The organism is Lentisphaera marina, assembly GCF_028745505.1.
GTDB classification, from domain to species: Bacteria; Verrucomicrobiota; Lentisphaeria; order Lentisphaerales; family Lentisphaeraceae; genus Lentisphaera; species Lentisphaera marina.
Map to the genome: position 1 here is coordinate 1,960,831 of NZ_JAQZZL010000001.1, position 230,686 is coordinate 2,191,516.

The following is a 230,686-nucleotide window of genomic DNA, read 5'->3' on the forward strand; positions in this document are numbered from 1 at the left end:
TTTAACTGCCTGCTCAACCTTCTTAGTACTTTGGATATTGTCACTGAAATTAATCTTAAAGGGCCATTTTCCTCGAGTGATTTTCCCCTGGTTGGGTGATAGGGTGATTTCTTTGAGTTCTTTGATTTTAAGAAGTGGTCTAAGGTCCATGACGGGAGTGTGACTCAAGTCAATGCTCTCAAGTTCAAGTTCGCTTAATTGGTTGAGGTTACTGAAATTTGTATTACTCAAATTAAGTTGCTTTAGATTGAGGAACTTAAGTAGGTTAAAGCTCTTCGAGTCAGGGACTAAATCACTATCCAAATTAAATAAACTGGAGTTATTCGAAAGGTCTAATTCATTGTTTAGATAATGAAAATTCAGCTTTGTTGTTTTGTTTCTTTTTGCCAGGTAGAACTCTACCACCTGACTATGCTCACTAAGTGGTCGTACCTGACCATCGTAAATAAAAAAAAAGCTCAAAACCAGCTTGGAAAGTTCTCCAAAGTCTGTGAGTAGTTCCAGGGTTTTATCTATTGGTAAGAGACCTTGGTGACCTGAATACTTTAAACATATTTTCTGTACTTCTCGAACGTCATTATCCAAATTAGATTTCTCAAAAGCGTCGTACGCTTTATCGAATTCATGGCCAATAAAATGTGAGTAGCCTTTGACCAGCCAGGCTTCCGAATTTTCCGGGTGCTGACTTACTGCGTAATCGAGATATTCAATTGATCTTTTCAAATCAAAGCCATGAGTATTGTTCTTTGTAGATTCGACCAGTAAGGCTGAAAAATGACGAGCAATTTCTTCTTTGTCCTGCTGTTCTTTTTCAGCTTTGAGTTTTTGATTAAGAACAATTCGTTTGCCTCGTTGAATGTCATAGATGTAATTGACTGTGATGGTACCGGTGATTATTATGAATAAAGCTATCAAAGAGCAAGTTAATTTATTTCGTTTACAAACGAGTTGCATTTGTTTGAGGAACCCGGCGTTTTCAGCACTGGTGGCAAAGCCCTTTCTAAATTTGTCCACATCTTTCTGGAGTTCTAAAACGGAAGTGTAGCGATCATTAGGGCTGGGCCTAAGGGATTTTTCATAAACAGACTTAATGCCCACAGCTAAATTTTGATCAGCTTGAAGGATATTGCCATCAACAGTGTTTTTGATAATTTCGCTGGTGCTCTTTCCGGTAAAAGGCATGTGGCCATTAAGTAGTGTATAAAGTAGCGCTCCCAAAGAGAAAATATCTGATTGAACAGTTTTTTTATTATCTATCCTTTCTGGTGCCATGTAGCCCGGTGTTCCACGGAAATAACCATGCATAGTTTGATCATTTTCCAGGTTCATTTTTTCAAGGCGGTAATCCTCTAATTGAATATCGTCGGAGTACATGATGTGAGCCAGTCCCCAGTCACAGACAATAACCTCGCCATAGGGTCCGAGCCTCACATTATCAGGTTTTATATCTAGATGTAAGATGTTTTTTGAGTGAGCGTAAGCAATAGCATCACATATTTTATTAAAAACATCCAGTTTTTGGTAGAGTGGCCATTCATTATAAGATTCGCTCTTTATATGTTCCTCAAGTGACTGGCCCTCAATCAACTCCATACTGAACCAGGGGTAGTCATCGTAGGCGATATCGTAAATGCGGATGATGTTTGGGTGCTGGAGTGAAGCCGTTAAACGGGCTTCGCGAAGAAAGCTTTCTACGGCTTTTGGGTCTGAGCTATTTTTTAGTTTTGCTTTGGCCACCTTGCGGCCACTGGGCAGGTCCTGGACTTCAAAAATTTCCTTCATGCTGCCGGAGCTAACGGGCTTTTCCTCAGCAAATTTGGAGTCAAGTTTTTTGAGTTCATCCTGGATGGGAAATAAATGATCTTTTGAGTCCGGCTCATCAGTTTCATCGCTTTCATAAAAACTCGAGAGATTTGGGTTCATGGAATCAAAAAAGTCTTTGTCATCATTCATGATAATGGAACCATTTTTCTCTCTTAATTTTATTATGAATTAAAATACTTAAATACTACTTCCTAATTCTATATCCCAAGTTTAGATAATTCCATTTTACTGGGGCTTAGTTCTTTAATTCACGGATTAAAAAGCTATCTGCGCTATCGTCTCCAGGCTTGTCGTCAATACCTAAAGCCTGAGCATGGCATTGATGCTTTAAGCCTACTTCCAGTGCTCTATCCTTTAATGCTTTCACGTGGAGAGGGTGGTGATTTACGTGATTTTGATCATTGATATCCACTTTCCCACCGCGCATTGCGTTTTTAGCATAGAGAGGCGGATCATCTTTACTGATATGAATTAAAAGATCAGCATCCTCAATGCGGCGCTGGCCTTTTTTTGTCTTCAGTTCATCGACTTTGACTCCATAAAAATCGGCTAAAATGATTTCAGTTCCCGGCTGAGGTTTTGTGTCAAAAAGAGTCGACCATTTGCTAAAATTATAAGTACATTGAGTCGCCGTGACCGCCACAGCGGAAACTCTAGTAGATTCTCGCATGATTGGGTCACTATGGTCGGGGTCGGCCATGTCGTCTTTATACCCAAGCCAGAGGGAGGTGCCTGCGCCTGCACTTCCTCCAAGTAAGGCAAATTTTGATCTATCTAGGTTCCACTCTTGTGCTTTGCTACTTATAAACTGCAGAGCGCGCTTACTATCATTAAAACAACCAAAAACCCCATCGTCAGACTGGGGCAGAAAACGGTAGTTTATGGCAGCAAAGGAGACTCCTACTTTTAAGTAATTATCACGGTAACGAATTCCCTTTTTTTTGTCGCCGCCTTTAAAGCCACCACCGTGGATATAGATGACTAAGGGAGCCGGCTCCTGCGATTTAACCAACCACACATCCAGAACATTGCGCTCATGATCGCCGTATTTTACATTGAGGTGAGTTTTTCTAGCTAAACTTGTTTCGCTTTCCCCCGATTGCTTTTTAGTTTTATAGGACATCGCTTGATTTGTTGACTGAGTTTTTAGTTCCATTCTACTGATTTCCTGATCTGAGTTTTTATCTAAAGACTTTAAAAACATGCCGAACTGTTTTTGTTTGGCTTTCGGGATTTTTTTGTTCAAAACACTGAGTTCCTGAAAAGACAGGGAAGCGTTTTTGTCAGCATCCAATTTATCAAAACTGAGCAAGATTTTTTGCTTGATCTTATCTTGTTGATTTGCTGCGAAGACGCAGGTCATAATCATGAAAAACAGGCAGGAGAATAAGGCGTTTTTAAATATGTACTTCATTTTAGAGGTCCATTAATTCTTTTTTTATGTAGGCAACAATTGCGGGTACGTCTTCTGATGTAAAGTCACCATTTCTGACCCCTTTGCGAATGTTTTTCTTGACCGAATTTACAGCTTGTACACGGTTCATTTCACCCGCAAGTACCTTTTTCTTAAGGTTTATTGTATAAGTTTTCACAACTTGAGGCAAGTCTGCTGTGTTTGCTTGTTTTTCATTAGCAGCATATGCATCGGGGTTTTCGGCATACCAATTGAAGTAACCAATCATCATCTCATCATCCGTTTGATCTCCAGCTCGAACTCTAGCATTGGGGTTTGGATTTGCTTTGTTGTTTGATGAGTTGTCGTAGGCAGCGGTGACAATTAATTTAGACCCTGAAGGGGCATAAAGAGGCTTGGCTAGTTGGTAGTCAATCTGCCAGTTAAAATCATAATGAGGAATATTGAGTACAGTCTGCTTTTTACCATTGGGTTCAAGTAGTTCATATTTGAATGATTTTCCACGGAGATGAGCATGAGGGTTAAAAGCCGTTAGATATCCAGCGCTATTGAACTTGTGCTCGGCCACAATGACGTGATTGTCCGCGTGAGGGGGGATGTTAATTTTTGTACTAAAGGCAGATTTTACTTCTATTTTGTGTTTAGGTGCTTCGTCATAGAACTTAAAAAATAGTGAGATCTGATCTTCTACGGGAGTTCCGTTGGGAGTGTAGTGAAGCTGAATGATTAGATATGAATCCTTGGGCAGGAGTTTACCCATGCCATCCGGATAAGTTTGAGTTGAGGTTCCAGGGACATAGCCGGAGAAATAACCTTTAAGTGCATTAACGTTCTTTTGTTTTTTATTTTTCGTCACAAAGCTTAAAGCATGGTGAAGAACTTGAGGGTTTTCACTTCTCGTCTCGATAGACTTCACCCATCTATCTTCTGTAATGGGGACTTTTACAATGAGGTGCTTGTACTTCATGAAACCCTCGGCCTGAACTTGAACCTTGGGGAACTTAACGACGAGGTCAGGATTTTTGATCTCACCCTCAGTAAACCATACTTTAGTTAGTGGAGCATGAGCAATATCACCTTCTGGAGTTCCGTCTTTGATCCAGCTAATCAAGTCCCGCTTTTCTTTAGGAGATAGATCAAAATTGTGAAGCCACGGACCGCCTTCTTCGGCAAACCAAGGAGGCATGATTCCTTTTTGAACCACATAATCAATCATTTTACTGCGTCGTTTTACCTGAGAATAAGACATGAGTTTGAAAGGGCCTACACCTCCATCGCGGTGGCATTGCTGACATTTGTTTTGCATGATCCTTGCGATGTGCTTATGATAAGTGATTTCCTGCTTAGCTACTTCTTTGTTTTCTGAATCAATCATGCACCCTGGAGCACCAGTAAGGGCATAAGTAATATCTTCATTTTTCAGGGCTGAAACTAGGGCATTTCTGAGGTAATGGTTTTCGGCTGAGTCTTTAACGATATTAATGCCATACTGATCGTCAATGGCACCCCTGTAAAGCAGGGTTCCGCTTTTGTCGATGATAAAGTTTTCACAGGTTGTTTTTACCTTGAGGGTATTGATGAAATTTTCATTCCTGTCGAAGAGAAGTTGCCCCCTATATTCACGCCTCTTGAATTCGGTGATGACTTCTTCGTCTTTATCCAGGCCATTGATATATATATGTGTAAAAGCCACCTCAGGGTATTGCTTTTCAAGTCTTTGTATCTTGGGGACTAATTTAAGGGCAAGGGGACAATCAAGATCAAATATGCTAATAACAGTGAATTCTTGCAGTGAACTGTAAACTCTTTGCTCATCATCATTTACATTTGGCAATGAGATGTTTTCGATAAAGCTGTTGATTTTATTTTCATAAAGCTCTGTTTGCGGACTAACTTCCCAACGTTCAATTGATCCATAAGTTGTAAAACTAAGACTGCTTAGTATGCAAATTAATATTGAGTTCAATAATTTCATTTTTACTCCAGTTCTGTTGATTTACATTGTTGAACGTGAGTAATTATAAATTTTGGACTGGTTTTGAAAATATTTTTAGTTTTTTTGTTTAAGCTTTAAAGTTTTCCATTTTTCCCGTGAGTGCTTCCGGTTGGCAAAGCTGAATAAGTACAGCTTGCTCTTTTTTATCGAGAGCTTTGAAGGCCCAAATGTTTTTGAGGTTGTCATGGATTTGTTCTGGCTCATCGACTCCACTAACTAAAGTAGAAATGGGTAATGAAAGTGCAAAGTGGTGAGCTTGGGCGATACTCACTTTATTGGGAATGACACTTGGGACGTCCTGATATTTTCGGCCTGATTTTCCGTTGCCAAAGAATCCTCCATTACAGAGAGATTTCATTGCCATGATACCCATTTGGCGATCATGCATAGTCTTCATCGTGTTATTAATGAAACTCTTGTAAGATGGGTCGGCGAGGTTGATGGGCATGAGGCAGGCTTCAATCTCGGGAATGTTTTTATCGAGTAGATGCTTGTGAGCATTAAAATCACGGTGACCTGTGAATCCTATATGCTTAATTTTCCCTCGTTTTTTATAATCGATCAATAAATCTAGAACGCCGTTTTTAAGACGAGTATCAACATCATTAGGACTAAGAATACTGTGAATCATAAAGAGGTCTATGACGTCAACTTTTAAACTTTCAAAAGATTGATCGAGATCTTTCTGGAGTTGATCAGAATTTTTAGCTGTACTCTTGGTCATGATCTCAATATGTTTGCCATACTTTGGAGTCAGGAACTTACCATAATACCTTTCACTCGCACCATTCTGGTACATATTTGCCGTGTCAAAAAAACGTACTCCCTGCTTAATAGCATTTTCAATAATAGCTTGAGCTTTAAGTTCACTATGTCGTCCCACATGCCAGCCACCAACCGTATAAATAGTTGGATTTAAAGATGTTTTCCCCAACTTTCGACGAGGAAGTACTTTGCCAAACATATCCTTTGTCGAATCAGAATTTTCATAGGCTTTCGCACTACCGGTAATCATAAGTGCAGAGGAAAGTTGTACTGAGCGAGAGAGAAATTGTCTGCGTGAATAATTTGTATCCATAATGTGGCCCTTGTTTGAAAGTCTTTTCAAAATAATTTTAAACGATCTGTCTTATAATATCTACATAAATCTATGTTTATTATAAACCTATGATTTTTGTTCGTGTAACAGAAAAAACTATCAAATGGCGCCATCAATACTATTTTCTGGACATTTTATCAGATTATTGAGAAAAATTATCATCTATTCGAAAATAAGGCTACTAATGGATCTTGAAGTATTAAATAACAATCAGTACTTCCAGCTTATTGCAGAATGATACGCTATGGTGTGATTATAGTTTTTATATTTGTGAATAAATTACGGCTTAACTTGAATAGCGGTGGCGTTGATAATCATAGCTTGTTCACTTGATTGAGGAGCGACGACTCCTTGCACGTCTACTAGTGCGAGTTCTTTGAGACCGTTCTTGCCTTTGAGGCCGGTTTTTAAAACCATACCATTTCCATCAACTAACTGAATACTTAGTGTGTTGGCAGCTATATCTTTGCCATCTGCGCAGCAAACATCCCACGGAGACTTACAACTATCACTTTCGCGGAGATCACAAGAAGTTAGAACTTCTGGATCTCCCATGATAAATGAAGCTCGACCATCAACAAAGACTGAATGGGCACCAATGATTTTTCCGCTAACTGTAACAGGATCACCTGCTTTGAGTTTGCGAGCTTCGCTAACTTTGAGGCCTTCTTCGAGTTTTTGATTAAAGATAGTAGGGTCGAGTTTTATTTCCGCTACAGTAAGTTTTGCAGGGGTACTTGCTTTGTCTTCTTGGCAAGAGGTGAAAAAGAGTAGGCTGAGAGCTACTAAAGTGAGGCTGAGGTATTTCATAATGAGTTCCTAATCGTTTAGGGTGTTATTAAGTGGAGGATGTAAGCAGTGCCATCCAGGGAGAATAATGACTACAAAAGCAAGAACAATTGCTAATGCTAAGCCAAAGAAAATTTGTATGTGAGTGATGCCGAGACTAAAAAAAGTACTTCCGAAGTTGATATTCACCATGGGGAAAAAGTAAATGGCTGAGGCAATGGCAAAGAGGTAGGCCGCCAAATGAATCAGCAATGATTCACCATATAATGATAAGAACAGTTTACTGCGCTGAAAGCCAATGGCCTGAAGCGTGGCTAATTCTTTTTTGCGACTTTCGACGGCTGCATAAAAAGTATTCAGCCCTCCAAATAATGCTCCGGAGGCAATTAGCAAAGCCGTTAACCAAGCCATGAATTGAATGGGTTCATAAAATGAACTCACTTTAGCGTAGTAGGCCTGTTCACTAATTGCAGCGACTTGTAGATCAAGACGCTGCTTAGCAAATAGATCAACGTCATCGAACTCGGCTTGATCAAGTCGAAGCGTTATAGATGATATACTATCCCTTTGAGTAAGTGAAATCATATCATTTAGATTGATCCATATTTCCGATTCCATCAAAGTTCCAGGAGCCGCAAAGGTGCCGACGATCGTAAACTCTTGCTTTTCAAAAATTATACTCTTTCCAATGCTAAGTTCAGAGGGCTCAAGTCCAAGGCGCTTCCAAGCAAAGCGTCCGAGCATTACTTGACCACTATTAGGAAAATGTCCTTCTTGAATTTCTAGGGCGGGGTAAACATTTAGAGCATTTTTTTGAACTCCTCGAATCAAGGCTTCTTTTTCAACACCGTTAAATTGCAAGACTGTATTATAATGAATTTCGGGTGACACAGCACTTTGATCAAATGATTTTTTGATGCCGGGAATGGTTCGTGCTGCTGCGATGGCGCTTTGATGAACTTCGCTACGTTCTAAACTCTCTTCACTACCAGCACCTAGTAGAATGACGTTTTTGTCATCACTATTAAATTTTAAGCTAGAGGACATACTTTCTTGAAAAGAAGAGGCTAATAAAATAAGCATAAAGACGAGGAAACAGCTAGCAAATAGTTGTAGGCTTCGCAAGGGTGATTTGACTAAGTTCATGAGTGTATAAGTAAACATTAGTGACTCCTTAGACGATTAACTAAATTGCCCTGTATAGAATGGAATGCTGGGTAAATACCCGCGACAAAACTAATGATCATCGCTAAAATACTTGCTTTTAAAACAGTCTCTAACTGAATGTTAAAGACAATACTCAGTCCCTCTGCGGAAATCGCAAAGTTCCCGGTACTTAGAAAGAGGTAAGCACTCGCAATGCCTGTAAAGCCACCGATGATGCCCATGAACAAGCCTTCCGCTAAAGTCATCCAGGTCAAGTGCTCCATCTGAAAACCCATGGCCTGCATGACGGCATTCTCAATCACACGACCACGGACGGCAATAATGACGGTGTTGGTGATTAGAAAGCTCACGGCTAATACCGCTGCTAATCCAAGCCAGCGCGTGAAAGAGATGAGTTCAATCATATCCTTTGCGGTGTTCGCAATAAAGGCTTTTTCGGGGCGTGTGTGAGTCGGCTCACGATCATAGCGAAAGGTATTGTCAATCTCCTTAGCCACTTGATCGAGTAAAGTATGATCATTCACTTTTACGTTAAATTGAGTTACTTCGCCTAAACCACGCTTAGAGGATTTTTGTAAAAAATCCAAATGAACAAAGGCAGTGTTTTGATCTTGAGGATCATCTGATTCCATAATGCCAGAGACTCTTACCGTAATCCCTGCCGCATCAAAGCGATCACCAGCTTTAAGTCCTCGACGTTGAGCAAATTCTTTACCGAGGATGGCGGAGTCTGATGCAAGTTTCCATGAATCAAATAAAGTGCTATCAATTTCTTTCCCGGCAAAATAATTGTGAAACTCACCTTCAGGAAAACCACGAAAGGTTATGGTGTCCAAACTCGTACCGCAGTTATTAACAATGACTTGAACGGGAACGACACTTTTTACCCCATTGATTTGAGCAATTTTATTAGAGTAGTCTTCCGGTAAACGGCTCGTGAAGGGACAAAAACGCTTATCGCGATAAACCACTAAGGTGTCATCTCCGGCTTGCATTTCAGTCGCATTTTTTAAACCATCTTGAAAAGTTTCTACCGTCATAAACAAAAACATTCCGCAGGCGGCACCTGCAATTGTCAGCAAAGAACGCAACCAATGCCGTCTAATCTGTTTAAAAGAGAGAAGACTGAGGTTAATGAACCACATTATAATCACCTGTAATTAACACACCTTTCTCTAGGAAAAGCGTGCGATCGGCATACGCCGCTGCTTTAGGGTCGTGAGTTACCATAACCACTGTTTTATTGAGATCAGTGCATAGAGACTTCAAGAGCGTTAGGATGGCTTGAGCAGATTCTTGATCTAAATCGCCCGTGGGTTCATCTGCAACAATGAGTGGCGGGTCAGTCACAAGCGCTCGTGCAATGGCTACTCTTTGTTCTTGACCTCCAGATAATTGTTTGGGGTAATGATCCGCGCGATCAGCAATTTTCGCTAATTCCAAAGCCTTGCAAACACGTTTATGGCGTTCTTTTGAACTCATGCGGTGAGTGAGCAGAGGTAATTCAACATTTTCATATGCCGTTAGTACGGGGATGAGGTGATAGAGCTGAAAAATATAAGCCATGTTTTTTGCGCGAAAACTGGTGAGTTGGCGACGCTTGAGTTGGCTAATATCTTGATCATTAAAGTAGAGCTTACCTTTACTGGGAGAATCAATGCCAGCTAAAATATTGAGCAGGGTGGTCTTGCCACTTCCCGATGGTCCCATGAGAGCAAGGAATTCACCTTGGATAATTTCTAAATCAAGTTCGTTGAGTGGAATAATTTCTTGTTTGCCTTTGAGATAAACTTTAGAGATTCCTTGGCAAGATATGAGAGTCTTATTCATAGATCACTCCTGTATTTATAGCTAGACCATCTTTGAGTGTTGATTTCGGTTGATAAATAGCTTTTTGACCTGGCTGTAAACCACTAGTTATTTCTATCCAATCGCCATTTTTTTCTGTGCCAATTGTGACTTTCTGGATTTTAATTTTTCCTTGTAAATCAATGAGGTACAAACTGTCGTTTAAAAGGCATTGTTGATGAATAAATACACTAGCAGAACTCTGAGCAGTCTTTGCTTGTTGGGACGAAATGAATTCCACTTGAGCCAACATTTCCGGTCGTAACTTTAAGTGCCCATTAGGAATGGCGACGTGTACTTCCAAAGTATTTTTTTGGTAATCGGCTTCGCCTTCAAAAGAAATAACTTGCCCAGATAGTTTTTCTTGAATTGATTCTAAGCTAATCCTAGCTTTTTGTCCAATTTGTACTTTGTTCAATTCATTGAGTGGGACATCGACTTTTACAAGTATTTGAGTAGGATCAAAAATTTCGGCAACCGTGGTGGATACCTCATTATCGGAACCTAGCATTTGTTTGCGACCGACGCGAGAATACATCTTTTGGATGATGCCATTGACGGGTGAACTAATATTGCAACGTTTTAAATTGAGTTCGATCTGTTGGATTCGAACCTCTTGGATCGCTACTTGTGATTCGGCAATGGCAACAATTTGTTTACTCTGCTTAATCTGTGCCTCAATAACTTGGTTTTTGAAGTCGTACTCATTGACTTTGTTAAGCTTCTCTATATGCTCCAGTTCAGCTTGTTCTTGAGTGAATTTTGAGGTGCCTGGCCCCGATTGTTTGAGACGATCTTTGCGGTTTTTTGCGGTACTAGCAATGGCTTTAGCTGTTTTTTGTAGACTAAGGTTTTCCTTTATTTGAGCTTCTAATACTTCAATATTCAGTAATTGTTGTTGTGAGTTGAGCTTTAGTTCTACAAGTTTGTTTTTAGCTTCTTGAAGTTCTAGTTCAAAATCTTCTTTATTGAGTTTTGCAAGGACTTGACCTTCTTTAACTTGGTCACCGCCCTTGACGAAGATTTCCTCAACAACGCCACTAACTAAAGACGTCGCTCTAATGGGGTAAGGATTGGCTTGAATCCAGCCTGCGGCTTGGAAAAGAGTTTCACCTTCTTGCTGAGTTTGTGTACTTGACGAGAGTCGAGCACGTGCGACATCGTATTGCTCGGGAGGAAAGAATTTTTCTTTTCCTGCACTGAAGAGGAAGGCCGCTATGGAGAAAATTAGTAGTATGGGTATGAGATATAAAAAGCGCCTTTTGGGAGTTTTTATATCTGATCTTGTTTCATTATCAAATAAACTTTTCATGATATAAGTAATTTTATTTTTGGCTAAAATGTAAAGGGAAGACTCAAATAAATGTTTTGAGCAGGGCACGACTTAGCATCCGCAGTAATGCGGAAATAAAATTAGCAGATATAACTGCAGTGTAACTTAAAAAGAGGGGAAGGGGGACCTCGAAGAGGAGGACTTTGGGTATATGGAATTTGTTGCGGGGACTTATTTAGTAAACAAAAATCATCAAAAACATGAAAGGCTAAGGAGTGAATCTCTTCCACTTGTGAGTTTTGATCTAAAAAATGATTATAAACGCTTGTGTTTAAATCATTAAATTGCTCACAGCAAGTAGAACTTAGGTTGTGTTTAGCATCACTTTTATGACCACAACATGTATCTACCTTTTCATCCGATAAACTGCAGATTTTACTAATGTGAAGGGTGTTTTCTTTTAAGCATGTCCAGACGGGAACTGTGCCTGCTAAGACATAGGTCAAGATGCTTATTAAGAAAATACTGTTAGTCAAAAATTTCATTTATACCTTGTTGTTTAAGTAAATATATAATCTAAAAGTGTTGAATCATCAAACCTTTATTGGAAATAATGATCATTTTATTCTTGAATTTAAATTAAGATGCCTTAATCGTTTTTTAATTAATTGACACTAAAATTAGTGCCTTTGTATTTTATATTAAAAGATTGTTAAATTTTTGAGCTTAGGACATAAAATATGAATACTTTGTCTTTTTACTTGGAGAATACTTAATGAGCGATACGTCAACGAAAGATTTGAAAAAAGATCTTAAGTCCTCTGATACTTTGAGGATTGTAGCGAAAGACCTCGATATTCATAAAATGCTCACTAAATCAGATACTATTCGTATCAAAAAGCCTGACAATATTCAAGTTAGTGCCTCGTCTGGGGGTAGCCTTAAGATAAAAATCCCTGCGCTTAAGAAAAAAGAAGAGGGCTTTGCTATTCGCATTATTTGCCCTCAATGTGACTTTAAGAACTGTACTAATATTCAAAACCTTTTTGATAAAATTTCTTGTCATCAATGCCAAAGAAAAATTCGCGTTCCTGTAGAAACACCTAAGTTTATTTACGAAAATTATATAGCAGAAACTCCCTGCTTAAATATATTTCAGGCATACAATAAGAAACACGACTTCTATGGAGATGTGGTAACTTATGAAAAGTTGGAATTAGGTGAGCATGACCCTGCAAAACTCGAAGCTCGTCTGGAAAGACTTAAACACCTCGAAGTCAAGAACTATTTAAATCCACGCTATTTCCAACATGATGAAACTGGTTACTTTGTAACGCGCCCCAACGCCCATTACCGCATGAATATTTACCTTCAGAAGAAAGGTAAGATCAATGCAAGAAAGGCAGCTCAAATCCTCTATCAAACATCTGTTATTGCGGATGACTTAGCAAAAGAAAACGTTTTTGGAGCTTTTTTACCAACAGATATAATGTTGGACAAAAATGGTGATGTTAAGCTTTGTGACTATGGTGTGCGTGATGGTATATTTGAAGAAATGAATGAACACCATCATGTGTTTATTGATTCACTTGCACCTGAAACTATTAGTCATCGCCCACATGATGAGCACTCCGCTGTGTATTCTTTAGGTATTTTAACTATCTTGTTTTTAACTGGACAAAGTCCATTTCAAGAATTCAGCCCTTCCAGAATTAGTAAGGAAAGAGAAAATTACTGGAGTCATTTAAAAGAGTATCAACTACCAGCATTTTTAGAATTCATGCTCGATATGAATGTCCATGCACGTCCCTCTTTAAAAGAGTGTAGTACTTATTATCTACAAATGATTGAGAATTTAGATAATAGAGACCACTACTAAGGTTCTAATCTTTTCAGTTTCAATTGTTATCATTTATTGTGGGTTTTTTATTAATTTTGCTTAATAAAGAACAATTGTTTAAAGTTGCTTCGCTTAGAAATTTTACTGAAATAGCTCCACTTACATAATGGTGCAGTAAAAACTTTGCCTGAAATGGTTAAGTATATGGGGAAACACCAGCTCGGTAGAGATTTAAGTGATAAAGATATTGAGGGAATTGTTGATTTCTTAGGCGCCTTAAAAGGTGAGATCCCAATGGATTACATCAAAAAACCTGTTTTGCCCAAAAGCGGTCCAAATACTCCAAAAGCTAGTAAGGATTAATCTTTCTTAAACGATTAAAGTTCTGAAGCTTTATATTTAAAAATAGTCCACCTTTTGTGGGCTATTTTTTTGTTCATATCACTAGGCTCACAAGAAGCTTTTAACTAAGTTTGTATTCGCCTTGATGAGGGGCTTGAACAGGGGGCAGATGGCGATAGTTTTGGTGACTAAATTTTTTATATAATTAAATAGAGGTTCAGAATGAGCGATTTTGATGTAGAGCACTTTGCCAAGCTCTCGCGATTGAACATAAATGATGAAGAAAAAGTGACTTTGCAGAAGCAGATGAATGATATTCTTGGAATGGTAAATGAGCTCATGGAGCTCGATCTTGACGGCGTTGAAGGCACTAACTTTGCAGTTGATATGCAAAACATTATTCGCCAAGACGAAGTTGGTGAATCAGTTCCAGTTGAAAAAGTGGTTGCGACTTTCCCTGATACAGAAGATAACATGAATCGTACACCAGTAATTCTCGAGGATAATGACTAATGAGTTTAATTGATTTAAAATTACATGAAGCAGCAGACAAGCTTGCTGCAGGTGAAGTTACTTCACGTCAATTATGTGAAGCACTTTTAGCTCGTGTCGACGCAGTTGAAGAAAAAGTAGGTGCCCTAGTAAGCATCAATAATGAAAGAGTTTTAGCGGCAGCTGATGCCTCTGATGCTCGTCGTGCCTCTGGTTCTAGCCTCGGTCGTTACGATGGTCTGCCCATAACAATCAAAGATAACATCGTTGAAGAAGGTGAAGAATCAAAATGTGCTTCATCTATTATTGATGGCCTTGTTAACGTTTATGATTCCACTGTTGTTCGCAAATTAAAAGAAGCGGGTTGCGTTGTTTTCGGACGTGCTAACATGGATGAATTTGCCATGGGTTCAACAACTGAGACTTCTCAGATCAAAAAGACTTGCAATCCCCACGACCTCGATTGCGTTCCTGGTGGTTCTTCTGGTGGTTCAGCGGCTGGTGTCGCATCAAAAGAATTTTTAGGTGCGCTCGGTTCTGATACGGGTGGTTCCATTCGTCAGCCAGCATCATTTTGTGGCATTGTTGGGCTTAAACCTACCTATGGTCTCGTTTCTCGTTTTGGTTTAGTGGCCTTCGCATCTTCTTTGGACCAAATTGGTCCTATGTCAAAAGACGTACGCGACTCAGCCTTGATCCTTGATATTATCAATGGCGAAGACGAAAAAGACTCGACTGCACTTCCTGGTAAAATTACTGATTTTGAAGCCTCACTTGAAGGATTCGATATCAAAGGCATGAAGCTCGGCGTTCCTGCAGAGTACTTTGAAGTTGAAGGTATGGAAGCTGATGTAAAAGCCTCTGTTCAAGCAGCTATTGCTAAATTGGAAGCTATGGGTGCAGAAATCGTGCCTGTATCGCTTCCTCACACGAAGTACGCAATTGCAACATATTATGTAATTGCTACGGCAGAAGCTTGCACCAACCTCGCACGTTTTGAAGGCGTACGCTACGGTAATCGCTACACAGAAACTGATGATATCCTCGAGATGTATAACGAAACCCGTTCACGTGGTTTTGGTAAAGAAGTTCAACGTCGTATCATGCTCGGTACTTATGTGCTATCTTCCTACGAAGATCACAAGTATTACCACCGCGCTCAAAAAGTACGTACACTCATTCGCCAAGACTTTGAGAAAGCCTATGAGCAATGTGACCTTATTGTTGCACCAGTTGCTCCAGAAACGGCCTTTAAATCTGGAGAGTCTTCTGAGGATCCCATGAAGATGTACTTAGCAGATATTCTCACTACATCGGTAAACCTAGCGGGTACTTGTGGTATTTCTGTACCTTGTGGTCAAGATAGCAAAGGAATGCCTATTGGACTTCAAGTTATGGGGCCAGCACTAGGTGAGAAAAAATTACTCCAATTAGCATATGCCTATGAGCAAAATGCTGCTGTAGAACTTAAAGAAGTGGAGCTTTAATCATGTCAGAATACGAAGTCATTATTGGTCTAGAAATTCACGTTCAAGCAAAGACAAAAAGTAAAGTCTTTTGCTCTTGTAAAAATGAGTATGGCGCTCCGCCAAATTCAAATGTATGCCCCATTTGTTTGGCACACCCAGGTGTGCTTCCGGTAGTTAACCAAGAAGCTATTAACCAAATTGTAAAAGCAGGTTTGATGACAGATTCAAAAATAGCTCTTTACTCAAAATTTGACCGCAAGTCTTACTTTTACCCTGACCAACCAAAGAACTATCAGATCACTCAATTTGATTTGCCTTTCGTTGAAGCGGGTAAGATCCCAATCGGTGGTAAAGGACTTTCAGGTGAAATGATTGAACCACGTGAAATTGGTATGGAACGTATTCATCTCGAGGAAGACGTCGGTAAATCAACTCACCATGGTACACACTCAACTGTTGACTACAACCGTGCTGGCGTACCACTTCTCGAGACAGTATCAATGCCAGAGATGCATTCAGCTGACGAAGCTTATGCTTATGTCCAGTCATTACAACAGATCATGCGCTATGGTGGCATTTCTGACTGTGACCAAGAAAAAGGACAGTTCCGCTGCGATGTGAATATTTCGATTCACAAACCTGGAACACCTTTCGGTACAAAAGTAGAAATTAAAAACCTCAACTCAACACGCCACATTTGGCTTTCAATTAATTATGAGATCGAACGTCAAACTGAGATGGTTGAAGAGGGCATAGAAATCCACCAAGAAACACGTCGTTGGAATGATGCTCGTCAAGAAACAGTTCATATGCGTTTCAAAGAAACTGCAGATGATTACCGTTACTTTCCAGAGCCAGATCTTCCCCCAGTCGTACTTTCTTCAGACCAAATTGAGCAATGGCGCTCAGAAATGCCGATGACACCAAAAGCTTATCGCGAACAGTTCATTAACGAGTTTAAGGTGACAGAGTATGATGCTCATGTTTTGACTTTAGATAAAGCTAATGCCGACTTCTTTGCGGAAGCCGCAAAAGGTGTTAAAAAGCCAAAAACTGTGGCAAATGTGATGATGAATACGCTCAATAGCCTGCTTTCTGAAGCAGGAAAAGAGTTATTTGAAACAGAGCTTAAGCCTCAGGATCTTATTGATCTTGTTAAACTTCAAGAAGGCAATGTTATCTCTAAGAGTGCTATCGCTAAGATTCTTCCTGTACTTCTCGAAGAAAACAAATCAGCTGAACAAGTTGCTAAAGATCTTGACCTCGTTCAACAAAATGACACTGGCGCTTTAGAGGGTTGGGTTGACGAAGTTATTGCGGCTAATCCAAAAGCAGTTGGTGAATTTAAAGAAGGTCAAAAGAATGCTGTTAACTTCCTTATGGGGCAAGTTATGAAAGCCTCACGAGGCAAGGCGAATCCGCCGATGGTTATTCAAATGATCAACAAAAAACTCAGTTAATTAAAACGGGCGCTTTTGACCGCCCGTTTTTGTAGGAAGTTCATATATGAAAAAGTTTTTATTACTTTGTATCACCTTACTCTTTGTTAGCTGCCAAAGTCACAGAGAACCCGATCCTCGCATTGTGCACGTTGTCTTAACTTGGCTCAATGAACCCGATAACGAAAAACACCGCAAGATGGTGATTGAAGCTAGTGAAAAGTTCTTAAAAATCCCTGGAGTTCTTGACGTTGGTGTGGGCCGACCTTTGATGAGCGATCGCGACATAGTTGACGATAGTTTTGATGTTGGCATTTTCTTAACTTTTAAGACGAAAGAAGACCTTCAAACTTATATTGATCACCCAGATCACCAGGCAACGGTGAAGCTCATTTTAAAACCCTTAGTCAAGAAAATAAAAGTCTACGATATAGTAGATCTCTAGGAAAAAATGATAGAGGCAATTTTATTAATTATAGGCGGGGGATTACTACTTTATTATGGTGGTGATTGGCTCGTAGATGGTGCCGTCGGTTTATCCTTGCGCTGGGGTATGTCTCCTTTGGTAGTGGGACTAACAGTTGTCGCTTTCGGCACATCTGCCCCCGAACTTGCCGTGTGTATAAAAGCAACTTTAAATGGCATGGATGATATTGCACTAGGCAATGTCATCGGCTCAAATATTTGTAATATAGGTTTAGTCCTAGCGATCGCGGCTTTGCTAAAACCCATAGCGGTTCAAAGTCAGCTGATTAAAATTGATGTCCCTGTTGCTATTATTGCGGCGCTCGCATTTTTTCTGCAGATACAAGACGGACAATTGGATTTTTCTAATGGACTTGTGCTTTTTGCAATGGTCGTAGCTTATGTCATCTTTAGTCTTAAAATGTCTAAACAAGAAGGCAAAGAAGTTGAAGATGAGTTTGATGATGAAGTTAAACCATCGGATAAATCCACTCTCGCTTTATTTGGCTTGATCCTAGCTGGTTTAGCTGGCGTCACCTATGGAGGTAGCATATTTGTCGATGGGGCTTCAACAGTAGCCGCTAGCCTTGGAGTTAGTGAAGCCGTAATAGGTTTGACTATTGTCGCACTCGGAACAAGTTTACCTGAGTTAGCAGCATCGATAATGGCATCCTTGAAAGGACATGGCGACATGGCCTTAGGCAATGTGATTGGCTCATGTATTTTCAATCTCTTGGCAATTATGGGAATTACTTCCATGATTGAAACCATAGATGCCATGGGGATCAATAAAGTCGACTTGGGAGTAATGCTCTTTCTAATGGTTGCTCTGCTTCCAGTTTTATGGACTCAAAAGAAATTATCTCGTTTAGAAGGTTGTTTTTTCTTGTTAGTTTATTGTGGCTATTGCGCTTACTTATTCATGAATCAAGGGGCTCCAGTAGCTGCTTAGTTATGTTGAAAAATTTATTTGTCACATTTGTTCTAAGTCTACTTCTAGGCTCATGTACAAATACGACTGAATCATACATTGATGAATCCTTACAAGAAGTTGGTGTACGACGAGATTTAAGCCCTCAAGCAATTCAAACTTTAAATCTTAAAGATAAATTTTTAGATGAGCGCATAAAAACAGAAGAGTCCATTCTCGATGCTTCTATCCATTACTTTTCCCGTTTGCATGAATGGAGCCTTTCTTACCGTCAGCATATACTCACACTTGCGAAAGAAGTAGAAAAGACTCAAGGTCCTTTGAAGGGGGAATTGATTTTAAAGTTGGTACAGGCCAACAATAATTTTGTTCAGCTTCGTTATGCACTCTATAGTCTTTTGAAGAGTAATCGCAATTATTATGATCGTACTTTTAATCATTGGTCTGATCAACATTATTACAAGGGACTCTGCCTCAATTTGGCTGTAGCAGTAACGCTCTATGATAACATGGCTCTTTCTATGGAGCTTTTAGAAAAACACGAACGTGTAAAAAGTTTGTTTTTGGAGGGGAGCGTTGATTATCAGATACCCGCAGAATACAATCGCGAAGTGGTCAAATCGTTTTATTCAGGACGTCGTCGTCGAATCATTCGTAAAAAAATGGATTTATTTGCCCAAACGTTTACAGATTTAAATGTTGCTAAAGGGGATGATTATTTACAGTACTTAGCGGTGCTAATCTCGCAATCACCTTCCGCTTTGAAAATCCAAGAAGAAAGTACGATAGGTGACTTCTCTACGAGTATATCCGAGCGTGTGACTTACCGTGCGTCCTCTTTGTTTGACTCACATGAAAAAGTTCTCTTTAAAGTGAGTGAAGCTTTTGGCAATGGTATGGGAGTCTTTCAGAGTCGCATGGGGCTCTTACATGATAATAAAGAAGTTTTAAAAGAAGTCGCCAGTACACTTCAACCCTTAGATATACTTTTAGAAAAAACCCCTTTTCGTTTAACAGATAAATTTATCCCGGGACATTTTGGTCATGTGGCGCTGTATCTCGGCACAGAAAAAGAATTGAAAGCTTTGGGCCTTTGGGGAGATGATTTAATACGTCCTTATCAGCAAGAAATAAGGGAAGGCAAAGTGGTTTTAGAAGCCTTGCGTGAAGGAGTTGTACTCAACACAGTAGACCACTTCATGAATGTGGATGATTTTGCCATTGTGCGGAAATCGCAAATGACCTTGAAGAGTCAAAAAAAATACATGCACAATGCCTTCCGTCAGTTAGGCAAAGAATACGATTTTAGTTTTGATGTAGAAACACTTAATAAGATTGTATGTTCGGAACTCGTGTATCAAGTTTTTACTGATGAATCATGGCAAACTGCCGAAGCACTTGGACGAGCGACAATAAGTCCCGATGCCATTATTGAAAAAATTAAAAATAGTAATTCTTATGAATTGGTACTCTTTTACCATCAAGGTGAAAAAGTTTTACCTGAACAGCAAACTAAACTAGCCCTAAATTTATTGAGTGAAGATGAATAAAAAAGCCATGATTTTAACTAGCGGCGATCCCGCTGGAGTTGGACCCGAAGTCGCTGTAAAAGCTTTTGCGAAACTCGCAAAAGCTAATTTCCCTTTTGTAGTGGCAGGCCGAGCTGATGTTTTACAAGAAGCCTGTGAACTCTATGCTCCCACTTTCAAAGTAGAGAAATATGATGAGGCTCAAAGCTGGGAAGATAACACGCTCTATTACGATGACTTTTCTTTAACGCTCGAATCTGGCTGGGAGAAAAATAAAGCTTCGGCAAGCTGTGGTAAGTTTTCTTATGACTTGATCGTTGAAGCGACTCGTGCAGTCATCGCAAAACAGTATTCAGCTATTGTTACGGCACCAGTAAACAAAGAGTCTGTTAACCTAGCAGGAATTGATTTTTGTGGACACACAGAGCTCATTGCCGAACTCTGTGAGTGTGATCAATTCAATATGATGCAGAGTGCCGATCGCTTGCGTTGTGTATTTGCCACTTGTCATATATCCCTCAAAGAAGTCCCAGAAGCTTTAACAGTCGACAAAATACTGCAAGCAGGGCGCTTGCTGCACAAAGCTTGCCTCGCAGAAGGCCTAGTGAATCCTTCGCTCTCTGCTGCAGGACTCAATCCCCATGCAGGAGAAAGTGGCTATATGGGGCGCGAAGAAATTGATACGGTAATTCCCGCTTTAGAAATCCTGCGCTCAGAAGGTATTGATATCGAAGGACCTTTCCCACCGGACACACTCTTTGTCCCCGCGATTCGCGAACGATTCGAGGGTTTCCTCTGCATGTATCACGATCAAGGTCACATCCCCTTTAAAATGCTCGCTTTTGATCGAGGAGTGAATAGCACACTGGGCTTGCCGATTATTCGCACGAGCGTCGACCACGGCACAGCTTTCGATATTGCTTGGCAAGATAAAGCCGACATCGGCAGCCTAGAAAACGCCCTCAAATTAGCCTGGAGACGCACTGGAAACTAAGAACCTAGATTGGAGAGGGTAACTCTCCATGAATAAGTATTATGTCAGGGGCAGTTAGAGGCTGGACCAGCCAGACTTCCAGACACTACTTGGTTTTGCGTCTTGTTGCTTATCGAAGAACTTGTAATATTGTTCATAGTTTGAGTAGAGATGGGGCATAGTTGAAGGATCTACAGGGATGGCAATGAGACCCCAGTCTTTCTTTTTCATACCAAGAAAATCAAGGTCATCGCCATTATACTCATAATCTTTAGAAGAGCTCAGTTTTTGAATATCTAAAAAGTTAGAGTCAGTAGTTTCTATTTTATTATTGACAGTAATGTAATAGCCCATATAAGCTTTGACTTCGTACTTGAACTTTTTTTGCCCTTTAGGATCAGAGTTCGCTACGTCCTGTTGGTAGTGACTTAGAACTTTACTATTATTATTATTATTGAGGTAGTGGAGAGCCGCTAAATTCTCACTAAAAATAATGCCATTCTCTTGGGGAAGGAGGTTATTTAAAGAATGAATAGAAGCCATAACTTCAGCAACCTTATTAACCTTATCATAGTTAGATAAAAGTTGATCTTCTTGTTCTTGAGACAAATCAACAATATTTATGATTTGATCGATTGATTTGGTTTTTGCTTTCACAGGAATTGAAAGAACTAACTTTTGTGGATAGCCCCAGTAGCAGTCATTACTTGTACCTTGGAGTGCAATACCGTCTTTATTATACACAGCTTCAAAAGTAATAGGAAAGGGAGTGATTTCTGCTAAATCAACTACTTGACCATTTTTTACAAATTGATAACTAAGACGATTTTCATTGAATTGAACTTCTAAACTCGTATTTTCTTCAATGCTAATACTTTGTGACCCACGCTTCTCTTTGCGATCAACCTCAATGAGTAATTGTTCACTGGGTGCAAGGGTAGTTGATTTAATGATGGCTAGTTGTGCGTCTTCTTTACTATTTAGATCAATAGTTTTTATGAAGTTATCTTCGAAATAACTTGCCGTTAATTTCTTGATGTAAGAATCACCTAAGAGTACAATTGACTCATCATTGATTATATTCATATATTCTTTAAAGGAAAAGGCTTTGTCTTCTTGGCAAAAAACAATTTTATCTTCAATGAGTTTATAATTTAACGATTCTAAACTTGTGTCATCAATGAGTGAAGGTACTGGACTTATCGTTCTTTTTGAAAAATCTTCTCTAGTCCAATAAGTATCAGATGGGATAGTATCAATTTTCTTTGCATAAACACTATCGAAATTAAGAGATAATTGCAAAGGTTCTTTGTAAGTATCTGCAATTAAAATGACTTCCACAGTGTATATTTTTTTGCTTTTATCTTGCTTACTTAAAGAGAATTCATTTTTATCAGTCTCAACAATGACCTGACCTTTTTTGTCATATGCTTTGAAAGAAAAAATTGAGTTTTGAGGAGTCGAAAATTTAAAAGATTTATTATTAATCGAAAGAAGTTTAAATTCTTTACCATTAGCTAATTTAAATTTTTTCGACTTATCTTTTATGGCAACTTTTATAGGGTCACTATTTGGAAAGAGTTTATGAGTACATTCGGCAGACAGAGAAACAGGAATATCGATCGGTTTAGATTTGAAATTAATGGGTATATCAATTTGTGTATCTGAATTTAGGACGATATCACGATCGTATTTTATTGTGCTCTTATCGTGAAAGTGGAAAGTTTTTAAATTCAATCTATAGGCATTTAATTGATTCTCATAGAAGGGGTCAATAAGGATCGACATTTGACGACTTTTCTTTTTTTCAACAAACATATGCTTGTGAATTAGTTCTGAAAGATCATTCGTTTCTTTATTTAGATCAGCGGCGTAACAAGCCAGAGGACTCAATTGAGACAGAACAATTAAGATTAATAAAATTTTACTCACCATAAACTCCATTTTTAAGTATGCTAGATATATATAATACAGGTTCAAAAATTAGAAAATACTTACACGAATTTTAAGGAAATTATTTTTATTTTTGTTTCTTTTTGATTGGAATATGCGGATTTCGTTATAAAAACACCAAGATGTTTGATAACTATTTAACAAGAAAAACGAATATTAAAGATTCTATAATTAGATGTGAACAACACTATTAACTAAAATATTTATTTCTTATTGCCCGTATGCTAAATAAAATCATGATTTTTAACAAATGACAATTAAAGTATTTAGATCATAAAAAAATAGAAGGATAGGATATGAAGTTCTTATTACTCACATTGTTGAGCTTAAGCTCTTTAATCAATGCTAAAGATATCCAAGATGATATTGATGATTGGTTGGCGGGTAGAAAAATCCAAGTTTTGAAGACAACTGTAAAAAACTATTGGCCTGACAAAACTGATAAACAAGAAAAACGCATAAACCTAGAAGATGTGATTAATAAAGAGGTTTTGATAGATACAAATGATCAATTAGCTCTTCTCGTAAAAGTCCCTGGGATGAGTGAAATAGGCAAGGGCAGATCAGGAGGTGTCGTCGTAGGAAAGTTTAAATACCGTCATGATGGAAAAATCCTTGAAGTGCTTGCGGTCTTTGAGTATAAAAAAGCATTGAACAAAAGAACCTTGACTCACCTTACTTTTAAAACTAGTAATTTTGCAGAGAGTAAAACGCGTTATGCTTTAATTCCATCGCAACCATAAAATCTGTGCGAGTTAGATATTAACTCCTAATCAATCCTCCCCATAATGGTAATTTTCGATATTGATTAATAAAAATCTTCACTAAGATGGTACTATATGCGATTGTACTTTTTTATCATTTAAGTAGATTTATATAAAATAATATAAAAGAATATTTATGAAAAAATTACAAGAAAAATTCCTTGATGAATTAGGGACTTATAACAGGTTTGATTTATTACTGAGTGACTCCATGGGAGTGTACTTTTTTGTGAAAGACATTGAAGGCCGAGTCATGATTGCTAATAAGCTGACTTATGAACGTTGCGGTTTTCAGTCTGAAGAAGAAATTATAGGCAAAACAGATTATGATATTTTTGAGTTCGATTTAGCTGACAAATATCATAAAGATGAACAAGAAATCATGGAGAAGGGTGAAGCCGTCTATAACATGGCCGAGCTAGCACCAAATAAAGATGGTATAATTGATTGTTACTTTTCAAATAAATTACCCGTTCATAATAAAGATGGAAAGATCATAGGTGTTGCAAGTACGACATCGAGCCATGACTACATGAAGAAGATGCTTGGATCCTATTTGACTATTTCACCTGTATTAGAATTCATTAGAGATAACTTTCGGAAAAACCTCAGTATTCCTGAATTAGCAGAAAGTCTAAATATGACGCAACGAAAGTTCGGTGATATTTTCAAAGAAGTACTAACTGTGACCCCTCAGACTTATATTATAAAAATGCGTATTCACTATGCTTGTGTTGACCTGATAAAAACTAAAAAAGCACTTAAGAAAATTGCCGAAGATGTCGGTTTTTATGATCATAGTACTTTTATACGCCAGTTTACCAAACACATGGGAATGTTACCTACAAAATATAGAAAAGTTCACAAGAATAACTAATCAGTTTTCCTCGTCCTTTTTATTGTTGAGGCAATTTTAATTACTCAATGAATAAAGTATTAAATCGTATAAGCTTTACCATGATTTAGTTTAAAGAACAATATCTCTATCAGGATAAAAACATGTTAAGAGTAGACTTTCTCGTTATAGGGAAAACTAAAGAAAAATGGATACAAACAGGCATTGATAAGTACCTTAAAAGGCTCCAGCCCTATGCAAAACTTACTTACAAAGAACTCGCGGATATCTCCGTCGATAAAAGGAAAGACAGTAAAATCATACAAGCTGTAAGTCCTCGAGATTTACTTATACTCTTAGATGAAAAAGGTCTGGAATTCACATCTGTAGATGGGGCGAAGTGGCTCGAAAAGAAAGCTCACCACTGCTCAGGTAAAATCATTTTTGTGGTAGGAAGTGCCTATGGTTTTACAGAAGAGGAGTATAGTAGGGCGGACTTTACTCTAAGTTTGTCAAAAATGACCTTTACACATGAAATGATAAGAGTCTTTTTCTTAGAACAACTCTATCGTATGTTTTCAATTCAAAAGGGCACCCCGTATCATCACGTTTAATTATGGCTAAAAAAATAAAAAAAATCAGAAAAAAAATCCAACGTCCTTTAGAGATTGGAGCCATCTACTGCTTAATGCTTGTGGTCAAATGCTTAACTTTACGCGGAGCTAGAAGAGTAGGAGTTTTGCTTGCACGACTTTCTTTATATATCCCTACTATAAAACGTACGATTAAAGCAAATCTGAAAATTGCTTTTCCAGATTTAGATAAAAATAAAGCGCGTAAAATCAGTGTGAATTCTATGGCAAGTTTATTTAATGTCTTTATTGAATTCCTATGGTTTAAAGGCCGTGAAGATAAAATCATTAATTATATTGAATGGGATGAGCCTTCCATCAAGGCCTTTCAAAAAAAGCGTAGTGAAAACGAAACTAAAAAACCATGTATACTCCTTACCATGCACATGGGGAACTGGGAAGTCACAGCGCAAAGTTACTACAGTATTTCATCGGAAGTCCTTACTTCTGTTGCGAGAAGAATTAAAAATAATGTTCTCGAAAAACTAATGTATGAAGGACGCACCGCTACAGGCGCAAAAATTACGCATGAAAAAGGCGCCGTGAGAGCTCTCATACAAAGTTTAAAAACAAAGCAAACTATAGGGCTTCTCGTAGATCAAAACACCAAAATCCATCAAGGAGGCGTTTACGCTAAGTTCTTTGGTTTAGATGCAACCATTAGTCGTAGTCCGGCTACCTTTGCCAAAAAGTTTGATCCTGATGTCTTCATGATAGATTGCCATAGAACAGACAAGGGGTTTTTTATTTCGTATAAAGCTTTGCCTTTTACTTACAAAGATTGTCAATCAGAGGAAGATTATTCGGCCAAGTTATTAGAATATATGGAAAGTTTAGTGAGAGCTAGACCTGATCAATGGATTTGGTATTACAACAGATGGGCTACATACCTCAAGGAAGAAGATAAAAGTAAATACCCCTTTTACGCAAGTTTGGATACAAAGGCTTAACTAAAATGACTAAGCAGGTGTGTTCTTAACTTAAATCTATAGATACTTTTAGCAGTGAAAAACTTTAGAATTATAAGTGAGTTTGATAATATATGAAAGAGACAGACAAATCAGCCCATATAAGAGAAGAGGAAACTACCTCAAAACAATCTGGTCGGCTTGCTAAAGATTTTAAAAATTTAACTATTGCTCAGCAGACTGAGATTTTAAAGAAGCACGATCCGGAAGCTTTTGCAAAAATCAATAAAGACATAGTCAATAGGGCGGCCAGATTTCGTAAGTTCTTACATCTTATTACTATTGTAGCCGTTCTATACCTCTTTTATTTCCTCTTGAGGTGATGGTGCAGATTTCTAAGTGAATTTGAAGTGATTTAGACTTCTACTATAGATAAAACATACTTTATCTGATCTGAATCAAAGCCTGCTAAGCGAAGTTGGTCACCAATTTGTTTGGCATAATCACGACTTCTGCGCTCAATGTACTCTTCCTCAGTTTCAGGTGATTCTTCAATTACAGTATGTTCTGTTTTATTATTGCTTGGTGGCTTAGTGAGCTTTGTTTCATCAGCTTGTTTATCAAGAGCATACTTTAAAGCCTGTTCTTCATCATCAAAATCAATCCTAGTTGCTTCGACATTAATCAGTCCTGCTAGTTTAGCAGCTTCTAGTACGATATGCCCATAAATGACGACATAACCAACGTTTTTGACGTAAGAATAAATAATAGGTTCATCTTGATTAGAGCCATTTTTTTCTATGATTGTGAGTTTTTTATTTACAGCATTTTTATCAATTGGAAAATAATCTTTATAAGGTGAGCGTGTTTTAAGGCTTTCTATATCAACTTTCATTTTATCAATCTTTTCTGGTTCTAATCTTTCAGATTAAAGTTTGAACAACTAATAAATATTTCCACCTTAAAAACACTTTTATAGTGCCTCTTCCTTACTTTTATTTATTCAAACTAAGCGGAATTAAAGAGGAGAGAGATTTTTCAAAATCATGGTATTACAAACTATGGAGATCACCTTTAAGTACTAAGACTAGGTTGGTTATTGTGGGTGTTAATCACAAATACAAAAAAGCTCTGAACATAACTTAGTTCAGAGCTTAATCTTTTTTTTACTGACTTATTAGAACTACTTTATTCCTGCGCGAGTTTCGGCCACATGAAGGATGAGAGTTTTAATTTTTCTATATGAATTGATAACATCAGTAAAAGTAGTACTGAGCAATGGGTCCATACGCTTATCAGAAAGGCGTTCCCAATGATTTGAAGAGAATTTACGGATCTCCGCAGTAATCTCCTCTGAGCGAACTGATGCTTCAGAGTGAATGGCTTGATCATTCTTATCAGGGTTTTGAATCTTTTTGTAGAAGGCAGAAATCATCTCATGGAGTTCTAAGATTTCTTTCTTTTGCATATCATTGAATTCTAAATTGTTATCTTCAAGACGTTTGAAATGTTTAATAATTGTCATGATGTAATCAGAAATAGATTCGTATTCATCCGCAAGTAAGAGTTGCTTCTTAGCTTCTTCAGATTCATCTGTGTTGAGTGCCTGGCTCATGACATCTGTAAGGAAGTCAGTAACTTCGGTTTGAACTTTATCTAGAATATCTTCGACGCGGAAAATATTGCGACTTAGTTTTTTGTGATCTCCATTACCCTCAATGAAATTCTTGAGATCAACTAACATGAGGTCAGACTTGTGTTCCATTTTCTTGATTTCATGTGCACTTTGCTCAATAGCCGCGAAGGGTGAATCATACATTTGGAAGTCGAGGTTGATGAGGTATTTATCACCCATAACCTTTTTGTCTTTGACAATTTTATTGAGGATATTTGCTGCAACCGCAGTGAAAGGTAAAAAGAATACCACATTGGCAACATTAAAAATAGTGTGAAACATAGCGATACCAGCAGTCATGTATGGATAGCTTAAGACTTCTTTTCCATCAACCATTTCTATAGCAGTTGCATTAATATTTTTAAAGCGCCCCATGAACCATGTGATAAAGTCCATGTATTGAGAGAAAATCAAGGTTATCCAAAAGACGCCAACTAAGTTGAAGAATATGTGGAAGTATGCGGCTCGTTTAGCATTTGTTGAGGCACCAATTGAAGTAAGAAATGCAGTGATTGTTGTACCGATATTTTCACCTAAAACAAGTGCTGCTGCCGTTTCGAATGGGATGACGCCCGTTGTTGCTAGGGCAATTGTGATACCGAGTGTAGCTGAAGATGATTGAACAATAACAGTAAGAATACAACCGACTAGAGCAGTGGTAACAGAAGATGATTGTACTAATACAGTTAAAAATACACCCGCAATACAGGCAAGCACTCTATTATTGGTGACCATTTTAATACATTTTTTAAGAGAAGGACCAGCAACTTTCTGAATACCATCCGACATGAAGCGCATACCTAATAAAAAGATACCTAAACCACCTAACAAAGAGAAAATCATTTTTTGAATGATTTTTGAGTCGAGTTTAATGTACTTTTTCTTTAGACTTTTGACCTCAACAACTTCTTTTTGCTCGCTTTTGACAAGATTTTCTTGTGATTCTAATTTGGGGTCGAGTTTCACAGAAGTGTTAACTTCGGATGTATTGATCTCAGTTTATACTGTTGGAGAACTAGGGCTTTCTCTTTGTGCGAAAGTAGAGAGAATCAAGCTAATCAGTAGCGTTGACAAAAGTAAGAATTTTTTCATTTTCTTCCTGTTTTTGTGATCCATCGTCATCTCAGTTTTAGAAAACTCCGACTATTAGAATCTTTATTGTTAAGACTTTGTTGTGTTTTGTTAAGATAAGGTTTGGCGCACGATATCAAAAGGATAGGGAAGGAATTACAGGAGGCTTGTGGAAAAAATAAGCTTTAAAAAAAAGCTACAGAAAAGCTCTTAAGCTTTAATAAGCAATTCTTGAATTGCTGTCCATTCACTCTGTTCTTTATTAAATAATATACGCAATAATTTAATTTCTAAAGAGTCAATTTTTACTTGTGCAATACCGTTATGGAATTCTGTTAGCTTTTGAAAGTCCACACCATCATTAGAATAAAATAGGTCGGCCTTTTCAACTAAACTTCTCAAAGTTTTTGGGACCCCAGTGCGAACTTCTAAGTGTTTAGCTTTTAGGATTGTGTCAAAAGTAAAATCAATATATTCACCAGGCATATAAGGAGTAGGGACCCAGACATAGAGTTCGCGATTTCCTTTGCCTGCATTGCTTTCTGGTTCTTGATAGCGTGCTTTACGATACGTTTTAAGCTTATAAGGAAAATGTCTATAGGACTTCACTTGTATATCATCAAAATTTGGTACGGGACTCAATTCAGACCAGGTGCCACATGGACTTAAAAGTCGTGCTCGAAAGAGATTAACATCTTCTATACCTACGGGACTTTGGTACAACTCACTAGCTTCGTTAGGTAGACTAGCGTCTACAGTAAAATAAATTTGATCATGAGGTGATTGTTTGATAACTGAAACAGTCTCATCTTTATAGATCAATTCGGCTTTATTAATTCTCGAAATTAACTGCGCCTCTTTTAAGTAATAGCAATGGAATTTTTTGTAGCGATTTATTAAGCCACCCCAACTTTTATTTTGAGACCAAGCCACTTCACTTGCGGCAAGTAAACGAGGAAAGATTTGTTTCCAAATAAAATCTTTCTGATCCAAATACTCGGCCCATAGACAGATGCCATAGCCTTTCACTAAATCTAATTTACCCAGGTCTTTACTGACTTCATAAGAATAGACTTTTTCCATATCTAAAAAACCTGCCCAAGAATGACCGCGTTCAAATGGTCCTTGAGCCATATCTATATAACAATATTGTCCTGGACATAAAATAACTGGTACAGCTCTTGAAAGAGCTTCTTTTGCGGGTTCAACACCTTCCCAAGACATAATTGTGGTATCCTTGGGCATTTCAGGGTCACTTAAACTCTCGTTCCATGCCACAACTTCTTTGTTTAAGGATTTAATGAATTGATGTACTTGTCTGAAAAATAGGTTTTGTAAATCACGACTCGACATAAATTCATTTTTTTTCATTGCTCCTTGGCAGCTATGGCAATTTGCCCAATGACTTCGTTCAACTTCATCATTTCCAATGTGGATATATTTCGATGGGAATAAGTCCGCCACTTCAGTTAAAATATTTTTAATGAATTCTAAGTTTGTTTCTTTAGAAGGGCATATTGTGTTGAGTTTTACACCTTTCTCTAAAATCTCTGGTGAGACAGGCGAACACCTCGTTTCTGGGTATGAGTTCACTATGGCGAGAGAGTGCCCAGGAATATCAATTTCAGGGATAATTTCTATACCTCTTAATGCAGCATATTTGATAAGCTCTCGCACTTCATCTTTGCTATAAAAGCCACCGTAACGCTTTTGCCCCGAACCACGATCCGGTGGCAACACTTCATTCGGGCCTCGCCAGGCGCCCTTGTTTGTTAAATCTGGATAGGAATCAATTTCTAAGCGCCAGCCCTCATCATCACATAAATGCCAATGAAATACATTTATTTTATAAAAGGATAATTGATCAAAAAGTCGTTTAAGCGTATCTACCGAAAAGAATTGTCTCGAACAGTCTAAGGTAAAAGATCGCCAAGAAAATCTCGGGAAATCACGTATTTGAAGTAGGGGGATATTGTGGCCAATTAAGTTGATGTCTCCAATTGGAAGTAGCTGTTTTAATGAATATACAGCATACAAAAAACCTACAGAATCATGAGCTTTTATCAAAATACTATTTAACTCAATATCTATTGAATAAGCTTCTTCAGGCATATCCGTTTTTTCAAAAAGAATGCTTTTTCTAGCTGTATTACAAATATTTAATGAAGCGCATAAGTCATTACGTAAAACTTCACTTGCGTAAACTGCTGATTCACATAGAACTTCAATACTTAGTTCCTTTTCAAAAACAAAGCAAGCCTGACCAAGCTTCAGAAACTGAGGCTTGGGAATAATATTGATCTGCTCAAAATCTTTAGCTCGAGCTCGTATATATCTTTTTAAATGACTCAAACAAACACTCTTTTAAACCTCTGATTAGTCATGTCGCATAATATATCTTATGTATAATGTCGCGGAATTGATATGCTGGCCATATAAAACTACTTTGGTGGCCTACAGGATTACTTTAAGAAACCGCTCTTGTGTAAACCGCATTCGTGATTCAGTGATGGTTTCGTAGGATCAAAATAGCGCTTTTCGTCGGGAAGATCATTTTCTTTTACATAAGCTTCCATATCTGCTTCTGACCAATAAAATACTGGATTACATTTGAGCATGCCATTAGAATCCATATCAAAGATATCCATTGCCGCACGGTTTTGATTCTGCTCTTGACGCAAACTAGTGAACCAAACACTAGGGTTAACTTCAGCTAAAGCACGTCTGAAAGGCTCGAGCTTAAAAATTTCTGCGAAAGCCACAAGTTCTTCTTCTTGTTCCGCCTGAGGAATAGCCGCATCACCACCAAATCTTGCCGCAGTGATTTTTGGCACATAAACATCGATATTTAACTTTAGTTGCTCAATTGTTTTCTCTGCAAAAGCATAGGTGTGAGGCATCATGTAGCCGCTATCTACCCAAACGACTGTAATATCGTTTTTAACTTTTGTGGCCATATCTAATACGACTGCCTCTAATGGGCGGAAATTAGTTGACACCATGGGACGGTCGCCACCCAGTTCGATTGCTTTTTTAATGATTTCTGAAGGGTGTGCATGGCGCATTTCTTCATTCAATTTTTTAATATCAATACTCATAAATCTACCTAAATTAATTATATTTAAACGTTTTAAACGAAGCTACGGCCACAAAGTTCAACTTCCATTAGCTTGCGTCGAGTTTGTACTTGTACTTTGTCAGCTGAATAATTTTTGCAAATGTAGGCTAGACCTATGCCACAGTCGAGTGCTTTACTCATGGTACCAGAAGTTACAAAGCCAATTTCCTTTCCGACACTATCAAGAAGCTTATCTCCATCACGAGGAATGGGACGAACAGTCGCTTTAAACCCTACTAACTTACGCGTTGTTCCAGCTGCTTTGATCTCCTCCAATGCTAATTTACCAATGAAGTCATCTTTATTTAAATCACAGACCCAGCCTAAGCCGGCTTCTAATGCATTTGTTTGATCATTAATTTCATGGCCATAGAGGGAAAAACCTTTTTCCAAACGAAGGGAATCTCGTGAACCAAGACCGCAGGCTTTTACGCCGATTTCAATAAGTGCATCAAAAAGTTCACCTGCCGCGGCGTTTTTGATGATGAGTTCAACCCCTGCTTCACCTGTATAACCCGTTCGACACATGAGTCCAGTCTGACCTGAATATTCAATTTCACAATGTCCAAAAGTTTTCAACTGCCCATATAGACCTGGAAACAATTGATCAAGTTTTTCAGGTGCTTGAGGTCCTTGGACAGCTAGTAAGGAGTACTCATCAGAACGATTAACGATTTTAGCATCAAAACTGCCTTCTTTAAGCTTTTCACTAAACCATGCAAAATCCTTATCTACATTGGCCGCATTGACAACCATGAAAATATTGTCTTCAGCTTTTTTGTAAACTATTATATCGTCAACAAAAGTTCCATTTTCGTAGAGTAAGCCGGTGTACAATCCACGCCCTGCTTCAATTTTGTCTAGATTATTAGAAATCATGTAATTTACAAATTTACTAGCATCAGGTCCAGACACAAAAAACTGCCCCATGTGGGAACAATCAAAAACCCCTGCACTTTCTCTTACAGCTTGATGTTCTTTAATAATTGAATCGTATTGTACGGGGAGTGCCCAACCAGCAAAATCGACTATGCGGCCACCATGTTTTTCGTGATTGTCGAAAAGTGCTGTTTTTATTGCTTCTGACATCTTTGAGTCCTTTAATTAATCTTTAAAATCATCACAAAGATAGACCAAAACTTACAAACTAAAAAAGCTCTGAAGGCTTTTTTAAGAACTTTTCCTTAGTTCCTGTCAAGGATATGACTTTTCTTTATAAGACATTGAATTTATGACCTAGTAGGCAAAAAAACTCCATCTATATTTAATTTTTAAATTTTGAGTTGTGTCATGATGGAAAAATCTTTAGAAATAATAAAACACTTAGTGCGTCCTCCAGGTGATCAGGACTCACATATGTTGAAGTCCTGGATGCCTAATTTACAGACTTCATGGGATGAACACTTAAAAGATTTAGTTAATCATGAGGTGTGTTTATTCGGCTACCCATCTGATGCGGGGTCTTCTACCGTTAGAGGCGCTTCCGAAGGGCCGGATGCTATTCGTAAAGCCCTATTTTCAGCTCCTGCCTTTGATTTGGGCAATCTCAATATCATACCTCAATTTCTATCTGATAAACTACTTCAAGAAGAGCAAATCAGACTTTCACAAGCTGCTTTATATGGTGACTTAAACGAAGAATTACGTTTGCAGATGCCAGTTTCCCCCATAGATATGTGTTCCAAGCTCGTTCAAGAAGTTTTATTAATTAAGCCGGAAATGAAATTTGTAATGATTGGTGGTGACCAAAGCGGCTCATGGGCTTTGGCAAAAACCTTAGTTCAATTAAAAGGTGATGATAAAATTGGCTTGATTCATTTCGATGCTCATAGTGATCTAGAACCACATTTTTGTGGTATTGAAATCACCAATAGCACATGGCTTTATAATCTGATGAGAGAATTTATAGCTCCTGAACATATCATACAGTTGGGGGTTCGAGACAACAAAGCCTTAACTTACGGACAAAAACTTCTCACGGGAAAAGAGACTTTAAGAACTTCCCCCAAGGCTTATGCACATGATTGCTGTGATTACTTACTTTCTCTTGGTATTAACAAAGTCTATTTTTCCAATGACATATCAGCCAGCGATAGTTCTTTAGCTCCTGCCTGTGGGCATACAATTCCCAACGGCTTATATCCACATCACATCAACACTCTAATCGAGGAACTTCCAAAGCAAGGCATTGCAATTATAGCTTCTGATCTAATGGAAGTCGCACCTCGTATTGGTACTGGACCGGGAAGCATGTCGACTTGTAGAAATGCAGCTCAGTACATACGCAAACAAGTAGAGTCGATGAAAAGTCTATAAACACATGTGTCAAAAGTAAGCCTCAAGACAATTATGCAAAAAGCAGTCATTTCTTAATTCATTTGTAAAAGTACCAAGTATTTATGTGTTTCATGTAAGATTACTGTGTTTCACAATAATCCTTTAAGGTACTCACCCCCTATTTCCAACTTTAACTCTCAACACAGATTATAATGCTACAAAAATTCAATCAAATTATCAAAAATTTAGGCCCCGGACTCATGTATGCCGGAGCTGCTGTCGGTGTTTCACACCTAGTTTCTTCCACAAAAGCTGGCGCAGTTTATGGTTTTCTACTACTTATTTTCATCCCTTTAATTCACTTAATTAAATATCCTTTTTATAAATTTGGTCCTCAGTACACGGCACTCACTGGTCGAAACATCCTTCATGGCTACAATGCACTCGGTAAATGGGCCCTCTTTACCTATATTGGGATGACTTTAGTAACTATGTGTCTCATTCAGGCCGCTGTAACAATTGTAACCACTTCTATTGCCTTGAAGTTTTTCAGCGTCAATATCCCGATTAATTACGCTGCTATTATCGTTTTATTATTAGCAGCCAGCATTCTGTTTTTCGGAAAATATAGTCTTTTAGATAAAGTCATGAAAGTCGTTATTTTGACTTTAACAATAACCACTATCTTTGCCCTACTCGCCGTTTTATTTAAAGCTCCAGGTGGCTTCCATGAATCACAAGCTCCACTATTCTCATTCAATAACTTAAGTGATGTACTCTTTTTAGCGGCATTTCTAGGCTGGATGCCAGCTCCGATGGATATAACGGTGTGGCATTCTGTATGGTCCGAAGAAGCCAACCGTAGTTCAGGAAGTAAAGCTAATGTCAAACAAGCTATGTTCGATTTCAAAATTGGCTATATTGGAACCGCCTGTTTGGCTATGTGCTTTTTAGCTTTAGGTGCCTTGGTAATGTATGGAAGTGGTGAGACGCCCTCCCCTAAAGGCACTGTTTTTGCAGGTCAACTCATAGAGCTCTATACAGATTCTTTAGGTCAGTGGGCTTACCCTGTTATTGGTGTGGCTGCATTGGCTACTATGATCAGCACAACCTTAACCTGTTTAGATGCCTACCCAAGAACCTTAGATGAAGCAGTATTAATTCTTAAAAATGAAAAGGAAGGAATTGAACGTAAATCTGATTCAAAAAATATTTATCGAGCCTTCCTTGGTCTGACAGTTATTGGAACTACAGTGATTTTTCTGTTTTTCATGAAAAGCATGGGGCAACTAGTTGTTTTAGCCACGGTTGTTGCTTTTGTATCGGCGCCTATTTTAGCTCTTATCAATTATTTAGTTATGAATGATAAAACGATTGCTGATGAAGATAAGCCCAATAAACTTATGAAAACTTGGAGTGTTTTCAGTATTATATGTCTATTTGCCTTTAGTGCTTGGTACGTTTGGACCAGCTTTATCAATTAGTTTTTAGAGTCCATCTGGACTTACATTTGTTGGAGTATTTGAATTAACTTTTCTGTAGTCTCTAGGTGTAGCTCTTATAATAGAGTTTTGCACAAAAGATTTGAAAAGAACTTCTTCTTTGTTTACTAAATCAAAAACTTTTATGTTTTTACTTATAAGTTTTGAACCATCTAAAAAATCTGTAATTTTAATTGTCGTGACAGTTTTTATATCTTTACCTTGCTCATTCACACCATAAGTGGTAATGGTTTTTGATCCATCTGGATTAATGACTATACTACTTTTTCCAACATTATTACTATTTTCTTGCGCCTCTAATGGTAGGTAGAGGATAAGAGTCATTGATAATGTAATGAAAAAATTCTTCAAAATATTTACTTTTTTTGTATTACCCTAATAATGTTCATAAGTCACTAATAAGCAATGTTTATAAAACATTTTTTGAACATGTCTACAGAAAAATTTGAATTTTCATAAATATATTCACGCTCATTATTTTATATGTCAACATTAATTATAGTATATATATTTAATGCTTAACAAGGTTTTTTTGCAATTGTTTCATGATATGTAAATTTTTCTTATCAATTAATGTTTGATACTAACAAAAAAAGGGCCCAGAAAAGGCCCTTTTTAATATAACTATTAAGTCTATTCCCTATTTAATAAGAGCGACCTTCTATACCATCTCTTGCATTTTCACGTGCTTTAACAATGAGCTTTTTACCTTGTGCCGTCGGATAATCACTATTGACACAAGCAATACAAAGATCTTCATAAGGAAGGTCAATGACTTCAGCCATATCTTTATGAGACAAGTATGTCAGTGAATCCGCTCCGAGGTCATTCGCCATTTTTGTGCGAATTTCTTCAGAGAGATCTGACTCTGTACCATCAACGTCAATATATTGACGTGCAAAAAGTTCTTTTAGTGTCGACATATCAATGCCATAGAAACAAGGTGAAAGGATAGGAGGACAAGCAATACGCAAATGAACTTCAGCAACTTGGCCACGTTCTTTCATATCTTTGATAATATGTTTTAGGGTTGTTCCACGAACGAGTGAATCTTCAACTAAAATAACTTTTTTGTCTTTTAGAACCGAAGGTAAAGGAGTGAATTTTTGTTGAACAACTTTATTTCTACTATTGCCGGACTTAATGAATGAGCGTCCTACGTAACGGTTACGAAACAATCCTTCGACAACTTTTGCACCGAGTTCAAAGCCCATCGCATCACCAGATGCCTTAGCTGTATCAGGCACTGAAACAACAATTGTGTCATCATCGATTGTTAGAGTTTCTTTTTTCGCTAACATTTCACCTGCGCGAACTCGTGATTCATATACGTTTACACCATCAATGTCAGATGCGACGTTAGAAAAGTAGATCCATTCAAAAAAGCAGTGAGCTTTGCGAGTTGACTCAGCAAATTTTTCTACTTTTACACCATCTTTTGTGACTCGTAGTAAATGACCTGGTTCAAGAGTTTTAATATCACCTACACCACGGTTCCAAATAGCTACTGACTCAGAAGCTACAAGTACTTTGTCATCGGTAATTGCATAACTTAATGGCTTAAAACCCAAAGGGTCACGGGCGACCACTAAATCGCCTTGAGCATCAATCATGGATAGACACCAAGCACCATCAAAACTGTGAGCTAAACGTTTGAAGATTTGTACGTAATCCACATCGCCATCTTCAAACTCGGCAATTTCGCGAGCCAAGTAGTGCATTAGAATTTCTGTATCAGACTCGAGATTGATGTGATATAACTTGTTTTCTACAAGGTAGTTTTTAAGCTCAACGTGATTGGCGATATTACCATTAAAGCAAAAAGAAAACCATTTGTGTAAGCGACCGTGCTCACGTTCAAATGGTTGGGCGTAGTTAACATCATCCTTACCACAGGTAGCATAACGGACATGACCAATTGCAGCACAACCGCTAGTAGCTTCTTCGATGGCTTTCTGATTACTGGGGTTAATTTTAAAAGCTTCTTTGACTTGACCCAAAGCTTTATGCGTTTTTAACAAGTAGTTACGCTTCGGATCATAGCTTGTTATGCCTGCGGAAAGCTCTCCACGATTCTGCATATCTTGCAGCATGAGGGGAATATAGGAACCTAGGTCGGTTTCAGTATCGGGCAATCCCCCTTTAAGGGCATATACTGCGGCAATACCGCATTCGTCTTTGGGCTTCATAAAATTGTATCTATACCTGATTATGATTGTGTTAAATAAAAGTTAGTGAATATAGAAATGACAAGGCTTTTGTCAAGACTGTCTTTAAAGAGCTTGACGAATCTCATTAAAGGTTTTTTATAAGGGCATTAATTTTATTTTAATATTATATAGAGACACAATGAGCGACTTAAACAATATCCACATAGCAAAAATCACTCCACTTTCTGCTCCTGCAGTTATTCGTGAGAGTGTTCCAGTAACCGACGATGCTGCAAAAGCCATTCAAAACGGCCGCGATACAATCGTAAAAATCCTCAATGGTGAGGACAAACGCCTTATGGTCATAACTGGCCCTTGCTCAATTCACAGCAAAGAAATTGCAATTGATTATGCAAAACGCCTTACTGAGCTCCAGAAAGAACTCGACGACAAAATCTTCATTGTTATGCGTGTCTACTTTGAAAAGCCAAGAACTATTGGTGGCTGGAAAGGTTTAATCAACGATCCACATATCAATAATTCTTACGCTATTGAAGAAGGTGTTGTACTTGGTCGCCAAATCCTTAATGAAGTTGCTTCAATGGGTTTAGCTACGGCAACTGAATTTCTTGACCCCATCGTTCCACAATACCTTTCGGATCTAGTATCATGGGCCGCAATTGGTGCACGAACTACTGAATCACAAACTCACCGTGAAATGGCGAGTGGACTTTCTATGCCAGTGGGTTTCAAAAATAGTACTGATGGTAGCTTCGAAGTTGCGCTCAACGCAATTCAATCTAGTCGCCTTCCCCAACACTTTTTAGGTATCGACGCTAATGGTCGCTCTTCAGTTGTTTCTACAACTGGTAATCCACATGGCCACCTCGTACTTCGCGGTGGACACGATGGGCCTAACTACGATGCTGTTTCAATCGCTAAATGTATTGAAGTAATTGATAGCCGTGGTATCGAAGCTTCTATCGTTGTTGACTGCTCACATGCCAACTCTTCGAAAGATCACAACAAACAAGTTCCAGTCCTCAACGATATTGTTGCTCAAATCAATGAAACACCAGGTAAAATCAAAGGTGTAATGCTAGAGAGTAATATCAACGAAGGCAACCAATCTATTCCAGATAATTTAGATGACATGAAGTATGGCGTTTCAATTACTGATAAATGCCTTGATTGGGAACGAACGGCCGAGGCTTTAAGAACTGCCGCTGCGGAACTCGCGTAAAACTTCTCAGTTAGTCATGAAGCCAGGGTTCCTCACCCTGGCTTTTTTTTTGACAACAAACAATTCATCATCTTTATAATTTTAATAAACAAACGAGATCCAAATGGTTCAAGCTTCTAAAATCAAGAAAAACTCAGTCCTCGACATCGCAGGAAAACTCCACATTGTCGACACAATCACTTGTCAAAGCCCTTCGGCACGTGGCGGTAGCACACTCTATAAAATAAGAACACGCGACCTCATTACAGGCCAAAAAACAGACCATAGTTTCAAGAGTGATGAAATGCTTAAAGAAGGCGAGTATGAAAAGCGTCCAGTAGAGTTTTCTTATATAGAAGGAAGTAACTACATTTTCATGGACTTAGAAACTTATGATCAATTTGAACTGAACTTAGATTTTATTGGTGATGATAAAAACTTTTTACTCGAGGGCATGGAGCTCACTGCCCTACTCATTGATGGTGCAGTAAAAACTGTAACACTACCTGACACTGTTCAGCTTACTGTGACTGAATGTGACCCTAGTATTAAATCTGCCTCGGCAACCGCTCGCACAAAAAATGCCGTTTTAGAAACTGGCTACAACTTACAAGTTCCTGAGTACTTAGAATCAGGTGAACTTATCAAAGTCGACACTCGCTCAGGCGAGTTTATTTCACGCGCTAAATAGAAAACATTCATGAGCTGGGATCCACAAGAACAGTACAACATAGAGCGTTGGTCTGATTCATTTTTCGATGTAAATGATGATGGCCATCTTTGTGTGCTCCCTTTTCAAGATAAAAATGAATTACAAATCCCCATCAGTAAAGTCGTAGAAGAAATCAAGCTACAAGGATTAAAACTTCCTGTCGTTATACGTTTCCATGATATTCTACGAGCTCAAGTCCGCAAGCTCAATCTTGCCTTCCAGGAAGCAATCAAAGAATTAGACTACCATGGACAATATCGAGGTGTTTATCCCATTAAAGTTAATCAAATGCGTGAAGTCGTGGAAGAAATCGTTGAGGCTGGAGCTGAATTCGACTATGGCCTTGAGGCTGGATCTAAACCAGAAATACTAGCCGCCCTTGCCTACAACACTAATCTAAATAGCCTAACTATCCTCAATGGCTACAAAGATCGTGATTATATGCGCTTAGCTTTACTAGGAGTCAAAATGGGGCGTAAATGCCTAGTCGTCATTGAGAATTTTAGTGAACTTAACTTATTACTAGAAGTTTCACGAGAGCAAAATATTCGTCCTCTTATTGGCCTCCGACTCAAACTTTCGTCTGAGAGTCGAGGTAAATGGGCTTCGTCTTCAGGAGAGAATGCCAAGTTTGGACTCTCTATATTAGAAATTATTAAGTGCATCAATATACTGAAAAATGAAGATATGCTTGACTGTCTCAAGCTCTTACACTTTCACATGGGAAGTCAAATCGCTGATATTAAAACGATTAAAGAAGCGATTATTGAAGGAGCGCGAGTTTATGCGAAGATCGCAAAGATGGGTATTAATATTGAGTACCTCGATGCTGGTGGTGGCCTTGCGATTGATTATGATGGCAGCCGTTCTACGAGGGACTCATCACGTAATTACCGTTTAGATGAATACGCAATGGACTTAGTCCTTTCCATTAAACAAATCTGTGATGATGAGAAAGTCGCTCACCCGCATATTGTAACCGAAAGTGGTCGTGCGATCACCGCACACCATTCATGTGTCGTTACGAATGTGATTGACATCAAAAAGAAACATCACGAAGACTTTGAGCGTAAAGCTCAAGAAAGCGATCATTACCTACTGCAAAACATGCGATCCACTCTTGAAGAGCTTAATATTAGTAATTGCCAAGAAATGCTCAATGATGCCAAACAGATCAAGAATGAGTCTATGCAAGCTTTCAAGTTAGGCATTTTAGAGTTAGATGAACAAGCCGCTATTGAAAACATTTATTGGCAAGTTGTCGACCAAATTAGTGAACTGCTGAAACAAAAAGAATTCATTCCCGATGATTTACGCGAATTAGAACAAAGCCGTGCGAAACAATACCTCTGTAATTTTTCTGTCTTTCAATCCGCTGCCGACATCTGGGCAATTGACCAAGTACTACCAATCATGCCACTCCAGAAACTCAATGAAGAACCCAAAGAAGATTGTAAGCTTTGTGATATAAGTTGTGATTCCGATGGTCAAATCAAACAATTCCTAGGTCCTGAGGGGCTTTCAGAAACTATTAAACTTCATAAAATCACCAATGACGTCCCCTACCACATCGGCATTTTTCTGACGGGTGCCTACCAAGATGTGATGGGAGTGATGCACAATCTTTTTGGTCGACTCCATGAAGTACACGTCTATGCGGATAAAGATGATGAAAGTGGCTTCTATATTGATGAAGCTATAACTGGTGGTACAGCCGGCGATGTGCTCAGTACCATGCAGTACAATCCTTCCAATATGGCTCAGGTCATAAAAAAAGAAATCGATAAAAATATTAAAGCTGGCCACATTCAAGCAAGAATGGGGGTGAAGCATATAGATTTTTATGAAAACTGTTTAAAACAATACACTTATCTCGACTCTCAAAATTAAGGAATTTATTATGTCTAGATTACTTATTATTGGCGCTGGCGGCGTTAGCCAGGTTGCAACACTCAAATGCTTAGAAATAGGCGTTTTCTCCGAAATTATGCTCGCATCTAGAACTAAATCAAAATGCGATGCGATTGCGAAACTCGCAAAAGACAAAATCAGTACGGCTCAAGTTAATGCCGATAATGTACCTGAATTAGTTGCCTTAATGAAAGACTTTCAACCCGACATTGTTTTAAACGTAGCCCTACCTTATCAAGACCTCACCATTATGGATGCCTGTCTCGAATGCGGTGTTCACTATGTTGATACAGCTAACTATGAGCCCTTAGATACAGCCAAATTTGAATACAGCTGGCAATGGGATTATCAAGAGCGTTTTAAAGAGGCAGGTCTCTTTGCCCTACTTGGTTCCGGTTTTGATCCTGGTGTCACCAATATTTTTACTGCTTGGGCACTTAAACATCACTTTGATGAAATTACTGAACTCGACATTATCGATGTCAATGGTGGTGATCATGGCCAGGCTTTTGCAACTAACTTTAATCCAGAAATTAATATTCGTGAAGTTACGGCTGAATGTCGTCATTGGGAAGATGGGAAATTCATCGAAACTCCTGCTATGTCAATGAAGCGTGAATACACTTGTCCGGAAGGTGTCGGTACCTTTAATATTTACCGCATGTACCACGAAGAGTTAGAATCCCTTACAAAACACATCCCAACCATTAAGAAAGCTCAATTTTGGATGAGTTTTTCCGACAATTACCTTAAGCACTTAGAAGTCTTACAGAATGTGGGAATGACCCGTATTGATGAAATCGAATATGAAGGGCAAAAAATTGTTCCCCTACAATTTCTCAAAGCTGTCTTGCCCAACCCTGGAGACCTCGGTAAATCTTCTAAAGGAAAAACTTGTATAGGTAATATCATCAAGGGTACAAAAGACGGCAAAGAAAAGTCGCTCTACATTTACAATATCTGTGACCACGAAGCCTGCTTTGAAGAATTAGGTTCACAAGCCATTTCTTATACAACGGGTGTCCCAGCTGCAATTGGCACTGCTCTTCTCGCTAATAATACTTGGCAAGGACAAGGGGTTTTCAATATGGAAGAAATGGATCCAGACCCTTTTATGGACATGCTGAATACCTATGGCTTAAAGTGGACCTGTATTGATAAGTAAGCTTGGTTTATAGACACCTATTTCGATGGAATAGTTATCTATACACAGGAGTATAATAAGCTAATTGACTTATACATTTCATTGGTTGAATTTCTTAAGTCGGCTTTTTCCAAGATTAATAAGATAATATTTTGTTTAGATTGAGCGTTTAACTTATAGATATTTTTTAAACAAGATTGGAATTATGTTATAATTAATGTTATTTATTTACATAAATACAATGAATGAAATTATCAAGGATTAAGATGAATTTTAATAGACGGAATTTTATAAAAAGTCTTAGTGCAGGTGCAATTGCGCCTTCCCTTATGGCGAGCTCTGGACGTAGAATTAAAGCTCAAGCTAAGCAAGTTTTAGTCATCTTTGAGCAAGGTGGTGTTTCTCAAATTGATACTTTTGATCCTAAGCCCCAAGCAAACATTATTCATCGCAGCCCCTTTAAAAACATCAAAACTAATGTTCCTGGCATTCATTTTACAGAGCTCATGGAGAAAACCGCTAAAGTAGCTGACCGCATGACCATTGTACGCTCTATGTATCAAAAGAAAGCATCTATTGGCAATTCTCATCCATTAGGCTCACAGTACGTCATGTCCGCAGGTGACCCCACAGGTCCTGTGGAACTACCCGATATTGGTTCCGTCATTGCTCATCATAAAGGGCGCTTAGCCCCCTACCTTCCCGCTTATGTTCATGAAGCGACTGGTGAACAATCAAAGTTTGCTTCTCGTTTAGGTTTTCTTGCTGCCAAGGATAAAGCTTTTGCCATAAAATATGGTGAGGTAAATGGCCTAGGCTTAAGCAAGGAAGCTATAGAGCAACTCCTCGAACGTCGAAAATTGTTGTCCAAGTTGAATTCTGGTATGGGCAAAAGTACTTCTGAGCAGATATTAGCCATGCAAACCTTCTCACAACAAGCAGAAGAAATGCTCATAAATCCCAATACGGTTGCAGCCTTTGACCTTTCCAAAGAACCCGATCATATCAAAAAAATGTATGGTCCTGAGCAAAAAGAGCTACGTCAACGTGCGGACTTGTATATGCTTGGCCGCAAACTCATAGAATCGGGTGTTCGTTACGTTTGTATTGATACAAAATTTCGCAATATCAACAATCGCTACTCTGGTGGTAATAATATGAACTGGGATCACCACGACGCTATTTATTCAAAGTCACATACAAATATTCCTGGCGGTGGTGCTGGTGGCGGACGCTATGGCATTGGAACTTGGCCTATGATGGGCAGTACAGACTGGGCACTTTCTGGCTTAATCCAAGACATGGATCAACGCGGTTTACTGGAAGATACTTTAGTTTGTTTTGTAACTGAACTCGGTCGCACACCAAAAATTAATGAGCGTCAAGGTCGTGATCACTGGACTCATGCCTTTAGTTATGCTTTTGCAGGCGCAGGGGTTCCCCGCGGTCATGTTGTCGGAGAAACAGATAAAGATGGTTACTATATCACCAGTTCACGCGGCTATACCATAGAAGATTTTGGAGCCACTGTTTTAGAAAAAATGGGCATCGATAATGAGGCCCCTATACATACACCCGGTGGACGTCCGATGTTTATTGCTAAAGGCGGACACGCCATACCGGAGCTTTTCGCATGATCAAACTACTCAGCGCGTTCTTATTCTTTACTACTTTTGCAGCTTACGCAGAGGACATTGTCAAAATCTCTGTTTTACCCAAAGAAATCAAACTTAATAGTGCACGTTCTTGTGCACAGATTCTTGTCACTGGTTACAGCAAAGAGGGAAAAGTTATTGACTTGAGTCGCAAGGCCAAATTTAGTCATGGCCACATGGTAAAAATTGAAGATGCTTACCTTACACCTCTAGCCAATGGCAAAGGTCAGGTCACAATCAGCTATGGAAAACATGTAAAAACAATCCCTCTAACAGTAAATTCCACGGATAAAAATGACCCAGTCTCTTTCAATTGGGAAACACTAGCGATTCTCACCAAGCAAGGATGTAATGGTGGTGGTTGTCATGGTAAACCCAATGGTCGAGGTGCATTGGAATTATCTCTCAACGCCTTTGATCCGGACTTTGATGAAACTAATATGATTCGTGGTGCTATGGGACGTTTCTTGCAACCCATTGCCCCAGAACAAAGTCTATTGCTCAAAAAACCTAGCATGCAAGTTGGGCATGTTGGTGGAAAACGTCTCGAAGTCGGTTCATTACAATATGAACTTCTCTTGCAATGGATTAAGGAAGGTGCCAAATCTGATAAAGGACAGAAGAAACTTAAAACACTAAAAGTATTTCCAAGTGATCGCGCGCTCGAGTTCCCAAATCAAGATCAACAACTTTCAGTTTGGGCTCTTTTCGAAGATGGAACATTCAAAGATGTCACTCGAATAGCTACTTATGCTACATCTCATAAGCGCGTTGCTACAGTGAACGACAATGGACTCGTAAGTGGTCATGATCGTGGTCAATCAGCCATCTCAGTTAGATATATCGACGATGTTGTCACAGTAAATTTCACCATGGTTAAAAAGATTGATGGCTTCAAATGGAAAGCTCCAAAAGAAAATAATTATATCGATACTCTAGTTAACAATAAGCTTCGTCAACTCCAATACCTGCCCGCAGATACAATTGATGATTCAACATTTATTCGTCGCCTTTCTTTAGATGTACGTGGTCAACTTCCTAAAGCCGAAGAAGTTAATAAATTTATCAATGATAAAAATCCACATAAACGTAACCAACTCATAGATAAATATTTAGATTCCGATGAATTTGCTCGTTTTTACGCGATGAAAACTGCAGACTTACTCAAAATTAACACGCACGAACTTAAGTCTGAAAATGCAGCGAATTATAGTCGTTGGATATACGAAGCTATTAAATCAAATATGCCCTTTGACAAGTTCACCGAAGAACTGCTCATGTCACAAGGACATACTGACATAAATCCGAAAGCTAATTTTTTCCGCACCACCACAGATAGCAAAATGGTCACAGAGTCCGTAAGTCAACTCTTTATGGGATCACGACTCACCTGCGCACAGTGCCATAACCACCCATACGAAAGTTGGACTCAGGATAATTATTACCAAATCACTTCTGCTTTTAATAACATTGATCGAAAAATTCTTGCGAGAGAAAAAGGCAATGAACCTTTTAGAAAAACCATTTTGATTAAAGCGAATGGGGTCCGCAACACGGCTAACCCACGTACCAAAATTCATCAACTCCCTTGGCCTATTGATGTCAAACGTGAGTCCAAAGACGACCCACGTCAAGCTTTTGTACAATGGTTGACTGCAAAAGAAAACCCCTACTTTGCCAATACCGAAGTCAATCGTATTTGGTCTTATTTATTAGGTCGCGGCATTGTCATGCCAGTAGACGACTTTCGTCCTTCAAACCCGGCTACTAACAAAGAATTATTGGCGGCCCTAGCCAAGGACTTTACTGAGTCAGGCTATGACCGCAAGCATATGTTTAGGCAGATTCTAAATTCACAAACTTATCAACGCACTACTGAAAGCAATGACTTCAATAAAAAAGACAGCGAACTTTTCTCTCACGCTCGTCCACGTGTTTTAGCTGCTGAACAAGTTAAAGATGCCATACTGCTTTTATGTGATGCTCCCGATAGTAATAAACTTAAAAATGAACAAAAGTTTACCAAGCAAAAAGTTAAAGAGATCAATGAGCTCAAAGTCAATTTGGGTAAAAACTTCCCTCATTGGCTTAAAGAGGTACAAAAAGATGCGCAATGGCAGGATCTAAAAGCTTCACAAGCACAGCAAATCCTTCAAAAAGAAGGCTACAAAGACTTAAAGCCGAGTGAATATATTGAGACAAGTCCAAATAGTAATCCTAACAAAGATCAACGACTAGGAGCTGTTCGTAGCTATCACCCACTAAAAGATGGTACTTTAACGGCACTTCGTTTTGTGTTTGCGAAAAACGCAAAAAACAAATATGGCAATGGGTTTCAAGGTAAGTTTGGCCTCAGTAAACAACATGCATGGATCACCACAAAGGGAATTGGGAACAAAGTTAAATATATAGAGATCGAAGCTAATCGAGATAATGCCATTGGTGAAATTGAATTGATTATGGATGGCAAAAACCTCAGCTCACAAGCCAAGATTAGAGACATGGCATCAGGCGCTGTATATAAACAACTTCAAAATGCTAAGCCTCAGGCTGTAAAAACTTCTGCAAAGCTAAAAATTGAGTTCCCTGTAGAAACGGCTCTTCAATTCTTAAGCCTTCATCTACATCACAATGCGACTATAAAATTCTTCAATGCGCAATCAAAGCTCATTCATCAAGCCAAGGTAAGTTCAAATAGGCGAATGGATGTGACGACTCTTGCTCTTCCCTCAGTTCAAAAGATTGATATTACAGCAGCTCAATACGGCGAATTTCATGGGGATACTATACTCACTAAACAAGTCAGTAAAGAAGGACAATGGTTACCTCACAATATTAATGTTGAACCCCATTATGCCATAACTTTTAAAGAACTACAGACAAAAGCTGGCCAGGTTCTTGTTCTCGAACAAAACCATCTCCAAAGGGACGAAGGTATTTTTGCAAAATACAAAATACAAATGAGTACTCATCCCGTTGCGACTACTCAAACATCACTCAATCTCGATACACTCAACATGGCGCAAAAATATTCCAAGCTTGCTGGTTGGGAACGTGATTATGTGAAATATAGTTATTATCAATCCTCCGCACAATATAAAACTTTGAAAGAGGAATGGAGCAAAGTTCAGAATAAGCTAGACAAAGTATTTGCTACACAAAAACTCTATCCAGAAAAATCTAAATTTCTTACCGCCTTTGGTCAGCCTGAACGAAAGACCGTTTGTGCCTGCGAAAGACCCGAATCAGTGGCTTTGGATCAAAGCTTACAACTCATGAATGGTGAATACATCAAAGAGAAACTCAAACGAGTTGTCTATAACAAAAAACTTGATGAAGCGGAAAATATCAAACAACTGTATCTGAGTGCTTATTCCCGAAGTCCAAAGAACGATGAATTAAAAATTGCTACAGATCATCTCAAAAAAACAACTGATAAAGATGAAGCTTTACGCGACCTTTATTGGGTGGTCATTAATTCAAATGAATTTATTTTTCAGCATTAGGAGCTTATAATGAAAAAAATCATACTTTGCACTCTACTAGCTCTATCAGTCAATGCTGAAGTGAGCTTCAAAAAACACTTAGCTCCAATACTTAAACAGAAATGCGAATCATGCCATGGAGAACAAAAAAAGAAAGGTGGCTATGGTGTGGATACTTTTACTAAATTCATGAAAGCAGGTAAAAGTGGTATCGAGGCTATCGTGCCCAAAGACCCAGAAGATAGTTACCTCTACGAATTATTGATTACTGATGATGAAGACGAACGCATGCCTCAAAAAGATGATGCCCTTAGTAAAGCGGAAATAAAACTCTTTGAACAATGGATTGCGGAAGGCGCAAAATTTGATGGTGAATCTGAAGAAGACAAACTCATTACCATGTTACCACCACCCAAACATCCTAAACCTCCAAAGACTTATCCCACAAAACTCCCAGTCTTTACTTCAAAGTTTTCTCCTGATGGAAAAACCATATTTTCCGCGGGGTATAACGAAGTTCTTATCTGGGATCATAAAGGTAAATTATTAGATCGTATACAGGGTCTTCCACAAACCATTAATGCGATCGTTTTTTCAAAAGATGGTAAATCTATATATGTTGGAGGTGGTGCACCTGGTGAATATGGTGAAATAAGCCAAGTGAACTTGAAGAGTAAAAGTATCAAGAACATTGCTATGTGTGAAGATGTTGTTCTCGATTTAACGATGTCTCCCGATGGTTCAAAACTCATTGCCGGTGGCGCAGATAGTAATATTCGAGTTTTTGATTTAAAAAACAATAAACTTCTCTGGCGTAATAAACAGCATGCACATTGGGTCACGGGACTCGCAGTAACTGATTATAGCTTTTATGAAGAACAAGCTAAAAATGAAGGCCTCCCCGACTTTCTTGTTTACACTGAATTTGAAAAGAAAGGCGGTGAACACAATAGACAAATTTGGAAGTTTGCTGACCGTACAATTATTCGCGAAGCGAATTGGCAGCTCGAATTCGCACAAGATAAAAATATTAAGCTATCCGATATTCGTGAAACAGGAATTGGCAAAACTCGTGAAGTCAAAACAACTGACTACAATGCTACTGACATCGAAAAATATAAAAATGTAGTCGACTACTTAAAGAAACTCAGTTCAGATTGGGGTTCAAAAGTCGACGCACAACCGTTCCTTATTTCCTCTTCTTTCGATAAAACCCTTAAAGTTTTTAACTTAAAATCAGGTTTGCTCTTCACAACTTACAAGGGGCATTCCAAAGTTTACGGTAAAGTTAATGGTCACTTCAAAGTCTATTCAGTTATTACCCAAAAAGATAGCCTACTTGCTTGGTCTGCAGGTGGAGGTAAACATCTACATGGATGGAATCCCGTCTTGATTCGCGATGAAGATGGTACTGCAGGCGATATGGAAGAACGTTTTGCCAAAGAAGGCTCAGCAATTTTTCTTAGGCATGATTTTAAAAAGAAAAATATTTTTAAGCTTAAACAGCAAGGAGATTTTCTCTGGGCAGTGGCTGATGACGGGGCAATTAAAAAATTCCCAATCCCGAACGATGGAAAATTTGATCCAGACAAGCCCGCCGAAACTTTCACCGCTCAACTTCAAGATGATTACCTAATGTCACTCGACCTTAAAAAGGGCAATATTATTACCGCTAGTTTTAGTGGTCACATCAGTCAATTAGATTTAAATAGCAAGAAAAATAATTTTATGGTCACTGGAACTAAAGGAACGACAAATCAAATGATTGAGCAAAGCATTGATGGTAAAAGCGCTAGTAAATGGTGCTTGTTCCATGAGAATAAAGTCGTCACTTGGCAAGCTGAATACGATCGACCTGTGGGCATAATTTCTTACGAACTCACTTCTGGTGGAGATGTACCCCAGCGCGATCCAAAAAATTGGCTTCTCGAAGCATCCAATGATGGAAAAACGTGGACTCCACTAGATACAAAGTCTAATCAAACCATGTTTGAAAAACGTCGTATGAAACGTTCATATGAATTGAGTGAATCTTCGCATGAATTTAAGTTCTATCGTTTTAGTTTTCACAAAGTCCATGGCAATGATATGTTTCAAATTTCTCAAATTAAGTTAAATACGACTCAGACAAATAGAAGTTTTGCCGCCTACCCTAAGTAAAGCCAAGCTTTTATAAAACGCTCTTGTGTATTCATCATTTCTAAAACCTTAAGAGTTAAAGATGCCAAAAATACTAATCACTCTAGTCATTAACTTTGTATTGCTCTTCACTGCTTTCGCTGATGAATACAAAAAGCAAGATAATAAATCTTGGCATATCTATATTCAGCAAACGGATGATAAGGCTCATAAAGCGACTTTAACTCAAGCATATGAGCAATTAGAAAAAGACTTATTGGAAGTTGAGCAATTAATACCTAAAAAACATTTAAGGCATCTTAAAAAAGTTAAGATCTGGATAAGCGTCAATACTCAAGCTGGCGCCGCCTATCACCCTTCAGAACAATGGTTGCGTAATAACGGACGAAATCCAAAAATGGCCATGTCAATAGAGATTCAAAATGCGCAAAACTATATTGATTGGCTTAAATACCAACCGATGATTATTCTACATGAACTTTCTCATGCCTATCATCATCAAGTCTTAGGCTATAATCATAAAGAAATATTGAATACTTATAAGAAGGCCAAACAAAGTGGGATCTATGATTCTGTTCAGTATGTTGCAGGTGGAAAAAAGCGAGCTTACGCTATGAATAACGACAAAGAATACTTTGCCGAACTCACGGAAGCTTATTTTGGCAAGAATGACTTTTACCCATTCACTAGATCAGAACTCAAAGAACACGACCCAAGTGCCTATAAACTTATCGAAAAAATCTGGAAATAAACCCTGCAATTTATCCGTTAAATATATGATTCTTGGACCAGTTGAAAACAATATTGGAAAATACTACTCTTTTAAAGCTGATAAGTAAATCGCTTGAATTAATACAAAACCTTGGCTTAAACCACAGTAACAAAAAAGTTAGATCCAGGTGCTCATGAGTTCGATGCATTGAGCATTGAGTTCAACTGCGCGTTCTTCTGAATCAGCTTCATTATAACAACGTAATTCCGGCGCATTACCTGAAGGACGAAGATGAATAATTTCATCATTCTCAAAAGTTATACGAATACCATCGGTATCATCCATGCTTACTACTTTCCCACATAAATGACCAAAGAGCCTTTCTATTTTCTTTGCGTCTTTCGCAAAATCATCTGTATTAAATTCAGCGAGTTTAGCCTTGGATTTCTCAGTCGGAAATTCTTTGAGACGATCTGATGCTGTAAAACGCGCAGGAAGTTCATTAACGAGTTCAGAAAGCTTGATGGCTTTTGCTTTGGCATCTGCCAGCAAAGCAATATGAAGTATAACAGCATCACGTGTTGGTAGCGCATCGAGTGTTTTGCCTTCGGCAATGAAATCAGAGTTCGTTAAAAAACCACCATTAGCCTCATAACCCACCACCATATTTGCACCTTTTGCAGATGCTTCTTTCATAGAGGCTATCACATAGGGACTTCCGATACGAGTTCTACTCACCGATTCAAAAGCTCCACAAGACTCCACTGCCGTATTACAGCTAACTGGAGTCGCCACAGCATCTGCTTTTAGATAACGCGCGCAGAGAATCCCTGCCACATCACCCCGTAGCCAATGCCCCTTCTCATCAGAAATCAGTGGACGATCACAGTCGCCATCAGCACTGAGAATTGCATCAAAATCACCCGATGCTGCCCATTCTGCCGCGAGCTTCACATCTTCCGGGCGAATGGCTTCGGTATCAACCGGAATAAATTTTTCACTACGACCAAGACCTGTCACATTGGCTCCAAGAGCTGAATAAATTTTCTTGAGTACATCACGACCTACACAGCTGTGTTCGTAGACACCAAGCTTCAAACCGGCCAGTGCCTCTGAAGCAAAGAAATCTGTGTAACGCTTCAGGAATAAATCTTCTGCCTCAGTATAAATAGCTGGAAGTTCATAGGCCTCGTTAAAAAAGCCATCAGCTTTCACAAGTCCTTCTAGAAGCTCCACTGACTGGGAACGAATCCCCTGCTCGTCTTCCTTGAGGATTTCACCCAAAGGAGTGTTGTATTTAATTCCATTGCGATCATCAGGGATATGGCTTCCCGTTACCATTACGGAAGGAACTTTGTTGACCAATCCGTAATAAGCTACTGCTGGAGAAGGAACTTCACCACAATAAACGGGCTTGTAGCCTTTATCTTCCACGGCTTTTGCGACCGCCGCACAAATACGCGGACTCGAAGGACGTAGATCTCCTGCGATGGCAACTTCGCTGCCTTTTGTAATATTACCCACCTGCTCCAAATGCTGTAGGAAAGCCACCGTGTAGGAATAGCACACCGCATCAGTCATTGCATCCGCTAGACCTCGGGCACCGGAAGTTCCAAATTTCACTCCACTCTCTTCCATGAGAGCTTCAATCTCGTATTTCATTGACATCTTAATTTCTCTTGATTTTTTGATTACTAAGATAATATACCATCTTTCTAAAGATGTATTAAAGTAAGGATTAAATAATAAATAATTTGATCTAAGTTTAGATCTCTTTTGAAACGCGCAACTTTAGCTGCGCAGACCTATTTCTACCTTACTGGGTACGACAAGTACCTGCTTGGCACATAATTCAAACAACTCCTATTTCGCCAACACGCTAAAGCGTGGACTACCTACACGAACTAAATATCTATCGTTCTCGATACATTTTTGGTCTTTGTTGAAGCTGACTTCTGAGTTTTGTCTTTTACAAAAAATGCCTCCGCCCAGTTGGCGTGATCTCCATCAGGCTTACCATCTTTACCATTCGCAACCACGAGCCTAATTTCAGATGCTTGGCTCACGTCAATATCCACAAATTTTGCCTTATCTCCCTTAAACATGTCTCCACTATCAAAGACTTTTTCTCCGTCAAGATAAACTTCAAAGCTACAGTAAGTGTCATGCCCACTATCTGAGTGCCCCACATGACTAAAGAAGCGCTTGTAGCCCTTCCCTGCTATATCAAAAACCATCTCACTATGGGCATGAGTCCAAATCCCCTTTTTGTACTTCACTTTGCCAATACTGATATTTTTATCTTGCTTAAAACCACCCCAACCAATCTTTTTAGACTTAGCCTTTTTAAATTGTAGGTAATCACGCTGACCCACTGGATATTGATCTGGGTCACCCATTCCAGGACCAAGAATTTTTAAGTCTTCAAGTTGCCACCACAGGCCTTTTTCTTCCATGCAGGTAATGCGAACTTTTTTGGCTATTGCCATTGGAAAGGACACCTCGGTAAACTTATTACCCTTGGCTTTCTCAACGACTGTCTTCCATGTTTTACCATCTTCAGAAATCTCAACTTTAATGGCTCTGGCGTAATCTCCGCCTTTCGCCTGCAGCTGCACTTTGTAAACATTGCGCTGATGAGGAAATTCTGCTTCTATCCACATACCCTTTTTCATCGAAGCCTTACTAGCATAAGTGTTTTTAGAATTATCATCCTGAAGATTCAGGAGATCTTTGGCTTTATGACTGGCATTAAGTTTCCAGAGACGGATATCACCACCTGAATTAAGTAAAATCTGACGCAAGCTCTGTTCTGTATAAGGCTTTTGCACATCTTTAGTTTGATCACGAACTTTAGCCACATCTTTTTCTGTGATCATCTCTGCCTTATTGCCAAAGCTATTACGAATATATGTTAGCACTGCAGCAATGTACTGATCATTATTAGTCTTAAGACCCATCATCATTCCACCAGCATAAGTCTTACCATCAATTGGACCGCTAAAACCATGCAGAGTGATTCTTGACAACACATCTTTATCACCGAGAACGCGCGGGTTTTTAACAAAGGAAGGAGCCATGAGTCCCGCACCCGCCGGCATGCCCTGCCCCGCCGGTCCATGGCAAGTGGCACAGAGGGCATCAAAATGTTTTTTACCCTCTGCCATTAAGGCAGCTTCTTCAGCATTGAGTTTTGCGAGAGACGCAAGACGCGCTTGCTCTTCGAAATAATCCTTATTGAGCTCATCATCAATTTCCTTGAGATAATCATTAGATGGATTTGCTTTCATGACAGCATTAGCCATGGCACGAGTTTCTTTACTTACCTTAGTGGACGCTGAAAGAATTAACTGAATTGCAACTTCTTTTGCTGGATCTTTAACGAGGCCTTTTAGTGCGTATATGTTTTTTATATCCTCTTGGAAATACGGTTCTGTCATGCGAATAGCAGCTGCACGTACGTGAGGACTCTTGTCTTTATAAACCTGTTTGAGATAATCAAGGTCAATAAGTCCTAAGCCTTCCAATGTCCAAAGGGCATGGAGTCGCGCCAACTCAAAGCTGTTGGTTGAAACTATTTTTTTAAGTTCTGACTCGACTGATTTGTCTCCGCTGAGAACGATAAGTTTTTGAGCTTCGTCGCGCCACCAGCCATTGGGGTGTGCTAGGTGTCGTACTAGCTGAGCCGGACTTTCCTCCAGCATGCGTGGTTTTTTGTCATTTGGCTTAAAATCCTTATGGCGCACACGGTAAATACGACCGTGACCAATATTTTTATCTAGACCATAAAACTTAACGGCTTTGCGAATAAAAGAACCCTCAGGAACCCAAGCACCCTCCTGGATTATACCGCGATGCATATCCACGAGATAAAGTGTTCCATCGGGCCCCGTTGCCGCATTCACTGGACGGAAGTTGGCATCGGAACTCGCAATAAACTCTTTTTTATCATAGGCATTATGCATCACTGAACGCCCCTTTTCGTCAACTTTGAAAGTGGCACGACGCGTTAAGCGTCCCACAGGTGTACTAAAAATTAGTTCACCTTGCATTTCTTTTGGGAGCTTATCACCACGAAAAACAGCCTGCCCGCAGGTATCGGTGAAACTCTTTATGGCTCCGCTTGGGTGCATAGCTCCCATACCACCTTGAGCATCAAATACCTTATCTATCCCCCAGACATTTCTAAAGCCTTCAGAGCGTACCCACTTTGGGTCCCATTTTGTATAGATATTTGGGAAGAGTGTATGCACCGGACCCACACCTGCTCCAGCGTCTGCAAAAATAACCTTACCATAATTATCCTGAGTGAGTCCCCACTGACCACGATTACCCTTGGTCATCACCTTTTTCACAGTGCCATTTGTGTAACGATATGCATGCTGATTATAGGTTGTATAGATATTATTATCCATTGCCCAGATCAAACCGCTGGGCTGATGCTCTAGATTGCCGCCGCGTTTTCCTCCTTCATACCAAATTTTCTTTTTATCAGAAACGCCATCCCCATCGGTATCAAAGTACTCATAGATGTCATTGGTATTTGTTTCGCCAATGAGCACACTGTCTTTTAGAGGAAGTACTACACGAGGAAGATTCATCTTATCGGCAAATACCGTACGCTTATCCATAATGCCATCGTCATTAGTATCCTCTAAGCGAAGAACACGGCTGACCTTGTCATGTTTACCAGAACCATCCACATCCTGCATGTAGGTTTCCATCTGCGCCACGTACATGCGTCCATTACCATCCCATACACAAAGTACGGGTTCGTAAAGCATGTCATCACCGGCAACGAGCTCCAGGCTATAATCACCCTGAACCTCAAACTCCTTCATACTCTCTTTTTCATTACGTTGACGTACGAGTGGATCCTGCGTTTGCTCAAGTGGCGGCAGTGCATAAGCCGGCTTGGGTTTTGAAGAAGTATCCACATCTAGTTCCCCAAGTACAAAGCGCATGCCCTGAACCCACATTTGAAGAACATCTTTATTCCAGTAAACATGATGATTATGACCCGGACTTGAAACAAATACACGACCCTTGCCGTACTCTTTGACCCAAACCATGGCGTAATCATTGTCTTCGCGTTTCATTCCTCCGCGATGATTCTGAAATTTTGACATATCCACAGAAAGTAAAACGCGATTATCTTTGCGATCAAAATCCTTGTATTGGTAGAGTTCATCATTGAGTTCAAAACTTTGCTCGCCATTAAAGATATTGGCAACAATGGGATGACTTGGGTCTTCATTGCAAATACAGTAAGTGCCCTTATGCCCCCAAGGGTGACCGTCAAAATCACCACCCGTCATTTTTACGTATTCAGGCCAACCTCCATCAGTTGCTGCGTGAACCGCAAAAAGTCCACCGCCATTCTTTACAAAATCAGTCAACTCCTTGCGTTTGAGAGGATCCTTAATCCCCTTTTCCATCTTGGTCGTATTATTGAGGTAAAGCGCATCGTATTTTGCGAGGTTCGCAGCTGAGAGATCTTTAGCATCATCACTAAAATCGACTTCAAACATGTCCGTCTGATCACCCATGACCTGAATCATCTTTTTGGCCGTTTTTATCGATGTATGCGGAAAGCCATAAGGTTTGGAAAAACAAAGTACTTTATATTTCTTTTTAGCGTTCACAGAACCCGGCATATTCTTTTTGATATTGATAAGCTCTTCATCAGCGAAAAGCGAAAAAGTAAAAAAGAAAGAAGCCAAACAAATGGATAACTTTTTAATCATGAAAACCTCGTTGTTAATTTCTATATCCATTTGCTTTGAAAAACACTTTCTAAACAAACTTTTTCCAAATCCCTCAATTTTTTCATTATCATCTAATTTTTTATCTAAATCTTTATTTTCCTGTTAGGTTTTTGTCTCCTGCTGTAAATGAACTGATGAATACCTGCGGAGAAACTGAGAGTTCTTTTAGCCCACCCAATATAAGATATTAATACATTATTATTCAGGAGACAATATGACGGTAAAAACTTACACCGATGCCTATGAGCAACTCAAGAACACCCTACAAACTGCCAACTTAAAAACCGATAAGATTAAATTTGACGGCGTGGGCACACGCGATGTCTACAATATCACTGCACCCTTTGAATCCGCTGGTAAAACTGTCATCGGTGGTCGTGTTGAAAATCGTGATGAAGAGTATTCTGAACTGATGTTTTTTGAAGAGCAGGACAAGGTTTGGCTACCCGTTGCGGACTCCGCAAGTTTTAAACTTCAGGACCCCTTCTTCACGCGTATCAATGGTGAACTCATTGTTGGTGGAGTGGAAGTCGCAGTCGTTCCTGGCACAGAAGACAAGCTCACTTGGCGCACCAATTTTTACCGAGGTAAAGATATCTATGAACTCACCCCATTCTTCCAAGGCCCGGAACATATGAAAGATATCCGCCTAGTTGAACTCAAAGATGACCGCATTGGTGTATTCACACGCCCACAAGGCAAAAAAGGCGGTCGAGGCAAGATTGGTTATACCGAAGTTGACAAACTCGAAGATTTAAATGAACAAATCATTCTCGATGCCAAACTCTTTAATCAGTTCACTGATGAAGAGTGGGGAGGAGCCAATGAAATTCACTTGCTCAAAAATGGAAAGCTTGGTGTGTTGGCTCACATTGCTTGCTTTAGCGATAAGGGCAAAAACCGCCACTACGCATCATCTGCCTTTATGTACGATCCAGAAACAGAAAAGTATTCGGAAATGAAAATGATTGCTAGCCGCGACCTATTTAGTCCGGGAGTTGCCAAGCGCCCCGACCTAGAAGATGTGGTTTTTTCGGGTGGTCTCAAACGCGAAGGCAATGGCAAAGCTGTTCTCTATGCGGGAATTGGCGATGCCGAAGCGCATTGGTTGGAAATTGACGACCCCTTCATTGAATGGGAATTGGCGTAAGCCAATCATTCAGGAAGGTCATTAATGAAATTATTTATAAAATTCACTAGCTTACTCTGCTCTGCTTTTCTAGCGTCCTGCAGCAGTACCGTAGAACGCAGTCCAGTTGAGGGAAGAATACATTTAACTGATCAAATGCCCAACTTCCCTGAACCATATGATATGCGGGACTGGAATCAGGTGGCCAGTGATTTTGATAAAGTTTTATATGACCTGAATGCTAAAGGAACGCACCTGCCACTTACCCATCTAATTAGCCCGAAAGATAATATCAACACTGGGAAAGCCGGCTTTGGCTTCACATCCTACGTCGGCCCCACTGATGAGCATAAGGATTCATTCGAAGCCATTGCGGTGATGGGCAGTGTACTCGGTGCGACTTATAATGGCCAGGATAAATCGAATGGAAAATACAACTGGGTAGAAATGTGTGAGCAGTACTACAATTCGGCCAACGGCCGCAACTTAGTCCTTAATCATATAGATACCGATTACGACTCTTTCTGGTACACGGTTTTCCCTCACATTCTCTTTTATTCAATCTATGATCGCTACCCAGAAACAGGCAAGATGAAAGAAATAGTGCGCATCACTGCCGATAAATGGTATGATGCAGCCGTCATTCTCAACAAAAAAGGCTTTGACTTCACTTATTTTGATTTCGATAAAAATAAAGCCAAAAAGAATGGCAAATGGACTGAGCCGGATAGTGCGGCTGGTATTGGCTGGTTGATGTATGCCGCCTGGCTTAAGCTAAAAGATCCTAAATATCTTGAAGCCGCTAAATGGTGCTTCGATTATCTCGACTCACTCGAAATTGATAAAAACCCTTACTATGAAGTTCAACTCCCCTTTGGCGCCTACGCGGCCGTTCGCATGAATGCCGAATTGGGAACGAATTACGATACAACGAAGTTCGTCAATTGGTGCTTTGATCATACCAGTTTAGTACGCGGTGATATGGGTGTGATTCACAAACGTTGGGAAGGAAATGACTGTCATGGGCTGGTCGGCTCAATCAATACTCCGCCATGGCGACATGTGGAGGGCGGTTATGCTTTTGCCATGAATACCTTTGCGATGGCGGCTCCATTTATTTCCATGGTTCGTTACGACGAGCGTTATTCCCGCGATATCGGCAAATGGATTCTCAATGCCGCCAATGCCTCGCGACTGTTTTATAGTGACTACCACCCCGCAAAAAAACAGTCCTCACCTGAATGGAGGGAAGAATCACAGAACGTCATTGCCTACGAAGGCCTACGTCAGTTCTGGAATGAAAATGAACCGGCACTTTATGCCAGTGGCGATGCCACAAAATATAACTGGGGATACGACACTGACTTTGGCCTGTATGGTTCTTCTTATGTGGGAGTTTTTGGCGGAGCAATTCGCACCACCAATCACAAGTACATACTACAACTGGACTGTTTGGCTACAGAATTTGATCGCGCCAATTCATATCCAAGCTACCTCTACTTCAATCCTTATAATGTAGTGAAAAAAGTGGATCTAGAACTCCCGCCAGGAAAGTTCGATATCTATAATACTCTAAACAATTCGTTCATGGCAAAAGCAGTCTCAGCTAAGACTCAAATTGCGATCCCCGCAAATGGCTCAGTCGTGATTGTTCTAGCACCTGCAAATGGCAAAATCACTAAACAGTTAAACAAGACGCTCATCAATGGTGTTGTGGTAGATTACCGCTAATGCACGAAAATCTGCCCATACCGGAAAAAGACCGGGTTCCCGCAAAACAAAAGTTGGCCTATGGCGCCGGGGGCTTGGGCGATTTTTTCATCCCCAGTTTTATTCAGGCACTATTTACCTATGTCTTTATTGTGGACATGAAACTAGACCCCGAAAAAATGGGCTGGGTTCTTGCTGCCACTAAAGCTGTTAGCATGATTGGTGATCCCACGGCTGGTTTCATTTCTGATAAAACTAGAACTAAATGGGGACGTAGAAAACCCTATATTTTGGTCATGGGCATAGTTTGTGCGGTCATGATGCCATTTGCATGGATGGTTCCAAGTGTCGAGGGCGGAGTGGATTTGCTCTTATTTCATATAAGCGAAGAAAACTTTAAGTTCCTCTACATCTTCATTATGATGTCCATGTATTTTCTCGCGCACTCATTCTATTCAGTGCCCTACAAAGCCCTAGGTTTTGAACTCACCCGAAATTACGACGAAAAAACCAAAGTATTCACCTGGAAAAAGTATGTCGAAACCCTCGGACTCTTTATGGTTGCTTGGTTCTATTGGTTTACTGCACGACCTGTGTTCGGTGGCGTGAGTAAGGGCGCTGTAGTCCTAGGCATTATTGTCGGCTTTATTTTGCTGCTTTGTTCCTTAGCCGTCTTTTTTGGTAATCATGAAGTTGCGGAAGAACTGACTTTTGAAAAGAAAGATAAAATCCCCTTGTCGACGGCAATTAAAGCAACTTTCACGAATAAGGCCTTCCTGCTTGTACAGGGTGCCATTTTATTTGTCATGCTCGGCATGGGAATTGACGCCATCATCGGTAATTACCTGCATGTTCACTATACTTCTGGCGGTAGCGAAGATCTAGCATCAAAAATAGGCGGCATCGGCGGGACGGTTTCAACCATTGTTATTTTTATTGCCTTGCCAATTGCGCTCTGGGTGTCGACTCACTGGGGCAAAAAAGAAGCCGCACTCATGGGAACCTTTGTCTTGCTCATTGGTGTCAGCTCTATTCCCTGGATGATGACTCCCGCTTATCCCTACCTAATCATTTTCGTGTGGGCTCTATCACAATTTGGTGCCCAAACAACTAATCTTGTGTACACTTCCATGATGGCGGATGTTTGCGACCAAGATGAATTGATCACCGGTAAAAGACGTGAGGGGACTTATGCCGCTGCCAGTAGCGTGATTGCCAAAGTATCGGATGTTCTTGTACTCTTATTGAGCGGCTACATGCCCCGCTTAGCTGGCTACGTCAATACTGAAGTAAAACCAAACATGGAACAGCTGGAAAACATGAAAACTCTTCTGATTTCGACAGATATAATCGGTGTGGTAGCCGCTATTATACTGATTGCTTTCTACCCCCTCTCAAGAAAAAAATGCAGCGATATTCAACAACAGCTCGAAGAACAAAACACTACTTCAATTGAATCGGAAACACTTAAATAAAAAGATCAATTATGGACATTGCCAAAAGATTTAAAAACAATCCCCTCATTAAACCACAGGATGTAAAACCTAGCTTAGAAGGTGCTGAAGTCGAGTGCCTACTCAACCCTGGAACATTTACTTTTAATGGTAAGATATACCTACTTATGCGCGTCGCTGAACGGATGATTCAAAAAGAGGGTTTCATTTCCACTCTCGTCGTCGATCAAGCTTCTCCAGAAGGGGTAAGTATAGTTGAATTTGCCCTCGACGACCCCCTGCTCTCCTACGATGATGCACGCGTCTTTAGCTATGATGGCAAAACCTATCTCACGACCTTGTCTCACCTGCGCCTTGCCGAGAGTTGTGATGGCATTCATTTTACTGCCCATGACAAGCCTCTGATTCTTGGTGAAGGTGAATACGAAACTTTTGGTGTGGAAGACTGTCGTGTCACTCAAATTGACGATACTTATCACCTCACCTACACAGCCGTTTCTGAGTATGGCCCAGCAGTTGGCATGCAGAGTACAAAAGATTGGAAGACCTTTTCTAAGAATGGTGTAATTCTCCCTCCCCCAAACAAGGACTGCGCAATTTTTGATGAGCAAGTCAATGAGCTCTACTGGGCCCTTCATCGTCCAGTTGTAAAAGTCGATAGCTGGTCAGAACTCAATATTTGGATTGCCTCTTCTCCTAATCTAAAGAATTGGGGAGACCATCTATGCCTAGCAAAAACTCGACCCGGAATGTGGGATAGTCAACGCATTGGCGCTGGAGCTACTCCCATTAAAACAGACAAAGGCTGGCTGGAAATTTACCATGGCTGTGACGAGAGTTCCCGTTACTGCCTTGGCGCCCTACTTCTGGATCTAAATGACCCCACTAAAGTGATAGCCCGTTCCGAAAAACCCATCATGCAACCATTAGCTCAATACGAACAGGAAGGCTTCTTTGGCAATGTGGTTTTCACCAATGGCCACCTCGTAGAAGACGACGAAATTACGGTTTATTATGGTGCATCTGATACGGTAATCTGTGCAGCAAAATTATCGATTCCGCAGATTTTAGCAAGTCTGAATATTAATCCTGAACAAGTACCTGAATTGATGGTTTAAGAACTTTTATTTGACGGGCAGAAAACTGCTTAGGCAGCACAATTACTTTTTCAATGGCAGGCAATTGATTGAGCGGTTCCAAATCGGGAACCAGAGTATGTCTCACATCCAATTCTTTTAAATTATTTAATCCTCTCAACTGACTAAGATCATGAATTTGTGTATTGCGTATGTCTAAAGACACTAGATCTAAAGGAGCTAGTAAGCTGTTACGATTATCAGCCATATCTTCGGTCCCTAAAATCTTAAAATCCGCACCTGATAAACTTAGAGATTTGGTACTCGGGGAATAGTCAAAGGTGCTATCTTTCAGCCCATTATTCCAACCTGACAATACCAATTTAACAACCTTCTCATAGCCTTGGAAATTTTTGCGATTGGCTGTATCCCAAACCATAGCCTTTTCCAGCATATCCCGCTGTCGCAAATTAAAGTGAAGAATAGATTTAAAGAAATCATCTATATTTAATAAGCCTGATTTTGTTCGAGGTACATCTATAAACTTAGGCGCATGTTTAAAGAGATAATAAGGCTTTTCTCTATCTTTATTTAATTCATAAACTTCACGGTAACGCTGTTGAATATAGTAATACTCACTTAGAATATTCATCTGTGCATCACCAGGAGGCCTATTTTCAAAATCAGCTACTTTGTCCGCTACGCTCTTGATGGGTTTAGAGTAGTCGATTTGCTGAATGATGGTTTTCTGAATTAAATCTTTTTGAATACCCAAAGCCGCTACACGTTTTTGCTCATTTTGGTTTTCAATGAGCAATGACTCAGCCTTTTTACGTGCTTCATCTGCTTCCTGTCCAGCAGCAATCGCCTCGGCAGTTTTCTTATTCAAATTTATAATGAACTGAGCCGATCCAATGATGATAACTAAACTGAGAATAAAGGTCACATTGCAGATCAACTTATTGCGTTTGTAGAGCAATGTAAGGCCTCTTAAGAAGGAGGCATTTTCTGCGCTGGTCGCAAAACCTGCGAGATAGTTGTAAACTTCCTTACGTAAAGCAATTACTGAATCATAACGTTCATTCTGATCTAAAGAAACAGCTTTCATAACCACTGCGCTAAGACTATGGGGAACATTTAATTTGGGGAAACGCTGTGCGGGGGGAATCATCCTCCCCGTAGTTGTAACCTCTAGGATCTCATCCGTACCGCCATCGATTGGTGAGCTATTGGTTAAAATGGTATACAATAGGCAACCCAGTGCATAAATATCTGTGGTTTCGTTCTTTTCCTTACCATCTTTAACCTGCTCAGGGGCCATATAGCCTGGCGTACCTTTAATTTCACCCGTAAGAGTCATACTATTTAGCCAATCGGGATTAAACATCTCTACATTAGAACTGCTGTCCTGCTTACCAATAATTTTACCAAGACCCCAGTCGCATACCTGCACTTCACCAAACTCACCTACCTGAATATTCCCTGGTTTAATATCGAGATGAACCACCCCTTTTGAATGAGCATAGGCAATGGCATCGCAAACTTTTAGAAAAATCTCAAGTACAGAGTTTAAAGGATATTTTTCTAGGTATTCAAGATTACCCGAATGTTTTTGAGAAATGATTTTTCGCAGGTCATCTCCCTGCTTGAGTTCCATGGTGAAAAATGGAGTTTGATCCTCATCAATCCCCATGTCGTGAATACTGATAATATTGGGATGCTCCAATAAACCTGTCAGGCGTGCTTCACAAATAAAAGGGTCGTAAGTTTCTTTGGGTGCTCCTTCATGAAGTTTAGCCATGGCGATATAACGTCCCGTCACAGCATCGAAAACACGAGAAATTGTTTTCATCCCTCCGGAATTGATCAATTCAGGGTCCAAATAGCGTTTTTCACTGGCTTCTAGAGTAGAAAATAAGGGACTTAAGCCTTCTTTTTCATCCGATTCATCCATCGCCATGTCAAAAAGATCTAGAAGGCCCTCTGACCTATTATTGTCTGATTTACCCATCAATACTCAAGCTCAGCAACTAGAGCTCGCACCTCTTCCATAAACTTCTTTTTAACGCGATTTTTGAGTACATAAACCGAGTCTTTTTTAAGATCGACGCGCTCACTAATTTCTTCTGAAGAGATGCCTTTGAGAGAAAGCTCAAAAACCTCTACGGCTTTCCCTGAAAAGAGCTCTCTCATTTTTTTCAGAGCTAACTCACTTATATAAGTTTTCCACTCGCGCTCAATAAGCTCATCCAAATCAGACTCAGGCATGGATTCCAAAAAATCCGCCATGCCCTCTTTTTCACGTTTGGCAATATTACTTTGCTTGCGGTAGTAGTTATAAGTCGTATTGCGAATCACCGCGCCCATCCAGTTGCGAAAAGAAGCTTTCTCCTTATCATAATTCGCCAGATTTTTCCAAAGGTTGACAAGAATTACCTGCGTTAGGTCATCCGTGTCCTGACCCGTATAATTCATTTTATAAATGAGTACCTGAATAAAGTTCTCGTAATAAGAGATAAACTCATCCCAAGCCTGATGATCATCAGGATTTTTTGCTCTCTGTAGGAGAGTTTGTCGCGTCACCCAGTCATTACTCATAGTTTTTATTGCCTTTTCTCATGATTGAATTCAAATATAAAACATTTCTATCTACATAGCTATAAATTTTCAGCTCCACTCGCTTAAAAGAGGAACTTTTGGTTTAATTACATATTGAGCATCAATGAGCTTTAAAGTCAATGACTCTATTATTCGCCAGAAGATGCTTGCCCTTGCGACTTAATTTTGCTCCCTGTGGAACAGCCACTAAAACCACCGCCTGATTAGCTTTTAGTTTAAGCTTTTCACTTCCATTGAAAGCCGAGATAAGAAACTGTCCGCTTATGGTGTCGTAAATATCTACTGGCTGATCGATTTTATCACTCAGATCTATCCTCACTGATTTTGCCTCCGCATGTGGGTTGTGATATAAAAACGTGGGGTAAGAATCTTTTACGAGCCATTCCGTTTTAGTGCAATCCCAGCGCAAAATGGCATCCACGTCTGTTTTTGCGACAATCGCACCAAGTAGACCGACGTGATTCCCCATGTATAAGCCAATATTATTCGATGTCTTAGAGAACCACTCTTTCTTTTGTTTCAGGTAATCCTTGCGCTCGACTTTTGGAGTGCCCCAACCTAGGCGAATGGGGTCTCCTGTTGCATAGGGTTGGTATAAACGTTTATCACTAAATTCAGAAGTCCCCAAAGCTTCATAAAACAGCAAGTAGTCAGGATCGTGGAGATCTTTCCAGTCTTTGTGATCCTGATGATTCCAGTCCATTTTGTAGCCCTGCATAAGACGCATGGAGACGGCCATATTGAGTGAGTATTTGGCAACTGCCACGGCATAATCCGGATCATAACGCAAGGCCGGCAGTAACCATGCTGGACCATTAAGTGAGCCCATGGTAAAGCATAGGAAATTGCCATTTTTCCAAACGGCGCCATCCAATCCATCCACAGTGACTCCCTTATACTCTTTTCCGGCTGTTATATGCCAACCGCGTTCCTGCTCCCCGCCAAACCAGGCATTATAAATTTTCCCAAGATCAAAATCCTTACCATGCTCCACCATCAATCGCGATGCTACGTAGGGTCCCATAATGTGAGTCAATTCGTAACGGCCGGCATTCAATTCGTAGTAGCGCATTGCGGACTCCGCACAAGCCAGCATTTCAGGGTCTTTGTGCAGGTCATACCCCAGTAAATTCATCCAGGCAACGATCGGTGAATTACCAAAGCGATTCATCGGCTCATTGCGTCCTCCTGGACCATTCGTTTCAAAATTAAAACCTAGGGTATCAAAATTTGCTTCATCAGGACAGCCCAAACCCTTGGCAATTTTAAGGAATGCCTGGGTGGATTTTTTTACCTGAACCATAAAGTCAGTGTCGTCAGGAAATAAATCAGCCAGCATGACTCCATAAACCGAACTCCAATAACCATAAATCCCCGAATGGAGTTCAGGGTTCTTATCTCCCGGTCCATGACGGTAAATGCCATGCTTCTCATCAAACCAGAGTTTGGCAGATTTCAAGATATCAAAATCGACTAAATCTCTAGGATCCAAACCCACCATTTTGGCTCCCACTATGGGAGAAACATTTGTAAAAATCTCGCCACCAGGCTTACTGTGACGATAGGAAGGCATACGTAAATTATAAGTTTCAGCCATGCGTTTTTCAGCAAGATCTGTAGCAGAGATATAATCCCAAGTCAAGATCGCTTTGGCTTCACCTGAACTTTCCACATACTCAACTAAAATTTCGTATTTCCGTCCTTGCTCAAGGTGAATTTTCTTCTCTAATTTTGCAAGTCCACGCATATGTCCCATCAATTCTTTGCCATTGATAAACATTCTGGAACCATCATCAGAACGTAAATAAAAGGTATATTCACGGCTTTCGGGAACATCTAAAACTGTGGACCAGCGAACTGAAAAATTGTCTCGATCGATGGCATCATGAGGTTTTTTATGACCCCAATTAAAATTCAGATCTTTATCAATCATCATCACTTCAGGCTTGCCTTTAAATTCACGATTAGCAAACATTTCGCGTTTCCACCCTGAGTCTCCATTAGAAGTTTTGAGGTAGTCATTTTTTATGGCGTAATGCCCCGATTCCTTTCCTTTTAAATAAGTTTTCATGAGCAGATGACCATCCAGCTCATATCCATCGCGCAGGATATATTTATAATACTTCTGCGATACATCCTGCCAGTCACGCACAATGAGTGGTTTAGGTATGTCCACCATTTTGTCCACAACAGCAATTGCCTGCTGACTTGTATGCTTTGCTTCAAAGAGCTTAGGATTTGAATTAAGTTGCTCGAGGCTTTCTCCTACGAATTGAGCTGTTCCTCCATTTTTACGTGCTCCACTTTTCCCCAGTAAATAAAAAGCCCCAAGGCCGGCAATTAAGCATAAAGCGGCTAAGCCAGCTAAAATTCCACGGCGAGAATGAGCTGTCGCTGTTCCCTTTACCTGACTGACAGGTGGACTCTTTACCTTTTCAGTCTCCTCATCATAAAGTTGTGCACTTTGTCCTCGACCAGGCACCAGCATTGCCAGGTTACAGGAGTCGCAACGCACCTTACAGCCCACATACTCAGCTGGCGCTTCAAGTGGGCTCTGGCAGCCCAAGCAATAGAAAATAATTTTATCTTCAGACAATGAAAAACCTCTTTTACTGATATTGTTTTACAGCAAAAATGCTGATCTAAACAAGCGAAGCCATTAAATTTTCCAAGAATTACACTTCTGTGATAAAACTTCTCATCTTATTTAACAGCTCATTGCGTTCCGCCTCGTACTCATCCAACTCATCTTGGGCTTTTTTGATCTCGGTTTGCACACGTTCGGGAGAGTATTTTTTCTCTTTACCGGCTTTGAGCTTTTTAATTCTTCCCTGCTTCGCTTTTATCTTGCCACGTAAACTTTCCGACTGTCGAGTGAGTTCCGCTAATTCGGGAGAACCATCTTCAATTAAAACACTCGCCAATACTCGAGTCGAGTCCACACCACTCAATTTTCCCTCAATGAAATACTCCACAGCTAGTGGCTTAATCTTTTGAAATTCGATCCAGTCGAGCATATTAACCATTAGTCTCGATTCTTTACCTGATTTACCTATCTCGCGAATTTTTGCGAGTCCCGCAGATTTGCGACCTTCGCGAATCAGGATCCAGCTGGCGTAAGCCTGATGCAAAGTAGATTTTTCGGAGTCTTTAACAAAAGCTTCGAGTCGGGATAAAACTTCCTGTTTGCCATTTAGCTCACCTTTGAAGCTCAAATTAAGCAAGCCTAGCAAAGACCAAAAGGGTTTACCTATAAATTTATCATCCAATGAATCCAGAAATAAAGGAATGTTAACTGGATCATACTCAAGTGATTTATCAGCCAGATCAATATAATCTTTCAGAGGGTACAAATCTGCTCTTCTCACATATTCATAGGCAGTTAATTGATACTTACTCAACTCTTTACTCATATCATACTCAGAAATGAATCCACTATCAAAAATTTTCAGCTGCCACTCACGTAAAGCTTTGCGCATTTTTTTAATGTCGACCTGATGAGCTGATGCTATATTTTTCACATTATCATAATCTTCATTGTAGAGATAGAATTCATCCACTGGACGATCTTTCCCAAAAAAGCGTGATTCAATTTTGCTAGCTTTGCCATCTAAAAAGTACTGCTTCCAAGCTCTTGTAGCCTCCATGTTATAAGTATAGGGAAGGAACTGGCCATTGGGTACAAAAGGCATGTAATTGCGAATGTACAGGTACTTATGATCGCGAACAGAACGCACCATGTCGACGCGATCATCCATGCGATTTCTAAAAGAAAAAACGTAGTCTGGATCTGCCTCTTTTTGCTCTCCTAGAAATATCCGACCCTGCATTTGCTTAAGGTCTTCGGTACTTGCACCACCCAGACTTAACCAGGTCTTAGGAAAGTCTGTAAAGCTTACTAATTCTTTTACTTTCATCCCGGGTTTTTCCGCTGGATACAGGTGCTTGAATTTTTGCGGAATCCGCACAATCAAAGGACAATGAGTACCACTGTTGTAGAGGTAACGCTTTGAACGTGGCAGTACACCACCATGATCAGATGAGTAAATCACTATGGTATTTTCGGCTAGGCCATTATCTTCCAGTTCTTTTAACCAAGCCGCGACTTCATCATCCAGCTTTTTCATACACTTATTATATTTGTCGTAAACAAAGTGCATCCCCGGTAAATCGGGGTGGTAGGATGCCAAGTTTTTTGCTTTCTCAACTTTATCTTTTTCTGGCTTAAAGCCACCAAAAGCTCGAGATTCATGAGTATTGTGAGTATTAAAAACGTGGATAAAGGGCTGATTTTTCTTGAGATTCTCCCATACAATTTTCTTTGGATCATCCCATGTATCATTTGGGTTACGCGCACTGCGTAAATTATAATCCGTTTTAGCGTCATTCCCTTTACTTGTGTAGTAACCGATCTTCTTAAATATTTCTGGGTAAAATTGAATCTGCTCAGGAACGGGGAACCCACTGCGCATACCCTGTGTGCCCATTGAAATAGCATTGATTCCCGTTATCCAGGTTGACCTTTGAGGAGCGCAAACGGGAACTGAGGCATAAGTATTTGTAAATAAAAAGCCCTCGGATGCCATCTTATCTAAACTTGGAGTGGGCTTAGCAGGGTTGCCATAAGCGCCTAGCCAACGCGCCCCATTATCCTCGCTGACAATCCATACGATATTGGGACGTTCAGCAGCAAAAACAAAACTGGAAAATAAAAATGAGAGGTAAATAAAACTTTTCATAATGGGCAAAATCCTCACTTAGGAAATTAAAATCAGCAGAGACGCTATACATAATTCATTTACCGCAAAACTCGATCACTTAACACTTAAGTTTATAAAAATATTAAATTTCACAATTTTGTAGCCGCTTTGTAAAGATCCGGAGCGTTGCTTTTAATGAATTGTAAAAAGAAATTTAAAATTCACTAGGTCATAAATATGAAAAATCTTATAATACTTCTACTCAGCTCAATCAGCATATTAGCTACTGATAAACCCAATTTTCTACTCATTTTTACCGATGACCAAGGCTACCAGGACCTAGGTTGCTACGGATCACCTAAAATAAAAACTCCTGTACTCGACAAGCTCGCCAGTGAGGGCGTCCGCTTTACTGATTTCTATTCAGCAAATGCTATTTGCTCCGCTTCCAGAGCCGCGCTTTTAACTGGTCGCTACCCATCTCGAAATGGCGTTTTTCACGTTTATTATCCAGGTGCCTACAAAGGACTGCGCCAATCGGAAATCACCATTGCGGAACTTTTAAAACCAGCAGGATATCGAACCGCTATTATTGGCAAATGGCATTTGGGTGATCGCCCAGATTTCTTACCCACGAAACAGGGTTTTGATAGTTATTTTGGCATACCTTATAGCAATGACATGTGGATTCATAAGGATCAGAAATTAGCTAAAGATGTAAAACTTTTTAAGGACTTCACTATTGAAGACATTCGCTCTGGTAAAGCTAGCAAAACAAAAAAAGGTCTTGCCCGTACTGTTCCTCTCATGCGTGGAGAGGAAGTTATCGAATTTCCTGTCGACCAATGTTATATCACTAAACGCTACACGGATGAAGCTATTAAAATTATCGATGAATCCAACAAAGCTAAAAAACCTTTTTTTATCTACCTTGCTCATGCCATGCCCCATGTACCCCTTTATGCTTCGCCAAAATTTAACGGAAAAAGTGACCGCGGCCCCTATGGCGATACAATCGAAGAAATGGATTTCCATATTGGTCGCCTCGTAAAGCACCTTAAAAAACTAGGCATTGATAAAAATACTATGCTCATTTTTACTTCTGATAATGGTCCTTGGAAACTGGGCGAAAGAGGCGGTTCCGCCGCTCCATTAAGAGGTGCAAAGTTTTCCAGCCATGAGGGTGGACCTCGAGTGCCCTGCATCATGTGGTGGCCGGGAACTATTCCTGCGGGAACCGTGAGTAAAGAGATCACCACAAGCCTAGATATTTTTCCAACTTTTGCGGCTCTCGCAAATACCCCCCTACCCACTGACAGGATCTATGACGGCCACAATATTTCTACCATGCTTAAGGCTGGATCAAAAGGAAAAAGCCCCTATGAAAAATATTTCTATTGGAATAAGCATCATATCGAAGCCCTTCGCATTGGGAAAATGAAGCTCCGTTGGGCTTGGGATAATAAAAAGAAAGCACGTAAAGCTGTGGAACTCTACAACCTGGAAGAAGATATTTCTGAGAGTCAAAATTTAGCCTCTCAAATGCCAGAAAAAGTCGAGTTCATGAGCAAGCTCCTACTTACCGAAGAAGAAAAGCAACTAGCCGATAATAAATGAGGAAAAGCATTAGATCTATGACTAAGTTATCCAGCGATATTTAATGCATTGGGACAGGGAGGGACTATAACTAGTAAAACATTAAAAAAATCATCCCCGCAGAGACTTCCGCCTGTGTGGCAACACCTCCTCGCCGAAGTGAGGTGAGGTGAGGTGAGGTGAAGTAAAAAAAGGATCTATACAAGAGTTAAAAGCTGAATTCGAGTAGTAAGTGCAACACCTCTGTTAGTCACTAGTATGTAAGATATCGAGTAAAACAAGACTCAGATGTAATCTGTATTAGTGACCAAACTAAACACAGAGGAGACTATCATGTCCTATAAACACCTGAGTCTTGAAGAAAGACATTACCTTGAGTTAGAGCGAAAGGCAGGCGAATCACTCAATAAAATAGCAAAAAAGCTCAGTCGTTCAACAAGTACGTTATCACGTGAGATTAATCGTAATATAGGCCAACGTGGATATCGTAATAAACAGGCTAATGAACTAGCTCAAAGGCGACAAAAAGAGAAAGCGAAAGCAGTTAAGTTAAACGTTGAGATTAAGACTTATATCAATGAACATCTTGAAATGGATTGGAGCCCTGAACAAATAGTAGGTCGATTAAAAGATGATAAGGCAGTGTCTCTTCATCATGAAACCATTTACCAATACATTCTCAAAGACAAGCAGTCTGGAGGCGAATTGTATAAATTGCTTCGACATCAAGGTAAACCTTACCGTAAGCGATATGGTAACCAACACAGTAGGAATGGCATTCCCAACAGAGTTGATATAGATCAGCGCCCTGAAGCGGCTAATAAAAGAGAACGAGTTGGTGATTGGGAGCTTGATACAATCATAGGGAAAGCTCATAAAGGCGCAATAGTAACAATGGATGACCGTAAATCAAAAGTACGATTAGCACTGCCTGTTTCTCAAAAAAAGGCTTCTTTAGTTAGTGAAGCCATCATTAATTTGTTAAAACCCATTAAAGAACAAGTTCATACCCTAACATTTGATAATGGGAAAGAATTTGCTAAACATGAAAGTATTTCTGAAATCTTGGAATGTAAAAGCTATTTTGCTAAACCATATCATTCATGGGAGCGAGGGCAGAATGAAAATGCCAATGGTTTGCTACGTCAATATTTCCCTAAGAATATGCCTCTTGATAAAGTTAATGTTTCAGAGGTTGAAATTGCTGTTCACAAGCTTAATAATAGACCTCGAAAATGCTTGAAGTTTAAAACACCTTATGAAGTATTTCAGAAACTAACTGGAATTGATTTAACAAAAAAAGTGGGTGTTGCACTTATGAGTTGAATTCAAGAAAAATTAATTTACAATTTGCTAGAATTATGCAATTAACTCATAGCTAATTTTTAGGATTTTGAAATGTGTCATTACAATAAAAGTCGTACTGACCATTTGAGTAATTATTGTAATTAAAAGTTTTTGGCTCTGTCTCAAAAATCGCATGATAGTAAATAAATTTTGCGTGACCATCGCCAAACAAGAGTGAAAACTTGAGTTCTCCTTTCATGTGCCACATAAAATTATCTGGTGAATTGGCTGGATCACTTCCCGTGCCCCACTTCCCCATAATTGCACGGCTTCCTGTATAAACATAATCTTTTGGAACAGTTACGTTAGTGGTAGACATATCTTTGCCCCAAACAGCGTGTTCGTTCCAATGATAACTACTACCACGACGTTCGTAAGTTGTTCGTCCATCATAAACAACGGCTCCTCCATTATCCCAATTACCTTTATCGGATGGGCACTCCCACATCTTTGTTGAAACCCCCTGATACTCTTCATAAGTATCCCAAACTTCATTTCTTCGTATGGGAAATAAATTCTCATTATCTTCCGTATACATGTAAGTTCCAACACCGACTTGCTTTAAATTACTCAAGCAAACTGCTGCCTTCCCTCGTTCTCGTGCTCTACTGAGGCTAGGCAGTAATAAACTTGCCAAAATGCCAATGATCGCAACTACAACTAAGATTTCAATTAGAGTAAATTTTTTGTGTTTCATAGAGCTTCCTTTGTTTAAGTGTAGCGCTCTCAATTACTAAACCTTATAAAGTAAATGTAAGCTATGCAAGTATTAAATGGTACTTTTACTATTTAGGTGTTTACCCTGACAAAATGGGGTCTATACAGGCTTTTAATAAAAAAAGCCATTTTTCATTAAGCTTAAAAGTAAATTCATTGTGTTTTGATAACTATCCCATCAATAAATAAAAGATAATTACGCATTATTTTGTTTAGATGACGCTCGATCTAGGTAATCAATAATAAAATTAATTATAGGAAATGACATGATCAGAGTAAGTTTTTTTATTATCGCTTTTATACATTTTTATTGTCTAAGTTCAGAACAAAACCGCCCCAACATTATCCTTATAACAGCAGATGATTTGAGCTGGGATTCACTGGGTTGTATGGGAAATCCTATCAATGGTCTTACACCAAATCTAGATAAAATGGCGACAGATGGTTTACTCATTGAACATTGCTTTATATCCACACCTATTTGTGGGCCATCAAGAACAGCTCTCTATACAGGACGTCATCCACATAGCAGTGGCTACATGGGCCATGGTGTTCAACCTCCGACCTGGTGGAAAAAAAATGGTGGCAAGTTCCCCAAAACATCTATTACCTCTGAACTTCGTAAATCGGGTTATTTGACCGGAATTGTCGGCAAGCATGGAACTTCGGTCTGCAAATTTGATGAGAAGTTTTGTGATTATCAGCAAACAGGCTTTGGGCGCGATGCTAATAAGTACGCTGCCTTTGTTAAAGATTTTTTTACACGTGCAAAAAAAGAAAACAAACCATTTTACCTCGCAGCCAACACCCATGACCCGCATCATTACTGGCCTCGCAGTAAAGGAGAAAATAAACGCTGGTTCGACCAAGGGATGCGCACCAGCGATTGGAAAGCTTATGCGAATGGAAAGCCCTACCCTGACCCCTTAACTCAATATACTCCAGAAGAAATTATACTCCCCGCCTCATACCCTAACGATATCAATTTCAAAAAAGAAGCAACGCTCTATTTTGATGCAGTAAACCGCATGGATCAGGTCATTGGCGAAATTCTTCTGGCTCTTGAAGAGAGCGGTTTATCTGAAAATACTCTTGTTATGTTTCTTTCGGATCATGGAATGCCCTGGCAAATGGGAAAGTGGTCCCTCTACCCCTCTGGGACGCGTACACCACTACTCATACGCTGGCCCGCCACAATCGAAAAAGGAAGACGTGAAAAGAACGCCATTATTTCTGCTATAGACATTGCGCCAACTTTGGCGGACATTTGCGGGCTTGAACCCATTAAAGGCGTAGATGGCAAATCCTTTGCACAGCTCGTTAAACATGACGACACAGAGTGGGATAGGAAGTTTGCCTTTAGTTGTTTTAATTATATGAACAACAATAAAATTCACGATGAGTTGGCTCCCACTTACTCACATGATCTTTATCAAAAAACAGAACAATATCGACCTTCAAGAGCTTTAAATAATACTCGCTTTTCTTACGTGTGGAACGCCTGGTCTGATGGACACACACAATTACCCAAAGAAATGGGTGGTGCCGTAAGTCACTTACTTAATAAGCACTCTAAAAATCAGCTGGATAAAAATTATCCGGATTATAAAAAGCGGGCCAAATTCATGAAGTTTCGCGCTCACGAAGAGCTTTATGATGTACTTAAAGATCCCGGATGTAGAAATAATTTGATAAACAAAGCGGAATATCGTCCCGTACTTGAAAAGATGCGTAGAGAAATGAAGCAGGTACTTAGGGAAACTAATGACCATGAATTAGAAAATTTCATGAGGCTCATTTCCAGGACATATTAAATTCCTATTTTGATTAAAAACTTGTATAGATCCCATTTTGCCTGGGTAAACACTTAGGGAAATCAATATAATAAGCACTTTCCTAGCTTTCATCGAGGAAAAGTTGAGTGCGTATAAATAGGATACTCTATGAAAAATGAAAAATTCACTTTAATCGAAGCCTTAGTCCTTGTGGCTATACTTGGTATTCTGACGAGCCTACATGGGCTTACAACTTTTGAAAGAAACAATAGAGCTAATGGGCAGTTTTCTTTTTATTGTAATGATAAAAATAATTAGGGGAAAGTAAATGATTGTAGTAATCGACCTCGGCGGTACCAATACGAAATACGGTCTTATGGATTCTGGTGAAATCATTGCCGCGGCAAACTGTCCTGCAGAGCCTCAGGCAGGCATAGAAAATCACCTAAATAAAGTTATGAAGCTCATTAATGAGCTTTGTGTTGATCTCGGTAGAAATATAGATGATTGTAAAGGCATTGGCATACTAAGTGCTGGTTTGGTCAATGGCAAAGAAATGCGTGTTCTTAACACTAATATGAAGTATGATGATGCCGTAAATTTTGACTTCAAACATTGGGCCATGAATCAATATGGACTTGAGTTACGCATGGAAAATGATGCCAAAGGGGCACTTCTCGGTGAATATCACTACGGATCTGGAAAAGGTGCTGACAATATAATGATGATTACATTTGGTACGGGAATTGGTACAGCTGTAATATCCAATGGTGAACTACTTAGCGGATCTAACTTCTCTGGTGGTAACCTTGGTGGTCATATCCTCGTTCGTTCTGGTGGGCGAAAGTGTACATGTGGTGCAAGAGGCTGCCTTGAAGCAGAAGCTTCTGGTTGGGCACTCCCGCTTATAGCAAAAGAGCACTTACTCTTCAATAGTAGTTCTTTAAAAGACGAGCCAGTTATTGATTATAAAACTATGCTTACACATGCCGAAAAAGGCGATGAATGTGCCATAGACCTACGTCGTCACTGCTTCCAGATTTGGGGAGAAGCCTTAGTTTCATATATTCACTTATTTGACCCTTCTCGAATAATTCTTGGTGGTGGACTTATGAATTCGGCAGAGCTCGTCCTTCCTCGTTTCAATAGAATTATCAAAGAAATGTCTTGGTCACATGGCAGCGGTCTTGAGCTCGTTAAAGCAGCGCAACCAGACAATGCTGGTATCTTAGGTGCAGGTGCCCTTTTTAAAGATATTGAGGAAAGCTATTACCCACTCACTTTTGACGAAGTTTATAAAACGGCCATATGGGGCGGTAAACTTCTGAAAAAACTTCCACGTGATCTTCCTAAAACTTCAATTCCCATCGGGGAAAGTTGGGAAATTGTAGATAGACCTGATGATCAAAGTCATGTACAAAATGGCCCTCTCGCAGGAAAAACTCTTCGTGAACTCATTGAAAAAGATCCCGAAGGTATTGTTGGTTACGGTCATCAGGCAGATCAACCATTCCCCCTACTTATGAAAATAATCGATGCAGGCCAAGCCCTCTCTTTACAAGTTCACCCAGATGAAGAAACATGCAAACATATTGTCGATGCAGAACCAAAAACTGAAATGTGGTATGTTTTAGATCATAGTACTGATGCTGAAATCCTTACAGGTATAAAAGAAGGCGTGTCTACTGAACAATTTTACAAGAGTGTTAACGATCCCAAAGTTAAAGAACTCATGCATTCTTATGCCTCTGAACAAGGTCAGTCTTTCTTCATCAAGGCTACAACCATGCATGCGATTGGAGGCGGCAACCTTATCTACGAAGTTCAACAAAATAGTGATACCACTTACCGGGTGAGTGACTGGGGACGAGTGGACAAAAGTGGTAAGTCAAGAGAACTACATGTCGATCAAGCAATGACATGTCTTCACCATTCTCTTGGAGATGTAAGACCTAACTCTCACCAAATTCAAGCATTGAGCTTCACCCCCCTAAGCTTTAACTCTGAACTCAAACGTCGCCAATTAGCCATGTGTGACTATTTCCAAGTTGAAGAAATTGAGTTCGAAGGTTCCCTGACACTGCCCTCTAATATCGGTACTTTCCAAACAATCTATGCGGTAGACTCCGATCTCCAACTTGAATGTAATGGTCACATATACCATATCAAGCATGGACAAACCTGTCTTATTCCTGCCAAATGTGGCATATGTACAGTTTCATCAACTGAAAAAAGTCGCTTAGTGAGTGCCAAAAGACCCGCCTAATTTGCACCTGTGTACTAACAAGCCATTCATGTAAGCCTTACATGAATAGCTATTACTCTAATAAACGAAATTCTCTCTAATCAGATATATTGCTGCAGGTATTTTTTCTGAGTCGGACCTGAGGGATTCGAAGCCTCGATCGTTAATTTAAGTATTATTAAATATGTATGTTCTAGGTTAATAATTAGCGGCAAAGCCTTCGATATCATCACCTATCAATACGATATTACTTGGCTTATTGACTTCTTTAGTTTCGCCACGTTTAATTTTCCAAACAATTGTTTTCTCACGAGTTAATTCAAAAACTGGATATTGACTATCATAGGCGGCAATAATTAAATTACCGTTTTCCCTAATTTGAAAACCTCCTACATAAGTTAACTTTATATCGGGAACATCCTGCGGAGTCAAAGACCATACAATTTTATCGTTAGGGTCTATTTCTACTAAACAAGCTCCATAACCTGTACCCACTAAAACATTGCCATTATCAAGCATTTTAACGCCATGAATTCGTTTGGCTTTAAGAGGTGCCTCCAGTTTATTTAAGTCTATGACTCTTTGAATATTTCCTTTTGAATTCAGAATAAAAACTTTATTTTCGCCTGATGCCGATACTATATATCCACCGTCATCTAATTTTCTGACCATTTTCATTTGATGCCTAAGTTGTGATCGAAGATAAGGCAGTTTTATCATTTTTCTGATTTTTCCTTCAGGACTCATTTCTATAATGGCTTTAGGTCCGTTTATTGCAATTAATAATTATCCGTCATCCAGGGGTTGGCAGGAATGAATCTCTAAAGGGCGTTTTTTCGGTTCAAAAAATAATTTTCTTGTATTGCTATTGTCATATTTCCAAATACCATGAATACCAGATACGACCACACTATCATCATCTAATTTCCAGGCATCTTGACACTGACCATAGGTTGCCCAAGTTTGATTGATACTCCCTTTACTTAAAAACTTGACCTGACCATTTATGAATTCAGTAATCAACATATTAGGGATGTTCTCTACGGAATATTGATCTCCTGAGTGATCTAAGGCAATTACCTTTTTGTTTTCTGCGTACAACGATAAGCTGAATAATAAACTAAGCTTAAAACAAATAAATATGATTTTATTCAAATCTTTGCTCCTTATGGTTTTATATATATAATTTAATTTATGTTTTATAAATCAATGTATTACTTATTACATTGATTCTAAACTAAAATAAGGACGCGCGGACACTAATTACAGCTCTAAAGAGCTCTTAAAAAATAGACTCAATCTAAATTAACTTCTTTTTAACTCGATCACTAGGAATTGATGATATATCATAATAATTAAGGACTTATGAATATAAGAATAAAATGTAGTTCTTGATTTATCTTCGACATTTCTTGTCGAATTATTGTTTTCACTTCGAATGAAGATATTCTTTCAATATCATGATAAGAATATTCACACTCATGAGGGTAGTGTCCCAAATTTTCTGTAAATTCTGCTATAGCTCTACTTTAAGAGTTATGAATAGCTTCCGAGACTTCGCGAGAATGGGAACTTTCTCGTCGGAGCGAAATTGAGGAAGTTGTTTGTAACTCGGGGTAAAGAAGATGCAGAGTGGTGTTGCACCAAAACAACCCACAAGGAATTATTATGCACCACTCTACACACGAGAACAGTAGTGTCTTATTAGAAATGATCCACCAAGTCACAGAAAACGGCGAAAGCGGAATGCTTGAAGCTATGAGAGTATTACTAAATGAAGCGATGAAAGTAGAGAGAAGTAATTCTCTTGATGCTGCTCCATATGAACGCAATGAAAATCGCTTAGGTTATGCTAATGGCTATAAAAACAAAACCGTAAACACTCGACTTGGAGCAATGAAGCTCAACATTCCTCAAGTCAGAGGTGAAATCGATTTTTATCCAAGTTCTTTAGAAAAAGGCTTACGAAGTGAGCGAGCTTTGATGACAGCTATGGCCGAGAGTTATATTCAGGGAACTTCGACAAGAAAAGTCACGAAACTTCTAGAGAAAATGTGTGGTCTTTCCGTGAGTAAATCACAGGTGTCACGAGTTGTATCTGAGCTAGATGAAAGCTTAGAAAAGTGGCGTAACCGTCCTTTAGGGAAATATCATTACCTTTTGGTGGATGCGAGATACGAAAAAGTTAGAGTAGATAAGACTGTTCGAGATTGTGCTTTGTTAATTGCTTATGGGATAGATGAATCAGGAAAACGCTCAGTTTTAGGTACAAGTGTCTCTTTAAGTGAAGCTGAGGTTCATTGGAGAAACTTTTTCCTATCATTGAATGCTCGAGGACTTCATGGTCTTAAGATGATCACGAGCGACAGTCATTCGGGACTGAAAGCCGCTTTAACAACTGTCTTTGGGTCAATCCCATGGCAGAGGTGTCAATTTCATTTACAGCAGAATGCGGGGGCTTATGTGCCTAAGAAAGCGATGCGTTCAGAAGTTGCACAAGACATTCGAGATATCTTTAATACCCCTTCAAAACAGGACGCCGAAAGACTTTTAAAGCTTACTTGCTTAAAGTATGAAAACAGTGCTTCTCAATTATCTGAATGGATGGAATCCGCACTTCCTGAAGGCTTTTCTGTATTTGATTTAGATCGTTCTTGTTGGACAAAACTGAGAACCACCAATATGATTGAAAGACAGAATCGAGAAATTCTAAGGCGAACTAGAACCGTGTCTATTTTCCCAAATGAAGCTTCACTGCTTAGATTAGCGTCCGCTATTCTTATGGAATTAGATGAAACCTGGATAGCTACAAAAAGAGTTTATCTGTCTGTTTAACTAAAATTGGTCAACACCAATTTACAGAAACAACGGGACTCTATCCAATAACTCCTACTAAAAAACAACATTTATAAACATATAAGCTATTTCTTTTTTAATTTTTAGACAAGTAAATAACATTTTCCCTTCATAACCTTGTATCTTATTTAGCAGAAGTTAAATTTTATTGCTTAATATATAAGAATGAGGAAGTGACTAAAGTGAATGAATTAAAGAAAATCAATATAAATGATCTCGATTGGTCTCTACTTATTAGCTTAATTATATTGCTAACTATTGTAATTTACTCTGCGGCTCTATCCTCCAATATCGCTGAAAAACGTGGACAAAAATATATTCCCCATTTTTTTATAGGTTTTATACTTCCTATTATTTACCCATTATTCCTTCTTACAACAATGAAAAATAAACTCAAAATTGCTAAAGAGGAAGCTCATCAAGCTGACGAAGCTGAAGATGATGTCCCCGAGTTAGATATTGCTATCGATATTAATGAAGACTTTTTTAAACAATACCCAACAGACAAAAACGGTCATCGTGCTGGACCTTTTGTTTTCGAAACAGACCAAGGTATTATCACGGCTCAATTTATAATTGAAATACAAAAACAACTACTTATTATACAGACTATAAACTCCAAAGAGCAGGAACAGACGCTACGCCTGCCTTACGAAAAAATCATCAGCTGCAACACCTAAGGACTCCTCTATATTATGTTTGAATTAACTTTTGAATTCTCGTGCCCAAGTTGCGCGGGTCACGTACCTTTTGTCAATAACACTAAAGAAGCTCACTGTGCTTCTTGTGGTTTAAATATCATCTTCGAAAACCCTGATCAATTCTTAGATGCTTTGGACCCAGATTCAGACATTGAAATGTTCCAAACTAATTCTGTAAAACAAGTAGATAAATCAACTGGCAGCATGAGAGAAACGATAACCGTTTCCTTTTCTCGACAAGATTTGCTTAAACAAGCAATGGCAGCGACAACACCAGAAGTTAAAAACACCTCAACTAGCAATAACCTAACGCCACTTAACACCCCCGTTGCTTCTGCTAAAAAACTTGGTAAATTGAAAGTTGCACAACCTGTCAACAACGACTTGTTAAACCCTGGTAACAGTAGCTCTAGCCCAACAGGCGCTCCCTCCTTTAACAGCACAGCACCAAAGCCTGCTCCAATGGGGGCTCCGAATTTTGCAAAACCAACTGCGGCCAAAACTTTATCCTCTGCTGAAACGATTACTGGTGCACCGGCATTCTCTAACACTCAAACAAGTCCTCAGCCTGCCCCAAGCGCCCCAACATTCAACTCAACCCCTAGTAGCGATCTATCTCCTTTAGAGCAACAACGTTTAGAACTTGAAGAGAAAAAACGTCAAATCGAAGAAGAAAAAGCTCGTGTAGAAGCCGAATTCGCTCGTATACAAGCAGAGACTGAAGCCGCCGAAGAGCAAGCGCGTATCGCTGCCGAAAAAGCTAAACTCGAAGAAGAAGCACGCATCGCTGCTGAAAAAGCTAGAGCCGAAGAAGAAGCACGTATTGCTGCTGAAAAAGCTAAAGCCGAAGAAGAAGCACGTATTGCTGCTGAAAAAGCTAAAGCCGAAGAAGAAGCACGTATTGCTGCTGAAAAAGCTAAAGCCGAAGAAGAAGCGCGCATCGCTGCTGAAAAAGCTAAAGCCGAAGAAGAAGCGCGTATCGCTGCCGAAAAAGCTAAAGCCGAAGAAGAAGCGCGCATCGCTGCCGAAAAAGCTAAAGCCGAAGAAGAAGCGCGCATCGCTGCCGAAAAAGCTAAAGCCGAAGAAGAAGCTCGTATCGCTGCCGAAAAAACTAAGGCCGACGACAAAGCTGACGACAAAGCTGACGACAAAGCTGACGACAAAGCTGACGACAAAGCTGACGACAAAGCTGACGACAAAGCTGACGACAAAGCTGACGACAAAGCTGACGACAAAGCTGACGACAAAGCTGACGACAAAGCTGACGACAAAGCTGACGACAAAGAGAAGTCTGAGAAAAAACCTACTAAGAAACGTCCTACAGGAAGTAAATCTGGAGCTGTTAAGAAAACTACTGGATCAAAAACTGGTCGCCCAGCTAAAGGGACTAGAAAGACAAGAACTGGAATGAAGACAGATGCTGAAAAGCACCGCAAACCTGCTGCAGCGAAAAAAGCAAATGGCGCCACTTCTGAAGGCAAAGAAAATGCTAACGGTGACAAGCCTCCACGTCGTAAAAAGCCAAAAACTAAAAGCGAACGTCCCCGTACGAAAACTGGTCTAACGCCAGAGATGAGAAGAAAACTGGATGAAGAAACACGAGTAAAATCAAAAGCTATTAAGCAAAAGATTATTCTCTTTAATATTCTTTTACTTGTAGGTGTTGGTGTCTACTTTTTCATGTCAAAATAAATGACTAAAACCCTAGCTTCTTTAAACACTAGCGAGAAACAGACTTTACTCACAAAATTGCAATCTCATTTAATTGATGATCGTATTGAACTGATTGATAAAGTCTGTTCGCAAAGAACTGAACATATTTGTTTAGTTCTTGAAAACCTATATCAAGAGCATAATGCATCGGCAATCCTAAGAAACGCCGACGCATTTGGCATACAAAATATAAATGTCATAGAAAATGACAATGACTTTGCTGCTAATAAAGAAGTTTCGATGTCAGCTCATAAATGGTTGGATATCGCAGCTTGGAATAAGCCAAAAGTAGACAACACAAGTGATTGCTTGTTAAGCTTAAAAAAGCAAGGTTATAAAATATGCGCGACAAGTTTACGCCCCGGAGCCATCACCTTAGATAAACTACCCGTAACTGAACCCATTGCACTCTGTTTTGGAACTGAGCTAACTGGTTTAAGTGAAGTCGCTCATGACCTAGCTGATTATGTCACTTACATACCTATGGATGGCTTCATTCAAAGTTTCAATGTATCTGTAGCTTCAGCATTGAGCTTATCTTATTTGAGAAACAAAATGAGAGAAGAAAATATCGAGCATTCTCTAAGTCCTGAAAAGCAGCTTGATACTCAAATAAACTGGAGTCTCGCTTCTATGAAACGCCCTGAATCGATGTTAGAGTATTATTTAGATCAACTTTAAGCTAGTTAAAGCGCTCTCGGTAACTACACCTTTTACAAAGATCTTCTACGATTTTATTTTGCTGAAAACCCTTACGTAATTTTTGTGCGCGTTCGTCTGCCAATATATCATCCAAGCTCATTTTACGACAAGAACCTAGATCAATATGCCCTTCACGATCAAAGCAACATGGGACAACTGTACCATCGACTAAAATCGCAAACTGATTTTTAAGCGCCACACAAAACCCTCTTTCGGCAACAATGGGGTCATTGAGTTCTGGCCACTCAAATCGTTCTGCTAAATTAAGAAATACATTGCCCTTAATGCGATGTCCCTTCAAACTGAGTTTTGCGATCTCAGCAAAATCTAGGTCTAAAAATTTTGCGATCTCAGCAATAATCTCAGAATTTTGATCAATAGTCTTTTGATCATGTCCCGCATTCCACAAGCGTAAGTTGATATGCATATCAGAACGCTTATCTAGTACTAGACTAATGAAACTAAATATTCTGTCTAAGTAATCTTTATTGTTTGCCTTTGGGAAGTTATCCCCAAAACTCTGCAAAGAGAAATTAATTTGATGAACCGTTGGGTTTAATAAGGCCTGTACATTTTGTTCATTCAATTGAATGCCGTTCGTAACAATGGATACAGCTTGCTCTTCTTCTTCACAAATCTTAATAAACTCTGGAAGTTGGGGGTGATTCAAGGGTTCACCCATGACATGTAAACAAAGTAAATAAACCTTAGGAGAAACTTGCTTGACCAAAGATCTGAAAAAATCTGCTTTCATAAATTCAGACTCTCTTTGTAAATAAGTCTGAGGACAAAAACTACATTTCAAATTACAAAGGTTACTAATCTCGATGTAAACCTTGCGAAATTTTTTCCTAGGATACAACATCACGAGAACCTGGTTTTCTTAAATTTAATTGTCGTTTCATATCCACACTTATTATGCATAAAGATGACCGACAGTAGGCTAACTGACTCATGAAGAAATCCTTATCTTTCATCATAAAGTCTTCAACCTAAATATCTACCAGTTTAGCTTTTTTATTTTAATCTAAATACGTACATAAAAAAAATGAGTAAGCCTGAAAAACTTACTCATTTCTCAAATAGAATTAATACTAATTAACCACCAAAAAAGCGTCCTGCTTTTTCAAAAAAGGATTCCTTCATTGGTTGAACATTATCACCGCAAAGATCGGCAAATGTCTGTAAAGCTTCTTTTTGTTCAGTATTTAAATTTGTAGGAACTTCAACGATAATAGTGACAATTTGATGTCCCGTGTCATGGCTTCTTAGGTTTTTAACACCTTGACCTTTTATACGAAACTTTGTTCCTGATTGAGTCCCTGCTGGAATTTTTAAATTCTCTTTACCTTTTAGCGTCGGAACTTCAATTGAACCGCCCAAAACTGCCGTTGCAAAACTCACTGGGATTTTACAATAAATATTATCGCCTTCACGTTCAAAAATATCGTGACTACGAACATGAAAGACAACATATAAGTTACCTGCAGGAGCACCTTTCTCACCAGCATCGCCTTCGCCTCGGATTCGCATCTTAGAGCCTGTATCTACACCCGCAGGAACATCTATTTTAACTTTTTTCTCTTTGCGAACAGTCGCATTACCACGACATGTATTACAGGGCTTCTCTATCTTTTTACCACTACCATGGCAATGAGGGCACTCTTGATTGACTGAGAAAAAACCTTGCTTAATATGAACTTGTCCATTGCCACGACAAGTAGGACATGTCGTCATTTTTGAACCTGGCTCGGCTCCTGATGCATCACAGCGCTCACAGGCTTCATTTTTCGTTAATGAAATTTCTTTTGAACAACCAAAGACAGCTTCCTCAAAAGTTAATTCGAGATCTTTCCTAAGGTCAGCACCCGGCTGAGGTCCACCACCGCCTCCACCACCGAAAAATGATTCAAAAATACTTGAGGCGCCACCGCCTCCACCACCGCCGAAGACTTGGCTGAAGATATCAAATGGATCGCCATGCATTCCACCTCCGCCACCGCCGCCGCGCTGAGTGTAAGCATCATGGCCAAATTGATCATACTGACGACGCTTTCCTTCGTCAGAAAGTACTTCGTAGGCTTCTGAAATTTCTTTAAATTTAGCTTCGGCTACTTCATCACCAGGGTTTTTATCTGGATGGTATTTTACTGCAAGCTTTCTGTAAGCTTTTTTTAGCTCACTTGCCGAAGCTGATCGAGATACTCCGAGAAGTTCATAATAATCTTGTGACATTATGATTCCTCACTTTCAATCAATTCTTCTTCAACCACTGCTTCTGGTCCTTTGCTAACAACTACCATAGCAGGACGAAGAAGCTTCTCTGATAATTTATAACCACAGCGAGTCTGAGAAAGCACTGTCCCCTCTTCTACTTCATCAGAATGAGATTCTGAAGTTGCTTCATGAAGGTTTGGATCAAACATTTCACCTTGGGCATTAATTTCCACTACGCCCATGTCATCCATAGCTTTAATGAACATATTTTGAATCATGTTCATTCCTTGAACAATCATATCCAAGTTAACATTATCCATTTCAGTAGCCTGCATCGCCATTTTGAAGGTATCATAAACTGGTAAGACATCTTCTAACACACTCGTTTTACCTCTCTGACGTGCGTCTTCTTGATCACGAACACTACGCTTTCTGAAATTATCAAAGTCAGCACGTTGTCTAAGTAAAGAGAGTTCTAAGTCGGCAATAACTTCTTCTGGTGATTTAGGCTCTTCAAGTTCTTCTTGAATTTCTTCTGTTGCTTCATCAGCCTGTTCAGCTTCTTCACTTGTGATTTCTTCTGATGTGTTTTCTTCAACAGTCTCAATTTGCTCTTCAGCACATTCTTCACTCTTTTCTAATGTTTCATTTAGCTGATCAACAACTTGTTCTTCGCTTTGATCTTTTATCTCTTCGGACATAAGATTTTCCTTAAATTTAAATATAATTTTTAGTCGCCGATTTTAACCTCATTGAAGTGAAAATTCAAGTCATCTCAAGATTCACTCTTTTGAAAAAAAACTATAAAGATATAATTTTAAGCTACTTGATTTAAATGGAGTCAAAATGTCCTACCGCTACACATGCGCAATATTCATAGTAAAAAATCAGAAAGTCCTTTTAATTGAGCATAAAAAACTTAAACGATGGCTACCACCCGGAGGTCGTATTGAAGAGGATGAAACCCCTGATGAAGCCGCTTTGAGAGAAGTCTATGAAGAAGTCGGTCTAAGGGTTAAATTATTAGCGCCTACACACAAAACATTAGCTAATGTAAGGATTATACATCCCCCAATCCACATACAAGTAGAACACAACCCACATGGAGCTGATAACTTAGACTTCATCTATTACGCAGAACTTTGTGATAACAGTGCTTTCGTTAAATTAAATCAAAAAGAAGCAAGTAATTTCGAATGGTTTGATACAAAAATGATTAACGAACGCATTGCTGAAGATGAATTAAAAATCAATGCCTTAAGAGCTCTAGAATTTTTGAATCAATAAAAGTTAAGAAAAAGTTAACACTACTCTTGAATAGGAGCTCATTTTTTTTTATTATAGCTATGAATGGAATTCGTTCCAAGAACTTAGCGACATGGGTAAATTTAATTATTTAGGACACCCCATGTCGCTTTTTTTATTTTTATTCTACTTAAAAATAAGAAGAACATCACTGCAAGCCGACAAGTTTTGATTCTGAGCTATTTTTATTAAACTTAGGCCTCACTAAATCATTTTTTTTTTTGATTTCCTGGCATTCTTAGGATAAATTATAAACACACACACAGTGCAAAATAAGGAGAGAACTATGCCACACGTTTATGTCCGTCCAAGTCTAAACCCTGTCAACCTAACTCCCAAGATTAAGGAAATCAAAGGTCCATTCGCCTACCTCCACTTGAAACGCACCATCAAAGAACAGAACTTTGATGTAAAACAACGCCAAAACATGCGAAGGCAAGCCAACGCCTTACTTGACTCAATTGATTTATCTGATATTGAAGAACAAGAAATTGATAACTTACTAAAAGAAAGTCTAAGTACTCGCTACTGTAAAAAATGCAGTGAAGAACTCTGTTCAGATGCTTGCCCTTTTTGTGAGTAAAATTGCCTGAACTTCTTAAGGATTCTTATAATAAATGTTTTTTAGAAAAATTAGCTAAAAACATAAAAAATGAGTCTTCTAACTTTAACCAACGAGTCTTTGTCAACCATTGCTTAAATGAACCTTGGTTAGACTTAAGCTTAAAAGAGCGTATGAAAAAAATCTCCTACGCTCTTAATTCATGTATCTCTGGTGACTTCGTCTATAAAGCATGTCTCTTGACCAAAGTCAGTAGTCAATTCAATGGCTACACTGCATGCCTATTTCCCGATTTTATTGAAGAATTTGGGATAGATAATTACGAACAATCTATTTCGTCACTAGAAGTCATGACAAAATACTCAAGTTCTGAATTTGCTGTCAGACCATTTCTCGAGAAATACCCTATTAAAATGATGCAGCAAATGATTGCATGGTCCCAAAACAGCAACGAACACATTAGACGTTTAGCATCAGAGGGTTGTCGACCCCGCCTTCCTTGGGGAAAAGCATTAAATAATTTCAAAAGTGACCCCAAGCCTATTTTAGAAGTCCTTAATCACTTAAAGGATGACCCTAGTGAATACGTAAGGCGCTCTGTAGCCAACAACCTTAACGATATAGGCAAGGATCATCCTGAAATATTAAAAGATTTTGTAGCTAAAAACTTAGGTCATATTTCTAGTGATTGTGATAAAATGCTGAAGCACGCCAGCCGAAATTTACTCAAATCTAGCGATAAGGATATTTTAAAACTTTTTTCATATCCCTCAGTACAGCACCTTAAATTAGGAATGCTTAATTTAAGTAAAAATGTTATATGGGGTGGTGAATTATTTTTTGAATTTCAAGTGACTAGCAAAACAACTATAGGCTTATTGCGTATTGAATATGAAATTGAGCATTTAAAAATGAATGGAAAATACCATTCCAAAGTCTTCAAAATCAGCGAGAATAACATTGATAAAAACACTAAATCTATAAAACGAAAACATAGCTTTCAAAAAAGAAGCGTACGTAAATATTACCCAGGCATACATCGACTGCACATAAAACTCAATGGAGAACGCGTTAAGTCAGCAAGCTTTAATTTACTCGCTTCAGATCAAAGCTAATGTTCTAGCTACTGTGCTGCTTCAGCGGAAATTAGACAGTTAGGCATTTTTTCTTAGCTGAGATTTGTTACATTACTGGCTTATGAAGCTTCTGCAAAGAACTCTAACCTACGAATTTTTGCCTCAGCGAGTTTTCTTTTTCTTTCTTGAATAATACTCACATCTTTACCAATAAGTTTATCGCTTGGAGTAATGAAGCCAATAGAACTATGAAGACGGGTGTTGTTATAGTACTCCACGTACTGCGTGACAACTCTTCTCGCATCCTCTACACTCAAGGGAACTTTTGGCCGGATTGAGCCCTCTTTCAAAGTGTAATGAAAACGTTCTAACTTTCCATTGCTCTGTGGATAATATGGAGAAGTTCTAACATGAGTGAGACCATGGATGGCAATGAATTTTTTGAATTCCTGCCCTGTATACTGAGAACCATTATCAGTAATAATCCTAGGTCTTGCTTCTGGAAACTTCTCCAAAGATCTTTTAACCACTATTTCGGCATCCTGCTCATCCATTGATTCTCGAATTTCCCAATGAAGTAAACAACGACTATAACCATCTAAGACGCCTATAAAGAAGTAAAACCTTTTATTGATCTTCACGTAAGATATATCAGTATGCCAGTGTTCATGAGCTTGTAGTGGTTGCTCAAATCCATTTCCTTTACTGGATTTCTTTGTGGTTTTAGTACGCATAAGCCCTACATCTGATAAAATACGATAAACAGAGGAGCAACTCATATACGCAATATCTTCATCAATCATCATATACGTCACAGCTCGGTAGCCTTCTTGATGATGAGACTGGTAATACTCAATGACAGTTCGTTTTTCATCTTCAGTAATCCAAAAATCCTTGGGCTGTTTACCATTATGTTGATTATCCTTGCCTTCTCGTATTTTCCATTGATAAAATTTACTAGGATGAAGGGCTAAGGTTTTGAGCATACTACGAAGACTGATTTGCGTACGCTCATGCCAACTATACAGGTATTGAACGACCTGATCTCGGATGTTTTTACTAACCCAGTTTCCATTTAGATCAGGCCACGTTTCTTTTTTAAGCTTATATTCTCCGCCACGAGTTCAGCGATAACATCATTTTTCTGTGAAGTAGTCGCTTGGAGTAGTGTATTTTCTTTTTCTACCTTCTTTAAATTACTATCGTTATCCTTGGTGAAGGCTCGAGAACCATTTTCAAAGAACTCTTTTTGCCAACGATAAAATAGCGTCGTTGTAATATTGAGTTCATCACAAATATCAGATACAGGAGTTCGCTCAAGTAGGTGTTTACGAATGGCGACAACTTTCTGGTCGGCACTAAAATAACGGCGTTTTTTAGACATAATTCATTTCCTTTTCGGAGGGTTACAATTTTAAAGTAACTCAACTAAGAAAAAAAGTGATGTGTCCTATTTCAACTGAAGCGTAACACTACTTAATGCTTAATTTTTTTCGATAAAAGCTTTCACTGCGATTAAGAATAAATGGCAAATACAAGATAGCTGAATAATGTCCTGCCATAAGAGTATATGATTGTGCACCTGGCATTGCCTCAAAGAGCATATGACCATATTTATAAGGCACTGATTTGTCAAAATAAGCTAATATGTGCAAAGTTTTTCTACCGTCTATATATGGAGCCATAATTAGAGGATCAATTTCAAGTTCTCGTTTCAAGCTTTCTCTGAAGCCCTTAAGACCACCACCATTTTCTTTTATATACTCCTCTCTAACTCTTTTAATCCCCTTCTCATCTGACTCACTTAGCATATTAGCTAAATCCCCTCCAGCTAAAACCATAACTCCAGCACTTACCCTTTGATCATCTCCCAAGATCATACTTGTTTTTATCCCGCCTTTACTAATTCCAAACATAGCTATATCAGAAAAAAGGAATGGCTTTTGTTCATGTAAAAAATCAATTATTAAACGGTTATCTAAGATGAGCTCATGCATTTGTAAATTTAAATCAACTGGAGACTTTAATTTCTTGTATGCTTCTTCTCTTTTTACGATCACACAGTTCCACCCTCTTTTATAGAAATATTCTGCCACGTATTTAGATATTCTATATTTCCCTTTTGAAATCGGCTGTATCATTAAGAGAGGCACATCTTGCCGTGGATTTATATAAGCAATTAAGCCAATCCATCGTTCGCGTTCATCTTTAAAAACTAAGTTTGATTTGGCTTTTAGTTTATATTCTACAATTTGGGTTGTTCGATCAGAGCTAATAGTTTCTTTTGTATATTCATAAGAATGAGAATCTGTGTTGAATTGACCATAAACATCAAGTGGATTACTGCACTTCTCTGCCTGAGTTATTTCATATGGGTTTTGTCTCAAATGACAAGAACATAAAAAAAGGACTAAAAGTAGAAATCGCATTTTATTGAGGCTTTTTATAGAATTCTTCTTTGAGTAAATCCGATAAATGTAAGTCAACAAACTCTTCATCATAAGCTCCGTTATAAACACCTGCATATGAGAACCACAGTTTTAAATTTTCTGGTATGAACAAGACAGAATGAAGATTATTATCCATACTTGCCGTTGGTGCATTCATTAAATCAATAGCTTTTTCTTCATCTATTAAAGAAGATTTTTTGACGCTATTATGCAAAGACTCATAACGCGATCCAGAAGCAATCATCAAACAAGATGGAACTTTATGAGGTAGTTTTTTATGATTTTTACCTGGATCTAAAAACTCAATAGATTCAGGTTTCGCATAAACTGCAGTCGAGCTCCTATCATTGCCGTCAGCAAATATATAGTAGTACTCACAAGTACGTGGATTACTTGAAAAAATTTCTTTAGCTTCGTTTAAATTACTCGCTCTCTCTAAAGTCATGCGCATTAAAATTGGCATGGGAACACCATCCCAAAGACCTTCACCTCTACCTCCCATTTCTCCTAAAGATATTTTCTCCTGATTCATTCCACTCACTGAGCCTATAAAGCCAGCAAAACCTATATTTACAAAGGGTATTGCCCCAATTTTTTCTACAGTAAAAATAGCATTATCATACTGTAAGCCTATCCGACACATGTAGTCAAGCACTCGCCCATGATACATGATGCCATTGAGGGTTTTATCGTCTTTTACTGTAAACCCAGAACAATGAAATAAAGCAGGAAAATAATTGGCTAAATGAATCTCTTCTATAGGGATTTGAGAACCTTCCGCTAAGCCCTTTAATTCCTCTATATATTCTTGTGGAGTATGCTTATCTAGGCTGGCCTGTGCTTCACGGATCCTATCCATAAACCAATCGCCTGTTTTTATGCTATATACCATGCCCATTAAATAAAGTGTACTATCGACGACTCTCCGACTTTCTTCAGCTAAAAACTTGCCATGCTGCCAACCAATTTCATATGCGGAACCTTTTAAGTATACATAATTCATCCCGTGCAAGCGTTTTAGCTTACCGTATTTACCTTTGAGGTATTTCTCTTTTTTTTCAGGCTTAAAAATTTCATAATGACGGATTTGTAGATAGCGTGCTAAAGATCGCGTCAAACTTCGATCCATATCAACACTTTTTGGTCGTACAATTTTTTTAGCCCGTGAATTTCTGTAGATCAAACTTCCATAGTTTGAGCTTTCAAATTCTAAATTCATTACACCTGTTTTAAAAAATATTTTGGCTTCGTCTAAATGCGATTTTTTAAGCGTAATTTCAGCTAGCATGTATCCATCTAAATATAAGTAATAAATTGACTCATTTTTTTGAATCACAAAGTCTTTTTTATTTTGTAATTCTTCTAATGAGCAAAGACTACTAATATCTTGACCTAAGCTTTCATCCATACTATGAAGACAGGACATTAATGACTTAAGAGAAAAAGCATTTTCTCCACAAGAACTCATAAAAAGTGTTTTGTTATGTGGTGTATAGAGCTGAATGCGATCTTGGTCACGCGTAAGGTGAAGTTTAAGTAAACCTACTGAAAAACTTAGAGAAAAACGAGATTCTCCTTTGGATATATAACTTAGGGTCCCTGCTGTATCATCTTCACTATCATTAGCTTTAAATTCATAGTGAATACGCCGTGTAAATTGTTCTGTACTTGGTTTTACAAACTTTTCATAGGCATCAAATAATTCACAATCAGCCGATACGCTTAAAGAGAGGAATAGTAAGATGTAAATTAGTTTGAGTGGCTTCATAAAAACTCCTTGATTAGGTCAATATATTATTAAGCCACTACAGAAATCAAACTTAGCCTAAATTATTTCCAAAAAAAAAAACCGGGTAAAAACCCGGCTTATCAGAAATCAATCTAAGATTATTTTCTATAGTCTAAAGATGCTTTTACAAAACCACTGAATAATGGGTGTGCATCAAGAGGTGTAGATTTAAATTCTGGGTGGAATTGGCACGCCACAAACCACGGGTGATCTTCTCTTTCTACAATCTCAACTAAAGAACCATCAGGTGAAGTACCCGAAATAATTAAACCCGCTGCTTCTAGCTCTTCCTTAAATTTGTTATTGAACTCATAGCGGTGTCTATGGCGTTCATCAATTCGACTACTGTCATAGGCTGCATGTGCTTTAGTACCTTCTTTGAGTACACAGGGATAAGAACCAAGTCTCATAGTTCCTCCCATTTCCGTAACTGATTTTTGATCGAGCATCAAATCAATAACAGGCGCTGGTGAACTCTCATCGAATTCACTTGAATTTGCACCAGTAAGTCCTGCTACGTGGCGAGCAGTCTCAACTACTGACAATTGCATACCTAAACAAATACCGAAAAATGGAATATTATTAGTTCTTGCGTGATTGATCGCGTCAATCTTACCTTGAACTCCACGGTGACCAAATCCACCTGGAACCATAAGGCCAGAAACTCCATCTAAGAGTTCCTCGACATTGTCACTATTGATTTTTTCAGCTTCAATATGGCGAAGTTTAACTTTTGCGGAATGAGCAATTCCGGCGTGAATAAGTGCTTCGTTAATACTTTTGTAAGCATCTGCTAAAGATACATACTTACCAACAACGGCTAATTCAACTGTACCATTTTGAGGGCTAATATAGGTTTCAACCATTTTACGCCAATCATCAATTTTGAGGTCATTAACTTCTAAATCTAATGACTGTAGAATCTTCACATCTACATCCTGATCAATAAGTTCTAAAGGAACTTCATAAATTGTATTAGCTACATCAACTTCTTGAATAACTTTATCGCGTTCAACATTACAAAATAGTGAAAGCTTGTCGATATGCTCTGGCTCTAAAGGTCTTTCTGAGCGACAAACTAAGAAATCAGGCATAATACCAATTTCACGCAAAACACTTACCGACTGTTGAGAAGGCTTCGTTTTTAATTCTCCTGCAGCAGCTATGTAAGGAACTAAGGTCAAGTGGATAAATAAACCATTTTTAGGTCCGATTTTATGTCTATATTGACGAATAGCTTCCATGAAAGGAAGTGATTCAATATCACCTACTGTTCCACCAATTTCTGTAATCACAATATCTACATCTTCGGTATCCATTGCCGATATGGCGCGTGTAATTTCATTAGTTATGTGTGGGATAACCTGTACAGTTCTACCTAAGTATTCACCACGACGTTCACGCTCTAAAACAGTTTTGTAAATTTTACCTGCTGTGTAGTTTGAATGCTCACAACAAGCCGTACCTGAATACCTTTCATAATGACCTAAGTCTAAATCTGTTTCTGCACCATCTTCTGTAACATAAACTTCTCCGTGTTGATAAGGTGACATCGTTCCTGGGTCAACATTTAAATATGGATCGAGTTTTTGCATTTTTACTGAGTAGCCACGGCGTTTCAACAATAATGCTATTGATGCTGCAGTGATCCCTTTACCTAAAGATGAGACAACACCACCAGTAACAAAAAGATGTTTAGTTTCTTTCATTTTACTTAATTCTCTATGTAGTTTTTATATAATTGCTTATTTATCACTTAAAGTAAAAATTCCAATCTCAAGTTAGAGCTCATTTGCTGATTATAGAGAATAAAATTATAAAGTAAAAAGTAGTATTTAGATGCTTTAATTCGATTTTAAAACATTAAGCCACATACGCCTGAAATCTTTAGGGCCAATAAACTTTTTAGTTTGATGAGAATAAAGACCACAAAGTTCACCCTTCATGTTAACAAATGCACCCCCATTATCTAGATCATCAAATTGAAAGGCGTCTAGAGGATTAGATAAATCTCGCACCAATCTAATGGCTGGTCGAGGCGCATTTGGATCCGAAAATGATATAAACAAGCCCGTCCCTGACAATTCATTTGTTCCTGAAAAGCTTAAGCCCTTGGCATTTGTGTAAGTCATATTAGAAAGCAAACGAATTACAGACATCGATTCATTATGACCAACAATACCACCTTGTAATTGTGGCGAATGTGAAAAATCGACCGGAAGTAATTGACTATTAAGATCTCCTTCTAAAGAGGCCGTTAAAAGTAAACCTCCAGGGATTAATATTGCCGTTCTCTGTCCATTAGCATCATTTATCATGGCTGAGTTATCTTGTAATTTTGGAATAATCTCCATCATCAAGAGCTCAGTTGACTTTAAATTCTTGTATTGCTCTCGCTCTATGGACGAGCATGAAGCGACAAGCAATAAAACTAAGACAGTTCCAATCTGTGCTACTGATTTTTTAGCCATTCTCGTGTACTCTTTCTTTTTGCAGCAGTATGTAAGCCCTCTATAAAACCCTCTTTCATCAAACACTTAGTAATGTTTTTCATGGCTTCAATATGCATCTGCGGTTCATTCAAGGGACTTACCAAAAGTATTATATATCGAACACCTGCACCATCAATACTATCCCAATCAATGCTTTCGCCCTCTCGCACATAGGCGAACACGGCCATTGGGTAGTCGACGTCAGCTGAGCGACAATGCGGGATAGCTAATTCATCACCTATCCCAGTACTACTTAACTTTTCTCGCTCTAAAACCAATGAAATAGTTGCCTGTAAATCTGTTATATCGCCATTTCTCATTAATTCTGAACAAAGCATTTTGATCGCATCTTCTTTTGTTCGTAGTTCAACATTGAGAAGAACTCGGTCATGAAACAAACTTTCTAGCGGGATTTTTTCAATATCAGAAGACTTATTAGAATTTTCGAGTTGTGCTTGGCTCTGTTTATCATCAATCAAAATTTGCTTCCACCTCTTGACACTCCAGTTAATTAGTGGCGCCCCTACTATCTCAGAGAGGATGAATGCAGGAACTAAACTATTAATGAAGGTGTCTAATAAGGGGTTATTATGTTGGTGTAAAACAATAAATGCGACTCCTGTCGCACCCATATTCGGGACAAATAAGAGGGGCAAATATTTTTTTGCTTCGGGGCGAGTCGCAAATATGCTACATGATAGGTAACCACCACTTAATTTACCTATCAGACGCATGACAAAATAAATAAGCGCAATGTTAAAAGTCTCTTTGCTCAAGAGTGTATCAACATCCAAATGCACACCTAATAATGCGAAGAATATCAAGTGGAAGAAGCCCATTAAATCCTGGATTCTTAAGGAATCAAAAATGTATTGATTATGTACATTCGCTGTAATAACACCTGCAAATATCACTGGAAGCATAAAAGGAACTTTTAAGCCCAAAGATATTCCCACGATAACAGCGATCACCGACCAAATGACAAAAACTATATTAACAGTTGGGATTGTATCTGAAGATAATAGGTTCTTTAATTTACTATCATTGACAACACCCTTAATCTCATCTGAGCTAAACGAGTTACTTGCTGCTGTACGAATAAGCCAAAAACCGACTATACTGATAACAGCAATGATGATAAAAGATTTCCCAATAAAACGTAAATCCCACGCTTGCCCACCATCAACGAAAAAGCTGACCATTAAGAAAACTATAAAAATTTCTGCCATGGCTTCTAACACCATAGTTTGCGACCAAACTGTCTTAAACTTACCTTCTACTTGCCTTCTAGACATAGAAATGAATGCCGCACACGGCGATGTACCTACAGCCAAACAACCCGCGATACAGCTAATGGGCCAGCCTAAATCAGTTAAAAAATAGAGCGCACATGATACCAAGCCAAAGGCTAAGGCTGATTGGGCAAGGAAGTTAAAGCTTGAAAAGCGCCAATTCTCCTTAATTCGATCCAAATGGGTCTCATCCGTAATAGAGAATAAAATAACTCCCAAGTATATAGGCATAAAAAAAACAAAACTATTAATCGCAAAGTCGTGAACTTCTCGCAGCGGAAAACTCCATCTCAATAACTCTTCTACGTGTGGGTACTGATTCGCAATTTTTTTCGAATAGGTCATAAAGAGTGGCCCACCTACAAAGCCACCTAAGATTTGCCCAATTATTTCACCTAAACCAAAGCGACGCGAAATTCGCCCACCTACATAAGCTAAAAAGATTAAAACTCCCACTATAAGAATTTGACTAGTTATCCTAACTAGATTCGGGTCGTTATTCAAATTATATGTTCCTATCGTTTCTCAATATTTTAGGCTAATCCTTTGATTATAAAAATCAAGAATACTCTCTTGTCAAAGCTGAATAATGCGACAAGTTATAAGAAATAAAGGAACAGTGTTAATGCAATTTGAATATATAAGTTTTATTTCTGCAAAAGTAGAAAAAGTTTGGCAGTTTTTTAAGGATCCACATTTATTTAGTCAATTCCAGATTGCGCCTCTACATAGTTTTTCGTTTCAAGAAAAAGCGGGCTTCAGTTTGGGGACAGATAGCATCCACGTATTGAAGGCTAGTTATGATAAGATTGAAACCAACAAACTTATACAACTCAAACTAACTTATGCCGAAGTTGATGGCGAAAGTATGGATGTAAAAATCATATTCTATCCGCTCAATGAAATGTCTTCATTGAGTATCATAATCGATAATCTTACAGCAGATGACCCTCGCCTTGATGTGGCGAGAAATCATTGGCCGGGAGCTATTTCACAATTAAAATCAATTATTGAAACTGGTCAAGGCCTACCTTGGCCGCAGAAATAAACTAGTGTGGGGTTACAGTGAGTTGCTTACGGATCATTCCTTTGAATTCTGGGAATGAGCCTAACCTCAAGCTCTGATTTGAATCAGTCAGGCGCTCAACTAATTTAATGAAGCTCTTCGGCAAATGAGCCAGTTCTTTTTGCATTAAGTTTGCTGCATTATTACTCAGATGTTTCTCGGCAGTCTCTTGTAGACTTGATGCATTAAAAAGCTTTCTTGCTGTAAAAATATAATGAATGAGAAGCCCAATACTGTATAGAGAGCTTCGGCAATCTTCTTTAACACCCGTTAGCCTTTCGGGAGAAATAAAATCAGCTGTACCTGACACATCGACATTATCATCCACATCTGAACTTAAAGAGGAAACGTGCCCATAGTCACAAAGTTGAATTTGTCCTTTTGATGAAATCAAAATATTTTGAGGCTTTATATCAGGATATAAAAATCCATTTTTATATAAACATTGAACTGCATCAGTAATTTGTAGGATAAGCTCTAATCCTTCGCGAAAATCCATAGGTCCATTTTTCTCAATGAACTGTGCTAAAGTACCACCTTTTTCATAAGGAGTAATCAAACCCGCATATGTAGCATTTTCAAAAAAGGCTTCCAAGGGAAGTAAATGTTTGTCAATTTCTTTTAAAGAGCTGTAAACTTCATACTCATTATTCAACTCTTTAAGTGCCGTCAGATCTTTTTTATCTACAAGTTTTATAGCTTTGTCACCTGATCTGAATACTGCACCAGAACCTCCGTAGGAGATAAACTCTTCTAAATAAATCTCATCTATATTAAAAGGCTTAAAGTTCAACGTATTACAGGAGCTACATTTGAATATATTAAACTTGCTTTTCTGAGGTAAGGTCGAATTACAATAACTACAAAAATCATCAGTAATGATTTCTTCATTATTTTTTTTTCCAAAGAGACTCTTTAGTAGTCGACGCATATAAACCTTTACTTAATCAATATTTAATCAAGTATAAATGGGTGAGAAAGAAAATCTACACTTATTACACGAAAAACTTCTGCTTTGTTTTGAATAGCACCATAAAAATAATAAATTGAATTTACCAATCTATAAATCATAGGGAGCTTAAAGATGCGTGTAACAGTAAAAGATTATAAAATTGTATTTAATGTTGAAGGTGAAGCTTTTGACAATCTAGTCACAGAATGTCTGAACGACGGCTGGGAACTCTATGGAAATCCATGGGCTCACCAAGAAGCAGGAAATCCAATTGTTACACTTTATCAAGCGATTTTTCGCGACACAGCAGTTATCATCGAAGGTGATGACATCCCAGAAGAATAGTTTCCATTTTTACACACAAACATAAAGGATAGAGACAAATGGCACTTAAAAAAGTGAAAGGGAAAGTTCGTTTCCCAAAAAGAGAACTCAACACATGGCTGAAAAAGAATTCAGAATGGGACGAGAGCACTTGGGAAATTTTAATCACAGATCTTACTGAACAAGGTTTTAGTGATTGGACTTCTACTCAAGAAGGAAAAGATTCAATTGGTTTATACATAGAAACCAACCGTAAATAATTGTTACTAACTTTTATTTAATGAAGTTTTTTCTTCTACTGGCAATATCCGTAATTACTTGCGGATATTGCGATGAGAAAAGCCTGTTCAGACTGGATTCTGACGCAGGCTTTTCTTTTTATGCGGACAAAGATGATGCCTACTCTAGAAAATTTCTTAAGATACTAGATTTATGCTCAAAAAATATTACCGACACAATCGGCAAAAAAAAGAACGAGCAATTCACAAGGTTTTTTCTTTACGAAGAAAAGCCTCTCAATTTGACTCATAAAAAACATCTTGTCTTTACCCATACAGATATTCGTAAGTTAGACTATATAAGTCTAATCTTCCTGGTAAACAAAGGCCTCCTAAAAGCACATTTTGAAAGTGAATCAATTCCCGACTGGATTAATGCTTCCATTCTTCATAATGCTCTACATATAAAAAATGACTTTTTACACCTACAAAACCGTTATGTTTTTACACGCTATTTAGTCGCCAAAGACTTAGAATACAAACTAACATTTCTAGAGCACATCGATGCAATTGAAACGGCCCCGTATTTAGTTAAAATGGCATATATGGAACAATCCAAAGTATTGAGCCGTATCATTTTTAGAAACAAACAACTAAAAAACCAGGTTTTCACAATCATTTCCAGAAACCAATACAATCATTCTTTTATTTATGATTCACTAAGAGAACTAGCTCGAAAAAAAAATATCGCCTTTAATTTATGGCTCCAAGATGAAGTTCAAAAAATTGTTTTTAATTCTATGTACCCCATCGGAAGTGATAAAATATTAAAGAAGCTGGATGAGTTATCTAATTTAACTGTGTCAAGAAAAAATAATTTAGGCCAATATGAGTTAGTTCAACTTCCATTAGAGGAATTAGATACTTATAAGACTCTCAATAAAAAGCACTACATAACCCTCATAGTTTTTAAGTTCGCGCACATTTATAATAAAAGTCCCTTCTACTTAAAAGCTTCATTGTTACAAATTCAGGATGCCTTAGTCAATTTCACAAAAGGCAAAAAAAGTGATTATAAAAAGAATATTCTTAAGGCTAAAAAAGACATACGCTTTGAATATGAACTCGAGAAAAAACGCCATGCTTGGTTTAAAGAAGTCGAACGTCAAAAATATAAGAGTGCTCGAATTTTCCCTGAACTACTCAATCAATTTGATGATAGTAGAAATGCTAAAGAGAAGACTTTCCCAGGGGCTTATAAATGGTATAGAGAACTAGAACAAAGAATGAAATAAAGCTTTTATAAGCCCACTATACTTTTAGGCGCAAATAAAGCTTGCGATTTTTTAAGCGCCTGTTGTTCACCCATCATAACGACTAAATCACCTACTTGGAAAACTTGATTTCCTGTAGCTGGAATAATGACATTACCACGGAAAATCATAGCAAAAACAGCACCGCGTGGGCATGCAGATTCACTAATCGTTTTTCCCACGATACGACTTTTGGGCACTACGGTCATCTCAAAGACTTCCGCAGAAATCCTATGGAGAATCGCACCGATCCGACGATTCTCACCTTGAATCAGATTAATGATTGAGTTCAAAGCTGCTGTTCTCGGACTAAAGCAACCATCAATATTATCCATACTCGAAATTATTTCGCGGTAATCGGGTTTATTAATAATTGTAATAACTTTTTTCGCCCCCTTTCGTTTAGATAAGAGGCAACTCAAGATATTATTTTCATCATTACTCATGGCTGATAGATATAAATCAGCCACATCTACCCCTGCTTCCTTGAGGATATCACCATTAGTAATATCGCCATGTAATATGTTGACTGAGCTCTCAAGTTTTTTCAGAGCTTTTTCAGCTAGACTTTCATTGCTCTCAACCAAGGTGACATTCTTACCCTGTTCATTAAGAGCCGCCACTAAATAAGTCCCCAACTCGGTAGCTCCACCGATGACGATATTATTGATGTTTTTCTCGTCCAAGCAAGACCATTCAGCTAAGGCTAAAACCGCTTCCTTTTCACCTGCTACATAAACATCGTCATAGTTATTAAATCGTTCTTTCCCTCTAGGGATAATCAACTTTCCTCGTCTCCAAATAGCACAGACACGAATTTTATCTAATAAATCAGGACGCGGGAAGGATAAAAGTTGAGTCCCCACCATTGCTGAACCTGGCGATAAATGAAAACCGCAAATCACCGCGCCATCAACGGATAGTTTCGTGATTTCTTTTAAATTAGGACCCGACAAAACATCTAAAATAGTTTGGGCACACTCTTTTTGGGGTACGACAAGGTGGTCGATACCAAAATGTTTAAGATCAAAATCTTCATCTTCACTGAAATATTCTGTATCATTAACTCGACAAATAGTTCGAATCGACGGATTAAGTGTTTTTGCCGTGTGACAAGAAAGAACATTAACTTCATTTGATTCGGTCACTGCAACCATCAAGTTAGCATCTTTAATATCTCCATCTGAAAGAACTTTTCCTGAAGCACCGTTACCATTTATCGTCATCAAATCGAATTTGTTAGACAGGTTCTTTAAAAGCTCATCGTCTAAGTCAATAACAACAACCGCATTCTTTTCAAGACAAAGAGTTTCAGCAAGTCCCGTACCAACCTCACCTGCTCCTACAATGACAACCTTCATGAACTTATCCTAAAACATTTTTTTATTAAGCCTAAATCTACTTCTTTTGATTCACAGATCAAAGCTTCTAAGCTACAGAGTCCTTCCGAAATTCTTTCTATTGCCTTAAAAGCCCCCGTTTTAAACTTTTCTTTACTCTCTTTTGAGGCTCGATCAGAAATAAATTTAAGGAAATAGAAGTCCTGATCACTCTCTTTTGCCCACTTCGCAAATAAATAAGCCTCCATATCCACTAAATCGGCACCTGATTCAGATAAGTATTGCTTAGTTCTTTGGTCCCAAACCGGCACCGCACTTGTGGCTAAATGGGGGCCTTCGTATAAATCGATTTTTGGATAACAGTTTTCGACAAATCCTTTCGTCGGCGATTCTCCTAGAGAAAAAGTGTTAAAACTAAAGCTCCCCGGTATATAGGCCTCTTCACAAAGATCTTCATTTAAGCAGCCTGCTATACCAATATTGATAAATTGACTGACTCCGTAATTTGACTTAAGTTTTTCTAGGCGACTCAAACTTAATGCCGTATCTGCTAAACCCGCACCTGTAATAAGAAGGCATAAGCCCTCATTTAATACACTAAGTTTTGCGCCCTCGAAGTCTTCCCATTCAAAGACTCTATTCCCAAGTTCAAATTCAGTAGCCAATAGCAAAGCAATCATGGCAATAAGAACTCATTTCGGGAGATGGAACGATTGAGAAGTGATGCGAACATTTTTTCTATCGCTCCTAAAGCTTTTTCACTCAGTTCTACTGATTCATTATTCACATATAAATTGATGTGTGATTCTAGAACTTCGGGAGAAATTTCTTTGGCATGATCACAAATGAAATTTAAAAATGCTTCATTCTCTTTCCAAGTCTGAGAAAAGGCCCATTCAATAGATTCTTTTAAAGCTAAATTAAATTCTCGAATAATATCATTACCTAGAGAACGTTTAGCACTAATAGCTCCCAAAGGAATGGGAAGTGAGTATTCCTGCTCCCACCAATCACCTAAATCCACTAGGCAGTTAAGACCAAAATCCTTATAGGTAAATCGACTTTCATGAATAATCAGTCCCGCATCAGCATTGCCGCGTTCAAGTGCGGGCATAATATCCGAAAATAAACATTCTTCGGCTTGAAACTCTTCCCCTAAATAAGCCTTCAACAAACTGTAGGCACTCGTATCAAATCCAGGTACTAAAATCTTGCTTTTTAATAAAGTCTTCTTATCCATTTGAGTAGACTTAGAAACTAAAATCGGCCCGCAAGCATGACCTAAGGCAGCTCCAGAATTTAAAACTAAGTACTTATCCAAAACTTTGGGAATCATCCCAAAGGACGCTTTACAAAAATCGACCTCGCCTTCACTCAATAATTTATTGAGCTCTTGGATATCTAGTATTGAAAGCTCTAATTGATATTTCTTAGAAAATTGTGAGTGATGCAACAAATGATAAAACATAAATGTATCATTCGGACAAGGTGACATTCCAAGGTGAATTTTTCTTTTCATTTCCTATCGCTTTAAATTTTTTATTAATTTAGCACAAAGTAAGAAAAATCCTTTCTCTACTAAGGAATTACTTGATCTAAGCTTTTGGGTCTTTAGATTAATAAAAAACGAGGTTAGTTTATGAAAGTCATTAGCTCCATGAGTATGCGATCCCTAGATGCCCGTACGATTGAAACTGGAAAAAGCTCCTCTTTAGAACTTATGGAACGGGCTGGCGCCAAATGCGCTGAAGAAATTGCCTCTTACTACGGTGAGCTTCCCACGAAGCATAGAAAACGCATAATCATTATTTGCGGTCCTGGCAATAATGGTGGCGATGGGTTTGTAATTGCTCGTCATTTAATGAATTCACATACAGTAAAAATCATCTGCACTCATGCTCAAGAAAGTTTAAGTGATGATGCAAAAAGCATGAGTCAATCAGTTACAGAGCTTTGTGCCTTTAACTTTGACAAAAATATCCTTGAGCTGATCAAGGAAGGCGACTTACTCGTGGACTGCCTTTTTGGTACGGGCTTAAATCGACCTTTAACGGACTATTACCAGTCTTTAGTGTCTGATATAAATGAATCAAAACTCCCCATCGTAGCTATTGATGCTCCTTCGGGTTTATTAAGTGATGGTTCGGTTCCAACCGTAGCCATTAAGGCAAGCCTAACACTAAGCATTGGTCTTCCCAAAAGTTCTTATTTCTATAATGATGGCCCCGAACATGTTTCTAACATACACAATTTAGATATTAATTTTCCTTTAGAATATATTGATGATTTGACTGAAGAAGCTCAAGCTTATTTTGCGGAAGACGCAAAAAAAGCTCTTCAAAACTACTCTTTTGATGCACATAAATACTCCCGTGGTCAATGCCTTATCTTTGCTGGATCCGAAAAATATGGCGGTGCCGCAATTATTGCCTCGGAGTGCGCCGCTTCTAGTGGTGCTGGCATGGTGGTGTTAGCCAATCTATCTTTGCGAACTTCGCACAATCCAGGTATCATTAATCTCAACCATCAATCTGATATCTTAAACTCTCCATTTTTCACTAAATCACAATCCATATTAATTGGCCCTGGCTTGGAAAATAATGATAAAAACAAAAAGCTTTTTAAGGCATTGATTAAGTCAGAGAAAGCATTAGTTATCGATGCTACAGCTATCGACTTCATTGCAGAGAATAAATCTCTCTTCCCTCGAAATGCCCCCACCATCATCACACCTCACGCCGGAGAGCTCAAACGCTTAGCTATTGCCTTGGATGTCTCAACAGATGACTTAGCTGTAAGCGCCAAAACGATCGCTCAATCACTGCAGGTTCACTTAATTTCCAAAGGACCTCAGAGTAAAGTCTTCAACTCCTCTGGAGATTTCTCTTTTAATACTAGTGGAAATTGGGCGTTAGCAACGGCTGGTAGTGGCGATGCTTTAGCAGGTATCATTGTGTCACTATGGGCTGGCAAAGATATTGATTACTACTTGCAAGCGAAATTAGCCTGCTTCATTCACGGTAAATGTGCCGAACTCTACAAGGGGGCAAAACGCTCTTTCACGGTGGATCAGTTCCCTGCTCTTATCTCTAAAGTTTTTCGATTTTTAGACCCTCTTGCTTAAGCTTATTTTCCACTTCAGCCCTATTCAAGATAGATTGAATTTGAATGAATTTTACGTTTGTTTGTGGACAGTATTTAAGTCGGCTCTATCTTGCAAAAAAATCACGCTAGTTACGGCCATTAAATGAAGCTAAAAAGATTACAGTTAAAACTTAAAAAAAACCGACCTTTAAAGTTAGTTTTATTAGCAATTACTGTCGGTGTTATGACTGGCTTAGTTGCCAGCTTATTTTTCCTGGTACTCGAGTGGACAAAAGCTATAATTTTTGATGGTGTTCTTGGAGTACAACTCGCCACTCCCCCTGGTGACCATATCATTAGTGACGATAACTTACATCACATAAAAAGCTCTGTATACGATAATATATTTTCAAATATACCTCAGGCACTTCTCATTATTTTAGTACCAGGTATCGGCTGTGGTATTGCAGCTTATTTAGTTAGACGTTTTGCACCTGATGCATCTTATGATGGTACTTCAGCTCTAGTCGATACTTTCCATAACAAACGTGCAAGAATGAAAATCTCTACTGCGATAACCAAAGGTTTTGCCTCTATTATAACACTCGCGAGTGGTGGCAGTGGTGGTAAAGAAGGACCGATTGCCCAAGTAGGTGCAGGCTTTGGTTCTTACTTTTCAGACAAGCTTGGTTTATCTGTTAAAGAACGCCGAATTCTTTTTCTTTCTGGCTGTGCTGGTGGCTTAGGAGCCATTTTTCGAGCTCCCTTAGGTGCCGCAATTACTGCTGTAGAAGTACTCTACAAAGAAGACTTCGAATCCGAAGCAATTATGCCCTGCGTTATTGCGAGTGTTACCTCATACTCTACCTTCATGCTGACTTTTGGTAGTCACACCATTTTCAACTTGGGTGAGGTCGAAAGTTTTGAAGGCTTCCTCCACATACCCTCATATATTTTACTCGCACTCATTTGCAGTCTTATAGGTGCTTTTTACGTTAAATTTTATCAGTTCACTAAAGACTTTTTTATTCAACTCAAAATACCTGTCTTTATTAAACCTGTTATCGGTGGCATGCTCACTGGTGTTCTTGCCTTGATCATGCCTTATGCTTTAGGTGACGGTTGGGGCGCTATTCAAGAGGTTATGGATGGAAATTTAACTCTAGGTTTTATTGCACTTGCAGTCATTATCAAAATTGTCGCCACTTCACTGACTATCGGATCAGGTGGCTCCGCTGGGATTTTTGGCCCCAGTTTATTTATTGGTGCTATGACTGGTGGTTGTTTAGGTTCCTTTTTACACATGCAATTTCCAGATAACCCCATGGTTCCCTCTATTACAGCTTTTGTCATGGTTGGCATGGCTGCTTTTTTTGCAGGTGTAGCGAATGCGCCTATTGCTTCGATTATCATGGTCTGTGAAATTACTGGAACCTATAACCTTTTGGCACCCCTACTTTTAACTTCGGCTTTTAGCATGTTATTCAATAGCAAAATATCCATTTTCAAACCTCAAGTCCTCAATAAATTTGAATCTCCTGCACACAAAGGTGATATGACGGTGAATATTCTCCAGGAAATTCAAGTTAGTGAAGCTGTCGATAGCTCTCAAAAAATTGAAACCGTAGAAGCTACTACTATGCTTGGGCAACTATCGCAAATCGTTCGTAGTACTGAACAGCACATCTTCCCCGTAGTAAGTAAAGGTAAACTCATTGGCATTGCCAACCTCGATAAAATTAGAACGGTAATGTTTAATCAAGACACCTATTCCATGCTAATCGTTGCAGATATCATGGAGAAGTCGGTAGTGTTAAAAAATAACATGACCTTATACGAAGCACTTGGCAAATTTTTAAATGATGGGCACCTTGAGCTTTGTGTCGTAAACGACGACAATGAAGTTATAAGTGTTTTGCGCTATCAAAATTTAATCGAAGCTTACCATAAAGGTGTCAACCTTCACAACTCTGACAAAGAAGAATCTCTACATGCCTCTATTTAATAACATATCTCTTTCTCCTGGAGCCTCCTTAGAAAACGCTTTAAAAAAGCTCGACCCTACTTACAAATCTTACCGTATTCTAAAAAAATCTTTAGATGCACGTAAAAAGAAAAAGATTATGTATATCTATAATGTCGAGACTTTCACCTCTGAAATGCCTCCACCAATTGAAAAAATTGTTTTAGACCGCTTTCCGGCTGACAAGAAACCGATGACCACTATTATTGGTGCTGGTCCTGCAGGCCTTTTTGCGGCTTTACGCTTAGTTGAGCGTGGCTTGCCTTGTCGAATTCTTGAGCGTGGTAAACCCATTCTAGAACGCATGCGAGATATATCGCGCCATTGGAAAAAAGGACAGTTAAATCCTGATTCAAACGTATGCTTTGGTGAAGGTGGTGCAGGTACTTTTTCTGATGGCAAACTCATTACACGTATCAAATCACCCCATATTGATTATGTCATGCAGCGCTTCGTCGACTTTGGTTCACCAGACGAAATTCTTTATTTAGCTAACCCACACGTGGGTTCTAATCAAATCCGTAAAGTGATTTCTCGTTTATCCGAATACCTTCAAGAAAAGGGATGTTCCATTGAGTATGATACTCGTGTCGAAGAATTTCACCTCGTCGACTCTCAGCTGCACTCGGTAACGTGTCACAATGGCAAGAAATTTGACTCAGAACATTGGATTCTCGCTAGTGGCCACTCGGCTCACGATATCTATAGAAGTTTGATCAACGTTAATATTCTCTGTGAATCAAAATCTTTTGCCATGGGTTTTAGGATTGAACATCCTCAAGAGTTCATTGCCAAAGCTCAATATGGAAAATTCTATAATCACCCGGATATGCCCACGGCAAATTACAAAATCTCCTGCCATGATAAAAAGTCTAACCTCGGGGTCTACTCCTTTTGCATGTGCCCAGGTGGTTACGTCTTAGCTTCGAGTGCACAAGCAGGCCACATGGTCGTCAATGGTATGTCGAACTATAATCACGGCTCACCTTTTGCTAATTCAGGCTTGGTGATCACCATTGATAAAGATAAGTGGCTCGGTTCAGACCCGCTAAAAGCTCTTGAATTCCAGAGCTCTATTGAAAAGAGAGCCTACCAAGTTGGACAAGATGCTGGTGCCACTATTCAAGTTCCAGTACAAACTCCAGAAGATTTCATGAATGAACGCGTGGGGAAAGTAGGGAAAAGTTCATGTCCATCAGGAATTATTGCGGCCAACCTTCGCGATATCTACCCCAAAGAACTCAATGAGGCTTATATAAAAGCACTCGAAAACTTTGAACGAAAGATTCCTGGTTTTATAACTAATAATGCCCTACTTCACGCTGTAGAAAGTCGCACATCTTCTCCCATTCGCGTACCTCGCGACAAAGAAAATCTAGAGTCACCTTCCTGTAATAACCTCTACCCCTGTGGCGAAGGCGCTGGCTATGCGGGTGGAATTACTTCAGCTGCAGTAGATGGCATTCGTTGTGCCGAAGCAATTTTCGAGAAAGCTTCAGCTCACGTTTAGTGATTTTTACGACTATGCTTTTTTATTAAAGCTGGCATCGTTTTTGCTTTTTCTGCATCATATTGTTCTGCAAAGTAGAGAGCAAACTGTTTTTTCAATGCTCTTAAAATCTCGGTGTATTCAGGGTTATTAGCAAAGTTTGTTTTTTCATTAGGATCTTTTTTGTAATCATAAAGCTCAATTTCAGCAATATCATTTTCATCAAACTTCATGAAGCTATAATAGTCTCGTGGCATCCATAATGTCAGTCTATATTGACCTGAGCGCATTGTGTAACCATGATTAGCCCAACGTAAGTATTGACTAACAGCAATATCTTTAACTTTAGCTTTTGGGTCCTCTAAAACAGGACTCAGGTCTTTACCTTCTAATTGTGTGGGAACTTCCAAGCCAGTCAACTGACAAAGGCTGGGGAATATATCGATAAACTCACTAGCTGAATCACTCACTTGTCCCTTATTAAAACCTGGCGCTGAAATAATCAGTGGCGCACGAGTGGCTTGCTCAAAGTTTGAATGCTTACACCACAAACCATGATCACCTAAATGCCAACCATGATCACCCCAAAGCACGACAACCGTATTTTTATCTAAACCCGATTTCTTGAGTTCTTCCATAACACGCCCTACTTGAGCATCTACATAGCTAACACAAGCATAATAAGCGTGAATCAAATGACGTTGACGTTTTTGATCCACTTCTTTACCGATCAGGTAGCCATCATAAGCCGCGAGCTCACCAAAAGTATGATAAGCATATTTTGGTCTTTGTTTATCTTGTTCTTGGTATTCCGCCAAAGAAAGCTTTTGTGGATCATACATATCCCAATATTTCTTGGGAGCATTAAAAGGTAAGTGAGGCTTATTAAAGCCCAGGACCATAAAGAATTTCTCTTTTGATTCCGCCAATTCATTTAAACGGTTTATCCCCGCATTAGCCACGGCTCCATCTCTGTAGGCATCATCAGGTAAATCGTAGGCCTCCGACACTAAGTAAGCACCTTTGTTTTTCATCTCTTTCATGAGCAAACTAGATTTAAGACGCTTTTGAGTTTTGTTCAATTTAGCAAAAACAGCATGTGCCTTAGGGTTTTGAAACTTTTCCAATACAGGCTTGGGGAAGTTTTTATTATAGGGTAAATCGCCCCCTAATTCACTCCAAGAAAGCTCCTTGTCATCATCTTTAGCCCCGTGGATTAACTTACCATAACCGATACTCAAATAACCATTATCTTTAAAGTACTGAGGCATTGTTAATATATTGGGATTAATGTCTCGCATATGTGTATGCAAATCTAGTATTCCCGTTGTGTCGGGACGTAAACCAGTAAACATAGAAACTCTTGATGGCGCGCATACAGCTTGTTGGCAATAATTCGCTCTAAACAGAGTTCCACTATCGGCAAGAGCATCAATATTTGGACTCACCGCAAACTCATCGCCATAACAAGCTAAATTGGGTTTCAGGTCATCTACGGTAATGATTAAAACATTTTTACTTTCAGCAAAAACGCTAAGGCTTGTAAGAGCAAATAAGAAAAATTTAGAAAATGACATGGTGACCTTAAGTTTATAATAGTTATCTAAGAATAACTATATCACTTAAGGGGGAATAGTTGACAAGCTGAAACAATATTCCTAAAACAATTAAATATGCTTAAGAGTTGGATTATTAGTTGATTTTTCAATTCTTTTAATTAACTCTTTTATATCCTGCGCTTTCTGCAAGCTAAGGTTTTTTGGAAACCCCTCTTCTTCATTTTCGAAGTAGTTTATTATTTCTTTTAATTTTGGAATATGTTTTTGTGCATGAACTCCATAATATTCTACAAAGCCTATGAGTTCCTTAATGCGCTTTTGACTGCCGTGTTTCTTTTGATTTTTTATATAGTCTACTGCCAAGACTAAACCAATTTCAATTTTGTGATTCACTAAAAGTTTTATCCCTGCGGTTTGAATGCCATCGGCAAACATAATTCCACTAGGCGCCGGTGTTTCTATAGCTTCGATTATGGCTGGAAATATGGGTCGCAATTCCTCAAACTCTAAATTCTCATATACCGTACTCACGTTTGCACGAGCTCGGCCATCATCATTTTTTAAGCCTATTTGCACAGCTTTCAAGAGTGCTTTTTTATCAACTCCACTTAGGGATTTCCCCAATAAGCCCGTGCGCTTGTTAAATAAAGCGAAACAGAGGTAACGCTGCAACATTCCTCTAGGATCTTCAGGAGATGTTTCGGCAAACATTTCCAGCATACGTGGTACAGCTTTGATTGCAGGCTTACCAATGGCCGCTAAAGCATCTCCTGCCTTAATTCGCAGCCATAGGTCATCGTGATCTAAAAGTTCTGTCAATTGCGGAACAGCAGGACTCGCTTTACCTCTTAATTGAATCATCAGTTCACAAGCTCCTAAAGCTGTGTATACATCATTAGATTTTAGCATATCGAAATATGGATCAAGGTCAATAATATTTCGTTTTGACAGTTCACTTGCTGCACGAATCCTCATAGTTGGTGACCAGGATCTCAGGGCATAAACCAAGGCCTTCTCACTTCTCTGATTCAGATAAGTATCTTTTTGTTTTTGAGACCATCCCCGTCCCAATGATACAATAGCTTCTGCTTCAGTACTACCCATCTGAGTTATGGTTCCCGACTCTTTACCTGTTAAATAAATGTGTCGCAGGTTTTGTGCATAAGCTAGGGCCATAACACCTGTTGTGTCCCAGTTTCTATAGGCATCCTTTTGATCTTTTGGAGCCCCCTGATGGACAAAGCTGCCGTCCCAGCGACGAGCCAAGTCATAATACCAAGAATACTCTCTCATCCAAGAACCACTTGCCTGCGGACCAGAAAGAGCAACACCCGGCATAGCCCATTGAATATTAAAAAAATTCCCCGTATGTCCAGTCTCTCTTTCATCCGAATGACTTGCAACACTCATCTTCGAAAAATATTCAGTCGCTTCTTGTTCTCCTAAAAGATTAAACAGAACAGCTGCCATACCATTTTTTCCATTATCGTCGTGAGTTTGTATCCATGGGTGGTGATCACCATAAGGTATAGCTCCTTTACCTACGTAAAACCTTAGGAGCTTACAACTTTTTTCAATAGCTTTATCGACTCTGGAATCATTTATTCCTGCTTTTCTAGCTAAAACCAAAGAGATTGTCAAAGGTACACCCGGAGCATTCATCATCCCGTATCCACGAAGACGATTATTTTCATCTACAAAACGATGTCCCCATGAGCCAACGGGACTTTGACCATCGACAATTTCCATCACAATTCTATTTAGATCTTTTAGGTAGCGTGTATCACCAGTGGCAATGGTGTATTCGGAAATAAGACTGCATACTGGCCCATAGTACCAGGAATAATAACTATCGCTGCGAATCCCTTGATATTTTGCGGCCTCCGCAACTTCTTTTTTCACCAGGGATAAATACTTTTTCTCCTTGCTTGCCAATAAAGCTAAAGCATTTGATGAACGCACGATCCAGTTACTGCGTCTTTTATTCTTTTTTAGGTCATCGGCTATGACCTCGCAGGCCTGCTTGAAAATGGCTGCAGATTTGGAGCAATTAAAGGGAGCGGTTTCGGCGTATTCACCTATTGGATCGAGTTGCAGGTTTATACTTAGGTTTTGTCCATTACGCCAAGTTAATAGACTGAGTATCCCCTTGTTGGCTTCCTCGGCACCGATAGCCCGACCTAAGGCTCTTCTTGGATCATCATTAAATTTTTCTTTGCCAATGCCAATAATGACATCACCAACTTTGAGTTTCCTGTATGCTGGAGACGATTTATCAACTGTGGTAATATAAATCTGCCGAGCCTCCGAAGTTGAATATTTATCGCTATAAATCCACCCTCTTGCCCCAGTGGGTCCTAAATTCCAATCTTTAATTCCTTGGGCAGGTATACCCTCCCCTTTGGTTAAACCAGGTGCCTTGGCAAAAGCGCCATAAGAAAATATTAGGGTAAAGAGTAGAAGTTTTACATTCAAGAATTTCATTTTATTTACCCTTTTGAATTTTATATAATTGATGAGCAAAGGCTTCGCCTATTTGAGCAATGGTTTTAGCGCATCCAAGATAATGGTAGCCCGCATTTGATGCACCTCTGGCAAAGAGTTCTTCCTCTTCTTTTGAGATATGCTCAGCTCGAAATTTCTCGAGATACTTCTTTTGCTCTTTTGCATTCATGTTCCCATCTTTATTAGCGTGGTTCTTGTGTTTAGTACGTAGATAGTATCCCATCTGACGGACATCGTCGCGTTTCCTATCTATCGCTCCAAGTTTTTCATCCCAGTAAAGAGCCGTTTCTACATAAGTCACATTTCCCTTAAATTCAGGTTTGAGACTTGGTGCAATCATGGCATCACGAAAGTCTTTCTGCTTGGGGTTATTCATTCCTCCTACACCCATGACGCCAATACAAACAGGTAGCTTTGGAGCCTTTAAATCTTTACGAAGATCTTTAATTAAAAGGCTTAAATTCTCACTATAGGAAGCGAAACGATTCCCTTTTTGCCCATTTTTTAAATAGGGATAGACATCGCGACTGACCATGTCATTCCAGCCTTGAAACCACACAAAACCGGCGAGTTCATAGCCCTGTGTGGATTTATACCTGGGATAAACACGTCTAATATCTTTAAGTACCGTATTAATATGATCAATCATCAGCCGGTAATAATGGCCGGCATCTTTTTTCAGCTGCGCTTTTTGTTCACTTGTGACGTAACGTTTCCTTTTAATATCCATCTCGTTGGGAACATAAGGTCCTGCACTTGGTGGACGAAAATCTTTAAATAAAGACTTGCCGCCCCAGGCCGTTTTAATGATCAAAATCGGCTCATCAAAAAGCTCATTCGCAATTATACCAAACGTGAATTCAGGGCCAATTTTCTCATCGCTTTTTGTAGGATTTCTTCTAGCACCAAAGCCAGCCGTTAATTTTCCGTGTGACTCAGCATCAGCTCCTTGGTTTCCCGTCAGGTAAGAAATATAAACATCATCACAAACCTTAATTTTGCCTGATCTTTCGTGCATGGCTTTGTAAAGTTTGATTGTTTTGGGATCTTCCTTCATGTAATCCAAAACAGATGTTTTGGCATGCCCCTGCATATTGGACTGCCCCGCAAGAATAAAAACTTTCAAAGGTTTAGCCTCTAATATTAAGGCGAATAAGCATGTTAAAGCAACATAAAATATTTTCATATAATTACCTCTAATTGACAATGATACACTTAACGTTTAAAAATCGAAATTATTTATAAGACTTTAACCAATTAGTTTAAGTATATCGTCAAACATCTTTTTTGAGTAAAGCTTTATAAAATGATTGATCTTGAACGGCTTTACTTATTTTCTGTTGACGTAATTTTTGCCAGCTTATCGGCGTAGCGACGTCCTAATTCGATTTGGCTTCGATGGTCGAAATGCCAAGCATCAAAATTTGTTAAGCCATCGCTTCTTACACAGCCACTAAAAGGGATTTCGTGAACTTGCTGAGGAATCATTTTGTTAAAGGCTTTAAAATCCTCACGCCACTGACCGATTTGGCCAAAGACAAAAGGAAGCTCCGCTTTATTAAATTCTTCGCGTAAGCGAGCCACATGTTCTTTGAGAAGCTTGGGATAATCCGCCACGTTCTTGCTGTTAGCTTCCCCCTGATGCCACAAGATCCCCTTGAGTTCACCGCCTTGAGCTAGTGCGGCATGAGTTTGCTTTACAGCCTCATTGTATAGATCATAGCGTTTAAATTTATCAGGATGCCATTCTTCAATTTTACTACCTCCACGAGCCCAACAAATGATGCCCACTTTTACACCTGGGTTTTCCTTTTGAAAAGCCTTTATAAAAGAAGGACCACAATTCATGCCTTGAACAGCTTTAGTCTTTATGTGCTTTGAATGGCGATTAAAAGGAGCTTTCGCAGGCTCCCAGCTCTCTCCATTCCATAATTGAGCCCTGGGAATAACTTGATCATCCCCAGGTATTAACTTGGCACGCCCCACTATATTCGACTGGCCAATAAGTAAAAAGACGTGTTTCACTTCAGCTTTATCATCATCTTTTGTGGATAGACAGGAACAGAACATGATGACAATTAAAAGTAGGCAAATATGTTTTATCATTGCTATTACCTAATGTAAATATTTATTTAAATTACTTTAAATGACAAGAAAGAAATATTTAAATAGAATCATTATCACTTTTTATATAAGTCCGATTACTTATTTAACTTATTTTTTTCTATGCTGACTTCTGACTATTTTTCCTTAGACTGAACTTCATCTTACTGATTCAATGTTTTTTCAAGGTGTAAACTGAGCGATAATCCAATCGCTTTGACTTGTCTTTAAAACATTTGAATACTTCGGCGACTAGGACTCCTTTATCAAATCTTAAAGTGATATATGAGTCTACAAAATCTTTATCCCAATAAGCAAAAGCATACTTAGCTGATTTGTCAGTTATTGAATCACCTAGAAGTTTCAATTCCGTCTTACCCCAATCACAATCTCTTGGATGGCATTTACCCCAAGCCTGTACATGCCAAGCCCCCTTGTCCTGAGAAATGATCAGTCGTGTAATTCCCCTTGTGGGATTACTATTTTTCCATTCACCAAGAAAATTATTGGACTGAGCCTGGGCTATGCACATAAATGAGAACAATAAGATGACAAGTTGTGTGAATTTCCTACTCAAATTTGATTCCTTTCATTTTATATTAATATTTTAAATTGTAGAATTACCTTCACAATTATGGGTTTATTCATGGAGGCAGAAATAGATTTTTTTCAAAAAATACAGGGGTATAATCATTTAAAAAGACTTGGTAACCATAGGGAAATTTGTGGTATATAGGCGACCAACAATAGAACAATCAAGTTACAGGCTAAGTAAGGAAACAAAGCCTTGATCACTTTTTTGAGGGGTGTTTCTGCAATTTCTGAGGCCACAAAGAGACATACTCCTACGGGTGGAGTTGTCAAACCAATCATCAAGTTTAAGACCGCCATTACGCCAAAATGTACAGGATCCATTCCTACGCCCTCTGCTACTTTTAAAAGCGACGGGAAAAGAATAATAAGTGCCGCAATCGTTTCCATGAAACTTCCCACAAAAAGTAAAAGTATATTGATAAATAGAATCACTAATACCGGGTTTTCGGTGATCGATAAAATCCCATTTGCAAGCATTTGAGGGATGTTTTCACTAGCGAGAATCCATGCAAACACATTAGCCATACCCACTAAAGTCATGAGTGCGGCAGTACCAAGAATAGTATCTAATAAAATGGCCGGAATATTTTTAAAACTAAGTGTTTTATAGACAAATAAACCAATGAACAAGGCATAAATAGAGGCCACAATCGAAGCTTCTGTTGGTGTGAAAATCCCACCAATTATACCATAGAGAATTATAACAACGAGTAATAAGGCCCAAATCGCGCTTTTACCCTCAAGAAAAAGGCGTTTCACAGAGAACTTCTCTCCCTTAGGGTAATTCTTTACGATTGAAATTATGTAAGTCGTTGCGAGCATCGCAAGGCCCAAAAGTAAGCCTGGAATAGCTCCTGCTAAAAACATTTTCCCTACTGAAATACTCGTCAATGAACCAACGATAATCATCGGGACAGATGGTGGTATGATGGGTCCCACTGTCGATGATGATGCTGTCACTGCAGCAGCAAAAGGCTTGTCGTAACCGCGCTTAGCCATGCCAGGTATCATTACGGCTCCAATACTTGTTGTATCGGCAATAGCAGTCCCTGAAATACCGCCAAAGATCATTGATCCACCCACATTAGCTAGACCTAGCCCACCACGTATATGCCCAAAAAGTGCATCACTAAATTTTATTATTTTATTAGTTATATCACCGGCATTCATCAGGTTGCCAGCGAGAATAAAGCCTGGTATACAAAGAAGTACAAAAGAGTCCATTCCAGCAAAAAACCTTTGGGGTAGTATCGTCAAAGGAATGTCTGCTAAAATGAGGTAAGTCATTGTTGAAATCCCCAAGGAGAAAGCAATTGGGAAGCCGACAAAAAGCAATACAACAAAAATCCCGAGTAATAAGGCAATTTCCATTTTAAGCCTCCTCTTTTATCATAAGTGATAAACTATCTCTCAAAATTAATAAGACCGTACATATCGCAACTAGGCCAAAGAAAATAACTGTGGACGAAAAGATCAAACTCATATTCACTCCCATGGCAGGAGAAGTTTGTCTATTCCCTACTTGTGTGTACTTCCATGCAAAAGGGATAATGATGATACTGAAACTCGTCAATAAAAAATTAAAGATTAAGTTACAAATCAAGCTACCTTTTTTAGATAAGCGGTGATGAAAGAGTTCGAGGTTGACGTGTCGCCCTTTAATGATCACCGTAGCTGATGCAAAGACAATAGAAAAGATAAAAAGAAAGCGCGATAACTCTTCAGTCCATACTGGAGCTTTGGGTAAGGCATAGCGCGCAATAACCTGAAAGAGCACAACCCCAATAATACCCACAAGACATATAACTGCGGCAGAATTAAAGATCACTTGGAGGTACTTTAAAATTGCCTCGATTATTATCTTTAAATTCTCAGTTTTTGATTTTTTCAAGAAGTGCCTTTTGATCAGGAGTTAAGTTTTTCATGACTGCAACTTTTGCTTTGCTTGCAAAGGCTTTTTGGTCCGCTTCGACCATGACCATTCCAGCTTTAGTCAATTTATCTTTGAGTTGTGCCTCTTCCGCAAGAAAGAGTTCATTTTCATAAGCCTGCATATCAATTGCCGCTTGCTTTACAATTGCCTGTAAGTCTGCCGGAAGACTATTGAGTTTGTCCTCACCAATGACGACATAAATCCAACTGCGCACGTGAGCCGTTAAATTTATATTTTTTTGGACTTCACTAAAACTTGCACTATCAATAAGGCTCAGTGGGTTTTCTTGTGCTTCAATTGTGTTCTGCTGTAAGGAAGTGAACACCTCACTAAAAGCCATGGGTGTGGGTTTTGCTCCAAGTTCTTCCCATACCTTTACAAAGATTGGAACATTAGGCACACGAAGTTTAATGCCTTTTAAATCTTCAGGAGTCTTGATTGGACGATTGCTCGTTAAATAACGAGGCCCACGCTCAAACCATCCTAAGGGAACAAGACCAGTTTTAGCCGTAATTTCTTGGCTAATTTCTTGCCCCACGACTCCGCCTGCGGCAGCGCGCATTTGCTCAGAACTTTCAAAGGCATATGGTACCGCCATCAGAGCTGCTTTAGGAGCCCAGTTTTGTAAACTCTCACCCGTAATGGTCATGTCTGCTGTCCCGAGTTGGATACTGTTAATCACATCCATTTCTTTCCCTAGTTGAGAATTCGGGTAAACTTTGACCTGAACTTTGCCTTGCGACCTTTCTTCAACGAGTTCTTTAAATTTTAAAGCTGCCTTATGCCAAGTATTATCCTCACTACTCAAGTGGCCAAATTTTAATGTGTAGTTATCCGAGCCTTTTGCAAAAGTCATAAAACAAGCTGAATAAAAGTAGAAACATGTTATCTCAATAGTTACCAAAACAAAAAGAGAAAAAACATGAATCTACCCGGCTTATGGGATACCATAGAAAAGTATTTATTTCCAGGCTTAGAAGAACTTTTAGGCGGAGAATTAACTAAGAAAGAGAAAGAGTTTGTTCGCATCTGCACAATAACTGAGCTTGATCAGTTCAGCCATGAATTTGAATGGTGTGGATTTGGGCGACCTCCGAAAGATCATTTTAATATAGTGAAAGCTTACATAGCCAAATCCGTTTATAACTTCGATACAACAAGATCTTTTATAGACTTTCTCAAATCAAGTACAAAGATACGTCGTTTATGTGGTTGGGAATTTGCAAAACAGCTTCCTCATGAAAGTACTTTTTCTAGAGTATTTGCAGAAATCACCGCCTCTCAGCTCTGCCAAAGAATCCATGAATTCTTAGTGGTAAAACATTGTGGAGACACCTTAGTACCGCACATTAGTAGAGATTCTTCAGCAATTGAAGCTAGAGAAAAAGTCATGTCTGAACCAGGGGCTGAGCCTAAAGCCCCTAAGAAACGAGGGCGGCCTAAAAAAGGTGAGATCCGAATTAAAGAAAAAACCGTAGTGGAAAAGCAGGTCGACCGGTCACTTGAAGAAAACTTAAAAGAGCTCCCAACGCACTGTAATAAAGGGACAAAGAAAAACAGTAATGGTTATAAAGTTTCATGGAAAGGCTACAAGCTTCACTTAGATTGTATTGATGGAGATATACCAGTCGCAGGCCTATTGAGTTCAGCGTCTTTACACGACAGCCAAGCGGCAATCCCTTTAGCACAGATTAGCGCACAACGCATAACTAATTTATATGATTTAATGGATGCAGCCTATGATTCACCTTCTATCCATAAATTCAGCCATCTTTTAGGACATAAATCTATTATTGATCACAATCCTAGAAAAACTGGGGAGAAAAAGATTTTTGACCCGCCTGAAAAAGAACGGTACAAACAGCGGTCATCTGTTGAAAGAGTCTTTTCGAACTTAAAAGACAACTATGGTGGTAGGATGATCAGAGTACGAGGACATGCAAAAGTCATGACTCATCTAATGTTTGGCATTATTGCAATAACAGCAAACCAACTCTTCAAGACTATTTAGCAACTAACATAAAACTATACGTCATGATCAACTTGCGTCCATTTTTGGCTTGTTTATACTCACATGTATCCAATTTCGAGATACATGTGAGCGAGATCTTAAGATTTATCCTGGATGAACTTTTTAATCACTCTAATTCAGGACTTTTGCAAAAGGATCATCCTTTTTTGCTTTTCCTGAGTCACAGGAACTAAAAATTAAACTCGCAACCACGAGTAAGCTTATGCTTTTGAACTTCATTTGAACTCCTAATAATAAATTGATTATCTGTCTTCAGATAATAATTGTCATGAGTTTTTGGGATATGACTCATTTCTTATATTTTTTTAGGATTTGTACAAACTTATGTTCATCTTATATGCTTTTAATGAAAACAAATGCTAGCTAAGCCTCCTTTGAAACTATCGTAGCTGCAATGCTTCAAAACTAGTCTGAGGATTCTATTATAAATATTTTGAGGATTAGACAAGATCTATAATTGGTGGATTTAGAGCAACTTATACTGGATGACTAAATTATAAGGGATGAGTTATTTAGCGCTTAAAGGTCATACTCACGGGGACTTTACAAGGGATTTCAAAGCCTGTAAAGTGAAGTTTACCACTTTCTGGACTTATGGTGTATTGGCGAATAGTATCGCCTTTTTGGTTCATGACATAAAGCCATGTGCCACTTGGGTCAATCATAAAGGTACGAGGAAACTTGATTCCTTCAGTGGTATAATCGATAAGTTTGAGCTTCTTATCCTTTCCAATACGGTAAGTTACTATGCTATCGGCAAGTGGATGATCTTCAAATTTACGATTTGAGCCATAGAGAAATTTCCCCGATGGGTGAACAATAATCTCCGCCGTACTTTTTTCACTAGGGAAGTCCTGTGGAACTGTAGTCACTGTTTGAAGCTCCTTACCGATTTTGCCTGTTGTGCTATCAAAGTCAAGAACAGTAATGGTGGCATTTAGTTCGTTGATCACATAAATAACACTACCATCCGGGTGCACATAAAGATGACGTGGACCAGATCCTGCAATAAGCTTAGTCGAACTGATTTCTTTGAGTTGATCTCCCTGGATTTGGAAAACTTTGATCATATCATTTCCTAAATCGGCACCAAGTAACCATTTCTCGCATGGAGAGAAGTGTACTGCGTGAGGGTGAGGGATTTTTTGACGATGATGAGGACCAGTTCCGCTTTGACTAAGAACCGAAGATGCATCCATCAGGCGACCATTACCCTCAATGGGAAGTATTTCGTAAGTCCCACCCATATATGTCGCTACTGCTAAAAAGTTCCCCTTGGGGCTTACGGCAATTTGAGCAGGAATAATCGCCGTAGCTACACGATTAAGGAAAGTGAGTTTTCCGGTTTTATCATTGATTTTCCAAGCTTCAATTGATCCAAAGCCCTTCTTTTTACCTTGGTAATCATTGATTTCATTGAGTACATAGAGGTGATTTTGATTTGGGTGTACCACCACAAATGCAGGATTTTCACTCTTGACCGTCTGGATAAGTTTGAGATCACCCACTCCCGGATTAACAGAATAAACGGAAATACCTGTAGGTGGCTTGGTATCTGCAGCGCTTGACCAACCTCCAGGCGCACCACGTGTATATGAACCAACATAAGCAAAACGAGCTTCGGAATCATTAGCAAAAATTAATTGCATAGGAAAAAGGAATGTTAAGATCGAGATGAAAAGGAAAATTTTTTGAGGCATAATTGAACTCCAGTAATATTTTGTGCTATAAGCTCGGTTATTTAGTTTTTTGTATTACGAAAATAATTTTGAATATGCAGTCCAAAAACCCGTGACAAACATACCTACGACGGATAACCATAAGAAGACATCCCATAACTTGCTTGGTTTAAGTTCATCCATAGTTTTTTTATAACGAAAATGAAGTGCCGCATAGCCAACCATGGGTAACATCAATGAATGTGCGATTCCCGACCACAAAACCATCGATATTGGCGAGGTAAAGAAAAGGTACAAACTCAGGGCTCCTAATGGCCAAAGACCACTCATAATTCTAGACCAACGCATACGCGATGCTTCATCATTAGCAATCAGACCAAAGAGTCCCAAGCCGTCAGCTAATACACGAGCTGATCCTGCCGCAGCTACAAAGAATGTTGAGTAAAGAACTGAGATTGCTCCGATAACAAAAACTAATTGCGCACTTTCACCAAAGACAGGCACATACATTTCCCCTAAAGTTGCGACTAAATCTCCATTTTCAGGAAGCAGTCCCACTCGGTGTAAAATCGTGGCTCCCATGAGATAAAAAGCTAAAGTAGAAAAGGTGTAAACTATCATCGAGGCCCAGGCATCCATCTTCATGACTTTAATCCACCCTTGAGCACGAGCAATCCATTCTGGACTATCATCTCGCTTACCAGTAAACTTGGCATATCCTTTTTCCAAACACCAATAAGGATACATAATTAACTCAGATGCCCCGACTCCAATTAAACCAAAAGCTGAAAAGGCTATGGCGAGTGAAGTCATATTAAGTTCACCACCTTCCGAAAAACTAAAGCTTAAGCCACTAGCAATATCACTTAAACTAATGGCCCATTTAGGATCCGATTGCAACATCACTAAATTCACAAAAGTCACGATAGTAAATCCAAAGACCATGATGGTTGAAAACCATTGTATGAGACTAAAACGACCTAGATAAAGAATGATTGAGGTCATGATTGCAATGATAATAGCATAGACTTTTACATCAACTGGACGTTTCGCCGTGACTTGTGGTTCGTCTTTAAGTTCTTGATCTTCTGCTTTTACTGCTTGATTGACCTTGAAGCGGATTTTTTCGCTAACTTGTTTATTGTAAAGTTTGGCATCCTCAGTTACGGGGACTACCATGGTTAAAGCTTGACCAATACCACCCAGTATCCCACCCTGTTGAGTCGAGATGAACATCATCATTATTAACCAATACCAAAGGATCCATTTTACTTTGAATCGAGGACCGGGAATTGAGTCGAGAGCTTTGAGAGGCGTTTTTGACCAAATCATTGTATGCCGGCCAAACTCTACTTGAGTAAAAACTTTTATTACACAACCCAGGATGATCAACCACATTAAGATGAAGCCTGCTTTGGCTCCCACTAAGGTTGTGGCTATAAGTTCTCCTGAACCAACAATTGACCCCGCAATGATAATACCTGGTCCAAGATGTTTGACCTTGCCAAGGAAAGTCTGTGGGGGATTCTGAACTTCATCTTTTTCTGATTTAACTGGATTTAAGTCATTTTCGTTCACAATTCCTCCCTATCAAGACATATGATTCAAGTTACTAACTCGATTACATATATAGTCTTACTTGAAAAAGGAAGCACTAAATCCAAACAATCTACACAAGTTCAAAAATTTGATGATCATTAAATAAACTTCTTAATGACAAAAGATTTGTGTAATTCTAGGGTCTTAATTTATTGATTTGTATAAAATACTCGATCTACTCTCTAAGAGCTAGAGAACAATAACTCAGTAGTTTTCTCTAGCTTTCACGTTTATGCAATATGGCCGTTAAGGCTGGCTTGGTGGAAGCGTCGATTCTGAAATCTTCGTGGTCAATGCGAACTTATTTAAGCATAATTAACTTTATGCTTTAATAGCACTACCCAAGCTAGTAATTGGAGGAGCTGCGACGAACGCATTCCTCCAATTAGATTTTAAATATTGCTGATCACGCAAAATTGCTCAATATCTACAGAGCTAAGTTAAAACTTTTTCAACTGAATATTTTTGAACCAGGCTTTCATGGGCACGCCTTTGTGAAGCTGCATACCAATCATACCTTTCTTTAAAGCCTCAGGGTGATTATCTGTTATATCCACTGTGACTTTACCATCAATCTTGTGGATAAGACGGTTGCCTTTACAAATAACTTCGTATTTGTGCCATTGGGTCAGGTCCAAGGATTCTGGATCAGTAGTCTTACCTGTAACTCTCACTTTTCTGTTGGCGTCGATTGCAACTTTTTGACCGCGCTTAGCAATGATACCACGCTTTTGTTTCTTCTCGCCAAGGCCTTCGCCATAAAGCATAGCCACAAACTCAGGCTTCGGGTGCATGTCGCACTGGTAACCACTGAGACGATAAATACTCTCATCATTCCAGAAAGCGCGGTACATCATACCTGAATTATTACCTTCGAATTTTGCTTCCCAAGTGAGGTGGAAGTCTTCAACATCACCACCTTCCCACACGAGGAATGAGTTTACTGGAATCTTATGACCATGAGTACTGCCATAGATGACGCCATCCTCAACTTTCCAAAGCTTAGAGTCGCCTTTCCATCCAGAGAGATCTTTGCCATTGAATAAAACTTTGGCATCAGCACTGGAACCTTCTTTTGTGAAAAACTCGTGATCGGGATCACCACCGGAAATGAGGTAAGCCAGCAGATCTTGAATATCGTCTTTAGTCATAGTATTGACTAAGCCAGGAGGCATCATGGATATAGGTGACTCTTCGATAGAAACCACATCATCTGTTTTAACTTTTGTGTTAGCGCTAGGAGTCATCATATCTGTATTAATCCAGTAATGAGGATGACGCATATTCATGATGCGACCAGTGATCGTTTTTCCATTTTTAAGCTTAAAGATACTGGCGCCGTACTGATCACTAATATCTTTACCAGGATCTACAATAGCTTCTAGTAGATCATAAGCACCAAATTTACCGCGAGTCGAAGTCAAGTCTGGACCAACTGCCCCACCCTCGCCGTTAAAGCGGTGACAGGCATAACAGCTGCCTGCTCCAAACATTTGACGACCATTTTTATAATTTCTGCCCGGCTCAATGCCCTTGCTTACTAATTTATCAAGATCTTTGCTTGTCCAGTTTTTGACAAAATCACGAGCTTTCAAACTAAATTGAGGTCCTGTACTCTGAGATTTCTTGTCTATAATTGCCTGAAGTTCTTTGCTACGATCTGCTTTGGGAACAGAAGCTACTGCGTGTTTTTTGATGTCTTTTAGGTAATTTTGAAAACGAGCACCACCGGAATAACTTCCGGCAAGAACAAACCACTCGAAGTATTGTTTGCGCAGTTCAACTGTCCATCCAGTTTTTACATGGCGCAAATTAAGAGCGTAAGCAACTTGCTCTTCCTGACCAGCTGCTTCAACTAAAAGACTGATGCCTTTTTGAGCGGCATAAGGAGCTTGTAAATAGCCAACAATAGCAGAGAGGTCACGATTTTCTTCAGGTGTTTGCGCAGGATAAATTGTGTCCAAATGGGAAATAAGCTTGTTAGCAAGAGTTTGTTCAGGTTTTCCACCGCGTGTCATGGACAAAGTCATGGCACGTAAGAGGTCTAATCTCTGTTGCTTATTCAATGATTTATAATCAAAAGTCATAAGACGATTTAGAATATCACCTGCAGAAGCTTTATCCTTACGTGCCAGAGCAATCATTGCCGCCAGGGCAATCTGAGGATCTTTTTCAGTGATAGTACGCTTTTTCCATACTGAGGCATCCTGCTTTTCTATAACTGCTCGAGCAGCATGACGAATACCGCGATCATTGGAAGCTAAGGATTTCCAGATCACATCCAGTTGTGCGGCATTTGCCGACTTGGCACCTGCCTGAAGATGTTTTTCAAGTGTTTTGCGCTGAGCGCGAGCTGCTTCACCACCTGCAATGGCCTTAGCCGGAGCTGTGGACTCATTGCCGACATAGCGAATGCGGTAAAGGCCAGACTGAACACCACGACCACCAATAATAACGTACATATTTCCATCTTGATGAACGAGAAGATCAGTTAATGGTAAAGGCTGTGCACTGGCAAATTCTTCGAAAGTTGCTGTGTATGTTGATCCTTTTGGTGTCATGTGAACGGCATAAAGTTTACCGTATGACCAGTCACTAATATAGAAAGCATTTTGATATTTTGCCGGGAATTTTGCGCCGTAGGCAAAACTAACGCCCGTTGGTGAACCAGGGCCAATATCAACTACTGCACCAAAAGTATCGCTGCAGTAATCCATGAATTTACCTGTACCATTACGCCAGCCATAATCAGCACCATCAATGATATGGTTGACACGCGTTGGGCGGTACCATGGCGTATTCAGATCCCATTCCATATCAGCATCGAAAGTAAATAACTCGCCATGGCTGTTAACATCCACATCGTATTGATTGCGAAAGCCTGTAGCAACTACATCCCAGGTTTTTCCCTCTGGATCAATTTGTGCGACGTGACCAAGTGGAGCTTTTGAGCCTACCATAAAATGTTCAATTGGTTTCCATAGCTGGTCTTCACCCCAAAGTTCCGGAACGCGTGAGTGACTGTAATCACGAGGAAGTTCTGTTTGGTTGCCCATTACTACCAAGAGGTGTTTACCATCTGGAGATTTAATAATGCCATGGGGTCCATGTTCACCACCGGAGGATTTTAGCTTGCGAATGACTTCGACTTTGTCAAAGCTATCATCACCATCTGTATCTCTTAAGCGAAAAACACCTGAACCTGTTGGTGTACCTCTACCGTTCACAACCACGTATAGACTATCGAATGCATAGCATAAACCTTGAGCGTGGCCAATTAATGGTAAACCTTTTTGTTTGGCGACCTTTTCCTGATTATTATTACTTTTAACTGGTGCATAAGAAATTTGTTCAATTTTTGAACTGTCTAAATCTTGACCTACAGCCGGAACTGGAAAGCGATAAATCCCGCCCGTTTGGTCACTCACAATGAGTCGCCCTTTATCATCGCGGCACATCGCTACCCAGGAACCCTGAGTTCTGGGGACTGAATAAAGTAAATCAACTTTGAAGCCATCGGCTATTTTTATGCGTTCAGGTGGAGTAGCACCTCTCTGGGCGAAAGACACACTGCTTAATCCAATCATTAAGTTAAGAGTGCAGAAGAGTTTTGTCGATAACTTCATTATGATCCTTTGTTAAATTATATTTTTACTTATTAATTTATCTGCACAAATTATATTATTCTTGAACATTTTCCGCATTTTTTGTTGTCATGCCCTAAAAAAGGCCCATTGAAAAATTTAAGGCCTTAAACAAGGCATGAAGTCTAAGGAATCACAAATAGACTAACACGAGAAGAAGAAAACCCTAGCCTTATAACTGTATGATCGCACTCGTCTTGTCTTCAAAAACTTCGACTCGTAAGTCATCTTCATTGAAAGCTTTACTGAGTAGAATGAGTATGCTCGTCTGTCCCTTATTAACTTTCACTGAGGCCGTTTTTTCCTCGAGATCTACTTCTAATCTCTCACGAGTAATCTTAAAGGCTTGAAGCCCCTCTAAGCTGGAGAATTTCAAAGTCAACAAGCCCTCTTTTATAACGTCTACATCAAATTTAATAACTGAAGATGATTGTGTAAAAATGCTTTTATCTTTTAGTGGTATCGTAGCATCCACTTTGGCTAATGCACTTCGAAAATTTAATGACCCAATTGTGTCCCAATTGCGCTTGGAAACTTTTTCATTTGCCACATCAAAAGAACGAACATAACGTTTGTTAGACATCTTGAAGTCACCATCTTTTCCCAATTCTGAAAGGAAGGCAATCATGTGAATAAATTCTTCCTCACTGAGGGAAGCCGCTAAGCCAGGAGGCATCATGGACATGGGATTAAACTCTTTACTTTTAATGTTTCTTGTGGGTATCGTACTCGTATTACCTAGTGCATCGCGAATCACCACCTCATCTTTACTCGCAGAGACCTGTGAACCAGCAATCATTTGTCCCTCTTTGGTCGTAACCATAGTCATGTGATAACCCTCTTTAATTTTTTTACTGGGCTGGAGTATTGATTCAATAAGGTAATCAACAGGTGCTGAGGCACCTATACTAATGAGGTCTGGACCAATTTTAGGTCCTGCACCACCTATAGCGTGACAATTAATGCAGGCTATAGATTGCTTGCGATAAATATTTTCTCCTAAATGAGGGTTGCCCTTATCTTTAACGGCTTTTACCAAAGCAGCCAGTTCCTCTGAACTTAAGTTTTGCTTCATAGGCTTAAGGTCACCTGCTTTATTTAAAGCCACCACTAATGAAGATAAATCTCTACCCCCCATGTTCGCTCTTTGTACACCTAATAGAGCAATGGATGAATTAATGCTCTTACCTAGCAAGCTTTCTTCAAGAATCTTTGGACCTTTTTGATCTTTCAAAACTGCCGTAAATATGGGGCCACAATCAAGTCCCACATTGGTGTTTTTGAAAAGTTTTACACTTTGATCACAGGCGATTTTCATATTGATGGTACTTAAAGCTGCAATAGCTCTGACAGCATGATCACTCCCAGGATTTAAATCAATTACTGAGAGAAGAATTTTTTGAGCTTCTGGACCCTTTAATTTTGCGAGCGCTTTGAAAGCATTATCATTACCTTGCTGTGCGGGTATCGTGAGTTTTTTCGTCAGCGACTTAACTTGCCATTCACCAATCAATTTAATACATAGGTCTTGTAATTGCTCTTCTTTTATAAACTCTGCTAAGCGATTAAAATTAGCTTTAGGTTTAATACCACGTGCTTGACTTGTCGCAAGGAGTGAGGAAAGAATGACTTTCTTATCAGCAATACTCAATTCGGGTGAAAAACTTAAATCATAGAGCTCAGTCAACTTTTTAACATCGCCAAGCTCACCAATAAGTCGCAGCACACCACTTTGGCAATTAGCGGCAATCTTACCCGCTTTATAAGCACGGTAAAGTGCTTCTAGAGCTCGTGGATTGCGACTGGCGTTCACCGCATATGTCAATCGTTTTATATTGCCATCAAACAGTGTTTTACCAATCCATAGATCCTCCATTTCTCGCACATTCAGCGTTAAAGCATAGTCAATTGTCTTGTCCACTTCACTATCCATAGCCATTAAACTCAGTTCCACGGCTTCGGTACTCTTTAGATTACGTAGCGCATTGATAGTTTCTAAACGAACAATAGCAGCTTCATCTTTAATAAACACTTTAAAGATCTTCAGTATTCTCGGCTCATTTAAGTACTGCTGAGAGGCTACGCGAATGGCCGCAGCTCGAATTCGATAATCATCTGAACTTAGGACATCCAAAAGCAATTGATTATCTTCGTAATTCATCCCTTGAAGCAACCACAAAACTTGTAGTTCTGTATAATCACTCAAGTCTTTTTTAAGGAAGTTCTGAAGATCCTTTTCTATAGCTACATATCCCCTTTCTGTTAGGACTCGCTTACTCATATCAGCAATGTAACGATCCGTAGATTGTAAATTATTGAGTAATTCTTTTGTTTTAAGCGTAGTGAAATCTACCACCTTTTTCAAAGCTTTATTCTTAGCACTTACACGCCAAATACGTCCATGACTTTGATCCCGACGTTTGTCGCGGAAATCCACTTCACCATGTTGGATGATTACATTGGACCAATCCGCTATGTAAAGCGCTCCATCCGGCCCCATTCTCACATCAACTGGACGAAAGCCCCCTCCCTTACCATGACGGTCAATTTTTCCCGAGCCCGTGGAAAGTAAATCCCCCTGCTGATTAGAGATAAAGGCACTACCATTTTCTGTTAATTTAAAAGTATTTGTGCGGTGTCCGCGAAAGTCATTCGTAACCATAAGCCCCTGATATTTTCCTGGAAAGTGACTACCAGAAATAATTTCTAAGCCACAGTGCTTAGGTTGTCCAGGGTTGAGCCCAGGATAGAGGTGACGAGTTCCGTAAGCCGTCACTTGCGCAATTCCGGGAAAAAGATAATTAATACCATGAGCACCAGCTCCGTCAGTCGCAAAACTTTGACCATACTTATCTACGGTGTAGCCCCATGGATTAATTAGTCCACGTGTGTAAACTTTTAATCTCTCAGTCTGAGGATTGTATTGCCACACACCTCCAGCCATTAAGCGCTCTACCCCCCAAGGAGTTTCGACGTGGCTATGAATATATATAGATTGACTAAAATACAGCATGCCATCTTGGCCCCAATAAGGAGTATGGATAATATGATGGCTATCTTCCGTTCCAAAGCCCGACATAATGACTTTTTTAACATCGGCTTTCATATCTCCATCACTATCTTTGTAATGAACGAGCTCTGTTGAATTGGCGACATAAACCCCGTCATTACCAGGAAGAACTGCAGTGGGTATCAGTACATCATCCACAAAAACATGATGCTTATCAGCTTTACCATCTTTATTAGTATCTTCTAAAACGACAATTTGGTCACTCGCCATATGTCCGGGTTTAATCTGCGGATAACCTGGCGTACAGGCAACCCACAAACGACCTTTAGCATCCCAATTCATGTTGGTAGGATTTATAATCCAGGGTTCTGCAGCAAAGAGTGTAAGCTCTAAATCATCGGGTAGATTAAAAGTTTTGATCTCTTCTTCAGGGGGTAAAATTAAGTCTGACTTAGCTTTTTTCTCTACCACTTGACTACTAATCTGTGGAACAATTTTATAATTAACATCAGCATCTTGTTTGAGCTGTGCAATTTTTTCTTCGTGTTGCTGAATAAAAGTAGCAAAGTTTTTAAACTCTTTACTATTTTGTCCTTGCTCATGCTTTCTAAAGCCAAAAATGTAGGTCGTATTTTGCGGTCGCCAATAATGAAAAAACTGCTCGTTTTTCTGTTTAATCTCTCGCTGTAAGCGTCTCTCATTGAGGTTCAAATACTTTAATTTATAGCCCTGGTTTAACTCTTGTGCGGAGAGGCATAATAAATTTTCCCCTTCTAAATGAATATCGTACTTCCCTTCATCTAGTCCTGTCTTTTTGAGAACTTGCGAAGTCGATTTCTTTTGACCACTTAGAAGTTCGGCGATGCGACGATAGCCAGCTTCATTTAAATGAATGGAATTTGAAGTAAGTCCCGAAACATCCTTAAGCTCATTAAATAGATCAAGGAACAACAAATCTTCTTGTTTAGCTAATTTAGCCACCGCCGCAAAATAACTTGCTAAATTTTGGTTATACTCACTCGGATCAGGATAAGGAGCCCCTAAATTCTCCTGGCGAGGTGTACTCATCAAAATAATTTTAGCTTGATTGCGTGACTGTAAATCTTTGATGAGTTTTTGGTAATCTTTGATGAAAGTATCGAGACCTGTTTCACCCGACCAAGCTGCATTTGCCCCATACGCTAAAACAATAACACTAGGCTTAGTATCAGTAACTTTTTGTAGTAGTAAACCATAGCCATCTTCTATCTTGAAATAGCCTCGGGATTCACCTTTTACGGTATCTGCCGACCAAGCTAAGTTACGAAACTTTACATCCTTATCGCGATTAGCTAAAGTTAAATAGGTTTCAATCAAGCCATGTTCAGCTTCTCGTTCGAAAAAGGTGCCACCGACAAAAGCCACACGGTCACCGTCTTTGATCTCCAGTTGAGCACTTTTTAAAATATATGTAAAGCCTAAGAATAGAGAGAGGTAAACAAGCCACTTCATTGCGGTTCCTTTTTAAAATTTTTTAATCACAATATAATTGTCCCTAGATGAGTAATTATGACAAATTATACATTTTTAATTCCATACACCATAAAAGGTATATGCATCGAGATATTGAATAATACCTTCAAAAATTATCACATTATTAGAAATTATTTTTCTTGATAAAGGTTTTCTATGATTTGGACTGCCTCCTGATCTGCAGGTTCAAGAGCGTAATTACCGAGACTTCTTGCTCGCCAGATCCCATTAATTTCTTTCCATTCTCCATCCACAACACTACTTTTCATATTCAAAGGGATTTTCTCTATTATTGGAGGCTTCCCTTTAGGTGATTGGCGACCATACAATCGATGGATATTGTAATAACTATCAGCGCAGAGTAGAATATCATATTCACCGGCAAAAAAAGTATCCACAAGCTTTTTAAAATCTTCCTTATTCATTTTCTTATATTCGTCCGGGCAGCAATTTTCATCGAGGTACACGGTCCGAAACTCGCATTTTCCATTAATTTTAAACACCTTGCCCCAAACCCTGTTCCACTCAGAAAAAGGTTTATGAGCTACTGTTATTCGAAGTTCAGGAAAAAACTCTTTGAGTTTGACTGCAAATGCATGGATTTCTGTATTGGATACATTTGTAAAAATCAGCTGTCCGCTTCGTTTCATTTCAGTATCAATGATTCGAAAAAGGATCTCATCGGGAGTCTCGGGAATTTTCGCTTGAGGTAATTCCTGGTTTGATCGGGTGACTTGAAAATCATCAAAGACTCGCGGTCCTTTACTTCGGTAAGTATTGATCCATCTATCCTCGTAATCCGCACCGGCAATGCAAGCAGTGAGGCAAAACAAAAACATGATCGACACAAGACACCCAAACACTCCACGTAAAATCCATTTTTTCATGATAGTTCACTTGCCTTTGACGGCAAAATCCTCTAATGTCGATTGCAAATCGGCGCTCCATGATTATGGGCACAAGACGAAGTTTGCACAGTAAACTCCTTTAATGTCGATTGCAAATCGGCGCTCCATGATTATGGGCACAAGACGAAGTTTGCACAGTAAACTCCTTACCAACATTGGCCCCCTTCTCTGCTTCCCCAACTCGAAAATAATAGTAAAGAAATAATGGAATCAAGGCATGAGGTGCACGCCAAATGGCTTGCTGAAGAAACTGATCTGCTCCCCACAAGCTAAGATCCCAAGACATACCTGCTACCGGGCGAGCTAGGGCTGTTGCCGCTCCCCAAAAAGCAGCATAAGCCATACAGTAGCTTCGTAAGGGCCTGCAAAAAAGAACAATACAAAGAACAAAATCAAGATAACCTGCTGTTTTAATTATTGTATCAGCCACTTCCCCTCTTAAGCCAAGAGACCCCTCCAATAAGGCATAAAAATGATCTGGCGTGGGATAGAGCCCCGAAGCATAAATACCATGACCAATAAAAGTCGTTGTGAATGCAATGCAGATACTGATTATTGTAAGCCGATGATTTACACCATATTTTATGGCAATAATCAAAAGCAAGGGGGTCATCATTTGCCCTCCGTGTTCAATAAAATTTGGTAAGACATAACCCACTTGAACAAATTTACAGAAAAACATGAAAGTCAGCAAAATCCCTGAGACTGCTAAGCTTATTATTTGTCCCCTACTTCCTTTTTTCACTGTCCAAGAAAATAGCGAAGTCAGCAAAAAAACTAAACCTATGAATCTTGTCAAAATGACTTCATCTACAAAAGAATTTTCTCCAAGCAAAGCTCCATAACTTGCCCCCCACAAAAGATGCTGCCAAGCCCAAGCAAATAGACAACAAAAAGTTGATATTCTGAGAATGAGAAGAAGACGAAGTTCACCTTCTTCTTTATGAGTAGATTCATCCATGGCGACTCCTTTTACTTGTTTCTACTTGATCATAAAATGACTATGTAGACAACAATTGTCGTAGGATTCATTGAAATGACATAGAAAACTTCTTTGCACTGAAAAGCTATTAATCGCCTTTGCTGTGAAACACAGTTCACATAAATATTATTTTTTTCTTTATAAAATATATGCTGAAGAAAAAAAAACTTTGTTGTCATATCATCAGATCTCATAACAATCATAGGCCTAACTTCAACAACTAAGTCAAAGGATAATATGAAAAAATTACTACTTAGCATGAGCCTGGGCTTTATGGTCTCTTGTGCAACACAAATTACAGATAATCAAACTCCACTGAGTCATGGTCCTATTTTAGGTGGAGTAGACTCCGACAGCATCAAAGTCTGGGGACGAACCGCAACTCCGAGCAACTTTTATGTTCGTTATGGTACTGAAAAAAATGGCCTCAACTTTCGATCTGCAAGTGTTTCGACTCAGCTACAAAACGACAATACGGGTTCAGTAACTCTTAAAGACCTCGCACCAGGAACCCAGTATTACTACGCGATTTACGCTAAAGGTAAGCAAGTAAGTCCCATGGGTTCATTTAAAACACTTCACGATACTCAAAAACTCAAGTCTGAACTAAACCCCGATGGTTTATTCAACTTCTCTTTTGAATTTGCTTGTGGGAATAACCAAAACCCTAACAATGGCCTCGGCCCAAGTATGCCTGCCTATTCCACCCTCAATGAAAATTTTCGCGAAGGTTTAGATTTTGCCCTTCTCAATGGCGATTGGATATATGAAGAGGATCGCGACTTCACAGTTGAGCAATGGCAAGAACAAGTAGGTACGGAAGAAACACCAAAAATCCTCCAAGACACTCCTCATCTTACTGGTGTATGGCAGAACTACAAAACTTATATGGATCGTGCTCCTAACCTCATGGATTGGCATCGCAATTTACCAAGTTATTTCACCTTTGATGATCACGAATTACTCAACGATATTATTGGTACTTCTACAGTAGGTTTCCAAGACCGCCGTGCAGTCTTTAGAGACACAGGAACTCAGGGCTGGTACGATTACCTTGGCTGGGCCAACCCCACCGAAACAAATCAAGGTATCCACTTTGGTAGAACCAATGCTAAAAAAGGCTCTAAATTCCTCGTAGATAAATCTGCGGACTTCACCAAGATCGACCTCGATTTAGCCACCAATCTACATATTCATTGGAATACCGAAGACGCGGGCTTAATTGATAGTGAAAACGGCGACAAGAAAGGTGGTGACCCCAATGCCAAGGTCTACGAAATCGTAAGAGTTGTTGATAAACACACCTTGGAAATCAACCCTCCTCTTGCTGCTAGTCATGAGAGTCATTACTCAATAGGACGACATAATTTTGGCACTTTCAAAGTCGCCAACTGCCGTTTTATTTTGCTCGACACAAAATCACAACGCGATGCACATGACATTAAAAACCCGTACAAGAAAGGGATTTCGATGATTGGCAAAAAGCAACGTGATTGGATGATGAAACTCATGGCTAAAAAAGATGCCGAATTCTACTTTGTGGTATCCTCAGTCAATTTCATGGTTCCCCACGTCGGTGGTGGTGGTGCCGTAAGTTTTGCTGCCCCCACAAAAGATGATGCTTGGACTGTGTTCTTCGACGAACGCGAAAAACTCATCGACTTCTGGGATAAGCTTGGCAAGAAAGTTTTCATCCTCTCTGGCGATCTACACAATTCCTATTCAGTTAAAATTACTGATTCCGTTTGGGAATTCGCTTCGGGTCCTCACAATTCCGTGAATCACCGTCCCAGTGATGAAGGCAATCGCCCCGTCAATGGTCCCTTCAAGTACGGTCCCCGTGAATGTGAAATTCGCTGGTCGACTACTGCCATGGATGACATACCACGCGATGCTCGAAAATTCCCTTACTTCTGCATTATCAAAGTTAATAATGTCTTCAATAACCCCAAGACTTTGGGCGGTGAACGCTCGGTTGCCTTCCCAGTCCCACAGGTTATGTTTCAATTTTACGATGCTCTTACAGGTGAGCTCAAATATGTGGAATCTATCTTAGCAAAATAAAGACGAATTCACTCAGTACACCAAGCCCGCTTATTCACAAGCGGGCTTTTTTTTTCAATACACAGATGCTACAACTAACTAAAATCAGTCTTATTAACCGCAGTGCACATTTTACTACCTTACATTAAGGGGATGAAGTCAGTGTGAATACTAGAAACAAACAGATCGTGCCTCCTACTAAAAAAACATAAAATCACTGGCTATGATTAAATTTTACCAAATTTTGACATATAGACGCTAGATTTAAGCTCATCTACTTCTATGATCTATATATGGAACATTTTACTCGCCAGACGCTATTACAAAAGATTAGAGATGTGCAAAACGAGGATTCATGGAATGAATTCGTCGGAATTTACAGACCTTATATCTATGTTATCATTAAAAACCTCGGTGTACGCTCAACTGAAATCGAAGACCACGTTCAGAGTACTCTAGTGATCTGTTGGCAAAAACTCCCTGATTTTGAATATGAACCTGAGCGTGGACGTTTTCGCTACTGGTTAAGTCGCATTGCTAAATACACGGTAAATAACCATATCCGTAAATTTAGTCGCCGTTCCGAACTCGATAAAAAGCTCGACTTACCTACCTCACTTTCACCTGAAATTGAAGAAATTAGTGATAAAGAATGGAAGATTTTTATCTCAAAAAAAGCTTGGGATAATATCCAAGCTTCTCTAAGTAAAAATGCCCGCTTATGCTTTGAAGCATTAATGATTGGAGAATCTTTTGACAGTATCTCACAGCGCTTAGATATCCCTAAAAATACAATTTCTGTCAACAAGAAACGAACTGAAGAAAAAATGTTTAAAGAGATTCAACGACTTCAGCGCGAACTCGGTTAGTGATAATGGATTGTCGCTTTCCTAAAGGTATCCACCGGGATTTCTTGACCTTTATCTACCCATAGGATTCGAGTCCTACGAAAAGAGTCTAAATCATAAGGGTTCATTACCCCAGGTTTAGTGAAACTCATGTGCTTAACCCGTGTTCCCCTCAAATCCAATTTGACTAGGGGAAGCTGTCCGATGCTACGAATATCTAGAACTTCTCCATTACCTGATAAATCAAGAAAGAGTCCACCTACTTCACTACTCAGTTTACACTTAATCTCTTTCTTATTTTCCTGACTAAGCAGCCAGCTTATGTCTTGTTCAAGTGACTTCAACTCTTCATCAAGTAGCCGATCAGATTTCAAAATTGCCCATGCGTAAAGCTGCGCAATCAAGACGAAGCGATTTTCAATATTTAAATGATTTTGTACGTAAGGATAAATAACTTTAATCCCTAGATGTCCCTGTGGTTCATTTTTAAGTATGACCTTATTATAATTAACTAAGTCAATATCACTAACATTTTTCCTAGGTTTTCGCATCCCCTTCAGTGCAAGCATCTTCTCATAAGACTCATTATATTTTTGCTGTATAATGAGGATTTTTGCTAAATAAGATAAAGCAAAATCATTTTTAGGATTTAAAGCTAAAGCAGCTTCAAGAAGGTCTGTGGCTGGTAGAATTTCGTATCGATAATAGGCCGTTCGCGCTTTAATGGCATAATTATCACTTGCTGCCACTGAGATTTTTTCATTCATTTCTCTAAGATTCTCTGAATGCTCAAGAGCTTTACTCGTCATTTCTTTTTCTTTTCTTAAGCTATCAACAAAGAAAAATGATCCCAAAATAATGATCGCAATAAAACCGAGGGCGACATGACATATCTGACGATTTCGTTTATAGAGTAAATAGATTTGTTTCTTAAATGAAAAACTCTCTGCCTCAGTTAAGAAACCCTGACGATAAGCATCAATATCTGCAATGATTTCTTCGACTTTTTGATAACGTTTGTCGGGGTCTTTCCTCATCGCCTTCATACAGATCGCACTCAGACTTTCGGGCACAAATAAATCAGGGCGACATTTTACTGGGGAATCAATACTTCCATTTATTGTCAAAGCTATGACACCCGCTATATCATCCCCAGTGAAAGCCTTCTCTAAACAAAGTAACTCATAAAAAATACAACCCAGAGCAAATATATCGCTTCGTTCATCTTTAGTTTCATCGCCACCTTTAGCCTGTTCGGGGGACATATAGCCTGGAGTCCCTTTAATTTCACCACTAAGGGTATAATAGCGCTTAGAATAATAATCCAGACTCTCCAACAGTGAGGTCTCAAATTTTTCTTCACTGCCAATGATTGACGCTAGCCCCCAGTCACAAATAAGCGTTTTACCATATTGACTTACCGCTATATTCGCGGGCTTCAGATCTAGGTGGGCAATCCCCTCAGAGTGGGCATATGCAATGGCATCGCATATTTTTAAAAATATGTCAATCCTTCTTGATAATGTGTACTTTTCAGTGAACTCAGAATCACCTTTATTTAACTTATCAAGTATATCTCTAAGAGTGAGTTCCCCAACTAATCTCATGGTAAAAAAAGCTTGCCCCGAATCATCTATCCCCATGTCATAGAGAGGTACAATATTCGGATGCTGAAGCATGGCAATAATTCTCGCTTCACGCAAGAAACTCTCAATAGCTTGATCATTTTCCGGATCTTTAAGTATGGCTTTGGCGATAACTCGATCCGCAACTCTATCATGCGTGCGGAATACTCGTTTCATCGCTCCGGCACCAGCTAGCTCTACAATCTCATAACGTTTATCAACATTAGAAACCCTGTTAAACAGGCTGCTTTCTCGCCCTTCTTCATCGGCGCGATCAAAAAGTGTTTCCCAAATGCTTTCATCTTCAGCCATATTTCTTCCATTTCATTTCTTTCAAAACATTGTAAAACATAAGTCCTAAAATCTAAAGTCCCTAAAGATATTTAGTATTCAAAACTAAATCTTTTTAGAATCTAAAAAGATGACAGTCTGTTTCTTTTTATTGACATAAATGCTTAAACCCTTGCCTCCAGTAATGTAACCATCAGTCATTCTTTTCATGAGTTCTAATTTAATATCTTTATTTATAACAATTTTTGCTGAGCCTTGTATATCGATGCGAAAGCCATCTGAGATAGCAATATTATCCAAAATCATTTTGCCCCCCTGCAAGCTTAACTGTCCTTTACCGGAAGCTCTAAATAAGGCTGTTTTAATAAAACCTGCAGTCATTAGCATTTTTCCAGATTCATTCATATTTACTGCAAAAATTTTATTAGCTGTAATCTGACCTGAATTATTTAATTCAAATATTTGTGAGTCTTTACGGCCTACCGCCCCGTAAGCAGTGAGGCACGAGATGCAGAGCAAACTGGTGATGCCACATAAAAGCTTGTAAACTTCCTTCCCTCTTCCGCCATTTGATCAATTCGTGGAGTTTTATAATTCTTAGCTCCAAAACAACTCAAATCGGCATAGCCCATGTCGTCGTTCAAAATAATGATAATATTCGGCTTCTCTCCTGCTGCTTGAGCAAGTGCTCCTAGGCTAAAAAGGGCTAATAAAGCAATGAAGGTATTTTTCATATAGAGTCTCGTTTGTTAAATGATTTTAGAACAATTGTCACAAGTTTATTAGTAATGACAAGTGTTTAACATATTTTATAACTTTTATAAAAATTAAACCACCTACAAAATAGATGATATCCAATTCCGCAATAAGCTAAGAAAACTGTACCTTAAATTTAACTATGAAGATAGCTATATATTCACCAGACCTCTTCTTCATCTTTAGGTTCCATTTTAATCATTCTATTAAGAATACTTGGTATAAGCTTGTTTAATGATTGAATTTTAGCTTCATTAATAACGCGTTTTTTTTCTATAAAAAATGCTGGTCTGGTTTCGGTTGTTTTGGCTTCTTCTTCTAGAGATAAATATAAAAACTCATTTCTAACATCCCATAAATTTGCTCTACTTATATATAAGCTATCAGCAATTGTTCCTGGTATAAAAAAAGGAGTGATAATCAAACAATATGTAGCGCCTAGTACATTATTATGTTTGTCCACAGATCCGATTCCATCAATAACCATTACAGCATCTGCACCTAATCTTGCCGCGGCAAGCCTTATATCTTTTAAGCTAATACCGTGAACTATAGAGTTGTTGATCACAAACAGATCTGAAACTATTTTTTTATCAATTAAGTCTTTTTCTAATTCTGCAATTTTATTTTTATTCTCTAAAGTCAATGCAGTTCTATCATGGCAAAAATGGTGATAAGTGAATGAGTCTTTAAAATAAATAGCTAACTTAAATGGCTTGGGTAATTGAGCTTTTAAATTTAATATTCTCTCAATTTCATTACATGTATTAATTTGATCTCTACTTAAACTTTCACGCATTAATCCTCTATCAAAGCCTTGACTAGATGCGCATGAAAATAAAAATAGTCCAGCTATTAAAATTAAAATTTGTTTCATTTTTTTTCCTTTGTAATAATATCTGATCACTATAAAAATATGGATCGCTAAGCTGTAAACGAAATCTAGTAATCAACGATCTTTATGTAAGTGTTGAGGATGAGCTTATACCCGTGTGATGCTTAGAAGAAATTATGATAGAACAACCCTCAATGGAGTCTCAGTCATACTTTAACAATACTGTTTTCGTAAGATCTTTGCTTCCAGTGAATGGGCAGAACTTTAAATCATCGACTGAAGGTATGACAGGCAGCGCCTGAATTGCTCCAGGAAATTTAAATAGTTTTACAGTTTTTCCAATTGTGTGACTCCAAATAGAAGCCACAGGCTCAGGAGCTTTTTCGTTTCGTTCCCATGATAGATACAAAAAAGTCTTTGAGACAGGATCAAAAGCTGTGTATTTACAGGTACTAAATCCACCTCCAAACATAACCTGGTATGTCATTTCTTGCTCTTCATGTATACTCGTTATCTTGTAAAGTGTACCTGAAAAAAGTGAGCTTGAGCTAAGAAGTAAAATCACGCATAAATGGATAATTTTTTTGGCATGCATACTTAGGTCCTCTATAAATTAGTATAATGTGCAATTAAACGCTCTTTGATAACGGGGATAGACTCACTCGTGTTTATTAAATCATTGATAGATTTTTTTTCGACAGTTATCAAATATTCGATCAACTTTCTGTAGACAAAGTAATCATATGATTTTGAGTTTATATCTAAACCTTTAATGAGCGCTTCAAGTCCATCTTTTTCAGAAAAACTACTTTCTTGAGCAACAAACTCAGAATAACCTTCTTTTATCCACTTAGGAGTTTTTAAATTTTGAATTAATGACAATTCTCTATTCATCATCACATGATTAATTTCATGTGCAATTACACTTTCCAAAGATCGTAAATTATTTTTTTCTCTATAAGCTGTAGAAATATTATTCTTAAAATCAGCATTTGCGATAAAGATATTGTTTGCCAGATTAGTTGCAGCAAAAGAACCTACTGAGAGTGGTGCAAACAGGAAATATAACTTTTCATTATTACAAAGGTAAATGTCGTACTTTTTACTTTGATCGTAATAAAAGCTTTTACTTATTTTTTCATTGACCTTTTTAATATATTGATCAACCCCATCTGGGATTTCATTATTTGAATAAATTGTGATGTTTCCAAATGTTTTTTCATTAGCAAAAATAGTATTTGGAAATAATAAAAGTAACAAATAAAGTAAGCTGAGAACATTTGCCGTCTTCTCCAACCTGCGAAGTATTAAACCACGCTTTGTTTTGGGTTTGTCTTTTCCAAAACCACATCCAAATAATGCCATAATAACTTTATAAATTTTCATTTTTCTTAATACTCTCCTTTCTTAAATAATTTTGAACATAGGTAGTGTCCCAAATTTTCTGTAAATTCTGCTATAGCTCTACTTTAAGAGTTATGAATAGCTTCCGAGACTTCGCGAGAATGGGAACTTTCTCGTCGGAGCGAAATTGAGGAAGTTGTTTGTAACTCGGGGTAAAGAAGATGCAGAGTGGTGTTGCACCAAAACAACCCACAAGGAATTATTATGCACCACTCTACACACGAGAACAGTAGTGTCTTATTAGAAATGATCCACCAAGTCACAGAAAACGGCGAAAGCGGAATGCTTGAAGCTATGAGAGTATTACTAAATGAAGCGATGAAAGTAGAGAGAAGTAATTCTCTTGATGCTGCTCCATATGAACGCAATGAAAATCGCTTAGGTTATGCTAATGGCTATAAAAACAAAACCGTAAACACTCGACTTGGAGCAATGAAGCTCAACATTCCTCAAGTCAGAGGTGAAATCGATTTTTATCCAAGTTCTTTAGAAAAAGGCTTACGAAGTGAGCGAGCTTTGATGACAGCTATGGCCGAGAGTTATATTCAGGGAACTTCGACAAGAAAAGTCACGAAACTTCTAGAGAAAATGTGTGGTCTTTCCGTGAGTAAATCACAGGTGTCACGAGTTGTATCTGAGCTAGATGAAAGCTTAGAAAAGTGGCGTAACCGTCCTTTAGGGAAATATCATTACCTTTTGGTGGATGCGAGATACGAAAAAGTTAGAGTAGATAAGACTGTTCGAGATTGTGCTTTGTTAATTGCTTATGGGATAGATGAATCAGGAAAACGCTCAGTTTTAGGTACAAGTGTCTCTTTAAGTGAAGCTGAGGTTCATTGGAGAAACTTTTTCCTATCATTGAATGCTCGAGGACTTCATGGTCTTAAGATGATCACGAGCGACAGTCATTCGGGACTGAAAGCCGCTTTAACAACTGTCTTTGGGTCAATCCCATGGCAGAGGTGTCAATTTCATTTACAGCAGAATGCGGGGGCTTATGTGCCTAAGAAAGCGATGCGTTCAGAAGTTGCACAAGACATTCGAGATATCTTTAATACCCCTTCAAAACAGGACGCCGAAAGACTTTTAAAGCTTACTTGCTTAAAGTATGAAAACAGTGCTTCTCAATTATCTGAATGGATGGAATCCGCACTTCCTGAAGGCTTTTCTGTATTTGATTTAGATCGTTCTTGTTGGACAAAACTGAGAACCACCAATATGATTGAAAGACAGAATCGAGAAATTCTAAGGCGAACTAGAACCGTGTCTATTTTCCCAAATGAAGCTTCACTGCTTAGATTAGCGTCCGCTATTCTTATGGAATTAGATGAAAACTGGATAGCTACAAAAAGAGTTTATCTGTCTGTTTAACTAAAATTGGTCAACACCAATTTACAGAAACAACGGGACTCTATCTGAACATAATTGATGGTGGTAAAAATATACAGGTCTCAGCTTGATCCACTGCTTATCCGTTTAATTAAACTCTATCATAGGACAATTGTGGCGAGTTTTTTACTTATGACAAAAAAGTTAAAAAAAATGTTAAATTATTTAAAGTAAAACATCTCGACTTATTGTTCAAACATAAACAATCTGAACTTACTTAATGAACTAACTTCTCAAAGAGAATAGTAAGAGCAGTTTCCAAGCGCAGCGGTCTTCCAGTTTAGCTGACCTAAATTTTCGACTCTTCCTTTTTAACATTAGCAATAGTATAACCATTCTTATTATCGATTATGGTTACCCCCCCCTCACCACTGATCTTACCCTGTTGGATTTTTTTATATAGAACTGATTTAACTTTATTTCTAATGACAATTTTAGCTGAACCACTGAGTTTGATGCGGAAGTCATCTGAAAGAACAAATTTATCAAAAGTCATTTTACCGCCTTCTAAGCTAAGTAGACCTGACCCGGCAACTCTTAGTTGAGGTGCGACTACGGAACCTCCAGTCATAGTGATTTTTCCAGACTCATTCATATTGACAGCAAAGATTTTTTTTGCTGTAATATGCCCTGAATTATTGAATTCAACGACTTTGCTGTCTTTGCGACCTATGGTCACATTATCAGCAAAGATTTTTCCTTCATTGTTACACACACCATTTTTTAAAGTAAAAATAGTTGGTTCAAGCTTACCCTTGTTATTAAAGCTATGTTTTTTGTTGCCTACAAATCCCACCATAATATTATTAGCCTTGATTGAAGATGACTGATCAACAAAAACACTGGAATCACGGTGAAAGCCTGTGGTTAGTGACTTAAACTTAAGTTGCTTATCCACAATTTCTAAATCGGCTCCTGTGAAGAGCAAATCTTCCTCACTGCCTGGTATCTCGGTGGATTTTTTAGCCTTAAATTTTCCTTTACGCCAATTACCCGGCGTAGACCATAGTGAATCACCTGCATCATTCAGAAATGTATAAGAAACCTTCTCTTGCTCTAATTGTTCAACACTTAATTCTTTCGCAGCGATGGGGGCCATGAGACCAAACATTAGACTTAATCCTACGAACTTAAAACATTTCTTATACATACTTTTAAACCTTTGTTTTTATTGATTTTAAGTACAATTGTCCCCATTCATTCTAAGATTACAAAAAAGGTAAAAAAAATGTTAAAATATCTAAAAAAATAATCAGAAAAATATTATCTACTTAATAAAATGGTTAATTAACTGGGAGCTCCGTCTTCAGGTGTGGAGCATTACATGTGGATAAAGTATATATGCCCTTATGGCAATACCGCCGATTGTTAATCGGCTCCCCTATTGCGTAGTTAAGTGAAATTGTTTATTAGACCATTCGTAATTAATCTATTAATTTTTTATCTTCAGCTTAAAGCCGATTACCAATCGGCGCTCCTATAGTAGTCCAAGTAATTAAATAGATAAATATAATGAGGGGGTCTGGGGGAGAAATTTTAGAATTAAAAAAGGAACATATAAATTTAATTATTCTCGGTACGAATTGGCGCTCCTGTCTTTGAAAGACTTTCTGGGCACTTCGACCGGGAATGATTATCAGCAAGACGAATACTCAGAAAGCTTCCACCACGAATGCTATAGGAATTTCGCACGCTGACTTTTAAATCTATATATTCCTAAGGAGTAAAAATGTATTATACAAGAACTAAAAAGCCATCTGAATACTCAGTTATTATTGCGATTGACTGGGCTGATCAAAAGCATGATCTACGAATCCTTCGGGATTGTGAAGAAGAATGTAAAGTTATCAGTAGTGATTTACTTACGCTCAAAAAATTCTTTAATGAACTCATACTTGAATCTGTTAATGATCCCATCGCGGTTGTCATCGAAAGCTGCCAATCTGCACTGATGAATTTATTGATATCCATTAGTGAATTTGATGTCTATACAGTTCACCCGACCACTTCTTCGAAGTTTGCTAAAACATTCCATCTTAGTGGCGCGAAAAGTGACCGAGCAGATACCAAATCATTACTTGAACTATACTTAAAACACCCTGATAAAGTTAAAAGAGTAGACGAATCTTTTTCAAAAGGAAAACTGAAGCGACTGAATACAAAAAGGCGTGATTTAGTAAATGATAGAACTCGTTTAACTAATCAACTCACTGCATTGTTGAAGATCTATTATCCAAATGCACTCAAAGTCGTGGGGAATCATTTATATGCAGACATGTTTCTAGATTTTTTGGATAAATATCCAAGCCCGCAGGATATCATTAATGCTCATCAAATCGGCATTACTAAATTCTTTAACAAACGCAGTACAAGCCATACAAAAACAAAAGTGAGGGTTCAAATATTACGCGCTTCTGTTATTGTTGTTAATGATGAAGATGAGGTGGATTACTACATATTTGAGATACAACAATTCTGCCACAGAATCCGGAGTTTAAATAAGGTTATTAAAGCTTATGACGAAAAAATTGAGCAAGCTTATAGGGAAAATGAAGATCATGAAATATTCCAATCATTTCCAGGAGCAGGTCCTAGTATCGGACCACGTCTTATGGCCTTCTTTGGAAACGATCGAGAAAAATTTCAGTCTGTAAATGAGGCTCTTAAAATCAGTGAAATAGCTCCTGTGACAATTCAGAGTGGGAAAATGAATATTGTCCGAAGACGTTTTTTATGCGACAGGTTCACTCAACTTAGTTTTGTTGAGTTTGCCAATAATTCCATAAGGTCATCAATATGGGCACATGAATTTTATTATCATAAGAAAGCTCTAAACATACCTCACTTCACAATACTTAGAGCTTTGGCGTACAAATGGATTCGTATCATGTACAGTTGTTGGAAAACGAGAACTCCATATAATGAAAAGACCTATCTAGAAGTATTGGAGCAGAGGCGACCAGCATGGTTTCAGAAATTCGTTAATTAATCTCGAATTCTAGTTGTAAGTGCACTCAGAAAAGCCCAGCATGGTCTGAAGCTTTATGCCGCATCGGAATGCGGCGCTTCTGGCTAATCTAATATACTCCTAGCGAATGAAATGAGCGGTCTCTCAGCGTAGCGGTCTCTCAGCGTAGCGGTCTCTCAGCGTAGCGGTCTCTCAGCGTAGCGGTCTCTCAGCGTAGCGGTCTCTCAGCGTAGCGGTCTCTCAGCGTAGCGGCCTCTCAGCCTAGCGGTCTTCCACAGAAGCTGATGTTTTATGACTTCCCTTCCCAAAGGCGAATATAGTCAAATTTAAGTTGGCCACCTTCAAGTGCTTTGAAGGTCAATTCGCTGCGATCTTTTAAACTCACCTGAGAGTTTTCGTAAACTTGACGCTGACCATTAAGATCAATAATCAGCTTACCATTCTTAAATTCAATAAGCATCACATTCCACTCATTGAGTTTAAATAATGACTTTTTATTATCAAAGACATCTCCTTCAGATAAGTGTAGTTGATAGCCACCAGGCTTAAAAAAGACCTTATTAATGTGATGACCTATATCAACTTTGGGGCGATTATAAATAACCTCTTTCCCAGTGTATTGAAAACGTAGTTTACACACGAATTGAGTAGGTAAATTTTCCAAGCGAATCACCGGAGCCAAGCCAAGATGATGATCGCGCTTAAGTTCTTTCATCGCCTCTTCTTTGGTCTTGTAATCGGGTGCACCTATCAAGACTCCACTCTTCACACGCCAATTCTTAGTCCTAAGCTGCCACCAATCTGAGTCCAAGTCACCTTCAAAGTCATCTGAGTATAGCAACTTACCTTTTGTGAAAATTTCTGACTTAAACTCTTCTGATTTAAATTCTTCTGCTGTGATTCCTAAGGTGGAGAATATTAGTAAAACTAAAATTAATAATAGATGTTTCATGGTAAACCCGGGGCATTAATTGATTTAGTATAATAATTGTACCGAAATCTTCGCTAATGACACGAATCACATTTTATTTTTTGTAAAAAAATACTGTATTTACTTCAAGCCTAAATATTAGCGAGTTTTATTCACCCTTATAAATCACTCATTAAAATAAGTTATTTTTTTCTAGAAAAAGAGCTGATCCAAGCCGCTAGATCATGTATATCCTCTTCACTTTTTATGCTTTTTGCGTAAAACGCCATTGTCTGACCCATTGCATCATCTTTATGAGTGCCACGAGTTCCATTTTTAAAGTTTTTCAATTGTTTGAGTATGTACCAACCATGCTGATGATTCAGTCTTGGGACTTTATTTACCGAATCACCTTCAGCACTATCTCCGTGGCAATAAGAGCAGCCATTTTCTCTATAAAGGCGTTCGCCTCTCAAGGTGTTGCCATAGACGCGATGAACTTCTTTTTCTGAAGACACATTTTTAATATAAGTAGAAATCTTATTAAGCTCATCATCACTAAGGTTTTTAGCTATTTCCGCCATGATGATACTCTGAGGGTTTTTTGGATCAGAAGCTCTCCACCCCTTTTTATAGGAAATTATTTGATGCTTGATATACTCAATATTTTGTCCCGAAAGCCTCGGACTTAACATCTTTTGATTTCCTTCGCCATCTGTACCATGACAAGATGCGCATATGGCAAAAGGATGTGTTGCCGGGAGCATCTTATGATCTGAAGTTTCTTTTGCGGAACTCGCAAGTACCTGCCCTTCAGTCACAGATGAATCGCTTGGTGCCTTGCTGTCTTCGGAATCTTTTTTCCCGTTGCTACAAGCTATGAAATAGCCAAGTGCTAGGTATAAAAGCAAAATGGATTTGGGTAAGTTTTTCATGACAGTTCCTTTCATTAAGTTTTACTAATATACTTAATAATTGTCGTGAAATCCATAAACATGACTAAAATAAATAACTTTAAAAAATTTTTCTAGCTTTAAGTCCTTTACGATAGGCGAAAAACTCCCAAAATAAGATAAAATCTATCATTCAAAAGCTTAAATCTATAAAGGCTGTGTAAAAAACAGATATATGAGCCTTTTGCAAAAGTCTTGAAATAAGCTGAATAAAAGTAGAAACATGCTATCTCAATTGTTACCACAACAAAAAGAGGATAAACATGAATCTACTCAACTTATGGAATACCATCGAATCGTACTTATTTCCACAGCTAGAAGAACTACTCACAGAAGAATTGAATAAAAAAGAACGTGAATTCATTCAGGTTTGCACACTTGCAGAACTGGATCAGTTTGTGTTCGAATTGGAATGGAAAAGAATTGGACGTAAGTCACAGGATCGTTTAAATATCTTAAAAGCTTTCGTTGCTAAAGCTGTCTATAATCTGGATACGACTCGTAGTTTAATTAGCTATCTTGAATCAGCTCCGACCCTCCGACGTTTGTGTGGATGGGAGTTTAAGAAAAATATCCCTCACGAAAGTAAGTTTTCACGTGTCTTCGCAGATATCGCCAACACAGAGCTTTGTCAAAAGATTCACGAGAAGATGATTATCTCAAATTGTTCAAAACGAGTCATTGGTCATGTCAGTCGAGACTCTACCGCAATTGAAGCTCGAGAGAAAATAGTTCATAAATATGTAAGCGATACAAAAATAACTAGAAAGCGAGGACGACCAAAAAGGGGCGATATACGCACTAAGGAAAAAACAGTTGTTGAACGTCAATTTGGTCAAACGTTTGAAGAGAATATATCGGAACTTCCAAACCATTGTAATAAAGGCAATAAACGGAACAGCAATGGTTATAATAGCTCATGGAAAGGCTACAAGTTACACATTGACTGTATTGATGGTGATATACCTGCCTCAATTATACTGACCTCTGCATCGGTCCATGATAGCCAAGTCGCTATACCATTAACTCAGATGAGTAAAGAACGCTTTACGAATTTATATGATCTAATGGATGCCGCTTATGATTCACCTTCTATACACCAGTTCAGTCAAGATTTAGGCGTACTTTTCTTTTGGCTAACATAACATCCAGATTAACTGCGATAGGCAAAATATAAGTCCTTATAATTTAAATAGTGAGTGAGGTATCTTCGAGCATTTTAGATCCATGGTCAATTATATAACTGAGACACAGAAAGAGAATCCCGGCAATGAGGCTATCCATATTTCCAAAATCAGGCAAAGCTTGTATATCACTCAGAGCCTGATTCTGCAAGCGCTCTAAATTGTTTGGATCTAAACTTACTTTCATAAAATAGTTAGAGATCCATCGCATTTATAGTTTTGTCCCAAATAGCACATTTGAGAATGATTTGTTTGTCTTTGTTATTGTATGAATTCCATTTTTTATAGAGTTTGGATATACTACCATAATCTAAATCTGTTATTGCTTTAGTTGTCTTATTAAATTTATAGCTATCAGATTTTACCTTTTCTATTTCTAGAATTTTCGATTCGATATTAGTGTCGCTACATTCTGATAAAATAGTTTTAAATGTTGTGGATTTCATTTCTTTCAGCATGATAATGAAAAGAGAAATGGTTGAATAATTTTTATAGAATACTGATGATTTATCAGATGGCTTTTTATCAAAGACATCTTCATATGCATTCATGGGTATAAATAATGGTATTATCATTTTTATTTTTTCTCTCTAACGATCGGGATGAACTGCGTTGTAACCGAAGGCGAAAATATCAGTTCTAGCCCATTTTTAAGGATTGTTTATTTTTCTTTTTCTATGCTTATGTTTCCATTCTGGATATCATAATGCATTTTAATATTAATGTCTATAATCCATTTCCCAACGGCACAGCCAACAAGCACCATTTCAGCAAGCACTATAAATGGGCGAATTATCTAATCATAAGGTACCCGTCTCCCAGTGCAACTACAGTTGACGCTATTGCTACTTTAAAGTGCGTTTTTATTGCATCTTGGTTAATCTTTTTTTCATTTTTTTGCCTCCATTTTTATAATGATTTTTTATTGCATACTAATGAGTTCGCGTATAAATTGCCGATCAACAATCTGCGTTCCCCGCATAATTAAGTAATTACTAAAGTGTTATCACGCACGCTGAAGCGTGGACTGCGGACTTTTTTTCGAACTGGTGCTATGATTCTTCATCCGGTAAATATTCTAAAATATCTCCTGGTTGACAGTCTAGGTAGTCACAAATGGCTTCTAGAGTTGAGAAACGTATGGCTCTGGCTTTACCTGTTTTGAGCACAGAAAGGTTCTGTGCGGTAACATCTACCGCTTTTGATAAATCATTGAGGCGCACTTTTCTTTTGGCTAACATAACATCTAAGTTAACTGTGATAGGCAACTGTAAGTCCTTATAATTTAAATAGTGAGTGAGGTATCTTCGAGCATTTTAGATCCATGGTCAATTATATAACTGAGACACAGAAAGAGAATGCCGGCAATGAGACTATCTATGTTTCCAAAATTCGGTAGTAGCTGTGAATCTGCACTGACCTGATTAGTCAAAAGCTCTAAATTGTTTGGATCTAAACTTACTTTCATAAAATAGATACCAGTAAATATGGAATGACTTATCCATAAAATACCCAAGAATCGGAAAGAGAAAATCACACTCTTGCTAAATGGATCCTTAGCCATCCACGATTTTGCTATAATAAAGAATAAAATCATAGACAAAGAATTAAATATCAGTATACCTACATTCATCGGTGTGTATATTATTTTAACTCTGGAGCCTACTAATTTTTCCAAGTCCTCTATTTCCTTTTCTCTTTCCTGTTTCCTTTCCCTTAACTGCTGTTCAGAAGATTGTTTATTAAATGGATTTTCACGCAAATAATTTTCACTATCAAGGATATCTTTTTCATAACGAGAAATCCATTCTTTACAATCTTTTATATCATCCTCAATACCAATTATATACTTTTCATGGTCTTTAATTTTTGCTTTTGATTTAAGTATGGTTTTTTCATACCCGGTTACAGTCTTTTTTATATCTTCGCAAAACGTTTTGTATAAATTTATTAACCTATATGTTTTAGATTTTGGATCGCTTGCATCGAGTTTTTTTTCAAGATTTTTAATTTGAAGCTCATATCCTTCAATCTTCTTTCGAGCATTAGTTGCCATATTGTTGTAAGATTCGATAAGGTTCCCATCACTAATTATCAAATCTTTATAAAATTCGATACGATCTTTGTGCCTTAAGATCTCAACTTTCGACTTTTCAATATCCTCCTTAGATTCCACAATTCTTTCTTGGTAGTATTCATACATCTCTTCATGTCTTTCCTGCCTAGACTTACTAACTTCCTGCGATAATTTTTCACCTTCTTTTATTGATTCTAAAGCTTCAGACATGACTCTGTCCGTCAAACTAAACAGTATTGGGGCAACAAGTACAGACAGAACAAATAGACCAGAAATTACAGCCAATACTCTCCCGAAAAATTTAACTTTATTGCCATGGGCATCTTTAAGCATATTTATACTCCTTTTTCATTTCATAGAAAAGATCAAAAAACATGATCCTCAGTATATATTTATTGTTTATCAATAAATATTTATTGATAAATGTAAATTTCAACCTTGTTTTTTAGTAAAAATGGAAAATATCGTAATTGTTTTGAACCAGCTTCGATGTCACAAAATTGTGGAATGTAAAGACCTAAAAGAGATCGTGAGAGTGCCTATTCCGACACCGACTGCAATGTATAATTATCTGGTCTTTTCTGAGTGCACTTGCAATTAGAATTCGAAATTAATTAATGAATTCCTGAAACCATGCTGGTCGCCTCTTCTCATATTTATTTAGAACGTCATTGAATCATTAATAAAGTCCCAGCGTTCCCTAACTGGAAAAACGGCCTGCTTCATAAGTCTGGCAAAACCACCGCTAAGTTCTGCTTTTCTTTATGATTCTAGACTTATTAAATTAAGCTTTATTCACAAGTAGTTTAGCAACAAGCCACTTGTAAACACAAAGTGATATTATGAGTGTTTAGCCCAAAGCTCCTCAAGCAGCTTTTTGCTCATCTGGATGCCCTCGATTTCATTCTTACTGGGATTTGCTCCCTCGTACTCAATGCCCACCCAACCTTGGTAACCACTTTCAATCGTGAGTTTAACCATGCGTTCCACATCGATTTCGAAACCAAAACGATGATGTTTCATCACGTATTTTGTTCCCGGCACTACATCAAAGGTCTTAGCACTGACGGCTTTCGCGTAAGGCAACATAGCTTTAATACCTGCGTAGGGATCATAAAGTGTTTCTGTCTCTCTATTCCAAAAGTTACCAAAATCCGGTAAAGTACCAAAATTATCTAAGTTGACTTCTTTCATCAGGGTAGCCATAAACTCGCCATCGGAAGAAACCCCACCGTGATTTTCTATAAGTACATTCATATTGAATTCTTTAGCTTCGGCACAGAGTTTTGACATCCCGTCTGCTAGCAACTTACGCTGTTCATCCACTGAGCCCTTACTGCGGGCGTTAACGCGAATACTGTGACAATTCAATTCCGCGGCAGCCTCCAGCCACTTGCGATGATTAGCCACGGCCTGATCACGATTTTTACTTAACGGGTCACCAAGATTACCGTTGCCATCAACCATAATGAGTAAATTTTCAATTCCAAAATCCTGTGAACGCTTGTTCATCTCTTTGGAAAATTTAATATCTGGCTTTCTACCTGGGAAAAAAGCCCCTACATATTCACAGGCTGCAATATCGAGACTGCGAGTAATTTTGGGGAAGTCCAAAGAATCAAGCTTCTTGTAACCCGGGCGACCAAAAAAGCCACGGTGAAGTGAGTATTGAGCTAAAGAGATTTTGAGCTCTGGTTTTGATGAAAAGTTTTTACATGAACTTGCCAAGGCGGCCAATGCGGAACCTGCTATAAAATGACGACGATTAATATTTGAATGACTCATAATGTATCTCCTATTTTTGACTCTATTTTTCTATTCTTTGTAAAGTTAATAGACGAAAGTCAATTAAGCCTTCGCCAGGCTTTTTAAGGGCTTTTAGCTTCAAAAGTCCTTTGCCTTTTTTAAGATTTATGATTCCCATATTTAAAGGCTTAAAATCCTTCACGTAGGAACCTTTTCTTGGGTCATGGTCTTTATTCATTCCTTTCAAGGGTGGATCATGGGCATCAACAACTTTCGCCTCAATGCTTTCCCCTGCAAATGATAATTCCAATACTGAACCCTGATCACCTTTTTTACAGCTGTAGTATACCACGGCTTCGTATTCGCCCTCTGCCTCGACTTCTGCATCCCAGTAAACATAATCATCCATGGATTTCCAATTATGCCAGAAGCTACAATTGGGGTGCTTACTGGATCTTTTGAGTGCTCCCATTGCCTTGGCATCGCGAGCTGGAAGTTGACTAAAGAGCGAATCAGGATGAGTGATGACAAAGGGTCTGTTTTTCTTGAATTCTTTGACAACATCCCTTTTAATTTCCTGCAGCTTGTTTTTCATTTTTTGAGTAATCAAAGGATGCTTTTTACTCACGTCCACCTTTTCTCCTGGATCATTTTCAATGTCGTAGAGCTGCCCATCCTTGTTATAGCGATATTTTTGGCTTCGAATACTCGACCTGGGCCCCCAACTTGCATAGAGGTAGCGTTCATTCATTTGCCCCTTGCCCATCAATTCAGCCTTCATACTGCGGCCATCCAAGGCTTTTTCACTGATTAATTTCACTCCACATAAATCCGCTAAAGTTGGCATTAAGTCAATGACTCCAGAAATTTGCTTCACTTCTCGCTTAGGCTGGATTTTCCCAGGCCATTGAATCACTAATGGAGAGCGAAGTCCGCCTTCGTAAACACTGCCTTTACGACCGCGCATTCCCCCATTCCAGCGATCTCCATTGGGACCATTATCAGACATATAAAGAACGATCGTGTCTTCGCTCAAATTTAAGTCGTCCAATTTCTTTAATAGGCGCCCCACATTATAATCAATATTTTCGCACATGGCTAAGGCGGCTTTGAGATGATTATTGACTTTTACAGGCATTTTGAAATCGACTTTTTTCTCATATTTATCCCACCAACGATTGGGAACCTGCATAGGTGAATGCGGCGTAGCGTATGGTAAATAAAGAAAAAAGGGCTTTTTCTGATTGTCCTCGATAAAGTCCATAGCCTTGTTGGTGAAATCATCGATGATATAGCCTTCCCCCCTGACTATGCGATTATTGTGTTCCAGCATGGGGCTGTAATAATTGCCCCAATGACCTGAACAGAAGCCATAAAATTCATCAAAGCCCCTGGCGTTGGGATGATAAGGATACTGCATACCATTGTGCCATTTTCCAAAGGCGGCTGTTTTATAACCTGAGGCTCTAAACATATCAGCTATCGTTATTTCGTCCGAATCAAGACGTTCACCACCTTCACTGGTTGAATAAACTGAAGCTCTTTGGTGGTAGCGTCCAGTTAGAAATTCAGCCCGTGTGGGCGAACAAACTGATTGGACATAAAAGTATTTGAAATTCGCACCATTTTTAGCTATCGAATCAATATGAGGAGTCGCCATATCTAAATTGCCATTCATACTTAAATCACCCCAGCCCTGATCGTCAGTAAGAATGACTATGACATTGGGTTTTTCCCGCTTAGCATAAGCAGAAAAAACAAAGCACAAGGAAATAATTATAAATGCATTAGCCCTTAAGCATGGCATTTTAGTGTTCCTTCTTTTTGAGTGTATTTAAGTATGCTATAATATCGCGCAAATCACGCTTATTTAAGACCGCTCCAAGTGGTGGCATCGATGATAGTGGATTAGTAACAGATTCAACATCGGCCATGTTGTAAGTCTTATTTTGACCATCGGCCATTTTAAGCACAAGACTTTGCTCATTCTTTGACACTAAAGAAGCCACTAGCGAGTCATCATTTTTCATTTTAACAGTCACATTGCCATAGCCAGGTACAACGTAATTACTTGGAGCTACAATAGATTCAAGTAAATACTCCGGTGTACTGCGCTCAAGACTGGCGACGAAACTTAAGTCCGGTGCAACCACCCCACCTTTATCTTCTATCTTGTGGCAGATGATACACTGACCCAGGCCTTCATTGTAGACCATCTTTCTACCATTGACGGGATCACCGCCATAGAGTGTTGCGGTGTATTCGTGTAGGGGATTATCTTTCTTTAGCAGTTTTTTAAACTGGACGAAAAGACTTTTTACTCCTTTGTGTTTACTCTTTTCACAGGCTTCCATAAGCTCCAATAAACTGGCTTTATCGTAGTTTCCCGCTATGGCTGAACGCACAGCCTGAACCAATATTTTATGAGATCCCTCATAGGGATTTATACTAAGAATACGGTACAATAATTGTAAATCTTTTTGTTCTTCAAAAAGAGTATATAAGCGGTCATTAAACATCTGCATATCCATTTTCGATAAATGAAGTAGTGCTTCTTTGCGCAAGGAAAAATCTTTGTCATCGAGAAGAGTTTCAGTGATTGTTGCTACTGAGGCATCATCACTGGCAATCAATTTTTTATAGAGGTTTATACGTTCACTGGGATCACCATTTGGGTCCATCACCTGAGCGGCCAAAAGATTTTTATCTTTCGCTAAACCGTATTCGATGGAGAGCCCCGTAAAGGTAGCTTTCATAGACTTGGATTTTTCACCATTGATAAGATCAGTTACAATCGCCTTGATTTGTGAAGAGCAATCCACGCGCTTGGAATTAACTGGGCGAATTTGTCCTATAATCGGATCCATGGGGGCTTTTTCCTGCCAGCGTATGAGGTCCTGTAATGCCACCTGACGAATGTGATCAGATAAGTCGGTATTATAGACGATTTTCCTCACACTATCTGCGGCATTAGCATCACCACGACGGTAATTCCACTGCAATACACGTTCTATAAGGGTGTCGCCGATGGTTGATTCACCAGCAGTGAATCGTTGCAGAGCTTGAGGAGCTTTCAACATGGCGAGTTGGTGATTATCCATGCGGTCAATGGCGATTACCGCCTCTTTGAATAGACTATCATCCGCATCCTCTAAGAACTTGATGACGCGCTCATCTCCAAGTCTTGATAATGCCAGGAGAACGACGCAGCGAACTGCTGGTGAAGCATCAGCAATGTACTGGGCAATTAAATCTGCAGAAGATGAGTAGACTAAACCCGCGACTATGGAATGACGCAGGTACACATCTTTATTTTCTTTGGCCAGGGATATAAGTGCCTGAATCGCATTTGCGTTCTTCGCAACTTTTCCCAAAGCCGTAGCAGCATAAAATTGAACGCGTGCATTTTTATCTTTGAGTAGAGTCATGAGGGCCTGCTCCACCTCGCTATCTTTCGACTCACCCAGCACTTTTGCGATTTGCGCACGCACTCGCCAATTGCGATCATCGCAAAACTTTAGGAGTTGTTTATTAAAACTCTTATCTTTGCGGGAAAGTTGTCCAAGCCCCCAAACACTATGGAGTCGAGCCAGTTCATTTTCTGTTTGCTGAAGGCCTTTTACAAAGGCTTTAGCATCTTGTCGCTTAGCTAGTTCAAATTGTGAAAAAAGGCGGACACGCATATCTCTGTGAAACAAGTTCTGATAGAGTTCCTGAGATGAACTGGAAGAAAAACCCTTACGCAAGATCTTACTAGCACTGACTACAGATGCTTTCTTCATGGCTTCAGCATTTTTCAACAAGTAGATGGCCCCTTTTCTACTGCCATCTCTGGGATTAGAAGTGTTGACATAGTCGGCAACAAAAAGTCGACCATCAGTATCGAATTCGGTATCCATAATCAGACCTCCGCCCCAAAATTGTTCATTGGATTTTTTCTTTAATCCTGCTCCATCAGGTTCAAAATCAAAAGCATAAATACCATTTTGATAGGCACTATAAAGGAATTTGTTATCAAGCTTAGTCCCCATCGATTCCCCCGGGTTAAAGGTAATTCCAGCTGAACCACCGGGGATAAAGAAAGCGGAAGGAATCACATAAGCTGCCTGCCCTTCATGCTCTACATCCCAGTCCCCTTCTAATGCCCAGGAATCCAGTGGCTTCGAACCTTTGCGTTCATTGAGTTTTGTAGCTCGGAAAAAAGTCGTCTTGTTTTCGTGACCGGAGTTCCAGCCATAATCACCTAATTCAAGCAAGTAACAAACGCGGGATTGATCTCCTCGACCACGATTGTTATCTACGGTGAATAAATTGCCGTATTGATCAAAAGCTAGATCCTGTGGGTTGCGGTTACCAATAGTAAATTCCTCTAAGTGACTGCCGTCGGGCTCACAACGGAAAATTGCCCCACGCTCACTACTCTTAAGAATTTTCCCTTCTTGCGTTTTTACACTGTAGCCACGATCTCCATTGGAGAAATAAAGTCGCCCGTCTACACCCCATTCAAGGCCGTGCAGGTCGTGGCCGTTTACACCATTGCGAAAGCCAAAGCCAGTAATCATTTTTTCTTTTTTATCATGAATCCCATCATTATCGGAATCCTGTAATTTCCAGATGTGAGGAATATTGGCGTAATACATTTCACCATTGGGGGCCAAGAGAACACTACCGGCATTACCGGCTAAGGCTTCGTTAAAACCTCCCGCATATGTTCGACTACTATCGGCCTGTCCATCACCACTTCTGTCTTCAAGAATGGTAATTAGATCGGAAAACTCAGTAAAATGGCCCGGCTTGAAGCGACCATTTTTTGTCCATTTCTCATAGAGATCCAGACGCCCCTGGAGGGAATTAATTTTGAGTTCATCCAGGAACCAAAGATTGTGTTGGCGACTATCCTCCACTCCACGCTGAAAACGCTGAACTTCTGCTACATATATTCGATTTTGACTATCTATCGCAATGGAAACGGGATTACTGACTTTTTCGCTGTCAGCAAAGATACTTAGTTCAAAACCATCGGGAATGCGAAAGGCTAATTTGGCGCTTTTCGCTTGTCCGTATAAACCATTGCTAAATAAGGATAAAATGCCCAGTGCTAAAATTCTTTTACTAAAAAATAAATTCATTTCTGTTTTTCTAAAAACCTTTTAAATCTTAAATTTTTGTTGCGATAGGCCTTTCAACCAATCCTTAGAATGAAGACCTTAATATTTTATGTGATACGACAATCATAAATAATGATTCGAAATTGATTTAAATACCGCCAAGAATTGCTCGACGACTTTTGCAACTACACTCATTGACAAAGGTATTTCAACACCTCATAAAATTTAAGTTATTGTATAGTAAATGTACCCATATCAGTGAATCTTACTGTAAAGTCAAAAAAACTTCAGTTTTTTTTATGCTAATTAAGCGGTACTACAGTGACACCATCTTCTAGAGTGACAGCGTCATGATCAAGTTCTGTTAAACGCCCTACTCCGGCAGCCTCCACATGGCCATCAACAAACCACACATTGCCCTTGTTATTATGACGAATATGAATGCCTTTACAGTTGGCACCATCTCGATCATCCCAGTAAAAAGTAAAGCGCTGCACTAATTGGCCATTTGTTGGGCTACTGCCATTATTATCCACTTTTACAGAATCTGCAAAAAGGTAAAAATCACTGCTTGAATTCACCTCACTAGGCTTAATGTAAATACCTTTGATTCCATCGTCCTGAATAAAAGTAACTCCTTCACGTGGGTCCCATTTCCTGTCCATGGAACCACCATAAGTCATTTGATATTTGTTATGATTCCAATCGTTTAGCCAGTCACCTGGATAAGGAAAACTCGGACAGGTCATGACATCTTCGTTTATGGGTAAGTATTCATGATTATACATGGCTTCGGGCCACCAATCACCTCCTGCATTTAGGGTGAGGTTGCCTTCATTATCATCGGCATAAAAATACTGGGCATTGCCTATTTGTCTTAGGTTGCTTTTACAAAGGGCTGCTCGACTTTTGTCTCGTGCACTCGCCAATGAAGGGGCTAATAAAGAAACCAGTATTCCTATAACCGTCACAACAACTAATATTTCTATTAAAGTAAACTTCTTATTCATCGCCAATTCACCTCTAATCATAATCCATTTAACTACAATTGTTGCGAAATTTCAAGAGATGACAAAATTGATGTAAGTTTTTATTTTTTAGTGGGATCGATGTTTAAAATCTTCCAATGGTGATCTTCTGGAGCTTTGATAATTTTCATACTGTAATCAAGCCCTTGTGGCGGATTCCAGTAGGACATAGAAAAGTGTCGATTCTTAAAATGCTTGGATTCATACTTCAGTATTTTTTTCAATTTCTGAGTCTTTTCCTGCTTGAGCTTACTCTCTTCCTGACTTTTAAGACTTTTTTTATCCTTCTCTATACTTTCGCGAAGATCCTTTAGGCGCTCTTTCAATTTCTTTAATTTCTCGACATTCTTTTTTGGATTTTCATTGAGTTTGATCGCTTTAAAGTTTAAGTCCGTTTTATCAGAAAAAGTCCCGAGGTGACTTAAAACCTTATCTCCAGGTTTAAAACCGGAATGCAGATGAGATTCATCCCACTGCCACAAGCTAGCTGAATTATTATCTCCATCAATCGACGAAATGTTATTGGCCTGAATAATCACAGGCATAAAAAATAAAAGGCTCAAAGCTAGTGCTCTATTCATAGTATTATCCATTCTATTGGTTTTTATAATCGCGCTAAATCTCAATAATATTATTAGATTTTTTAAAAGATTTAGGGGCTGAATTATTTTCTTGCTTCACAGGATCTGGGACTGATTCAGCTTCTTTCTTTACAGAGGCAGGAGTTGATGGCTTGGTTTTCTTTTTTGTAGGAGTGACTGAGCTAACTTTTCCTTTTACCACATCTTCAATCAAACCATATTTGGTGACATCCTGTGATCCATTCGATTTTATCAGTTTAAGTGAGTGTAAATTGATTTTACCTTTAAACTCCCCTAAGCCTATGACAAAATTCCCAAGCATTGCAGGATCTTTTTTCTCCGAAACCGTGAAAGTACATTTATAAGTTTTTTTTGCAGGATCCCCGTCAAAGCTAACTCTCAAACCAAGACTCTGAGTTTTTAGTTTTTTAGCTAAGATTGGCTTTGAGGCATAATTGACGACTACTTTTCCCGTGCCATTAGCTCTTACTGAAAAATAGAAATCATAAGTTTCGCCCTGCTGCAATTCTTTATCTGTCATGAGTTTCAAAGAACCAGCAGCTGAAGTCTTACTCGTGAACAAAGTCATTCGGTCACCTTCATATACAGGCTTAATATTTGGGTATATTTTATCATTCTTTTTGATACGCCAGCCCGTTTTGGGATCGAAACCCTCAAAGAGATTTTCGGCCTGAAGACTACTCATGCACAGAGCGCTAAAAATTAAAAAACACTTAAAATTCATTTGTTTATCATTGGGTTTAATTTATAGAATTTTGAATAGATCAAGAAATTTAATTAACTTCTGTAATCATACCCTTTTTGGAGATCTTCCCTGTGTGATCAGACTTAACTAATTTGAGATCTTTTAAGTTGAACTGGCCCTTAAATTCCCCCATAGAAACAATGAAACTCGCTACGGCATTTGATTCTTTTTTCTCGACAACTGTGAAGGTACACTTATAGGTTTTCCATTGCGGAGCTGCACTAAAGCTCGCTCTTAAGCCTAAGGGTTGAATTTTACCCTTAGGGGGACGAGCTGCATATCCCACATAGATAGTACCTTCTCCTTTAGCCTGTGCGTTAAAGGAGAAGTCATAAGTCTGCCCTTGCTGCAACTCTTTTTCGGTAGAAATCCTAAAATAATAGCTTTCTGAACTGTGTTTAGTAACAAAGCCAATTGCCCCCTTTTTGTAAGTGGGTTTAATTTTCTCGTACTCATTAGTTTTCTTTATTTTCCAGTCTTTTTTGACATCAAAATCGGCAAATAGATTTTCCGCCTGAAGAGCCCCACCGCAGATAAAACAGAGTAATAAAAATAACTTAGACATGTTGATTTCCTTTTTTTAATTGACATAAGCGACCAGCTAGTGAACTAGCCGCCCTTTCCACGAGCAGACAAGTAAAATCCGCCCGTATGGCAGTACGGCAGTACTTATTTACTTTGAAACTCTTTACTTTTCACCAGGCTATGAATGAAGTCAGAAACCTGATAGTTTTTCTTCTCTGCTGAGGCGATAATTCTGTCAGCTAGCTCCTGGTCCGTAAAGGCATAGGATCTGCCTAAGCCGTAACCAATGATTGCTTCAGTGAAGTTGCGAGCAAAATCTGCCTTTCTATCGTGGATGCGGTCACGCATCTCAAGGAAATCAGCAAACTTAGGACCCTTGTGGAATTTACCGGAAGGGTCGATTTCCCAGGTCATCGCTTTTTGCCCTTTAGCGTGGAAATGTTCTTCTGTGCGCCACTTACCCGAGGCACTGAAGTTCTCCATGCCAAAGCCAATGGGGTCAATCTTACGGTGACAGCTCGCACATTGAGGCTCCTCCTGGTGAGCAATCAAACGCTCACGTGTAGTAAGAGGCTTATCTGCCAAACGTGAAATCTGCGGAACATTGGCCGGTGCCGGCGGTGGTGGCTGATGAAGAAGGTGGCGCAGAACCCAGGCTCCACGTTCAACCGGGCTGGATTCCAGACCATCACTGCCCATGGCACTGATAGCAGCTGTACCCAATAGGCCACCACGAGGTGAATTGCTAGGTAGTTTGACTTTGCGGAATTCGTCGCCTTCTACACCTTCTAAACCATAATAAGTACCAAGCAGACCATTGATCATGACATAGTCACTTTTGATTAAATTAGCGAGCTTACCACCTTCCTTACCTCTGAGCAGATGAGCGAAAGACTCGTAAACTTCCTGACGAGCGGCAGCACGGGTACTGTCGTCAAAATCCCTGTGTAGGGCGACATTGAACTGGAAGAAGTCAAGGCGCTTCATATCGAGCCATTGGTGCACTAAGCCAGCAACAAATTTATCGGCACGAGGGTCGGCAATAAGGCGATCTACCTGCTGGGCTAAAATTTGCGGGTCACGCAATTTTTTCTCTTCAACGAGTTTTAGCAATTCTTCATCCGGTGGGCTACTCCAAAGGAAGTAGGATAAACGCACGGCCAATTCGCGATCATTTAAAGCACGACGTGACTCATCCTGTCCTGGTTCATTGAGGTAGATAAAACCTGGTGAAGCCAAAATGATACTCATAGGCTCAGCTAGTGAAGGCTTTAGCTTCCTCCAATTTACGCGCAATTGTTCCTTATTTCTTCTTTCATCATCATAAATTTCCATGAGCTGATCGATGTATTTTTTCGAGGGCTCACGACCGCGCATTGCGGCCTTCGCAAATGCAGTCAAAAACTTGCGAACATGCTTAAATTCAGTCATAGCCGTATGACTATTTGTAGAGGAAATAACAGGATGCGATTTTAAAGTTTTATCCAGAGTTGTTTCTTTTTGAGCAATGGGTCCTTCTATTTCAATCCAGTCAACCCAGATTGAAGCAGGTATGCCATAACCATTGTTTTTCTTACTTGCCTCATAAAATTTTCTTAGAGCCGCAGGCTTACTTGGCTGACGCTCCTGAATAGCAAATTCATGAGACGTGCTGCTTGAAATATTAATTTCTGTTTCAATGAGATTGGGCTTCTCTATACTACCTGAAACATGGTGAGTACTAATAACGTCAGTAAGACCCGAACGCAAATGGTTCGTTCTCTGTGGGTGGCCCAGTTGAATAAAATGGCGGAAGTCTTCCGATCCTTCAACGACACCAGCTTTGATACGCACTTTATACTTACCCGGTCTAAGAGTTCCTTCCGGTGGCTTAATCAAAATGCGATTCGTTCCCCATACATTCTTCAAGTAGGTTCCTCGATCATTATGAGGTAAATCCAGATAGTGTTTAAAGTAAGTATAGGATCTATTTTTTACGACGTTGCCAAAAGTAGCTCGCCTGTGATCGCGGAAGCCATACTTATTGGGGTCTGGCATTCCTACAAGCTTGATTGCTTGTCGATAAAACTCTATGTTACCGGGAACGAGCTTGGGGTCTTCTTTTTTTAGTTCCTCTAATATTTTTTTGTTTTCAGGTAAAGCGGCAACTTTATCTACTTCTGCTATCCAGGCTTTATAGTTGAGGTAAATATCATCCATTTCCTCTATCTCATTATATAAGAAGGGATTTACCGTTTCCTCAGGCTCAACACGAAAGACCATGGGACTTGTAAAGACCTTATTCTCACGAAGTTTAAAGGCCTCTAAAACGGCTGCTTTACCCAATTTTAAGTACTGCTCAAATTGATCACTTGATAGGAACTGAGTGGAGCCCGAAGTATCATAATCACCTCCGCCACCATCCTCTGGGAGGCCTTTTACATCCACAGTTACTCCTAGGAGCTCCTGCATCGTGTTCTGATATTCACGACGATTGAGGCGACGCATGGTGATTTTTCCACCTGAATCAGAAAGTACTTCACGAGCTTTAACCATAGTGAGTGCAAGTTCATCCAGGAACTCAGCCTTTTCGTCATTTTTAGGCTGCTTTTTATCTTCTGGTGGCATTTCCCCAGAGTTCATAACATTGAGGACTTTTTGCCAGGTCTCAGCTTGCTCAATGGTCTTGATATTAAAATCCAGGTCTTCGAGATTGATTTTACCTTCCTGCTTTTCTTCATCGTGGCAATTGAGGCAGTAATTGGCAAGGAAATCGAAGTTTTTCTCGGCTAAAATAGCTTGAGGTGGTGCAGCCTGCGTACTTAAACCAATAAATAAGCAGGAAAGTGCCGTACTTAATTTTTTCATGCCATGAGCTCCTTAATCGTTCCGCTACTATCGCCGTGACTATTGACCTTCACTCCAGAGGCCTGCAGCATGCTTAGCCATACATTGTTAAGTGGAGTATCTTTTTTAGCCGCAATATGCTGACCGAGTTTGAGATTTTTATTGCCGCCGGCAATTAATGTCGGGCAGTTATCCAAATGGTGAATTGAACGGATATTAGAACCAAAAGCTAATAAGGTGTGATCAAAAAGACTTGATCCATCGGGTTCTTTCACTGCTTTAAGTTTATCCATAAGGCCAGCGAGAAGCTTAGAATGCGCCAAGTCGCGCTGTTGAGAGGCTTCCTCACGATCACCTGGAGAGTAATGACTCACATTGTGAGAACTTATTTCATAGCCAAGGCTGTTTAATAAAGCTTGTCCTGGGAGACGATAAGTCAGCACACGCGTATTATCGGTTTGAATAGCGGCCACCATGAGGTCGTACATGACTTTGATTTCATCTACACCCTCTAGACCAACCTTAGGCTCCGTGAGTGGCGCTGCTGTTTTTGGGACATCGAGCCACTTCTCATCTTTGGCGAGACGAGTTTCAATATCGCGAATCCCCTGGAAGTACTCGTCCAATTTATCTGTATCGCCTTTACTGAGCCCGCGCTGTACGCGCTTTGCATCCGTCAGTACGGCATCGAGAACACTGCGTTTCTTGGCTATAGCTTTCTGTCTTTCGGGTAAAGGCAAAGTATCATCTGAAAAGAGCGCATGAAAAAGTTTATCGGCACTATCCAAGCCCGCCACGGGCTTCCCCTGCTCATCCCATGCTAAGGAAAGACCTGGACCATGTCCTTCATTATTAGCGCGTTTACTATCTATCTGGATTGATGAAAAGCGCGTCTCCTGCCCAAATTGACGAGCCGCCACCTGGTCCGCAGATATCGTATTATTAAATTTTTGCCCTGGTACCGCATAACGATTAGCACCTGTTAGCCAGAAAGTACTGCCCCAATGTGCTTCATTAGAAAACTGATGCTGACAACCCTGTATAATTGCCATTTCTTTCTTATGACGTTCTAGCGGTTTGAGTCCCTTAGATAATTTATAATCGGAACCCGTGTCACTAATATTGGGAAACCATGTTTTATTAGTCACACCAAAACCGATACTCATAAAAAGTAGACGTTTAGGGGGCGTACCTGGCTTTTTAATACGGCTAGAAGGTGAGCTATCGTAAGCAATTGACTCCAGGGCTGGCAAAGTGATCATAGCACCCGCACCTCGTAAAAAATGACGACGATTGATATTTGTCTTCATGTGTAATTCCTATTTTATTCATATTTTTCCTACAATTATCTTGAGTTCATTAAATGTGACAAAAAGGACTTAAATTTTTAAATTTTATGGGGTACAATTTATGTATAGATATTTACCTGAGGCGCAAGGCATTATTTAAAGATCGCTGCCTTGGAGAATTAATAATCCTCAATCTTGAATTTAAATCGGCATTCTGAGTATGATTAGCGGTTTCCGCATGGGAATGAGACGCAGTTTTATTCCGCACGCTAAAGCGTGGACGACAAACCTTGAGCGTAGCGGTCTTTCAGCGTAGCGGTCTTTCAGCGTAGCGGTCTTTCAGCGTAGCGGTCTTTCAGCGCAGCGATCTTTCAGCGCGTCAGCTCGGTCTTTCTCACATCGGCGCTATGCGCTCTGAGCCCACATCAGTTGTGTAGACAACGTGATTATTAAAGCTTTTTAAGATGAGGCTACTTTTGAGCTCGGCGTATTCAGGGTCATCCCAGAGATTATCAAATTCCCAGGGATCCTTTTCCAAATCGTAGAGCTCACCTAGATTCTTGTCGTGGTAAATAGAGATCTTATGATTGCCCTCGCGATACATGGTCGCGAAGGAACCATCGCCACCGGTAAAGTTCATGTCCAGAGCGTCAAAATATTCACAGCGAACAGCATCTCGAATATGTTTGCCATCACAATCGCCTTTAAGAATCGGCATCAGTGACTGACCTTGGAAGTACTCAGGTTGATCAACACCAGCCACATCCAAAAGTGTTGCTGACATATCAAAGAGTTCAACGAGTCCATCTGCCACAAGATCTGATTTAAATTTAGCTGGGTAGCTTATGATGAGAGGAACTTTAACTAAGCCTTCGTAAAAACGGCAGCCCTTCCACATCAAACCGTGATCACCCAAGGTCTCACCGTGATCCGAAGTAAAAACAATAAGAGTGTTTTCTCTCTCGCCGATTTCCTCCAAATGATTGAGCAATCTCTCAAGCTGATCATCAATTTGAGAGATCATGGCATAATAATTAGCCTGGGCTTGATGAGCATCATGCCCTTCAGGAGTTTTGATTTCTCCCTGGAAATCACAAACTGAGAGCTTTTCCTGTTGAGCTAAATCACTCTCACGAAAATAGGGTCCAGGCATGTCTTCTGCACTGAACTGACTGGCATACTCCTGCGGGGGAACGAAAGGAGGATGCGGATCGTAGATATTGATATTGAGCATCCAAGGTTGATCAGCATCGCGTTTACCGTCAATAAAATCGATAGCCATATCAGTGGACCATTTTGTCTGGTGCAAATGCGGGCGTACGCGTTCAGGTGAGTTCCTCATTTCATCTAGGTCCCCCCCCTGCTTTGTCACCCAATCGGCATAATCGTGACCACTCTCCCAATCATCGCGTGGAGCGTGAGAAAACTTCCAGAAAGAAAAGCCATCATCAAGTCTTGGCTCGGTTCTATGGCCAGAACTCAAGAGGTGAAATTTACCAATCATACCACAATCATAACCGCTGTCCGCAATCATCTTGGAAATTAAGGGTGGATGATTAAAAGTATCGTTACCATTGCGGGTATTATGAGCCCTGGAAGGATAGAGACCAGTCATGAAGCTAGAACGACTGGGTGTGCATATTGGGCTTTGGCAGTAGGTGTTTACAAAACTAACGCCCTCTTTAACGAGTTGGTCAATAGTTGGAGTTCGAACGTATTTATTACCGAGAGCTGCGATGGTATCGAAACGCTGTTGGTCAGTGCAATACCAGAGAATGTTTGGACGTTTTTTAGACATTTTCATCTTTCTTCATTTGTTTAATAAAAGGGACAACAAGCATAGCAATTGTCAATAAGAATAGAGTACAGGCTATGGGCTGCTTAAAAATGGGCATAAAACTGCCATTGTGACTCATCAAAGCCGTACCGAGATTCTCTTCTGCCATGGGCCAAAGAACAAAACCAATGATAAAGGGAGCGAGTGGAATCTTGAGCTTTCTCATAGCCAGGCCAACGAGACAGAAAAAAAGCATGACCCAAACGTCGAACATGCGATTAGACAAACCATAGGAACCAATTACACAAAAGACAAGAATCGCCGGTATGAGGTAAGTTTTGGAGATCTTGGCGAGTTTGGAGAGCCATCCTACACTCAGAACCATCAAACCAATCATCATGATATTAGAAATCAGCATTGCTCCGGTTAAAGACCATACGTCGTCAGGGTGGCTGGTCATGAGTAATGGGCCAGGCTGAAGGCCGTGAATCACCATGCCGCCCAAAAGAATGGCATCGACCACACTACCAGGGATACCCATAGCTAATAAGGGAATAAGCGCCCCACCGACAGTTGCGTTGTTCGCAGATTCAGAGGCCACAATGCCCTCCTCACTACCTTTACCGAATTTCTCTGGCTCCTTGGATGATTTTTTAGCCAGAGTATAAGCCGTCACAGACCCCACATTGGCACCAATACCGGGAAGTACACCAATCCAGGTTCCCAACAGTGAAGACCTAAAAATATTGACGCCATACTTTTTCCAATCGGCCAGCGACATCCACATGCCCGTGGGCTTAGCTGTAATTTCTTTGATCTCTCCATCTGTTTTTTTAAGCATAATCACCACTTCGGAAACCGCATAAAGACCAATCATAACAGGAAGCAGTTTGAAGCCGTCATTCATTTCTGCATAGCCAAAAGTCAAACGTGATTCTCCACTTGAAGGAGAAAACCCCGGCATGGAAAATAACATGCCAATAAAGCCCGACAGCAGCCCCATGAGCATGGATTTTCCCACAAGGGCAATCAAAGCCATGGCCATCATAATGAGCGCAAAGAAATCATAGGGTCCGAGGTGGTGTGCGAATTTCGCAACTGGTGCAGCAAGAGTCGCAAGAAAGATCCAGGAAATGAGCCCACCCATCCCTGATGCACATATGCCAAGTCCTAAAGCCCTGCCTGGATTGCCACTGGCCGCCAAGGGGTAGCCATCTAAGGTGGTCATTATAGAAGATGGCGTACCGGGCATTTTTAAGAGAGTTGCTGTGATGAGTCCACCACTGACAGAACCCACATACATGGCAATAAGTAAAGCTAAGGCATCGGTTCCATCCATAGCGAAAGTAAGTGGTAAACTTAGAGCAATGAGCATGGCACCGGTTAATCCGGGTATGGCTCCCACTACAATTCCCAGCCATGTGCCCAGGGCCAACAGCAGTAAAGTTGAAGGAGAAAAAAGGTATTGGAGAACTTCTGTATTCATAATATTATCCTGGTAAATCCACGACTAAGACGCGTGTAAAAAGAAAAAAGAGGCCGAAAGACAGCACTAAAGAAAAGAATGCGAGAGGCAGGTATGCAGGTTTTTCTTTGCGGGTAATGATCAGTCCTAAGACAAAGACATAAGCACTGCTGACGAGTGGGTAGGAAAGTGAAGTGAGTGATAAAATACTCACGTAAATTGCGCTCAGCGCAAAAACTTTAATGGAAGTGAAATTCCAAATGCGCTCACTTGAACGTGAATTGGATTTTTGTAGAAAAGCTAAAACACTGAAGAAGGCGACAAAACCAAAAATCCATCTCTCAAAACGGGGAAGTACATCAATTTTACGCATGGAGACTTCACTAATGGTTTTTTCACGCTCCACGAGCTCGGCACTCAAGTCCTGTCCTTTTAGGGTAGTGTCTTTAATCCAATTGCTCTTCATGAAACCCTGCATGTCCTGAGAAGCCATGGCTTTTTCAATCACTTCTGCCATTTTGTTGCGAATTGCCTCAGGCGTGCCTTTGGGCATCCACCAAAAATTCATTATGGAAGAATTGAGTTCGAAGCCCTGCTCAGCTGAAGTCGGTAGTTCCGGCAAGGCCGCCTGACGTTCATTGGAAAAAACGGCCAGAGCTTTGAGTCCACCATCTTTGTAGCGCAGGTATTCGTCGATTGAAAAGACACTCATATCAACATGGCCACCCATAATCGCTCCATAGCGCTCTGCACCGCCACCGTACTGTACGAAATTAAACATGGCACCTTTATCCGTCTTCTCTAAAATAAGCCCAGCAAAATGACTTGGGGCACCTATGTTGGCAGCGAAATTTAAAGCATTGGGGGACTTCTTAGCTTCAGCCATAAGATCTTTTAATGATTCAAAGTGTGAATCACTTTTTACTGCAATAACATTTGGGCTCATTCCAGTTGCTGCAACGGCTTCAAAAGCCTCAGGTCCATAAGCAGCCTTGCCAGCGTGCTTTGCAGTAAGAATCCCTTCGTGAAGCATCAGCATAGTGTAGCCATCCGGACGTGCATTACGCACTCGACGGCTGCCAATTGTCCCACCGGCTCCACCCACATTAATCACAACGAGAGGCTGAGATAATAAATTATCTTTTTTAATAACGCGGATCAATTGGCGTGTAAAAGTATCACTACTGCCACCCGCCCCGAAAGGCACGATAACTTTTACTGGTCTTTGAGGCCAGTTTTCAGCATTATCGGCACTTAAATTGAAGCATGCAAATAAAGCACTCAAACAAAAGATCTGACGCCATAATTTAGGCGATTTTGAAATTGGAAATTTTTGTATCATCCCTGCCCTCGTCCATTAAACCGAGAACTTTGATTTGAATCATAATACATTTTAGCAAAGCCTATTTAATTATAATAATTAAACAAGGATTGTCGTAAAAAATTAAAAACTTACAAAATAATTAAAAAAAATACAACTTATTAAAAAGTGGACTAAACCCGCAGAAATTTAAGCCTGTTCTGGCGCTATAAACAAAAAGGCATGTGAAACATGGGTTTCACATGCCTTATAGAACTCTTAACTTGGCTTCGAACTATACTTATCGTCTCACACGCTGACTTAATATTCATAGAGAAATAGAGCCACTAAATAAGCTTAATTGACTCCATTATAAAAACCTTTAAAGGCTACTTTTGTTTAAAAGCTTCACTACTCACCAAAGCGGCAATGAAGCTGCTCACTTGATAATCATTTTCTTTTGCGCTTGCCAGAACTTTATTAACCAAATCCTCATCTGTAAAACCGAAAGGACGTCCCAGTGCGTATTCGATAAGATGCTCAGTAAAACCTTTTGCAAAGTCCGCTTCGCGCTTCGCTATGATCTCGCGCAATTCAAAGTAATTGGCAAATTGCGGCCCTTTGTGAAGCGCTCCAGAAGTATCAATTTTATGACCATCTTTGGATTTTCTTTTATACTTCCCGTGCTTGATGGCAAATTCCTTATCGCGCCACTTACCAATGGGGTCAAAATTCTCTAAACCAAAACCGATAGGGTCAATTTTGCGGTGACAACTGGCACATTGAGGTTCAGCCTGATGAGCTAAAAGTTTTTGACGCGTAGTGAGATTTGCCCCTTTCACATCAGAAAGTTGCGGTACATTTGCAGGTGCCGGTGGTGGTGGCTCATTGAGCAAATGACGCAGAACCCAGGCTCCGCGTTCCACGGGACTACTTTCTATGCCGTCACTACCCATGGCATTGATCGCGGCCATACCCAACAAACCACCTCGCGATGAACCTTGGGGTAAGCTAACTTTGCGATATTCATTGCCCGTTACACCTTCAATACCATAGAATGAAGCCATCAATGGATTGATAATCACATAGTCACTATTGAGAAGCTTAGCAATTTGTCCTTCATTTTTATGGCGCATGAGGTAGGCAAAACTCTCGTAAACTTCTTTACGTGAAGCCTCGCGTGTTGCCTCGTCGAATTCACTGTAAACGGTGGTGTCGAACTGAAAAAAGTCGAGGCGTTCCATATCCAGCCACTGATGGAGAAAGCCGGAGACAAACTTGTCTGCACGTGGATCTGCAATCAGTCGTGCAACCTGCTTATTTAATACTTCGGGATTACTGAGTTGCTTTTTTGCTGCTAGGCTCATGAGCTCACGATCCGGAGGTGAACTCCAAAGAAAATAAGCCAGACGAATCGCCAACTCGCGGTCATTGAGTTTACGACGTCCCTCTTCAACACTTGGCTCGTTGAGGTAAAGAAAACCAGGAGACGCTAAAATGATGCTCAATGGCTCACGTATCGCTACATCAAAGGCATCGCCTGCGGCACGATTTTTTTCGAATAATTTGACCAAAGCATAGAAATAGTCTTTGCCAGGTTTCTGACCGCGAAAGGCCTTGTAGATAAAGCGTAAGAAAATCTTTTTAACACGATCAGATTCAGATACGCCCTCTTGCGCCTCAAGCCACCAATCCATATATTTTGAGCTCTCTTCTTTGTGAGGACCGACTAACTCAAGCCAATCAACCCAAATAGCAGGTGGAATGCCGTAGCCATTTTTCTTTCTTTCGATAATATGTATTCCCCAGGCAGCTTTGAGGTTGTCGTTGTGCTGCTTCTCCTGAACGGCAAATTGTTTGGTAGTATTCATGCCTATTTCAATAGGCACTTCAATAATCTCAGGAGAATCCATGGTGCCATTGACATGACTTGTTGCAATGGGGGCTCCAGAAAGAAGACCTCTTTGCTGACCTGTTTCAACTTGGGGGTGACCAATATCAATAAAACGCCTTTCCGCAGGAGCATCATCAAGAGCTGCCGCACGAATTCTCAAAGTATATTTACCGGGCTGCAAGTTTTTTGACCCGATATCAATGCGTCCAATTCCATGCGCCTTCGCTAAATACAAACCGCTATCTCGTTGAGGCAAAGATGCAAAATGTTTATAAAGAGCTAAGTTGGCACGATCAATTGCAGGGTGAGCGCTAGACGCCGCCTGAGCATCTTTAAACCCATAGTCCTTGGCATTGGGAGCCCCCTTTAATAAGTTGGCACTTGAGTAAAGTGTCCTTGCATTAGCTTTCTTCTTACCTAGAATCTTATCAACGATCTCTTTATTCTGTGGATCTTTAGCTGCCTTATCCACACCAACTTGCCATTTTCTGAATTGCTCCTGGCGATATGTAGCGCCTTTAATCAATTTATCTGCTTGTGGATTATAGACTTTCTCTGGCTCAACGCGATAAACTTTACTTGCTGAATTTGACTGACGAGCAAACATTTCATCAATGGCTAAACGACCTAATTTTAAATACTCTTTAAACTGATCACTGGAAATAAATAGTGAAGAACCCACCGTATCAAAGCGCCCGGCACTTTCGTCTGTGGGAAGTAGCTCCACATCAACAGTCGTACCAGTTAAAGCCTTGATTGTATTTTGATACTCACGGCGATTGAGTCGACTCATAGTGATATTTCCACCTGAATCAGACAAGGCTTTACGCGCAACAACCATGGTCTTTGACAAGTCATCCAAAAAGTCTGCTTTTTCTTGATTATTCGGCTGCTTTTTATCTTCAGGCGGCATTTCACCTGCATTGATACTGTGAAGCACTTTTTGCCAGGTTTCGGCATCTTTGAGGTTTTGAATATTAAAGTCCAGATCCTCGAGATTCACCTTGCCCTCCTGTTTTTCCTCGCCATGGCAATTGAGGCAGTAGTTAGCCAAGAAGTCAAAGTTTTTTTCAGGAAGAACAGCTTTGTCAGCCTGAAGGCTGAAGGCACCCATCAGGCTTAAATAAGAGATAAATTTCTTCATGCCTGAAGTTCCTTAATAAGTCCCGTACTATCTCCATGACTAGCGGCCTTAATGCCCATACCCTGAAGTAAGGTGAGCCAGACATTGCACAGTGGCGTATGCTCAGGAAGAACCAGGTTTTGCCCAAGTTTTAGATTGGACCCACGACCCGTAATGATTGTTGGCACATTATCGATATAGTGGATACTTCTTGTTCCGCCGCCAAAAACAACTGTGGTATTATCAAATAAACTGGAGCCATTGGCCTCTTTAGTTCTTTTTAGCTGATCAATCAAACCCGCCAGTAAAGCCGTGTTGGCCTGATCTCTTTTTTGTGAGGCCTCCATGCGTACCCCGGGTGCATAATGACTCAGGGTGTGGGGATTCATACCTATATCCAAACTTTTTAAAAGGCTTCCGACAGGAAGTCGATAAGTGATAGCTCGAGTACAGTCGGTCTGCAGTGCGGCGTTCATCAGCTTATACATCATTTCGATTTCATCCTTACCTTGCAGCCCGGGCTTCGGTTCTGAGATGGGTGCCTGGACTTTGGGGATATCGAGCCAGGCTTCGTCCTTGCTCAATTGGGTCTCTATATCGCGAATGCCTGTAAAGTATTCATCTAATTTATCCTGATCGTCTTTAGAAAGACCACGTTGCACGCGCTTGGCATCCATTAAAACTGTATCTAAAACACTTCGGTTGTGGCGTATAGCTTCCTGACGCTGCTCCAAAGGTGTGTCATCAGCCGAGAAAAGTTTATGAAAAAGCTGAAGTGGGTCTTTCATACCGCCGATGGGTTTACCTTTCTCGTCCCAGGATAAAGAGAGTCCCGGTCCGTGACCCCCATTTTTATCGTCAGAGCTCACCAAGGGCAAAGATGTAAAACGTGTCGCATGGCCTAGCTGCTGAGCTATGACCTGATCAAGGGAAATACTATTGGCCATATTTTGACCCGGAATGGCATAACGGTTTGCTCCCGTGAGCCAATTGGTACTGCCATTATGGGGACCGTAATGATGTTCATGACGACAGCCTTGAACGACAGTAAAATCTGATTTGTGCTTTGCCAGGGGCTTTAAACCGGCAGGAAGTTTATAATCTGCACCCTTCTGTGCTTGGTCGGGATACCAGCTTTCCTGGGTGACACCAAAACCCATACTAATAAAGATGGCTCGCTTAGGAGGGCTCGTTGCTTTCGACTTTGAACTGCCAAAAGCTTTAAAATTCATTGACGCCAGACTTGGCAAAGCAATTGCTGCACCTGAACCACGTAAAAAATTGCGACGATTGATTTGTGATCTCATCTATTCAGTAACCTGTTTTTAATAAATTATTATTAGCTCGCCCAATACTCAAGAGTTAGACCACTAATTATTCTCGCCCCATAATTATCGCAAATACTGAATATATGACAGATTTATAATTTTATTTTCATTTTTTTGTGGAATAACTTCAAAAGGAAATCAACTTGAAGCTCCGCATTCCACTCACGAATTAGCTGGGAGCTCCCCATTCCAATGCGGAAAAGCACAGATCACGTATTGAGGATTTGAAAACACTGAGAGAAACATATTACAACTAAGAAAGACTCCTTCTGCAGCGAATGAAAGAGCGATCTGCAGCGTAGCGATCTCATAACTTTGAATCTGGGAGCAGCAAATGAAAGCAATTATGCATTGCTAATCAAAAATCACTCGCAACCATATTGACGCTTGTGGGTAGGTCTATGCCCTGCTCTTTGTCACGACGAACTTTCCACACGAGTTTTTTATCGCGGTCTACTTCAAACATGGGATAAGCACTATTATATGCCGCTACAATTATGTTGCCGTTGTCTCTTACCACAAAACCTCCCACATATTTCAGGCCCAATGTCGGGACATCTTCGGGAGTTAAAGACCAGCTAAGTTCATCCTTCTTATTAATTTCAATTAAGCTAGAACCATAACCCGTGCCAATAAGCACATTTCCGCCTCTTCGCACTTATCTGTAAAAGTTCACAAAATCTGCCGAGTTTTTAGATTAGGCAAATCAAATATTTTGAGTATGAGATATTCTTCATCTCGGTAACCATATGCCTGCCTTGTTAACCAGCCGATTTTATTATTAAATCCTTCCATAATGGCCGACGTTATTTTTGTTTTCCAAAAAGCTAAAATCCCCGTGGCATGCTTGCGGATTGTTTTTGCCATAGAAATTAGTTCAGGAACTTCACTGCAGTCAGCTTTTTCACACCAATATTGCAATGCATTTTCAACGAAAACCAAATCTTTGATACGATAAATCCTTCTCAACGCTTCTTTTAAAGCGTATGTAATACCCAGCTCTGAAAACAAGCTGCAACATTGTTTTATTTCAGCTTGAGCGGTTTCTTCAAGGTCTTCATTATTTCTGTTAAACTTCCATCTCAGGCCTTTGATTTCACCCCTGTCTTCATCTTCCAGTTCTCTGGAAATTCTTCTTCGAACTTTATTCAGCCTCTCATTCATAAGTTTGATGACATGAAAGTGATCATAAACAATTATAGAATGAGGTAAATTAGCCTTAATCCATGCTGTAAAAGATGGAGCTAGATCCACAGCGACAAACTCAATGTTCGCTTTACTGGATTTTAGTTTTTTCATAAAACCATCTAGGCACTCCCCCTTTTTTCCTTTGCCTACAAATAACGTAGCCCCACTTTTTAGATCTCGGACAATTGTCAAATAGCCTTTGTCGCCAATTCGTTTTCCCATATGGATTTCATCGATACCAATAGAACTGATATGTTTCAACGGGACTTTACTGTATTTCTTACTCAGATATGTTTTTTCAACCGCTTTAACTGTATGCCAATTTAGCTTGAAATATTTAGCTAAACTTTGAATACACATGTGCGCTCGTAGCTCTATGATATGCCTTTCTAATACTTTTGTGATTCTACTTTTAGAACTTGAAATGAACGAAAGCTTCTCCATTAAATATGAATCACAATCATGACAACGGACTCTATGCATTTGTACACAAAACAAAGTCTTTTTTGTGCCCACGGGTAATGATTTTATAAAACGAATACCTGTGGCAGTTGCGGTCACATCGGCACTGTTGCATTTGGAACAGTTAAAGGTCTTTTTTTTCGACATATATGAATAATCAGTTCATTGCCTTTGTATTCAAAGCGCTTGTGCTCGTATCCAATAATTCCGTGTGTATGTTGATGTAGACTGCTTGACATGTTTTCTCCTTTTTGTAGTAATTAAAGAGAGATGTGCAAGCAGTTTTTTGTATTTGAAACCTTTGGTTTCTGCCCGCTGGCGAAGCATTACGCCAGTAAAGCAACTGAAGATCAAATCTTTATCCGTATAAATAACGAGCTTGCGAGTGGCTTTATGCCGGAGCAAAGGTTTGAACGAAGGCGGTAGTTTTACAGATTTCTACGAAGAACCACATTTCCGTTTTCTAGAAGCTTTACACCATGTATTCTTTGTACTTTTATAGGTAAATCAATTTTTTTTAAATTGATAGTTCTCTCAGTGCCCCCTTTGCATTGAGGATATAAATTTTATTTTGAGCACAGGCGGAAATGATATAGCCACCATCTGCAAGCTTTCGAACTGTTTTCATCTGCAAACGCCCCTCACCGCGAAGGAAAGATATTTTTATCATCCTTTTAATTTTCCCCTCATAACTTAATTCCAATAAAAATTTATTGACTCCAATCAACATCTCTCCATTATCAAGCGGCTGACAGGAATGAATTTCCAAGGGTCTAATTTTGGGCTCAAAGTAAATTTTTCGAGTATTCGTTTTATCATATTTCCATACCCCAAGTGAACCACAAATAATTGTACTTTCATCTGTTTACCACACCTCCTGACACTTGCCATATGAGGCCCATTGCTTAGTTATTTCCCCCTCTTGTATAAGCTTTCCCTGCTCTTTTAAATGTTCGGTAACGATCATTTTGGGTATATTATCCGAGTTCATCTCTGATCCATCAGCAGATAAAAATCCCAAATCAACTGCAAAAGCCAGCTGGGTCGACAACAATAATAATACTGCACTAATACACTTCATTTTATCACTCTCTGTTATTTTAGTTTTGAGCGAAGAAGTACCACACAACTAAGCTCATCAAAACCTTCACTAGTCTTTTATAGTAGAGAAATTACAAAGAAATGACTGATAGATGACTTCTATTGACGTAAATCCCAGATCATTATAAATTAGAACGATTTAATACAAAAATTGACTGATTTTTTTATTGATCTTTAGTGAGTCATTAAGTTAATGAATTAGAATCACACTCAAACATTCTTCCGCGTCGGAACGCGGAGCTCCCAGCTTATAAAGTTATAAGATCGCTTCGCTACAGATCGTTCGCAAAGCTCACTACAGATCGCTCATTTCATTCGCTGCAGACTCAATAATTATCCATCTTCAATTCACTAAATTATCAGAAAAAATAAGCCGATTAACCATTTGAACTCCCAGGCATTGCCATACGAGCAGATACACTTTATCCACAACTTTATTCCGCGTTGGAACGCGGAGCTCCCAGCCTCTTTCAAATCACCAAATAGATTTCACCCTTTGCTTTATTCCGCGTCGGAACGCGGAGCTCCCAGCCTCTTTCAGATCCACAAATCCTCAATTAAAGACTATTGATTTTTACACTAAGCTTTATTTTTGGGATGGACGTTTCCAGTTGACTTTATTGGCTTTTGAAAGATAGCTCGTCATGGCCTTGTGCAACTCGCTAAATTTCTCTGGGAATTCTTTACTCAGATCCTTTTTTTCAAATGGGTCACTCTTCAGATTAAAGAGTTCGTACTTTGAGTTTTGAGTATTTTTTACCAACTTCCAATCCCCCATTCTCAAGGCGTGTTTTTTATATCTTTGAAGCCAGGTATAAAACTTTTTACGATTTTTATATTCTGGCTGATTTCCATGAAGAAGTTCAGTTAAGAATGATTTGCCATCCATATACCCTGAATAATCAATTTGGCTAGCCGCAATTAATGACGGCATAAAATCCATCGTCATTGCCTCAAAAGTTGAGATAGTACCCTGTTTAATTTGATCCGGCCAAGTGACAGAAGTACAAACGCGCAATCCACCCTCGTACATGTTAGTTTTATCGGCACGCAGTTCACCATTATCTGCACCAAAGCGGAGCTTGCCGCCATTATCTGAAGTAAAAACGATAAGAGTATTTTTTGCGAGTCCAAGCTTTTCCAAAGAATCCAGGACTCGTCCTATTGAATAATCCATGTGTTCGATTAAACCGCCCAGGAGTGCCCTTGTTTCAGTTGCTTTGGGATTTCTTTTTTTAAAGCGCTCATAATAATCTTTAGGTGGATGAATGGGGTCATGCGGTGCGTTGTATGAAAGGAACTGAAAGAAAGGTCGTGAGTCATCTTTGGCTTGCTTTATATCTGCAATGGCCCAATCACTAAATAAATCTGTTGCGTGAGTTCCCTTGGTGACGACGCGCTCATTATTTTTGTACATATACTCATTGCCGTGTCGAGTATGCTCCCAATAATCATCCATCATATCTCCCAGGAAACCGTGAAAAACTTCAAAGCCTCGCTCATTCGGAGTATTTGGAGATTTAAGTCCTAAATGCCACTTGCCAATAAGACTGGTTCGGTAACCATTCTTCTTAAAAACATCGGCAATAGTCGTGGCTTCGGGGTCAAGAAAGCCCCAATTTCCGGAGTCAGGAGTTCTTACAACACCGGGAACCCCAACTAAATCCTGATTGCGGCCGGTCAAGAAGGCTGCTCTAGAAGGTGAGCACACGCAGCTATTTGCAGTGAATTTTGTAAAGCGCATCCCCTCTTTCATCAATTGATCAATACGCGGAGTCTGGATATCAGGCGAGCCATAAATAGATAGGTCGCGATAACCGAGATCATCAACCATAATAAAAAGGATATTGGGCTTTTCTGCTGAGACCGTAAAAGGGCCAATACTAAGGCATAGTGAAAGGAAAATGAGGATACGATTCATTGAGATATACTTTTGTTTTATTTACGAGATTGTACTGAAAGAAGGTGATCTTATTGAAAGCTTGATTTTTTATTTGTTATCATTGGAAGAAGATTAAATCTCTGTTAGGCTAATTACCGATTGCCGTGTGAACTAAATATGTTTTGAAGAGGTCCACAGTCATCACAACTTCATGGGTTTGTTCAAAATGCTTTGTAAGCCTAAGTTGATAAAAACGAATATTCTAGTAAGAAGAAAGTTTTAAAGCTTAGTGTAAGTCCCATTACCAAATTGAATAGCTGTAATTTGTCCATTTGAATCAACTCTTACATGTAATTGATGTTTCTTATAAGGACAATCTTCTTGTGTCCAAAGCTCGCCTTCAACTAATTTTAATGACCACTGAAAATTAGCTGAATTCCTCCAAAAAAGTTGTCCATTGGTTTGAACGATTTCAACTTCATGCCATTTATTCTCGATTGGGATACGATGGTACTCACCAACAAGCTTCTGCAAATCTGTTTTCCTAAGCTTTAGGAATTTAGGAGCCTTAATTCCTTCGTAAAGTTCTGGTGTTGCATTTATGAGTCTCTTACTAATAGACTCGTAATAATAATCAGGTTCATAAATACCTTTAAAATCTTGAGGCCATGTCTCCCTAGAAAACCAGGAATGACCCGTTTTTTCTAAATTAAACCTAGGCCATTTCTTATATATATGATGCATAAATTCGTGCTGAAACCATTGTGGTTGATACGCCCGAATTTCTACAGTTGTATATTCACCTTTCCCTAAGTGCACAGGTTTTCTCGTAAACCACGCATCATCAGATAAAAAAAGCGCCTGCCCTTTATATTGTGTCATTCCACCAGTAATGAAATGACGCTTAAAGCCTGAGCCATCTCCTGGAACTCCCGAAGGAGCTATAACCCACCACATGTCTGTCGAATCCTTAAGTTCCTCGGGTACTTGGTCAATCATTTGTCGCGCTTTAGGATAGCTTGTTATTATCTTACCATTATCATTATTCATTACTTGCGTTCCCTCACTCAAAAGATGAACCTTTAAATTAACTTCTTTAGCTTTAGTAATGACCTTTAACCAATGCCTAAAAATTTTTGTTGAGGTGTGTAGAACTTTATAGTCATCGGCGAGTATCTCTGGGGATACTTTTAAATTAACATTTTCAATTTCTAAATTAGGTAAAGTAACACGTTGCACCTTAGCATGTGGCGCAATTACTGCAGTAATTTGCAATGAGCCTTTAGTTTTATTATCCAAACTTTTTAAAGTCACTATTTGTTGAATCATGCGCAAAGAGGCGTAACAACTGGGAGTACCTATATGTACTCCACGAAAATTTATCTTCTGCCATTTGGGACTTGAAATGGGTAACTCAGTAAATATTTTCTCAACTCTTAATCCAGCTGACTCGTAATCTCCTGCTTCTATGTCATCCTCGGCATAAAGCAATGCCTTTAAAGATCTTTTATAGAAGTCAGGAAATTCTGACTCTCCTCCATTTTCTTTGAAAAAATGTTCAAGTTGAGAATCTGTCAGCGCATACAGGTGCTGAGCTCGATTGCCATTAGCAAATAAGTTGACCATATGTAAACAAGCTAATGTAAAAACGAAGTATCTCATAATAATACATTCCTAAACTAAATATTAACCATTAATGGTGAGACTTGCAAACCATTAAATTTCCACAACAAATCTTTATCACTTAAACTTTTCTAGAGTGACTAACAAGTAAAATTACCTAACTTTAAATGGGGGTCTATTCTGATCCATTTCATCTTCCCATGCCTGTAATTTGCCTTTCATTTCGCTGACGATTTGGGGATGTTGATAGAATAGATTTTCGTTTTCTGCAATGTCTTTTTCCAAATTAAAAAGCATCTCGCAATTGACATCCAGAATGTATTTCCATCTGCCCATGCGAACGGCTTTTTGCCTTCTGGCTTTACTATTGGAGCGCCAAAACAAAATTCGCTCAACGGTATTATTTTTATCTGTCATCATGGGGAGAAGATTAATTCCATCGTAGGACTTCTCATTGATCCCCGCGAGAGCTAAAAATGTTTTGGACAGGTCCATGGTGATGGCAATTTGGTCACTGACTACACCTTTACCAATTTTTTCAGGCCAATGCATAATACATGGTACTCTTATACCACCCTCAAACAGAGTAGTCTTGCGGTGAAAAAGCGGTGCATTATTCGAGAAATGGGCGCCACCATTATCACTGCTGACCACAAATAAAGTCTTGTGAAAAATCTTCTTTTCTTTCAGCTTGGCAATAATCATTTCTACGCCCTTGTCGACTTCTTCAACCATGGAGATATAATCAGCTCTATTACCACCATTTAAGTTGGCTTTGGTGATTTGTTTAGGCTTTTTGTCTGCTGTCTGATAGGGACTGTGAACTGCCATGTGAGGCACATACATAAAGAAAGGTTTGTCCGCATGTCGATCAATAAAGTCTACGGCACGCTCGTTGATATTCGTGGTCAAATATCCGAAGTCCTTAATCACCTTTGTCCCTTCGCGCAGGGTGTAGCTATCGTCATAGTACTTGTATGTATAATAATCACAGTGTCCTAAGAGTGGCCCGTAATATTCATCAAAACCATGATGGACGGGATTAAACTTATCTTGTGATCCAAGGTGCCACTTACCAAAAGCACCTGTCTTATAACCGGCTTTTTTCAGCAATTTAGGCAGATGATTTTTTTCAGGTAAAAGCCCTATTCCATGAATGTTCGCTACTGCTTCGTATTGACCGTTTTTGAGTTGAAAATTTGTACCACCATAGCCTAGAGCCCATTCAAAACCCGAACGCTGCTGCCAGCGACCAGTGATAAAAGCGCAGCGCGTTGGTGAACACACGGGTGCATTGGCATAAAAGTTTGTAAACTTAAGCCCATTTTTAGCCAGCTCATTAATGCCAGGAGTTTTAATATCTTTCGCCCCATAGGGCTCACTATCGGCATAGCCAAAGTCATCTATTATCACAAAAACGATATTGGGTAAGTCTTTATTCTGGGCATTTAAGCTCATGCAAAAGATCGCTAAAAAAGAGCTTAGAATGAGTGTGTATCTATTCTTAAAATCCATGATTTTCCTAAAATTATGTGGGTCGCTTCGGCACCGCATTATATGTATTCTGTTTTATTTTTCTATAATCGTCGTCAAAGTCTACAGAATGACTAATATTTCGTTTTAGGCCTGAGTTTTTGAAAATTTAAAGCACTACAAATCACAGGGATGACATAGAAGCTCTTGTACCCGTATATTGTAAGAAGAGCCTAATCTAAAAGAAAAGAACTCTTCGAGTGAAGAGTTCTTAAAGTTAAAATTTTGTGATTTTCCCAGAGCCATGAACCGATGAATTGATCTCTGGCGTTCCTTTGTACATTAGGTCGCCGCTGCCATTTATATTTACATTTAAATGATCGCTTGTGTGAGTATAAATTTTTCCAGAACCATTAATGACAGCCGTGTGTGATTTAGTTAAAAGGTCTTTAGTCAGTATATCTCCAGAGCCATTGATAAATGATAAGAGTTCATTCGTTCTACCGCTAATATTTATATCCCCGGAGCCATTAATCATCGATTTAAACTTTTCGGTATTGAGACCTATTATATTGATATTACCCGAGCCCTTAACTTCGGCCATGGAAATTTTTGGAACAGTAATTTCAATCTTAATTTTGTTGTGATGGATGAGTTTTTCTGAACAAGATATTTTAAGTTTTTGGTCATTTATTTCTGTTTTAATCGCAGGTAAAATATTATCATCTGCAGTAATAGTCAGAGAGGGCTCATCTTTAAAACTTACTGCAACATCAGCACTAAAATTGAGTTGGATTTGATCGAAGTTTTTTATGTCCCGAGACTCAGTTATAAACCTCCCTGAGCCTTTAATAAATGAATCATCATCTAAATCAAGTCTCTTTCCGTTTACCCTAATATCGCCTCCATTAATCGTGATGATTCGAACACCCTTGGCCCCTGTATCATCATCTACATTAATCTGTTTACCATTAACTATTACTTTAGCCGTTTTTTCAGGCTTACAGCCCCAGAGAAGCAAGGTGGTAAACAGCAAGGTAATTAGAGCTTTATTCATAGGCTTAACTATATTTTATTTTAATACTTTTGAACTATCAGCTTTAATTTGAGCTACACCATTCTCATCAACAATGATTTTGACATCTCCCGTAAATTGCACAGTACGCCCATCCTCAGTTTCGAAAATAGCCTTTTTAGCTTCTATTTCACCTGTCCATTGACCGTCACTTGAAAGTTGACCTTTTTTTTCACCATCAAATTTAATGACTCCGTTTTTAAGATTTAAAACCTTGGCACTTTCTTCCCATGATTTTAAAATTTTTGTAATATCAGCTTTAATTTGAGCTACACCATTCTCATCAACAGTGATTTTGACATCTCCCGTAAATTGCATAGTACGACCATCCTCACTTTCGAAAATAGCCTTTTTAGCTTCTATTTCACCTGTCCATTGACCGTCACTTGAAAGTTGACCTTTTCTTTCACCATCAAATTTAATGACTCCGTTTTTAAGATTTAAAACCTTGGCCTTGTCTTCCCATGCATGATGTGAGGAAGCTGATGAGGTGAATATGAATAAAAATAAGCAGATTAGGTATTTCATGTATCTATTTCCATTGACTCATTGATTAAAAAACTGATGTAGAGAATTTGATGAAGCTTATTCAGAAAATTCTCTTTTTATACAATTGTTTTAAAAATCCATAAGGTGACAAAAAGGTCGAAAGATTTGTGGACTCCTTTTTCAAATATAAAAGCAACAGCTATTTATTTTGAATCCCCGCAGGATAAACACTTGGTTTGGGGTCGCCGTAAGGCAGTAGGTAACGCGGATCGGGCTTCACTCCCTCTGGAGTAGGCTCAAGAGCCCACGAAAACACTTCTGCCGCATCAGATGCCGCTTTATTAAGACGCGGCAAGGATGCTGACCACTGATCCAGTTCCTTACGCAATTTCGCCGCGATTTCAGGCTTTGACTTAGCATAATTAATCAACTCATAAGGGTCTTCAGCCAAGTTAAACAAGAGCTCCTGTTTATTCGAACGCCACAACTTCCAATCCCCCATACGCACCACCTGAGTCTGCCAGAATTCCCAGAACATGGGCTTAGGTCGATCAATTTCATCACTTTGGCCAGTCAAGCGCGGCATCAAATCAACACCATCAAATTCTTCGGGAATTTCACCTCCACCGAGCTTAAGACTTGTGGCGGTTAAATCCAGCGTCGTCACCATTTCATTAATCACTGTGCCCGGCACTAGTTTTCCCTTCCAATAAGCGAACATGGGCACTCTTATCCCGCCTTCAAATAAACTACCTTTTTCACCGCGCATGGGCACGTTATCCGATCCATTCCAGCTTCCCTTTTTACCTGACTCTCCTCCAGGTAATCCAGGGCCACTACGTCCGAACTTAACCGATCCGCCATTGTCACTGGCGAAAAGCACAAGAGTATTTTCTTCGAGGCCACGCTCACGCAGCTTTGCCACTATGCCACCTACCGCATCGTCAATTGATTTTACGAGAGCAAGCCCCATGCGTCTGCGGTCGTCCCGCCAGTCATCGTAATGAGGGTAATCCAGTTTGGGAAAATTTTTATAATAAGGGTCTTTTTTATTGATCAAAGGTATGTGCGGTCCGTAAAGCGAAAGGTAGAGAAAGAAAGGCTTCTTTTGAGTCTGACTAAAATCGATAAAAGATTCACCATATTTACCCTGGAGAATGACGCGGTTGGCAACTCCATCCGGTAAACCTTTTTGTGGCTTAGGTTTTATACTTTTACCATCAAGAGAAAGATTGCTTAATCCACTTGTCATGGTTCCATTCCAGTAGTAATCAAAACCTCGATTTTGAGGGGAATGATTTTTAGATGAACCTTTTGAAAGATGCCATTTACCAGAAATCCCGGTCAAATAACCAAGCTCCTTCATACGCTCAGCAATAGTGGGCAAGGGCTGTCCAGCTTTATCGGTTCCTTTGGCATAAATTCGCGGCAAGTTATTCTGACCTTCGCCCGCATCAGTACTATTATGTGGAAAGCCAAATTCGTTTTGAATACGTCCAGTCATTAATCCGGCACGTGAAGGCTGACATTGGGGTGCTGTACTGTAACCGGCAGTCATTAAGGCGCCATTACGAGCTAGATTATCCATGTTTGGTGTGTCAACATATTTATCTACACCATAGATTCCCAGGTCAGTGTAACCATGATCATCTGTATAGATTAAAATGATATTGGGTCGATTTGCGGAGTCCGCACTATTTTTTATTTGATTATTTGGCTTTTGATCAGCTAAAGCCGACATGGCGAAAGCTAGAAATGTCAGTGTTTTCATCATATGAATTATTCTCCCAAACACGGCTAATTAAAAATCTATTTCTTTGATATATATAAGTAGAATTAGGCTAATATTACTCAAAATGACAGCAAACTTATTAATTGTTTTTAAATTATAAGATCGCTTCGCTGCAGATCGTTCGCAAAGCTCACTGCAGATCACTCATTTCATTCGCTGCAGATTCAAAAATTTTTAATGTCATCTTCGTAAGGCACTCCGCGTCGGAATGCGGAAGCTTCCAGCTAGTCCTTAATTAGAATGTCGGCTCCTAGCAACCCTCTCATTTTCAAGGCACTTTTTTAATGAAGGGGGCCTTAAAGAAGCATAGCCCTGTGCTTTTTGTTTTACGTCTGTAGATGGAGTCCTTGGCGCAAATGTACATATATTTAAAATCTGAGCACGCAAAAACTATGCTGTTAAGCGGTTTTCCTAGCGGATTTGAAATAAGTCCTAAACTTAAACCGTTTGTGGCGAACACCTGAATACCGACGTCAGATGTTACATAGTAGCGACCATAGGCATCTGTCGCCATACCATCCCCCCTGGATGCTGCTAAAGGTGCTGCTGCTTTCAAGGACATATGAGGACGTTCATAAGTTAAGTCGCCATTCTTTGCTATCTGGTAGGAATAAGCTTTTTCACCGCGATGATCCGAAACAAGTAGTACACTTTGATCAGTGGAGAGACTGATTCCATTGGGACGCTCAGCGTTTGTCTCAAAACGTTTAACTTTTCCCTCTGGTGAAATAGCCACTATTTTCTGCTTGCTTGTCTCTGTTACATAAACCCATCCAGCATGAGTGACCACGAGGTCATTAGGCATGATACCTTCGGCAAGGACAGTCAGCTTGCCTGCTTTATCAATCTTAACTATTCGCTTAAAATCACCTCCTTGACAGGCGTACAGGATTCCCTTAGGCCCAAATTGCATACCACTGATTCTTTCTACACCTGTAGCATAGGCAGATATTTCCCCCTCCGGACTGACTTTATAAACACTATCTCCGCCTTTAACATCGGAAAAATAAAAATTTCCTTGCTCATCAACACAGGCAGCATCAGTATGTTCATAGCCTTCTGCAATGGGTTCCCACTTATCTTTATCATCAAAGAGAATTTTTGAAAAAGGTACATTATTTCTATAACCATAAATGGGTGCTTGCCAGTCTTTGGGAAGTTTGCCTTGAGGGCGTACACCGTATGCAGTAGCAGGTATGGGATGATCTTTGGCTTGCAGTAAAGGAAGGTTTTCAGGAAGTTGTTTTAAGTAAAAATCTTTAAATTGGATCTTCATCGCGGGGCCAACATGTACCTGCACAGCCAGAACTCCCTTCAAGCTTCGACCTGCTTCATCCAAGTCGATCAAATCTGCGGTTTTATGTCCATTGATCCAGTGCTGATAATGATTACCTTTAACGAGAACTCTGTAGTCATGCCATTGGTCAGGAGCAAACTCTTTGACAGGCATCTGTGCTACAACCCAAGGCTGCCCCTGCCGATCAATGATAACTTTCTCTCCTGTGCGAGATAGAATTTTTCGACCGCGTTCTTCATAAAGCATGCCATTATAATTCGGATTCTTGACCAGTACATCACATTGGTAACCAGATACTATATCCGGGCCGATATCCGGTCGTAATATCCCCCTGTATTGTATGCCGGAATTCCCTGCGGCAGTCACCTTAACTTTGACACGAATTTCAAAATTACTGATGGTCGAAGCTTTCCAGGTGATAAAGCGATTCATCTTTAAGCTTCCATCCGTCACTCCTGTAAGAGCACCGTCTTCTACTGACCAGTATTTTGAATCTCCGGACCATCCACTGAGACTTTTGCCATCGAAGATTTTCTGGAACCCGTCACTGTCACTTTGTGCGAACAAAGGATTTGACGCTAAGCTGATCATCAAGGCTAATAATAATTTTTTCATCATGCTTCCTACAACTTTTAATGGAATCTCAGTCTGTGTTTTTATCTGCCCAATCATCCCAAAGACAGCTATTCTCTAGATCTACTTCTTTCTTATCTAAAAAAGAATTAGTATGAAATCACTCAAAATGACAGCAAACTTATTAATTGTTTATAATTGGTTCTTATAAAGTTATAAGATCGCTTCGCTGCAGATCTTACATAGTAGCGATCATAGGGACTCTTTGAGTTTCAACCGGCTTCATAGTAGACGATCAAACCTGCCGTTTTAAGTTTACGATCCAATGCTTATGATTAGCTGTTCCGAAAAATCTCAAGTTATTCTAATGGACTTGCCTCTTTACCCGAAATAAAAACCTTTCCGTCTTTAATCATGAGATCCGCATTATCTGGAATTTTACCATAGTCCAGACCATCAACAATTACATTATTGCCTTTGATTTTCATCATGGATTCACCTATAAGCAAAATATTATTTTTATATTTCCCCTTCGTACTTATATGAATCCCTCCGTCTAATGAAGACGATTTTATAGCGACAGAGCTAGAGTCTTTCTTGAACCAGTTTTTTTTTGACAACTTTAGTGATTATAAAACTCACACAAAAAATGATGACCAAATTAAGGATAAAGTTAGCATCTATGAAGATGAATTTGGTTTTACTTTTGTTCATTTACTTCTACTTCAGAGGCTTCAATAGTTTTTAGTGCAAATTCAGCCGCCGATTTTGCATGGACATATGACTCATGTTTAGCCGCATTTTGGAGATAATTAATAGCCCTTTTATCATTTAACCAACCAAGAACTCTATAAGCTTCCTTTCTGAAGTTACGATCCTTAGATGATTTAGCGATATTGATTATTTGAGGAACGGCACTTTTTGCGTTAATTAAGCCTAATGTAATTAGAACATCATTTTTATTAGGTTCATTCCTGCTATGGTATGGTGCTGATGATAATAACAATATTAATTCCTGAATATTAGGATCGCTACTTTCTAGAGTAGATGTTTTTTCTAGGGTAGAAACCCTATCTTCTAAATTACTTACTTTTGTTGAATGACAGCCTGTAAATACAGTTAAACTGATGAGGGCATGTAGTAGCTTTGTTTTCATAATATTTCCTGTTTTATTTTTTACCCAACGCTGAGAGTGAGCTGTACCTGTTGTGATGGAAAATGAATCACATTTTCCATGAACTAAGGTAACAGTTCGATCTCTTGTATCGGTACTTACTGCTGTTTATATGTTATTATTGCTGATTTAGATTTAATTTTAGATTTAAATCCTGAAATTGATAATTCATATTTTTTTGGTTTATTCATAAAAATATTTTTATATGTTTTTGGGTCTGTGATATCAATAATAATATTTGGCTTTTGATATGTAACCTGAACATTATTACTACGAATTACTTCTGCACCGTCTTGATCTCTTTTCCATACAGATGCTTGCCCGTCCTCTAAGAGTTTAATAATTGATGAAGTTCTTTCTTCATCTCCTGGATACTTGAACTTCGAGAACCCAAAATCGTAATTATTAATTCTTATTTGACAGTCATATTCGAGGTGGTTATCTTCAGTTGTTTTTTTATTCCATGTAATTAAATCAGTATGTTCGATAGGAATAATAAATTTAGCAGAGTTATTAGTTACAAGTGATGTCATTGTATTGGTATTTGCTAAAGCACGTATGATTTTTTCATCTTGCGTAGAGTGCTTATCACTTGATGTACAAGATGAAAGAAATAATGTTGAACAAAGCATTGATAATATGATTAATTTTATCATGGGATTTTTTCCTTTTTATATTTTTTACACTGAAATATTAAGATTATTTTCAAACCCAAATTCTTAGCTAGCACTAAGGGTGAACTTTAAAACCTTCATCCATAATTGTCATCAATTATTTAATGATGACAGCCTCTAAGTTTTTTAACAATATTTTTTTTTGGAAGCATCATTATCTCTTTGTGTAATCAGAAGATTCATCAACAATATGCGTAATAAAAAATATCTTTATCATCTTGTTAACAATGAGTTTATATAACAAAAAACTCCCCCTTAAAACTCAGAATTTTGCTTTTTATGCACACCTAGCACTTTCGTGCCAGGCTGTATTATATCGTCCCTTTGGGACTCTAATTGAATGGCGAAGACATAGAATAGGAACACTACAATTATAACTTACTGAAATAATCATTTGAATCGAACGCCTTTTAGGGAATAGACTTGGCTTTCTTTGGTTTCTTTTTCTTAGACTTTTTTCTTGGCTGTACTATTGAATAAATCGCATCCTCAGACTCAAGTTTACGTTTAAGACGATCTAGCTTTTCAGGATACTGCTTTGCCAAATTCTTGGTTTCTCCCCTATCCTCTTTAAGGTTATAGAGCTCCCATTCACCCGTGCCACCATCTTCTAGAAATCGCCCGACCTTCAAAGGTGAAATCACTTTCCAATCCCCTTCGCGAATAGCATTACCCAAAAGGATATCTTTTTGAACAGATGCCGATCCCGGATTGTAGATATAGAATTCACGCGCGGTTTCGCTTTTACCGCAGATAAAATCAAGTTGATTAACACCATCAATCAGGCGGTCGTCAGGAATCTTCGCCCCCGTCAATGCCGCAAAAGTTGGCAGTAAATCGATGGTGGCCATGAGACCATCATTAGTTTTTCCAGCAGCAATTTTCCCGGGCCAGCGCATGATACAGGGGACGCGGATGCCACCTTCATAAATGGATGCTTTGCCATCGCGAAAGGGGCCGGCGTCACCCCAAAAAATTGAATTAGCTGGGTGTCCCTTTTTGTTTTCATAATACTTTGGCTGATTCCATGGTCCATTATCGGTCGTATAGATAATGAGTGTGTTATCTTTCACACCAAGCTGATCAAGTGTATCAAGCAAACGCCCCGTTTCGTAATCAAATTCTTCGACAACAGCTCGATAAAGGTTATCACCCGTTTTTTCTTTAAATTTCGGTGAGGCATCGATAATTGTATGCATCATGGTATGAGAGAGGTAGAGCAGAAAAGGCTTTTTAGAATCGCGCTTATTCTTGAGAAAATCAATGGCTTTATCAGTGTAAAGCCGCGTGATCCCCGCCATGTCTTCTGTTTCACCCATGAGCTCGTTATTTTCATGCAGTTTCATTTTTCCACTATCATTGGCCCCAAGACCTCCATAATAATAATCAAAGCCCTGAGCAACGGGCATTCGGTCGATGATAGCTCTGCGATTAGAAACGTCCCACTTACCAACGCAAGCCGTTTGATAACCGGCCTCTTTCAGCATTTCAGCAAAAGTGATTTCAGAAGCGGGCATTGACCAGCCTTTACTGCGAGCGGGATAACGTCCCGTCAAAATAGCTGAACGCGAAGGTCCACAAACGGGCTGAGCATAAAAAGAAGTGAACTTTGTCCCCTCTTTTGCGAGTTTATCGAGTACTGGTGTCTGATTTTCTTTACTTCCAAAACAGCCCAAATCGGCATAGCCCTGATCATCGGTAAAAATGATGAGGATATTGGGTTTTTGAGCAGCACTAAGGGAGCTCAACACGAAAGTCCCCAGTAATAACAGTCGATTTAATAGCGTGTTCATTTTTTCTTCCCTTTCTTTGAAGACTTTAATTTTGGAATAACATAGCTTTCTAACAAAGATTTCATTTCTTTAACCAGCTCTGGATGTTCATTGTACAAATTTTTTGTTTGAGTTAAATCATTTTCGAGATCATAGAGCTGTGCGGGTGGTGCATCCGCTTTGATCTTACCGTTTTCGATGTCACTATTTTTGTAAGCTGCATAGCTGATCGCAGCCGCTCCTCCAAAGGCCTGTCCACCGCGCTTGGCGACGGTAAAACCACCACTTCCTTGACCACTTATATAAATCCACTTTCCTTTTCGAATAGCGAGACGACCACGCTTAAATGGGGACAGTACGATATGATCTCTGACTTGTTGCTGTGGTTCTCCGGTAAAAACAGACAAAATACTCTTACTGTCGATGGCTTGATTACTATCAATTTTCACACCGGTAATTTCGGCAAAAGTTGCAATCATGTCGACATTACAAAGAAGTTGATCTGATGTGCTGTCTGCTTGGATTTTTCCTGGCCATTTAGCGATAAAGGGAACGCGATGTCCCCCTTCCCAAGCACCAAATTTAAAACCCAGTAAATCTCCATTGATACGATGGCCTGCATCCCAAGCCTTTTGTCCGCCGATATTAAACATCCCACCATTGTCACTCGTGAAAATCACTAGAGTATTACCGGCAAGGCCCTGACTTTCAAGAGTCTTCATAACTTCACCTACAATCCAATCAAGTTCGTGAATGAAGTCACCATACAGGCCACAATCACTGCTACCTTGAAAGCGCGGTGCTGGTGTAAAGGGGTGGTGGATGTTCGTTGTAGAAAAGTATAGAAAGAAGGGCTTTTCTTTGCTTTGTTGCTTAATCCAATCCAGTGCTTTATTTGTCAGATGAGTGCCGACTTGATAATCGTTATATAGCTCATGAGCAGCATCCGCTCCACCAAAATGATCCGTCCCAATCTTCTCAAAAATCCTTTGAGTTTTAGCCTTTTTTCCACGAACAAAAGGGTCGTCTGGAAGCAAACCAACAACATGATGATTCTCTACATAAACAAAAGGCGGGTGACTGTTTACAACTGGAACGCCGTAATAATAATCAAAGCCAAGTTCCAAGGGACCCGGTTTTAATTCGCCGTTCCAATTTGGTTTTTTTTGTCCGAATCCAAGATGCCATTTACCAATACAAGCGGTGGCATATCCAGATTTTTTCAATAAGCTTGCCAGCGTTTCTTGTTTTGTATCGATAATCAGTCCACTATTAAGCATTACTGGGCTATATAAGTTTTTTCTATGAGGGTATTCGCCTGTTAGTAGTGCATAACGGGATGGTGTACACACTGCTGAAGCAGAATGAGCGTCGGTAAAACGCTTGCCTTGACTAGCCAATTTATCGATATTTAGCGTTCTTACTTTTGTTGCACCATAAGAACCCAAATCACCATAACCGAGGTCATCGGCAAAAATAAATACAATATTTGGATGTTTGGAACTCGTTTTTTTAGGGCTCATCTCATTCAAAGTTGAAACCGGTACTTTTGCCGGTGTTGAAGGGGACTGTGCCCAGCACACAGACAGCAAGAAATAAACAGGTGTAATGAATATCTTTTTTATGATTAACTCCTAAATAAATTTTATACTTTAACAATTTTCAGTTTTATCATCTCTGTTCCTAAAAGATGTAGAACTTATTTTTTTGCAGATATCCTGTCCATGATTCCCTTCAAGTTATTAAAAATAGCTTTTTCACTTTCAGGTAAGCCCTCATAATCCACTATTTCTGTCGAAAAATGACTGGTGAATTTCTGATAAGTATAGCTTCCTTTAATTCTATCCAAGTATACGCCGTAGTCCAAATTGCGTACCCATGTATGTTTTTCCCTATTAAGAGAATTGTACCATATATGTACATAATCTTTTGTACGTTTTCCTTTACCCGACAAGACAGGCCAAAAGCTCACTCCGTCACCAGGATAATTATTGGGTAATGGTGCCCCCGCTAATTCACACAAAGTTGGCATGAAATCAGAAAATTCCACTAACTCTTTTTCCTGGACAGCAGGAGCTATTTTACCAGGCCAGTTAATGATCAGCGGAACTCTGGTACCGGTATCAGCGACTTTACCTTTGCCCCCTTCAATTACTTTTCCGTTCCACTTGGTTATAATTGGCTTATCAGTACCATTATCACCAGTAAAAATGATCAGGGTATTTTCTCGCAATCCTAACTTGTCGAGTTTGGCTACAATCTTACCCACCATTTTATCGGTATACTGCACCATATCACCAAAGTGTTTCTTAAGTAAATCATATTCTCCAGGACCTTTATATATTGGTGATCCAAGTGACTTTGGATCCCAAGTAGTTGAATCTGGCGTCGCATCAAAAGGACAATGGGGAAGGATCATCGGATAGTAAACAAAAAAAGGTTTTTCTTTGTTAGTTTCTATAAAATCACAAATAAAGTCAGCACATACATCCGGACCATATTCACCATTATTATGATCAACTGCTTTACCGTTGATTTCTAACTGTGGATTGGGGTAACGAGAATCAAACTGCGTTCCTTTGCGCACCCGACCACGAAAATGCTGCCAAAGACAAGATTGATCAAAGCCAAAGCTCTGTGGAGCATCCGTTTTTCTACCCAACTGCCATTTACCGGCAATCGCCGTAGTATACCCGACTTCTTTGAGTTGGTTCGCAAAGGTTCGTTGAGAACGTTCAAGAACACCAAATCTCACATAATTTCGTATGTTATAAAGCCCAGTCATAATTTTAACTCGTGATGGCGTACACAGGGGGTTAGAAAAACATTGTTCAAAGCGCATTCCGCTTGCCCCCAGCTTATCGAGTTCCGGAGTTTTATAATCTTCACTGCCGTTGGCACCCACACATTCATAACCCATATCATCAGCTAAAATCAGAATGATATTGGGTTTTTGTGCAGCACTTAAAGAGCCTAAGACGAAAGTACTCAATAAGACTAGCTTTCTCGTAAATTTATTCATGGCTTCTACTTTTTCTTACCTTTGTTCTTAGTCATAGTTTTGTTGGCAGTCACCCCGTATTGCTTCAATAATTTATTCAGGTGCGAGGCCATGGCATCGGCTCGCTCGGGGAAATCATTAATTAGGTTCTGCTTCTGAAAGGGATCATCCTTTAAGTTATAGAGCTGTTTTGGAAGTTCCCCCTTTTTCGCCGGGACCCAGCCTCCATCCCCCGCTCCAGGAATATAAACCCAATCACCTTGTCGCAATGATGTATGCGAGCGTTTATGGGGCTGAATAATCAACTCACTACGAGCTGAAGTAGCGTCTTTTCCCAACAATAATGGCAGCTGATTAAAACCATCTCTGGCTTCGTGCGGAGCTAATTTCTGTCCTGTGATAGCCGCAAAAGTCGGCAAGAGATCCAGATTGGCAATCAGAGCATCGGAAGTTTTTCCCGCTGGAATTTTGTTAGGCCAGGAAGCAATAAAGGGTACGCGATGACCAGCCTCCCAAGCGCCGAATTTTCTGCCCTTAAGTTTTCCGTTGGGCTTATGTCCCAACTGATCTAAGACATCGCCTTGGTCTTTACCCTTAATAATTGCGCCATTATCGCTGGTGAAAATAAAAATGGTATTCTCTAAAGCCCCAAAACGCTCAACAGCTGAAATAATCTGACCAACCGACCAATCCAGTTCTTCGACAAAATCACCACGAAGTCCGCATTCACTTTTCCCGTGAAAGTATGGATGTGGGGTAATCGGCAGATGAACATTGTGACTCGCATAATAAAGGAAAAAAGGCTTGTTCTGCTGATTCATCCAGGTCAACGCCTTCTGAGTTAACTTCTCTCCAATAAGTTCGTCAACATAGAGGTCATGAGCTGCCTTGCCGCCAATAAGACTCACCATACCACGATGCGGACTCGTATGCTTACCCTCGTAACTCTTACCGTAAGTTTTTCCTCCCCGCTCATATATCAAGGGATCATTTGGATCTAAAGCAAGAATCCGGCGGTTCTCCATGTACACAAAAGGCGGATGTGAATTAACTACAGGCAAACCGAAAAAGTAATCAAAACCGAGTTCAAGAGGCCCCGGCTTCAGCTCCTTATTCCAATCTGGCTTGGGCTTATCACCAAAACCGAGGTGCCACTTGCCGACACAAGCAGTGGCGTAGCCTTTGCGCTTAAGAAGACTCGCAATCGTTGTTTTTTTCGTGTCGATGATAAGACGGTCTGCACAAAATACGGGACTGTAGTTGTTAATACGAAGCGGATATTCACCCGTGAGCAAGGCATAACGTGAGGGCGTGCAGGTTGCCGAAGTCGAATGCCCATCAGTGAACAATGTTCCCGTTTGTGCGAGTCGATCGATATTCGGCGTTTTAATTTTTGTCGCGCCATAAGAGCTCAAATCTCCGTAACCCAAATCGTCAGCATAAATCAACACTATATTTGGGTATTCGGAATGAGTTGTTTTGGGCCGCATTTCGTTTAAAACCGAAAGTGGTGCTTCTGCTGATTTCGACTGAGTCTGAGCTAAGCACAGAGATAAACAGGTAAAAGTCTGTAGAATTAATAGTTTTGTCATAATAATCCCTTTTAAAATTCTATGCACATTAGTGGCTGTTTAAACAAGTGCCGTCGGAACTTTGTTTATTTGATTTTAAACTCATAGTTGATATAATAACTCCTCAATATGGACATTTTGCAGTACTATTTCCTCATCCCCCCGTCAACACAGCTACTCGACCTCCAACCCCTTAAGTCGCCACGGGAGCTTTCTTAGGATCTTTTCTACCGGAAGACTTGGGCTTCTTGCCTTGAGATTTTTTGTTTTTCTTCTTCGATTCTGGACGTTTTCCAATCACACTTGGATCAAACTGCTTGAGATCAAAATCCGGATTGCGAACCGGAGTTACGCCATTTGCCTCAGTCAAATAAGCTTCAATTAAATTATCAAGTCTTTTCAGTAACTCAGGATTAGAGTCCGCGAGGTTATTCTCTTCTGCAATATCATTTGATAAGTCATAAAGCTTATAGTCATGTTCGCCATTTTCTCCTCCGAAAAATACGCGTACCAACTTCCATTTACCTGAATGAACAGACATTGATGGCGGCAGCCATTCGGGGACAGGAACGATACAGGGAAAATAAGTGAATATGGCTTCACGATCAAGCTCACCACCCTCAAGTGCTGGGCGGATATCTATGCCGTCCACATCGTGATTGTCCGGCATTGAAATATTCATACCCTTGAGAATCGTCGTATAAAAGTCAGAGCTTTGAATAATTTCCTCACTTTGGCTCGCAGCTTTTGTCACCCCGGGCCAAACAACCGTACAGGGAACGCGCACCCCACCTTCACACATAGATGCCTTGCCTCCACGAAGGGGAAAGTTAGATGTCGGCACTATATCTTGGTCCAGTTGACTGTACATATTGCCGCCATTATCCGAAGTAAAAATGATTACCGTATTATCCATAAGTCCTCGGCTCTCGAGGCCGTCCAATAATGCCCCGACCGCATCATCCAGCGACTGCACCATGGCCGCATAGAGAGCAGACCTCTGTTTGCTATTGGGGTCGATAAGTTTCTCATATTTATCAATGAGCTCCTGCTTGGCATCGAAAGGGCCATGCACGGAGAACATCCAGTAATTCATAAAGAAGGGCTTATCTCCAGAAAGGCTGTCCACCCATTTCAAGCACTCCTCAACCATGCGATCCTCAATATGTTCTTTCTCATAATTTGGCTGGATGTTTTTTTGACTCCAGGGTGCCACGTAAGATCTACCCGGCCCTGCACCTGTATGATGGGGAACATCCACATCAAAACCATGCTGTAGTGGACTGTAAGGCTTCGGCCCTAGGTGCCACTTGCCAAAATGCCCTGTTTCATATCCCCCCTGCTTCATCATTTTCCCGATTGTGGGGTAATTCGTATCCAAACGAGTGGCAGAGGACACAGAAATGGCTTTCTCGGATGGACGCGCCCTTTTTGCCAACTCTGCCTTCAGTGCAACCGTCTTTGTATGGTGCCGTGGCTGTGTACTGCCGTGACGCGCAGGCGTCTGTCCCGTCAGAAAACTCGCTCGCGTCGGAGAACACAAAGGTGAATTGGAATAGGCACGAGTAAAGGTACATCCCCTCTTAGCCAGGCGCATGATATTTGGTGTTTTATATAACTTCGTCTGGCCGTAAAGTTCCGTATCACTCCAACCGAGATCATCGGCTAAAATAAAGACTACGTTCATAGGCTTATCGGCAGCTGCCACTAATCCCACTGTGAAGAAGCTAAGTAAAAAGCAATACTTCTTAATCATAAGAGTTTTCCTGGTTTTGGTAAATATCATAATAAACCTTTGAGTTGTAAGATTGAATAGAAGAAAAATGTTTATGAAGATGCCGTGGCTCTTATTTGTAACAAAGGTACCGCATTACACGCATTATTTATAGGGATTTGCACCCCATTGATAACGTTTAGAAGGATCAAATTTTGGATTGGGAACAGGCATTTGCGCCTTTGTCTCTTTTTGCCATTTTGCTAAAGCCGCTTTCATTCCCGAAAACTTTGCCGGCAAGCTCACTTTGTGGTCCACCATTTCATTGACATCGTATTTTATATTGTAGAGGTAAAACTCTTTACTCACTAAATTCTCAATAATTTTCCAGTCACCTTTTCGCAATGCCGACATGGGCACATCATGGTGATAAACAGGATAGTGAGTGAAGAGCTCTCGCTCCGGATCAAAACTATTTTTCGTCAGTGCCGGCACCATTGAAACGCCATCGAGCACTTGGTTTTTAGGTGCCTGAGTATTGGTGATCTCTAAAAAACTTGGGTAAAAATCAGAGCTGCTAAAAACGGCTTCAGAACGAGTTCCCGGATTTACTTTTCCTGGCCACCTCACGATGAGCGGCACTCGTATGCCACCTTCGTACAAAGTCCCTTTCCCCGATCTAAGCGGTGCATTAGAAGTCGCCACATACCTTAGTGGATGTCCTTCCGGATAGACATTGGCACTGCGTCCGCCTAACAGAGGAATATCGTCATAACGATTATCAACACCGCCATTATCGGAGTAAAAAATAAAAATAGTATTATCTGTTAAACCTTGATCATCAATGGCCTTCATTAACTGCCCTACGCTATCGTCGGTGTGCTCAATCATCGCAGCATAAACGGCATTTCCAGGGTAATTGGGATCTCTTTTTTTATTTAAATACTTATTAATGAGATCCTTATCCGCATCTAATTGAACGTGCACATCATAGTGAGAGACAAATAGAAAAAAGGGCTGATCTTTATTTTCTTTAATAAAATCAACACCCATATCAGTGAGTATCTGACTTAAACGTTTGGGTTTATCAAGCCTATAAGCCGGTTGAAAAACAGGACGATAAAAGCCGCCTCCATTATACATGTAAGATTTATCATAGCCACGTTCGTCCGGTGTATGACGTGCTTGTTTGCCCTTTGACTTCCTATCATTGAGGTGCCATTTACCAAAATAGCCGGTTTTATAACCCGCCGATTTCATGGCATCGCCAAGAGTAAAAATATCTTTGGGTAAATGCTGTATTTTGTGATGGGGCACAGTAACTTTTTCATAAGGGCGCCAATGACCGGGAATAAAGTCAAAAATCCCCACTCGTGCCGGCGTTTGTCCCGACTGAATACTCGCTCGAGTAGCAGAACAAACCGGTGCCGCATAAGCTTGATCAAAGACCATGCCCTGTGTGGCTAACTTGTCTATATTAGGGCTTTCATTAAATTTATTTCCGTACACAGCCAAATCTCTTCCCCCAAGATCGTCCACCATGATGAGGACAATATTCGGTGGAGTCTTTTGCGGTGCTGCTACTAAACTTAATAGGAGAAATTGGCTGTTCGCTACAATGCCAAATAGCATAATATATATATAAGATTTCATCTAATACTCATCACTTAATTATTGTTCATCCATCAGATCATTTAATACACTTAAATTGTAGCAGGAATTTTAGAAGTGACAGAAATAAGATGTAGAATAGATAAAGCTAGAGCTGACTTGGATAAATCAGCTCATTGACATGAATTTTAGCTTCATTAAAATCCACATCACCGGATTTATCTTTATCCGCCCTTGAAAACAAGGCGTTTAAGTGGGCTTTGACATCCCTAAACACTTCAAACTCCTCTTTGGATAGCATCTGATTATTATCCTTATCGGCGTTTTTAAACATTTCTTCAGGGCTCTTTCTGGACATCCGCCACCATAAGGTATTGACTACCGCCAGCTCAAATTCCTGTTCATTGAGAGCTCCTGACTTATCTAGATCAAGTTTTTTATAGAAGTTGGTCGCCCCATGCTTGGGAGCATGAGCTTTGATTTTTTCCGTTAATTCTACATAGCAAATGCGACCATTTTTGTTGATGTCAGCCAGTTGAAATAATTCACTCATAGTCATCTTCAGCATCTCCGGAGTGGGATCCAGAAACTGTTTTTCAATGGGCGGAGTTAAGTACATAGTTTGAACTATATCCCCCTGCATTGAAGCTCTTATGGTACAAGCTGCATTAATCTCTTCATGCTGTCCATCAAAGCCTACATAAATAATTTTGCTATTTTCATCAAGCCGTATTTTTTTACTCCCCTTTTTGCTTTTGCTAGTCTCAACCAACAAATAATCATCATGGACTTCCAAAATATCGGCAATGACTTCCGGGCTTTTCTTTACTTTCTCCGCAGCATGCAGAGTCATTCCACTCAGGCAGAGTGCCATTGATAGGCTTAGTGCGCTTTTATATAAAAAAGTCATATCTTATTCCTAATAAATTGAAGTTATTTTTGATGGAAGGCTTCACTGCTCACCAGTGCCTGGATAAAAGAGCTTACATTATAGTCATTTGATTTAGCTGAAGCAAGAATCTCGTTTACCAGATCTTCATCGGTAAAGCCAAATGGACGTCCCAAAGCATATTCAATCAAATGTTCTGTAAAGCCTTGAGCAAAGTCTGTTTCGCGTTTGCCAATAAGTTCACGCATGGCAAAGTAGTCCTTAAAGGCGGGCCCATTGTGAAAGGCCCCGGCCGGATCAATTTTATGCCCTTTCTTACTTTGGACTTTGCGTTTACCTCCACTCACAACGGCAAATTCCATGTCACGCCATTTCCCCACTGGATCAAAATTTTCTAGGCCAAAACCGATGGGGTCAATCTTTCTATGACAGCTAGCACATTGAGGTTCAGCCTGGTGCGCTAAAAGTTTTTGACGCGTCGTCAGGTTTTGTCCTTTAACAGCTGAGAGCTGGGGTACATTTGCCGGAGCCGGTGGTGGTGGTTCATTAAGTAAATGACGCAAAACCCAGGCACCACGCTCAACTGGACTGCTTTCAGCCCCATCGCTGCCCATGGCATGAATCGCCGCCATACCGAGAAGTCCGCCTCTGGGAGAGCTTTTCGGTAAATTGACTTTACGGTATTCATCGCCGGTCACACCTTCAATACCATAATATGTTGCCAGTAGTGCATTTATAATGACGTAATCACTGTTTAAAAGTTTACCAATTTGCCCTGCTTTGTTGTTGCGCATAAGGTAGGCAAAACTTTTGTAGACTTCCTGGCGTGAGGCCTCGCGGGTGGCATCATCAAATTCACGGTAGAGGGTGGTGTCGAATTGAAAAAAATCGAGACGTTCCATATCTAACCATTGATGAAGAAAACCGGAGACAAATTTATCGGCACGTGAATCCGCAATCATGCGCTTTACTTGTTGATTGAGGACTTCCGGCTTAGTGAGTTGTTTTTTTGCCGCTAGGCTCATGAGCTGCGCATCAGGTGGGGAACTCCAAAGAAAATAAGCCAGGCGTACGGCGAGTTCGCGATCATTAAGTTGGCGACGTCCCTCTCCTGTACTCGATTCGTTAAAATAGAGAAAACCCGGTGAGGCCAAAATAATACTCAAGGGCTTACGGATAGCGACATCAAAGCTTTCTCCTGCAGAGCGGCGTAGCTTAAAAATATTAAGCAAACCATCCACATAGTCCTTTTTAGCTGATACACCGCGAAAAGCTTTCGCACTAAACTTCTGGAGGATTTTACGAGCACGATCGCTTTCTTTTAAGGAACGGCTATTTTGAACCCACCAATCCATTTGCAATGCTGGGGTCTTTTTAGGAGGATGTGGCCCTTCCAACTCTAGCCAATCTATCCAGATTGCCGGAGGAATGCCGTAGCCGTTTTTCTTGGCATATTCACCAATAGTTCCCCAACTCGCCTTCACACTGTCATTATGTTGTTTCTCCTGTACGCTAAATTCTTTAGTTGTATTAGAATCTATTTCAATGGGAACTTCAATGATCTGAGGCTTATCTATAGTTCCTGTAACCTGTCGAGTGGCAATAGGTTTTCCAGGAAATAAACCAAATTGCCAGCCTGTTTGAATCTGCGGATGACCGATGTCGATAAAGTGTCTGTGGGCAGGTTGACCATCCACAGCAGCAACGCGAACACGTAAAGTATAGCTGCCCGGGACTAAGTCTTCTGACCCAATATCAACACGACCATAACCTTTACCAACCATCAGATAAGAGCCACTATCGCGTTTAGGTAAAGAGGCAAAATGTTTGTAGAGGGCAAAGTCCCTCTGAGTATGAATAAAACGAAATGTTGTTGCCGGGTGCCAGGCTTCTTTGAAACCAAAATCTTTGTGATTGGGAGCACCTTTCAATTTATGGGCACTATGATACAGGTCGTATTCCTTAGGCAGGTTTTTATTTTTAGGCTTTTGCTTATAAATCTTTTCTACGATTTCTTTATTTTCGGGAGCCTTGGCAAGCTCATCAACAATCTTTTGCCATTTCCTGAATTGAGCATAGGTTTTTTCTTTGCCATTGATGAATTTATCTATTTGAGGGTTAAATACCTTTTCGGGTTCAACGCGGTACGTTTTTGATTTGACTGATGCAAGCTTGTGGCGAAGAAACATTTCATCAATGGCTGCACGTCCCAATTTAAGGTAGGTTTCGAATTGATCACTGGAAATAAACTGTGAGGACCCCACAGTGTCAAATCTGCCCGCGCTTTCGTCCGTGGGTAACGTATCCACATCAACTGTAGCTCCAGTCAATTCTTTGATAGTATTTTGATACTCACGGCGATTGAGACGCTTCATGGTGATTTTACCGCCGGAATCGGATAGAGCCTTGCGTGCCGTCACCATGGTCTTGGAAAGGTCGTCTAAAAAGTCGGCTTTTTCATGGTTCTTAGGCTGTTTTTTATCTTCAGGGGGCATCTCTCCGGCATTTAAACTATGTAATACTTTTTGCCAGGCTTCCGCTCCTTGGAGGGTTTGAATATTAAAATCCAAATCCTCAAGATTTACATTGCCCTCTTCTTTTTCTTCACCATGACAATTGAGACAATAATTGGCCAGGAAGTCAAAATTCTTTTCAGGGAAAACTGCCTTTTCAGCCTGTGAATTAAAGGCTCCTAACAAGGATAAAGATATAAGAAATTTCTTCATGCCTGGAGCTCCTTAATAATGCCGGTACTATCGCCATGACTATCCGCTTTAATCCCCATTCCCTGCAGTAAACTGAGCCAAACATTGCACAAAGGCGTGTGTTCAGGTAAGACAAGATTATGGCCCAGCTTAAGATTTGACCCTCTGCCAGTAATTAAGGTTGGCACATTTTCGATGTAATGAATACTTCTTATACCACCGCCAAAAACGACTGTGGTATTATCAAATAAACTGGACCCGTCGGCCTCTTTAGTTCTTTTGAGCTGATCGATTAAACCGGCCAATAATTGAGTATTAGCCTTATCTCTCTTTTGTGAGGCCTCCATGCGTGGCCCTGGTGCATAATGACTAACTGTATGAGGCGAGAAACCTGCATCCACACTTTGCAAGAGAGTTCCCACTGGTAGTCGATAAGTGATGGCACGGGTACTATCAGTCTGTAGCGCGGCAGTCATAAGCTTGTAAATCATCTCGATTTCATCTTTCCCTTTTAAGCCGAGCTTAGGCTCTACCATGGGTGCTTTTGCCTTAGGTACTGTGAGCCAATCTTCATCTTTTTTCAGGCGGGTCTCGATATCGCGAATCCCCTGAAAATACTCATCCAACTTTTCATTATCGTCCTTGGATAGTCCACCTTGAACGCGTTTAGCATCTTTAAAAACGGTATCTAGTACACTGCGATTCTCAGCAATGGCCGCCTGACGCTGCTCCAATGGCATATCCTCCGCTGAAAAAAGCTTGTGAAAAACTTGGACTGGATCCTTAATCCCGCCAATTGGTTTCCCCTTTTGATCCCAGGACAAAGACAAGCCTGGGCCGTGACCTCCATTAAAATCGTCATCACCTACCAGGGGCAAAGATGAAAAACGGGTCTGATGTCCAACTTGCCCTGCAATGACTTGATCGAGTGAAATACTATTGGACATATTCTGACCTGGAATAGCATAGCGATTGGCTCCCGTCAGCCAATTAGTACTGCCGTTATGGGCACCAAAATGGTGCTCATGACGGCACCCCTGTACAATAGTGAAATCTGATTTGTGTTTTGCCAAAGGTTTTAAACCAAGCGGAAGTGTATAATTAGAGTCTTTTTGAGCCAGGTCCGGAAACCAGGTTTCCTGAGTTACTCCAAAGCCCATACTAATAAAAATAGCTCGCTTGGGGGCTTTGATCGATTTCCTTTTCGTCCCTGCTTTGGCTTTGTAATTCATTGAAGCAAGACTTGGAAGTGCAATAAGTGCACCTGAGCCTCGCAGAAAACTTCGGCGATTGATTTTAGCGTTCATAATTCGAATCCTTGAGCTGTTTAAATAAGGTGGGCATGATTCTTTCTAGAGGGTTTAATGGTGAGGCGTAAGGGCCAAAGTGACTGAGTGCTACTTTCATGAATGTCTCCCTTAAAATGGCAGTTGGACTTGATCCTTAGTCCACCCACCATGAAAACCCAATTGACCTAAAGAGCCTATACTATGTCCTTGCACATGGCCATCAATAAACCAGATATTTGGTTTATTATCATGGCGAAGATGAATGCTACCTTGGGTGGCCTGAAAACGGTCCCACCAAAAAGTCACAGCCTGATAGAACTCACCATTATGCATGGCCGCTGAATCAGCATAGTGAAAAAACTCTCTTGCGGATTCTACTTCAGCTGGAATAATAAAGCGAAGGTCTGCTGATTCCATATTAACACCGTCACGTTTATTACCATATTTATCTCTTACTACACCATAAGCCCTTGCTTTATAACTAGCTGCCCACTCCACATCACTGAGTGGCATTGAAGGACAGGTCATGGCATCCTTGGCAATAGGTAAATAACCATCTGTATACATGACATTTGCCCACCAGCCGTCATGACCGCCTCCGGGTCGACTGACAATTAAGTTTCCGTTATTATCATCCGCATATAAATAAGCCCCAAGACCGATTTGCTTGAGATTATTTTTACAGACTGAGGCACGACTCTTATCACGTGCGCTACTCAATGAAGGCAAAAGTAAGGAAGACAAAATACCGATAATGGCCACTACAACTAAAATTTCTATCAAAGTAAATTTTTTCATTAATCTAAATCTCCATTTGTTTATATAAATAAATAATTGTGAGATTTCAGATAATGACAGATTGAGTAATGTTTTTTCAAAAAAACATGTGTAACCTGCAAGCCATCATGGCTATACAGCTCAAACGCGAAACAACGATTTTTCATTCTCTTCTCAGGCAGCAACTACAAACTTGACAAAAATTTGCGAACTCCACGAGTTATAAACAGCTAATAAGGATTTTATATCGAGGCTCTTTAGATGCAACAGATGAACACATCCTTCAAGTGATAGAAGGTTTATAAAGAGACCTCAAGTGAGTAAGTTATTTTAATTTAAAATCTAATCCCTGTCAGATTATGAAACTTCACGACAATAACTGAGTAAATTTAGTATGAGCATAAGTACAGCATTCAAGTATTTAGCAATTGCACTGGAGTTTCATGAAACATTACACAAGACAAACGCTACTTCAAAAAATTAAGGATACGCACAGCGAAGACTCGTGGAATGAATTTGTAACAATCTACCGTCCTTATATATATCACGTCATTAGAAGTTTTGGCGTAAAGTATGATGAAATTGAAGACCATGTGCAAAACACTTTGGTCATTTGCTGGAAAAAACTTCCGGAATTTAACTATGAACCACAGAAAGGATGTTTCCGTTATTGGTTGTGTAGAGTGGCTAAATCCATGGTGTACAATCATGGACAAAAATTTTCTCGCAGAGCTGAATTAGATAAAAAAATTGAAATCCCAACTACACTTTCACCTGAAATTGAAGAAATATCTGATAGGGAATGGATCGATTTTATTACTAAAATGGATTGGGATAATATAAAAACTGATCTATCTAAAAATGCTCGCTTAAGTTTTGAAGCTCTCATGGAAGGTGAGTCATTAGATAGTATATCTGAAAGGTTATCTATACCCAGAAATACGATCTCTGTTAATAAAAAAAGAATTACTCCAAAAATGGTTAAAAAGATTCAACAACTTAAGCGTGAATTAGGCTGAAATTACAAGTAATCAAGAGTTATTCTCCATTAATAATAGGTGCGCTAATCAAGATGGATGACGAGATAAACAACTGGAAAAGCCTTTACAAATTGGCTGAGGAAGATGGTCGTGAAAATAGCCTTCTTTATTCACTGTGGAACGTCGAAAATCGTTACGAGAGCTCGGAAATAACGGGTTCGGGAGCGATGAAAAACATCATTCGCACGGAAGATACAGTCTCTGGACGCGTCATTGCTAAAGCCGTGCTTAAGAACCCTCAAGATGAACAAGCTGTCGAAAGTTTTCTGAGAGAAGCGCGTATCACAGCTATGTTACAGCACCCAAATATTGTTCCACTCTACGACATAGGTCTCGATGATCAGGGACACCCTTATTTTACCATGAAACTGATTAAAGGACTTAGTTTAAGAGTCATCCTTGATAAGCTCATCAATAAGGATCCGCAAACTCTCAAAGATTATCCACTTCCCAAGCGAATAGATATTTTTCTCAAAGTTTGTGAAGCTCTAGCTTACGCACATTCACGTGGTATAGCTCACTTAGACCTTAAGCCCGATAACATAACGGTGAGCACCTTTGGTGACGTTGTCGTTTGTGACTGGGGCTTAGCAGCCATTATTGGTCATAATGATGATATGGACGTATCCCTACTTGAAAGCCTGGACTACTACAGCAAGCGCTATTATACCCTTAGTGGAGAAATCAAAGGAACCCCGGGCTACATGTCTCCAGAACAGGCTAAAGGAGGCGATACGGTGAAAGATGAACGTAGTGATATTTTCGCCCTCGGATCTATTCTTTATGAATTACTGAGTCTTGGAAACGCTATCGACGGTGAGGGCGCCAAGGAAATAATTAGCGAAACTCTTACGGGCCATTTTGTAAAGCCAAGTAAAAAAAGGCCTGATCTCATAATACCGGAAAGTTTGGAAGCCATTTGTATGAAGGCCTTGCACTTATCTCCGCAAGAGCGTTACCAATCGGTTGAAAAAATCATTTCTGATATAGATGCTTACCGAAACGGTTTTTTGACTGAGGCCGAGGAAGCCTCCTTTGCTAAGCAGCTGACTCTTCTTTATAAACGTAACAAAAGTATTTGCCTGCTGGCTATGATGCTTGTTTCTGTGATAGTTATTGGTTCACTAGTCTTTATTGAGAGTTTGAGAAAGGAAAAACAGCTTACGACTAAGGCTTTAGAGAAGTCTGAAACTTTACTCGATATGAATAAAAAAATATCAAGAGAAGCCAGCTTAAGTTATAGGTTTAAAGCTAGGACAGACTATTACCGCTTTCTACCTTCTCAGGCTGTTGAAGCTTATGAGGCAGCTCATATACTCCATGGAGGTGATTTTAGATCCTACTTATATTTGGCGAAGTCTCTTTGTGTCCAGCAAAGATTCTCTGAAGCCAAAGAAAAATTGTCTCGAGGCCATGAATTATTAGTCAAGAAACCCGAAGAATTTTCTTTATTGACTATGCAATTATATTCAGATTTAGCAGCGCTCAATTCACACAAGGTTTTAAGTGTTCAGGAACTTTACCCCATAGTAAAAAAATATTTAGGTACTGATAGCTATATGATCTTTAAATCCCAGTTATTTACCTGGGCCATCCTCAATACAGAAAGAACTGCAGGTAATGAAATTGAAGAAATTAAAGCAGATCTGAACTGGCTACTCAGCCAGGAAAATAAAACTCCAATCAATGGTAAATTAAGCGGGAGGTATATGGGTTTGAAGTTCGATTTATCCGGTCATCCGCAATTACATGATATTCGCAGTATTTCTCAATTTACTTTTACAGAATTAAATATCCGTGGCTGTGACGTGAAGGAAATGGCTTTAGTTAAAGCTTTCCCAAGGTACCCAAATATGGATTCTTTTCAAAGAGTGGCAAATTTGCTTCTGGATGAGGGACAGGCAGTACACAAATATGCCTTTACTAAAACGAAATTGCTTCGTAAATAAATTTTCACAAGTCTTTAGCTAGCTGGCTTAATTTGAACTATTGAGGCCTATGCATCACTTTATTTTCCTAAGCTCTTTAGTGGCGTTGTTACGTATATAGGGATCAGGGTCACTTTGAGCGGCATCATTCAATGCAGCTTGAATTAATTTTGAGTCTGGTCCACGTGCTACCAACCATATTACCCCCTCTTCGTCCCACTTCCCCCCCGATACTTTAAGGCCTGGCATAATGGTCTTTTGAATACCACTTAATAGTTTATCCCACTTGAAGTTTTTTAGCGTTTCCTTTGGTATAAAAATACGACACGCGCCACCAAGCATCGCAATGGCATAAGAATTTTGTTCACGAACTAAAAATGGCCCCTGAAAATATACTGTATCAACTTTTTTATTTCTTTCTAAATTCAAATCCCTCAGGCAGCTTGAACACAGTTCAGCTTTTGGTATGTGACCAGCAACCCATTTTGTTTGATTTAGTAAAGTAGGTGAAGGCTCCATTAAACAGCCGTGATTATTACAGTGTGCTCCGTCTCCATGTGTCGTGTTTTTACATAGACCTAAAATATGCCCAAGCTCATGTTGTAGTATATAGTTTTCAAAACCGCCACCCACATAACCAAGATCAATAGATATATGAGAACCTTCAATAATCGCATAGGGCTCATGCTTCCTTTCATCCCAATGCCCCTTATCACTGTCGTAGCACAAGATATGTATATAGGCGACTCCTTGATTCATTTGCCCAGGACCATTTATACAAAGAAGTGGAGCACAACGTTTCGGAAAGCCTTCAAATTTAGATATTGGTATTGGCTTACCCTGAATTATTTTTATTCCACCTGGCTTATGGCAATGTGCGTTAAGGAACCTGTACAATGTGTCTGTAAATCCAGTTGGTAAAGACGCTCCTTCAACTATGTCTAGTTCTACGTAAATCTGCTTATAAGACTTAGCATTTAAGTAAAGATGTTCAGGATGCATATAGGTCGGTAATTTACCAGATTTTGAAGCGCACCCAGTAACAAACAACTGCACTGTGATCAGGGTGAAAGCTGCCACTGTAGTTATCTTCAATCGTAGTTTCTTTATTTCATCACCTCTCATAATTAGAGTAAATTTATTTATCATTTCAAACAGCTATGAATGTTACTTCTATTTGAAGGGCGCACTGTTTACTACCACCCAAAGTAAATTTTTTCATAAGATGCACGCCTTAAATCATTATAATGATATTTCATGATTATGATGAGATTACGTCAAATGACAGGCAATAAGAATTTTTCATGTTTTAATTATTTATAATCAGCACCTTAGAGTCATAAAACTCTAAAATCAGGTATTTTAGTATTTCTGAGTAAAAACGTAAAGCTTTTTCCTAGTTTTGTCATCTGAGCAAAATTTATGACGATTAAAGGTCAATTCATATTTAATAAGAGCTGAATCATGGAGCTAAAGCTCGATAAAACATATATCAATCGCCTGCAGCCAGCTAATGGAATGAGTATGTTATGAGTCCCGCATCCCATGAGAACGCCAGCCATAATTCAGAAGGAATAACCATGAAATTTTTCTCAATTTTAATGCTCCTGATGTTTCCATTAGCAGCCCAGGAAAGGCCAAATATTATTTGGATGTTTTCTGATGATCATGCCACTCAGGCTATTGGTGCTTATGGTGGCCTTCTCGAGTCCTATAATTTAACTCCGAATATCGATCGACTTGCTAAAGAAGGCATGATATTTAAAAGAGCTTACGTCGGCAACTCAATTTGTGCTCCCAGTCGTGCCACTTTGCTCACCGGCAAGCACAGTCATCTCCATGGCAAGGTTGATAACGTTAAAGGCTTTGATCACAATCAGCAGCAGTTTCAGAAGCTCTTGCAAAAAGGAGGATATCAAACTGCAATGATCGGTAAAATCCACCTTCCTGGTAAAATGCAGGGCTTTGATTACTGGGAAGTGTTACCTGGTCAGGGGAAATATTGGGATCCTGAGTTTGTTACTGAAACAGGGAAAACAATCTACCCAGGAGAGCACTCGAGCGATGTAATTACCCGTCGTGCACTAAACTGGATGAATAATGAGCGCGATAAGAGCAAACCTTTTATGTTGATGGTTCATTTCAAGGCACCTCATCGCAGCTGGCAGCCAACGACCCGTTGGAAAAAGAAGTTCAGTACCATGACTTTTCCAGAACCCGACACCCTCTTTGATGACTACCAGGGGCGTGGCACATCTGCTAAATATCAAGATATGAATATTGAACATTCAATGAATATGGCCGGTGATTTAAAAAGTAATAAATCACCGCGTAAGGAATTTTTGAAGAACAAGCCCTTAACAGGCAAAGCCCTTGTTAAATGGAAATACCCAACGGATCGAACTGATGACTAAGCTACGCATAGACATCAATCCGATCCGTACTTAATTCACAGCTCACCTCAGCGTTCTTTGAAAAGCTTATACCACCCCGAAAAGCCTTAACCCACTCGTTTATGCATGAAAAAATATAATCTCTACTTTTGCTTACTTTGCTTATTTCAACTTAGCATTGCATTCGGCGACACAAGAAAGGACAGACAACAACGGCATAAACCTTGAATAGATTATTCGCTTTGCAAGAAAGGCTTTCTGTCGGTGTGCTGCATCTAAATGTTGTTTGTCTGTCGGTAAAATAATTTGCGGATCTCGCACAATAAATCGTGGTAAGCAATCGACAGCTCATATAAAGGGCTGTAAGCCCGATAGATTGTAGCGTGCACCGAAAGATTAGCCTCTTAAATATTTTGCTTACGCCATTGGTCTGAGTAGCAAAGATTTAAGAGGCTACAATTTATTGATTCTAGAGGGCTGTAAGCCCGACAGATTCAATACCCTGTGTCGGTACTTTGCACCTTGTGCTCTTAGTTATATTTTACGTGCGGCTGTACCGCACGCTACTTTCTGTCGGTGCGCTGCACCTAAAAGAGTATTTTTCACACATACTCTAAAGCTTGTACTACAAGTTCAAACTTTAGTTTGTTAATTACTTCTTAGTCTTTTTATTCTTACTGGTCTTCCAGTTTTTTTTCATGAATTCTTCGGTGGGTTTGCCAATCTGCTCCGGACGATATTGCGCCGGATCGAAGTTTGGGTTCGGCTTAGGAACTAGTCCACCCGTATCCTGGATCACCGCCTCTATGATTCGGTCCATTTCTTTCACTCGTTCGGGGTAGTTATCAGCCAGGTCATTCATTTCGCCGATGTCTTCAGCCAGGTTGTAAAGATTATAAGCGTGAGCGCCATTTTCGCCCTGGTGGAAAAGGCGAAGCAGTTTCCAGTCCCCTGAGTGAAGGGAAATGGATGATGGCACCCAATCCGGAACCATAGCAGGAAAAGGGAAGTAGTTTACAAGGCCCTTGCGATTGAGCTTTTTACCAACTAAAGCCGGACTAATATCAATACCATCAACTTTATGATCCGCTGGGATCTCTATTCCCAATTGATGGAGGATAGTCGGATAAAAATCTGAGGTTTGAACAAGTTCCTTAGAGCGGGTTTCAGCTTGGGTAAGTCCCGGCCAGGAGATGACAAAGGGAATGCGGATTCCACCTTCACACATGGATGCTTTTCCTCCACGAAGGGGGTAATTATCCGTCGGGAAAATGCCGTCGAGTTTGCTGTACATATTGCCGCCATTATCGGAGGTGAATATGATAACTGTTTTATTGGCAATTCCAGCTTCATCTACCGCGTCAAGTAAAGAACCGACAGCATCATCCATGGATTCAATCATCGCGGCATAAATAGCCGATTGCTGCCTATCTCCAGGCTTGATCATTTTTTGGTACTTGTCGACTAATTCCTGCTTTGCATCCCAGGGGCCATGTACTGAAAACATCCAGTAATTCATAAAGAATGGATCTTTATTTTTTACTGAATTCATCCAGGCTATAGCCTCTTCAGCCATGCGGTCTTCAATATGCTCTTTTGGAGAATTGGCTTTAAAGTTTTTATACTTCCATGGAGCCACATATGAACCTGCTGGACCTGGACCTGGATGATTTGGTATATCTACATCAAAGCCATGTTCCAGAGGGGAATAAGGCTTAGGGCCTAAGTGCCATTTGCCAAAATGCCCAGTTGTATAGCCAGCACTTTTAATGAGTTTCCCCAGAGTTGGCAGTTTATTATCGAGACGTGTTACCGTGTCTACCGAGATTACTTTATCACCGGGAGGGGTATTTTTTTTGTACGTGGGCTCCATGCGAACGGCCTTCGTATGGTGCTCGGGCCTGGTCGCCCCATGTCTTAAGGGAATTTGTCCCGTCAGTATGCTCGCCCGAGTTGGAGAACAAAGCGGACTATCCGAATAAGCACGACTAAAAGTCATGCCCCGCTTTGCCAGGCGCTCAATATTCGGGGCCTGATAGAGTTTGATCGTACCGTAAAGACTTGTATCTGACCAGCCTAAATCATCCGCCAAAATAAAGATGATATTGGCTTACTTACTGCTCTGATCCGCAGCTAAACCTGAACTTGCTAAAAAGCCATTAGCCGCAACTCCAAGTAAAAGAAATGATAGTAAACGCTTCATAGAATGCCCTGTTCCTAATCTTCTTTTGACGGAGAAATGCTTACCTCAATGCCTGCAGGAACGATAAGCAGGTGTGGAATACCAAAAGTTTTCTTCTTTTTACCCGCTAAACCTTGGTGCTCAGGAACAGTAAGTAAACCAGCTGGAGCCGACTTCTTATAAATGAGGTCAGTAAATGGTACGTGGTCCCCCATCCAATCCAACTTCATATCTGTCTTTTCCCAAGCTTGTCCCAGTGTTGGATTCCCACGATCCATTACAGCTAAATAAACTTCTGCGGGAGCACTCAACTTGAAATTCATACCAGCTCCCGGCTTCATTTTATCGCCGCGGTTGATGGGATAACATTTAAAGCCTTTTAAGGTTTCAGGAATAGTTGTCACTTTAAATTGACGATCTGCACAGCGCAGCCCCCCTATTTCTAAAGCAGCTTTATGGCCCGATTTGTTCTCTGCAAAAAGCGATGAACTAAAGCTCATTAAACAAAGTAGTAATAATGCTTTCATTGTGTAGTTTTTCATTGTCTTGTCCTTTGTGATATTTTGTTAAATTTATTGATTCTTTAGAGTTCTTTATTTACCTTACAAAGCGGTCTTATAAGCTCAGCTTAAGTCCACTTTGCTTTTGATTTCTTTATATAAATTTATTGCGAATTCCGCAAAGCCGACATCATTTGGATGCACTCCATCTTCGTAGCGGTCTTCGCGGTGTGACACCATTTTCTGGCCGTCGATAACTGTCATCCCCGGGAAGCCAATGAAACTTTGGCGAAGCTTGGAACCGAAGTCGACAAATTTGGCGTAATCCTTTTTATCTTCAAAGGAACGCCATATAGGCGAAACCAGGACAATGGGTACATCGGGAAAAGTGGCTCGTACGGCTTCCATGTGATCCCTGGCATCCTTAAAAACATCTTCATGCGTACGTCCAGTATTAAAGTCATTGTTACCATAGGTGCAGGTAATAAGACTTGGATTGACTGTGATATCGGGATCCCAGCTAGCAGCCTCAAAGATGTGTCCTCCAACTCCCTGATTAAGCATATCCATTTTTAGAAGTTGAGAAAGGCGCCAGGCGCAACTTGAGCCCATTCCACTGCCAGTCATACCCTGGATAATGGAGTCGCCAATATTTAAAATCTGACCTTTAGCTTTCGGGGCCGGTCGACAAGTCGCGCCATCCGCAAGTCCCCATGAACTGATACGACAAGTCACAGTATATGGTAAAAGCACAAGGATATGACGATCACCTTCACCAGCTAGTTGCAGGCGCCCATTCCAGTGCTTTGGTGGTCCGTCGACACGAACAGTCGCTTGCAGAGCACCATCAATGACGACATCAAGAGCAAGCCAGGAGCGACAATAATCGCCGCAGTAGACTCCTAAATCCAAATAAGGACTATCCGTTATGAGTTCGATACGAATACCAGCTGGGCAGCGAGCACGAATGTCCCACGTTTCGTTTTTAGCGAAGTGCTTCAACTGTTTATGAGTAAGGCGATGTGGCTGCAAGCCCTGCTCGTTTTGATCAACATGTAAACAGCCGTGGATGTGGGGGATGAGGGATGATAATTGCATCTTATTTACCTTTGCCTGACAGATCTTTTGTATTGAGCCACTTATCTATCAAGCTAGTCAATTCCGGTACTTTATCGGGCTGTCGCGCTGAAAGAGTTTTATAATTATGTGAATCAATATTTCCCATGGATTATTTTCTCATGGCTGGCAGTTCAACTAATTGCATATCAAAGTAGGCTCCGCCGCTTATTGTTTGGTAAAGTCGCTTCCCCTTAAGATTTGGTGACTTCATTTCCTCAATCCTGGCAGAATCAATCAGCTCAACAGATGCCAGTGAGAACAGGCGCCCGTCGGGAAGAATGGCCAAGGTATCGGAATCACAAACGCGAATGTCACCCGGCGCCATCAAAGGACCATGATCAACTCGTTTCTTTGACTTTAAATCATGGGTCACATAATAGACCTGATCCTTGGGCTTGCGCTCGCGGCCTTCCACCTCTACAGCCGGTCCGTGGGCGAGGTGATGGATCTTTCCGTCAACTAAAAGGAAGGCGAGACGACTGCCTCTAATATTGCCCATGGTATTGAGGTCTACATCCGAGCAGATGCGCGCTAGTGGAGTAATTGATTTAGTTTTAAGATCTAATTCAAATAAAGAGCATGTTCCCTGATGAGTGGCGTAAATTTTGTCACTACTCGGTGAAAGAAGAGCCATGCGCCATTGGGAAGACGCAAGAGCCTTATCATCGGCTTGCCCAACAATCCCCTGCTTCACATTAAGACCGCTTTCAATAATCTTTCCTTGAGCGGGGTCATAGTGCCAGATTTCGCCATTTTTACGACTTCCATAGACGACTCCGCTTTCGGGATGAACAACTAAACAGCGAGTCACATCTATTGAGTCTGCCATAGCTTTGCTCTTTCTGTATTGGTCATCAACCTGGCCAAGAATTTTAACTTCTCCCGTGCCAATATCACAGCGCATCAGCAGGCCATTTGGAAAGCTTATGCCGTAAAGACAATTGCGCGGAAAGTCCGGCTCCAGAGTTAGAATCCCCTCCAATTTGGGAGCTCGCCCCACAACTTTAGCTTTGCCACTTTTTTGATCATATGCTACAAAGCAGCCACCGGAATAAGCTTTGCGCTGTCTATGCCATTTGTAGCCGGCGACTCCGAACGCGGTCCCAAAATAAATGACTTTATCATTCTCATAAAAGGGTGTATGGATCTTACCCTGAGACATTTCACCTCCGGGCCCAACTTTAACGCCGGTCACATGACCTAAATCAAAGGGTTTCTCAAAGTCCTCAGTTTCAGGGTCATAGGAAAGCACCTCTGCATTCAGGTCCAGCCAATGAGTCAAAAAGCCCATAAAGAGCTTGCCATCCGCTGTTGAACTTAGTGCCAGGTGACTCGCATCAGCCCAAAGCAGGTCCGGATCATGTAATTTGACGTCGACCTGCTTACTTCCAGTAAAGGACGTGCAAGAAGCCATTAAAAATGCACAAGAGCCAGGCAACATTTCAAATCAAGGTTCCTTTGAAAAGACCATGGGAGTGTCTTGCAGCCACTGATCCATCAAGTTTGTGAGTTCCTTGACCTTTTCGGGGTGCTGTGCAGAAATATCCTTGCGATCATCTGGATCATTTTTTAGATCGTAGAGTTCGTAGCTACCTGGGCGAGCAATGAGTTTATACCAGCCATTGACCACAACACGGGCGAGTATATCGCTATGCAGTTTATGAGCGGCATCGATATTGATATCGCGATCATAGATGTCGACAAAAATACTGTCACGCTTGGCAAGCAAGTCAGGTTTTCTTAAATCCAAACCAGACATAGCCTCATCTGGTTCTATACCACAGGCTTTTAAAATAGTTGGAGCTATATCAATTGCACTGGCCAATGTCTCTTTATCGCGTTGGGGTGAAATAGTTTTCTTGTGGGTTAAAAAGATTGGCGTACGTATGCCTATTTCAACCGCTTCTTTTTTCGAACGTATATAACCACCGACTTCATTAGGGTCCGGCAGCCAACCATTATCACTGGCATAAACAAAAAGAGTATTGTCGTAAAGATCCTTTTCTTTTAGGAAATTCACCAGTTGGCCACAGGTCTCATCAAGCCAGGCAATATTCGCCCAATAACGTGCAGTGGATTCATTGGGGGCCAGATCTTTGTATTTCTGATAGAGACGATCCGGAGCATTGTGGGGTGTATGCGGCAGGAAAACACCATACCAAATAAAGAAAGGTCTCTTGTCCTCTTGAGCTTTATTTACGAAGTCGTAAATTGGCTTCATGGTTTTACGGCCAATCTGAATGCCGTATTTATCCTCAAAACCTTGATCAAGCGGATCGCCTTCCCACCATTTCCCAGTCTTAAAAGTTGCATAGCCATTATCATTTAATTGCTTGACCATGGAAGGCGCATTTTTAAGCGAAGCCGTCATAAGGTGAGCATGCTTACGAGTTAGTGTTCTAGCCTCCTTTTTATCCATCGTTTTAAAAGCTTCAATATATTTTGCCGGTATGGAATGATTGCCTCTGACTGCTGTTTGATGCGGGTAAAGTCCCGTCACAATACTCGCCAGTGACGGCCGGCACATGGACGCTGTATCATAACCTCGATCATAGACAAGGCCTTCACCCGCTAAACGGTCTATGTGAGGAGTTTTAACGTGTGGGTGTCCCATGAAGCTGTAATCCATCCAGCCGTGATCATCGCTCAAAATAAAAACGACATTTGGTTTATCCTGAGCATGAGTCAAAAAGCTGACGACACAACACAGCAAGATGATTAATTTAGTGGGGGTTTTATACATAATTTTCTACCGTATTTTTTAAAATTTTCTATCTAAAGTGCTTTGACCATTTTGATTTCTGAAGGCCGCGCTTAACCGCATCCAGGTTTTTCAATTGCGCTCCGCCGTAATGACTTAAGGCATAACCATCACAGCCGGTGTATGAGGATAGTTCGGCACTTTTCTCCAGGATGGCTGGATTCTTACCGCGGATATCCAAAGCAGCCACCCAGTGAACGTGATCACCGGCAACTTTTTCAAAGTTCTCCAGGTACTTCACTTTCTCGTGGACGAGCTTCATGTTGTCCTGATGTTCCACAAAAGCATTGGCTCGGATGGAATCGATATGATTCATAAAAGAAGGCAGGTCAATACCAGAGTAATAACTATGGGTACGGACGTAATGATTCCAGCGAATGTCGATTTTTGGATTGAAGGATTTCGCCGCAGTACTGATCAAATGGAAAAAGTTATTTATTGACTCACAACGGAAATCCAGCCAACGTTTTAATACAGGATTTTGCTTAAGATACTCTTCAGCAGTAATGCCGGAATCCATGATCGCTTTCTTATCCTGTTTTGCCAGAATAAGAAGTTCTTTCTTCGCTTCCTCAAGGTCAAAACCTTTCTTTTTAGCCGCAAGGACACAATTATTACAGAAGCATCCGCCTTTTTCCGGAGCGACTAAAGCCCATTCAATGGGGTCAGGAGGGATATTTTGCACCAAATATTTTATTGGAAGCACGTAGGGAACCAAACAAGTCTGTATGTAGTCCAAATCGTAGTTAGCCGCAAGATCTGAATAGAGTCCCACAGCGTATTCCTGAAACTCGGGACTATTATGGCAAACGACTGGCTCTTTGTAATTATGTGTGATTACAGGCTTTCCGAAGACGTTTATTTGAATGGCATCCGGCAACTCTTCTTGTAGCCTTATGGGATCAATCCAGGCGTGAAAGAGCTCAACTGCGGACTTCATCTTTCTTTTACGCAAGGCCGTCGTGAGGTCCTCTACCCAATCTGATTTTGCCAGAAAATCCCGCTTAGTTCGCAGCGGTTTGATCTTGCCATAGTGTTTCATATCCGGTTTCCAGTAAATATGGCAATCTTCACATGTATAAGACTTTCTTACGGGATTATGTGGATAATCACCACCACGGAACGGGCGGATGGATTGAGAAAGGTTACACATGTAGATTGAATTGGCCCCAGCCCTTCCCTGCAAGTTGTCCAGAACATTCTCTATACCTTCATCAGCCAAATCCCAGGGAAAAACACTGGCGGAAATTTCCGGTACATTGCCCAGCTCTTTGGCATGTAAGAACTGCAAAGGTGCAGCCACACCGGTCATACCAAGGGCTTTTATAAAATTCCTTCTCGTTAAATCAGTCATACTATCTCCTATGGATGTACTTTATTTTTATCAAAATTCTTAGGTGGCTCACACTTGGGTAGTGAGTTGATCCAGTCACGGATAAGGGCCACACCGGCTTCATCAATTTCGTGGGAACCAAATAGGGGCATCTGCCCTGCTCCGCGACGATTCATACGTCCTAAAAGTTCAGAGAGCTCGGCATTACCCGGAACAATTAGCTTGGCCTCTGCTTTGCCAAGTAAGCCAATCTTCGGAACTCCACCAATCAAACCTGTTTCTGCCAATGGCACATGGTATTCCAATTCCATTGCTGCGCGTCCCCCCATTCCCGTCTTGTGGTGACAATGGGCACAATTTATGTGCAGGTAAGCCCGTGCCCGCTCTTCCAAAGTTCCACTCTTGGGATTGTATGGATCCGCAAGCTTCACTTCCCGCCGCTTTTTTAAGTCATTGTTATTTTTCAATACTTTTGTTTTCAGCCATTCATCAAGTTGCTGAAGCCCCTGTGGGTCAGTTCTATTGAGTTGTGGCGCTGTGAAAGCAATGCCAAAGAGACTGTGTTGCGTGTGGCAAATCATACACTCTGAGCGAGAGGGATAGCGCCAGCTTTGTGTTTTCCCTGAATCGCGTTTAATTTCTGCCGTTTCGCCCTCTTCCGGAACCAGGCTCGCCGTCTTTCCTTTAGAATCCCACTTATAAGTATAGCCCTGCCAGGTTCCACTATTGTAAAGAACCTGAGTCTCCACCGGTGCACCATCTAAATAAAATGTTTTTACCAGGGCTCCGCCTTCGTTGATCCTTAGGCTACTGTAATAGCGATTGTTCCCTATCTTCGTGATTTGACTCTTGGGAAGGGCTAGAAAACGACGGGCACTGGCGCCATCAGCCCAAGCCTCCGCCTGCACCTTGTATTCCAGCACACCCTTTGACGGTTTTTGTGAAGCGACATGATTAAACAGACCTGTATCAGATAGAGTCTTTGGCCAAGGGCGAGTTTTTTGCTCACCTTCACGTCGGGATAAAGTTTCTATGGAGCCAGATAAGGAAAGCAGTAACAATTCTTGTTGGTGATCCTCACATATTGAGGTCAGTGTCCCGTAAGTAATTTTAGCAATTCGAAAGGGCTTCCCCAGCGTATCTTTATGGGCATCATAAGCCACGGCCCAAATCTCTCGGGTTATAGAACAGCCATAAATGTAGTGCCCCGCGAGTTCAGGAAATTTTTTACCTCGATAGAAAACACCACCAATAATTGAGCGCAATTCAGTATGGGGCTGTGCCAGCCTGGGAAGTGTATGTTGAGTATTGGGTCCACCTAAGGCTAAATCACGATGAAAAGGCTGATGGCCTTCGTACGAGGACCAACCGGCATTTGAGCCTCGCTTCACACAATACAACATCTCCCAGAGATCTTCTCCATTATCTGCTGCCCACAGTTCCTCGCTGACGGGATGGAAACACATGCGCCAGGGATTGCGCAGACCATACGCCCATATTTCAGGTAAAACACCATCCATTCCCACGAAGGGGTTATCGCCAGGCACTGTATAATTACGTCCTGGTTCAGGCTTACTGTGCACATCGAGACGTAAAATAGATCCCCGAACTACATCAACCTGCTGCCCCACTTTACCCGGATCGCGTTGGACCGATCCATCCCCGGCAGAGATGTAAAGAAAACCGTCTTTGGGACCCCAATGCAGATCACAGCCATTGTGAGTAATGCTTTTCCAAGTGTAGACAATTTCGGCTTTTCCCTTCAAAGAAAACCCCGATTCCATGCCCACTTTGTAGCGAACGATCAAACAGCGCCCATCTAAACCGTCCTGCTGATGAACTGCCAGGTACAAATGGGGGATTTGGGGCCAGTCTCGATCAAGTACTCCACTCAATAATTGAAAGTGTTTAGAGCTTTTACCCTGCCCCATGTCTTTAAAGTGCAATTTTATATCCGTCACCAGGTGACGTTCAACACTATCCTCCAGGCCATGAGCCGGTACCGACCAGATCTTACCCCTGTGCCCTAGAATCAACAGTTCCGCTTCATCTCTATTATTCTGATAGGGAATCACATCCAGTGCACCTTTAAAGAGATAATTGCCCTTAAAGAAGGAGACCGCCTGATATTTTAAACCTGGCATCCCTGCTCCGTCCAAAGCGGAATTATCCCACTTAAGCTTATCTTGTCCTAAAACGATAGCTGAGCCCCAAAAACTGATGACACAAAATAAGAGTGTAATCACTTTTTTAGGGGTCATGAACATATTCTACTACCAGGATTTGATTTAAAAATAAAAAACGTGAGGTCGGCGGTTTTAAAGGATTTGTAAAGAAGCGGTACTATCCGCGTATCTATCTTTCTTCACTCCCATATGCTGTGCCATATTAAGCCACAAATTGGCTAGAGGTGTACCTTTAGGGAAAGCTGTATGCTGACCATTGCCTTTAACATTTTTACCAGCCACAACCACAGCCAAACGGTCGTATCTGTGATCAAAACCATAACCGAGCCCACTGCCCATAACGCTGGTTGTAGAATCAAATAATGATTTGCCCTGATGATCTTTAGACTTTTTCAATTCATCTAAAATATAAGAGAATTGCTGAACATAGAATCGGTCAATTTCAGCGACCTTATCCTGCGCATCCTCTTTATGGGTCAGGCTGTGATGAACGACTTTTTTATCAAACACGCCATCAAAAAAGAGTGGTGAAGACCAGCGTTCGGGGCCTGCCATGAAAGTAACGTTTCTCGTCAGGTCAAGTTTTAGAGCCATTACAGTCAACTTACCCATCAGCCTCATGTACTCACTTCGTTTAACCGGCTCCATTTCGTCATCAGGAAAAGTGACTTTGGAGAGCTCCTGTTGTTTTTGAGCCAATAATAAAGACTCTTGTTCTAATTCTCTGACAGATGTGAAGTACTCGTCAAGTTTCTCTCCATCGTGACCTGAAACTTTGGATTTCAAAGATTTTGCATCAGACATGATGAGGTCCAATATACTGGAATCAATATTTGCCTTAGATCTAAATAAAGAATTAAACAAGCCTAAAGGTGATTTATAGTTAGGTGCTGAATAACCCGGACCGTACCAGGAAACTGAATCAAAGTGTTTTGTCTCTCGAACATTGGGGTCTTCATTACAGTTCACAGCTAAAGTTGGGAATGGTGTAGCACGCGGTAAACTCGATGCTATCACATGGTCCAATGTTGTATTGAGAGGATAGGCACCATCGGTTCTTTCATGGTGAGCTGAGCTCGTTAACCAACAGCAGCCTGATTGGGCATGAACGTCCGTACCTGTAGCGTGGATTCTATCCAGGCCACTGAGGACTGCGACGTCTTTCTTATGATTTTTTAAAGGTGATAAACTAGGCGTAAACTCATAGTCCCCGACCGTAGAAGGAAACCATTTGTAGGGGTTTACACCATTTGGGAGATAAAACCACAAAGCTCGCTTGATATCATTATTGGGTGAATTGGGGCTGGAAAAAGCTTCCAGTGAAGGCAATAAAATACTTGCCGATAAACTCTTTAAAATTACTCTGCGATTCATGTATTACCTCTACTGTCTTAAAAATGTTTCACTTAAAGCGATCTCTAATAAGACATCTCTCATCTTATGCCCATTAGATTTGCTGGCTGCAAGGATTTTTTTGATGTCATCTTGTTCATTGTAACCAACACTTCTGGCCAATGCGTAAGCATATAGGTGTTTAACAAAAGCCTCTGCAAAAACCTCTTTGTTGTCAATCATGATTTCTTTGAAATCCGGCAGGGTCGTATATGACTCCCCGAATATTTTCCCGGAAGTATCAACGTCTCGGCCATTGGCATACTTCTCTCTCCAAATTCCAACTGCATCAAAACTTTCAAGCGTAAAGCCCATGGGATCAATTTTAGCATGACATATTTTACAGTTATCGTTCTCGCTATGTATTCTTAATTGCTCTCTTATCGTTAAGCCCTTTACATCTTTAGATTCCTCATCCAGAGATGGTACATTTGCAGGTGGCGGGGGTGGCGGATCATTGTAAATCACATTGGCAAACCAGGCACCACGTAAAATTGGAGCACTTCTCTTTGAATGAGATGTTAGAGAAAGGCAGGCTCCCATAGTAATGAGCCCCATTCTGCTCTCATTTTTATTAATCTTAACTTTGCGCCAGGTTTTCTTTATTTTCTTATCCGGCTCACCATCGGGATTATTGTTTTCCTGATCTATTTTGTAATAGTCAGCAAGTGTGTTGTTAAAATAACTGTAATCATTGTCAATGAAGTCAAAAATACTACGATCCTCGACCAGAATAGTTTCAAATAAGAGCAAGGGTTCTAAGATCAGGTACTGACCGATATTGTTTTGCTTATGCCTGTCGAGAAAGTAATCCGGGAAGTTTTCGGGATCGGGAGAGAAAGCCAGCAGGTTGCCTAAATGAAGCCATTGAGCCGCAAAACCATACGTTAAATGCTTAGTTTTTCTATCATTGAGCATTCTTTCAACTTCCTGCTTGATCACCTCTTCTTCAACGAGTTTGCCGTCCGCTGCCAGACTTAATAAACGATCATCAGGTCCAGAGCCCCATAAAAAGTAGGATAATTTCGAGGCAATAGAATAATTTTTATTCTCGTTTGGCTTCTTGTAAAGAAAATCTGGAGATGCCAAAATAACTGAGACCACATCAGTCATCGCTGCTGTGTATGAGGATTGATGAAACTTGTGACGCTCGGTAAAATAGCCCACGTACCTTTTAAGCTGGGCATCACTTAAGGGTTTGCGAAAAGCTTTTACCAGGAAGTCGGATAGAAAAGCTTCTGCCTGCTTTAATTCATCTCCTTTTTGGCTATTGAAAACAAAGTGCTCTTTCCACACTGGACTAGCATCTTTAAACTTCTTGTTGTTCAATAACTCTTTTGCTAAATCCATGTACCTGGACATAAGCTTGGGAGTAAAACTCAACATTTCAACATTATTATCGTAGCCGTTTTCTTCCTTGTAATCTACGGGTAGTGGAGCCACGCCATAAGGTGGTTTTTCCAGACCAAGCTGAGTCAGTCGACTCCCGATAAGTATCTTGTCGGGCATCTTTTTACTTTTGGGAACAAAATAAGGTTTTTTGGTATCCTCCTTTATAAACCTGCTCGGCATTGCAAAAATATTCTTTTCTAAAGCAAAGATGTCTCTTATAGAGTTGTCATACTCGTATCTGGTCAGGCGTCTCATGGGAGTCACATCTTCAGCCTTTTGACTTAGAAGTCCCTCTACATAATTCAATAGCTTCTTTCTGTCGTGTTCCGGAAGGGGTTTTTCGTCCTCGGGAGGCATTTCCTCATGCCTGACGGATTCCCAAATATCTTCCAGTTTCGGGTCATCTTTATCAAAAGAAAAAGTTTCTAAATTCAGCTTGCCTTTGACCTTTTTATTACTGTGACATTCATAGCAATAGCTCTTGAAAAGCGCCCTCATTTCCTGATCCGGCACGGCTAAAGAATAATGTGCCATAAGTACTGCAACTATTATAAAAACCTTCATGCCATATCCCTTAGGTCAATATTCGGCAATACATGATTACTGAGTAAATTCACAAGTCTTGAATCCTTAATTTAAATCTTTTGCAAATGAGTCACTCTGCAATAATCATGCTTGATGATGGCAGTTTTATCACAACTCAAATGCCTGCTTGTTTCTACTATTATCGTGAGCCCTACACAAAATGACAGGAAATGACCTGCATAAGCTAAATTCAGAGGCTTTTTTAAAATCTTTTATTGCGGGTGTCGCAAAAAAGGCCTTTACTGAGCAACTTTACACACTTCCAAAGGCTAAAAGAGTTAAATCCCAGTGGCCTTAGTTCTTGATATTGAGTCAACTAAAATGAATTCTCGTGTTTATTTATGTCGAAACTCTTTACGCTGAACCAATCCATGAATGATGGAGTTTAGGGTGTAATCCTGTTTTTTAGCTTCTGCTAATAATTCCTCAGTCATATCATCATCCGTAAAGGCGTAGGAACGTCCCAAGGCATAGGCAATCAAGGACTCAGTAAAACCACGAGCAAAATCGTCCTGGCGAGCGGCAATGAGCTTTTTCATTTCATAGTAACCTTTAAAAGCGGGCCCCTTGTGGAACTTGCCGGATGAATCAATCGTCCATTTCTTATTTTTATATTTATCTTTTACACGCCATTTGCCTGTGGCATCAAAATTCTCTAAACCAAAGCCAATTGGATCAATTTTGCGATGACAACTGGCACATTGGGGTTCCTCCTGGTGAGCGACTAAGCGTTCACGAGTAGTCAATACTTTTCCTTCTAAGCGCGAAATCTGTGGCACGTTGGCCGGGGCCGGCGGCGGTGGCTGATTGATGAGGTGACGCAGAACCCAGGCACCGCGTTCCACTGGGCTGGTTTCCAAACCATTACTCCCCATGGCATTGATTGCAGCCATACCAAGTAAACCTCCACGAGGTGAACCAGCAGGTAATTTGACTTTGCGAAATTCCTGGCCGTATACACCCTCAATACCATAATGATTGGCCATCAAGCCATCCACAACAAGATAATCACTACTCAACAAATCACCGAGCCTACCATTATTTTTTATTAGATGGAGGATGGTTTGATAGACTTCCTCACGAGCTGCTTTTTTGGCATTGTCATCAAATTCACGGTGGTGAGCTACATCAAATTGAAAGAAGTCTAAACGCTCCATATCCAGCCACTGATGAGTAAAGCCATCCACAAAATTTTTCGCTCTTGGGTCAGCTAACATACGGTCAACTTCGAGCCTTAATTGCTCGGGATTCATGAGTTTTTTAGATTGAGCTAATTCTAAGAGTCTCTGATCTGGTGGCGCACTCCACAAGAAATAGGCTAAGCGTATGGCTAATTCGCGATCAGTTAGTCTGCGTGGCCCTTGCTTATCATTAGGTTCATCTAGATAAAGGAAACTAGGTGAAGCTAAAATGATACTCAAAGGTTGAACGAGGGCATCCTCAAAAGAGTCACCTTGACTACGGCGGTACTCGTAGTGATTGACTAATTCCTGTATATCGTGCATTTTGCCACGAAATGCCATGAGACCAAAATCCTTAATGATTTCACGGGCGCGATTGGGCTTGTCTTGATGTTTTATAAGAATTTCATCAAAAGGACTGGGGGCTTGCTTTAAGGGGCCTTCCAATTCTACCCAGTCGAGCCAGAGAGATGGAACGGGTCCAATACCAGTGCGGTGCCTATCACGAAAATAAACCTTTCTACGCAAGTCTGCCCAATTTGCTGATTGACGCTCCTGAATCGCAATTTCTTTTTTAGAATGGCTAAAGATTTCAATCGTAGTTTCCTGGACTTGAGGCTGTTCGGGAGTACCCGTCATTTGCATGTAAGCAAAAGGTAGGCCTTCAAAAAAGCGCTTAATGGGAATTCTCTTTTGGGGGTGGCCTACCTCAATGAACTTTCTAAAACCTGGCGCATCGGCCATAGCTCCACCACGCACGCGAAGTTTATACTTACCCACGGGCATACCCTTGGGTGGTTTAATATCGATACGATTAATCCCCTTAATAATCATTAGGTAACTGCCAGAGTCACTCAATGGCAAGTCACGGCTTTGTCTATGATATTTGTAATCTTCCGTATAAATAACCTCACCAAAAATAGCGGCGGCCTCATCTCTTAATCCAAAGTCTTTTGATCTAGGAGCGCCTTTCAAGTGCTTTGCCTCATTGGGTAAATAACGCCAAGGGGTTTTTGCAACTCTGGGGTTCCTCTTAATAATTTCTGCCATGATTTCTTTATTTTCAGGTGCTTCTGAAGCGGCTTTTACTTGTTTAAAGTATTCTTGAAATTTGGCGTGATTTTTTTCAAAATTAGCAAGAGCTTTATCCAGTTGAGGATTAAACTGGTCCTCAACTTCTAAGCGATAGACAAAGGCTTCTTTATTTCTGTTGTTATGGCGTTCAAAAGCTTCTTTAATTGCTATACGCCCTGCTTTGAGGTACTGTTCGATCTGATCACTGGAAATGAATTGTGAAGCACCCTCAGTATCGAAATGTCCCGCGCCATCTGCGGGGAGATTATTAGCGTCTACCTGTACATCTAAAAGTTCCCTCAGCGTATTGTTGTACTCGCGGCGATTGAGGCGACGCATAGTAATTTCCCCACCCGAATCGGATAGTACTTTACGAGCTGTAACCATGGTACTGGAAAGACTTTCGAGAAAGTCCGCTTTCTCCATGCTCTTGGGCTGTTTTTTTTCTTCCGGAGGCATATCCCCTGAATTAATGGCATTGAGAACCTTTTGCCAGGTTTCCGCTTGTTGAAGCGTCTGAATATTAAAATCCAGATCTTCGAGATTAATTTTACCTTCCTGCTTTTCATCATCGTGACAATTTAGGCAATAATTGGCTAAGAAATCAAAGTTTTTCTCAGGAAAAACGGCTTGGGCTTTTTCGGCCTGAACCCCAATACTCAAAAATAAAAATATGCTAAGCCATAAAGTCAAATAAGACCCCTTAGTCGCCTGGTCAAGGATTGGCAAATCCTTGCAGGGAGAGCTCGAGAGGGGCAGCGCCCTTCTCGTATGCCCAGCATAATGACTCTGAGTAATCGTGAATAAACAAATAAATTTTCTCATACTTGCAGTTCTTTGATGATTCCAGTGCTATCGCCGTGACGATCTACTTTTACACCTGAGCCCTTGAGCATACTCAACCAGACATTACAAAGAGGTGTATCATCAGGTAGGACTAAATGTTGGCCCATGGCCAGTTTAGATCCCCCACCAGCAATGATAGTAGGACAATTATTGAGGTAATGAATGGAGCGAATATTGGAGCCATAAGCCAGGCTCACATGGTCGTATAAGCTGCTGCCATCGACCTCTTTTGTGGCTTTCAACTTAGCAATTAAGCCAGCCAGTAATTCACTCTGAACTTGATCTCGTTTTTCAGAAGCTGCCATTCGATCACCAGCTGTGTAGTGACTCATATCATGGGGAGCCACTTTTACTCCAATACTCTGTAAAAGAGATTTGACTGGCTGACGATAAGTCATCACTCGAGTCGTATCAGTTTGCAGAGCCGCCACAATCAGGTCGTACATGGCTTTGATCTCATTCTTACCTTTTAATCCCTTGGACGGTGGAGCTAAAGGAGCCTTTTCCTTGGGTACGGTGAGCCATTGTTCATCTTTACTAATGCGATTTTCTATATCGCGAATTCCTTGGAAGTATTCGTCTAATTTTTCACTATCTGCTTTACTTAAACCACCTTGCAGGCGCTTAGCATCATTAAAAATAGTATCCATCACACTGCGCTTTTCTTTTAAGGCGGCCTGGCGCTGTTCCAGAGGCATGTCATCAGCTGAAAAGAGTTTGTGATAGAGCTTTATGGGGGAGTCGATTCCCGACATGGGTTTGCCACGTTCATCCCACGATAAAGACAAACCCATACCATGACCATCGGCCTTTTTTTCCGTACTGCACAATTGCATGGAGGTGAAACGAGTCTCTTGCCCAAACGCTGCCGCAGCAACTTGATCCGCAGATATGGAATTGGAAAAAGATTGACCAGCTACGGCATAGCGATTGGCTCCCGTGAGCCAAAAAGTACTTCCCCAATGGGCTTCATTGGTGTATTGATGTGAACAACCTTGTATAAGAGTGAAGTCTTTCTTGTATTTCGCTAAGGGAGCTAACCCCTTGGGAAGTTTGTAATTAGCACCGGTATCTTTGACATCGGGATACCAAGTTTCATTAGTCACCCCCCAGCCAAAGCCAAGAAAAATCATGCGTTTGGGTGGCGTGGACGGTTTTTTATTGCGACTAAAGGACTTAGCCTCATATCCTAAAGACTCCAGTGCCGGCAAAGCCACAAGAGCGCCAGTGCCTCGTAAAAAATGACGTCGATTAAATTTGCTCATGATCTCAATACTCTTCGTAAATACAATTCTATTTAATACTTGTACTGAAAAAACAAAATCTTACAAAACTCTGAATAGAAAAACAGCAATTAACTTGAAAAGGCTCATTCAAATACTGCTTCATTTATTAATGAGAGTGTATTTGTGAGGGGCGCTTCCACTTGACTTTATCAGCTTTGCGGAGCTAAAAATCCATGTCTTTGCGCCTTTCGCTAAATTTATCGAAGGCTTATTTCCTTGGGTGTGCGCCAGTGCCAACGATCTGTTCTAAAGGGGTAATAAGTGAATGGCTGGGCAAAGGTCTACTCAAGGACTCTTTCCCTTTTGAACAACGTTCTAAACGCCTACTCAAAGCTTGGGAAGCCGTTGGTCACCCAGCTTATGAAAGAAGTCCCAGACGCCAAATCCTCAGTCAAGAATGTTTTGATTTTTTAAGAAATCCCAATTTGCAGTCACAGCAAACCAGAACTCATAGAAAACTCATTCGAAAACTGGTACAAAGAAAAGTGGCAAAACTAGAGACTTGAATGATTTAGTAAACTTTAACCAAGAAAAGCTCGAAAGAACACGAAAACCTTTATTTCACGCGTACTTAAACCTTTTTAGGTATTCAGTGCGTACCTCAATTCAAAATTAAGAATTTATAATTCAAAATTAATGCTCATCGAATTAATTATTATTTTAAATAATTCTACCTAGGAAACAAATTTAACAAGTTGTCGTTTATTCTCTTCGGTGAACATGTCCACATCATGTAACTTGATAATTTGTACACCTTCATCCTCTAAACCAATCATAATTTCTTTGCAGGCGGGAATTAGTTTTTTATCATTGCTAGCCTTAACCGTAAAAGCTACTTCATCTGGTAAAAAACCGTTCTTCTTCAACCTTTTAACTTTTGTAACCCAAGCATCACCATGATTGTATATGCTTGATTTATCTTTCTTATCTAAATCAAAAGGTTTTAACGCTTGATTTTTCAATGGGTTATAAAAAGCCATTTTTACATGATAGTCGTCATTACCTACAGTGTAGTCTTGTTTGAAGTTTTGAAGAATTTTTAATCTTTCAAACTCTATTTTCAAAGTTTGCGTAATGCGCTCTTCGATATACTTCTTACCTTTTGTATAACCACGTAAAACATAATATTTAAAGAGACCTTCTACTTTTTCACCGGCATCTTTACACATTGCTGTAGCTATTTGACTAAACTGAAATACGCCTTCTTTCGGACTTACTAGACTTTTAAAAATCGTTTGTTGCTCATTAAGAAAATAATCCAAACCATCGTGAGTAAAGCTTTTTTTAATTTGAGTTAACTCATCGTCGTATGACTTAACCCATGTTGTATATGCCTTAGCTGAAAGTTCGGGGAAAAATCCTGTCACTCGTTTAAATTTTTTTGTTTCTAATTTATGGTAAAGCTTGCCTGTAATTGGAGAAAAAGCTACCACGCCAACATTCACAAATTCCCCCGCATCTGCATAAGGTACAAAGCGAATAACAGCGTAATTGATCACATCTTTATTATGACTTTTCATTCTTTAACCCAAAACTGTTCTTTTCGATATCTTTCCAAAATTGATTTAACATACCTAAAGCACTCTTCCAGTTTTTCAACTTCATTTCCTAAATCGGCAGGATCTAACCATTCACGAGGAATACCTTCACAAACCGATCTAAGCTCTTGAATACATGTACTTAAATAATTAATACCCTTATCAACAAAACCGCTATCCCAATAATCATAATCTTTAATAAATGGATGCTCTCTCCAGAATTCTTCAGCATTTAAATCTCTATCAAAAGCTAAATTATGATCAATTATATAGAGTTGTTTCTCTAAAGCATTATAGAGCATATTTGGATTACCTCCTTTTGCCGATATTTGCCTGTCAATATTTAAAATTGCCCAATCAAATAACAGTATTTTTGCTCTTAAAGCAGGATCCACACTTTGCAATTGTTCGAAACTTACATCACTACAAAATCCTATAAGTTTAGAAGCAAATGCGTAACCTGGCTTACAAAAATCATTTACTTCAGAATTATTAGAATATTCAACAAGTTCCTCAGGAATATCAGCTATATAAAAATCAGGAATAGGAAGTTCAAATATCTTGGCAAGGTTTCCTGCGATCCACTCAAATGCTAAAGACTCCCCACCCGCATTTAAGGTTTTAACGTAATAAGATACTCCTACTTCATCTTTACAGCGAAAAGGTTTTGTCTGGGCATTCTCAGACATTTCAATTATTTCTTCGATTTGAAGTATGCTTTCTTCAATCTCAAACATTTTCACTCCCGCCCATTACATTTAAACTTTTACAATATACCCATTGAAGGTGATCTTCTGCTATAATTTCACATTTTTTAAATTGACCCATAACTACGCACTTAGCTCGTATAAGTATTTTTGGAAGCCGACGAAAACTTCGCGGATGGCTGTGGGTGAACCAAAGAGCTCTGCTGCATCGGTGACGGTATTGTACTTGAGTTCGAGTAAGCTCTTCATGTTCTTGGGAGCCAATTCCCCTACTCCATCGTTGATGTATTTGCTGAGGATGAAGTCAATAAAGTCGCGTTGTAGCTCACTGTCGTAACTCTTCACAATAAAGGGCTGAGCTTTTTGCGCTCGCTCTTGGCGACTAATTGCCTCTACTGCATAAGCGACATAGGCTAAGACATCAAAAACATCACTATTTTCAGCGTCGATGAGCTTTTTCATTTCATTGAGCTTCTCTTCATCGTAACCCGAATCACATAAATCATTCAAGAGTTTCTCACGAGTCTTGGGCTCACTCCATAGCTCACGCAATTGAGCTTCACTCTCAAAGAAGCTCGGAAGATCATCAAACATCTTCTCTAAGAACTCTTGAGCAGAAATAGGCTTATCTCCATGCCAGTACATAGCTGATGACACATGCTTAATCTGCCTAGTCTTGCCATCACTCAATTTAATCTTGACCTTCTCAGGTGTTGGCTCAGGCTGTTCTGGCTCCCCATCAATCGGCGGATCATAAATCACTGGTGGATCATTCACTTCACCTCCACCAGTAGGGTCACCTTCACCGCCATCTCTTGGTTCAGGAGTCAAAGGCTCACCATCCCATTCAGGGTCAGCAAAATTATGATGTGCTTTTACGAAGTCAAAAATACTAAAGTAATCCTTACCATCGTACATACGCGTACCACGACCAACGATCTGCTTAAACTCAATCATATTATTACAGGGGCGCATCAGCACAATATTTCGCACATTACGAGCATCAACGCCTGTGGAGAGCTTGCGTGAAGTGGTTAAAATAGTCGGAATCGTTTTTTCATTATCTTGGAAAATCTTGAGGTCATTCTCACCAGCCGCACCATCATTAGCCGTCACACGAACGCAGTAGCTCGTATTTGTTGTCCAACCCTTCTTAACCGCATACTGATTAATAAAATCGCGCACCATGCCCGCATGTTCTTGGGTTGCACAAAAGACAATCGTCTTTTGATTTGGGTCAATCTTATTCATCCAGTAATGCACTCGCTTTTGCTCACGAGCTGGAATAGTGATGATACGATTAAAGTCTCCCTCTTTATAAACCTTACCAGGTAGAGGATCACCTTGAATAATAACACCATCACCAGGCGTATAGATATACTCATCCATTGTACCCACAATAGGGTAAACCTTAAAGGGAGTTAAAAAACCATCGTTAATGCCTTCCTTCAGTGTGTAGCTATAGACAGGCTCACCAAAGTAGGAGTAAGTATCCACATTATCTTTGCGCTTAGGTGTTGCCGTTAAGCCTAATTGAACAGCAGGAGAGAAGTACTTGAGAATATCGCGCCATGAACTCTCGCTATTAGCTCCGCCACGGTGGCATTCATCAATGACTATGAAATCAAAAAAGTCCTCGGGGTACTCACCAAAGTACGGAGCGTCATCGCCATTCTCATCAGTCCCACTCATGAAGGTTTGGAAGATGGTAAAAAACACGCTAGCGTTCTTGGGCACACGTCCCTTCTTTTTGATATCACTTGGTTCAATTCGACAAATGGCGTCTTCACCAAAGGGGCCAAAATCATTGAAGGCCTGATTCGCCAAAATATTGCGATCGGCTAAAAACAAGATCCTCGGACGTCGCTTGGCTTCTCTTGGAGTGGTGCGAGAGCTTAGGCTCCAGCGACTATGAAATAACTTCCAAGCCAATTGAAACGAGATCGCTGTTTTGCCAGTGCCTGTCGCAAGAGTGAGAAGAATTTTGTCTTCGCCTTTAGCTAAAGCTTCTAAGGCTCCATTGATGGCATTTTCTTGGTAATATCTAGGTGCCCAGTTCCCACCCTTGGTTTCAAAGGGGATTTCAGAGAACTTCTCGCGCCAGGTTTTTGTATAATCGGCTTCATCACCATCAAAGGCCAAAGCCCATAATTCATCGGGACTGAGATAGTCATCGACTAAGCCTTCTTCACCCGTGACCATATCAACCTGATAAATCTCGTGGCCATTGGTCGCATAGGCTAAACGGCACTGCAAGCGCTTGGCGTAGTCTTTTGCTTGGCGAACACCTTCAGTATGACTTAAGCCTTCTTTCTTGGCTTCTACTGCAGCAAGTTTCTTGCCTTTATAAACCAAGACGTAATCACTATCAACTTTTGTGCCACGCTTGCCACCGCTCAAGATCTGACCTGGGCAAATAACTTCCCTGCGGATAAAGCTATTCTCCACCACGCTCCAGCCATTGGTTTTCAGCTTGGGATCAATTAAGTCGGCGCGGGTATCGGCCTCATTGCGATGGCGTGTCGTACTCATGCAAAGACCTCATCTTTTGTGAGTTCACCACTGAAGGCTTTTTGGAGGAGTGATTTCTTAAGCTCGTCGAGAGCTTCGATTTTTTTGCTGTAGATGGATTCGAGGTTTTGCACTTGTTTAGAAAATATTGAAAATTCCTTTGCCAAGTCTCTCTGCTTTTTGATTGGAGGAAGAGGCAAGATCGCTTTCTTAACCAAATCACCACTGATATTCTTAACGATTGCTCCTGCAGCTAAAGAGTTAAATTGCCCTTTTAAATATGGCGAGCTCAATAAATAGTAGAAATATTCGGAGTCTAATGTTTCTGGGAGTCTTAACACAAACCATCCATCGTGAATATACCCAGGGATTTGCATAATGTAGGGACGACCAAAACTCATAGAATTCGATAAAATAAAGTCACCAACATCTACAAAACGAGATTTCAATGCTCCTTCAGGTGTAATTTTTTGATTTGTAGATGTGAGATATTTATCGCCTTCTTTAACATCACCTATTTTAATCCAATTAACTCCATCTGGAGCATCTGTTATAAAGTTTTTGATGGGCCGAGGAGAGCTTCCTCTTTCAACAGTAACTGCTTCTCCCAAAGTTGGTGTTTCCCAGCCTTCGCCTTTTTCGGTGA

The 230,686-nt window shown here is 39.8% G+C and carries 179 protein-coding genes (2 of these 179 running past the window's edge); 57 read left to right on the forward strand and 122 right to left on the reverse strand.

Translation table 11 applies throughout. From position 1 onward, the window contains the following. From PQO01_RS08075 to PQO01_RS08115, 9 genes are all read right to left on the reverse strand, one after another. Positions 1–1,953 carry the 5' portion of a serine/threonine-protein kinase gene (locus PQO01_RS08075; RefSeq protein WP_274313513.1) on the reverse strand. It extends 234 nt beyond the left edge of the window, so only the first 1,953 of its 2,187 coding nucleotides appear in the window; its start codon is at positions 1,951–1,953; its stop codon lies beyond the left edge, outside the window. Positions 1,954–2,059: 106 nt separating this feature from the next. After that, on the reverse strand, positions 2,060–3,238 hold the full coding sequence (locus tag PQO01_RS08080) for an alpha/beta hydrolase fold domain-containing protein (protein WP_274313514.1): 1,179 nt from the start codon (positions 3,236–3,238) through the stop codon (positions 2,060–2,062). 1 nt (position 3,239) lies between these two features. Continuing rightward, on the reverse strand, positions 3,240–5,213 hold the full coding sequence (locus PQO01_RS08085; RefSeq protein ID WP_274313515.1) for a monooxygenase: 1,974 nt from the start codon (positions 5,211–5,213) through the stop codon (positions 3,240–3,242). An 88-nt stretch (positions 5,214–5,301) separates the two neighbouring features. Further along, positions 5,302–6,312, reverse strand: coding sequence for an aldo/keto reductase (locus PQO01_RS08090; protein WP_274313516.1), 1,011 nt, complete (start codon positions 6,310–6,312; stop codon positions 5,302–5,304). Between the two features lie 300 nt (positions 6,313–6,612). Further along, positions 6,613–7,143 carry a hypothetical protein gene (locus PQO01_RS08095; RefSeq protein WP_274313517.1) on the reverse strand — a complete coding sequence of 177 codons (531 nt, stop codon included), beginning with the start codon at positions 7,141–7,143 and terminating at the stop codon, positions 6,613–6,615. Positions 7,144–7,152: 9 nt separating this feature from the next. Further along, positions 7,153–8,286 (reverse strand): ABC transporter permease, encoded by a 1,134-nt coding sequence (locus PQO01_RS08100; RefSeq protein ID WP_274313518.1) that lies wholly within the window; start codon positions 8,284–8,286, stop codon positions 7,153–7,155. Beyond that, positions 8,286–9,434: an ABC transporter permease gene (locus tag PQO01_RS08105; RefSeq protein ID WP_274313519.1), complete on the reverse strand. Its 1,149-nt coding sequence runs from the start codon at positions 9,432–9,434 to the stop codon at positions 8,286–8,288. Before PQO01_RS08105 ends, PQO01_RS08100 begins: the two co-directional genes overlap by 1 nt. Continuing rightward, positions 9,421–10,119: an ABC transporter ATP-binding protein gene (locus PQO01_RS08110; protein WP_274313520.1), complete on the reverse strand. Its 699-nt coding sequence runs from the start codon at positions 10,117–10,119 to the stop codon at positions 9,421–9,423. Before PQO01_RS08110 ends, PQO01_RS08105 begins: the two co-directional genes overlap by 14 nt. Continuing rightward, positions 10,112–11,449, reverse strand: a complete 1,338-nt coding sequence (locus PQO01_RS08115) for an efflux RND transporter periplasmic adaptor subunit (RefSeq protein ID WP_274313521.1) — start codon at positions 11,447–11,449, stop codon at positions 10,112–10,114. Before PQO01_RS08115 ends, PQO01_RS08110 begins: the two co-directional genes overlap by 8 nt. Positions 11,450–12,185: 736 nt before the next feature. Between PQO01_RS08115 and PQO01_RS08120 the strand changes: the two genes are divergently transcribed. The 9 genes from PQO01_RS08120 to pdxA all read left to right on the forward strand — a co-directional run bounded on the left by PQO01_RS08120 (position 12,186) and on the right by pdxA (position 20,911). Further along, complete coding sequence (locus PQO01_RS08120) at positions 12,186–13,289, forward strand: protein kinase domain-containing protein (protein ID WP_274313522.1); 1,104 nt, start codon at positions 12,186–12,188, stop codon at positions 13,287–13,289. Positions 13,290–13,454: 165 nt separating this feature from the next. Continuing rightward, on the forward strand, positions 13,455–13,613 hold the full coding sequence (locus tag PQO01_RS08125; protein WP_274313523.1) for a hypothetical protein: 159 nt from the start codon (positions 13,455–13,457) through the stop codon (positions 13,611–13,613). Between the two features lie 201 nt (positions 13,614–13,814). After that, positions 13,815–14,105 (forward strand): Asp-tRNA(Asn)/Glu-tRNA(Gln) amidotransferase subunit GatC, encoded by a 291-nt coding sequence (gene gatC, locus PQO01_RS08130; RefSeq protein WP_274313524.1) that lies wholly within the window; start codon positions 13,815–13,817, stop codon positions 14,103–14,105. Beyond that, the gene (gatA, locus tag PQO01_RS08135; protein WP_274313525.1) at positions 14,105–15,571 is read left to right on the forward strand and encodes an Asp-tRNA(Asn)/Glu-tRNA(Gln) amidotransferase subunit GatA; all 1,467 of its coding nucleotides are present in this window, start codon (positions 14,105–14,107) and stop codon (positions 15,569–15,571) included. The genes gatC and gatA overlap by 1 nt, the downstream gene beginning before the upstream one ends. Positions 15,572–15,573: 2 nt before the next feature. Continuing rightward, positions 15,574–17,013, forward strand: a complete 1,440-nt coding sequence (gene gatB / locus PQO01_RS08140) for an Asp-tRNA(Asn)/Glu-tRNA(Gln) amidotransferase subunit GatB (RefSeq protein WP_274313526.1) — start codon at positions 15,574–15,576, stop codon at positions 17,011–17,013. A gap of 46 nt (positions 17,014–17,059) precedes the next feature. Further along, entirely contained in the window at positions 17,060–17,437 is a 378-nt protein-coding gene (locus tag PQO01_RS08145) for a Dabb family protein (RefSeq protein WP_274313527.1), read from the forward strand. 6 nt (positions 17,438–17,443) lie between these two features. Beyond that, positions 17,444–18,409: a calcium/sodium antiporter gene (locus PQO01_RS08150; RefSeq protein ID WP_274313528.1), complete on the forward strand. Its 966-nt coding sequence runs from the start codon at positions 17,444–17,446 to the stop codon at positions 18,407–18,409. 2 nt (positions 18,410–18,411) lie between these two features. Continuing rightward, a complete protein-coding gene (locus PQO01_RS08155) occupies positions 18,412–19,938 on the forward strand; it encodes a YiiX/YebB-like N1pC/P60 family cysteine hydrolase (RefSeq protein WP_274313529.1) in 1,527 nt (508 codons plus the stop codon). Then, positions 19,931–20,911 carry a 4-hydroxythreonine-4-phosphate dehydrogenase PdxA gene (gene pdxA / locus PQO01_RS08160; protein WP_274313530.1) on the forward strand — a complete coding sequence of 327 codons (981 nt, stop codon included), beginning with the start codon at positions 19,931–19,933 and terminating at the stop codon, positions 20,909–20,911. Before PQO01_RS08155 ends, pdxA begins: the two co-directional genes overlap by 8 nt. A gap of 54 nt (positions 20,912–20,965) precedes the next feature. Here the strand turns inward: pdxA and PQO01_RS08165 are convergent, their stop codons facing one another. Further along, the gene (locus PQO01_RS08165; protein ID WP_274313531.1) at positions 20,966–22,822 is read right to left on the reverse strand and encodes a hypothetical protein; all 1,857 of its coding nucleotides are present in this window, start codon (positions 22,820–22,822) and stop codon (positions 20,966–20,968) included. Between the two features lie 317 nt (positions 22,823–23,139). Between PQO01_RS08165 and PQO01_RS08170 the strand changes: the two genes are divergently transcribed. From PQO01_RS08170 to PQO01_RS08190, 5 genes are all read left to right on the forward strand, one after another. Next, positions 23,140–23,586 carry a hypothetical protein gene (locus PQO01_RS08170; RefSeq protein WP_274313532.1) on the forward strand — a complete coding sequence of 149 codons (447 nt, stop codon included), beginning with the start codon at positions 23,140–23,142 and terminating at the stop codon, positions 23,584–23,586. Between the two features lie 157 nt (positions 23,587–23,743). Further along, positions 23,744–24,484, forward strand: a complete 741-nt coding sequence (locus tag PQO01_RS08175) for an AraC family transcriptional regulator (RefSeq protein WP_274313533.1) — start codon at positions 23,744–23,746, stop codon at positions 24,482–24,484. Positions 24,485–24,606: 122 nt separating this feature from the next. Further along, entirely contained in the window at positions 24,607–25,056 is a 450-nt protein-coding gene (locus tag PQO01_RS08180) for a 23S rRNA (pseudouridine(1915)-N(3))-methyltransferase RlmH (RefSeq protein WP_274313534.1), read from the forward strand. A 2-nt stretch (positions 25,057–25,058) separates the two neighbouring features. After that, positions 25,059–26,024, forward strand: coding sequence for a lysophospholipid acyltransferase family protein (locus PQO01_RS08185; protein ID WP_274313535.1), 966 nt, complete (start codon positions 25,059–25,061; stop codon positions 26,022–26,024). Between the two features lie 92 nt (positions 26,025–26,116). Next, positions 26,117–26,365 (forward strand): hypothetical protein, encoded by a 249-nt coding sequence (locus PQO01_RS08190; protein ID WP_274313536.1) that lies wholly within the window; start codon positions 26,117–26,119, stop codon positions 26,363–26,365. A 32-nt stretch (positions 26,366–26,397) separates the two neighbouring features. Here the strand turns inward: PQO01_RS08190 and PQO01_RS08195 are convergent, their stop codons facing one another. The 5 genes from PQO01_RS08195 to gcvT all read right to left on the reverse strand — a co-directional run bounded on the left by PQO01_RS08195 (position 26,398) and on the right by gcvT (position 32,935). Continuing rightward, positions 26,398–26,877 (reverse strand): ParB/Srx family N-terminal domain-containing protein, encoded by a 480-nt coding sequence (locus tag PQO01_RS08195; protein ID WP_274313537.1) that lies wholly within the window; start codon positions 26,875–26,877, stop codon positions 26,398–26,400. A gap of 288 nt (positions 26,878–27,165) precedes the next feature. Next, positions 27,166–28,623, reverse strand: a complete 1,458-nt coding sequence (locus PQO01_RS08200) for a Na/Pi cotransporter family protein (protein ID WP_274313538.1) — start codon at positions 28,621–28,623, stop codon at positions 27,166–27,168. Between the two features lie 315 nt (positions 28,624–28,938). Further along, positions 28,939–31,080 (reverse strand): beta-N-acetylhexosaminidase, encoded by a 2,142-nt coding sequence (locus PQO01_RS08205; protein WP_274313539.1) that lies wholly within the window; start codon positions 31,078–31,080, stop codon positions 28,939–28,941. A gap of 110 nt (positions 31,081–31,190) precedes the next feature. Further along, entirely contained in the window at positions 31,191–31,826 is a 636-nt protein-coding gene (locus tag PQO01_RS08210) for a phosphoadenosine phosphosulfate reductase domain-containing protein (RefSeq protein WP_274313540.1), read from the reverse strand. A 32-nt stretch (positions 31,827–31,858) separates the two neighbouring features. Then, complete coding sequence (gene gcvT, locus PQO01_RS08215) at positions 31,859–32,935, reverse strand: glycine cleavage system aminomethyltransferase GcvT (RefSeq protein ID WP_274313541.1); 1,077 nt, start codon at positions 32,933–32,935, stop codon at positions 31,859–31,861. A gap of 201 nt (positions 32,936–33,136) precedes the next feature. Here gcvT and PQO01_RS08220 point away from each other — a divergent pair, with 201 nt between their 5' ends. Both PQO01_RS08220 and PQO01_RS08225 read left to right on the forward strand, forming a co-directional pair. Further along, entirely contained in the window at positions 33,137–34,162 is a 1,026-nt protein-coding gene (locus tag PQO01_RS08220; RefSeq protein WP_274313542.1) for an arginase family protein, read from the forward strand. Between the two features lie 173 nt (positions 34,163–34,335). After that, entirely contained in the window at positions 34,336–35,607 is a 1,272-nt protein-coding gene (locus tag PQO01_RS08225) for an NRAMP family divalent metal transporter (protein WP_274313543.1), read from the forward strand. 3 nt (positions 35,608–35,610) lie between these two features. On the opposite strand, the gene PQO01_RS08230 is transcribed toward PQO01_RS08225, so the two are convergent. Both PQO01_RS08230 and PQO01_RS08235 read right to left on the reverse strand, forming a co-directional pair. Beyond that, positions 35,611–35,976 (reverse strand): hypothetical protein, encoded by a 366-nt coding sequence (locus PQO01_RS08230; RefSeq protein ID WP_274313544.1) that lies wholly within the window; start codon positions 35,974–35,976, stop codon positions 35,611–35,613. Between the two features lie 293 nt (positions 35,977–36,269). Next, the gene (locus PQO01_RS08235) at positions 36,270–37,814 is read right to left on the reverse strand and encodes an amidophosphoribosyltransferase (protein WP_274313545.1); all 1,545 of its coding nucleotides are present in this window, start codon (positions 37,812–37,814) and stop codon (positions 36,270–36,272) included. A 160-nt stretch (positions 37,815–37,974) separates the two neighbouring features. Here PQO01_RS08235 and PQO01_RS08240 point away from each other — a divergent pair, with 160 nt between their 5' ends. The 8 genes from PQO01_RS08240 (at position 37,975) to PQO01_RS08275 (ending at position 50,794) form a co-directional block, all read left to right on the forward strand. Further along, positions 37,975–39,018, forward strand: coding sequence for a 3-deoxy-7-phosphoheptulonate synthase (locus PQO01_RS08240; RefSeq protein WP_274313546.1), 1,044 nt, complete (start codon positions 37,975–37,977; stop codon positions 39,016–39,018). 103 nt (positions 39,019–39,121) lie between these two features. Continuing rightward, complete coding sequence (locus PQO01_RS08245) at positions 39,122–39,688, forward strand: elongation factor P (protein ID WP_274313547.1); 567 nt, start codon at positions 39,122–39,124, stop codon at positions 39,686–39,688. Positions 39,689–39,697: 9 nt separating this feature from the next. After that, a complete protein-coding gene (gene speA, locus PQO01_RS08250) occupies positions 39,698–41,599 on the forward strand; it encodes a biosynthetic arginine decarboxylase (protein WP_274313548.1) in 1,902 nt (633 codons plus the stop codon). Positions 41,600–41,609: 10 nt separating this feature from the next. After that, entirely contained in the window at positions 41,610–42,785 is a 1,176-nt protein-coding gene (locus PQO01_RS08255) for a saccharopine dehydrogenase family protein (RefSeq protein WP_274313549.1), read from the forward strand. Between the two features lie 245 nt (positions 42,786–43,030). Then, a complete protein-coding gene (locus tag PQO01_RS08260) occupies positions 43,031–44,401 on the forward strand; it encodes a DUF1501 domain-containing protein (protein WP_274313550.1) in 1,371 nt (456 codons plus the stop codon). Next, complete coding sequence (locus PQO01_RS08265; RefSeq protein WP_274313551.1) at positions 44,398–47,925, forward strand: DUF1553 domain-containing protein; 3,528 nt, start codon at positions 44,398–44,400, stop codon at positions 47,923–47,925. Before PQO01_RS08260 ends, PQO01_RS08265 begins: the two co-directional genes overlap by 4 nt. A gap of 9 nt (positions 47,926–47,934) precedes the next feature. Beyond that, the gene (locus PQO01_RS08270; RefSeq protein WP_274313552.1) at positions 47,935–50,064 is read left to right on the forward strand and encodes a c-type cytochrome domain-containing protein; all 2,130 of its coding nucleotides are present in this window, start codon (positions 47,935–47,937) and stop codon (positions 50,062–50,064) included. Positions 50,065–50,125: 61 nt separating this feature from the next. After that, on the forward strand, positions 50,126–50,794 hold the full coding sequence (locus PQO01_RS08275) for a hypothetical protein (RefSeq protein WP_274313553.1): 669 nt from the start codon (positions 50,126–50,128) through the stop codon (positions 50,792–50,794). A 138-nt stretch (positions 50,795–50,932) separates the two neighbouring features. Here the strand turns inward: PQO01_RS08275 and PQO01_RS08280 are convergent, their stop codons facing one another. Both PQO01_RS08280 and PQO01_RS08285 read right to left on the reverse strand, forming a co-directional pair. Then, entirely contained in the window at positions 50,933–52,417 is a 1,485-nt protein-coding gene (locus PQO01_RS08280; protein ID WP_274313554.1) for a phosphomannomutase, read from the reverse strand. A gap of 242 nt (positions 52,418–52,659) precedes the next feature. Beyond that, the gene (locus tag PQO01_RS08285; RefSeq protein WP_274313555.1) at positions 52,660–56,502 is read right to left on the reverse strand and encodes a DUF7133 domain-containing protein; all 3,843 of its coding nucleotides are present in this window, start codon (positions 56,500–56,502) and stop codon (positions 52,660–52,662) included. A gap of 235 nt (positions 56,503–56,737) precedes the next feature. On the opposite strand from PQO01_RS08285, the gene PQO01_RS08290 reads away from it, so the two are divergent. The 4 genes from PQO01_RS08290 to PQO01_RS08305 are packed head-to-tail and all read left to right on the forward strand — an operon-like array spanning position 56,738 to position 61,934. Then, a complete protein-coding gene (locus PQO01_RS08290) occupies positions 56,738–57,673 on the forward strand; it encodes a DUF1861 family protein (RefSeq protein WP_274313556.1) in 936 nt (311 codons plus the stop codon). 24 nt (positions 57,674–57,697) lie between these two features. Beyond that, a complete protein-coding gene (locus PQO01_RS08295) occupies positions 57,698–59,383 on the forward strand; it encodes a hypothetical protein (protein WP_274313557.1) in 1,686 nt (561 codons plus the stop codon). Beyond that, on the forward strand, positions 59,383–60,837 hold the full coding sequence (locus tag PQO01_RS08300) for an MFS transporter (RefSeq protein ID WP_274313558.1): 1,455 nt from the start codon (positions 59,383–59,385) through the stop codon (positions 60,835–60,837). Before PQO01_RS08295 ends, PQO01_RS08300 begins: the two co-directional genes overlap by 1 nt. A gap of 11 nt (positions 60,838–60,848) precedes the next feature. Beyond that, on the forward strand, positions 60,849–61,934 hold the full coding sequence (locus tag PQO01_RS08305) for a glycoside hydrolase family 130 protein (RefSeq protein ID WP_274313559.1): 1,086 nt from the start codon (positions 60,849–60,851) through the stop codon (positions 61,932–61,934). Here PQO01_RS08305 and PQO01_RS08310 read toward each other — a convergent pair. The 4 genes from PQO01_RS08310 to PQO01_RS08325 all read right to left on the reverse strand — a co-directional run bounded on the left by PQO01_RS08310 (position 61,900) and on the right by PQO01_RS08325 (position 69,250). Continuing rightward, positions 61,900–63,903 carry a protein kinase domain-containing protein gene (locus tag PQO01_RS08310; RefSeq protein ID WP_274313560.1) on the reverse strand — a complete coding sequence of 668 codons (2,004 nt, stop codon included), beginning with the start codon at positions 63,901–63,903 and terminating at the stop codon, positions 61,900–61,902. The two genes, PQO01_RS08305 and PQO01_RS08310, sit on opposite strands and share 35 nt — an antisense overlap. Beyond that, positions 63,903–64,490: an RNA polymerase sigma factor gene (locus PQO01_RS08315; RefSeq protein WP_274313561.1), complete on the reverse strand. Its 588-nt coding sequence runs from the start codon at positions 64,488–64,490 to the stop codon at positions 63,903–63,905. Before PQO01_RS08315 ends, PQO01_RS08310 begins: the two co-directional genes overlap by 1 nt. 121 nt (positions 64,491–64,611) lie before the next feature. Continuing rightward, positions 64,612–67,107 carry a PA14 domain-containing protein gene (locus tag PQO01_RS08320; protein WP_274313562.1) on the reverse strand — a complete coding sequence of 832 codons (2,496 nt, stop codon included), beginning with the start codon at positions 67,105–67,107 and terminating at the stop codon, positions 64,612–64,614. A gap of 79 nt (positions 67,108–67,186) precedes the next feature. Continuing rightward, positions 67,187–69,250: a sulfatase family protein gene (locus tag PQO01_RS08325; RefSeq protein ID WP_274313563.1), complete on the reverse strand. Its 2,064-nt coding sequence runs from the start codon at positions 69,248–69,250 to the stop codon at positions 67,187–67,189. 198 nt (positions 69,251–69,448) lie between these two features. Here PQO01_RS08325 and PQO01_RS08330 point away from each other — a divergent pair, with 198 nt between their 5' ends. Both PQO01_RS08330 and PQO01_RS08335 read left to right on the forward strand, forming a co-directional pair. Continuing rightward, positions 69,449–70,828 carry a sulfatase family protein gene (locus tag PQO01_RS08330; protein WP_274313564.1) on the forward strand — a complete coding sequence of 460 codons (1,380 nt, stop codon included), beginning with the start codon at positions 69,449–69,451 and terminating at the stop codon, positions 70,826–70,828. 312 nt (positions 70,829–71,140) lie between these two features. After that, entirely contained in the window at positions 71,141–72,133 is a 993-nt protein-coding gene (locus PQO01_RS08335) for an IS30 family transposase (RefSeq protein WP_274312668.1), read from the forward strand. A gap of 52 nt (positions 72,134–72,185) precedes the next feature. On the opposite strand, the gene PQO01_RS08340 is transcribed toward PQO01_RS08335, so the two are convergent. Further along, complete coding sequence (locus PQO01_RS08340; RefSeq protein WP_274313565.1) at positions 72,186–72,851, reverse strand: type II secretion system protein; 666 nt, start codon at positions 72,849–72,851, stop codon at positions 72,186–72,188. 286 nt (positions 72,852–73,137) lie between these two features. Between PQO01_RS08340 and PQO01_RS08345 the strand changes: the two genes are divergently transcribed. The 3 genes from PQO01_RS08345 (at position 73,138) to PQO01_RS08355 (ending at position 76,912) form a co-directional block, all read left to right on the forward strand. Beyond that, complete coding sequence (locus PQO01_RS08345) at positions 73,138–74,685, forward strand: sulfatase family protein (RefSeq protein ID WP_274313566.1); 1,548 nt, start codon at positions 73,138–73,140, stop codon at positions 74,683–74,685. A 129-nt stretch (positions 74,686–74,814) separates the two neighbouring features. Next, positions 74,815–74,964 (forward strand): hypothetical protein, encoded by a 150-nt coding sequence (locus tag PQO01_RS08350; protein WP_274313567.1) that lies wholly within the window; start codon positions 74,815–74,817, stop codon positions 74,962–74,964. A 10-nt stretch (positions 74,965–74,974) separates the two neighbouring features. After that, entirely contained in the window at positions 74,975–76,912 is a 1,938-nt protein-coding gene (locus tag PQO01_RS08355) for a type I phosphomannose isomerase catalytic subunit (protein WP_274313568.1), read from the forward strand. Between the two features lie 177 nt (positions 76,913–77,089). On the opposite strand, the gene PQO01_RS08360 is transcribed toward PQO01_RS08355, so the two are convergent. Together PQO01_RS08360 and PQO01_RS08365 are read right to left on the reverse strand one after the other, a co-directional pair. After that, the gene (locus PQO01_RS08360; protein WP_274313569.1) at positions 77,090–77,569 is read right to left on the reverse strand and encodes a hypothetical protein; all 480 of its coding nucleotides are present in this window, start codon (positions 77,567–77,569) and stop codon (positions 77,090–77,092) included. Between the two features lie 108 nt (positions 77,570–77,677). Then, entirely contained in the window at positions 77,678–78,046 is a 369-nt protein-coding gene (locus PQO01_RS08365) for a hypothetical protein (protein ID WP_274313570.1), read from the reverse strand. 513 nt (positions 78,047–78,559) lie between these two features. Here PQO01_RS08365 and PQO01_RS08370 point away from each other — a divergent pair. The 4 genes from PQO01_RS08370 to PQO01_RS08385 all read left to right on the forward strand — a co-directional run bounded on the left by PQO01_RS08370 (position 78,560) and on the right by PQO01_RS08385 (position 82,842). After that, on the forward strand, positions 78,560–79,726 hold the full coding sequence (locus PQO01_RS08370) for an IS256 family transposase (protein WP_274312071.1): 1,167 nt from the start codon (positions 78,560–78,562) through the stop codon (positions 79,724–79,726). 203 nt (positions 79,727–79,929) lie between these two features. After that, a complete protein-coding gene (locus tag PQO01_RS08375) occupies positions 79,930–80,427 on the forward strand; it encodes a hypothetical protein (protein WP_274313571.1) in 498 nt (165 codons plus the stop codon). 15 nt (positions 80,428–80,442) lie between these two features. Further along, positions 80,443–82,140 carry a hypothetical protein gene (locus PQO01_RS08380; RefSeq protein WP_274313572.1) on the forward strand — a complete coding sequence of 566 codons (1,698 nt, stop codon included), beginning with the start codon at positions 80,443–80,445 and terminating at the stop codon, positions 82,138–82,140. After that, positions 82,141–82,842, forward strand: coding sequence for a TrmH family RNA methyltransferase (locus PQO01_RS08385; RefSeq protein ID WP_274313573.1), 702 nt, complete (start codon positions 82,141–82,143; stop codon positions 82,840–82,842). A gap of 1 nt (position 82,843) precedes the next feature. On the opposite strand, the gene PQO01_RS08390 is transcribed toward PQO01_RS08385, so the two are convergent. The 3 genes from PQO01_RS08390 to PQO01_RS08400 all read right to left on the reverse strand — a co-directional run bounded on the left by PQO01_RS08390 (position 82,844) and on the right by PQO01_RS08400 (position 85,781). Then, on the reverse strand, positions 82,844–83,728 hold the full coding sequence (locus tag PQO01_RS08390; RefSeq protein ID WP_274313574.1) for a radical SAM/SPASM domain-containing protein: 885 nt from the start codon (positions 83,726–83,728) through the stop codon (positions 82,844–82,846). A gap of 233 nt (positions 83,729–83,961) precedes the next feature. Then, positions 83,962–85,098, reverse strand: coding sequence for a molecular chaperone DnaJ (gene dnaJ, locus PQO01_RS08395; protein WP_274313575.1), 1,137 nt, complete (start codon positions 85,096–85,098; stop codon positions 83,962–83,964). Then, positions 85,098–85,781, reverse strand: a complete 684-nt coding sequence (locus PQO01_RS08400; RefSeq protein ID WP_274313576.1) for a nucleotide exchange factor GrpE — start codon at positions 85,779–85,781, stop codon at positions 85,098–85,100. The genes dnaJ and PQO01_RS08400 overlap by 1 nt, the downstream gene beginning before the upstream one ends. A 145-nt stretch (positions 85,782–85,926) precedes the next feature. On the opposite strand from PQO01_RS08400, the gene PQO01_RS08405 reads away from it, so the two are divergent. The 3 genes from PQO01_RS08405 (at position 85,927) to PQO01_RS08415 (ending at position 88,062) form a co-directional block, all read left to right on the forward strand. After that, positions 85,927–86,367: an NUDIX hydrolase gene (locus PQO01_RS08405; protein WP_274313577.1), complete on the forward strand. Its 441-nt coding sequence runs from the start codon at positions 85,927–85,929 to the stop codon at positions 86,365–86,367. A 304-nt stretch (positions 86,368–86,671) separates the two neighbouring features. Continuing rightward, positions 86,672–86,968 (forward strand): hypothetical protein, encoded by a 297-nt coding sequence (locus PQO01_RS08410; protein ID WP_274313578.1) that lies wholly within the window; start codon positions 86,672–86,674, stop codon positions 86,966–86,968. A 2-nt stretch (positions 86,969–86,970) separates the two neighbouring features. After that, positions 86,971–88,062 carry a DNA alkylation repair protein gene (locus PQO01_RS08415; RefSeq protein WP_274313579.1) on the forward strand — a complete coding sequence of 364 codons (1,092 nt, stop codon included), beginning with the start codon at positions 86,971–86,973 and terminating at the stop codon, positions 88,060–88,062. Positions 88,063–88,142: 80 nt separating this feature from the next. Here the strand turns inward: PQO01_RS08415 and PQO01_RS08420 are convergent, their stop codons facing one another. The 7 genes from PQO01_RS08420 to PQO01_RS08450 all read right to left on the reverse strand — a co-directional run bounded on the left by PQO01_RS08420 (position 88,143) and on the right by PQO01_RS08450 (position 96,550). Then, positions 88,143–89,075, reverse strand: coding sequence for an IS3 family transposase (locus PQO01_RS08420; protein ID WP_337994444.1), 933 nt, complete (start codon positions 89,073–89,075; stop codon positions 88,143–88,145). 23 nt (positions 89,076–89,098) lie between these two features. Beyond that, positions 89,099–89,407: a transposase gene (locus PQO01_RS08425; RefSeq protein ID WP_274312221.1), complete on the reverse strand. Its 309-nt coding sequence runs from the start codon at positions 89,405–89,407 to the stop codon at positions 89,099–89,101. 88 nt (positions 89,408–89,495) lie between these two features. Further along, positions 89,496–90,410, reverse strand: a complete 915-nt coding sequence (locus PQO01_RS08430) for a hypothetical protein (RefSeq protein WP_274313580.1) — start codon at positions 90,408–90,410, stop codon at positions 89,496–89,498. A gap of 43 nt (positions 90,411–90,453) precedes the next feature. Beyond that, positions 90,454–92,241: a C45 family autoproteolytic acyltransferase/hydrolase gene (locus PQO01_RS08435; RefSeq protein ID WP_274313581.1), complete on the reverse strand. Its 1,788-nt coding sequence runs from the start codon at positions 92,239–92,241 to the stop codon at positions 90,454–90,456. Between the two features lie 119 nt (positions 92,242–92,360). Continuing rightward, a complete protein-coding gene (locus tag PQO01_RS08440; RefSeq protein WP_274313582.1) occupies positions 92,361–93,971 on the reverse strand; it encodes a CTP synthase in 1,611 nt (536 codons plus the stop codon). A gap of 135 nt (positions 93,972–94,106) precedes the next feature. Then, on the reverse strand, positions 94,107–94,733 hold the full coding sequence (locus tag PQO01_RS08445; protein ID WP_274313583.1) for a hypothetical protein: 627 nt from the start codon (positions 94,731–94,733) through the stop codon (positions 94,107–94,109). Further along, a complete protein-coding gene (locus PQO01_RS08450; RefSeq protein ID WP_274313584.1) occupies positions 94,715–96,550 on the reverse strand; it encodes a PTS sugar transporter subunit IIA in 1,836 nt (611 codons plus the stop codon). The genes PQO01_RS08445 and PQO01_RS08450 overlap by 19 nt, the downstream gene beginning before the upstream one ends. 121 nt (positions 96,551–96,671) lie before the next feature. Between PQO01_RS08450 and PQO01_RS08455 the strand changes: the two genes are divergently transcribed. Next, a complete protein-coding gene (locus PQO01_RS08455) occupies positions 96,672–97,094 on the forward strand; it encodes an SRPBCC family protein (RefSeq protein WP_274313585.1) in 423 nt (140 codons plus the stop codon). A 1-nt stretch (position 97,095) separates the two neighbouring features. Here PQO01_RS08455 and PQO01_RS08460 read toward each other — a convergent pair whose 3' ends face one another. Beyond that, positions 97,096–98,043, reverse strand: a complete 948-nt coding sequence (locus PQO01_RS08460) for a protein kinase domain-containing protein (RefSeq protein WP_274313586.1) — start codon at positions 98,041–98,043, stop codon at positions 97,096–97,098. A gap of 153 nt (positions 98,044–98,196) precedes the next feature. Here PQO01_RS08460 and PQO01_RS08465 point away from each other — a divergent pair, with 153 nt between their 5' ends. The 3 genes from PQO01_RS08465 to PQO01_RS08475 are packed head-to-tail and all read left to right on the forward strand — an operon-like array spanning position 98,197 to position 99,901. Next, the gene (locus PQO01_RS08465) at positions 98,197–98,409 is read left to right on the forward strand and encodes a DUF1737 domain-containing protein (protein WP_274313587.1); all 213 of its coding nucleotides are present in this window, start codon (positions 98,197–98,199) and stop codon (positions 98,407–98,409) included. A gap of 38 nt (positions 98,410–98,447) precedes the next feature. Beyond that, the gene (locus PQO01_RS08470) at positions 98,448–98,648 is read left to right on the forward strand and encodes a hypothetical protein (RefSeq protein WP_274313588.1); all 201 of its coding nucleotides are present in this window, start codon (positions 98,448–98,450) and stop codon (positions 98,646–98,648) included. Positions 98,649–98,668: 20 nt separating this feature from the next. Beyond that, positions 98,669–99,901, forward strand: coding sequence for a hypothetical protein (locus PQO01_RS08475; protein ID WP_274313589.1), 1,233 nt, complete (start codon positions 98,669–98,671; stop codon positions 99,899–99,901). Between the two features lie 5 nt (positions 99,902–99,906). On the opposite strand, the gene trkA is transcribed toward PQO01_RS08475, so the two are convergent. The 3 genes from trkA to PQO01_RS08490 are packed head-to-tail and all read right to left on the reverse strand — an operon-like array spanning position 99,907 to position 102,778. Then, entirely contained in the window at positions 99,907–101,280 is a 1,374-nt protein-coding gene (gene trkA, locus PQO01_RS08480) for a Trk system potassium transporter TrkA (RefSeq protein WP_274313590.1), read from the reverse strand. Next, positions 101,277–101,939, reverse strand: coding sequence for a nucleoside phosphorylase-I family protein (locus tag PQO01_RS08485; protein WP_274313591.1), 663 nt, complete (start codon positions 101,937–101,939; stop codon positions 101,277–101,279). The genes trkA and PQO01_RS08485 overlap by 4 nt, the downstream gene beginning before the upstream one ends. Continuing rightward, positions 101,936–102,778, reverse strand: a complete 843-nt coding sequence (locus PQO01_RS08490; protein ID WP_274313592.1) for a 1,4-dihydroxy-6-naphtoate synthase — start codon at positions 102,776–102,778, stop codon at positions 101,936–101,938. The genes PQO01_RS08485 and PQO01_RS08490 overlap by 4 nt, the downstream gene beginning before the upstream one ends. A gap of 120 nt (positions 102,779–102,898) precedes the next feature. Between PQO01_RS08490 and PQO01_RS08495 the strand changes: the two genes are divergently transcribed. The 3 genes from PQO01_RS08495 to PQO01_RS08505 all read left to right on the forward strand — a co-directional run bounded on the left by PQO01_RS08495 (position 102,899) and on the right by PQO01_RS08505 (position 107,876). Next, positions 102,899–104,383: an NAD(P)H-hydrate dehydratase gene (locus PQO01_RS08495; protein WP_274313593.1), complete on the forward strand. Its 1,485-nt coding sequence runs from the start codon at positions 102,899–102,901 to the stop codon at positions 104,381–104,383. Positions 104,384–104,506: 123 nt separating this feature from the next. Further along, positions 104,507–106,348, forward strand: a complete 1,842-nt coding sequence (locus PQO01_RS08500) for a chloride channel protein (protein ID WP_274313594.1) — start codon at positions 104,507–104,509, stop codon at positions 106,346–106,348. Continuing rightward, positions 106,335–107,876, forward strand: a complete 1,542-nt coding sequence (locus PQO01_RS08505) for an NAD(P)/FAD-dependent oxidoreductase (RefSeq protein ID WP_274313595.1) — start codon at positions 106,335–106,337, stop codon at positions 107,874–107,876. Before PQO01_RS08500 ends, PQO01_RS08505 begins: the two co-directional genes overlap by 14 nt. Here the strand turns inward: PQO01_RS08505 and PQO01_RS08510 are convergent. The 8 genes from PQO01_RS08510 to PQO01_RS08545 all read right to left on the reverse strand — a co-directional run bounded on the left by PQO01_RS08510 (position 107,873) and on the right by PQO01_RS08545 (position 117,405). Next, positions 107,873–109,432 carry a sulfatase gene (locus tag PQO01_RS08510; protein ID WP_274313596.1) on the reverse strand — a complete coding sequence of 520 codons (1,560 nt, stop codon included), beginning with the start codon at positions 109,430–109,432 and terminating at the stop codon, positions 107,873–107,875. The two genes, PQO01_RS08505 and PQO01_RS08510, sit on opposite strands and share 4 nt — an antisense overlap. Before the next feature lie 90 nt (positions 109,433–109,522). Then, on the reverse strand, positions 109,523–111,898 hold the full coding sequence (locus tag PQO01_RS08515) for a DUF6288 domain-containing protein (RefSeq protein WP_274313597.1): 2,376 nt from the start codon (positions 111,896–111,898) through the stop codon (positions 109,523–109,525). Position 111,899: 1 nt separating this feature from the next. Continuing rightward, on the reverse strand, positions 111,900–113,105 hold the full coding sequence (locus PQO01_RS08520) for a sialate O-acetylesterase (RefSeq protein ID WP_274313598.1): 1,206 nt from the start codon (positions 113,103–113,105) through the stop codon (positions 111,900–111,902). A gap of 140 nt (positions 113,106–113,245) precedes the next feature. Beyond that, on the reverse strand, positions 113,246–114,025 hold the full coding sequence (locus PQO01_RS08525) for a sialate O-acetylesterase (protein ID WP_274313599.1): 780 nt from the start codon (positions 114,023–114,025) through the stop codon (positions 113,246–113,248). A 169-nt stretch (positions 114,026–114,194) separates the two neighbouring features. Next, positions 114,195–114,599, reverse strand: coding sequence for a hypothetical protein (locus PQO01_RS08530; protein ID WP_274313600.1), 405 nt, complete (start codon positions 114,597–114,599; stop codon positions 114,195–114,197). A gap of 113 nt (positions 114,600–114,712) precedes the next feature. Continuing rightward, positions 114,713–115,987, reverse strand: a complete 1,275-nt coding sequence (locus PQO01_RS08535) for a TRAP transporter large permease (protein WP_274313601.1) — start codon at positions 115,985–115,987, stop codon at positions 114,713–114,715. A 1-nt stretch (position 115,988) separates the two neighbouring features. Beyond that, positions 115,989–116,507, reverse strand: coding sequence for a TRAP transporter small permease (locus tag PQO01_RS08540; protein ID WP_274313602.1), 519 nt, complete (start codon positions 116,505–116,507; stop codon positions 115,989–115,991). Next, on the reverse strand, positions 116,488–117,405 hold the full coding sequence (locus PQO01_RS08545) for a TRAP transporter substrate-binding protein (protein WP_274313603.1): 918 nt from the start codon (positions 117,403–117,405) through the stop codon (positions 116,488–116,490). The genes PQO01_RS08540 and PQO01_RS08545 overlap by 20 nt, the downstream gene beginning before the upstream one ends. Before the next feature lie 66 nt (positions 117,406–117,471). Here PQO01_RS08545 and PQO01_RS08550 point away from each other — a divergent pair, with 66 nt between their 5' ends. Continuing rightward, positions 117,472–118,560 carry a transposase gene (locus PQO01_RS08550; RefSeq protein WP_274312032.1) on the forward strand — a complete coding sequence of 363 codons (1,089 nt, stop codon included), beginning with the start codon at positions 117,472–117,474 and terminating at the stop codon, positions 118,558–118,560. 533 nt (positions 118,561–119,093) lie between these two features. On the opposite strand, the gene PQO01_RS08555 is transcribed toward PQO01_RS08550, so the two are convergent. The 6 genes from PQO01_RS08555 to PQO01_RS08580 all read right to left on the reverse strand — a co-directional run bounded on the left by PQO01_RS08555 (position 119,094) and on the right by PQO01_RS08580 (position 131,894). Beyond that, complete coding sequence (locus tag PQO01_RS08555) at positions 119,094–120,281, reverse strand: lactonase family protein (protein WP_274313604.1); 1,188 nt, start codon at positions 120,279–120,281, stop codon at positions 119,094–119,096. A gap of 54 nt (positions 120,282–120,335) precedes the next feature. Next, positions 120,336–121,838: an NRAMP family divalent metal transporter gene (locus PQO01_RS08560; protein WP_274313605.1), complete on the reverse strand. Its 1,503-nt coding sequence runs from the start codon at positions 121,836–121,838 to the stop codon at positions 120,336–120,338. Positions 121,839–122,299: 461 nt separating this feature from the next. Next, complete coding sequence (locus PQO01_RS08565) at positions 122,300–125,485, reverse strand: 3-keto-alpha-glucoside-1,2-lyase-like domain-containing protein (RefSeq protein ID WP_274313606.1); 3,186 nt, start codon at positions 125,483–125,485, stop codon at positions 122,300–122,302. A 190-nt stretch (positions 125,486–125,675) separates the two neighbouring features. Further along, positions 125,676–130,004, reverse strand: coding sequence for a PVC-type heme-binding CxxCH protein (locus PQO01_RS08570; RefSeq protein ID WP_274313607.1), 4,329 nt, complete (start codon positions 130,002–130,004; stop codon positions 125,676–125,678). A 152-nt stretch (positions 130,005–130,156) separates the two neighbouring features. Continuing rightward, on the reverse strand, positions 130,157–130,912 hold the full coding sequence (locus PQO01_RS08575) for a P-loop NTPase family protein (RefSeq protein ID WP_274313608.1): 756 nt from the start codon (positions 130,910–130,912) through the stop codon (positions 130,157–130,159). Between the two features lie 100 nt (positions 130,913–131,012). Then, the gene (locus PQO01_RS08580) at positions 131,013–131,894 is read right to left on the reverse strand and encodes a hypothetical protein (RefSeq protein ID WP_274313609.1); all 882 of its coding nucleotides are present in this window, start codon (positions 131,892–131,894) and stop codon (positions 131,013–131,015) included. A 258-nt stretch (positions 131,895–132,152) separates the two neighbouring features. Here PQO01_RS08580 and PQO01_RS08585 point away from each other — a divergent pair, with 258 nt between their 5' ends. Then, entirely contained in the window at positions 132,153–133,979 is a 1,827-nt protein-coding gene (locus PQO01_RS08585) for an alkaline phosphatase D family protein (protein WP_274313610.1), read from the forward strand. Positions 133,980–134,251: 272 nt separating this feature from the next. Further along, a complete protein-coding gene (locus tag PQO01_RS08590; RefSeq protein WP_274313611.1) occupies positions 134,252–134,827 on the forward strand; it encodes an RNA polymerase sigma factor in 576 nt (191 codons plus the stop codon). On the opposite strand, the gene PQO01_RS08595 is transcribed toward PQO01_RS08590, so the two are convergent. The 6 genes from PQO01_RS08595 to PQO01_RS08620 form a co-directional block, all read right to left on the reverse strand. After that, entirely contained in the window at positions 134,824–136,743 is a 1,920-nt protein-coding gene (locus PQO01_RS08595; RefSeq protein ID WP_274313612.1) for a serine/threonine-protein kinase, read from the reverse strand. The genes PQO01_RS08590 and PQO01_RS08595 overlap by 4 nt on opposite strands. Positions 136,744–136,827: 84 nt before the next feature. Beyond that, a complete protein-coding gene (locus PQO01_RS08600) occupies positions 136,828–137,127 on the reverse strand; it encodes a hypothetical protein (protein WP_274313613.1) in 300 nt (99 codons plus the stop codon). Positions 137,128–137,201: 74 nt separating this feature from the next. Continuing rightward, entirely contained in the window at positions 137,202–137,456 is a 255-nt protein-coding gene (locus PQO01_RS08605) for a sulfatase-like hydrolase/transferase (protein ID WP_274313614.1), read from the reverse strand. A 182-nt stretch (positions 137,457–137,638) separates the two neighbouring features. Further along, complete coding sequence (locus PQO01_RS08610) at positions 137,639–138,355, reverse strand: hypothetical protein (protein ID WP_274313615.1); 717 nt, start codon at positions 138,353–138,355, stop codon at positions 137,639–137,641. A 160-nt stretch (positions 138,356–138,515) separates the two neighbouring features. After that, the gene (locus PQO01_RS08615) at positions 138,516–138,800 is read right to left on the reverse strand and encodes a hypothetical protein (RefSeq protein WP_274313616.1); all 285 of its coding nucleotides are present in this window, start codon (positions 138,798–138,800) and stop codon (positions 138,516–138,518) included. Between the two features lie 119 nt (positions 138,801–138,919). Continuing rightward, positions 138,920–139,699: a hypothetical protein gene (locus tag PQO01_RS08620; RefSeq protein WP_274313617.1), complete on the reverse strand. Its 780-nt coding sequence runs from the start codon at positions 139,697–139,699 to the stop codon at positions 138,920–138,922. A gap of 222 nt (positions 139,700–139,921) precedes the next feature. Between PQO01_RS08620 and PQO01_RS08625 the strand changes: the two genes are divergently transcribed. Continuing rightward, positions 139,922–141,088 (forward strand): IS256 family transposase, encoded by a 1,167-nt coding sequence (locus PQO01_RS08625; protein WP_274313618.1) that lies wholly within the window; start codon positions 139,922–139,924, stop codon positions 141,086–141,088. A 307-nt stretch (positions 141,089–141,395) separates the two neighbouring features. Here the strand turns inward: PQO01_RS08625 and PQO01_RS08630 are convergent, their stop codons facing one another. Then, the gene (locus PQO01_RS08630) at positions 141,396–142,256 is read right to left on the reverse strand and encodes a hypothetical protein (protein ID WP_274313619.1); all 861 of its coding nucleotides are present in this window, start codon (positions 142,254–142,256) and stop codon (positions 141,396–141,398) included. 579 nt (positions 142,257–142,835) lie between these two features. Between PQO01_RS08630 and PQO01_RS08635 the strand changes: the two genes are divergently transcribed. Then, positions 142,836–144,095, forward strand: a complete 1,260-nt coding sequence (locus PQO01_RS08635) for an IS110 family transposase (protein ID WP_274313421.1) — start codon at positions 142,836–142,838, stop codon at positions 144,093–144,095. A gap of 268 nt (positions 144,096–144,363) precedes the next feature. Here the strand turns inward: PQO01_RS08635 and PQO01_RS08640 are convergent, their stop codons facing one another. Both PQO01_RS08640 and PQO01_RS08645 read right to left on the reverse strand, forming a co-directional pair. Continuing rightward, a complete protein-coding gene (locus PQO01_RS08640; RefSeq protein WP_274313620.1) occupies positions 144,364–145,026 on the reverse strand; it encodes a hypothetical protein in 663 nt (220 codons plus the stop codon). Positions 145,027–145,187: 161 nt separating this feature from the next. Beyond that, positions 145,188–145,919 carry a c-type cytochrome gene (locus tag PQO01_RS08645; protein ID WP_274313621.1) on the reverse strand — a complete coding sequence of 244 codons (732 nt, stop codon included), beginning with the start codon at positions 145,917–145,919 and terminating at the stop codon, positions 145,188–145,190. 281 nt (positions 145,920–146,200) lie between these two features. Between PQO01_RS08645 and PQO01_RS08650 the strand changes: the two genes are divergently transcribed. After that, positions 146,201–147,082 carry a transposase gene (locus PQO01_RS08650; protein WP_274313622.1) on the forward strand — a complete coding sequence of 294 codons (882 nt, stop codon included), beginning with the start codon at positions 146,201–146,203 and terminating at the stop codon, positions 147,080–147,082. Between the two features lie 43 nt (positions 147,083–147,125). Here PQO01_RS08650 and PQO01_RS08655 read toward each other — a convergent pair whose 3' ends face one another. The 43 genes from PQO01_RS08655 to PQO01_RS08865 all read right to left on the reverse strand — a co-directional run bounded on the left by PQO01_RS08655 (position 147,126) and on the right by PQO01_RS08865 (position 202,107). Continuing rightward, on the reverse strand, positions 147,126–147,308 hold the full coding sequence (locus tag PQO01_RS08655) for a hypothetical protein (protein ID WP_274313623.1): 183 nt from the start codon (positions 147,306–147,308) through the stop codon (positions 147,126–147,128). A 7-nt stretch (positions 147,309–147,315) separates the two neighbouring features. Further along, on the reverse strand, positions 147,316–147,696 hold the full coding sequence (locus PQO01_RS08660) for a hypothetical protein (RefSeq protein ID WP_274313624.1): 381 nt from the start codon (positions 147,694–147,696) through the stop codon (positions 147,316–147,318). Between the two features lie 477 nt (positions 147,697–148,173). Next, positions 148,174–148,389, reverse strand: a complete 216-nt coding sequence (locus tag PQO01_RS08665; RefSeq protein WP_337994438.1) for a helix-turn-helix domain-containing protein — start codon at positions 148,387–148,389, stop codon at positions 148,174–148,176. 17 nt (positions 148,390–148,406) lie between these two features. Further along, positions 148,407–149,531: a coiled-coil domain-containing protein gene (locus tag PQO01_RS08670; protein WP_274313625.1), complete on the reverse strand. Its 1,125-nt coding sequence runs from the start codon at positions 149,529–149,531 to the stop codon at positions 148,407–148,409. Positions 149,532–150,038: 507 nt separating this feature from the next. Next, positions 150,039–150,983, reverse strand: a complete 945-nt coding sequence (locus tag PQO01_RS08675) for a sugar phosphate isomerase/epimerase family protein (protein WP_274313626.1) — start codon at positions 150,981–150,983, stop codon at positions 150,039–150,041. A gap of 22 nt (positions 150,984–151,005) precedes the next feature. Continuing rightward, positions 151,006–152,751, reverse strand: coding sequence for an arylsulfatase (locus PQO01_RS08680; protein ID WP_274313627.1), 1,746 nt, complete (start codon positions 152,749–152,751; stop codon positions 151,006–151,008). A 1-nt stretch (position 152,752) separates the two neighbouring features. Continuing rightward, complete coding sequence (locus PQO01_RS08685; protein WP_274313628.1) at positions 152,753–156,073, reverse strand: DUF7133 domain-containing protein; 3,321 nt, start codon at positions 156,071–156,073, stop codon at positions 152,753–152,755. A 281-nt stretch (positions 156,074–156,354) separates the two neighbouring features. Next, complete coding sequence (locus PQO01_RS08690; RefSeq protein WP_274313629.1) at positions 156,355–157,062, reverse strand: prepilin-type N-terminal cleavage/methylation domain-containing protein; 708 nt, start codon at positions 157,060–157,062, stop codon at positions 156,355–156,357. An 80-nt stretch (positions 157,063–157,142) separates the two neighbouring features. Beyond that, on the reverse strand, positions 157,143–157,661 hold the full coding sequence (locus PQO01_RS08695) for a hypothetical protein (protein ID WP_274313630.1): 519 nt from the start codon (positions 157,659–157,661) through the stop codon (positions 157,143–157,145). Between the two features lie 34 nt (positions 157,662–157,695). After that, positions 157,696–158,367, reverse strand: coding sequence for a hypothetical protein (locus tag PQO01_RS08700; RefSeq protein WP_274313631.1), 672 nt, complete (start codon positions 158,365–158,367; stop codon positions 157,696–157,698). Positions 158,368–158,455: 88 nt separating this feature from the next. After that, the gene (locus PQO01_RS08705; RefSeq protein ID WP_274313632.1) at positions 158,456–158,992 is read right to left on the reverse strand and encodes a carbohydrate binding domain-containing protein; all 537 of its coding nucleotides are present in this window, start codon (positions 158,990–158,992) and stop codon (positions 158,456–158,458) included. A 104-nt stretch (positions 158,993–159,096) separates the two neighbouring features. After that, complete coding sequence (locus PQO01_RS08710; RefSeq protein WP_274313633.1) at positions 159,097–161,799, reverse strand: DUF1592 domain-containing protein; 2,703 nt, start codon at positions 161,797–161,799, stop codon at positions 159,097–159,099. Further along, positions 161,796–163,088, reverse strand: coding sequence for a DUF1552 domain-containing protein (locus tag PQO01_RS08715; RefSeq protein WP_274313634.1), 1,293 nt, complete (start codon positions 163,086–163,088; stop codon positions 161,796–161,798). The genes PQO01_RS08710 and PQO01_RS08715 overlap by 4 nt, the downstream gene beginning before the upstream one ends. Positions 163,089–163,461: 373 nt before the next feature. Further along, the gene (locus PQO01_RS08720; RefSeq protein WP_274313635.1) at positions 163,462–164,865 is read right to left on the reverse strand and encodes a sulfatase family protein; all 1,404 of its coding nucleotides are present in this window, start codon (positions 164,863–164,865) and stop codon (positions 163,462–163,464) included. Then, positions 164,858–166,330 (reverse strand): tripartite tricarboxylate transporter permease, encoded by a 1,473-nt coding sequence (locus PQO01_RS08725; protein WP_274313636.1) that lies wholly within the window; start codon positions 166,328–166,330, stop codon positions 164,858–164,860. The genes PQO01_RS08720 and PQO01_RS08725 overlap by 8 nt, the downstream gene beginning before the upstream one ends. A gap of 4 nt (positions 166,331–166,334) precedes the next feature. Beyond that, positions 166,335–167,651 carry a tripartite tricarboxylate transporter substrate binding protein gene (locus tag PQO01_RS08730; protein ID WP_274313637.1) on the reverse strand — a complete coding sequence of 439 codons (1,317 nt, stop codon included), beginning with the start codon at positions 167,649–167,651 and terminating at the stop codon, positions 166,335–166,337. Between the two features lie 347 nt (positions 167,652–167,998). After that, positions 167,999–170,647 carry a DUF1592 domain-containing protein gene (locus PQO01_RS08735; protein WP_274313638.1) on the reverse strand — a complete coding sequence of 883 codons (2,649 nt, stop codon included), beginning with the start codon at positions 170,645–170,647 and terminating at the stop codon, positions 167,999–168,001. Next, a complete protein-coding gene (locus PQO01_RS08740) occupies positions 170,644–171,933 on the reverse strand; it encodes a DUF1552 domain-containing protein (protein ID WP_274313639.1) in 1,290 nt (429 codons plus the stop codon). The genes PQO01_RS08735 and PQO01_RS08740 overlap by 4 nt, the downstream gene beginning before the upstream one ends. Before the next feature lie 379 nt (positions 171,934–172,312). Then, entirely contained in the window at positions 172,313–172,594 is a 282-nt protein-coding gene (locus PQO01_RS08745; RefSeq protein ID WP_274313640.1) for a hypothetical protein, read from the reverse strand. Between the two features lie 32 nt (positions 172,595–172,626). Further along, positions 172,627–173,751 (reverse strand): ISL3 family transposase, encoded by a 1,125-nt coding sequence (locus tag PQO01_RS08750; protein ID WP_274312489.1) that lies wholly within the window; start codon positions 173,749–173,751, stop codon positions 172,627–172,629. Then, positions 173,700–173,843: a hypothetical protein gene (locus PQO01_RS08755; protein ID WP_274312490.1), complete on the reverse strand. Its 144-nt coding sequence runs from the start codon at positions 173,841–173,843 to the stop codon at positions 173,700–173,702. The genes PQO01_RS08750 and PQO01_RS08755 overlap by 52 nt, the downstream gene beginning before the upstream one ends. 278 nt (positions 173,844–174,121) lie before the next feature. Further along, complete coding sequence (locus tag PQO01_RS08760; protein WP_274313641.1) at positions 174,122–174,274, reverse strand: hypothetical protein; 153 nt, start codon at positions 174,272–174,274, stop codon at positions 174,122–174,124. Between the two features lie 195 nt (positions 174,275–174,469). Then, a complete protein-coding gene (locus PQO01_RS08765) occupies positions 174,470–174,685 on the reverse strand; it encodes a hypothetical protein (protein ID WP_274313642.1) in 216 nt (71 codons plus the stop codon). Positions 174,686–175,291: 606 nt separating this feature from the next. Continuing rightward, entirely contained in the window at positions 175,292–176,626 is a 1,335-nt protein-coding gene (locus PQO01_RS08770) for a sulfatase family protein (protein WP_274313643.1), read from the reverse strand. A gap of 240 nt (positions 176,627–176,866) precedes the next feature. Then, positions 176,867–178,249 (reverse strand): hypothetical protein, encoded by a 1,383-nt coding sequence (locus PQO01_RS08775; protein ID WP_274313644.1) that lies wholly within the window; start codon positions 178,247–178,249, stop codon positions 176,867–176,869. Between the two features lie 114 nt (positions 178,250–178,363). Continuing rightward, positions 178,364–179,725, reverse strand: coding sequence for a sulfatase-like hydrolase/transferase (locus tag PQO01_RS08780; protein ID WP_274313645.1), 1,362 nt, complete (start codon positions 179,723–179,725; stop codon positions 178,364–178,366). Between the two features lie 235 nt (positions 179,726–179,960). Continuing rightward, a complete protein-coding gene (locus PQO01_RS08785) occupies positions 179,961–180,740 on the reverse strand; it encodes a head GIN domain-containing protein (protein ID WP_274313646.1) in 780 nt (259 codons plus the stop codon). Between the two features lie 15 nt (positions 180,741–180,755). After that, complete coding sequence (locus PQO01_RS08790) at positions 180,756–181,286, reverse strand: hypothetical protein (protein ID WP_274313647.1); 531 nt, start codon at positions 181,284–181,286, stop codon at positions 180,756–180,758. Between the two features lie 160 nt (positions 181,287–181,446). Beyond that, on the reverse strand, positions 181,447–183,021 hold the full coding sequence (locus tag PQO01_RS08795) for a sulfatase-like hydrolase/transferase (protein WP_274313648.1): 1,575 nt from the start codon (positions 183,019–183,021) through the stop codon (positions 181,447–181,449). Between the two features lie 286 nt (positions 183,022–183,307). Further along, positions 183,308–184,951 (reverse strand): 3-keto-alpha-glucoside-1,2-lyase-like domain-containing protein, encoded by a 1,644-nt coding sequence (locus PQO01_RS08800; RefSeq protein WP_274313649.1) that lies wholly within the window; start codon positions 184,949–184,951, stop codon positions 183,308–183,310. A 317-nt stretch (positions 184,952–185,268) separates the two neighbouring features. Then, complete coding sequence (locus PQO01_RS08805) at positions 185,269–185,400, reverse strand: hypothetical protein (RefSeq protein ID WP_274313650.1); 132 nt, start codon at positions 185,398–185,400, stop codon at positions 185,269–185,271. A 209-nt stretch (positions 185,401–185,609) separates the two neighbouring features. Beyond that, positions 185,610–186,065, reverse strand: coding sequence for a HEAT repeat domain-containing protein (locus PQO01_RS08810; RefSeq protein ID WP_274313651.1), 456 nt, complete (start codon positions 186,063–186,065; stop codon positions 185,610–185,612). 116 nt (positions 186,066–186,181) lie between these two features. Further along, the gene (locus PQO01_RS08815; protein WP_274313652.1) at positions 186,182–186,739 is read right to left on the reverse strand and encodes a hypothetical protein; all 558 of its coding nucleotides are present in this window, start codon (positions 186,737–186,739) and stop codon (positions 186,182–186,184) included. A 428-nt stretch (positions 186,740–187,167) separates the two neighbouring features. Then, positions 187,168–188,550, reverse strand: a complete 1,383-nt coding sequence (locus PQO01_RS08820; RefSeq protein ID WP_274313653.1) for a sulfatase family protein — start codon at positions 188,548–188,550, stop codon at positions 187,168–187,170. Continuing rightward, positions 188,547–190,052, reverse strand: coding sequence for a sulfatase family protein (locus PQO01_RS08825; RefSeq protein ID WP_274313654.1), 1,506 nt, complete (start codon positions 190,050–190,052; stop codon positions 188,547–188,549). Before PQO01_RS08825 ends, PQO01_RS08820 begins: the two co-directional genes overlap by 4 nt. Positions 190,053–190,228: 176 nt before the next feature. Beyond that, entirely contained in the window at positions 190,229–191,551 is a 1,323-nt protein-coding gene (locus PQO01_RS08830; RefSeq protein ID WP_274313655.1) for a sulfatase family protein, read from the reverse strand. 5 nt (positions 191,552–191,556) lie between these two features. After that, complete coding sequence (locus tag PQO01_RS08835; RefSeq protein ID WP_274313656.1) at positions 191,557–193,122, reverse strand: sulfatase family protein; 1,566 nt, start codon at positions 193,120–193,122, stop codon at positions 191,557–191,559. 172 nt (positions 193,123–193,294) lie between these two features. Next, the gene (locus PQO01_RS08840; RefSeq protein WP_274313657.1) at positions 193,295–194,857 is read right to left on the reverse strand and encodes a sulfatase; all 1,563 of its coding nucleotides are present in this window, start codon (positions 194,855–194,857) and stop codon (positions 193,295–193,297) included. 123 nt (positions 194,858–194,980) lie between these two features. Beyond that, positions 194,981–196,468 carry a sulfatase gene (locus PQO01_RS08845; protein WP_274313658.1) on the reverse strand — a complete coding sequence of 496 codons (1,488 nt, stop codon included), beginning with the start codon at positions 196,466–196,468 and terminating at the stop codon, positions 194,981–194,983. Positions 196,469–196,574: 106 nt separating this feature from the next. Then, the gene (locus PQO01_RS08850) at positions 196,575–197,336 is read right to left on the reverse strand and encodes an EF-hand domain-containing protein (protein ID WP_274313659.1); all 762 of its coding nucleotides are present in this window, start codon (positions 197,334–197,336) and stop codon (positions 196,575–196,577) included. 23 nt (positions 197,337–197,359) lie between these two features. Further along, positions 197,360–200,041 (reverse strand): DUF1592 domain-containing protein, encoded by a 2,682-nt coding sequence (locus PQO01_RS08855; protein ID WP_274313660.1) that lies wholly within the window; start codon positions 200,039–200,041, stop codon positions 197,360–197,362. Further along, entirely contained in the window at positions 200,038–201,327 is a 1,290-nt protein-coding gene (locus PQO01_RS08860; protein ID WP_274313661.1) for a DUF1552 domain-containing protein, read from the reverse strand. Before PQO01_RS08860 ends, PQO01_RS08855 begins: the two co-directional genes overlap by 4 nt. Positions 201,328–201,438: 111 nt before the next feature. Beyond that, the gene (locus PQO01_RS08865) at positions 201,439–202,107 is read right to left on the reverse strand and encodes a type II secretion system protein (RefSeq protein ID WP_274313662.1); all 669 of its coding nucleotides are present in this window, start codon (positions 202,105–202,107) and stop codon (positions 201,439–201,441) included. Between the two features lie 422 nt (positions 202,108–202,529). On the opposite strand from PQO01_RS08865, the gene PQO01_RS08870 reads away from it, so the two are divergent. Further along, positions 202,530–203,105, forward strand: a complete 576-nt coding sequence (locus PQO01_RS08870; protein WP_274313663.1) for a sigma-70 family RNA polymerase sigma factor — start codon at positions 202,530–202,532, stop codon at positions 203,103–203,105. A 53-nt stretch (positions 203,106–203,158) separates the two neighbouring features. Beyond that, on the forward strand, positions 203,159–205,075 hold the full coding sequence (locus tag PQO01_RS08875; RefSeq protein WP_274313664.1) for a protein kinase domain-containing protein: 1,917 nt from the start codon (positions 203,159–203,161) through the stop codon (positions 205,073–205,075). 54 nt (positions 205,076–205,129) lie between these two features. Here the strand turns inward: PQO01_RS08875 and PQO01_RS08880 are convergent, their stop codons facing one another. Continuing rightward, complete coding sequence (locus tag PQO01_RS08880) at positions 205,130–206,203, reverse strand: hypothetical protein (protein WP_274313665.1); 1,074 nt, start codon at positions 206,201–206,203, stop codon at positions 205,130–205,132. Between the two features lie 431 nt (positions 206,204–206,634). Between PQO01_RS08880 and PQO01_RS08885 the strand changes: the two genes are divergently transcribed. Further along, a complete protein-coding gene (locus tag PQO01_RS08885; protein WP_274313666.1) occupies positions 206,635–207,468 on the forward strand; it encodes a sulfatase-like hydrolase/transferase in 834 nt (277 codons plus the stop codon). A 631-nt stretch (positions 207,469–208,099) separates the two neighbouring features. On the opposite strand, the gene PQO01_RS08890 is transcribed toward PQO01_RS08885, so the two are convergent. From PQO01_RS08890 to PQO01_RS08940, 11 genes are all read right to left on the reverse strand, one after another. After that, positions 208,100–209,551: a sulfatase gene (locus PQO01_RS08890; protein WP_337994448.1), complete on the reverse strand. Its 1,452-nt coding sequence runs from the start codon at positions 209,549–209,551 to the stop codon at positions 208,100–208,102. Between the two features lie 113 nt (positions 209,552–209,664). Further along, positions 209,665–210,171 carry a hypothetical protein gene (locus PQO01_RS08895; RefSeq protein ID WP_274313667.1) on the reverse strand — a complete coding sequence of 169 codons (507 nt, stop codon included), beginning with the start codon at positions 210,169–210,171 and terminating at the stop codon, positions 209,665–209,667. Positions 210,172–210,252: 81 nt separating this feature from the next. Continuing rightward, positions 210,253–211,227 (reverse strand): SGNH/GDSL hydrolase family protein, encoded by a 975-nt coding sequence (locus PQO01_RS08900; protein WP_274313668.1) that lies wholly within the window; start codon positions 211,225–211,227, stop codon positions 210,253–210,255. Positions 211,228–211,357: 130 nt separating this feature from the next. After that, entirely contained in the window at positions 211,358–212,662 is a 1,305-nt protein-coding gene (locus PQO01_RS08905; RefSeq protein ID WP_274313669.1) for a hypothetical protein, read from the reverse strand. Positions 212,663–212,695: 33 nt separating this feature from the next. Further along, entirely contained in the window at positions 212,696–213,991 is a 1,296-nt protein-coding gene (locus PQO01_RS08910) for a sulfatase-like hydrolase/transferase (protein ID WP_274313670.1), read from the reverse strand. Between the two features lie 28 nt (positions 213,992–214,019). Then, a complete protein-coding gene (locus tag PQO01_RS08915) occupies positions 214,020–215,363 on the reverse strand; it encodes a twin-arginine translocation signal domain-containing protein (RefSeq protein WP_274313671.1) in 1,344 nt (447 codons plus the stop codon). 8 nt (positions 215,364–215,371) lie between these two features. After that, complete coding sequence (locus PQO01_RS08920; protein ID WP_274313672.1) at positions 215,372–217,603, reverse strand: PQQ-dependent sugar dehydrogenase; 2,232 nt, start codon at positions 217,601–217,603, stop codon at positions 215,372–215,374. A 57-nt stretch (positions 217,604–217,660) separates the two neighbouring features. Further along, positions 217,661–218,902: a DUF1552 domain-containing protein gene (locus PQO01_RS08925; RefSeq protein ID WP_274313673.1), complete on the reverse strand. Its 1,242-nt coding sequence runs from the start codon at positions 218,900–218,902 to the stop codon at positions 217,661–217,663. 9 nt (positions 218,903–218,911) lie between these two features. Continuing rightward, positions 218,912–220,876: a DUF1592 domain-containing protein gene (locus PQO01_RS08930; RefSeq protein ID WP_274313674.1), complete on the reverse strand. Its 1,965-nt coding sequence runs from the start codon at positions 220,874–220,876 to the stop codon at positions 218,912–218,914. Positions 220,877–221,232: 356 nt separating this feature from the next. Beyond that, complete coding sequence (locus PQO01_RS08935; protein WP_274313675.1) at positions 221,233–223,977, reverse strand: DUF1592 domain-containing protein; 2,745 nt, start codon at positions 223,975–223,977, stop codon at positions 221,233–221,235. Beyond that, positions 223,974–225,266 (reverse strand): DUF1552 domain-containing protein, encoded by a 1,293-nt coding sequence (locus PQO01_RS08940; protein WP_274314066.1) that lies wholly within the window; start codon positions 225,264–225,266, stop codon positions 223,974–223,976. Before PQO01_RS08940 ends, PQO01_RS08935 begins: the two co-directional genes overlap by 4 nt. A gap of 191 nt (positions 225,267–225,457) precedes the next feature. Between PQO01_RS08940 and PQO01_RS08945 the strand changes: the two genes are divergently transcribed. After that, positions 225,458–225,790, forward strand: coding sequence for a hypothetical protein (locus PQO01_RS08945; protein ID WP_274313676.1), 333 nt, complete (start codon positions 225,458–225,460; stop codon positions 225,788–225,790). 168 nt (positions 225,791–225,958) lie between these two features. Here the strand turns inward: PQO01_RS08945 and PQO01_RS08950 are convergent, their stop codons facing one another. From PQO01_RS08950 to PQO01_RS08965, 4 genes are all read right to left on the reverse strand, one after another. Further along, complete coding sequence (locus PQO01_RS08950; protein ID WP_274313677.1) at positions 225,959–226,804, reverse strand: DUF3037 domain-containing protein; 846 nt, start codon at positions 226,802–226,804, stop codon at positions 225,959–225,961. Continuing rightward, positions 226,801–227,559: a HipA family kinase gene (locus tag PQO01_RS08955; protein WP_274313678.1), complete on the reverse strand. Its 759-nt coding sequence runs from the start codon at positions 227,557–227,559 to the stop codon at positions 226,801–226,803. Before PQO01_RS08955 ends, PQO01_RS08950 begins: the two co-directional genes overlap by 4 nt. Before the next feature lie 93 nt (positions 227,560–227,652). Next, entirely contained in the window at positions 227,653–230,061 is a 2,409-nt protein-coding gene (gene hsdR / locus PQO01_RS08960) for an EcoAI/FtnUII family type I restriction enzme subunit R (protein ID WP_274313679.1), read from the reverse strand. After that, a protein-coding gene (locus PQO01_RS08965) for a restriction endonuclease subunit S (RefSeq protein WP_274313680.1) crosses the window boundary here: on the reverse strand, positions 230,058–230,686 show its 3' portion. The gene runs 556 nt beyond the window's last position; the window shows 629 of its 1,185 coding nt (coding positions 557–1,185); the start codon falls outside the window, past its right edge — the gene reads right to left on this strand; it ends in the stop codon at positions 230,058–230,060. Before PQO01_RS08965 ends, hsdR begins: the two co-directional genes overlap by 4 nt.

What these genes read in the sequence shown, in the direction of transcription:
- PQO01_RS08815 (WP_274313652.1), bottom strand. Translation starts at nt 186,739, where the DNA reads ATGATAAAATTAATCATATTATCAATGCTTTGTTCAACATTATTTCTT.
- gcvT (WP_274313541.1), bottom strand. Translation starts at nt 32,935, where the DNA reads ATGTCAGAAGCAATAAAAACAGCACTTTTCGACAATCACGAAAAACAT.
- PQO01_RS08845 (WP_274313658.1), bottom strand. Translation starts at nt 196,468, where the DNA reads ATGAAATCTTATATATATATTATGCTATTTGGCATTGTAGCGAACAGC.
- PQO01_RS08335 (WP_274312668.1), top strand. Translation starts at nt 71,141, where the DNA reads ATGTCCTATAAACACCTGAGTCTTGAAGAAAGACATTACCTTGAGTTA.
- PQO01_RS08705 (WP_274313632.1), bottom strand. Translation starts at nt 158,992, where the DNA reads ATGTCTAAGTTATTTTTATTACTCTGTTTTATCTGCGGTGGGGCTCTT.
- PQO01_RS08315 (WP_274313561.1), bottom strand. Translation starts at nt 64,490, where the DNA reads ATGAGTAATGACTGGGTGACGCGACAAACTCTCCTACAGAGAGCAAAA.
- PQO01_RS08235 (WP_274313545.1), bottom strand. Translation starts at nt 37,814, where the DNA reads ATGAAGCCCAAAGACGAATGCGGTATTGCCGCAGTATATGCCCTTAAA.
- PQO01_RS08605 (WP_274313614.1), bottom strand. Translation starts at nt 137,456, where the DNA reads ATGAAAAATACCTTCATTGCTTTATTAGCCCTTTTTAGCCTAGGAGCA.
- pdxA (WP_274313530.1), top strand. Translation starts at nt 19,931, where the DNA reads ATGAATAAAAAAGCCATGATTTTAACTAGCGGCGATCCCGCTGGAGTT.
- PQO01_RS08840 (WP_274313657.1), bottom strand. Translation starts at nt 194,857, where the DNA reads ATGATTAAGAAGTATTGCTTTTTACTTAGCTTCTTCACAGTGGGATTA.
- PQO01_RS08485 (WP_274313591.1), bottom strand. Translation starts at nt 101,939, where the DNA reads ATGATTGCTTTGCTATTGGCTACTGAATTTGAACTTGGGAATAGAGTC.
- PQO01_RS08310 (WP_274313560.1), bottom strand. Translation starts at nt 63,903, where the DNA reads ATGGGTAAATCAGACAATAATAGGTCAGAGGGCCTTCTAGATCTTTTT.
- PQO01_RS08945 (WP_274313676.1), top strand. Translation starts at nt 225,458, where the DNA reads ATGTCTTTGCGCCTTTCGCTAAATTTATCGAAGGCTTATTTCCTTGGG.
- PQO01_RS08190 (WP_274313536.1), top strand. Translation starts at nt 26,117, where the DNA reads ATGAAAGAGACAGACAAATCAGCCCATATAAGAGAAGAGGAAACTACC.
- PQO01_RS08090 (WP_274313516.1), bottom strand. Translation starts at nt 6,312, where the DNA reads ATGGATACAAATTATTCACGCAGACAATTTCTCTCTCGCTCAGTACAA.
- gatA (WP_274313525.1), top strand. Translation starts at nt 14,105, where the DNA reads ATGAGTTTAATTGATTTAAAATTACATGAAGCAGCAGACAAGCTTGCT.
- PQO01_RS08855 (WP_274313660.1), bottom strand. Translation starts at nt 200,041, where the DNA reads ATGAAGAAATTTCTTATATCTTTATCCTTGTTAGGAGCCTTTAATTCA.
- PQO01_RS08270 (WP_274313552.1), top strand. Translation starts at nt 47,935, where the DNA reads ATGAAAAAAATCATACTTTGCACTCTACTAGCTCTATCAGTCAATGCT.
- PQO01_RS08545 (WP_274313603.1), bottom strand. Translation starts at nt 117,405, where the DNA reads ATGACTTTTGCAAAAGGCTCGGATAACTACACATTAAAATTTGGCCAC.
- PQO01_RS08275 (WP_274313553.1), top strand. Translation starts at nt 50,126, where the DNA reads ATGCCAAAAATACTAATCACTCTAGTCATTAACTTTGTATTGCTCTTC.
- PQO01_RS08115 (WP_274313521.1), bottom strand. Translation starts at nt 11,449, where the DNA reads ATGAAAAGTTTATTTGATAATGAAACAAGATCAGATATAAAAACTCCC.
- PQO01_RS08085 (WP_274313515.1), bottom strand. Translation starts at nt 5,213, where the DNA reads ATGAAATTATTGAACTCAATATTAATTTGCATACTAAGCAGTCTTAGT.
- PQO01_RS08305 (WP_274313559.1), top strand. Translation starts at nt 60,849, where the DNA reads ATGGACATTGCCAAAAGATTTAAAAACAATCCCCTCATTAAACCACAG.
- PQO01_RS08240 (WP_274313546.1), top strand. Translation starts at nt 37,975, where the DNA reads ATGAGCGACTTAAACAATATCCACATAGCAAAAATCACTCCACTTTCT.
- PQO01_RS08455 (WP_274313585.1), top strand. Translation starts at nt 96,672, where the DNA reads ATGCAATTTGAATATATAAGTTTTATTTCTGCAAAAGTAGAAAAAGTT.
- PQO01_RS08820 (WP_274313653.1), bottom strand. Translation starts at nt 188,550, where the DNA reads ATGAACACGCTATTAAATCGACTGTTATTACTGGGGACTTTCGTGTTG.
- PQO01_RS08475 (WP_274313589.1), top strand. Translation starts at nt 98,669, where the DNA reads ATGAAGTTTTTTCTTCTACTGGCAATATCCGTAATTACTTGCGGATAT.
- PQO01_RS08495 (WP_274313593.1), top strand. Translation starts at nt 102,899, where the DNA reads ATGAAAGTCATTAGCTCCATGAGTATGCGATCCCTAGATGCCCGTACG.
- PQO01_RS08465 (WP_274313587.1), top strand. Translation starts at nt 98,197, where the DNA reads ATGCGTGTAACAGTAAAAGATTATAAAATTGTATTTAATGTTGAAGGT.
- PQO01_RS08370 (WP_274312071.1), top strand. Translation starts at nt 78,560, where the DNA reads ATGCACCACTCTACACACGAGAACAGTAGTGTCTTATTAGAAATGATC.
- PQO01_RS08720 (WP_274313635.1), bottom strand. Translation starts at nt 164,865, where the DNA reads ATGTCTAAAAAACGTCCAAACATTCTCTGGTATTGCACTGACCAACAG.
- PQO01_RS08730 (WP_274313637.1), bottom strand. Translation starts at nt 167,651, where the DNA reads ATGATACAAAAATTTCCAATTTCAAAATCGCCTAAATTATGGCGTCAG.
- PQO01_RS08290 (WP_274313556.1), top strand. Translation starts at nt 56,738, where the DNA reads ATGACGGTAAAAACTTACACCGATGCCTATGAGCAACTCAAGAACACC.
- PQO01_RS08300 (WP_274313558.1), top strand. Translation starts at nt 59,383, where the DNA reads ATGCACGAAAATCTGCCCATACCGGAAAAAGACCGGGTTCCCGCAAAA.
- PQO01_RS08795 (WP_274313648.1), bottom strand. Translation starts at nt 183,021, where the DNA reads ATGATGAAAACACTGACATTTCTAGCTTTCGCCATGTCGGCTTTAGCT.
- PQO01_RS08915 (WP_274313671.1), bottom strand. Translation starts at nt 215,363, where the DNA reads ATGACTGATTTAACGAGAAGGAATTTTATAAAAGCCCTTGGTATGACC.
- PQO01_RS08810 (WP_274313651.1), bottom strand. Translation starts at nt 186,065, where the DNA reads ATGAAAACAAAGCTACTACATGCCCTCATCAGTTTAACTGTATTTACA.
- PQO01_RS08700 (WP_274313631.1), bottom strand. Translation starts at nt 158,367, where the DNA reads ATGAGTAGTCTTCAGGCCGAAAATCTCTTTGAGGGTTTCGATCCCAAA.
- PQO01_RS08690 (WP_274313629.1), bottom strand. Translation starts at nt 157,062, where the DNA reads ATGAATAAGAAGTTTACTTTAATAGAAATATTAGTTGTTGTGACGGTT.
- PQO01_RS08280 (WP_274313554.1), bottom strand. Translation starts at nt 52,417, where the DNA reads ATGAAATACGAGATTGAAGCTCTCATGGAAGAGAGTGGAGTGAAATTT.
- PQO01_RS08155 (WP_274313529.1), top strand. Translation starts at nt 18,412, where the DNA reads ATGTTGAAAAATTTATTTGTCACATTTGTTCTAAGTCTACTTCTAGGC.
- PQO01_RS08285 (WP_274313555.1), bottom strand. Translation starts at nt 56,502, where the DNA reads ATGATTAAAAAGTTATCCATTTGTTTGGCTTCTTTCTTTTTTACTTTT.
- PQO01_RS08170 (WP_274313532.1), top strand. Translation starts at nt 23,140, where the DNA reads ATGAAGTTCTTATTACTCACATTGTTGAGCTTAAGCTCTTTAATCAAT.
- PQO01_RS08220 (WP_274313542.1), top strand. Translation starts at nt 33,137, where the DNA reads ATGATGGAAAAATCTTTAGAAATAATAAAACACTTAGTGCGTCCTCCA.
- PQO01_RS08770 (WP_274313643.1), bottom strand. Translation starts at nt 176,626, where the DNA reads ATGAATCGTATCCTCATTTTCCTTTCACTATGCCTTAGTATTGGCCCT.
- PQO01_RS08570 (WP_274313607.1), bottom strand. Translation starts at nt 130,004, where the DNA reads ATGAAGTGGCTTGTTTACCTCTCTCTATTCTTAGGCTTTACATATATT.
- PQO01_RS08445 (WP_274313583.1), bottom strand. Translation starts at nt 94,733, where the DNA reads ATGGCTAAAAAATCAGTAGCACAGATTGGAACTGTCTTAGTTTTATTG.
- PQO01_RS08825 (WP_274313654.1), bottom strand. Translation starts at nt 190,052, where the DNA reads ATGAGCCCTAAAAAAACGAGTTCCAAACATCCAAATATTGTATTTATT.
- PQO01_RS08405 (WP_274313577.1), top strand. Translation starts at nt 85,927, where the DNA reads ATGTCCTACCGCTACACATGCGCAATATTCATAGTAAAAAATCAGAAA.
- PQO01_RS08900 (WP_274313668.1), bottom strand. Translation starts at nt 211,227, where the DNA reads ATGCAATTATCATCCCTCATCCCCCACATCCACGGCTGTTTACATGTT.
- PQO01_RS08575 (WP_274313608.1), bottom strand. Translation starts at nt 130,912, where the DNA reads ATGAAAAAATGGATTTTACGTGGAGTGTTTGGGTGTCTTGTGTCGATC.
- PQO01_RS08725 (WP_274313636.1), bottom strand. Translation starts at nt 166,330, where the DNA reads ATGAATACAGAAGTTCTCCAATACCTTTTTTCTCCTTCAACTTTACTG.
- PQO01_RS08295 (WP_274313557.1), top strand. Translation starts at nt 57,698, where the DNA reads ATGAAATTATTTATAAAATTCACTAGCTTACTCTGCTCTGCTTTTCTA.
- PQO01_RS08600 (WP_274313613.1), bottom strand. Translation starts at nt 137,127, where the DNA reads ATGAATGAATCTGGAAAAATGCTAATGACTGCAGGTTTTATTAAAACA.
- PQO01_RS08685 (WP_274313628.1), bottom strand. Translation starts at nt 156,073, where the DNA reads ATGAATTTATTTTTTAGTAAAAGAATTTTAGCACTGGGCATTTTATCC.
- PQO01_RS08695 (WP_274313630.1), bottom strand. Translation starts at nt 157,661, where the DNA reads ATGAATAGAGCACTAGCTTTGAGCCTTTTATTTTTTATGCCTGTGATT.
- PQO01_RS08805 (WP_274313650.1), bottom strand. Translation starts at nt 185,400, where the DNA reads ATGATGAAAATCAAAGGCAATAATGTAATTGTTGATGGTCTGGACTAT.
- PQO01_RS08340 (WP_274313565.1), bottom strand. Translation starts at nt 72,851, where the DNA reads ATGAAACACAAAAAATTTACTCTAATTGAAATCTTAGTTGTAGTTGCG.
- PQO01_RS08580 (WP_274313609.1), bottom strand. Translation starts at nt 131,894, where the DNA reads ATGGATGAATCTACTCATAAAGAAGAAGGTGAACTTCGTCTTCTTCTC.
- PQO01_RS08595 (WP_274313612.1), bottom strand. Translation starts at nt 136,743, where the DNA reads ATGGCTGAAGATGAAAGCATTTGGGAAACACTTTTTGATCGCGCCGAT.
- PQO01_RS08675 (WP_274313626.1), bottom strand. Translation starts at nt 150,983, where the DNA reads ATGAGTCATTCAAATATTAATCGTCGTCATTTTATAGCAGGTTCCGCA.
- PQO01_RS08895 (WP_274313667.1), bottom strand. Translation starts at nt 210,171, where the DNA reads ATGAAAAACTACACAATGAAAGCATTATTACTACTTTGTTTAATGAGC.
- PQO01_RS08390 (WP_274313574.1), bottom strand. Translation starts at nt 83,728, where the DNA reads ATGTTGTATCCTAGGAAAAAATTTCGCAAGGTTTACATCGAGATTAGT.
- PQO01_RS08950 (WP_274313677.1), bottom strand. Translation starts at nt 226,804, where the DNA reads ATGAAAAGTCATAATAAAGATGTGATCAATTACGCTGTTATTCGCTTT.
- PQO01_RS08885 (WP_274313666.1), top strand. Translation starts at nt 206,635, where the DNA reads ATGAAATTTTTCTCAATTTTAATGCTCCTGATGTTTCCATTAGCAGCC.
- PQO01_RS08865 (WP_274313662.1), bottom strand. Translation starts at nt 202,107, where the DNA reads ATGAAAAAATTTACTTTGATAGAAATTTTAGTTGTAGTGGCCATTATC.
- PQO01_RS08080 (WP_274313514.1), bottom strand. Translation starts at nt 3,238, where the DNA reads ATGAAGTACATATTTAAAAACGCCTTATTCTCCTGCCTGTTTTTCATG.
- PQO01_RS08905 (WP_274313669.1), bottom strand. Translation starts at nt 212,662, where the DNA reads ATGGCTTCTTGCACGTCCTTTACTGGAAGTAAGCAGGTCGACGTCAAA.
- PQO01_RS08110 (WP_274313520.1), bottom strand. Translation starts at nt 10,119, where the DNA reads ATGAATAAGACTCTCATATCTTGCCAAGGAATCTCTAAAGTTTATCTC.
- PQO01_RS08775 (WP_274313644.1), bottom strand. Translation starts at nt 178,249, where the DNA reads ATGAGATACTTCGTTTTTACATTAGCTTGTTTACATATGGTCAACTTA.
- PQO01_RS08500 (WP_274313594.1), top strand. Translation starts at nt 104,507, where the DNA reads ATGAAGCTAAAAAGATTACAGTTAAAACTTAAAAAAAACCGACCTTTA.
- PQO01_RS08125 (WP_274313523.1), top strand. Translation starts at nt 13,455, where the DNA reads ATGGGGAAACACCAGCTCGGTAGAGATTTAAGTGATAAAGATATTGAG.
- PQO01_RS08925 (WP_274313673.1), bottom strand. Translation starts at nt 218,902, where the DNA reads ATGAATCGCAGAGTAATTTTAAAGAGTTTATCGGCAAGTATTTTATTG.
- PQO01_RS08535 (WP_274313601.1), bottom strand. Translation starts at nt 115,987, where the DNA reads ATGGAAATTGCCTTATTACTCGGGATTTTTGTTGTATTGCTTTTTGTC.
- PQO01_RS08735 (WP_274313638.1), bottom strand. Translation starts at nt 170,647, where the DNA reads ATGAAGAAATTTATCTCTTATTTAAGCCTGATGGGTGCCTTCAGCCTT.
- PQO01_RS08620 (WP_274313617.1), bottom strand. Translation starts at nt 139,699, where the DNA reads ATGAAAATTTATAAAGTTATTATGGCATTATTTGGATGTGGTTTTGGA.
- PQO01_RS08680 (WP_274313627.1), bottom strand. Translation starts at nt 152,751, where the DNA reads ATGCCATGCTTAAGGGCTAATGCATTTATAATTATTTCCTTGTGCTTT.
- PQO01_RS08590 (WP_274313611.1), top strand. Translation starts at nt 134,252, where the DNA reads ATGGAACATTTTACTCGCCAGACGCTATTACAAAAGATTAGAGATGTG.
- PQO01_RS08860 (WP_274313661.1), bottom strand. Translation starts at nt 201,327, where the DNA reads ATGAACGCTAAAATCAATCGCCGAAGTTTTCTGCGAGGCTCAGGTGCA.
- PQO01_RS08330 (WP_274313564.1), top strand. Translation starts at nt 69,449, where the DNA reads ATGAAAAATCTTATAATACTTCTACTCAGCTCAATCAGCATATTAGCT.
- PQO01_RS08670 (WP_274313625.1), bottom strand. Translation starts at nt 149,531, where the DNA reads ATGCTTAAAGATGCCCATGGCAATAAAGTTAAATTTTTCGGGAGAGTA.
- PQO01_RS08585 (WP_274313610.1), top strand. Translation starts at nt 132,153, where the DNA reads ATGAAAAAATTACTACTTAGCATGAGCCTGGGCTTTATGGTCTCTTGT.
- PQO01_RS08760 (WP_274313641.1), bottom strand. Translation starts at nt 174,274, where the DNA reads ATGATAAAAATATCTTTCCTTCGCGGTGAGGGGCGTTTGCAGATGAAA.
- PQO01_RS08875 (WP_274313664.1), top strand. Translation starts at nt 203,159, where the DNA reads ATGGATGACGAGATAAACAACTGGAAAAGCCTTTACAAATTGGCTGAG.
- trkA (WP_274313590.1), bottom strand. Translation starts at nt 101,280, where the DNA reads ATGAAGGTTGTCATTGTAGGAGCAGGTGAGGTTGGTACGGGACTTGCT.
- PQO01_RS08655 (WP_274313623.1), bottom strand. Translation starts at nt 147,308, where the DNA reads ATGAAAGTAAGTTTAGATCCAAACAATTTAGAGCGCTTGCAGAATCAG.
- PQO01_RS08610 (WP_274313615.1), bottom strand. Translation starts at nt 138,355, where the DNA reads ATGAAACAAATTTTAATTTTAATAGCTGGACTATTTTTATTTTCATGC.
- PQO01_RS08630 (WP_274313619.1), bottom strand. Translation starts at nt 142,256, where the DNA reads ATGTATAAGAAATGTTTTAAGTTCGTAGGATTAAGTCTAATGTTTGGT.
- PQO01_RS08555 (WP_274313604.1), bottom strand. Translation starts at nt 120,281, where the DNA reads ATGCCTCAAAAAATTTTCCTTTTCATCTCGATCTTAACATTCCTTTTT.
- PQO01_RS08740 (WP_274313639.1), bottom strand. Translation starts at nt 171,933, where the DNA reads ATGAGATCACAAATCAATCGTCGCAATTTTTTACGTGGTTCAGGTGCA.
- PQO01_RS08210 (WP_274313540.1), bottom strand. Translation starts at nt 31,826, where the DNA reads ATGAGTATTGATATTAAAAAATTGAATGAAGAAATGCGCCATGCACAC.
- PQO01_RS08505 (WP_274313595.1), top strand. Translation starts at nt 106,335, where the DNA reads ATGCCTCTATTTAATAACATATCTCTTTCTCCTGGAGCCTCCTTAGAA.
- PQO01_RS08345 (WP_274313566.1), top strand. Translation starts at nt 73,138, where the DNA reads ATGATCAGAGTAAGTTTTTTTATTATCGCTTTTATACATTTTTATTGT.
- PQO01_RS08645 (WP_274313621.1), bottom strand. Translation starts at nt 145,919, where the DNA reads ATGAAAAACTTACCCAAATCCATTTTGCTTTTATACCTAGCACTTGGC.
- PQO01_RS08385 (WP_274313573.1), top strand. Translation starts at nt 82,141, where the DNA reads ATGACTAAAACCCTAGCTTCTTTAAACACTAGCGAGAAACAGACTTTA.
- PQO01_RS08360 (WP_274313569.1), bottom strand. Translation starts at nt 77,569, where the DNA reads ATGAAAATGGTCAGAAAATTAGATGACGGTGGATATATAGTATCGGCA.
- PQO01_RS08350 (WP_274313567.1), top strand. Translation starts at nt 74,815, where the DNA reads ATGAAAAATGAAAAATTCACTTTAATCGAAGCCTTAGTCCTTGTGGCT.
- PQO01_RS08835 (WP_274313656.1), bottom strand. Translation starts at nt 193,122, where the DNA reads ATGACAAAACTATTAATTCTACAGACTTTTACCTGTTTATCTCTGTGC.
- PQO01_RS08095 (WP_274313517.1), bottom strand. Translation starts at nt 7,143, where the DNA reads ATGAAATACCTCAGCCTCACTTTAGTAGCTCTCAGCCTACTCTTTTTC.
- PQO01_RS08870 (WP_274313663.1), top strand. Translation starts at nt 202,530, where the DNA reads ATGAAACATTACACAAGACAAACGCTACTTCAAAAAATTAAGGATACG.
- PQO01_RS08260 (WP_274313550.1), top strand. Translation starts at nt 43,031, where the DNA reads ATGAATTTTAATAGACGGAATTTTATAAAAAGTCTTAGTGCAGGTGCA.
- PQO01_RS08435 (WP_274313581.1), bottom strand. Translation starts at nt 92,241, where the DNA reads ATGAAGCCACTCAAACTAATTTACATCTTACTATTCCTCTCTTTAAGC.
- PQO01_RS08615 (WP_274313616.1), bottom strand. Translation starts at nt 138,800, where the DNA reads ATGACATACCAGGTTATGTTTGGAGGTGGATTTAGTACCTGTAAATAC.
- gatC (WP_274313524.1), top strand. Translation starts at nt 13,815, where the DNA reads ATGAGCGATTTTGATGTAGAGCACTTTGCCAAGCTCTCGCGATTGAAC.
- PQO01_RS08955 (WP_274313678.1), bottom strand. Translation starts at nt 227,559, where the DNA reads ATGTTTGAGATTGAAGAAAGCATACTTCAAATCGAAGAAATAATTGAA.
- PQO01_RS08650 (WP_274313622.1), top strand. Translation starts at nt 146,201, where the DNA reads ATGAATCTACTCAACTTATGGAATACCATCGAATCGTACTTATTTCCA.
- PQO01_RS08150 (WP_274313528.1), top strand. Translation starts at nt 17,444, where the DNA reads ATGATAGAGGCAATTTTATTAATTATAGGCGGGGGATTACTACTTTAT.
- PQO01_RS08800 (WP_274313649.1), bottom strand. Translation starts at nt 184,951, where the DNA reads ATGAAAAAATTATTATTAGCCTTGATGATCAGCTTAGCGTCAAATCCT.
- hsdR (WP_274313679.1), bottom strand. Translation starts at nt 230,061, where the DNA reads ATGAGTACGACACGCCATCGCAATGAGGCCGATACCCGCGCCGACTTA.
- PQO01_RS08245 (WP_274313547.1), top strand. Translation starts at nt 39,122, where the DNA reads ATGGTTCAAGCTTCTAAAATCAAGAAAAACTCAGTCCTCGACATCGCA.
- gatB (WP_274313526.1), top strand. Translation starts at nt 15,574, where the DNA reads ATGTCAGAATACGAAGTCATTATTGGTCTAGAAATTCACGTTCAAGCA.
- PQO01_RS08325 (WP_274313563.1), bottom strand. Translation starts at nt 69,250, where the DNA reads ATGAAAAGTTTTATTTACCTCTCATTTTTATTTTCCAGTTTTGTTTTT.
- speA (WP_274313548.1), top strand. Translation starts at nt 39,698, where the DNA reads ATGAGCTGGGATCCACAAGAACAGTACAACATAGAGCGTTGGTCTGAT.
- PQO01_RS08380 (WP_274313572.1), top strand. Translation starts at nt 80,443, where the DNA reads ATGTTTGAATTAACTTTTGAATTCTCGTGCCCAAGTTGCGCGGGTCAC.
- PQO01_RS08225 (WP_274313543.1), top strand. Translation starts at nt 34,336, where the DNA reads ATGCTACAAAAATTCAATCAAATTATCAAAAATTTAGGCCCCGGACTC.
- PQO01_RS08195 (WP_274313537.1), bottom strand. Translation starts at nt 26,877, where the DNA reads ATGAAAGTTGATATAGAAAGCCTTAAAACACGCTCACCTTATAAAGAT.
- PQO01_RS08625 (WP_274313618.1), top strand. Translation starts at nt 139,922, where the DNA reads ATGCACCACTCTACACACGAGAACAGTAGTGTCTTATTAGAAATGATC.
- PQO01_RS08710 (WP_274313633.1), bottom strand. Translation starts at nt 161,799, where the DNA reads ATGAAAAAATTAAGTACGGCACTTTCCTGCTTATTTATTGGTTTAAGT.
- PQO01_RS08180 (WP_274313534.1), top strand. Translation starts at nt 24,607, where the DNA reads ATGTTAAGAGTAGACTTTCTCGTTATAGGGAAAACTAAAGAAAAATGG.
- PQO01_RS08920 (WP_274313672.1), bottom strand. Translation starts at nt 217,603, where the DNA reads ATGACCCCTAAAAAAGTGATTACACTCTTATTTTGTGTCATCAGTTTT.
- PQO01_RS08790 (WP_274313647.1), bottom strand. Translation starts at nt 181,286, where the DNA reads ATGAAATACCTAATCTGCTTATTTTTATTCATATTCACCTCATCAGCT.
- PQO01_RS08400 (WP_274313576.1), bottom strand. Translation starts at nt 85,781, where the DNA reads ATGTCCGAAGAGATAAAAGATCAAAGCGAAGAACAAGTTGTTGATCAG.
- PQO01_RS08640 (WP_274313620.1), bottom strand. Translation starts at nt 145,026, where the DNA reads ATGAAACATCTATTATTAATTTTAGTTTTACTAATATTCTCCACCTTA.
- PQO01_RS08880 (WP_274313665.1), bottom strand. Translation starts at nt 206,203, where the DNA reads ATGATAAATAAATTTACTCTAATTATGAGAGGTGATGAAATAAAGAAA.
- PQO01_RS08930 (WP_274313674.1), bottom strand. Translation starts at nt 220,876, where the DNA reads ATGAAGGTTTTTATAATAGTTGCAGTACTTATGGCACATTATTCTTTA.
- PQO01_RS08440 (WP_274313582.1), bottom strand. Translation starts at nt 93,971, where the DNA reads ATGAAAGAAACTAAACATCTTTTTGTTACTGGTGGTGTTGTCTCATCT.
- PQO01_RS08425 (WP_274312221.1), bottom strand. Translation starts at nt 89,407, where the DNA reads ATGTCTAAAAAACGCCGTTATTTTAGTGCCGACCAGAAAGTTGTCGCC.
- PQO01_RS08565 (WP_274313606.1), bottom strand. Translation starts at nt 125,485, where the DNA reads ATGAAGTTATCGACAAAACTCTTCTGCACTCTTAACTTAATGATTGGA.
- PQO01_RS08470 (WP_274313588.1), top strand. Translation starts at nt 98,448, where the DNA reads ATGGCACTTAAAAAAGTGAAAGGGAAAGTTCGTTTCCCAAAAAGAGAA.
- PQO01_RS08935 (WP_274313675.1), bottom strand. Translation starts at nt 223,977, where the DNA reads ATGAGAAAATTTATTTGTTTATTCACGATTACTCAGAGTCATTATGCT.
- PQO01_RS08490 (WP_274313592.1), bottom strand. Translation starts at nt 102,778, where the DNA reads ATGAAAAGAAAAATTCACCTTGGAATGTCACCTTGTCCGAATGATACA.
- PQO01_RS08515 (WP_274313597.1), bottom strand. Translation starts at nt 111,898, where the DNA reads ATGAAATTCTTGAATGTAAAACTTCTACTCTTTACCCTAATATTTTCT.
- PQO01_RS08550 (WP_274312032.1), top strand. Translation starts at nt 117,472, where the DNA reads ATGAATCTACCCGGCTTATGGGATACCATAGAAAAGTATTTATTTCCA.
- PQO01_RS08785 (WP_274313646.1), bottom strand. Translation starts at nt 180,740, where the DNA reads ATGAATAAAGCTCTAATTACCTTGCTGTTTACCACCTTGCTTCTCTGG.
- PQO01_RS08525 (WP_274313599.1), bottom strand. Translation starts at nt 114,025, where the DNA reads ATGATAAAACATATTTGCCTACTTTTAATTGTCATCATGTTCTGTTCC.
- PQO01_RS08175 (WP_274313533.1), top strand. Translation starts at nt 23,744, where the DNA reads ATGAAAAAATTACAAGAAAAATTCCTTGATGAATTAGGGACTTATAAC.
- PQO01_RS08355 (WP_274313568.1), top strand. Translation starts at nt 74,975, where the DNA reads ATGATTGTAGTAATCGACCTCGGCGGTACCAATACGAAATACGGTCTT.
- PQO01_RS08910 (WP_274313670.1), bottom strand. Translation starts at nt 213,991, where the DNA reads ATGTATAAAACCCCCACTAAATTAATCATCTTGCTGTGTTGTGTCGTC.
- PQO01_RS08850 (WP_274313659.1), bottom strand. Translation starts at nt 197,336, where the DNA reads ATGACTTTTTTATATAAAAGCGCACTAAGCCTATCAATGGCACTCTGC.
- PQO01_RS08520 (WP_274313598.1), bottom strand. Translation starts at nt 113,105, where the DNA reads ATGAAAATATTTTATGTTGCTTTAACATGCTTATTCGCCTTAATATTA.
- PQO01_RS08460 (WP_274313586.1), bottom strand. Translation starts at nt 98,043, where the DNA reads ATGCGTCGACTACTAAAGAGTCTCTTTGGAAAAAAAAATAATGAAGAA.
- PQO01_RS08755 (WP_274312490.1), bottom strand. Translation starts at nt 173,843, where the DNA reads ATGTCAAGCAGTCTACATCAACATACACACGGAATTATTGGATACGAG.
- PQO01_RS08830 (WP_274313655.1), bottom strand. Translation starts at nt 191,551, where the DNA reads ATGAATAAATTTACGAGAAAGCTAGTCTTATTGAGTACTTTCGTCTTA.
- PQO01_RS08410 (WP_274313578.1), top strand. Translation starts at nt 86,672, where the DNA reads ATGCCACACGTTTATGTCCGTCCAAGTCTAAACCCTGTCAACCTAACT.
- dnaJ (WP_274313575.1), bottom strand. Translation starts at nt 85,098, where the DNA reads ATGTCACAAGATTATTATGAACTTCTCGGAGTATCTCGATCAGCTTCG.
- PQO01_RS08780 (WP_274313645.1), bottom strand. Translation starts at nt 179,725, where the DNA reads ATGGATTTTAAGAATAGATACACACTCATTCTAAGCTCTTTTTTAGCG.
- PQO01_RS08255 (WP_274313549.1), top strand. Translation starts at nt 41,610, where the DNA reads ATGTCTAGATTACTTATTATTGGCGCTGGCGGCGTTAGCCAGGTTGCA.
- PQO01_RS08510 (WP_274313596.1), bottom strand. Translation starts at nt 109,432, where the DNA reads ATGTCATTTTCTAAATTTTTCTTATTTGCTCTTACAAGCCTTAGCGTT.
- PQO01_RS08105 (WP_274313519.1), bottom strand. Translation starts at nt 9,434, where the DNA reads ATGTGGTTCATTAACCTCAGTCTTCTCTCTTTTAAACAGATTAGACGG.
- PQO01_RS08635 (WP_274313421.1), top strand. Translation starts at nt 142,836, where the DNA reads ATGTATTATACAAGAACTAAAAAGCCATCTGAATACTCAGTTATTATT.
- PQO01_RS08750 (WP_274312489.1), bottom strand. Translation starts at nt 173,751, where the DNA reads ATGTCGAAAAAAAAGACCTTTAACTGTTCCAAATGCAACAGTGCCGAT.
- PQO01_RS08100 (WP_274313518.1), bottom strand. Translation starts at nt 8,286, where the DNA reads ATGTTTACTTATACACTCATGAACTTAGTCAAATCACCCTTGCGAAGC.
- PQO01_RS08120 (WP_274313522.1), top strand. Translation starts at nt 12,186, where the DNA reads ATGAGCGATACGTCAACGAAAGATTTGAAAAAAGATCTTAAGTCCTCT.
- PQO01_RS08765 (WP_274313642.1), bottom strand. Translation starts at nt 174,685, where the DNA reads ATGAAGTGTATTAGTGCAGTATTATTATTGTTGTCGACCCAGCTGGCT.
- PQO01_RS08660 (WP_274313624.1), bottom strand. Translation starts at nt 147,696, where the DNA reads ATGATAATACCATTATTTATACCCATGAATGCATATGAAGATGTCTTT.
- PQO01_RS08145 (WP_274313527.1), top strand. Translation starts at nt 17,060, where the DNA reads ATGAAAAAGTTTTTATTACTTTGTATCACCTTACTCTTTGTTAGCTGC.
- PQO01_RS08265 (WP_274313551.1), top strand. Translation starts at nt 44,398, where the DNA reads ATGATCAAACTACTCAGCGCGTTCTTATTCTTTACTACTTTTGCAGCT.
- PQO01_RS08715 (WP_274313634.1), bottom strand. Translation starts at nt 163,088, where the DNA reads ATGAAGACAAATATCAATCGTCGTCATTTTTTACGAGGTGCGGGTGCT.
- PQO01_RS08185 (WP_274313535.1), top strand. Translation starts at nt 25,059, where the DNA reads ATGGCTAAAAAAATAAAAAAAATCAGAAAAAAAATCCAACGTCCTTTA.